Below are 228,406 nucleotides of genomic sequence, written 5' to 3' on the forward strand. Positions count from 1 at the left end.
TTCCCAGCACAACCCCTAACCGCTCGTGTCCATTTCTTTGGGGTGCGGTTTTTTTTATTACTTCGCCCCCACCCTCCCCGTCGCGCCCGCGCCGCCCCCCCCCGGGACTGTGTATTATCGGCGCGATGACGACTCATTCTGAACCAGGATTGGGGGTCTCGTTCGCAACAGGTGAGTGCTGATGCTCCCTGCGAACGAGAACGATTCCCGAATTTCCCTCTGGCTGCGCGTGCGGGAATACGCTGTGCCGCCCTCCATGATCGAAACCGCGACCGCCCGGCGTTTGGTCGGCGACTGGGGCGGAGCCTGTGCCGCAGCGGGTTTCGATGTCGATATCCATCTGCGGGCACTCGCTCGCACGCACGGCCGTGCGCTCGCGACGCGGGTTCGGTCCGATCTGCGATATCTGGCTCCGGATCTGCTGCGCTGGCATATGCCCAGGATCGCTCCCGACGGACTACTGCGGCCGGGACTCACCCTGACCCTCGCCCGATATCGCAGCGACGATGAAACCCGGTGCGACAGTGCCGGTCCCGTGCACCTCGTCGTCCGCACCGCACCGGCGTGGGCGGACGCCGGTCAGCGGATAAGCCTCAGCCTGTGGGATGAATCCGGCACCGATGGCGGACCGCATCCGCACGCAACGCCCGATCGGCGCTTCCGGCTCGACCTGCACCGACACCTGTGGGATGCACGACGCAGCGATGAGCTGCGAATACGTTCCGGGGCAGCACAATTCGACGCTAATCCTGGGCCGGTGCCTGAGTTCGCGGCCGACGCGCCGCCGGGCAGCGCCGTCGGCCGCTGGGCAGCCGAAGCGGCGGAACTGTTGCACGACACGGGCGACTCGACGGGCCCGCTACTGATCCGACTCGGGTCACGGCACCACTTCGTCGTCGAGCTGCGGCAAGACTCGAATAATGTTCCGGCACTGGATATCACGCCGGACTATCCACGCGGGCTGGAGTCCGCATTGCCGATGCTTCCGCACGCGGCGACCTGGACACCACCCGATCTGGAATTACTCCGCGCGAATGCGATCACCCCCGACCGACTGCATCCACTGGTGGCCGCAGCCCTCGCCCCAAACCCACCGCCGAGCGCAGCCAGTCTGCCGAGTGTGGATTCTTCATCGGCCCACAGCGCTTGCGCCACAACGCCGCCCAGTGATCCGCGGGTGGTGGAGTGTCGTGGTGCGCGGCATCGGATCGGGTTGCGGGGCGGGGTGCTGACCGCGTTGGACCATCCGCCCGAGGAGATCCGGCGGGAGGAGCTGTTGGTTGCGTTGAGCGGGACGCCACTGCCCTGTTTGCAGGCGATCGATCGGGCGCACCGGCATCCGGATTGTCTGGCCGGGGTTCGGGAACGGCTGAGTCACGGTGATATCGGCGGTGCGCTGGCCGTCGTCGAGGAGTTGCTCGGTCCGGGGGCGGCACTGCGCGAGGGCGCGTTGCGTGACGCGCTGGAGGCGGCGGCGCGGCGGCGGATCACCTACGGGCTGTTCCGCGCCGGGCTGACCGGATTCGAACCACGGGCTCCACGGCCACCCCGGCCGCCGCACCGCACGCATCCGCGGCACGCCACCCGCGACTGACTTCCGCCGCTCCGCCACCCGCGGATGCTTCGCTTTCCACTCGATTCTCTTCGACCCCAAGGTGATTCACACATGACTCTTATTGCCCTGTGCCCTGCCGATTCGGCCCCCGCGCACCCCTCCCAACTCGATGTCGCCGGACAACTGCTGTCCCTGCTGGGCGAAACGACCACCGAACCGCGCCCGGACATCCAACTCGAAGCCCTGACCCTGGCCGTGGCCGCCGATCTGCCGGTGCTGCTGTGGGGCGAGCCGGGCATCGGCAAGACCGCCGCGCTGACCCAGCTCGCCGAGTCCCTGGATCTCCCGCTCACCACCGTGATCGCGAGTGTCCATGAGCCATCGGACTTTTCGGGTCTGCCGATCATCGGCGACGACCCCGCGTCGCAGGGCGTCCCGATGGCCCCGCCGGACTGGGCGGTGCGCCTGGTTCAGGCCGGGCGCGGGCTGCTGTTCCTCGATGAACTCTCCACCGCGCCGCCCGCCGTGCAGGCCGCCCTGCTGCGACTGGTGCTGGAACGGCGGATCGGGTCGCTGCAACTGCCCGCCGGGGTCCGCATCGTGGCCGCCGCCAACCCGCGCTCCTCGGCGGCCGACGGCTGGGAGTTGAGCCCGCCGCTCGCCAACAGGTTCGTGCACCTGCAGTGGACCCACGATCATGAAGTGGTGGTACGCGGGCTGCGCGGCACCTGGCCGCGCGCGACACTGCCCGCGCTCGATCCCGGGAAGCTCTCGGAGGCAGTGGATTTCGCCCGACGCGCGGTGTGCACGCTGCTGGCCGCGCGCCCGGCGCTGGTGCATCAGATGCCGACGAGCGAGACCCGTCGCGGTGGCGCCTGGGCTTCGCCGCGCAGCTGGGAGATGGCGTTGCGGTTGATCGCCTTCGCCACCGCCGCCGGCTCGGGCGCGGATGTGCTCTCGAAGCTGGTGCGCGGCACGGTCGGTGACGGTCCCGGCTTCGAATTGCTCACCTGCATCGATCGTTTGGATCTGCCCGATCCGGAAACACTGCTCGCCGATCCGGCGGCCGCCGTGCTGCCCGAACGCGGTGACCTGCGGCAGGTGGTGCTCGACGGCGTGGTGGCCGCGGTCCGCAACCGGCTCGACAAGACCCGCTGGGACGCGGCGTGGGCACTGCTGGTGAAGGCCGTCGACACCGGCGCGCCGGACCTGGTGGTCGTGCCCGCGACCACCCTCGCGACCCTGCGCCGAAGTGATTGGGACATACCGCAATCCATCGAAGAGCTGGCGGGCATGGTGTCGGTGTCACGGGGTGCGGATCGGGCCGCGAGCCGGATCGCGGAACAGCAAGCTCGGGCCGCCGCCGAGGCTGTACGAGTATGAGTGCCGCGCGATTGGATCGCGACAAGCTGTATGCCGCCCGCCTGCTGGCCGTGCGCGCCCGGCCGTTCCTGGCCACCGCACTGTTCGCGCTGCACCTGGTGGAGTCGCCGCGGGTCCCGACCATGGCGGTGGACCGGTATTGGCGCTGCTACGTGTCCCCGGCGTTCGTCGACCAGACCCCGGTCGAGGATCTGGCCTCGGTGCTGGTGCACGAGGTGTCGCATCTGCTGCGCGACCATCACGGGCGCAGTGACCGATTCGCCAAGTGCCACAACCTCACCGGCGCGGCGGAACGACTGCGCATGAACATCGCCGCGGACGCCGAGATCAACGACGACGCGTTCGGCGACGGACTCGTCGAACCCGCGGGCGCGGTCACGCCCGCGCTGCTGGGGTTGCGGGCCGGTGAGCTGATGGAGGACTACCTGCTCCAGTTCCGGCTGAGCTACCGCACCCAGGACCTGGCCTGGCTCGACTGCGGCAGCGGCGCGGACGGCCTGGACCGCGACTGGGATCTCGGGCCCGACGACGCCGACGGGCTCTCCGAGCAGGAACGCGACGGCGTGCGATTCCGGGTGGCGCAGGCCATCATCGGCAATCCCGGCAACGGCCGCGGAGGCTGGCGGCGCTGGGCCGAGGAGGCCATGCACCCGCCGCAACCGTGGCGGGAACTGCTCGGCGCGGCACTGCGCTCGGCGGTCTCGGCGGGCGGCGCGGGCGACGACTACTCCTACGGTCGTCCGGCCCGACGCTCGACCGCGCTGCCGGGGATCGTGCTGCCGAGCCTGCGCCGCAATCCGCCCCGGGTGAGCATCGTCATCGACACCTCCGCCTCGGTCAGCGACGCCGAATTGGGTAGTGCGCTACTGGAAACCGCGGCCGTCACCCGCACCGTGGGCGGCCGCCGCGACCTGGTCACCGTGCTGTCCTGCGATACCGCCGCCCGCGTCGCCGATCCGCTGTGCCGCGCCGAGGGCATCCCGCTCATCGGCGGTGGCGGCACCGACCTGCGCACCGGATTCCGCAAAGCCCTGTGCACCCGCCCGGACGCGATCGTCGTTCTCACCGACGGCCAGACCGCCTGGCCCGCCGTCAAGCCGTACTGCCGCACCATCATCGGCCTGTTCCGCCGCGAATCCCGGTGGAGCGAGGGCAATCCCGACTATGTCCCCGACACTCCCCCGAGCTGGGCCCGGGTGGTGCACATCGGGTGACGGCTACGAACCCGCCTGCGCGCCCAGGTAGTTCAACAGGATCTGAGCGTCGTCGCCGTAGTCGACGTGAGCGTTGGAGGCGTAGAAGTTCGCGAGGGCGAAACCCTGGGTGGTGAGGCGGGAGAGCTCGTCGAGCCGCTCCGGGGAGGTGAAGGTGAGGACGGTCTGGACCGCGGCGTGCAGGTTGGCGCGGACGGTGGAGGTGAAGGGGCCGATGAGGGCGCCCGCCAGATCGAGACCGGCCTGGGCGAGGGCCGCCGCCTGACCGGTGACGTGCGGGCCCTCACCGGTGATGGATTCGACCGTGCGCCACAGGGTGTCCTCCAGTTGCCCGGCGTCGGCGGCGATGCGGGGGAGGTCGATGCGGGTCATCAGGTCGGCGATCATGCTCTCGGCGGCGGTCCAGCCGGAGGGGTCCACGGCGGCGGCCGCGCGGATGACCGAGGCGATCAGCGGGAGGTCGACGCCCTCTGCGGCCTTCACCGTCGGGGCCAGCGCGGCATTGAGATCGGCCGCGATCTGGTGCGCGGCGGTGAAGTCGCCGGATCCGATCAGATCGGGCAGGGTGGTGAGGCTGGTGAGCAGGCCGGGCAGCTTGGCCGCGGTCGCCGTCCAGCCCGCGCCCACCTTCACCGCCTGCGCGATGAGGGTGGTGGAATCGGTGGTGACGGGAATGACCGAGGCGATCGGCGAATCGTCACCGCTGAGCACCTTGCCGAGCGCCGCGAGGAACGGCGACGCGGAGGAATTGAGCGAGCAGTACAGGTCTCCGTCGACGCACAGTGTGCGCACCCGGTCGGTCAGCGCCCCGAAATTCTGGCTGCGCGTCCCCGCGATCCCGTGCCCGGGTTGCGGATTGCCCAGGGAGAGCGTGGTATTCGGGTCGCGATGCGGATCGGCCAGCAGCCCGACCCCGACCACCCGATCCGCGCCGATGGGGCCTTCGCCGTTGCCGATCTCGGTCGCGAAGTCCCCGATGCCGTCCGCGCCCTGGCTGTATCCGGCCAGCAGCACCCGCGTCGAGGCGCACAGCCCACTCACCATCCGGGTCAGCTGCGCCTCGAGGGTGCGCAGCGACTGCGCATAACTGAACCCCTGATCGAACGCGCTCGACGCATACGGCGCATACAACACGGTGATATCCCCACCGAGCTGCTGCTGCAACCCATCTCCGATCGGCCGCAGCATGCCCACCGGCACCGTCGGATCCGCGTCGTACCGCGTCTCCCACGTCCCCGGCGCCATGATCGCGGTATACGGAGTACACGACTGCCCGCCCCGCGGCTCCGCCTGCGCGGTACCGGCCACCGCGGTCCCGGCCACGGCAGCCGCAACCAGGATCGACGCGCACGAAGACGCCAGCCTGCTCATCGTCCAATCCCTCTGTTCCCGGCGGAGTTTCGAACAAGGTCAATTCTGACCACTCACGCCCAACTCCGCAGGCTTTTCAGAGACATATCCGTTTCAGATTCTCGGATCGTCAGGGTTTCGCCGGTCCGGCGTCGCGGCGGACTGCGGTGACGGCTTTGCGGGCGGCTACCTGGATGGGGTCCCAGACCGGGGAGAAGGGTGGGGCGTAGCCGAGGTCGAGGGCGACTATCTGGTCGACGGTGAGGCGGGTGGTGAGGGCTACGGCGGCGGTGTCGATGCGTTTGGCGGCGCCTTCGCGGCCGACGATCTGGACGCCGAGGAGGCGGCCGGTGCGGCGTTCGGCGAGCATCTTGACCGTCATGACGGCGGCGCCGGGGTAGTAGCCGGAGCGGCTGGTGGATTCGATGGTGACGGTGACGAATTGGAGGCCGGCGGCGTGGGCGTCGCGTTCACGCAGGCCGGTGCGGGCGACTTCCAGGTCGCAGACCTTGCTGACGGCGGTGCCGACGACGCCGGGGAAGGTGGCGTAGTCGCCGCCGACGCCGGAACCGATGATCTGGCCGTGCTTGTTGGCGTGGGTGCCCAGCGGGATGTGGCGCAGCTCGCCGGAGACGAGGTCGAGGACCTCGACGCAATCGCCGCCCGCCCAGATGTTCTCGTGGCCGCGCACTCGCATGGCGAGATCGGTGAGCAGACCGCCGGACTCCCCCAGCGGCAGGCCGGCCGCGCGGGCGAGCTCGGTGGTGGGGCGTACGCCGATGCCGAGCACCACCACATCGGCGGGGTATTCGGCCTCGGCGGTGGCGACGCCGGTGACCCGCCCCTGCTCGTCGGTGCGCACGGCGGACAGTTCCACCCCGCAGACGACCTGAATTCCCATGCCCTGCATGGCCTTGCGGATCAGCACGCCCATATCCGGGTCGAGGGTGGCCATGGGCTCGCCGCCCCGGCTGACCATGGTGACCTGAAATCCCCGGTTGATCAACGCTTCTGCCATCTCGACGCCGATATAGCCCGCGCCCACCACTACCGCGCGCCGGCCCGGGTTCGATTCGAGGGCGGCGATCAGGGCTTGACCGTCGTCGAGAGTCTGCACCCCGTGCACTCCGGGCGCGTCGATGCCGGGCAGATCCGGGCGGATCGGTGTCGCCCCGGTCGCGATCACGAGCTTGTCGTAGCCGATCCAGTCCTCACGCCCGGTGTCGAGCTCACGCCAGCGCACCCGCCGACCGTCGACATCGATCTCCAACACCTCGGTCCGCAGGCGCAGATCGATCTCCCGCGCTCGATGTTCCTCCGGTGTGCGCGCGATCAGCTCATCCCGGCCACCGACATCCCCGCCCACCCAATACGGAATCCCGCACGCCGAATACGACGTGAAATGCCCCCGCTCGAACACCACGATCTCGAGCTCCGCCGCACCCCGCAACCTGCGCGCCTGAGAGGCCGCAGCCATCCCCGTCGCATCCCCGCCGATGATCACCACACGTTCGCCCATATCCCCACCGTAGTCGCCGTGCACTCCGATCGGGCGGACAGAACACGCCACGCGACGGACAGTCGGCGGAACACAATCCGCTCTTGATGCATCGTTTTCAGACTGACGAGACCACACCGCACCGACGTGCCAGCGATCACACGATGTGCAATTTCCTGCAATTGACCGGCGATTCAGAAGACACCGGCGAACTTGTAGAACGTTTTTGATGCACAGCGATACATTCTCGTGATATTCGGTCCATACGTTTCAGACCAGGCGGATTTCACCCGCCGACATGATCCGAAGGACTGAGATGCTCCATACCGATATCCCCACCCACCGTGAGATCGAGGACCTGGCGTCCGCCGGCGATCCCTGGTCGGTATCGATCTACACACCGACCGAAATCGGCACGCCCACACCGGAACAGCATCGAATCGCCTTCTCGAATCAGGTGCGCGAGGCGCTCGATCACGTCGATGACCGGCACGCACGCGACGCGCTGGCACAGGAGTTGGACGATCTCATCGACGACGAGGACTTCTGGCGCTTCCAATCCCGGACGCTGGTGGTGCACGCGACGCCCGACCGGGTGCGGACCTACCGCATTCCGAATCGGCTGGGCGCAGATGTCGCGGTCGGTGACCGGTTCTTTCTGAAGCCGCTGCTGCGCGCGGTCACCTTTCCGCAGGCCGCCTTCGTGCTGGCGCTCGCCGAGGGGTCGGTGCGGCTGATCGAGGTCTCCGCCGACCGGCCCGCGACACAGGTGTGGGTTCCCGGAATGCCGACCAGCGCAGCCGATTACGTCAGGAAGGCGTCGCTGAGCGGCCGCGCGCCCAAGCGCCGAATCCAGGGCACCGAGGGTCGCAAGCTGCGGGTGCGCCAGTATGCGCGCGCCATCGATCAGCAACTGCGCGAGCCGCTTTCCAGTCGCGACGTGCCGCTGATCCTGGCCGCCGCCGAACCCGTCGCCACCCTGTTCCGCTCGGTCAACAGCCACCATGTACTGCTGCCCGAGACGATTCCCGGCAACCCCGAACACCTCACCGTCGCCGACCTCGCCGACCGGGCCCGCCAGGTCCTCGACCGGCACTACGCCGCCGAACTGACCGACCTGAGAACACTTTTCGACAAACGCCGCGAGGAGGGCCGGGCCGGTACCGACCTCGCCGAGATCGCTCGCGCCGCCACCTTCGGGACCGTCGACACCCTGCTGGTGGATATCGACACCACCATCCACGGCACCCTCGACCCCGACGACGGATCGATCACCTTCGCCACCGATTCCGATATCACCGCACCCGGTGTGGTCGACGAGATCGCGCGCCGCGTGCTGAGCACGGGTGGCACGGTGCTCGCGGTGCGCGCCGACGACCTGCCCGACGCGGCACCGGCCGCCGCAATCTTCCGCTACTCGCTGTGACCCAGGAGGACCATATGAATACTCGAGCAATTCGTCTCGGAGCCGCGACCCTGTGTGCCGCACCGATGTTCGCCGTCGTGCTCACCGCCGAGGCCGGGTTGGCGGCGGCCGGGACGGGTAGCGGCAGTGGCAGCAGCGGCTCGTCGAGCGGGAGTGCGGGCAGCTCCTCCGGCAGTGCGGGCTCGGGCAGTTCGTCGGGGAGTGCGTCCTGCGGGCACCAGGTGGTCGGACCACTGTCCACCAAGGGCTGGACGCCCATCGAAACCGCCGGGCCGCAATTCGTTTCGGGTCCGCAGTCGACCGGCGCTACCGGGTCGGGAGCGCTGCGCTTCGCGATCACCGACACACCGGGCAAGGTGACGTACTTCCAGCCCACCCGCACGACATTGGGGCAGGCCGCGAACCTCGGCTACACCATGTATGTCGATCACGGGCTCGAACCGTCGTTCCAGCTCCGAATCAATGGCGCCGATCGAACAGACGGCGCGGCATCGGGTTTCACCACGCTCGTCTGGCAGCCCCATCGCAACGGCCTCGACGCGGGCACGAATCGCTGGACGCCCGCCACGAATCTCGAGCACGGCATGTGGTGGAGCACGAAGTCGATCGCGGGCGCACCGGGTGGACAGGGTCAGCCCGTCCCACTCGCCGCGATCGTCGCGGCCAATCCCCGCGCGACCATTACCGCCTACGGCGTAAACCTCGGCACGGCAACCACATCGGAGCTGTCCTACGTCGACGCAGTCACCTTCGGATGCGACAGCTGGTCCTTCCGGCCGGGGCCGTCCTCGGGGTCCGCGTCCGGGTCGTCGAGCGGTAGTTCCCGCTGAGCACAGCGACATTCACGGTAGGCGGCGCAACTGAAAGTAGCCGAGGACACCGGACAGGGCGTAGGCGAAGACCATGGCGACCGCCAGCGGCCAAGCCCAGGAATTGTAGGGATCGGAATGGAACAGACCGACGATCTGCACCAGCATCAGCGCCGCGCCGATAGCCGCGCCGATCATCATGGGCAGCAACGCGATCCGGGTCGATCGATCCGAGACCGGCAGCGAATAGGCCAGCGAGGCGAGCACCGCCGCGTTGGCGACCAGCACGGTGCCGGCGCTCACCCAGACGAAGACCCGCGCCGGACCATCCAGTTCACCGAGGTACCGGGTCGGTTCGAAGGGCGCGTCCGAGTACGCGTAGAGCACGATCATCGCCACCGCGATGACGGCGAAGACCCCGACCATGCGGCGGACGAAACGCACACGCCCCCAAGCCCGTCCGACCGTGATCAGCAGCATGCCCGCAGCCGCCACCTCGACGAGATCCCCGATCAGATTGCTGAAATTGGCCAGGTGGATCTCGTCGGGCGTGGCGTGGTCGAGCCATTCGCTGGCGATGATCGTCGGGTGGGTGAGCAGCGCGCCCAGCATGAGCAGTGCCAGCGTGATCGTCATGGCGCGCGAGGCCGGATGGCTGCGCCACAGGCTCAGCCGCAACCCGACCGCGGTGGCGGCGACGACCAGCGCCGCGATGAGCAGTGCCGTCGTCATCACAGCAGCCTCTCGCCGATTTCGCGCCGCTTGCTCCGGCGTTGTTCGCTTTCCGCATGCCGCGCGTCCCGGGCCTCGCGGCGCGCGATCGCCGCCCGTTCGCGCGCCACCGCCTCCTCCAGCAGTTGCAGCATGGGAATCGCGGCGACCGCATCCTTGGCGGCGGCCTGATTGACCTCGTTCTTGTCGATGAGTCCGGCCGCGAGCAGCCCCTCGACCGGGTTGACGCCGTAGGCGCGGGCCAGTTCGATCACGGTCTCGGCCACCGGCGGGTCCGACTCCTCGAGGTGTCGTTTGATGCGGGGCCCGTTCGAATTCAGTCGCTCGGCGATTGCCCGGGTGCTGTCCCCCCGGGTCACCGCACGCTTCCACGCATCGAACGATTGCGTCATGGTCGCATCTTCCTCGCAAGCCGATGGGTCGTGTCCGTTCGGACGGCATCGAACATTACCGTATCCATCCACCATTGAACCGATACCGTCATGCATGACCGCAATCACCAGCTGGCCGAAGAAGGCCGCTGAACAGCGGATCGAATAGACAATTCATCCCATTCCCGAACATCTTCGATGCAACCTGGGTCGTCGACGTTACAGACCGAGAAAGGCCGGCCATGACCTGTCCAACCAGCGAACGCACGGTTCGCCGTGGAATTGCCCATGGCGTATCCATCGGCGCTGCGGTACTGCTGCTCATCACCGGCGCCCTGTCGATCCTGATGGGCATCTCCGCAGTGGCCGATGATGCCCTTTTCATCGTCGGCGTCGACTACATCTACGAACTCACCACCACCGCGTGGGGCTGGATCCACATCGGCATCGGTGCGGCCCTGATCGTCACCGCCGTGGGGTTGGCCGCCGAAACCCGGTGGGGCCGTGGCGCTGCCATGAGTATTGCGGCGCTGTCGATCGTCGCGAACTTCCTGTCGGTGCCCTACGCGCCGACCTGGTCGATCCTCATCATCGCGCTCGACGTCGCCGCCGTCTGGGCCGTCTGCACCTGGCGCGGTACCGCCGCTTGATCCTCGGCGTCGAATCGCATTCGGGTCCGGTCAGGATGCCCAGAGCGGCTCACGCGGGAGCGGCGGCAGGTGGGGTGCGCAGCCGGGGGTGATGATCACGTCGGGGTCTGCGGCTCCGCCGAAGCGGGCGGCGAAGCGCTCCGCGTCGGCGCGGGTGCAGCGATAGTCGCGGTAGGCGCCGGATCGCTTGAAGATCAGGCGAATTCGATAATCCGTGGACATCATTGGGGCAGCGCTCCCAGCACGGCGACGATGGGGGCCACGATCAGGGCCACGGGTATCCACAGCGGTGCGGTGACGGCCGCGAGCAACATCAACACGAGGGTTCTCCGTTCATTCGGTACGCAGCAACTGGAGCCAGATGATCGGCGCGTCGGGACTTGCACAGTCGGCGAGAACGACCGTGCCCGAAGGGAATCGGGCGATGGCATCGGGTGTGACGAAGGGTTGGTCCGAGCGGCCGCCGGCGGGGCGGTCGGCCACCGGCGGCAGCCCCGACACCCGCGGCGGGAGACCGTCGTAGAGCGCGCATTTCCACCACTGCCCGGGCGGAGCCGACACCGTGACCTCGCCACCGGGTCCGGTGTCGATGATCGGCTGGGCGGCGGCGGTCCCGGTCGCGCCGTACAGCGCGAGCCCCACGACGGACGGCACAAATATCGACAGTGAGCGGATCGATTTGACGGACAAGGCCGTTTACTCCTCCCTGAATTGTTCGGGTGATATCGGAAGACCGATTTCACTGGGGACGCAGGACGTATCCGACGCCGCGCACGGTGTGCAGAATCCGCGGGCTGCCACTCGCCTCGAGTTTGCGCCGCAGATAGCAGATGAAAACGTCGAGCACGCTCGAACCGCTTTTCGGGTCGTAGCCCCACACCTGTTCGAGCAGTCGTTCGCGGGTCACCACCACACCGGCGGCACGGGCCAGTAAGGCGAGCAAGTCGAATTCGGTTCGGGTGAGCGGGATCTCCACACCGGCGCAGCAGACCCGGCGGCCGGGCACATTGATCTCCAGGTCCCCGACGTGCAGCGTGCTGCTCAGCCGCGCACCGTTCTCGACGCGCCGCACCAGCGCCTTCACCCGGGCCGCCAGCTCCGGCATGGTCACCGGGCGCAGCACGTGATCGTCGGCACCGGCCTCGAGCATCACGACCGCGCGCTCGGCGGACTCCGCGGGCCCGACCGTGCAGATCGGCACCCGATTCCCGGTCTGACGCAAGGCGATCACCACCGATTCGCCGTCGAGCACCGGCAGATCCAGGTCGAGCACGGCGGCAGTGGGGTGGTAGGCGGTGACCGCGCGCAGCGCCTCGGCGCCGTCGGCGGCGGTATGCACCACGAACCCGGCCGCGCGCAGGCTGCGCGCCATCGATTCCCGGCGCGTCGGCTCGGCATCGGCCAGCAGTACCCGCTGCCGTCCGGGGGCGGTGGCGACCGGCCGGTTGGGCGGCAACGGGTGGGGGTGGGTGCCGCGTGTCGGGATCGGGCGCGCCGCGGTGCGCAGGGCACCGGGCATCGGCGGCCGCGAGAGCACGGGCGACCGCATGACATCGCTGTCGAAAGGTTTCATGAAGACGACGCTATGAATCCCTTTCGACTGCCGCATCGGTCGAGAAGTAAGTAGTTCATGCGATATCGGTCACCACATCGGTCACCCGATCGGATATCTCCATTGAAATCGCAACACTGTCTTGCCTTTTCAGAGACTCACAATGTCACCGACGTGACCATCACCACTCGGCACCATTCTCGATTGACTGCCGCAGCGCCTCGAGTCAATTATCTTGCGGCGCTGCGAATAATTCGCGTCCAGCCACCGAAATAGTTGGGATCGGCCAGGAAAGAGGATTGCTGTGGACTGTATTCGAGCGGGTCGGCGACAGGTCGCCCGGTGCGCGGGCGTGGGCGCCGCGGTGATCGTCGGGGTCGGCGCGCTGGCCTGCGGCGCGGCCGACGCGGACACCTTCGTGCCGTTGCCGGACGGCACCAAGGCCGGAGCGGACGGCGTGGTGATCACCCGCGACGGCGAACATGCGGTGGTCTCGTCGTCGCTGGCCGCCAACGGCACCGGCCGGGTGGTCTGGGTCTCCGGGCGCGCGAGTGCGGATGTGCCGAACGCGCCGGTGGCGCAGCCGGGCCCGAACAACGGGCCGTTGAACATGCCGGGCTCCAACGACTCCTCCACACACGGGGCGTCGCAGATCAATACCGGCTACCTGGTCGGCTGCCAGGTCGATATCGCCAAAGACGCTATCTCGGCGGGGGTTTCGGGCGGCGTGAGCCTCTCGGGCCCCAGCGCGGGCGGGTCGGTGGGCGTGAATCTCGGTCCGGGACAGGTGAAGTTCGTACAGATCGACTCCAAGGACATCACCGAGCCCGGCACCTGGGCCGTGGAGTACCGCGATGCCGAGATCCATGTCGAGGGCTGCGCCGGATTCGCGCAGGCCCGCGCCTACACCATGGTCGAGGTCGTCGGCGCCCACTACTCCAAGACCGCCCTCTACGGGCAGCCGTTCGCCCTCGGCTGAGCCGAGAACACCTACCGCACCATCGATTTCATCGGGAGAACACCATGAGCAGACTCGACCTCGCGACCCGCGTGGTGGGCGTGGGCCTGGCCGTCGCGCTACTGGCCCTGGACCACGCGGCACAGGCGACCGCCGACACCGTCGTCCCGCTGCCCGGCGGCGACCTCACCCAGACCCTGTCGGACGGCACCGTCGTCCAGGTCCGGCTCGACGGTGAGTCCGCCGACATCAACCCCTCACTCGGCGCGACACCGCTGCACCGCAACGCCTGGGTATCGGGCACCGCGCACCTGGACATCTCGGCCGACAGCACCGCCACCGGCGGCAAGATCTACCCCGGCTACACCGTCGGCTGCCAGGTCGACATCTCCGGCGGCGGTGTCGACGGCAGCCAGAACGGCTCCCTCGACGCCACCGGCAAGCCCGCCGTATCCGGCACCGGTGGCGGCAACCTCACCCTCGGCCCCGGCCAGGCCCAGTCGTTCTATCTCCTCGACATCGAGCAGCCCGACGACTTCGGCAACGAAATCCACTACACCCGCAATAAATTCAGCGGCAACAGCGGTTCGGTGGCCTGGAGCGACGAGACCATCGCCCTCAACGGCTGCGCCGGCGCGGCCACCGCGCGCGCCTTCGTCAGCGTGGAAGTCGAGACCGACCACGTCATCAGCTGGACCACGCTGTGGGGCAAGCCCTTCAGCCTGGGCTGAGCTCATGGCATCAGGCCCCAGGCTTGTAGCAGGTAGGTGACGTTCGCGGCAACACCGGAGACGACGTCCGCGAGATTGACGGCGGCTGAGCCCAGATTGATCAGCGGAATCATGGTCTTCTCCTCGATTTACGTTGCGGGACAATCACAGTGACGCGGCCGCCTCGTCGATGAGGTCGGCCACCGGGACCGGGCGCGACGCCAGTGAGGCGTGGCCCGCGTCGAGTTCGATCGTCTTACGCGGGTTCATCCGCGCGGCCATCATGCGCTCGTTGTCCGGGTCGATCATGCGGTCCAGCGTCGACACCTGATACCAGGTGGGCTTGGCGCGCCAGGCCGGGTCGCTGATCGCATCGCCGAAAGTCGTTGCCAGCGGCGGCTTCTGGGTGACGGCGAGCACGCGGGCCTCGTCGGCGGGCAGGTCCTGGCAGAAGTCGTGGTGGTAGCGGTCCTGCGGAATCCACAGGTAGCCGAATTGATCGGTGGTCAGGTCGGCGATCGCCTGCGGTGGCCGCTGCTGACTCAGGCCGCCGGGGCTCTCCCCCGCGTCCGGGGCGAACGCGGCGATATAGACCAGGCCGACCACATTGGGCAGCGTCCCCATCTCGGTGATCACCGCGCCGCCGTAGGAGTGCCCGACCAACAGCACGGGCCGATCGAGCAGCCGCACCAGCTGACTCGTGCGTTCGGCGTCGGCGCCCAGGGAGGTGAGCGGATTGTCGACCGCGTACAGCGCGTCGTAGCCGCGCTTGTCGAGTTCCCCGATCACCTTCGCCCAGTGGGCCGCACCGCCCCAGAAGCCGTGTACCAGGACAATGGCGGGTTTTTCGGTCACGTCGGTCCTCCTCGCCGTCCGAGCCGGTCGGGTGACCGGCCTCCGACTACGAACGCTAGAAGCGGGCGGCGAGATCGATATAGGTCACCGGATGGGTCATCGGGTCAGCCGCATACCGTGCTCGAAGTCGATGGCGGCGAGATCCTCTCGCGAGCCCAGCCCGAGCTTCGGGAAGACCTGCGACAGGTGGTGGCCGACGGTGCGGGGACTGATGAACAGCTGGGCCCCGATCTCACGATTGGTCAGGCCGTCGGCGGCCAGTCGGGCGATGCGCAGTTCCTGCGGGGTCAGCAGGTCGTCGCCCGAGGGCCCGACCGGCTCCCGGCGGCGATCACCGGTCAGCGCGAGTTCATCGTCGGCCCGCCGCGCCCAGGGCGTGGCACCGAGCCGCTGGAAGGTCTGGTGGGCCGCCGACAGCTGCACGCGGGAATCGGCGCGGCGGCGGGCCCGGCGCAGCCATTCCCCGTACAGCAGTTGCACCCGGGCATGGGGGAAGGGCCGGTCGGCGGACTCGGGCACGGCCAGAGCCTCTTGGAACAGGGCCTCGGCCGCGTTCCCCTCGGTCAGCAGGGCCCGCGATACGGCCGTGGCGGCGACCGCCCAGGCCGCGCCGGTCTCGGCGGCCCACCCTGCCAGCATGTCCAAATGCGCACGGGCATCGTCGAATCGGCCCGTACGCACTGCCGACTCCACGGCGTCGGGTGCTGCCAGCGCCGCCGTGGTGGGGTGGTACGCCCGCCGCTCCGGGTCACGGGTTTCCGCCAGAAAGCCCAGGGCCACATCGGGTTTCCCGGCGCTGAGCGCATTGAAGCCGAGATGCCAATGCGCGTAACCGAATTGGAGTCGCGAATTGCGCGCGGCCCCGATCTCGAGGGCCCGTTCGGTCAGCGCCGCGGAAGTCTCCTCGTCACCGCGCACCGCGGCCAGCCAGGCCAGGGAGTTGAGGCTCAGCCCCGAGGACGCCGGTATCCCGCCCAGGTCCTCCGACATTCGCAGCGCCTCGGTGGCGTCGGCGGTCGCGTCGTCCCAACGGCCCAGTGCCAGCGCGAGAATCGCCGAGTGCGCCAGCATCGACGAGAGCCAGCCCGCGTCACCGCGGGCGCGCAAAGCCGTGACCGCGCGCCGGTATTCCGCCGCGACCGGCGTGATCCGGCCCATCGCCACCGCGATGTTCGCCGACGGCATCCGCCACGGTGCGGCCTCGGCCGGAAACTCGAGCAGCTCGGAGTCGAGCCCCGGCGCACCACTCTCCCACGCCGCTCGTGTTGCGATATAAAGCAATTCGGCGCTGGTGGCCGGATCGGTCAGCTCGGCGGCCCGCAGTAGCGCGGGGCGGGCGTGCTCGGCGTCACCGAAGACGAAGTCCATGCGCGCGGCCAGGCCGCCGCTGGCCCGTACCACCACGGCACTGCCGGTGCGAGCCGACGCCTCGGCCAGGTACTCGCGGGTGATGGCCACGTCACCGCCCTCCCAACCGGCCCGGGCGGCCAGGGCCAGCCGGCGACCGGCCGCCTCGTCGTCGGGCGACAGACCCGCCGCCTGCCACAGCGTGCGGGCGGCTGGCAGCGGGGCACCGCGATCCCAGGCCTGCACGGCGCGTTCCTCGAGCAACGCCGCGACCGTCTCGCTCGGTCCCGTGGTGGCTCGGGCGACATGCCACGCCCAGCGGTCGGCGTCGGCGCCGCGGAGCACGTCGGCCAGCGCCCGGTGCACGGCGACGCGGTCCGACTCCGCCGCCTGCTCATAGGTGACGGCGCGAATCAGGGGATGCCGCATGGTGATCCGGCCCGGAGTGGCGTCGATCAGCTCGGCGTCGAGCACCTCGTCCCAGGCGGCGTCCGGCAGTGCGAGATCGGCGGCCGCGCGCCGGATGACCTGTGCCTCACCGCTTTCCTCGGCCGCCACGGTCAGCAGCAGCAGGCGTGCGGGCGGGGCCAGGGCGGCGACGCGCGCGCCGATGGCCCGGTGCAGCCGCGGACCGACCTGGATCAGGCCGGGACCAACCGGCCCCAGCTCGGCGTCGTCGGCGGCCGCCAATTCCCGCAGGGCCAGCGGATTTCCGAGCGTCAGCCGCAGCACCGCGGCCACCCGGTCCGCGGTGATTCCCGGATTGACATGGCGCAGAAACTCATCCGCGCTGGCGTCGTCCAGACCGTGCACGTGCCGGGCGGGCAAGCCGTCGGCGGGACCGCCCGCAGGGTCGGTGTGCGCGGTGAACAGCATCAGCAGCGGTTCGTCGGCGCAGCGCCGCGCCACGAAGTACAGGCATTGCGCCGACGTCGAATCCAGCCATTGGGTGTCGTCGGCGATCACCAGCACCGGCGCTTCGACGGCGAGGTCCGAGAACAGCGTCAGCAGGGCGACTCCGACGAGGAAGCGGTCGGCCACCGATGGCGAGTCCAGCCCGAGCGCGCCGCGCAGCGCCCGAGCCTGCGGCGGGGGCAGCGCGCCGATGCGGTCGACGACCGGGTCCAGCAGTTCGCGCAGACCGGCGAAGGCGAGCACCGCTTCGCCCGGGGTGCCGCGACAGGTGAGCACCCGGAACCCGGCGGCCCGCACCCGCGTCTGTTCCAGCAGCGCGGACTTGCCGATACCGGCATCACCGAAGAGCACCAGCGCCGATCCGACACCGTCGCGGGCGGCCTGGCGCAGCCGGTCGAGCTCGGCCAGATCCGATTCCCGGCCGTAGAGCGGCGCGTCGGGGTTCGCGGGTTCCGGCGTGGTGACGACCGGAGCAGCAGCCATATCGCTCATCCTCGCATTTCCGGAGTGCACCGCGGCGTCCGCCGCACCGACCCCAATGCCGACCACGGAACTTCGGCAGGGCGGCGGACGCCGACGGGCGCGCCGTTCCCGAGCGCGCGGCACCCTACCGGCCGGGGCGAGCCCGCGCGTGTCGGGGACGGCACGTGTGTGGTCGGTCAGCCGGTCGCGGCGTACGACAGCGGCTTGCCGTGCCGGGCGTGGATCTCTGTGTCGGCCAGGTCGAATCGCTCACCGAACAGGACGTGGACGGCGTCCGCGCCGTCGCCGAGCGCGCTGATACCGCCGGCCACGTCCAATCTGCCGAGCGTGCCGCCGATTTCGACGGCGGCGACCCCTCGGCCCTCACTGATCAGTTGCCCGCCGATGTCGACGGTGTCGATGCCGCCGCCCGGTTTGATACTCAACGCCACCGCCTCCAGCTCGGTCTGCACACCCCGCACCAGGCTCAGCGCCCGGCCGCCATGGGTGTGCAGGTCGCCGATGATCGACAGTCGGCCCATCTTCTTGGTCACCTCGAAGCCGACAGCACCGTCACCATGAGTGGTGATGGCCTCGAAACAGGCCCGGCCGATGGTGCCCTCGTAGAGGTTGAAGCCGCGCGCCCCGGTGCCGTGGGTGACGATCGGAGCCCGCATCTGGAGATCGTCGATATCCCCGAAGTTGACGAAGCCGATCCCGCTGGGCCCGAACGAGGTCACCGGGGCCTGCACGATCCAGCGCAGCACCGAACCCCAGTTGTCGAGCACCATGTCGTTGGGCCCGTAGGTGGTGACCGAGCCCTCGTTGACCACCGTCCCCACTTGCGCGCCGCCGAGCACGAAGACCCCGCCGCTGATCAGATCGGCGGTGCCGGAAGCGATTCCGCCGTCGGTGTAGATATCCCCGGTGGACAGTGCCGACACCAGCATCCGCCCGCCCTGCCCGTCGCTGCGCAGCGCGCCGACCATGACACCGCTGCCGCGCACCGGTTCGTCCGCGGTGCCGACCGCCAGTCCACGCAGCCGGGCGGTGAGTACCGCCGAGGGGTCTTCCTGACGGTTCCAGATGGTCACCGCGCCCTGCTTGGCCCGTACCCCGTATCCGCTGGACATGGTCGTCCGCTTCCGGGTGTCGGCGGCGGCGACGGTGAGACCGTCGATCTCGATGTGCCCGCCCCGGACCGCGCCCCTGGCCTCCAGCAGCACCTGGCCCCGGGTGCTCACCCCGTGCAGTGCCAGCACCCCGAAGTCGCCGACGGTGCGGTCGTTGCCGATCGCGATCTCGGTGACGGCGGTGTGCACGGTGACGTCGCGCAGTTCATTGTCGCGAGTGAGAATGACTCCGCCGGAATCGAATTCGAGTACGCCACCGGTGAGTATCACCCCGGATGGCAAGGTCAGACCGGTGAGCCCGCGCAGCGTGCCCACGATACGGATGGATCGCACTCCCCCGTCGAGAGCCCGGGTCAGGCCGGCGACCGAGTCGACGGCAGTACAGTCCTGCGGCATGGCAATTCCTTCCTGTGTGGTCGCGGCCGGGCTCAACTGAGCACGACCGTCCGGTCGGTGATGCGGCCGGATTCCAGATATCGGTGTGCCGCGCCGATCTCGTCGAGACGGAACACCCGCTCGGCGGGGACGGCGAGGTCGCCCGCCGCCACGGCGTCGAGGAATTCCTGCAGCACGATCGGCGGCAGATCGCTGGATCGGCCCCGATAACCGGTGAGGCGCACTCCGGGCGGCAGGAAGTCGGCGGGGTCGAAGCCGGGCACCCGGGCCGGCTCCGACAGCCCGCCGACGCAGCAGACGACGCCGTGGATTCGGGTGGCGCACAGGGTATCCCGCAGGGTGCCGGTGCCGTTGAGCAGCAGCGCCGAATGCACGCCACCGGGGATCAACTCCCGCACGGTATCGGCCACCGCGCCGCCGTCGAGGAGGACGTGATGCGCTCCCGCCCGGCGTAGCGCGAGGGTGTCGCCGGGTGTGCGCGTGGTGGCCAGCACGGTCAGGCCCTGACGGCGGGCCAGCGCCACCGCCGCCAGGCCGACCGCGCCCGAACCACCCCGGATGAGCACCGACTGCCCGGCCCGCGCGTCCAGGCCGAATGCCAGCGATCCGTAGGCGGTCCGCACCACCCGGGGAATCGACCCCAGTACCGCCCACGGCAACTCACTGAAGAACGAAATCGCCTGTGTCACCGGCACACACAGATATTCGGCGCAGCCACCGCCCTGGGCGTCATCCAGGAGAGCGGCCACCTGCGCGCCGACTCGCAGCTCCCGCCCGGGGCAGGCGACCACCACACCGACCGCTTCGACACCTGGGACCCGCGGCCCGGCGGTGGTGGCGCGGCGGCGGTCACCGTTCAGATCGGCGCGTTCGAGCCCGACGGCCCGCACCCGGATCAGCACCTGCCCGGATACGGGTGCGGGAACTGGCAGTTCGCCGACCCGGGGCCGCCGATCGGCGGCCGGGCCGGACAGCGCCGCCCGCATGGTTACGGGCAACTGCCGGGCGACCGGCTGGGTCAGCAGGCTGAGATCCGTCACTCGAACACCTTTCCTCGGGTGCATCGCCACCATCTGCGGCGACGGCTCGGTCAACTCCGAAGTTAGGCAGGACCCTCGGATACGACATCGGTCATCGGATAGGTCGAAGGTTTTCCGCTAGCGACGGGCAAATATTCGCAATCCGGTTATCCTGGGTCACGTATCACCCCACTGACCAGGCGCGATCCCCTCGACACTCGTTCGGGAGAACGCGGCGACGACGGGAGCCCACCTTTGCCCGGCACCGACGACATGCTCCTCGGGCGCGCGGCCGAGACCGCCGTGCTGGACCGGGCGCTGGCGGCGGCGCGCGCGGGCCACGGCTCGTCGCTGGTGCTGTGGGGTGATCCGGGAATCGGCAAGACCGCGCTGCTCGGCTACGCCGCCGACCAGGCCTCCGGGTTCCAGGTGCTGCGCTGCCGCGGCACCCGGGCCGAATCGATCCTCGCGTTCGCGGCGCTGCACGAATTGCTCTGGCCGCTCGTCGATCGTCTCGATCTGCTGCCCGCGGCGCAGGCCGACGCGCTGCGCGGCGCGCTGGGGCTGTCCGACCGCGGCAACGACCCCTTCCTGGTCGGCGTCGCGGTGCTGACGCTGCTGTCGGAGGTGGCCGAGGAGCGTCCGGTGCTGGTGATCGTCGATGACACCCAGTGGCTGGACGCGGCCTCGGTGAGCTGTCTGTCGTTCGTCACCCGGCGGGTGGAGGGGGAATCCATCCTGGTGTTGTTCACCGCGCACGAGCAGCCCGTGGGCACCAGCTGCGACGGGCTGCCGGTGCTGGATGTGCGGGGCCTCGGACCGCGGGACGCGCGCCGCCTCATCACCGAGCGGAATCCGGGAATGCCTGCGGCACAGGTGGATCGGGTGCTCTCGGTCGCCGACGGCAATCCGCTCGCGCTGCGCGAGCTGCCGGAGTCGATGGGTGCGCAGCCGACGACCGCGAATCATATGGTGAGCGAGGAGGATCCGAGCGAGCCGGTGGCGGTGGGTCCGCGGCTGCGGCGGGCGTTCGAGGCCCGGGTCGCGGCGCTGCCCGCGCCGGTGCGCACGGCGCTGCTGGTGGTGGCCGCGGGCGACGGCGCCGAGATCGGCTCCGTGCAGGCCGCCGGGCTGGAGCTGGGACTCGACGACGATGCCTGGCAGCAGGCCCGGCTGACCGGGCTGCTGCAATATACCGACGGCCGAATCCTGCTGCGGCACCCACTGATTCGCGCGGTGGTGTACGACCGTGCGGGTGCCGCCGAGCGGCGCGCCGTGCACCGCGCGCTGGCCTCGCCGGCCGCCAGCCTGGACCCCGATCGGCGGGCCTGGCACGCCGCCTTCGCCACCGACACCCCCGACGAACAGGTCGCCGCCGAATTACAGGCCACCGCATTGCGCGCCTGGATCCGCGGGGCCCGCCAGTCCGCGGTGCGCGCGCTGCTGCGCGCCGCCGAGCTCTCCCCCGAGCCGGTCGCGGCGGGCGAGCGGCTCGCGCTCGCGGCACGCAACGAATGGGAGGGCGGCGACGCGGATTCGGCGCTCGCGCTGCTGCGCCGGGCGGAGGCGGATGCCGGGCACGAGACGGCCGTGCGATTCAGCGGCGGCCTGGAGGGCATGATCGAGCTGGTCTACGGCGACCCGAACCGCGCACTGGAACTGATCGAACGCGACGCGCCCGTCGCGGGACCGTATCTGGAGCCGGAACTGCGCCACCTGGCCCGTCGGGCCGCCTGGTCGGCGGGACTGGAGGATCCGGGCGCCGATCAGGACGCCGAGGTGTTCGAGGCCTTGAGCGCGGGCGAGCATCTGGCCGGATTGTGGCGGCTGCCGCCGGCGATTCACGCGGCGGCGATCGGCCGGGCCCAACAGGCGTGGGAGCTGTTCCGGCTCGTCGCCCAGGATGTGCGCATTACCGGAAGCACGACCGGAATGGTGGTGACGCACAACTCGCTGGCAATGCTGGAGCTGGCGCTGGGTCACTGGGACGACGCCGTCGAGAACGCCGCGGACGCCCTCTATCTGGCCGAGCAGCAGGGCCATCCGAATCCGCTCGCGCGGGCGCTGACCACGGTCGGCTGGCTCGCGGCGGCGCGCGGTGAACACGCCGACGCGGTCGAGGCCTCCGAGCGCGCGCTGGCCTCGAGCCGGCCGCGCCGGATGGTGTCCACCACCGCGGCCGGGTACTGGAATCTGGGCCTGGACGCGCTCGGGGCCGGAAACGCGGAGTCGGCGTGGGGTTTTCTCGCCCCTATCCTGGAGCCCGGTCACGAGGCCCATCACCCGACCTTGGCCGCGTTGGCCGCGCCCGACGCCATCGAGGCCGCGGTGCGACTGGGCAAGGTCGAGGAGGCGGCGGCCGCGACCACGGTGCTCGCCGCCTGGGCCGACCGCACCGGCGCGACCTGGGCGGTCGCGGCGACGACGCTGGCCGAGGCGCTGGCCACCGACGGCGAGCGCGCCGAACTCCTGTTCCGCGATGCGCTCGCGGTGCCGGAAGCCGCCACGCGTCCGTTCCAGCAGGCACGCACCCAGCTGCTCTACGGTGAATGGCTGCGACGCAACCGCCGCCGCACCGACGCCCGCGCCCAATTGGGTTCCGCGCTCCGGGTTTTCGAGCAGCTGCGCGCCGCGCCCTGGGCCGCGCGAGCCCGTCAGGAATCGGCGCTGGCCGGTGAGCCGGCGACGAACATCTCGACGGGATCCGCGCACTCGCTGCTGACCCCGCAGGAACTGCGCGTCACCCGCCTGGCCGCCAAGGGCCTCACCAACCGCGATATCGCCGCCCAACTGTTCATCAGCCCGCGCACAGTGGGACACCATCTTTCCCATGTCTTTCCAAAGCTGGGCATTTCCAGCCGCGACGAGCTGGCGGCCCTGGACCTCGAACAGGGCCTGGGCGCGCCGCAGTGACCACCTCGGTATCGGGACGAAAGCTGCACGCGCCCAGCGAGATCTATGCACGTCGTCATTCAGGTATGCGGCGGGACGGCATCCGCTCGCCGGGGCACGATGACGGTGTGGAGGCGGCCGGCCCCCGCCCCGACGAGGACGGGCGGGAGCCAACCTCGCAGGGCGGGCGATGGTTTCGCCGATCGCCGAGGTCAGGTGTGGATGGTTACCGCGGTGGGAGTACGGGTTTCGGCGCGCAGATGAGGTGAGCGGACCAGTTCCTCACGGCAGTGCACGCCGAGTTTCGCGAACACCCGCGACAGGTGGTGCCCGACGGTGCGGTGGCTGATGGACAGCCGGGCGGCGATCTCGCGATTGGTGTCGCCGGTCGCCGCGAGCCGTGCCACCCGCGCCTCCTGCGGGGTCAGCAGTTCGTCCTGCTCGTCGCCGACGCGCAGGCAGGAGCGGGCGTCGACGAGATCGGATTCCTGCCGGGCCCGTTGCGCCCAGGGGCGCGCGCCGAGGCGCTCGAAGGTCGTCGCGGCGGCCTCGAGTTGCTCGCGGGCGACACTGCGGCGGCGGGTGCGCCGCAGCCACTCCCCGTACAGCAGTTGGATTCTGGCGTGCCGGAAGGGCAATCCGCACTCCTCGGAGGCGACCAGCGCCGCCCGGAAGTGACGTTCGGCGCTCGCGTCACCGTCGAGCAGGGCGCGCCCGCACGCGAGGGCCGCGACGGCCCACGCAGCCTCGGTGTCGGCGGCCCAATCCCGCAGTGCCGTCAGGAATTCCCGGGCGGGGGCCGGGCGGCCGAGACGAACGGCCACCTCGATCGCGTCCAGGGCGGCGAGGGCGGCGAGGGTCGGATGGCAGGCTTCATGCTCGGGGTCGATGAGCGGTGAGAGGCGAGCCAGCGCCAGTTCGGGCTCACCCGCGCCGAGTGCGGCGGTGCCCAGCGCCAGCCAGGCCGCGGCGGTCAAAACCGGCAACCGCAGCGGACGCGAAAGCGCCAGCGACCGTTCACACAACCGCTCGGTCATCTCCCGATCCCCGGTGAGAGCGGCATGCATGGCGAGCGTATTCAGGCTCTGCACAGCGGAATTGGTGAATCCGTTCAACTCGGCGAGGTCGAGCGCGGCACCGGCGTCGGCCACCGCGTCGGCCCAGTGCCCCATCGACAGCCGTACCCGCGCCGATTGCGCGAGCATCAGCGCCTGCCAGGAGGATTCGTCACGCTCACGAGCCGCCCGCCCGGCCGCACGGTAGCAGTCGAGGGCCGCACCGGCGCGGCCCGAGGCGACGGCCAGCACGCCCGGCGGCAACCGCCACGGCTCCGCCGCACCGTTCTCGATGGCCGCTTCGTTCTCGAAGGCCGCGCCGAGATCCCACTTGCGACCGGAGATCCACGCCGCCCGATCCGCGGTGAAGCACAGTTCGTCCTTCGCATCGGCGTCGACCAGCGCCAGATCGCGGTCCACATCCCGGTGCGCGCCCTCGAGGTCGCCACTGCCCAGCGCGAGCAGTCCGGCCAGGCCGTCGCTCTCGCGTGCGGCCAGTTCACGGCCACCGCCGCGTTCGGCCCGCGCGAACAGTTCCCGGGCCGCGGCGATATCGCCGCCCGCGAAGGCCGCCCGCGCGGAACGGGCGAGCCGGGTGGCGGCGGCCGTCGAGTCCGGAGACAGCAGCGCCGCCCGATACAGCAGATCGGCCGCGGCCAGACGCTGGTCGTCGCGACCGAGATCGGCTGCGGCGCTGGACAGTTCGGCGGCCAAGACTTCGTCGGGCCCGGCCGCCGCGGCCGCCAGCTGGCGATGCCATTGCGCCAGTTCACCGGGCGCTGTCGAATCTGCCAGGGCCCGATGCGCCGCCCGGCGCTGCGCGGGTGGCGTGCCGTGGTAGATCACCGAGCGGATCAGTTCGTGGCACAGATGTATTCGACCGTCGGCGACCACTACCGTCGCGGATTCCAGCGCCTCGAGCCAGCCCACCTCGGCCACTCCGGAAGCGGTCGCGGCGGCGTGCACTGCGGATACCTCGCCGTTCCCGGCGGCGGCGACGAGCAGCGTGACCGTTCGCGCCTGCTCCGAAAGTCCTTCCAGGACATCGGCGTACGCGGCCCGAACCTGCGGGCCGACCGGGTACGGGTCGGCCCACCACCCGGTACCGGCGAAGGGGCCGGTCGCGGCCAACGCGTCCGCGGCGAGAGTTTCGGTGAGGGCCAGCGGATTTCCCTCGGCCAGGCGCAGCAGCCGCTGCCGTTCGGTGAGGGTGCGGCCGGGATGATGCGCCGCGACGAGCTCGCGGGCCTCGTGCTCGCCGAGTTCACCGAGCCGGCGCTGCGGCAGTGCGTCGAATCCGCATTCGACGGGGTCGGCGCGGGTGCCGAACAACAGCACCAGTCCGGTCTCGCCGGCCCGTCTCGCCACCGCGGCCAGGCAGGCGGCCGAGCCGGGATCGAGGCGGTCGGCGTCATCGACCAGCAGCAAGAGCGGTTGTTCGGCCGCCACCCGGGTGAGCAGGACCAGCACGGCCGTGGATACGGCCAGCCGGTCACCGTTGGGCGGGCCCAGGCGCAGCAGTCCGCGCAGGGCGTCGGCGGCCGTGGCGGGCAAACCCGGTAGGCGATCGGCCAGTGGCCAGAGCAGTTCGTGCAGCGCCGAGTACGGCAGCGCCGCTTCGGCCGGCACACCGTGGCAGGTCAGGACCCGGAAATCGGGTGCGCGCCGGGCTGCTTCGCGCAGCAGCGTGGTCTTGCCGATGCCGGGTGGGCCGTGCAGCACCAGAGCCGCGCCCCGGCCCACCCGGGCGCCGTCGAGCAGCCCGCCCAGCATGCCCAGTTCGGGATCGCGGCCATGACACTCGGCGGAATCGACACCGCGCTCGTAATTGTCCGGCAATCTCACTGCCAGACCTCCATATCTATCGCTACATAGTTCTCTACCACTGTCGATGTCTTCATTCCGAACCGCATCGGCTATCACATAGGTCATATGTCGACTTATGGGCAATCGGTCGGCATACCCGCTGGTGTGTGACATGACCAGTCCGTCGCGGCCGCGCCGCACCGAGCGATCAGCCGGCGATTCGATGGGGTCGCGGCACGCACGGGGGGGCGGCGCGGGATCGGGATCAGCCGCAGCGCCTGACCGCCGGTCGAGCTGATCACCACATCCTCGAGGTCGAGCACCCGCACCCCGTGCACCCGCACCGCGTCCGCGTCCACGCCGTGCGCGGCCACCCCGCGGGCGACCCGGGTCGCACCCAGCACGCCCCCGACCTCCAGCGCGGGACTGCCCGCACCGTGGCTCTCGATGCTCCCCACGACGTCGAGGGTGGAGACCCGGCCGGCCCGCCGGATGCTCAGTCCGGCGGCGGCCACCCCGGCTTCGCACGCGAGATCACCGTAGGTGCGGACATCCTCGGCAATACGTAAGCGGCACACGGTGTTCGCCACCGATACTCCGATCGCACCCGCGCCGTAGGTGGTCACGCTGCGGAAGGCGGCCGTGCCGACGCCGCCCCCGCGCAGATCGACGCCGTGCCCGTCGCGGCCGTAGGTGACCAGCGGCCCGAGGACCGCGAGCATGCCGATGCGGCCCAGGCTGCGCACCCCGATGCCGCCCACCCCGGAGGCGGTGATCGATTGCAGGGCAAGGCATCTGGTGATCGATCCGCGGTTGTACAGCGCGATCTGCCGGGGGCCGTAGCAGGCCAGCGGCCCGCCGACGACGAGATCGCCGACGTACCCGCCGGGTTGTACGAGCACGGCCGCCTGGACCAGCCAGCCGCGCGTCGCGGAGGTGTCGCCGCCGATGTGTACTTCGTCGATCGAGAGTTCGTGGACCCACAGTTTGCCGCCGTCGCCGTCGTGGCGGCCGCCGACGACGATCCCGCAGCCCTGCACCGGTGTCCGGCTCGAGCCGACGCGCAGGCCGCGCAGTCGCGCGCTCAACGCCGTACCGGGATCGAGTTGCCGGTTGACGACGGTGATCGCGCCCTGCCGGGCACCGCCGGCGCTGCCCGCCGGATGTCCCGCGCGGCCACCGAGATTCGCGGCTTCGACGTGTAATCCGTCGATCTCGATGTCTCCGGTGCGCACCATGCCGTCGGCGCGCAGCAGCACCCGGCCGCGGGTGCGCACCGCGCGGAGGGTGAGGGTGCCCAGATCGGATTCGGCACAGTCGTTGCTGATCGCGATGCCGGTCTCGGGGGCCGTGACGAGAAGGTCGGTGACGGTGTTGTCGCGGGTCAGGCGCAGCCCGCCGCCCTCGAGCGCGCCGCCGCGCAAGTGCACACCGGGCGGCAGCGTCACCGCGCCGATGGTCCGCACGGTTCCGGCGATTCGAATATCGGTCTCCCCCGCCGCGAGGGCGGACATCAGTTCAGCGCAGGTGGTCACAATCGTCGGTTCGTTCACTGCCGAATCCCTTCGGAGAGAGCTCCGGCGGCCGGATGAAATCCGAACCGCCGGAGCCACCCACGGGCGAATGGGTTGATGGGTTGTCAATTCAGTTGTGGTCGATCTCCGCGTATCGAGTGATTACGCGCTACCCGGGAAATGCAGGAAGATCCCCGGCGTGGCCGAGCCGCTGGAGCCGCTCGAGCCTCCGCTGCCGAAGAGGCTGAAAGGATTGAGAAAAGAGGGGAATCCGCTCACTGAATTACTTCCTTTCCGAGAAGTAACGCCTTGCGGCGGGTGATCCGAATGGATCGACCGGAAGCGACGTTATGGAACGGTCGCGGCATCGCGTATCCGTCGCCGCATCGGTCGTCCGCAACCGGAAATGGCAACGGATTCAACGACCTATATGCCGCGGCGTCTATTTCCCTACGGTTCCCTCAGCCACGGAACGAAAGGGAAACGCCATGCCCGGAAAATCGCTCATTGCCCTGACGTGTTCGGTGACGGCCGCGCTCGCGGCCTGCGCGTGCTGGCCAGGTGCCGCCGTCGCCGACACCCCCGACCCCGTGATCGCGGGGTCGCAACTGCTGTCCACCGCGACCTCCGACGACGGGTCCACCGTCACCGGCGTCACCGTCACCGGCCCGCGAAACCTGCGCCTGGAGGTGTTCTCGGCCGCCATGCAGAAGAACATCGAGGTCGACGTGCAGCGCCCCGCCGACACCTCGGCCCCGCACCCGGCCCTGTATCTGCTCAACGGGGGCGGCGGTGGCGAGGATCAGCTGTCGTGGACCCAGCAGACCGACGTCCTGAAGTTCATGTCCGACAAGGACGTCAATGTGATCCTGCCGATCGGCGGCAAGTTCAGCTACTACACCGATTGGCGCGCACCGGATCCCGTGCTCGGCGTCAACAAGTGGAAGACGTTCTTCACCGAGGAGCTCCCCCCGCTCATCGACGCGGGGCTGGGCACCGACGGCGCGAATGCCATTGCGGGCCTGTCGACCTCGGGCACCTCGGTGCTGCAGCTGGCCATCGCCAAGCCCGGACTGTTCCGCTCGGTGGCCGCCTACAGCGGGTGCGCGCAGATCAGCGACCCGGTCGGGTACACCTTCGTGAACCTGGCGGTGGAGGCGTGGGGCGGCGGCAACACCGTGAACATGTATGGCCCGCAGGGCGATCCGATGTGGGCCGACAACGACCCGTACGTGCACGCCGACCAACTGCGGGGCATGAACCTGTTCCTCTCCAGCGGTACCGGTGTACCCGGGCAGTATGACTATCCCGGCGCGCCCGACGCGGGCAGTATCGCCAACCAGATCGTGCTGGGCGGCGGTATCGAGGCGGCGGTCAATTGGTGTACCCACAATCTCGCCGACCGGCTCACCCAGTTGGGCATCCCGGCCACCTTCGACTTCCAGCCCACCGGCACGCATTCCTGGGGCTATTGGCAGGACGCCCTGAAGAATTCGTGGCCGGTGCTGGCCGCGGGCCTGGGTCTGCCGGCGTGAGCGGGATCAGTCCTCGGCGGCGAGCGGCTCGGGCGATGCGGGCGCTTCGGACGGCGCGGACAACCCGCGCGTCTGCCCGAGCCGGACCCCGCGCAGATCGGCATCGGTCAGTACCGCACCGATCAGGTTCGCGCCGAACAGATTGGCGTGCACCAGGGTCGCGCCCGTGAGGTCGCAGTGAGACAGATTCGAGCCGATCAGGTCGGCCGCGCCGAGCAGTGCCCCGGTCAGGTTCGCACCGCGCAGATCGGCGCGGATCAGCCGGGCCGACTGCAGATCCGCACCGGTGAGGTCGGCGTCGCGCAGATCGGCGTCGACCAGTTCGGCATGGGCCAGGCGGACGCCGCGCAGCCGAATGCCGGTCAGCACCGGGCCGCGCAGGCGAATCCCGGTGAGGTCCATCGGATCCTCCCGTTTGGGCATGACCCGGGGCCGGGACCGTAGCGCGGTGAGCACGGCGGCCACATCGGCGGGCAGACAATCGAATTCGTCGGGTGCGATGCCCTCGGAGGTACGGATTCGCAGGAAGTCGGCATAGGTCTGCAGGACACGATTCCGCTCTCGAATCGAGCCGTGCATGACCCGGTCCAGTTCGCGTATCGCCCCGGCGCGCACGAGCACATTGCCATTGCCGAGATGGTCGATCGCCGCGCTGAATCGTTCGGCCAGTTGTTTGTCGCGGTCGACCCAGAATTTGAACACCGCAGCGACGGTAACCATCCCGTGCGGATTCGGCATCGGCCGTAACACCGGCGACGGATTCGCCGACCTATTCGCCTCCGAGCCTCGGCTTCTAGCGTCATCGGAGGTGGGTGAGGGACTCGGGGCCGGGGCGACCCCGGAAATCGGCAACGATCTGAAGGAGAAGCCTATGCGTATGTCCAAGAAGACAATTGTCACCAGCCTGACGGCGGCCCTGGCGACGATACCCGCGACATTTCTGGCCGTACCCGCGGAGGCGGCCCCGGTCGCCGACGACCCCGCCCCGATCGTGGTGGATCAGCCGTCGACCTCCACGCCGGCTCCGCCGCCCGCGCCCGTACCGCAGGCCGCCGACATCGGCGGTCTGCTGCAGACCTACGGCACCGGCTCGGCGGGCGGCGGTGCGGGCGCGGCCAGCGGCGCGCTGGTCGGCGGTGCGATCGGCTGCGCGATCGGCCTGCCGTTCATCCTGGTCGGCTGCATCGTCGGTGCACCGATCGGCGCGGCCATCGGCGCGACGCTGGGCGGGCTGATCGGCGGCACCGGCGGCACCATCATCGGGGCCACCGCCAGTGGATAGAGCTGCCCGAAACGGCAGCCGCCGGCGGCGTCGACCCCACGCACGCTGCCGAACCCGCGATTCGGGCCGGGGCCTCCCGTGCGCACGGGACGGGCGGGGTGGCCCCCCCCCCCCCCCCGGCCGGTGCTCACGGCGGCGTCAGCGGATCGGTTCGGCCTGAGGGAACGTCCAGGTGCCGTCGATGACGTTCTGGTGCGGACGGTAGAGGCGCACCATGTAATTCCAGCCCGGCATGATCGGCAGGCAGTTCGGGATCGTCCCGTCACAGCCGCCGAAGCGAATGTCCACCGACCCATCGGGGTTGGTCTTGGCGGTCTGGTTGTTGACCGAGTAGGCGTTGAACGGATTGGCCTGGAAGTAGCCCTGCGCGTTGTAGAGGCTGATGGACCAGAACCCGTCCACCGGAACGTCTTTCACCTGCAGGCGGTAGTCGACGGTGCCGTCGTTCTGCGGCGGGGTGACGTTGAGGTAGATGGCGTCCTTCTCGGGATTGCCACCCCACGCCGAGGCCGCACCGATCAGATGCCGCACCTCGTCGACCTCCCCCTTGGCACCGAACGCGCCGTTGGTGTCGGGCAGGGTGGCGGCCAGGGTCAGCAGCGCGTTGCGGACGGTGTCCTGACTGGCGGTGTCCCACTGCGGAATCTCGAAGGTGCCCTTGGCCGATTGCTCCACCGTCACCGCGTCCTGCAGTTTGTGCACGGTGTCCAGATCCGCCGGGTTGTTCGGATCGACGAGGATGCGCAGCGCCAGCGCGACATAGCGAGTGCCGATCTTGGCGCGGTCGAAGGTGTGCGCGCCGGAGGTGTACACGACCTCGGGGGTGTATTCGTCCTCGCTGATCACCTGCATCGACATGAACCGCTTCCCGGCGTCGGGCAGTGTGACGGTCACCGGTCCGGCGTCGAGATCGACAATCGCACCGGAATACAGCGTGTCCCGGTTCGTCCGGATCACCGTCTGCCCGTCGATGGGCAGGAAGCCCCGATTGTGTTCGAACGCACCGAATCCGCCCTTCTGGACCACGGCGGCGAACTCGCGATCGGTCTCGGCCCGCACGAAGTTGTCCGCGGTGACGGTGATCGGCTGATGCAGCGGGTAGGCGGTCTCGGTGGTGGTGGGCCCGGCGTCTTCGTGGCGGTCGAACTGCTGTCGCCGGAGCTGCCGCATGCAGTGACCAGCAATGACACGGAGGCCACCCCGGCCGCCAATGCGAAACTCCGTCGAACGGTGCGCCGCAGCGCCTCTCCGGGACCGATCGGTAGCATCGTCATCCTCTTCCCTAGGCAGTTTCAGCGACTTTTCAGCGAACCTACCGAACTGGGGACATCTTGCGACACAAGGCTTAATCGTTTCGCCAGCGAATCTTTAGAGACCACACAGCATCACGAACGACGGCCAGAGGAGACCAACGGATGATCGCGCGACACCATCGCCTACGACGGCGCTCTGTACGGATGATCCGGCTGGCGGTCGTTTCGACGCTGTGTGCTGTGGTGAGTGTGATGACAGCGGCGGCGGTGTCGGCTGACCCTCCCGATGTGGTGTCGCTCGATTCGGGCCCGGTCCGCGGCGAAATCCTGCCGGGCTATCGAGAATTCGCGGGCATCCCGTATGCCGCGCCGCCGGTGGGCGATCTGCGTTGGCAGGCGCCGCAACCACCCGCACCGTGGCAGCAGGTACGCGACGCGACCGCGCCGGGGCCGCAGTGCCCGCAGGGCAGCGGCGGTGCCCCGAATCCACATGGACCGGCGCAGAGCGAGGACTGCCTCTACCTGAACGTCTGGACGCCCTCGACCGCGGCGACGAATCTCCCGGTGATGGTGTGGATTCACGGCGGGTCGTTCACTTCGGGTGCCGGATCCGACTACGGCGCACAGCAATTCATGACGCAATCGGGGACGCCGATCATCGTGGTGACCATCAACTACCGGCTCGGCGCCCTGGGCACCCTCGCCGTGCCCCCCTTCGAGACCGCGGACGGCGATGTCGGCAATTACGGTCTGCAGGATCAGCAGGCGGCGCTGCGCTGGGTGCAACGCAATATCGCGGCCTTCGGCGGCGACCCCGGCCGGGTGACGGTGGCGGGCGAATCGGCCGGTGGCATCTCGATCTGCCAGCAGTTGGCCGCACCGAGCTCGGCGGGCTTGTTCCAGGCCGCGATCACCGAGAGCGGTCCGTGCCTGTCCGCCCCGGACAAGTCGCAGGCCGAGTCGACCGGTTCGGCGACGGCGGCCCACCTGGGCTGTCCTGACCCAGCCACCATGGCCGGATGTCTACGCGCGCTGCCGGTCTCGGCCATCCTGCACGACGCACCGGACGCCAACTACGGCACCACCGGCACACCGTTCCTGCCGACCAGCGGCTACGACGCCATGAATCGCGGTGCCCTGCACACCGTTCCGATCCTCAATGGCGACAACCACGACGAATGGGCGATCCAGACCTGGTCACGCTACGGCGGTATCGGGCAACAGACGCTGACTGCCGCCGACTATCCATCGGCCCTCGCCACCGATCTCGGCCTCACCACGTTCTGGCCGGTGCCCGCGAACCGGATCCCCGATGTCGTCGCGCAATACCCACTCACCGACTTCGCCCAGCCGGTCGAGGCTTTCGCCCGCGCCACCAGTGATTTCTTCATCTGCCACATCGGCGCGGAATCCACGGCCCTGTCCGGCACCGCCCCGACCTACGCCTACGAGTTCGCCGACCCCCATCCCCCGGCACCCCCCAGCACCTTCCCCCTGGGCGCCTTCCACGCCAGTGAACTGCCCTACTTGTGGAGCGGCTCACCGATCTTCGAGGCGGCCCGCCTCATGATGACCCCGGCCCAGCACGCCCTCAGCGACCTGATGGTGCGCCAATGGAGCGAATTCGTCGCCACCGCAGGCCATCCCGACCCGGCCACGGGCTCGGTTCTCACCCCCATGACCGGCGACAACCCGCAACTGACGTCTTTCAAGCCCGATGCGACCGGACCGGAACCGATATCCGCCTTCGATGCCGACCACCGTTGCGCATTCTGGGCAGGTCTCGACGGCAAGGGTTGACCCGAACCTGATGCATTGAGAGGCTTCAACTTCCGATGTCTCGAGTCAGGGAAGTTGGTGCGGCATGGAGGCCGACGCAGTGAGTCAGTCCGGTGGGGCGTCGTTTTCGACCATCACCTACGTGGTCGAGGACGCGATCGCGACCATCACGCTGAATCGGCCTGCTGCCCGCAACGGGTTCACGCTGCGGATGGCCGATGAGCTGGGTGCGGCCCTGACCGCCGCCGACCTCGACGATGGTGTGCGGGTGGTGGTGTTCACCGCGGCCGGTGACTACTTCTGCGTCGGAATGGATTTCGCCGAGCCCTCGCTCGGGGACATGACCGATCCGGACTGGGACGAACCGGCCACTCGGGTGGCTCGCCCGATGACCAATCTCAACAAGCCGGTCATCGTGGCCTTCCAAGGACCCGCGGTCGGTGTCGGCCTCTCCATGACCCTGCCCGCGGACTTCCGATTGGCCAGCGACACTGCCCGTTTCGGCTTCGTGTTCGCCCGGCGCGGCCTGTTCCCCGAGGCCGGCTCCACCTGGTTCCTCCCCCAGCTGGTCGGCCTGGCCAAGGCCAAGGAATGGATGCTCACCGGCCGCCTCTTCGATGCCCCCGAAGCGCTCGCCGCGGGCCTCCTCACCAGCACCCACGCCCCCGCCGAGCTCCTCCCCGCCGCCTATGCCCTGGCCCGAGAACTGGCCACCCACATCGCCCCCACTTCCGCCGCTGTCATCCGCCGCTCCCTGGTCGCCATGGCAGCCCACGGCTCCCCCGAACAGGCCTTCGCCCTGGACAAGAAGACCATCCCCTACGCCGCCTCCGACACCCCCGACCTGATCGAAGGCATCGCCTCGTTCCTCGAGAAACGCCCACCCCGTTTTACCGGCATCCCCCGCACCGACCTCCCCCAGCTCTCCGACTGGCTCGAGCCCTGATAGGCGCGGCGGTCAGCGGGTCAATCGCATGCCGCCGTCGAAGTCGATGGCGGCCAGGTCGGTGCGGTCGGCCAGGCCGAGTTTGACGAAGACGCGGGACAGGTGATGGCCGACGGTGCGCGGGCTGATGAACAGTTGCGCACCGATTTCGCGGTTGGTGAGGCCGGTGGCGGCCAGGCGCGCGATCCGGAGTTCTTGCGGCGTCAGGGGATTCGCGCGGACCTCTGGGGTGGTCACGGAGCGGTCGCCCGCCAGCTCGAGTTCACGGCGTGCCCGTTCCGCCCACGGCGTCGCGCCCAGACGCTCGAAAACCTGCAGTGCCGAGCGTAATTGGGTCTGTGCCTCGGCGCGGCGGCGGACTCGGCGCAGCCACTCGCCGTACAGCAGTTCGGTGCGGGCCCGTCGGGTGGGCCAGGTCGGCGTCGGGGTCGCGAGGGCTTCGAGGTAGTGCGGCTCCGCGTCGGCGTCGTCGGCCAGCAATGCCCGCGCGGTCGATGCGGCGGTGACCGCCCAGTCGGCCCCGGTCCGGTCTCCCCAGGACTCCAAGATCGCCGAATGTGTTCGCGCGTCGTCGATTCGGCCCGCGCGCACCGCTGCTTCCACCGCGTCCAGCGCCGTCAGCGCGGCGAAGACCGGGTGCCCGGCCGGACCGCCGGGCGCGGCGATCTCGGCCAGTTCCCGCAACGCGGTCTCCGGCTCCCCCGCACCCAGGGCGATGAGGGCGCGTACCCAGTAGACCGGCGCGACCAGCGAACGGGCATTACGGCCCAGACTCGCGTCCAAGGCTGTCGCACACCAGGATTCGGCCTCCGCGATTTCGCCGCGTACCGCCGCCAGCCAACCCAGCACCGTCGCGGCCAGGGCGGTGGTATTGGGCGTGTCCTGCGATTCGCTCAGCCGTAAGGCTTCGGCGGCATCGACGGCGGCCTCGTCCCAGCGGCCTGTGAGGACCTCCAGAGTGGCCCGTTGCGCGAGCACATTGGCCAGCCAGCACACATCCCCGCGCACCCGCAGCGCGGCCGCCGTGTCGCGCAGCATTCGGTCCGTCTCCTCCGAATGCCCCAGTGCCACTGCCAATGTGGGCGGTGGAATCCGCCAGGGCTGTGCCACCGGATCCAATCCGGAGACATCCATCAACGCGGCCGCCTGTCGATCGTCGAATCCCGTGCCGACCGCCCAGGCCGCACGGTCGGCGAGTCGCCACAGTTCGGTCGCGGTCGCGGCGTCGACCATTTGCGCATCCCGCAACAGCAGTTCCCGTGCCGAGGCGTTGTCGCCCTGCGACAGCGCCGACAGGCCCAGGATGCCTCCGCCCGCCCGCGTCACCAGTTCCCGTGAACCCCGGGATTCCGCCTTCGCCCACAAGCTTCGGGCCAGGACCGCGTCACCGCCCTGCCACGCCAACCGGGCGGCGCGGGCCAGCCGGATCGCGGCCGCCGTGTCGGTGACCGACAGGTCCGCGGCGCGCAGCAAGGCCCGTGCCGCCGACAGCGGCGCGCCGTGCGCGACCGCCCGTTCGGCGGCCTCCTGCAGCATCCCCGCCACGGATTCACTGGGCGATTCGCTGAGCGCGGCCAGCTGCCAGGCCCGGCGATCCGCATCCCCGGCCCGCTCGAACGCGGCCGCCAGCGCGCGATGCGCCGCCCGCCGCTGGGTGGTGGACGCGGCGTCGTAGTCGACCGCGCCGATCAGCGGATGCCGCAGTTCGACCCGCCCGTTCACGACGGCGATCAGCCCGGTGTCTCGCGCGGCGTCCCAACCGGATTCGCGAACACCCAAGGCGGTCACGGCCGTCCGCGCCACCGCCGGATCGCCGCCGTCCTGTGCGGCGAGCACCAGCAATACCGTGCGCACGTCCGGGGCGAGCGCGTCGATGCGCGCTCCGAAGGCCCGGCGCAGGCGGGGGCCGACCGGGAGCGGGCCGTCGCCCAGCAGGGCAGATTCCAGCGAATCGAGCGGCAGTTCTCGCAATGCCAGTGGGTGACCGCCGGTCGCGGTCACCATCCGGTCGGCGAGCCCGCGCGCGATGCCCGGGTCGCGGTCATACACCAGCCGGACCGCGCTCTCGTGGTCGAGACCCGCCAGCCGCACGACGCGAGCCGAATCCCAACGGCCCTCGGAGACATCATGATTCGCGGCGCCGAGCAGCACGATGGGATCCCCGCCCAGCCGCCGCGCGAGGAACCCCAGACATTCCGTCATGGCCGGATCCAGCCAGTGGATGTCGTCGATCACGATCAGCACCGGCTGGTCCGCGGCCAGCTCCGAGACCAGCGTGAGCAGCCCGGCACCGACCAGGAACCGGTTCGCACCGGACGTGTTCAGACCCAGCGCGCACCGCAGCGCATCGGCCTGCGGCGGCGACAGGGCATCGACGCGCTCGGCGACCGGTGCCAGCAACTGCGGCAGCATGGCATACGGCAGCTCCGTCTCACGCCGCGTGCCGCGACCGTACAGGATCCGGAAATCGGCCGCGCTCCTTGCTGTTTCGCGCAGCAGGGTGGTCTTGCCGATTCCGGGCTCACCCCACAGCAGCAGGGCCGAGCCCCGACCCGCGCGCGCCACGTCGAGTGCCCCTTCGAGCACCTCGAATTCGCCGGCACGCCCGTAGATCCGGTCGCCGTGCTCGTCACGGCGGCACGGGACGGTGTCGGCCGTCATCCGTACCCGGCCCATTCGGTCAGCGTAGTCGCAGTTCGGGACGCGATATCGGTCATCGCATGGGTCGATCCGGTCGTCGATACCGCACGCCCGGATGGCCTACTCGCCGACCGATGCCCCCATCCCACGCGGCTGGATATTTTCGCAACGAAGTACCGATTCTCCGGTGCGAAAAGGAGAGGAATGAAACTGAGGTATTCGAAATCGTGCGTCGCGCTGGCGCTGGTCGCCATCGGAGCCGCGAGCGTGTTGAGTAGCTGTAACAGTTCATCGAATTCGAGAAGTTCGGCCGGCAGTACGACGGTGAGCGGCGACGGGCAAGGTCCCGCGCGCAACCCGTATCTGGCCGCCGACAAATACGCGGTGACCCATCTCGACTCCGCGCAGAGCGACAGTTTCACCGATCCGGTCCCGCGCGGCACATTCCGGGTGGACCCCAAGCAGATGCCGAGGGTGGCCACCGGACCGGTCAACATCATCACCCTGGCCTCCACGTCGCCGCAGTACCGGTGGATCTCGTCCTCGCAGGGCGTGCGCTATGTCGACGTGTCCAACGGCGGCTTCCGTGAGGTGGCGGCCATGAATACGCCGGGCTCCAAAGCTCTTTCCCAGCAGCAACTGGATGCGGTGCTGGACCAGAACTTCACCAGCACCGACCAGATCCAGACCGCCGTGCGCGACGATTGGGGCATCGACTGGACGCGCCTCATCAACGGCGTCTACGGCCTGGTCGACAAGGACAATCGGGTCTATTACACGACCCAGGACGCACAGCTGCTGGTCTTCGGATTGAAGAACAAGGACCGGCCCGAGGACGGCATCGAACTCGCCGGGCAGGTCGATCTGAAACCGTTCCTGAGCAAGAACGCGACGGAGTTCGGTCACCCCGAGGGCGTGGTCGGCGTGAACATGACCTACGACGGAACTCTGATCGTGGTGTCCAATCACGGCATCATCGCCCTGAACCGCGATCTCAGCGGCACACCGCAGCGCATCGATTTCGGCCCGGGCGAAACGGTCTCCAATTCCATGGCCATCGACGACAAGAACGGCATCTACGTCGCCTCGGACCGGGTGATGCGCAAGATCGTGTGGACGGGCACCAGGCTGTCCACCGACGAGGCCGACGGCGCCTGGTCCTCGCCCTACGATTTCGGCCGCCAGCCGCCGACGGTGAAATTCGGCACCGGCACCGGTTCGACACCGACCCTGATGGGCTACGGCAAGGACAATGACGAACTCGTCGTGATCACCGACGGCTCCGATCAGATGAAGCTGGTGGCGTTCTGGCGCAACAAGATTCCCGAGGGCTTCCAGCAGAAGCCGGGCACGAAATCCAACCGCATCGCCGACCAGGCGCAGGTGACCGCCGGATTACCGGACCCGAAGCCGGAATTCATCCAGTCCGAGCAGTCGGTGGTGGTCGACGGCTACGGCGCGTTCGTGGTGCAGAACATCGGCGCGGGCGGCGCCCCCGATCACCTCACCGATGTGCTCGCCAACGGACCTGTGGACGCACCGCCCCACGGCATGCAGCGCTTCGAATGGGATCCGAAAGCCCACCAATGGAATTCGGTGTGGGCGCGCGGCGACGTGGTGTCCACCTCCATGGTTCCGGCGGTCTCCACCACCTCGGGCATGGTGTTCGTCAACGGCTACAGCAAATCCGACGGCTGGGAGGTGACCGGCCTGGACTGGAAGACCGGAGAAACGGTGCACCGCACCATCTTCGGTCAATCCAACCTCGGCAACGGCGCCTACGCGATCGTCGAGGCACTGCCGAACGGTGACCTGCTGTTCAACAGCGTCGGCGGCCCTTTCCGCGCCAAGATCGCCGACAAGTAGCGACCGGTCAGCTGGTCTTGCGGACCAGCGGCACGCGCCGCCGCCGGCGACGGCTCGGCGGCGGCGCGGGTGAGCGCCGCGAGCGGCCGTAGCGCAGCAACTGCATCAGCAGATCCTCGGCCGCGCGGTACCGGGGAATGTCGACATAGAGCCGCCAGGCGACGTCCGGATCGCCGGCCTCGATCACGGTCACCCGCACCGGCATCACATACCCGGCGATCCCGGCGTCCGAGAGCGCGAAAAGCACTCGATAGACGTGTGATTCCTCCAGATCGGCGAGGGCCGCGAAGGCCCGCGCGTCGAGGCCGTTGCTCAATCCGCGCGCCGGAACCCAGTACGCGGTGCCACGACGCTCGGCCCATGGATCGGGAATCTCCCGTGCCGCCGTCATCGCACCTCCCCATCCCACTCACCGATTCCTACCGCCACTCCACGATTCTCACCCGAACCGGCGGCGGCCGCTGGGCTATCTGCCCAGCACGGCCGCCGCGTTGGCGTCGAGGACCGCGGCGGCTTCGGCGGCGGGCAGCGCATCCTCGATCGACGTCACAGCGCGGCGCAGCAGATCTCCGCTCTCGTAAGGGAAGTCGGTGCCCAGCAGGAGGCGGTCGGCGCCGAAGGACTCCGCGGCGGCACGGATGGCCGGGAGGTGGCCGTGGCCGACGGTGTCGAACCACATGCGCCGGGCCGCGACGCTGGGCTTCTCCGGGGTGTCCGGGGATTCCCAGTGGTACTGGTTGTCGGCGCGTTGCAGGATCATCGGCAGCGCGCCGCCGAGGTGGGAGCCGATGAGCTTCAGATTCGGGTAGCGGCTCGGGATCCCGGCGAGGATCAATTGCATTGCGGCGATGGTGTCCTCGACCGGTGCGCCGACCATCCAGCGCATGTGATGGTCACCGATCAGCCCGGTGCCCGCGTCATGGCCGGAGGGGTGGATGTAGAGGACCGAGCCGCGGCGGTCGAGCTCCTCGAACAGTGGCGTGAAGAGCGGGTCGGCCAGCGAGCGGCCGAGGACGTCGGTGGTGACGGTGGCACCGGCCATGCCCAGTTGATCCAGTGCGCGCGTGAGTTCTTCGAGCGCCGCGTCGACATGCGGCAGCGGCAGCGCGGCGAAGGCCGAGAACCGGTCCGGCCATTCCGCCACCACCTCCGCGTACAGATCGTTGGCGACCTTCGCCGAATGGATCGCCGCGGCAGGGTCCTCGAAATGCGGGTTCTGCGGCGACACCGACAGCACCTGATGCTGAATGCCCGCCGAGTCATTGAGCTCGAACCGCGCGGTCAGTTCCTTCTCCGTGCGACCGGCCCCCATGCCGCGCTGCACCGCGGTATCGGTACGCCCGTAGCTGTCGAGCAGATCGAGGTACTCCTCGGTCCAGAGATGCGCGTGAATGTCGATGCGAGTCATCTTTCGGACGGTAGTGCGCGCCGGCAACGCTCACAGCTGGTCTTTTGCGACAACAAAGGGGCATTCGACGCCACTGCCACGCGACACCCACCCTCTGTGAGAAGGTGTGCTTTCACTCGCGAATTCGGTGCTGCCGATGCCGGTTACGGGTGCCGAGGAAATCCCGGATGAAGGAGTGGCTTGGTGGAAGCGGCGTTCGATGTGGATCAGCTGGTCGGGCATTGGTATCGCACGGACGACTTTTACGAGGTGGGGCGGGAGAAGATCCGCGAGTACGCGCGCGCGGTGCAGGACTTCCATCCGGCGCACTGGAGTGAGGACGCGGCCGCGGAGCTCGGATACGCGGGTCTGATCGCGCCGACCACGTTCATCTCCACCACCGCCATGCTGGCCAACCGCAGGCTGCTCGAGACGCTGTTGAGCGGCTACGACATCGTCGTGCAGACCGATCAGGTTTTCGAGATGTACCAGCCGGTGGTCGCGGGCGACCGGTTGAACAGCGAGGTCGAACTGTCCTCGGTGCGCCGCATCGCCGGTAAGGACCTGATCACCATCACCAATACGTTCACCGATCAGGCCGGGGACGTCATGCAGGTCATGCACACCACCGTCGTCGGCGTGACCGGCGAGGAGGTCGGCGCCGATATCGGCGAGACGCTCGAACGGGTCATCATGAGCGGCCTCGACTCCGCGTCCCGCACGGTGATTTCGCCGGACGACGAGCTATCGGCCGTGAAACCGGAAGCCGACGCGCGCCTGTCCTCGATCTCACGAACCCGGCTGCCGCGCACCGCCCTTCGCTTCGAGGATATCGCCGTCGGCACGGAACTGCCCGCCAAGACCGTCCGGCTGACCCGCGGTGATCTGGTGAACTATGCCGGGGTCTCCGGCGACGCGAACCCCATCCACTGGCACGACGAGATCGCCACGCTGGCAGGGCTTCCCGACGTGATCGCGCACGGCATGCTCACCATGGGCCTGGGCGCGGGATTCGTCACCGGATGGCTCGGTGACCCGGGCGCGATGATCCGCTACGGGGTCCGGCTGTCGAACTACACGATCATCGAGGCCGACACCGCCGGCAGCGTCGAGTTCACCGGGCGCGTCAAGTCGATCGACGCCGAGGCCCGGACCGCGGTCGTCGTCATCGTCGCGAAGTCGGCCGGGCGCAAGGTCTTCGGACTGGCCACCGCGGAAGTCCGCCTCGCCTGATCGGGCACAGCGCTCACCACCGATTTCGGCCGCACCGATGAATTTGCGCTGACCGGGTCGTCGCTACCTCTGGATCGACCGATAGCGGTGGGTCCCAGCGGAATCGAACGATCCGGACAGGCATCCGGACGGGGTGAGCAGGAGGCGCAATGAGCGGTACCAGGGTGTTGGTGGCGGGGGCGAGCATCGCGGGGCCCGCGCTGGCCCATTGGCTGCACCGGCGCGGGGCCGAGGTGACCGTGGTGGAGCGGGCACCCGGGCTGCGTCCCGGCGGGCAGGCGGTGGACGCACGCGGGGTCGCCCGGGAGGTCATCCGGCGCATGGGGCTGGACGAGGCGGTGCGCGCGGCCATCACCGACACCGCGGGCGCGCACACCGTCGACGCGGAAGGCACGGTGCTGGAGAGCTTTCGCGCCGAGGACGACGGCGGCGACGGGTACATCTCCGAGATCGAGATCCTGCGCGGCGACTTCGCCCGGGTGCTGTGGGAGGACACCCGCGACGGCGTCGAGTACCTTTTCGGCGACCGCATCGCCGAACTCACCCAGGACGCGGACGGCGTCGACGTTGTCTTCGAGGGCGGCGACCGCCGCCGCTTCGACCTGGTGATCGGCGCGGACGGCCTGCACTCGTCGTTGCGCGCCATGGTCTTCGGCCCGCACGAGCAGTTCGTCCGCCACCTCGGACACGCGCTCGCCTTCTACACCGTGCCCAACGAATTCGACCTCGACCGCTGGCTGCTCGACTACCACGAAGTGGGCCGCACCGCGGGCCTGCGACCCATCCAGGACGCCACCCGCGCCATGGCCCTGTTCTCTTTCGCCGCACCCGAACTCGACATCGACCACCGCGACATCGACGCCCAGAAACAGCTGCTGCGCGAACACATGACCGGTATGGGCTGGCTGACCTCCCTCATCCTCACCCATCTCGACGACACCCCCGACTTCTATCTCGACCAGGTCGCCCAGGTGATCATGGATCGCTGGTCGACCGGCCGGGTCGCGCTCATCGGCGACGCCGCCTTCAGCTCCTCGCCCCTGTCCGGCCAAGGCACCGGCCTGGCCCTGGTCGGCGCCTACCTGCTGGCCGGAGAACTGGCCGCCGCCGACTGGAATCCCGAACCCGCCTTCACCGCCTACGAGAAGCGCATGCGCTCCTTCGTGGAGGCCAATCAGGAAATCGGCCGTCTGAACGCCCACAGCCGCGACATCCCCGACCCGGATGTCGAGCCGTCGGAACCCGAATGGGACCTCGACCTGATCAATCGAGCCATCAACGGCATCGACCTCCCCGATTACGCCGATCTGCCGGACTCCCGGATCTCGTAGCGGATATTTGTCGCCGGGTCGCAACGTCGGTGGAAGGATGGGTTGATCAAGATCCGCGATCATCGATCCATTCGAGGCGCACCATGTTCCACCCTCACCTTCCCCGCGTTGCGATTCTCGCCGCGGCGGCATCCGCAGTCGTGGCCGCCGGTCTCGCGGGGGCCGATACCCCCGCATCGGTCACTGTCGAAACCCAACTCGCCTACCAGGTGACCACCTTGACCATCAACGGCACCGCCACCTGCCAGGGTGGCGGCACCGCCGGCGTCACCGTCGTGGACGGCTCGCTGGACCAGATGTTCGAGGGTGGCATCGGCGGCCCGATCGCCATCCAGCTCGACGGTCCGGTCCTGGTTAACTGCGATGGCAGCCTCCAGCATTGGTCGGGCAATCTGGTCGCCCCGGGCCGGGTCCTGCCCAACAGCTCCGGCGGCCAACTGACGGTCAACCTCTCCCAGGGTCAGACCACCCTCGCCACCACCGGACCACACCCGGCCTACATCGTCCGCTGAGGCGATCGCTGCTGCTCCCGAACCTGGGAACGGTGTGCGAAGTTCCGGAGCAGCCGCACGTAGGCACTGTGGTGGCTGCGCGGCGGTGTGCCCGGGACCAGGGCGGTTTCGGCGCGGTCGAGTGAATCTTCCAGCGCCGCATCGTGCATCGGACGCCACAGGAGCGGCCAGCTGAGCCGGGCGCTGCCGTGTGTGCGCATGACGATTTCGTGGGTCAGGCGGGTGTGAGTCGCGTCCAGTTCCTCGACGAGGAATCCGTGGGTTCCGTCGAAGCCGCGTGGGCGCTGGAACCGGAACGTCACCTCTTGTCCCGGAACGTATTTCACGCAGGTGTAGCGAATCGGCCCGTGGCCGCCGACCGCACCGGCGGCGAGCGGGATATCGAAAAGCATTGCGGGCCAGCGGTCGACCGGCCACAGGCGATCGTCGTCGGTCGCGAGGGTGTCGAGTAGCCGCCCGACCGCCTCGACGTCCGCGGCGATCACCCGGCTGTGGACATTGCGCACCATGAGCTGCACCTTTCATTTAGCGATTACTCTCTAATTGCAATTAGAGGCTAGTCTCTAGAACGTGTCAAGAAAGCCAGCTCACACCGCCGACTCACTCCTGGACGCGGCCGCGACCCTCGCCGCCACCGACGGCCCCGCGGCGGTCACCATGAGCGCGGTAGCCGCGGCCGTGCGCGCGCCGAGCGGCTCGGTCTACTACCGCTTCCCGGACAGATCCGCACTCTTGGCGGCCCTGTGGCTGCGCACCCTCGACCGTTTCCAATCCGGCTTCCTCGCCGCATTGACACTCGACCCCCCACAACAGGCGGCGATCCAAGCCGCCCACCACGTCACCGACTGGTCCCTGCACCACCCCACCGACGCCGCGGTCCTGCTCGCAGGACCCGAATCCTTCGGATCAGCCCAATGGACCGACGAAGCCCGCGCCGCCGCCGCGAACCGCCAAGACCACCTGAACGCAGCAATGCGAAACCTGGCCGCACGCCTCGGCTACGACGACCGCACCGACCACGAGCGCCTGGCCCTCCTGATCATCGAACTCCCCTACGCCGCCGTCCGCCGCTGCGCCCGCAACCCCGCCGCCTCCCTCCCCGAAGCCGCCCAGGCCGTCGACCAGATCGTCCGCGCCGCAATGAATCCCACCGTTCCCTGACCAACCACGGTGCGATATCAGGAAGCATCAGGTTCAGAAAGCACTTGCTTCCCGATGGAGTGGCCGATGTTCACCGATGAACAGTTCCAGCAGGCGCTCGGGCAATTCCAATGGCTCATGCGCGGTGCGGGTTTCGCCAACCGACTGGTCACCGCACTGCACCGCTCAGGGTTCGGGGATCGCCAGTAGTGTCGCGGCGGCGGTGACGGCGGCCGATTCGACGGCGGGGGTGAGGCGGGAGCGCGGGGTCAGGGCGATTTCGTTGAGAATGGTTTGGGCCGCTTGGATTCTGATGCGGGCGGTGACCGGGTCCCAGGCCGGGTGGACCTGGACGGCCAGGTGGATCCATTCTGCGATGTAAGAGTGCTGGGCGGAGCGTGTGCGATGCCGGTCGGCTGCGGGGAGCTGCACGGATTCGGAGACCAGCAGCTGGACCAGGTCGGGGTTCTCGAAGACGAAGGCCCCGTAGCTGTTCAGCAGTCTGCGCAGGGCGTCGCTGGGGTCGCTCGCCTGGGTGAACGCGCGGTTCATGCCCATGCGCAGCCATTCGTCGCCGCGGAGCATGGCGGCTACCAGGATGTCGGACTTGGCCGGGAAGTGGTTGTAGACGCTGGGACCGGCGATGCCCGCGGCCGCGCCGATGTCGTCCATGCTCACGCCGGCGAAACCATTGCGGGCGAACAGTTTCGACGCTTCGACGAGGATGGTCTCACGACGGGAGCCGGTCGGGACGAGACCCGCGCCGCCGGCGCCGCCGGTCGGCTGATCGCCCAGGGCGGCGGGGGCGTCGACGGTCTCCGAGACGAGTTCGCCGAGCAGCGTCGTGAATCCGGGTTCGGGCAGCGACAGACTGTGGAACGACACGCTGATGCCGACCGCGAGCGCGCATCGCGCCAGCAGCTCGCACTCTGCCGCGCCCAGATCGGGCCGGCGCTGCCCGATCAACTCGGTGAGCCGCGCCATGATGCGAGCGCTGACGGTCCGCAGTTCGGCGCGGTGGTCGGCGGACAGATGCCGCGCCTCCCGCCGCCACAGCACTCCGATGGTGCGGCGTTCCAACGCCACCGCCGCCAGCCGCTCCCCCACATCCGCGGGCGACGCCGCGGCCAGGGCGGACTCCACGGAGTGCAGCGCATCGCCGACGACGCTGGCCAGCAGCGCCTCCTTGCCCCGGAAGTGCCGATACAGCGCCGACGGGCCGATCGCCACCGCCTCGGCCACCTCGCCCATGCCGACGGTGGCATACCCCTTGCGGTAGAACAGCTCCGTGGCCGCCCGCACGATCAGCTCCCGCCGGTTCGCGGGCCGGGTGCCGCGAGCCGGACTGATCAGCGCCTGCCGGTCCGGCCCGGATGCCACGTCATTCCTCCAGTCTTCGCCGCGCTGGTGCACCGGCGATCAGGTCTCATGTCTACCGCATGGCCCGCAACCCGACGCCGGGGCTCGGAGGCTTCCTCAGATGGTGAAGCCGCCGCCGCAGATGAGGGTCTGCCCGCTGACGTAGTTGGAATCGGGGGTGCAGAACAGGTAGACGGCGCCCGCGGCCTCTGTCGGCGTGCCCGCGCGGCCGAGCGGGATCATCTGCTCCATGGCGGCAAGGAGATTCGGGTTCACACCGACCTTGAGCTTCTTGCCTTCGATGTCGATGGTGCTGTCGCCACCGGCCGAGGCCTCGGTGAGGCGGGTCTTGATGAAGCCGAACGCGACCGTGTTGACGGTGACGTTGTAGCGGCCCCATTCCTTGGCGATGGTCTTGGTCAGGCCGGTGATGCCGGCCTTCGCGGCGGAGTAATTCGCCTGTCCCGCATTGCCTCCCGTGCCCGCCATGGAGGAGATGTTCACGACCTTGCGGCACGGGATCGGCTCGCCCGCCGCCTTGGCCTGCTTCGCCTGCGCGGCGATGATCGGCTGGGCGGCGCGCAGAATCCGGAACGGGGCCTTGAGGTGCACGTCGAGGATGGCGTCCCACTGCTCGTCGGTCATCTTCTGGATCACCGAATCCCAGGTGTAGCCCGCATTGTTGATGATGATGTCCAGGCCGCCGAAGGAGTCGACCGCGGTCTGCACGAAGCGTTCGGCGAAGCCTTCCTCGGTGACGCTGCCCGCGCATTCCACGGCCTTGCCGCCCGCGGCCTCGATGGCGGCGACGGTTTCCTTGGCCGGTCCGGCATCGAGGTCGTTGACAACCACCGATGCGCCCTCGGAGGCGAGTTTCAGCGCGATCTCACGGCCGATGCCGCGACCCGAGCCGGAGACAATGGCGACCTTGCCATCAAGAGTTCCCATGGTGTGCAATACCTTTCAGAGTGCGACGACGGCGTCGCCGGTGAGTGTGACGGTGCCGTCCGCGAGGGCGACGACGAGTTCGAGGGTGGCGCGGCGTTCGCCGTCCACCTCGTCGACGGCGACGACCTTGCCGGTGGCGGTGGGCTGCCCGAGGACCGGGGTGATCGCGGCGAACCGCACCCGATAGGACCGAAGCTGTTGCTGTGGAACCCAGTCGGTGAGCAGCCGCCCGAGGTAGGCCATCGACAGCATGCCGTGGGCGAAGACATCGTCGAGCCCGGCGGAACGGGCCACATCGATATCGATGTGCATCGGGTTGTGGTCGCCCGACGCACCGGCGAACAGGGCCAGGGTGGTGCGTGAGATCGGCCGAATCCGCAAGGGCGGCAGTTCGGTTCCGACTTCCACGGCTTCGAGGGTGCTCATTGGCCTGCTCCCAGGTTGCGCACGACGATCACGGATTTCAGGTCGGCGACGGCGCTGCCGTCGGCGCGGGTGATCGCGGTCTCCTTCACGATGAATTCGAGCGCGCCACCCTTCTTGCTGTACACGTCGGTGATGCGCGGGGAGGCGGTGAGCACGTCACCGGGGTACGCGATCGAGTGGTAGGCGAACGACTGCTCGCCGTGCAGGATGAAACGCAGGTCCACACCGGCCTCGGCGAGGAATCCGAACGCGTCCGGGCTGTCGAGTTCGATGGCGAACAGGAACGTCGGCGGCACGGGCAGGTCGGCGTATCCGGCGGCTTTGGCGGCTTCGACGTCCGTATAGACCGGATCGGTCTCGCCGATGGCCTGTGCGAAGAAGCGCAGACGACCGGCTTCGACGGTCAAATGCATTGGGGGGAACTCTTTCCCGATGATGCCCGGATCCACGGCCATGCTCAGCTCACCTTCTCGTAGAGGGTGACGACGGCCGCGCCGCCGAGCCCGATATTGTGCTGCAACGCCACTGTCGGCTCGCCGTCGACCTGGCGTGCCTGGGCCTGACCGCGCAACTGCCACACCAGTTCCGCGCATTGCGCCAGCCCGGTCGCACCGAGTGGATGCCCCTTGGACAGCAGGCCGCCGGATGGATTGGTGACAACCCGTCCGCCGTAGGTGTTGTCGCCGTCGTTGATGAACTTCTCGGCCGTGCCCTCGGGGGTGAGCCCGATGGCCTCGTAGGTGAGCAGTTCGTTGGCGGTGAAACAGTCGTGCAGCTCGACCACGCGAATGTCGTTGGGAGACACCCCGGATGCCTCGTACACCTGCTGTGCGGCAGCCTTGGACATGTCGTAGCCGACGATCTTGGTCATGTCCTGCTCGGTGAAGGTCGACGCGAAGTCGGTGGCCATGGCCTGCGCCTTGATCACGACGGTGGCGTCGATGCCATTGGCCTTGGCGAACTCCTCGCTCACCAGGACCGCGGCCGCCGCGCCGCAGGTCGGCGGGCAGCACTGCAGCCGGGTCAGCGGGCCGTAGATGTGCGGCGAGGCAAGGACTTCCTCGACTGTGACCGGGTCGCGGAACACGGCGTACGGATTGTTGGCCGCATGCCTGCGGGACTTGACCGAGATCTTGGCGAAGGTCTCCGGCGAGGTCCCGTACCTCTCCGCGTACTGCCGTCCCGCGCCACCGAACATCTGTGCGGCGAACGGTGATTCGTCGCGCTCCTGAATCCGGTCCATCACCTCGTTGAACCGATCGAACGGCGTGGGCCGGTCGGTGTAGCCCATTGCCAGCGCGCCGCGCTGCATCTGCTCGAACCCGACCGCGAGGGCGACATCCACCGCACCGGATTCCACGGCCTGACGCGCGAGGAACAGCGCCGAGGACCCCGTCGAACAGTTGTTGTTCACGTTGATGACCGGAATACCGGTCTGCCCCAGGCCGTAGACGACGGCCTGCCCGCAGGTGGAGTCGCCGTAGACGTACCCGGCGTAGGCCTGCTGGATCTTCTCGTAACCGATTCCGGCGTCGGTCAGTGCGGCCCGCGCCGCCTTCGTCCCCATCACGTCGTAGGTCTCGGTCCGGCTCGGCGTGGTGAAGGGAATCATCCCCACACCCGCGACAACGACACGTCTGCTCATATCAACTTCCTGATCGGCGAAACTATTGGACGTTCACTTAGTGAACATCAACTGCGTCATATACACAATAGTGTGATCGCTGTTACGCTACCGCTCATTCACATAACGCGGTTCTGGAGGATCCATGGCGACAATCGGTGAGACACTGCGCTCGACGGCGAAGCGGGTTCCGGACCGTGAGGCGCTGGTCTTCGGCGGTAGCCGCCGCACCTACGCGCAGCTCGATGCCGAGGTCGACCGGGTCGCGGGCGTGCTTGCCGCGCAGGGCATCTCGAAGGGTGATCGCCTGGCCTTGATGGCGACCAACTCCGACCGGTTCGTCATCGTCTTCTATGCCGCGCACCGCTTGGGCGCGATCTTCGTTCCGGTCAATCCGGGATCCGCACCACCCGAACTCGACTACCTGATGCGTGACTCCGGTGCGGCCGCACTGGTTTTCGATCCCGCGGTCGCGCCCGTCGTCCGTGTGGCCGTCGACAACGGCCTGCCCGAGACGCTGCGCACCTTCGCGATCTCCGAGACCGAGGGATTTCCGGATCTGTTCGCGATGGCCGCGGCCTACGACGGTCCGCCGGTCGATGTCGCGGTCGACGAATCCGATGACGCACAGATCCTGTACACCTCGGGCACCACCGGATCACCCAAGGGCGCGTTGTTCGATCACCACCGTCAACTGTGGGTGGGGATGGGGATGATGGCGAGCGCCGGCCTGCGCGACGGTGACCGGATCCTGCATGTCGCGCCGCTCTACCATGCCGCGGAGCTGTGCATGCTGATCATTCCCGGCACGCTGGTGGGCGCAACACATTTCGTGCAGGACGGATTCGATCCGGTCGCGGTGCTCGACGCGCTCGAGCGCGAGCGGATCACCCTGTTCTTCGGGGTCCCCACCATGTACCAGTTCCTGCTCCGGGTGCCGGGTTTGGCGGAGCGCGACCTTTCCGCCTGGCGCACCGGCCTTTTCGGCGCCGCACCCATGCCGGCCACCGCGGTGGAGCAGTTGGTCGCGACGCTGCCGGACGTCGAGTTCGTCCAGGCGTGCGGTCAGACCGAGGCCGGACCCGGCGGCATCTTCGCCAATCACGCTCAGGTGCGCGAACGCCCCGACGCCAGCGGCCGTCAGGCGTTGCCGATGATGGAATGCCGAGTCGTCGATGCGGACGGCAACCAGGTGAAGCAGGGTGAAGTCGGCGAACTGCTGTTGCGCGGGGAAACCGTCATGAAGGGCTACTGGAACAAGCCCGAGGCCACCGCCGACACCATTCGCGACGGCTGGCTGCACACCGGCGACCTGGCCCGCCTCGACCCCGACGGCTACCTGACATTGGTCGACCGGCTCAAGGACATGATCATCACCGGCGGCCGCAACGTCTACTCGGTCGAGGTCGAGAACGCCCTCGCCGCCCACCCGTCCATCGTTGACGTCGCGATCATCGCCCGCGCGCATGCCGAATACGGCGAGAGCATCGTCGCCGTGGCCGTGCTGAAAGACGGCGCGGCCCTGACCCTGGACGCCCTGCGCGACTTCTGCGGCGCACACATCGCCCATTACAAGTTGCCGCACGACCTGGTGATCACCGACCGGATTCCCCGCAATCCCTCCGGAAAAGTCCTCAAACGCGCACTGCGGGAACAATTCTCGGACGCCTCATGAACGCAAGCAATGCCGTCACCCTGGACCGGCGTCCCGGCGGCGTCACAATCCTCACTTTGAATCGCCCAACTGTGCTCAATGCCATCGACTTCGAGATGGCCGGACAACTCGCGACCACACTGGCCGACCTCACCAACGACGACCAGACCTCGGTCCTCGTGATCACAGGAGCCGGGCGAGGCTTCTGCTCGGGCGCAGACCTCCAAGCGCTCGCCGCAGGATTGCCCAACTGGCCATCGAAACTCGACATGATGCACTACGTCACCCGCCCGATGCGCGAACTCAACCGCCTACCGCACCTGACCATCGCCGCGGTCAACGGCCCCGCGATCGGCGCAGGCTGGGGCCTGGCCATGGGCTGCGACATCAGAATCGCAGGCCCCACAGCCCGCTTCGGCGCCACCTTCATCCGCCTCGGCCTAGGCCCCGACTACGGCCTGTCCCAATCACTTCCACGCACGATCGGCCGAGAACGAGCCATCGAACTACTGGCCACCGGCCGCCTGATCGACGCCGAGGAAGCACATCGAATCGGCGTGTTCTCAACCAGGTCGGAAGACCCACTGTGCGCCGCGATCACCCTGGCCGACACCATCGCAGCCGCACCCCTCCGCGCGATCCGATCAATCAAATCAACCCTCGACCGCGCCACCCACGCCACTTTCGCCGACGTCATCACCAACATCGAAGCCAACGCCCAAGCAGCCCTCTTCGACCACCCCCACTTCGAGTCCGATTCAGCCGCCTGGTTCGCCTACCACACCCCCGATCACTGACCCCGGTGCGGACACGATCTAAACACTCTCTGTCGCCTGATGTTTGACACGCCTTGGTTTGGACAACCCGGGCATGTCAGCACAATTACAGAACGCGTGTTCGAATGGATCGCTATGTTCGCTGAGTGCCGTCCATCCGCCACGAGATTCCATTGCAGTTGTTGCGCCACCGTCCAGAAATCGCGCCCCGAATCGCTCGGACGGTACTCGGGTTGGCGATTCCCGAACTGCCGTGCTGGCGGCCAGGTCCCGAGACGGTCACGCTACTGTCCCCGGGGGAGCTGCATCTGGATATCGTTTTGGTCGGCTCAACCACCGATCAACCCGAGTTCGCGATCATTCATGAAGTCCAGAACTCTTGCCGGGCTCCAGATCTCGAGCGCATAGCACTGAGTTGGCCCGCCTATGTCACCCATGTCCGGCAACGGCTCGGCTGCCCGGTGGTGCTGCTGGCCTTCTGTCCCGACGAATCGACCGCCCGCAGGGTCGCCGTCCCCGTCGAAACAGGCCACCCGGATTTTGTATTCCGGCCGCGTACCTATTGGCCGGGCATGCTGCCCGCGATCACCACCGTCGCCGAGGCCGACCGATGGCCGGAACTTGCTCTACTGTCCGCGCCCGGACACCTGGACGATGCCGAGCGCCGCAATGTTCTCGCCATGGCGCTGGAGGCGATGCAACACCTCGAGCCCGACTTGCGTGTCCACTACCATGACTACATCAGCAAATGTGTACCCGCCCGGTACCGGAAGGAGTGGGAGGAGCTCGTGGCAATGGCGATCGAGAACTACCACTGGGAGAGCGACTTCGCGCACGAACACCAGGCCATAGGCCGAGCTGAGGGCATAGCTGAAGGCCGTGAGGAAGCCCGCGCAGCGCTGGCCGGATCGGTCCTGCGAATTCTCGAACGCCGCGGGCTCGCGATCGGCGAGGCCGCCCGTGCGCGTGTCACCGACTGCTCGAATCTGGATGAGCTGGCCCACTGGTTGGACCTGGCCCTGGTCGTGGACTCCGCCGAGCAGCTCTTCAACCTCAATACACGCCCACAGCACGAAACGTAATAGCGAGTCCGTCGAATGGCGCCGCTCCTTGGGTCCGGATGCCCTGAGAAGCCATCGATTTGTGACCGATTTCAGATGAGGGTGTCGAGGTCTAGTCGGTACCACCTGTCGTTCACGATGGCGTGGAGGCTCTGGCCGCGGCCGATGAGGTGCGTTTCGCGCGGTGGTTCGGAACCGTCGGGCATCGTCAGCCGGTACTGGTTGGTGACGTCGAAGGAGGACGGACCGAGTCGGCCTGCGCTGATTCGGTTTCCCTGGCCAGGGGAGCCGCCGACCAGTGCCATGGTGTGGTCGGGGGCGACGAGAAGATGTGCGGCGCCGGTGATCTGGTTGTTCCACGCCGTTACCTGACCGTCGGCGACGGACACGATCGGGAAATCTGTGTAATAGCTAGCCCACACGGTCTCGTCGACTGCGTTGAGCGCATAACAGTCGGTGATCGGGCCGATGTTTTCCGGAGAGCGGTACCGCCATTCGGGTTGTAACTGGAGATCGAACGCGAGGAGTCCCGATGCGCCGATCGGTTCTGGCGTGCCATTGCGACCCCAGCCGTAGTTGCCGATTACGCCTTCGTCGAAATAGCCGACCCAGATCCGATCAGTGGGAGTCACCACGATTCGGTTGATGCCATCGCCGAGGGTCCCTGTGCGCACGACCGAGCCCTCAGCGTCGTAGACGACCGCGTTGTGTTGGGCCCCGGTGTCCGCATTCCACCGACACCGCGCACCCGCCAGCAGCAGGCCGCCATCGGAAAGGGCCTGCACTATCGGGTGGGCGATGCCCGGATCCTCCAGTGCGGTCACCACTGTCGATTCCGAAGTCTGTGTTGTGACGTAGACGGTGGCGCCGCCGGTAGTGCGCGCGTCGGGGAAGATCGCGCCGCCCTGACCGACAGTTCGTGCGCGCATCGCCTCGCGGCCGGCGGGTGTGGACCAGAGTGCGGTCAGCGCACCCGACGCTGCGACACCGACGGTGACCAGCACCGCCGCCTCGACAGGTGGCGCCAGCCGTCGATGCTCCCGCAACGCTGCGGGCGAAAGTCGCTGAACCTCTTCACGGCGCTGGGCCATGCGCCGCTCGTAATCTGCCCTGCTCATAGTCGGAACCGTAATGGGCCGAACTCCGAACGGCTCGGAGCGATCGAGTTGGATTGTGTCGCGATCCCGATGTGCTCGGCGGTCCGCGGTGTTCAGGGATTGGCTTTCGAAGGGGTGCTGGCGCATAGGGCTGCGGCGAGGGCGGCGCGGATGTCTGTGTCTTGGGTTTGGGTTTCGCCGGGGTAGAGGTTGGCCATGATTGTTGCGCGGCGGCCGTCGGTGGTGGTGGCGCCCAGGGTTTGGAAGCCTTGGATGCCGCCGTCGTGTCCCCAGTAGAGGCCGCCGCAGGGTAGGGGGGTGCTCTGGAGACCTAGGCCGTAGGCGTCTTGGGAGGAGTCTGCGGTTGGGTGAGTTTTCATCATTTCCTGGAGTTCGGGCGAGTGTAGGAGGCCGCCGGTGATTAGGGAGTCGAGGAGTTTGTTCAGGTCGGCTGCGCTGGAGATCATCGAGCCGGAGGCGCCGGCGATCGACGGGTTGAAGGTGGTCAGGTCGGTGGCGGCGGTGCCCTGTTTTATGTAGCCCTGTGGGTGGTCGCCCGGGATGGTCGAGTCGTCGCCGGGGACGGAGGTGTCGGGGAGACCGAGGGGCGCAATGATGCGCTGGGTGATCTCCTCGCCGTACGGCCGGCCGGTGAGCTTCTCGATGAGGATGGCGGCCAGCAGGTAGTTCGTGTTGGAGTATGCCCAGCCGGTTCCCGGCGGGAACGTCGGCGGGTGAGCCAGCGCGAGGTGGACCAGATCCAAGGGATCATGGTGTGCGAGAGGATCTTTCAGGACTTGATCCAGGGACAGGTCGTCGAGGTAGTCGGGCAGCCCGCTGGTGTGCTGGAGCAGCTGCCGCACTGTGATGGCGTGCCCGTCGTAACCGTTTCCCTGGATCATTCCGGGCAGGTATTGCTCGATCGGCGCGTCGAGTTCCACTCGGTGCTCACTCACGAGTTGCAGGACCACGGTGGCCACGAACATCTTGCTCATGCTGCCGATGCGAAACCGGCTGTCCTCGGCCATCGCCGCACGGGTCTCTAGGTTGGCGACACCGCTGCTCAGCACGGTCCGGCCGCGCACATCGTGCACCTCCAACAGCACCCCCGGTGCGCCGTCGACTGTTGTCAACCGCTGCAGAATGGTTCGTACGTCGGGATAGCTCGGCGAGACCGCGGTATGGAAGGTGTTCGCGGCCCCGCACGCGGACAGGGTAAGTGCGGCCGTAGCGCAGATAGCGCCGAAAACGTAGGCATACCTGCGCATTTGGTCCTCCAACAGATCGACAGGACCCATGCTAGGAAGCTCCGTCCAGACGCACCTCACCCCTGAGAGCCAGCTGGTCGGCCGCGATCCGGTACCCGAGTATCAGACTGCGCTCGAGCAGGCTGATCGCGGCCTTATGCGGACGCCGACTCCCGAGCCGACTTCAGCTCCCGCTCAACCAGCTCGGCCTCGGATCGCCACTGCTCGGGCGAGACGATGGCGGGTAGCGGCGGGTCGAAGCGGCGGTGACCGTCGAGGCTCGCACCCCGGGTCAGCAATCGCAGGGGCGGCACCAGCATTCGCGCGGCGTGAGCTGCCAGCTTCATGGTGCGAGCGGACACGCTGCTCGGTGCGAGCGGAGACAATTGCAGGGCCATGAAGACCAGGTCCCAGTCTGTGTCGATGTGGGTGATCTTGAAATCCGGGGTGAGGGTGTAGCGGTCGACGCCGATGAAGTTGAGGCAGCGGCCCGTCGGCGGGAGGACGATATCGGTGCCGGGCAGTTTCATCGGTCCGGTGAAGCGGGCGATGCCACGCCAGGGGATCACGATGCGCCACTGGTCTTCGAAGTAGTCGGAGTAGGGCAGGGAGCGGTTGGTGCCGTCCTGGGCATAGAAGGCCATGTCGGGGAAGGCGGCGAAGCAGGAGGCACAGTTGGCGAGGGTTTCCTCGCGGTCGACGCGCTGGTTCTGGAAGGTGGAGCTGTCGATGAACCCGCACGCCGGGTCCATGCAGTCGCGGAGTTTGTCCACGCTCTGAGTGGCCCAGGCGTCGAACCAGCGGCGGCCGAAGTCGTGGATGCCTTTGGCAGGCAGGCCAATTCGGACGGCTTCGTCCTCCTGCCGCTGGGTCTTCTGCCAGAACTCCGGCATGAGCGCCGCATACTGCGCGTGTTCGGGAGACGGACCGAGGTGATGGAGTGTCTTCAAGGGATTCGCCTTTCGGGTGTCAGCGGTGTCGGATGCGGGCGGGCAGGCCGCCCGCCAAGCCGGTGGAGACGCGGATCCGGTGTCTCGGTTGCCACCCGTCACGGACGTGAATCGTGTAGCGCTGCAGGATCGCCGCCAGCGTGATCACGCCCTCGAGATAGGCCATGCGCGATCCCATGCATTTGCGCGGCCCGGTGTTGAACGGAATGAAGGCGTTGCGGTCGATGTCGTCGGCGAGAAACCGCTCGGGCCGGTAGATCTCCGGCCGCGTCCAGAATCGTGGATCATGGTGCAGGCCATAGGGAGAGATGACGACGTGCGAGCCCGCGGGGATGAAATACCCGCCGATCTCGTCGTCCTCGAGGGCGGTACGAATATTGGCCGGAGCGGCCTGAATTCGCTGCGCCTCGTCGAAACATGCTCGTAGCCAAGGCAATCGAGACACGTGGCCGTACTCCAACGAGCCACCGCCGAGGCCGTCCACTTCCTCGTAAGCCCGAACCAGCGCAATGGGATTGCGCGCCAGCAGCGCCAAGGTCCAGGCCAGCGCCTCGGCGGTGGTTTCGAAGCCGGCGAAGACCAGCCCGGACAGCTCCGAGCGCAGTCGCCGGTATCGCTCCTCGGGGGTGCCCGGAAATTCCATGCCGAGCAGCACATCCATGATGTCGACGGGAGTGCGCGGCCCTTCGGCATAACGCCGGGCGATCTGACTGTCGAGGGCGGCCAGCAATTGCGCTTTGGCGCGTTCACCTTTCGTCTGGAACGGCCGGGGCACCCGCCCCGGCACCCCGTAGGTCACCGCCCGGGCGACGACGTAGCGCCCGAAGTCGCCGACGCCCTCGACATAGGCGTCCAGTTCCTCGGTGGTGAGCACCGCGCTGAACATGGAGCGCATGAGCCCGTCCATGACGACGGCGCCGAGTTCATGCTCGAGATCCAGCGGTTGCCCCGCACGCAGTCCCCACAGTTCGACGCGTTCGGTGATGGCCGCGATCATCGCCGGGCTGATGCCGGCGAGTGCCTTCTCCCCGAAATATGGATTCAAGGGCCGACGGGTCCGCTTCCACTCGTCGCCTTCGAGTAGCGGCAGGGCGGGCGGCTCGCCGAGCACAAGCTGTTGTGTCGCAATGTGTTTGGCGTAACGCTGGTGATGCCTGGTCATGATGTGGTCGACATGATCGGGGTGACTGACCAGCGTCATCGTCCAGCCCCGCAAGGGAACCGGGATATCGACGACGTCGCCGCATCGTGCCGCGATCACAGGCAACAGCCCGTAGGGGCGCTGCACGGATCGCGCTGCGATCGCCCCCAGCGTTGCGAGGCTCGGGCCGGGTGGACGGCTTGCGAGGGTTGATGCGATTGACGTGGGATCGATGTCCTGAGCGACGTTGCCCATCTCGGACTCCTCATCGTGTGTCCTACTTTCCTGAATGTAGGACACCAAGACTCGAGGGTCAAGGGTAGTACGGGGACCAGGAGGTAAGGTGCGGATCGTGGAGTCGGCAACCTTCGATCTGAGCGACATGTTCGGTGTCGCGCTGCGACTTTCCGATGAGGACCGGCGGCTACTCGACTCCGCCCGCGCCGTGTTCATCACGCACGGCTTCCGGCGCACCACGATCGACGACATCGCGCGGCGAGCCGGTGTCACCCGCCGGACGGTGAACCGGCGACTCGGCGACAAGGACCGCATCGTCCGCGGCGTGATCGCCCGCGAGGTGACGGCCTTCTTCACCGACAATGCCGAGCGTTTCACCGCCTTCGACTCCCCCACCGAGCGCACCATCGAGGCCTTCACCGCCGGCATCGTCGCCTTCCATCGGAATCCGGTGGCGCAGGCCGCGATCCGGTTCGAACCGGAAACGCTCACGGCCATGCTGGATCCCGCGACCGACGGCTGGTTCACCCAACTCCGTGACCTCGTGGCCGGGCAACTCGCCTACGCGATGAACTGGGACGAGGCCCAACGCATCACCGAATTGATCCTGCGCATCACGGTGTCGCTGATCATCTCCCCCTCGGACGTCCTTCCCGTCCGGACGGAAACCGAAGCCCGCTGGTTCGCCAACAACGTCTTCGTCCCCCTCATCGAGCACGGCCTGCCCGGACCGGCGAACCCCTGACCGCCACCCCAGGATAGTGATCGCTTGGCACCGGTCTCACCGCCCGAAGGAACCGATCACCGCACCGAAATCTGCAGTTCCAGCCGTTGGCGAATCCGAATACTCGACAAGATAGATACCTATCGATCACAATTACCTTCCGGAACGCGAGACCTGCCAGGAAGGCACTGCGATGTTCGACATGATCGTGCGAAACGGACTCTGGTTCGACGGGACCGGCACCGCCCCGCAGCGCCGCGATATCGGCGTCCGGGACGGCATCGTCACCGCGATCAGCGCCGAACCGCTGACGGCTGAGCCGGGCACCGAGGTCATCGACGCCGACGGCCAGTGGGTCGCACCGGGATTCGTCGACGTGCACACCCACTACGACGCCGAGGTGCTCGCCCGCCCCGAGCTGTCGGAGTCGGTGCGGCACGGCGTGACAACCGTTTTCGTCGGCAACTGCTCGCTCTCGACGGTCCTGGCCTCCAACGAGGATTGCGCCGACATCTTCAGCCGCGTCGAGGCCGTCCCCCGCGACGCGGTCCTCGGCGTGCTCGACGGGCACCGCGCGTGGCAGACGCCCGCCGAGTATGCGGCGGCCCTGGACGCGCTACCGCTGGGTCCCAATGTGGCGGCGTTCCTGGGACATTCGGATCTGCGCACCCACGTGCTCGGCCTGGGGCGGGCCGTCACCCGCGAAACCCGGCCCACCGACGCCGAACTCGCGCGCATGCAGTCGCTGCTGGAGCAGGCCATCGACGCCGGCTTCCTCGGCATGTCGTCGATGACCAACACCTTGGACAAGATCGACGGCACCATCTACCGTTCCCGCTCGCTCCCGTCGACCTATGCGCGCGGGCGCGAGTTCCGCGCACTGAACAAGGTGCTGCGCAAGCGGAACCGGATTCTGCAGAGCGCGCCGACCATCAACTTCCGCCCCAATATCGCGAAGTTCTTCGCCGCGAGCTCCGGCCTGTTCGGGCGCGCACCGCTGCGCACCTCCCTGCTGTCTGCCGCGGATTCCAAGGCCTACCCGTTCATCGTGTACTTCATGATGTACGCCGCGCCGCTGCTGAATCGCTTCGCGCGCACCGACTTCCGCTGGCAGCACCTGCCGGTGCCGTTCACCGTGCACGCCGACGGCATCGACCTGGTGGTGTTCGAGGAGTTCGGCGCGGGCGCGGCGGCGCTGCACCTCAAGGACGAGGTGGAACGCGACAAGCTGTTGCAGGACAAGGAATATCGGCGTCGGTTCCGCAAGGACTACGACGACAAGTTCAGCCCGCGCATCTGGCACCGGGACTTCTTCGACGCCACCATCGTCGCCTGCCCCGACACGGGTGTCGTCGGCAAGACCATCGGGCAGGTCGGCGTGGAACGCGGCGTGCATCCGGTCGACGCCTATCTCGACCTGGTCGTCGAATACGGGACCCGGCTGCGGTGGCGCACCACCGTCGCCAACCACCGGCCCAAGTACCTGGACAAGCTCGCCGCCAATCCCGGTGTGCAGATGGGATTCGGCGATGCCGGAGCGCATCTGCGCAATATGGCCTTCTACAACTACCACCTGCGCCTGCTGGAACGCGTCCGGTCCTCGCAAGGTCGCCGGACTCCGATCATGAGCATCGAGCGTGCGATCCACCGCCTCACCGGTGAGCTCGCCGACTGGTACGGCCTCGACGCCGGGCACCTGCGTCTGGGCGACCGCGCCGACCTGGTCGTCATCGACCCCGCCAAGCTCGACCACTCGGTGCACGCTTTGCACGAATCCCCTATGCCCGAGTTCGGTCTCGATCGCATGGTCAACCGCAATGACGACACCGTCACCGCAACCGTCATCAACGGCCGGACCGTCTACCGACGCGGCGAGTTCGCGACCGGATTCGGCGACGACTGGGGCACCGGGCAATTCCTGCGGGCGGGCGCGCCGGCCCGCAAGCCCGCCCCCGACCGGTCACCGGTCTCGTGACCCGGCCGCAGCGCCGCCGCGCATAGGATCGTCGGCCATGAGTCCCTCGCAGCGCGAACGTCGCGAAACCACCATCGCCAAGCTCTTCGACGCGGCGTTGGCGACGATCGCGGAGAAGGGCTACGCGCGCGCCTCGGTCAAGACGATCGCGGCGCGGGCGGGCATGTCCTACGGCGCCCTGTTCCGGCACTTCCCCAACACGACCGAATTCATGGTCGCCACCGCCGAAGAAGCCTTCCGCCGTCAACTCGAGGAATTCGAAAAGCGTTACGCCGCACTCGCTCCCGCCGACCGCACGCTGGAGCGGGTGCTGCGCCTGCAATACGAACTCGCCGGAAACTCCACCAACGCGGTCATCTACGAACTCCAACTCGCCGCCCGCACCGACGAAGAACTCCGAAAAGGACTGCAGACCGCGGTCTTCGGCTACGGCGTACGAATCCTGCAACTCGCCCTGGTCACCATCGATCCCCCCGCCACCCTCGACCCGAGCGACTTCGCCACCGTCGTCTTCATGATCACCGACATGTTCGACGCCGAACACCTCTTCCGCCACCTGCGCCCCTACACCGAACTCACCGAACGCCGCATCAAACTCCTCACCACCATGATCACCACCCTCATGCCCCCGGAATGAACCGGCCGCTCAGAGGGATCGAGCGATGAGGCTCTACTGTCCGGTGAATTCGGGGGCTCGCTTGGCCAGGAACGCGGCCTGCCCCTCGCGGCTGTCGTCCGAGGCGAGGGCGATGTGGAAGTTGCGTTTCTCGTGCTGCAGGCCGTGGCTCAGCGAGGTCTCGAACGAGGCGAGCGCGGCGTCCTTGGCGAGCGCGACCGCTGTGGGTGAGTTGCGGGAGATCCGATTTGCCAGCGCCAGTGCGTGTTCGAGGGCTTGTCCGTCGGCAGTCACTTCCGAGACCAGCCCGGCCGCGAGCGCGGTTTCGGCGGTGATGAAATCGCCGGACAGCAGCATGGTCATGGCCATGGACTTGCCGGCGGCCTCGATGAGGCGCTGGGTGCCGCCCGCGCCCGGGATCACCCCGAGTTTGACCTCCGGGACGCCGAAGCGCGCTGCCGCACCGGCAATCGCTATGTCGCAGGTCAGCATGAGTTCGAGGCCGCCGCCCAGCGCCAGCCCTTCGACCGCCGCGATGACGGGCTTGGGGAAGCTCGCCAGGACGGGCCACATGCACGCGTCGAGTGCCCGGGGATCGCCGAGCAGCGCGATCTCGCGCATTGCGTCGAATTCGGTGATGTCCGCGCCCGCACAGAAGACGCCACCGGCTCCGGTGATGACCACCGCACGAATCTCATTGTCGTGCTGAAGTTTCCGTAGTTCGGTGTCCATCAACTCGAGCAGCTCACGCGAGAGACTGTTACGGGCGGCGGGACGGTTGATCTCGAGGACGGCGACAGCGCCCTGGCGGCGTACATTCAGAACGGCGCTCATCGGCCACCCCCGTAGATCCCGGCGTGCCGGGCCCGCATGGTCTTCTTGTCGAGTTTCCCGACACTCGTCCGCGGCAATTCGTCTACGAACAGAATCGTCTGCGGCAGTTGCCATTTCGCAAAGGAACTCGCGAGCACGCCGTGAATCTCGGCGATCGGCAGTTCCTCACCGTCGACGGTGACCACCAGCGCCACGGGCCGTTCCTGCCACTTCGGGTGTGGGACACCGATCACCGCGGCCTCGCGCACCTTCGGGTGGCCGACGATGGCATTCTCCATATCGATCGAGGAGATCCACTCGCCGCCGCTCTTGATCACGTCCTTGATGCGATCGGTCAGCTTGAGGTACCCGTGCTCGTCGATCCGGCCCACATCGCCACTGCGCCAATAGCCTTCGTGGAAGCGATCGCCGTCGTCGGGCAGCTTGTGATAGCCCTCGATGATCCAGGGCCCGCGCACCAGGATCTCCCCCTGCGCGACACCGTCGTGCGGCAGGTCGTTGCCCTCGCCGTCCACGATCCGAATATCGACCCCGACCACCGGAAGTCCTTGGAACCGTTTGAGATCCCACTTCTCGTCCTCGGTGATGGTGTCGCGCAACCCCGGTTTGACCGGGCCGTTCCAGGTGACCGCGGGCGTCGTCTCGGTGGCACCGTAACCGTGCACGATATCCGCGCCGGTCAACTCGTGGAAACCGCGCATCATCGACAGCGGCGGTTCGGTCGCGCCCGAAAGCAGTCTGGTGCGGCGGAAATCCGGCTTGGTGTCGAGGCCGGCGATGTAGGCGAGCATCGGCTCGAAGATCGCCGGTGCGCCGTTGGCGATGGTGACCTGCTCGGCGATCATCTCCTCGACCAGTACCGAGGTGTCCTCGGCCAGGTACCGGCCGGGCAGCACGATCTTGGCGGCGCTGTAGACACCGGACTGCGGCAGCCCCCACGACTGGCCGTGGAACATCGGGGTGATGAGCATGACCGCGTCGTCGGAGGTCATGCTCAACGTCGCGGCCTGTGCCATGGCGTGCAGATACATGCCGCGATGCGAGTAGTAGACGCCCTTGGGCCGACCGGTCGTCCCGGTCGTGTAACAGGCACTGTAGGTGGAGGTTTCGTCGATCATCGGCCAGTCCATATCGGCCGAGGCGGCGGCCATGAGGTCCTCGAAATGGTGGACGTCACGCAGCGTCGTGGTGATCTCCGACATCGGCCGGTCGGACATGATGATCCAGCCTTCGACGCCGACGCCTTGGGCCGCAAGGGCTTCGGCGACCGGCAGCAACGTCTCATCGACCAGGACGAAGCGCGCCTCGCTGTGGTCGACGACGTAGGCGAGATCCTCCGCGGACAGCCGCAGGTTCATCTGCAACATGGCCGCCGCGATGCCCGGGATCGCCCAGTACAGTTCGAAGTGTCGTCTGCTGTTCCAGTCCAGGATGCCGACCACGTCGGCGGGTCCGACCCCGAGCCCGCGAAGTACATCGGCCGCCTTGCACACTCGGGTGTACGCGTCGAGGTAGGTGTAGCGGTCCCAGCCACCGCCGGCGGTGCGGAAGACGATCTCCTGGCCGGGGTGGGTGCGGACGGCGTGCCGGATCAGGGTCGTGGTGTTGAGCTGGTAGTGGTCGCCGTGCGTCGACGGAAGGCCCTTGACGATGTCGTAGGTCATCGCAGATTCCTCAAATACGTTCGATGATGGTGGAGTTCGCGGTGCCCGTCGCCTCGCAGATGGTCTGCAGGCCGATGTTCGTGCCGGTGCGCTCGAGTTCGTGCAGCAGGTCCGTCAGCATGCGGGCGCCGGTCGAGCCGAGCGGATGGCCGATCGCGACCGAGCCGCCGTTGACATTGAGCCGCTCGTCGGGCACGCCGAATTCCTGCTGGAACATCAGCGGCACACCGGCGAAAGCCTCGTTGACCTCGAACAGATCGATCTCGTCGACGGACAGACCGGATCGCGTCAGCGCCTTGTGCGTCGCATCGAGAATCGCGGTGAACTGGATGACCGGATCGGCGCCCGCCACCGACAGGGCCCGGAATCGGGCCCGTGGCACCAGGCCGTGCCGCACGGCGAACTCGCGGTCGGCGATGAGCAGGGCGGCCGCGCCGTCGCTCAGCTGTGAGGAGTTGGCCGCGGTGGTACGGCCGTCGGCGGCGAAAACCGTTGTCAGCGCTGCCATCTTGGCCCGGTCGAGATGCTCGCGAATGCCCTCGTCGGCCTCGATCATCGGACCCCAGGGGTCGTCCGGATCGACGGTGAGCGGGACCAGTTGCGCGGCGAAACGCCCGGCGCGGGTCGCCGCGAGCGCCCGCTCGTGACTGCGAGCGCTGTAGTCGTCCAACGCTTCTCGCGAGAGCGCGAACTTCGTGTTCATCAGTTCCGACGACGCACCCTGCGCCACCAACCGGCCGTCGTATCGGGCCAGCTCGCGCGGACTGTACTGCGGCCCGAGCGGCGCGCCCGGGATCATGGCGTCCGGCATCGGCACCTGTGACATCGATTCGACGCCACACGCGATGACCAGATCGTGTGAACCCGCCAGCACCGCCTGGGCCGCGAAGCTGACTGCCTGCTGTCCCGAGCCGCACTGCCGATCGATGGTCACTGCGGGCACCGACTCGGGCAGGCCCGCGGCCAGCACCGCGTGGCGACCGATGTTTCCGGCCTGCTGCCCTTGTGCGAGCACACATCCGGTGATGACGTCCTCGATCAGGCTCGGCTCGATGCCCGCCCGATCGACGAGGGTCCGCAACGTCTGCCCGAGGAGATCGACCGGGTGCCATCGACTCAGCACCCCGCCGCGCCGTCCGACCGGAGTCCGTACGGCACCGACGATCACCGCTTCGCGAACAGTCATTCCCTACTCCTTGCCGCAGATTCCAGCCGCTATACATCTGTACTACTCCTTCGACAGATGTAAAGTAAATAGGCTGGGCTGTACGATCTCTCCGAGAGGAGGGCGATTCGTGACCGATCCCCGGGCCGGCATCAACGACCTGACCACCAAGGCAAGAATTCGCAATGCCGCACTCGACCTGTACGCCGAACAGGGCGAGGACCGGGTGTCCATGCGCACCGTCGCCGCGGCCGCCGGAGTCGCGGTCGGGTTGGTACAGCACCATTTCAAGACCAAGGACGGCCTGCGGGACGCGGTCGAACGACTGATCGTCGACTATCACGCCCAGGCGATCGCGCAGGTGCCCGACGATGGCTCCCCCGGCGACGTCGCCGCCGCCCGCGACGCGGCAGTCCGGGCCATGCTCGAAACCCACCCGACGGTGGTGAACTATCTGCGCCGCGCCCTGCTCGACCCGAAGGGTAACGGCGGCAGACTACTGACCCGGCTCACCGAATTGACCCGCGTCGAAATCGCCAGACTTCGCGGTGCGGGGCTCGCCTCGACCAGCCGACCGGAGTCGGCACAGGTGATCGGCCTCATGGTCCGGCAGGTGGGACACCTTTTCCTGCAGCCCATGGTGGACGCGATGTGGGAGCAACTGACCGAACCCGGCACACCCCCGGAGGGGAAACCGGAACTCTCAGTCACGATCCGCGACCCCAGCCCCCGCCCGGCATGAGATCAATTGGCCGGCACACGGTCTCGCATGTCACGGTCGGTGAGTTCGGCGATGGGTAAACCGTGCCATCAGGCCGCGGCTATTCCGCGCGACCGCCTCGATCACCTGAGTCTCGTCGGGCCGGGGCCTATCCGCTCCCACCGCCGCGAGAACCCCACGGTCCCATGCCGACTGGAATCCGGCTTCGCGATGGTCGGCGAAACCCGATTGCTGCCCGGCTATTCGCTACGGCTCACCGACGATCCGGCCATCGAACGCCTCTCGGAACTGCCGCGAGTGTGTTGTCAGGGCGTGGCGAGGCCCGCCCGTGGCGGCCGCGGGAATGTCGACGCGCGGTAACTCCTGGGTTGGCGTGTCGAGTTCCCGGTGCAGTTGTCGCAGGAAGTCGTCGAGGCTGTCGTAGCGCATGAGGATGTCGGCCAATACCTGTAGAGCGCCAACATCTGCCGGGTCAGCGGTCGTCATGGTCTCCATCCGAGGCTCGGAGCCCGCGTGGGCTGTCGGGCATCCGGCAGAATTGCCGGTTCGCTACCGGCAAGGCAGCCCCGCCAGGCGGGGCAGGACGGGCTGCGGTTGGGTGACACACCCGCCTGGCGAGGACTACCGGATGTGAAGCGACCCCGGTTCGAGGTGGGGTCCGGCGTGTCGAAAGGGGTGGTCGACACGCCGCGTCATCAGGCTACGAGGTGGTGGGCGGAGCGGCGGGCAAGCCTGCGGCCATGTTCATGCGATTTTCGGCCAGTCCGGGTGCGGCCTTCGCTTCGAAGTCGATCCACGAGCATCCACCGATTGGTAGCTCTAGAATTGCTAGATTCGTGACCGGGATCGATCAGAGGGGGGAGCATCCGCGGCATGCGCGACGACTCCTGGTGTGTGCGTTCGATTCACAGCGCCGCGGCGCTGGTCGGGTTCGCCCGCGACCGATCATTGAGCGCCGCCGCCGCATTGGCGGGGACCGGGCTGCACGAGCGCGACCTGGAAGACCCCGAACGCGAGATAGACATCGCGCAGGAGTTCCAGGTCGTCGCCAATATTCTGGCCGCGATCGGCGACGAGCCGGGATTCGGTCTGCTGGCGGGGTTTTCGGTGCGGCTGCCGATGCTGGGCGGCCTGGGGCTGGCGATGACCAGTTGCTCGACCGTGCGCGAGATGGTCGAACTGTGGGTGCGCTATTCGGAGCTGTCCTTCGCCTACACCCGATTCGGCATGGCCGACGGCGGTGACACCGTGCTGGTGACACTCGACGCGGTGACCGCGCCCGAACCCTTGCGCCGCTTCGCCGTCGAACGAGACCTCGCGGCCGTGCGCACCATTCAACGCGACCTGCTGACCTGGGACATCCTCGTACACCGGCTCGAACTCACATTCCCCTACGCCCCGGTGTACGAAGCGGTCGGGACGCTGCTCGGGGTCCGCGACATCGATTTCGACCGCCCCGCCAACATCCTCACCCTCGACGCCGCCGAATTGCGGCGGCCCATGCCGCACGCGAACCCGGTGCTGCGCAAACAATACGAGCAATTGTGCGCCGAGACCGTGGCGCGGCGGCGGGCACGAACCGGGCTGGCCGGCCAGGTCCGTGCCCTGCTCGTCCGCAGCGGCCGGGCGGTCGATCAATCGATGGTTGCCGATGAATTGCACATGAGCGTCCGCACCCTCCGCCGCCGGCTCGCCGAGGAAGGCACCAGTTTCCGCGAGCTGTCCTGCGAGACAACGGGAATCCTGGCCGAGGAGCTGCTCACGGCGGGCTTCACCGTCGACGCGATCGCCACCCGCCTCGGCTACACCAGCACCTCGGCGTTCGCGACCGCGTTCCGGGACTGGAAGGGCCAGACCCCGGGCCAGTTCGCCCGCTCCACCCACGGAGCACGACGGCCGTACCGCTCACCGCACAACGGGTGACACTCAGCTGGTCTGGGTGCCCGACCAGCCGAAGCTGAAGCTGTGCCCCTTGGCCTGGCAGCTGGTACCCCCGCGCCCGCCGCCGGAGCAGGTGGCCCCGGCATAGGAGACGGTGGAGCCATAGCCGTTGGGCCCCTGATCCAGGGTTCGGGCATCCGCGCGGCCGTGCGGCCCGAACGCGCCGAAGGTCGGGTGCGCCGGCAGGAAGGACACGTCGATGACCAGGTCGGTGACCGGAATAACGCCCAACCAGGTGGCGATACCCGATGCGATATCGCAGCCCACATCACCGTTGGGCCGAATCGAGCACTGTGCCGGACCCGAGTTGAAGTACACGGTGTCCCCGATCAAATAGTCGTTCGTATCCGCCCCGGCCGTACCGGTTCCGGTCAGCGACACCGCCGCCGCCGCTATCGCCACTCCGACAAACGCACTACGAGAATTCAATTCATCCACCTCTGTTCGGAAACCCCCATCCTGCCTGCTTTTCCTGGCAGACCGCTGTCAAAACACCTCAGCCCGAGACTCTTTCGATCGATCAGGACACGACTTCGATGAGCTTGCCGGTGGCGACATCGAAGACGAAGCCGCGCAGCGACGTCGTCTTCGTGATGAACGGACTGTTCTCGATACGCCGGATCGACTGCCGCACATCCTCGTCGAGATCCGGGAAGGCCTCCGCGGACCAGGAGGGTTTCACCCCGACCTCGTCCTGGATGGCGCGCTTGAACTGATCGTCGGTGAAGGTCAGCATGCCGCAGTCGGTGTGGTGGATGAGAATGATCTCCGTGGTACCGAGCAACCGCTGGCTGATGGCCAACGACCGCACCTCGTCGTCGGTGATCACCCCACCCGCATTCCGAATGACATGCGCCTCCCCCTCTTTCAGCCCGAGTATCCGATACACGTCGAGCCGCGCATCCATGCAAGCCACGATCGCGACATGCCTGCTCGGCGGCAGCGGCAACGGCCCGCTGAACCGATCGGCGTAATCGGCATTGTTGGACAGATATTCGTCGGTCACAGACATGATCGCCCCTTCACCCAGTCGGTGTGGATCCATGCACAGGTACGCATCGACCCTGACGGCCAGGAACCCGCGCCACCAGCAATTCGCGCACCGTGAACTCAACGCTGGACTACGACCACCCCGACCTCGACGCCGGGAAGACGTGCAGCGTGTCGCTCCGTCCACGTCGTCCCACGTGACTGCGCACCCCGGAACTTGTTGTCCGGGGTGCACATTCGCCAGCTAGGTCAGTGGGGTAGGTCGGCGAGCCAGCCGGTGAGGAGCTGGTTGACCTCGTCGGGGCATTCCTGCTGGATCCAGTGCCCGCCGTCGAGCAGGTGCACGCCCTGGTTGCCGGGCATGGTCTGCGGGAAGGCCTTGGTGGCGTCGAGCAGCATCATGGTGGTGCCGTCCAGCTTGCCGCCGATGAACAGCGAGGGCTGGGTGATGGGCTGATTCGCGTAGGCGCCCAAGTCTTCCCAGTCGCGGCCCATGGCTCGGTAGCGGTTGAGCGCGCCGGTGAGGCCGGTGCGTTCGAATTCGGCGACGTAGACGTCGAGATCGGCTTCGGTGAGGTGCCGGGGGCGCGTGGCCGGGAAACGGTCGCGCAGTTTGCCGCCGCCCTTGGTGACGAAGACCGGCGGCGGGGCGTCGGGGCCCGGCTGGGTGTCTCCGGCCAGCGCGGCGTAGAAGCCGCGCAGCCAGCCGCGCACGTCGGGTTCGATCTCGGATTCGGCGATGCCGGGGGCCTGGAAGTAGGACATGTAGTGCTCTTGATCGCCGAAGCTCATCTGCGCCAGCATTTCCGCGGGCGGCGGTCCGGGCAGCGGGGTGAACGGGATCGACAGGTGCGCGACCGCGCGGAAGAGATCGGGGTGGGCCAGGGCCGCGGTGGTGGCGACCGCGCCGCCCCAGTCGTGGCCGATGATGACCGCGGACTTCGCCCCGAGCGCGGCGACCGTAGCGGCGGCGTCATCGGCCAACTCCAGCAACCGATAGGAGGAGGCGTCGGCAGGGCGTGAGGAGCGGCCGTACCCGCGCACATCCACGGAGACGGCGCGATATCCCGCAGCCGCCAGGGCGGGAAGTTGATGCCGCCACGAGTACCAGGACTCGGGGAAGCCGTGCACCAGCAGCACCAGCGGTCCACTGCCCTGCTCGACCAGGTGAATGCGGCCCGCCGGGCCCGACACGATCTTGTGCACCTGCGCTGTGTTGGAGAGGGTCTTCGTCATCGCCATGTCCTTTCCTTACCTGGGGGTATTGCGGAACACGACGAACGATAGGAACCAGAAAGGACAAGTTCTGTCCTTACTTTCCGGTATTCTGATCACATGTCGGACACTGCAGCACGTTTGCTGACATTGCTGTCGCTACTGCAATCACGCCCGGATTGGGCGGGCCCGGAGCTGGCCGACCGTTTGAACGTCAATGTCCGCACCGTGCGTCGCGACATGGACCGGTTGCGTGAACTCGGATATCCCGTGCACTCCACCCGGGGCAGTGCGGGCTACACCCTCGGCGCCGGTACCGCCTTGCCGCCACTGCTGCTCGACGACGAGGAGACCGTCGCGGTCGCCATCGGTTTGCGAACCGTCAGCGGTGGTGCCGGTATCGCGGAGGCGGCGCTGCGGGCGCTGACCAAACTCAATCAAGTGCTGCCCGCCCGGTTGCGCCACCGTCTGGAGGTGCTGCATCACGCGATGGATCGCGTCGACCGCACCGACTCGCCGCTGGACCCCGACACCCTGCTGGCCATCTCCGAGACCACCCACCGCCACGAGCGGCTGCGCTTCGACTACACCGACAACCAGGGCCGCGAGTCGATCCGCGACGTGGAGCCGCATGCGGTGATCAACCTGTTCCAGCACTGGTATCTGGTGGCATGGGATGGCGCACAACAGGATTGGCGTTCGTTCCGCATCGACCGCATCCGCCCCCGCATCCCCACCGGTCCTCGGTTCACCCCGCGCACCCCGCCCGAGGGCGGCTTCGCCGCCTACCTGAACGCTCGCATGTCGGCCGGGGCGTGGCCGTGGCAGGCGACCGTCCTCGTGCACCGCTCGGCCACCGAACTCGCCGCCCGCATCTGGCCCGGCATGGGCGTGCTGGAAGCCATCGACGACACCAGTTGCCTGCTGCACGTCGGCGGCGACTCCCCGGTCTCACTGAGCTGGATGATCACCTCGCTCGACACCGACTTCACCGTCACCGGCCCACCCGAACTCGTCGAACAGGTCAAAACCCTGGCCTACCGTTGCCTGGCCGCCTTGCACCCCTGACGGCCGGACGCGGGCGGTGGCTATCGAGGCGGGTCGGAGTGCACCGCCGACGTGCAGTGCCCAGCCTCGGCGAAGTGCGCCGCCTCCCCATCACCCAAATCGCCTACGCCATCGGCCTGCACGACCCCGCAACCCTCAGCCGCCACGCCCGCCGCTGGTGGGGCACAACCGCCAGAGAAGTCCGCAACAGCCGGCCTCGGACATAAGACAAGCTCATCTGACGAACGCGCAGACCAGGGCGGGTGCGGTCAGTAATGACCATCACGCCCGGCCGCGCGCAGTTCGGTCAGGTCGGTGAGTTTGACGCGGGGCCTGCCTTGCGATCGCCCGTTGCGGCGTTCGACGGAATCGATTGCACGCCAGCCGGAGAGAGCTATCGATTCGGGTCGGCGTTCGCGCATGAGAGCGGTGAACTGAGCGATGGAGGTAGAGGGGGCGGTGAGCTTTCCCGTGGAGAAGTCGGCGATCAGTTGTGCGACTGTCTCTTTGGCGCATTCCTTGTTGGTGCCGATCACCCCGGACGGTCCACGCTTGATCCAGCCGGTGACGTAAACACCCGCCAGCACGGTGCCGGTGTCCGGGTCCCGGACTCGACCCAGGCTGTTGGGTATCACCCCTTTCCCGGCGTCGAAGGGCAGGCCCGGCAGGGCGGTGCCGCGGTAGCCGACGGCACGAAGAACGAGGCCGGTGCCGATGATCTCCTCGACCCCGGTCGGGACCACCCGGATTGCTCCGGATTCGGACTGCTCCAACCGGTTTCGACTCACCCTGAGCCCGGTCACGTGATCCTCGCCGAGGATCTCGACCGGTGCGGCCAGGTACCGCAACAGGATTCGACGATTGCCGGGTGTGGCCGGACGTGTGGAGTATTCGGCTGCGATCCGCGACTTCTGCCGTAGTGATGCGGGATTCGCGGGGTTCCCCACTGCCGCGCGGCTGGCCGGATCGAGATTCGTCTCGGCCGGGTCGGTGATCACGTCCACACCGGGCACATTCGACAGCGCGAGCAGCTCCGGTGTCGTATAGGCGGCCTGGGCGGGGCCGCGCCTGCCCAGAACGACGACTTCTTCGATGGCACTGTCCCGCAACGCGTTCACGGCATGGTCGGCCATATCGGTGCGCGCGAGCCGATCCGGATCGGTGACGAGGATGCGGGCGATATCGAGGGCGACATTGCCGTTGCCGATGATGACCGCGCGCGGCCCGGACAGGTCGAAGGTGCGGGCGGCGTAGTCGGGATGTCCGTTGTACCAGTTGACGAACTCGGTCGCCGACACACTCCCGGCCAGCTCCTCCCCCGCGATGCCGAGGCGGCGATCCCCTGCCGCACCGTGCGCGTAGATGACAGCGTGATGGTGTGCCAGGAGTTCGTCGTGCGTGACATGGGCGCCGATCTCGACATCGAGATAGAGGTGAAAACGCCTGTCCGACATCATCGGATCGAAGATGTCAGCCACCGATTTGGTTGCCGGGTGATCGGGTGCGACACCCGCCCGGATAAGACCGCCCGGCGTGGGGAGACGGTCGAACATGGCGACCTCGACGCCGGAATGCTTCAACAGTTCTCGTGCGGCATAACTGCCGGCCGGTCCGGATCCGACGATCGCCACCCGCAGCGGCTCGGCCGTGACGAGGACCGTGGGCGACGGTAGCTCGACCGGGCCGAGGGCCTGCCGGATCGGATTGTGCTCGTAGTAGGCGGCATTGATATCGAGGTACCTGGCGTCCGTGCCGGTCAGCGCGTTGTCGCGGCTGATCGCGCCGACCGGGCAGGTGGGCACGCAGACCCCGCAATCGATGCAGGTGGCCGGATCGATGTAGAGCATCTCGGTGGTGGCGAACCCGGGCTCGTCCGGTCCCGGCCGGATGCAGCCGACCGGGCAGACCGCGACGCAGGAGGCGTCGTTGCAGCAGGCCTGGGTGATGACGTGGGGCATCAGAGTTCGCCTTCCGACAGGTCGCAGCCGGTCGCGGCGGGTTCCGGGAGCGGTTCGACCGCGACCGGCAGTCCGCAGAACGCGGCATTGCCCGAACTGTCGAGCAGGTTCGGGTCGGTGATGTCGTTGATGCTCGCTCCCGCAACGCGATTGGCGACGCCGAGGCGGGCATCGGCCCGGTCATGACCGAAGCCGTGCGGCAGACTCACCGTGCCCTCCATCAGGTCAAGGGTTTGTTCGACATCCACCCGGATCACGCCGACCGTGGACCGCAGCATCGCGGGACCGTTGGAAAGCCCTTGGCGTGCGGCGTCTTTGGGATGCATCAGCAGGTGGTGGCGCGGGTCGCCCACCACCAATCGGCCCGAGTTGTGTCCCCAGGAGTTATTGCTACGGACGTGCCTGCGCCCGATGAGCCGCAGCGGCAGAGCCGGATCGACCTCCTCGTCGGCGCGCAGATCCACGCTCAACTGCTCGAGATCGGCCGCGATGAGCTGCGGCAGCAGATGGATCTTGCGGTCCTTGGTCCGAACTCGACCGGCGAATCCCGGGCGTAGCGCGCCGAGATCGACGCCGGCGGGTGTGGCGAGAAGTTTCGCGACCGACAGCCGGTACTGGCCGGTGCGCAGCAACAGATCCACCAGGCGGCGTGGTGACAACCGCAACCGCACCTGCCGCTCGATGTTCTTGCCGTGGCGCAGCGATTTCACCAGGCCCCACCGTGAGCCGGCGAGCCGACGCTGATAGCGCACGCCCAGGTCGCGGAAGATCTCCCAGTCATGGCGCGCCCCAGCGGGTTTCGGCAGCACCGCAGGTGAGTATTTGGCGGTGTTACGCACCGCGAACGCCCGGAAGATCAGGTCGTAATGATCGCGTTCGAGCGCCGGGGTCGGCGGCAGGATGATGTCGGCGTGCCGGGTCGTCTCGTTGAGATAGAAATCGATCGCGACCATGAAGTCCAGCCCGGCCAGCCCGGCGTCCAAGCCGCGTCCGCCGGGCGTGGACAGCACCGGATTGCCGCTCACGGTGACCAATGCGCGCACCTGTCCCGCACCGGGTGTGGCGATCTCCTCGGCGAGCGCCGCGACCGGGAGTTCCCCGGCGAACGGCGGTAGGCCGCGCACGCGACTGCGCCGCGATCCGAAGCCGCCGCGGTTCACCAGCTTGGTCATGTCGATGGCCGGGTCGGCCGGAATGGTTCCGCCCGCGCGACCCAGATTTCCGGTGACGATATTGATCACCTGAATCGCCCAGTGGCACAGGGTGCCGTAGCGCTGGGTGGAGACGCCGATGCGCCCGTAGCAGGCCGCGCCGTCGGCGGCCGCGAACTCGCGGGCCAGCCGAACGATGGTCGCGGGCGGAATCCCACTGATGCGGCCGGCGGCCTCCGGCGTGAATTCCGCTATGGCCGTGGCCATCTCGTGGAGTTCGAGCACGTAGCCGGGCAGCTCACCGATCCCGTCGGCCAGCATCACATTCAGCATGGCGAGCAGTACCGCGGCATCGGTGCCCGGACGAACGAAGACGTGTTCATCGGCGGCCGTGGCGGTTTCGGTCCGGCGCGGATCCACGACGACCACGCGGCCGCCGCGCTCACGGATCTCACGCAGACGCCGTGACATCCCCGGTGCGGTCATCATGCTGCCGTTGGAGGCAACCGGGTTCGCACCGAACATCAGCAGGTATCGGGTCCGGTCCAGGTCGGGTTCGGGCAGGATCAGCTGGTGCCCGTAGAGCAGCCATGACACGACGTGGTGGGGCAGCTGGTCCACCGAGCTGGCCGCGAAGTGATTGCGAGTGCGCAGCAGCGAACCGAACAGTGTCCCGTGAGTCATCGCGCCGAGACTGTGCACGGCAGGGTTGCCGAAGTAGACCGCCACCGCGTCGGCGCCGTGCTGCCGACGGATCCGGACGAGGTTCTCCGCGACGGTGTCGATCGCCTCGTCCCAGCCGATCTCCTCCCATCGCCCGCCGACTCGCCGCATCGGCCGCCGCAGCCGATCCGGATCATGCTGAATATCGAGCAGCGACACCGACTTCGGACAGACATGCCCGCGTGACAAGGGATCGTCGACATCGCCGCGAATGTCGGTGATCACCCCATCGGTGGTGGTGACGGCGATGCCGCAGATCGCCTCGCACAGGTTGCACGCGGCGCGATGGACCGTGGCTGCGGGTGTTGCGGTACGCGCCATGGCACGGGCTCCTTCTCTGGCGGGCGACACTCCGGCCCACCCTAAACTAAAAAGTGATTTACATTCATGTTCTGGCATGATGATCACATGACCGAAGCCAGGGTTCGCCGGACCCCGAGACAATCGCGCAGCCTCGAACGGGTGCAGCGAATCCAGGCGGCGGCGCTGACGCTCGTGCAGGAAGGGGGCGTGGACGCGGTGACGACGACGGCGATCGCGGAACGTGCGGAGGTGTCCGTCGCCACCCTCTACCAGTTCTTCGCCAACCGGGATGCGGTCCTGGAAGCCCTGATCGGCGGTCAGATCGAAATCCTGGACCGCCGGATGGCGGAGGAACTCACCACCACCGGGCGCCCGGACACCATCGCGGCGGCCGTCGAGACGTTCATCGCCATCCACAATGCCCACTATCTGGAACACCCGCAGTTCGTGGCGCTGTACTACAAGGGCCGAGCCCGCAGCAGCGGCTTGAACAAGGACGCCCACACCCACCTGACCCGCATCGCGGACATGCTGTACACGGGCTTGATCAGCACCGGACTGCTCCCCCGCGACACCGACCGCCGCGTCGTCGAGGTCGCCGTCGAACTCGGCGACCGAATCTTCGAAATGGCCTACCGTGACCATCCCACCGGCGACGAGCAGATCATCGCCGAGGGCACGCTGGCCCTGACCAGATATCTCGAAGCGCATCGGTAGCAGCGCTTCGCTGCCCGAAATCACTTGTTTCCAAGGGGTTCTCAGAAAATGCACGCTGTCGTATGCCGCGATGCCCGATTCCGGGTCACCGAGCAGACCGTCCCGCGACCGGCTACCGGGCAGGTCCTGATCACCGTGCTGCGCTGCGGCATCTGCGGCTCGGACCTGCACGCGCGCAACCATTGTGACGATATGGCGGAGCTGGCCGCCGAGACCGGCTACGACGGCTTCATGCGTCCCGCCCAGGATGTCGTACTGGGCCATGAGTTCTGCGGCGAGATCGCCGAGTACGGGCCCGGCTGCCGCAAACGCTGGCCCGTCGGAACCCGGGTCGTGGCGCTCCCCCTGCTACGCAACGGCTCGGGCGTCGAATTGATCGGGCTCTCGGCCGCGGCGCCCGGCGGCTACGCCGAACAGGTCATCGTGCAGGAGTCCCTGACCATGCCGGTACCCAATGGGTTGTCGCCGGATCTCGCCGCGATGACCGAGCCGTTCGCGGTGGCGTGGCACGCGGTGCGCCGAGGACAGGTCGGTACCCGGCAGCCCGCGATCGTCGTCGGCTGCGGGCCGATCGGACTCGCCGTGATCGGCATGCTCAAGGCCTCGGGCGTGCGCACCGTGGTCGCGAGCGACTTCTCCCCGCAGCGGCGAGCGCTGGCCACGCAATGCGGAGCCGACATCGTGGTCGACCCCGCGACCGAATCCGCCTGGACGGCCTACCGGCGACCGAATGAGATCCGGCGCGTCGACGAGGTCCTGCGACTGGGCGTCGACACCATGGACAAGCTGCGACGGGTGCCGAATATGCCGTGGTGGAAGATCTTTCGCCTCGCGGAGCTGGTCGGCGCGACACCCACCGGACCGGCGATCTTCGAATGCGTCGGCGTACCAGGGATCATCGATCAGATCGTGGCCGCCGCTCCGGTACGGTCCCGCGTCATCGTTGTCGGCGTGTGCATGCAGACGGATCAGTTCCGACCGGCGGCGGCCATCAACAAGGAACTGGACCTGCGCTTCGCGATGGGCTATGACCCGGGCGAATTCCGCGACGCACTCCACCTGATCGCCGACGGGAAGGTAGACCCCTCCCCCTTGATCACCGGCACCGTCGGACTCGGCGGCGTCGAGAACGCCTTTGCGGCACTGGCGAACCCGGAACATCACGCGAAGATCCTGATCGATCCGACCAGCCCGACGATCGCAGTCCCGGCCGTTCCGCTCCAGCACCCACGTTTGTGAAAGCGCTCGGCTGGTGTTCCCGGCCGAGGGTTTTGCGTGGGCGGCGGTCAACTGGTGAGCTACCGCAGCGGCTGCCGGCCGTCCTCGGACCGGGCGGCGAAGTCGTGCATGAAGGCGGTGGTGGCCGGATCGGCGGGGAAAACCAGGTCCAGGGTGAGGTCGGTGAAGGCCGGATTGGTGGCGGTGCCGAAGGTGAGCAGGGTGCTGTAGAAGCTCAAGGTGCGGTCGCCACGGCGGAGCTGTCCGGACAGCAATACGCTGCCGCGGGCGTCGGGTGCCGCGGTGGCGGGCGGGGAAGGGTAGGACTCGCATTCGATCAGTAGGGCCGCGATCCGAGGGTCGGGGCGGGCGGACAGTTGCGCGCGCAGGTATTCGAGCATGGCGGCGCGGATCGGAGCCAGGTCCAGCAGGCGGGACGAGAGGCCTTCTGGGTGAAGGACCATGCGCGCTACGTTGCCGCCGGCGCCGTTGTCTCCGAGCAGATGCGGGGCCAGGCCTTCGGTGAAGATCGCGACGGCGGGATTGGCCCGGACGATGTTCCGCATCGGGTCGGTGACCAGTGCCGGAAACGGCATGTGACTGTCGAGAATTCGATCGACAACATCCCGAACCTCCGCCATTTCCGGGGATTCCCACACACTTTCGACATAGTCTGGGGCGTGCCCGGACGCGATCAGCATCGTATTGCGTTCTCGCGCCGGTACTTTCAATTCCTCAGCCAGGCGCAAAGTCATTGCCCGGCTGGGAGCGGCGCGACCGGTCTCCAGGAAACTGAGGTGGCGCGTGGATACGCCGGTACCACCGGCGAGTTCGAGTTGACTGACGCCTTGGGCCCGCCGCCAGGCCCGCAGTAGATCGCCGAACGAAGTAGCGGCCTCCGGCATGCGAGCCCCCTGCGTTCTGGTCGTGATGTGGCCGCGTGACCGTACCCAGACCGGCATATCCCCCGCAACCGGCTGTGCGGTACGCCGCACCGCGCGGATTCGAGAGTGACTCGCTCCCAGGTTGATTTACCTCCGACGTAATCGTTTCACGGCAGCGCGCTCATTAGAGTCGGACACGAACCGCCACCGACCCCTGGGATCTCACATGCCATTCTTCGAAACGCCCACTGACGGAACACTTCTCGCGTATGAGGAATACGGCTCGGGTGAGCCGATCGTCTTCGTCGCCAGCTGGGTGCTCAATGCCGATATGTGGGAATATCAGGTCCCGTTCTTCCTCGAGCGCGGCTTCCGTTGTGTCCTGCTCGACCGCCGCGGGCACGGCCGTTCCGACCGACCTTCCTCGGGCTACGACATCGACACTCGCACCGACGATCTCGCTGCCCTCATCGAGCTGCTCGACCTTCGCGATGTCACGCTGGTCGCACATTCGGCAGGCAGTGGAGAGGTCGCACGCTATCTGACCCGGCACGGCACCGAGCGGGTCGCGCGAGTCGCGCGAGTCGCATTCCTGGCCGCGACGCTCCCGTACCTGCGCCTCACCGACGACAACCCCGAAGGCTTGCCCGAGGCGATCAACGAGGCCGATATCGCCCAGCTCCGGACCGACCGCCCCCGCTGGTTCGCCGATCGCGCACAGGGCTACTTCGCCACCCACCTGGACAACAACGTCAGCCAGGCGATGATCGACAACGAGATTCGCCGCTGCCAGACGGCTTCCCCCTACGCCACCGTCGCGGTGCGCCGGGAACTGTTCAACACCGACCATCGCGCCGATGTGGCCGCCATCGAACTGCCGACCCTCATCGTGCACGGCAACGCCGATCAATCCGTCCCGATCGACGCCTCCAGCCACCGCACCGCAGCCCTGATCCCGCACAGCATCTACAAGCAGTACCCAACGGCCGGCCACGCCATCTATGCCACGCACGCAGCGCAGTTCAACGGCGACCTGCTCGATTTCATCAAGAGCTGACACCGGCTGGACCGACTGTCCCGGGTGACGAGACTCACTGCAAGATAGCAAACAGCCAGCGAATTTGATTATTCGTTCTGGCTATCATCGTGCGATGCAAACCAAGTGGAAGCTCAGCACGATCGCCCTCGGTGCGGCGCTGGTCGCACCACTTCTGCTCACCGCGCAGGCCTCGGCGCAAGGCGCGACGATCAACTGCGACGCAACCCAACTGTCGCAAATGAACGCCATCTTCGGCACGTTGAACCGCTGCGACGAACCCCTCGCAGGTCAGGCCCCGGCCCGCCTGGAGCTGCACATCGCCGACAACTACGGCACCGGCTCGGCGGGACTGGGCTTCTTCGGGCCACCGACCCCGGCGAACGGCCAGATCACCTGGCACGATGGACAAGTCAGCAGCCTCGACGGACAGGCCCGCCCCGGCCTGCCGGGCATCTCGTCACAGCCCTCAGACCTGCGCTTCCGTATCGTCGACGGCCCATACGCCGGTGGAACGCTCGACATCGACGGCACCGTCGACTCCGGAATCCCGGGAGCGACATCCACCTTCTACACACCGAGGCGAGTGACGGTCCAACTGCCCTGATATCGGGCGCAACGTAGTATTTCACCAGACCTGTTCCACCACACTGGAATTGACAACCACGCCGTCAACTCACCAGTGTGTCAATGATTGTCAAGATCCTGGCGGCCAGGGTCGCGGTTCCGTCGCCATCCGGTTCATAGAGTCGATCAACGAACGCATGTGATTCGGATCGGCAGGGGAATCTCTATGACGAGTATGCGCCGCGTGTTCACCCGGATGGTCATCGCCGCAGTGATGGCGTTGTTGGCGTTCGGCGGAGTGAATCCCGCTGCCGCAGAACCCTATCCAGCACCGCAGCCTGCTGACCCCATGTACCCGTTCGCCGAAGTCTTGCAATTGTTGACCGGCACCGAGCACGACCTGTCGATGCCGGGCGCGTTGGACTACTTCCTGCGGTCGGCCGCCTTCGTCAATCTGGCCAATGCGGGTTTGCCGTTCCAGGATCTCCTGCAACCGGAGACCTGGTCGGGTCCCGATGCCCCGCAGCGGCAATTGGTTGCGGCGCAGAAGATTATCGACGGGATACTGCATTTGCCGCCCCTCGGGCTGGCAGCCCCGGACAACCCGGCATACATTCCGAACTGGAGCCATGACGGCAACTTCACCAACAATGTCAGCGACGCGGTCCTCGAGGACGACTACGAGAACCCTGCGGCGCAAGAAGCGAAGTTCCGCTATCCGTGCGTCCAACCCAATGCTGATGTCCTGTTCGAGAACACGGACGGCGTGTGTGTGCCGGGCACCGACTCCAGCCAGGTGTTCAAACTCGGAACCGTCAAGAAGTTCCAGATGGTCAACAATCGAGGGATCAAGCTCGGCGCGAAGATCTTCTTCCCGGAAGGCGCCGAGGACTCGGCAGCGAAGTATCCGGTCACCGTCATGCTCCCGGGTGCGGCCGAAAAGCAGGCCGACGTCAACAGATACACCCTGAGCGCGGTGCGAAAAGGCTTCATCGGGATCTCACTCGCCTACTCGGGCAATGCTGCCGGGACCGGCGGGACGATCGCCGATGTCTATCTGCCGCAACTGAAGAACCCACACCTGAACTTCCCCGGCTCGGCCCGCGACGTGCAGGACTTCATCCGCTGGCTCAACCGGGCCCCGATCACGCCGATCGTCGACCTGAACGGCGACGAGCTCGGCAATCTAGCGAAGGGCGAGATACCGCGACTGCAGCGCTTCAACCCCGCCTACGCGCCGGACGGCGACAACCAACTCAACCCGTGGGCCGACCTGATGGACCTCGACCACGTCAATCTCTGGGGTCAGTCCTTCGGATCGGGCGGGATCACCAGTTACGGCTTCTGGCAGGGCCTCGGGAAGGGATTCGACGGTAATCCCCTGCCCAAGGTGAGCTCGATCGTCGGAATGTCCGGATTCTCCTACACCACCGCCGATATCCCGATCCAGCTGCAGACCGCCGACTTCGACATCCCGGTGCCCAACGGCTACCTGATCACGCCCCAGCCCAATGGCCTCGCCGACGTCACCGACGGCCCGATCGGGGTCAAGGAGTACTACGACAACATCCGCCGAGAGGGCCACGGCAACAGCCCGCTGATGTTCCTCACCCTCGAGGGTGGCTTCCACACCGATACGTTCAACCTGCTCGGTGTCATCTACCATGTGAAATCGCCCTACTTGTCGACCACTTCGGCGCTCAACTGGTTCCAGTGCTACGGCCGCGCCGACACCGACGAAAGTGCTTGCGCGGCACTGCGAGAGCCGATCGACGGCATGTCGCGCGCCTTCGCCACCGAATACTCCCCCGAGGGCCCCGCCGGCCCCAGCCTGTGCGTGACCATTCCCGACCGCGCAACCCTGATCCAGGCGCCATACCGCCCGGCCGACTTCATCCAGAACAACTGGGGCCCCGCCAAATACGACTGCACGCCACAACAACGCTAGCGGCACACGTAGTTCAGCAGAACCGATCGATCAGCCTTTGAGGTCGTGTGCGACCTGAATCAGGAACGTGGTGACCGCCTGGACGTCAGCGGGCTTCAATAGCTCCTGGTCGGGGCTCTCCTTCACGAATCGCATTTCCGCACTCCAAAATCCGTCCTGGACATGAACTTCCGTCCAATACGGCAAGGGGGCTCCCACCCACGCCTTACCTTCGAAGCCGGGAACCGCCGGGTCGTCGGTGGGTATCCCGTCGATTTTGCCGTCGTCTATCCGCGGGTTGTTTACCTGGAGTGCGCCGATCAAGCTGAGGCCGGCGTGGCGGCCGTTGCAGATGGCCGACCAGCCGACTGTGCCGTCCTTCTCGAAAGTGAGCGTCTCCGCCTCGGCGTCGGTGATCGAGAGCGAGTTCCGCAGAAACGTTCGGTAGCGATCGCACAACTTCGCGCCATCATATTTCGACGGTGGAATGAAATGGATCGACGAACCCGAAAATGCAGAGCAGCCGACCGCCGCTACCAGCGCCAAAACGACCAAGAGGACACCGCGTTTGGTTCGCGGATCCACTCTGCGCCTACGCTGCATCCCACCGAGCACATCTGAGCGGCTCCGCAGTCCCAGCCACACCCGTACCATCACAATCCCCCCAACGACAAGCACCGCTACCTGCGGCACTCCGAGCCGGATGGTATCCGCCGCACCATGATCCAGTCACGTGCGTGCGTTCACATTTCACTCGCCCAGCTTGACCGCTCGGCGTAGGTCGGCCGCGTACTCCTCGGGCTGTTCCCATGCCGCGAAGTGGCCGCCCGCACCGTGTTCCACGTAATCGCAGATGTTCAGGAACGCCTCGGCATAGCTTCGGGGCTCCGGTTTGATGTCGCGGGGGAAGACGGAAAGCACTGTCGGCGTATCGATCCGACCGGGGAGGGTGGCCGGTTCGACGTAGGTGGCGAACGAGGTGCCGATCGTGCCGGTGACCCAGTAGGCGGTGACCCAGGTGAGCAGTTCATCCTCGGTGAAAGCCGAATCGTCGGACCAGGACTCCAGTTTCTCGACAATCCAGGCCGCGAGGCCCGCCGGTGAGTCGCCTAGCGCGACAGCGAGAGTGTTCGGCCGCGTCGACTGTTCGGCGATGTATCCTCCCTCCGTTCGGAACCAGTGCGCCGCCCGGTCGAGGTAGGCCACCGCGTCGGGCGCGAGCATCGCGCGATCCGCCGTGAGTGCACGGAGTGGGGCGATGTTGGTGAGGTGCAGGGCAGCAACCCGGTCCGGGTGTTGTGCCGCAAGGATTTCCGCGACGGTGCCACCGACGTCGCCGCCGGATACCGTGTAACGCGCGTACCCGAGCTCGGCCAGTGCGTCCGCGACGATCTCGGCGATCCGGTTGACCGACATGCCCGGACCTTCGAGCGGTACCGCGAACGGGAAGCCCGGCAGCGCGGGAACCACCACGTTCATCTCCGCGAGCAACGGCAGGACACGCTCGAACCGCAGCACGGAGTCGGGCCAGCCGTGCAGTAGTACGACAACCGGGGCGCCGGGATGCCCGGACCGCCGGTGGATCACCCGCAGCTCGGTATCGCCCGCCTGCACTGTTACCCAAGGCAACTCGGCGATGCGACGCTCGTGCACGCTCCAGTCGTAGCCGTCCACCCAACGTTCGAGCAGTTCGTCGAGGCGAGTCCCGGTGATTCCCCGCTTCTCGTCGGCACTCCACGGCGTCGTGACGCGTCGCGTCCGCCGGAGTCGTTCCCGTAGATCATCGATCATGTGTATCAGCGTACACATCCATGTGTATGCTGATACACATGACTTTGCGCAACGCGGCCGCCACCAAACAGCGCATTCTGGAGCACGCGCAGCGCCAGTTCGCGCAGAACGGCTACGCGGCAACCACAGTCAAGGGCGTCGCCGATGCGGCCGGTGTGTCCCCCAACCTCATCACCCGCTACTTCGGCGGCAAGGAAGGCGTCTTCCTAGCGGCGACGCAGGTGGAAATCCCAGTCTCGAACTCCTTCGACGGCGACCGCTCCGAACTAGGTTCCCGCCTCGCCGCCAGCATCATCGAGCGCTGGTCCGCCGCGCCCGAAGAAGATCCACTGCTCGTACTGCAACGCGCATCCGGCGAACGCCCGGAAGCCGCAGAGGCACTCGCCGCATTCCTCGACACCAACTCACTGCAGCCGCTGTACCACTACCTACGCGACAGCGGCCTGAACGACCTCGACGCCCGAGCCCGAGCCGCAGCGATCGACGCCTTCGTACTGGGCGTATCAACTCGCCGACGGGTCCTCCGTTCAGAACTCGGCGACCCCACTGAACTCCAGACTTGGCTCAGCGCCACCATCCAACGCCTCGCAGACGGGTAAGAGAGGTTCCGACACCCGGCCGCCGCACTGACGCCGACGGAACCCGGCCATTCCTTGGGAGCAGATCCAGCACCACAGCAGCGCAGATGCGGCGCGCACATCGACAAAACGGCGCATCCCGCCGAGCACCGGATCGCCACAGCCAGCTGATCTTTCGCAACCGCGGGGCCCTGTCCGATTCGATCAGCGCGGTCAGCGCAGTTACTCGATGACGAGGTCGAGGACCAGGACGTCGCCCTCCCGAATCTCCGACACCTGCAGACCGGAAAGAAGCAGGGCCACCGGAACAGGTTGCCCAGGTTCTCCACGCGCAACCCATACCCGACCTACCCCCGTGCATTCAGCCACGGGACCGGGCTCACCATCGACCCGCACAACACGAAGCCGGTCACCGATACCTACCTGGCCCGCCTCGATATGCCCGATCACAGACGTCCCACGACTCCTCAGATCGAAGGCCCCCTCAACGATGAACCGAAACTGCCCATCGCCCGACGCTCCATTCGGCATCCCACGATCATGTACCGCCGCAGGCCGATCGCGCATCGGCCACTCCGTGTCGCCGCAACCGAGCGATCCGCGGCATTTCCGTGCGAACACTGTGTGGGTGCCATGGGCTGCGCCGGTCAGCTGGATAGCCGGGTGATGAAGGCCGTGAAATTGGTGTACACCCTCTCCGCCTTTTGCTCGGCGGTGAGGTCTTCGCGATACCGGACACCCATCGACGGACGCTTGATGTTGCGTGCGTACAACGAACAGGCAAGGTCAGTACACATGTAGGTGCCGATCGTATTGCCTCGCCGCCCGGACTCGCCGGTCTTGGCCGCGGTCATCAAGGAGACTGCGTTACCGGTGTGAGTAGTCAGGCAGATGCTGCACATCTGCGCTCGGCCCGACCCTCCGAGTTCGTATCGCATGGCGATGCCGATGATTCGATCAGCTTGCGGGACAACGGCGTAGCAGCGGCCCGGGAATGATGGATCGGCCCAGCCCAGGAAGTCCAGATCGTCCCAGGGTTGGAAGGCGAGGTTGCGTGGGGTGTGAAGTCGTTGAGCGTCGCCCTTGGAGCAGTTGACGAATGAGGATCTGATCTCTCGTTCGGTGATTGGTTCCATGAGGGGGTCCTTCGGGATCGTTTGGGCATAGCGATATCTCGGCTCGATTGAGCTGGATCAAGGGCCGAGGGAACTCACGAAGAATGCGCGCGTTCAGGAGTCGGCGGCGGAGCGCGGGTGGGCGAAGAGCAACAGCGCGGTGGCACCGGCATACTCCGCCGGATCCCTCCGAATCTGTGTGGACGCATGGCGTTCCGAGGCAACTTCGGACCTCCTTCCTATGACTCGTAGAGTAAAACCTAGGCATCATAGGTTCAACAGAATTACCACACGGATGCGGTCAGGGATCCCGGACTCCTCCCCGGACGCGATCATCGGCATGAGGGTTCGTTCGGTCGGCATCGAATCGGCACAGCCAGTTGATCTTCGGTTGCGTCGCGCCAGCCGATTCGACCAGCGCGACATGCGGCAGACTAGGACGCTCCGGCATCCGGCCGACCCCCACCCCTCCCCGCCGACACCAGCATCGTAATCGCCAGCAACGGACGATATTTCGTCGCCGAGTGGCACATTCTGGAGGGGTTTGGCCCGGTTTGTCCTGTTTTTTGTGCCACTCGGCATTCGGCAGAAGCGGACATCGCAACGGCCCGAGTCGCCTCGGGCCGTTGATCTTTCGCGGGACCACGCCTGGCCGGTTCGGGTACCGCGCACTTGCGTTCACTGAAGTCAGCCTTCTAGCGGCTGTGTTGCTCGGAGTTGTCGTGTAACGCTGTCGGCTGGTCTGAAGACATAGCGTTTCGGGGGATGGGGCCGGTCTGTGGGCTGGAAGTCACCTCGAGGACGTAACCGACGGCGACCCATGGATCGGAATTGACTGCTCGATGAATCTCTCTGCACTACGCGGCGCGACCGTTCTCCGGACCGGCGTGTGCGCGCTCGCTGCTGTACTGGCACTTACGATGCTCGGCAGTACAGCGGCGGCGGAACCGGAAAAGCCCTCCGGCCTAAGCTCACTCGTCAAGGACGGGCGCACCTGGCATCTGAAAGTGTATTCAGCGGCGATGGGCAAGGACATCACCGTCGACGTGCAACGCCCAGTCGACGAATCAAAACCCGCCGGGAACGCATATCTGGTCAGCGGCCTCGACGCCGGTGAAGGCACCGCGAGCTGGCAAGCTGCGTCGGACGCGTTGTCCTTCCTCGCCGACAAACAGGTCAATGTCATTCTGCCGATCGGCGGCCGAGGCAGCTACTACACCGATTGGTACAAGCAGGATCCCCGCCTCGGCCTGAACAAGTGGAAGACCTTCTTCACCGAGGAGCTACCACCCATCCTGGACGCAACGCTCGGCTCGACCGGGCTGAACTCGCTGGCGGGGTTCTCCACCTCCGGCACCTCGGTCCTGCAGTTGGCAGAGGCGAAACCCGGTCTGTTCAAGTCGGTCGCCGCCTACAGCGGCTGCGCGGAGACCGCCAGCCCGCTCGGTAAGCGGGCCATGAAGCTCGCCGTGGAGACCTGGGCCGGTGGCAACGTCGTGAACATGTACGGCCCGGACGATGATCCGGCCTGGGTAACCAACGATCCGATCATCAACGCCGAGAAGCTGCGCGGCACGAACCTTTACATCTCCAGCGGCAGCGGTCTTCCAACTCCGTCGGACGTGCAGTACTACCAGAGCACGGACACCGAGTCAGGCGGTATCGTCCCCCTTTTCCTCGGCAGCGTCATCGAAGCTACGACGAACATTTGCACGCATAGCCTCGAGGACAAGCTGGACACGCTCGGCATTCCGGCTACCTACCACTTCGACCCGACCGGCACGCACCGCTGGGTCTACTGGCAGCAGGCGCTGCACGACTCTTGGCCACTGCTGGCCCAGGGTACGGGGATTGAGTCCTGAGACACCAATTGGTCAGGCGCGCAATATCATTCGCGGTTTCTACTATGGTTCTCGTCTCCATGTTCAGACCCGCGAACCCGCAGAGCTCGCCACGTGGTGTCGCTCGAGTACAACGAACACGGCACCACCTCCGCGGACCTGCTCCGATAAACGCTCATCGGCAATGCAGGACGCTCGGCCGCCCTCAGACCGACACCGCCACTTGATCTTCGACCCCGTCGCGCTGGCCGGTTCGATCAGCGCGCCTCGCGGCAGTTCAGTGCGTTCGGTCGAGTGGGCTCGGCCGGCCGAGGCGACTCGCTAGATCTCGTTCGAACCGACTTCATCGAGACTGAGGTCGTATTCGTCTACATCGAGGTCCGTTGAGGTGGAGGACAAGAACTGCAGGACCTCGACGGAGAGATGCCACCCAAGAGGACGTGGCCACTTCCGGGCCTCCTCGATCGGCGTTCCACCCGGCGCACCGTGGCTGCCATCGGGATCGTGGTAGTAGCGAACGATCTGCAGCCTCGACGAGATATCTTGGTCCTCAGCCCATTTGACGAGTTGCGGGCGGCACGGTGCCAACCTGTCGATCAACCGCCCAATCTGGTCATCGATCGGATCATTCGTCTCCTCGACGATCTTCCAAACGTTCAAGCCTCGGGCTCGGCCACTCGCCGTGAGATCGCCTTTGGTGTGTGCAACATCTGGCTCGATCCCCAGAAATGCGGTCATCATGGACGCTGACGTCATGGTGGTCTCCACAGCGAAGTAGCAGTACTGGCGAACCTTCATCACTGGGAGATTCGACCACAGCAGGACATTTCAGCCCAACGAATTCGACCGCTCATCGGCAATTCCGGACACTGCGGGCGCTCGAGACGATCTCGGCCCGTTGGTCTTCCGGAGTGCGGCGCTGGCCGACCCGGTCAGCGCGGTCCGCGGCAGACTAGGACGCTCCGGCATCCGGCCGACCCCCACGCCTCCCGCCGACACCAGCATCGCAATCGCCAGCAACGGACGATATTTCGTCGCCGAGTCGCACATTCTGGAGGGGTTTGGCCCGATTTGTCCTGCTTTTGTGCCACTCGGCACTCGGCATGACCGCACACTGCAGCGGCCCGAGTTCACCTCGAGCCAGTTCGATCAGCGGCGTATGCGGACGTTGGTTCGGCCGCAGTTCGCTGGTCCGAAGCACCTGAGCAGGCAGACTATTCGAGTGACCTTTCGATTGCTGCCCAGCACCGGGCTTGTCCTCCCGGCGGACGCAGGCGTCCTGCGATTCGGCATGACCGAGCATTCGGCGCAGTGGACGGCTTCAACGTTGGCGGACATTCGTGTCGGCGGGTGGATGTGCGGAACGCACTGGACCTTCTTCTTCGTCCACCACGGCATTCTGGTCACGGCCTACTCTTGCACCGCGTGCGCTGAGCAGACTTTGGGACACTTGATCATCGAGCGGGAGTACGGCATGGACCGGGCCGCCGATGTTCCGGTCGCCTTCGGCGACTACGACCTCTTCGGCTACCCGATCCACGAACTGGCCGAGGCTCTCAGCCCGCCAGACTGCAAGCTCCTACTGCCCGCGGACGTCGACCTCCAAAGCACGCACTACCTGTCCGCCGTACACCTCGACAATTGCAAAGGGGAGCGCGCGGATGCCCGCAGGGCTCAGACTCCCACTGCCAGTTGATCTTCCGACGTGCCGTGCTGACCGCTCCCGACAGCGCGGCATGCGGCATTTCCGGACACTCACACCCGCTCATCCATCACCAGAATGCACTGGGGTACAAGTCTTCTCGATGTTTACGACCAGAACGCATGCTCGTCGAGCATCCAGGACTCGGCAATACAGCGCATTGTTTCAGCAGTTAGCTGGCATCGCCGGGCACCATATTTTGACTGTCCGACCGTACGCCGATCTGTCTGTCGAGCGCGATTCGCGCCGGATGTCCACTTGCCAAGTATGATGGCAGGTATTGGCGATCATGTGCAGCAAGATCAGCTGGAGGGAACCAGCTGAGCCCGTCCCGGCGTACTCGATGAGCTGGTCACGCGACTAGCCTTCTGTCCGTGTCAGTGAACCTCGATGTCCAGTTCCGCCTGTATCTTAGAAACCGCGAGCAAGCCGACGCTGCCAAACTGGCGCTCGACGACTTCTTCGAGCACGAACTCGAGGGCGAGGTTAAGACCTACTGCCGCGAAAATAACAAATCCAGCAACTGCCCGTGGATCGTGTTCGGCCTGTCGTACGACTCCATCATCATCAGCCGTGGCTGGCTGTGGGCACCGCGAATCGAGGAAGACTTCCGGGCGCGCGTCGCTGCCGTCGCACCTGACGTACCAGACTTCCTGGTCTGGTTCGACGTCTATGACGTCGATGACGAACGCCTCAATCCGACAATCTCGAGCAAGCTTCGACGAAGCTTGCTCGCGTGGTTGCCGAAGTCCGACAGAAGTTACTTCCGGGGCCCCGCCGGTGCTTGCTACCGGATGCTCTGGCAGAGCCTGCGGTCCAGGTTCGAGACCTAAGACTGATTCCACCACGGCTCGATAGTGGGGCTGATGGATTGGCGTCTCGAGCGGAACCGATTCCACAAGCGGGACTCCGCGGTCCGGCCCGCGCGGCTGGTCTGAGGCCTCGAAATCCTGTAATCGGCAGTAATGGACACGGCGACGGCCCCGAGATGCCCCGGGGCCGTTGATCTTCAGCTAGGTCGCGCTGGCCGCCGCGGACCGCGCGCCACGCGGCATTACAGTGTCTCGGTTGCATGGTCGATGCCGGCGGATCTCCAATCAGCCAGACCTGGGAGTGCTTGCCGGTCCTTTTATTGACGGGGTCGGATGACGATCGCCGCGCGTCGGTACCAGAAGTTGGCGGTGTTTCCTTCGTTGCCCATATAGCCCTCGATTTCCGACGCGAAGGGCTCGAGCGTCGCCTTCGCCTCGGGCGTGCACCACTCTCCTTCCCTCACGACCTCTCGCACGGCGGGCTCACCCGATGCCCCTGACTGGTCGATCAGCCACGTCAAGGTGATGGTTGATGACAGCAGCTCGCCGAGTTCGTCCGAGTCCGGTGTCAACGGCAGGCTGGCCTGTACAGGAATGCTCTCGGGGTCGTCAGGGACAGGGTCGATCAAATCCCCGTCGTCGTCGAACTCCGGCTCGGAGCTTTCGACGCATTTCCACCCGTCGTCGATACGCTCCCAACGCTGACGATGGATCAACATGGATGCGGTGTAATCGTCCTCCTCGTAAGAATCCTCGACCTCAGCGAGGGCCAGCAACGCGTCGTAGCCCGCGAGTTCCGCTGCGGCGACCATCATCCCAGTCCTGGCAGCATCGCCGCCCTTGAGCCGCTCCCACCCGAATCCCTGCCGGGAATACTGATGATCCAGCAGGTAGACGAGTCGATCAACGCGTCCGCCCTGCTCGCCCCGAGAAGGCCGGTTAGACGATTCCATCGTCGTGGTGAAATGTTCGCGTAATTGCTCGGCCAACAACGCAACCGACGGATGCGTGGCGAACCTAGCGGAGTCTGGTCCGGTACGCCCGTGCGCCACCAGGTTGTAGGTCAGCGTGATCCGGAAACCATCGGTAACCGGCAGCACCTCGTGCGCGCAGTCGCCGTAGAACGCGACGAAGGACAGCTCTTGCGGCGACCCCTGGTCGGTGATCGTCTTCCCCAGTTGCTCGATCACCAGCTCCCCGCCGGTGAACGTCGAAGGAAGTGTCACCACTAACGTGCCGATCATTCCGTCGGCCTTCTCCGAATCCTGATGGCGTTGAAAGAACTGCCCCGGCTCGTACACCAGCATCGAATGCAGCTCCGCCGACAACTCACAGTCCGGCGCCAAACTCAGCTCCGCCCGCAGCACGTCCAGCATCGGCTGCAATGTCTCGCGCCAGCGTCGCTCGTCGACGGTCACACGGTCCCGCGGAACCTCCCATGTGTCACGCACATTCGCGTCCAACAGGGTCTGCTCGCGCAGGCCGTATCGCGCAGGCTGCGCGACCTCGCACAGCTCCCGCGCCTGAGTCGACGTCACCGGAAACCGGATCGGCCCCACCCCGTCCACCTCGATTGCCAGGTTCTCCGCCAAGGCCGTCCGACGCGCGGCAAATGAACCTGCCAGCGGTACCGACCCCATGAGCTCGCCGATCATCCGCAGGGTCTGGTCTGTCATGCACTTCTCCCGTGTTCGGCAACGTTCGTGGGCATCCTCCCAAAGCCCACCGACGATCCGGCCCCGATGCCGCGAACATCGGGTATCGAGATTTGCAAGAACCCCCAAACCGGTTCAACGCCAGCGTTGTCTAGCGGACGCCCATCCGTTCGGAGGTCGGAGACGCTCGGGCCCAGCGCGTTTCGGAGCCGACCGTCCGGCCGGATCAATCAGCGCGGTTCGCGCAATATGATCCGACTGTGCGCGCTGACTATGACGGAACTGACCGGATCGCGAGTGCTGCAGCCGAATTCGACTGGACGTGGACCGCTGGCGACATTCAGCGGTTCTGCGATGTACTAGGGTGGCGGATCGCCAAAGCTGACTCTTCGGCTGCGACATTGGTTACCAACATTTCGGTGGAGCACCCGGAAGCTTTTGCGTATTTCGACTCAGAACACGGCACTGGACTCGAGGATTCCGATCGAGCCATAACTTGGATTTGGATTGCCGTCATGGACGATGGGGAGATCGGAGAGCCCGGCCTTATTTCTTTCCTCGACAACAGATTCCGCGAATTCGGTGAGCGTCTGTCAATGATACTGGGTGAGCCCACATCTGGACGAGGATGGGACTCAGAGGTTGGCTGGCCGAACTTCGTGTGGGAAACGCCTGGAGTAGTGATCGAGCTGACAGAGGATGTTGAGACAGTCTCTGTCTCGCTGCACGATCCCGTCTGGTTCAGAGCGTCAGAGGCACGTCGTGCGACTGACACCGTCATCGACGGCGACGACGTTGAGCCCGCTCAGCTGGAGACACATGTCCGGCCGGGCGAGTGGGGTGACTTCGAAAGGGCGCTGGCAGCAGTTCTTTTCAGAATGTCGGCCGGTAATATTCTCATGTTCGCCACTCCCGGTCGCAGGCATATTCAATTCAATATGGCGCGATTCGGGCTGAGATGCGCGGCGGCATCGGACTCGCCAGGAAGCGAGACAGAACTCTTGTGCTCGGCAAGCATGGGCGCCCCATTCGCTGAGTACAAAGCCATGGCCGAGCACGCAAGCAGCGTCCTGCAGGACGAGCTCAGCGTCGGGCGGTCAGTCGCACTGATTCCGAGACCGTCGGAACTGAGGGTGCTGGCGTGGTCTTACAGGCATGACCGCCGCATACCGTACCTGGGTGACCTCTGCATCGCATAACGGCGGCATGCGGAAAAGGTCTGCCAGATTCCAGCGGGTACCCCAACGCACCAAACCCGGCGTGATCGGACGGTCTTGTGCCGCAGCGCTACCGCGGCTGACCGGCTCCCGCGTCGGGATGTTCGGTCAGCGCGGTCAGCGGCGGTACAGGACGATTACTGTGAGCTAGGGGTTTCTCAGAGGACGAGCGAATGAAAGGCGGAGCTGTGCGCGTTGTTACTGCTCTGGCTCTTGCCGGCATGACGATCGTGAGCGGTTGTTCAATTGATTCGTCGCAAGCTGCCGATAGCCCCGAGCAAGCTGTTCGGGACCATATAAAGGCTGCCGATGCCGGCGATGTCGTCGCGCTGCGGCGGCTTGCCTGTGGCGGTCTGGCAGAGCAGATGACTGTCCGGAGCGATGAGCAGGTTCGCACCGCGTTCGACGGGTTCTATAAGCCGACGCCTGACAAGTTCAGCGCATCTGCTCCCGCTGGAGATTCGGTCCGTGTGCTCGGGTTCTACACCGGGCTGACGGATCTGGATATTGCCTTCGTCACCGAGCAACACGGGCGATGGCAGGTTTGTGGAGTCGCCAGGGGCAACGGGGGCTTCGGTCCATTGCCGGGACCCTTCAAGTAAGTGAGATCCGTTGCGAGATGGGCTGCTATGGCACAGCCGGCCGATTCGGTCGGCTGTGCCGTGCGGCATTACAAGTCCGCGAAGAAGCTCCTCGCGCGACCGTTTTCGACGATGTAGGCGCCACTCGTGATGGGGGCGTGGCCGTAGGAATCGTCGTCGTAGGTGGCCCGGACCAGATGCTGGAAGAGCATGAGCTGTTGCGGCTCGAGGTTGTAAGGGACTGCCATCAGGCAGGTTCGACGGGGGACGGCGACCAAGAGTTTGTCCGTGCCCAAGGCTTGATGGGCACGGAGCATGTGCTGCGGGTCGAGCACCTTCTCGGCCGAGAAGTCTTCACCGGAGGAGGTGGCGATAGGGAGGCTGTGGAGCTCCGACACCTCCCAGTCGTATTCCAGGGCAGCAAGATTCGCCATCGCTTCGGCCAGCATTGCATTGCTGTCGACGTCCTCGCCGAAACCCTCTACCTGGTAGCCGGAGTCGGTGTCGACGGCAAGCACGATGATCGGGACGGTGCCCGCCGTGGTGGCCCAGTGGGTGATCCGGTGGCGGTGTTCCCAATCGGCGGGCTTCAGCAGCGGATACCACGGCCCTTCCGACGTCTGCGACTCGCCGGCGGCGGAAGCGGGCGGATACGTCGCTACCTGGCAGTCCCAGTCTTCGTCGACGATCATGCGCACGTACTGAACCTGAATTCGGCCCGACGCCACGGCTTCCTGCACGTCGGGCCGTCGTGCGGCAAGCTCGGGATCAGCCTCGACCAGGGCGAACAGTTGGTCGTATTCCATCTCGTCGGCATCCACCTGCAACGTCGGATAGTCCGCCATCGACTCGATGTCGAGGTAGACATCGATCACCACCAGCAAATCGGGTTCGGCGAGGGCGATGACGTCGGCGGTCCGGTCGCGCACCGGCCAGGTGTTGTCACCGCCGGACAGCACCGTGTACCCCTGGTGGGTGCAGTAGCGCAGGGCTACGTCCATGCGTGCTTCGTGCGTCTGCCTCGCGAACGCGACCTTGGCGGCGATGTCTTCGCGGCGGGCCTGGAGAAACTCGCTGATTCGCTGCGGCCCTTGCTCGTTCAGGTCTTCGCGATTGAGCAAGCCCGCGAGTCCGCCGGTGTCGAGCTCTTCATCGGAACCATCGACCCAGCCCACGGCTGCGGTTTCGACGGCGAGCCCCAACCCGAATTCGCTGCGGAGCACCGCCGCCACCGCGTTCACCAGGCCGCTGTATGCGTCGTATCGGATCGGCCACGACAAGTCCTGCACCCAGGTCTCGGGGTGATCGGCCGCCGGGGCCGTCCATCCGTTCGCCCGGAGGAAGTCGCAGCCTTGGGGAGAGAACTGACGCGAGCCACTGACCAGTTCACATCGAAAACCGTCGCGCCCCCAGCCGAACCGGGCATACCGAATGCCGTTGCCGTCCAACGCCACCCATCCGGAGGACGGCATCGTGAAGAGCAGCCACGTCAGTTCCTCGGCGAACCACTGCCACGATTCTGCGGCCACACTCGGCCACATCTCCGGTGCGCCGCGTGCCCCGCTCCGCTGACCCCGCCACCCGTCGCCAATCCCCATGCCACGCTCCAAACAAGTAATGCGAACACCGAAACTTACATGATCAACTCGAGTTCCCCCGACCGAGGCGCCAGGGACTTGCTGCGACCCGATGTCACCCAACCACTGCTGTGCGCCGCGGCAGCTGCGCTGTATCCCCCAGTTGGCGTGGCGATTTCGGGGGCTCAACGCCTTCGAGTGCGGTACGGTGACGTTTCCCGCTACTTGTCGACAAGTAATAGGCCGGAGACCTGTGGCGCCGAAATTCGACCGACGAACCGCCATCGCATGCCTGCTCATCGGGATCGGCAGCTTCACGATCGTCACCGCACTACTGATTCCGACGTACATGCTGCCACGGCTGGTGAAGACACCCTTGAACCTCAGGGTCACCACGGTCGCATCGAATCAGCCCGGCACCGAAAGCCTGGTGCTGGACGCGAAATCACTGACCTCCGCCGAAGGGTCCGCGAAGGTCGACACCGACGTACCGCTGATCTCGCGACGATTCCTCACCGTCGAAGATCCCTCCGATGCCGCGAAAATGACGATCCAGTCGGGGCAAACCCTGTGGCGCACAGATAAACCGAGCCCGCTCGATCTGCTCACCGCGACGATCGACCGCGTCACCATCGACCGCCGCACCGGCATGCCGGTCGACGAGCAGCCGAACGGATCCATCGCGATCACCGCCGACGAGCCGGCCACCCCGGTCCAACACATCGGCCTGCAGTACCGATTCCCCATCACGACAGATAAGAAGTCTTACCCGTACTTCGACATGAACGCCCGAAAGGCGTTCGATATCAACTACATCGACGAAACCAGCATCAACGGCGTACTGGTCTACCACTTCCAGCAAACCGTCCCCGTGACCGATATGTCGCGCGTGGTGCCGTCACCGACGAACAGACTGACCCTGCCTGCCGCGAAGTGGGGAATAGCGGGTGACGCACCGGTCACCATGACCCGCTTCTACACCAACACCCGCGACGCCTGGGTCGAACCACGAACCGGCGCAGTCATCAAGGGCCGCGAGCAAATTCACCTCTACTACGCCCGCACCGCAGACCAGCCCGACGTGACCATCCTGAAAGCCACTCTCGCACTGGGCGAACCCGCCATCGAATCCCAATCCGCAACCGCTCGCAAGAACCTCCACAAACTGTCCACCTACGGCCGCACCCTCCCCCTCCTGCTCGCCGTATTCGGGTCAATCACCCTCGCAACCGGAGTATTCCGCGGCACCCGGGCAATACAGGATTGTCACGACCCCCAGTAGATCTCCCAAACTCCATCATCGTTCTTGCCGATGCCTTCGAAGAAGATGTGATGCACGTCGACGCCGCCGAACCACTGCGACTGCTGACGAGTGAGCCTTTCCGTCTCGGCGATGGCCGCGGCAAGGTCACGCACCGTGAACCACTTCTCGTTCGACGCTCGGTGTGCAACGGGATCACCGAATCCACGCAAGTTCAGCGTGGGCAATTCCAGGACAACACGGTCGAACTCGTCAACGGTCAAGTCACGAATCTCGCCATCCTCGAACACGGTCAGCGCGAACGAGACTCCCCGGATCGCCGCGGTCGCCGTCGCGCGCTGATTGGACAGGTTCGCCGCGACACCCTCGGCCGGTTCCGTCAGCTCGATCGCCAACGTCCCGGACAACCCATTGAAGAACTCCAGTGACATGTATGGATAGTGGCATCGAGCACCGACACCTCGCGCACGCCGACCGGTCATCGATTGCACGCACGCCGGCATGAAGCGCACTGCAACGGCCCGAGTTCAACTCGGGCCGTTGATCTTCCGCTGGGTCGCGCCGGCCACCACGCACCGCGTGGGATGCGGTAATAGCGGATGTCAGGGCTTGGGTTCGGGTATCGGATCCAGTACGACGATCGGTACTCTCCGCCCTGCCGCCCGTGCCGGTGCGACCAGGAACAGATAGGTGCCGCCCGTCCGTCGCAGTACTCGAGCGAGCAGTCTGCGGGCTTCCTTGCCCTCGGAGACTCGTGCCCGCATGGTGCGGGTTCTGCCACCGGCTCGGATCTGGACCACTGGGTTTGCGGTGATGTTCCAGTACCAGGAGGGTTGGCTTTTGCCGCCGCCGTAGGAGGCCAGTAGCACGTACGAGTCACCGAGCATGAGGAAGCTCGGCATGAGGACCGTGCGCGGCAATCCCGTTCTACGGCCGGTGGTTTCCAGCTCCACCAGCCGAATGTGGCCCACTCGTAGTCGGCCCGCCGTCGCCTCGAACAGCGGCTGAAACACCATGTTCAGCAGGCGGGCGCCGCGCCAGTGCAGTGTCTTCGTCGGCTTCCATGTCTGCTTGCGGGTCTCGCCCTCCGCCTGTCCGTTCGAGGAAATCACGTCGAGTTCACCCCCGGACCTGTTCGCGGGCGAAGTCGATGAGCCGCTGAGGGATTCGGTCGGATATCGCGGCGACACTGCGCTCGACCCGGTCCGGGGTGAGCAGTGCAGCACCGCCGCGCAGGACCCCCGGAGCGAGCCGGTGCAGCCCGAACATCAGCCAGGATTCCGGACGGACCGGAACAACGCCCCAGTTGTAGCGGGCAGCGCGCACAATCCCGCGCGCGACGTAGTCCGGTGAGGTGAGCATGGGCCCGTACTTCTCGGCGAGCATCCCGAGAATCTGCTGGATCTCGGTCTTGTCGTCAGTGGCCATACCGTCGAGGGAGGAGGCGAGGTGCCCGTTGGAGATCAACCCGGTGCCTCCGACTCCGCCCGGGCAGATAACAGTGACGCCAACGCCTTTCGGCCCGAGCTCACTGCGCAGGCATTCGCTGAACATGCGCACGGCGGCCTTGGACACGCAATAGGAGGGCACCACGGCGACCGGGATGTAGCCCAGTCCCGAGGAGATGTTCACGATCTGCCCGCTGCCACGCTCGGCCATGAGCGGGGCGAAGGCGCGGCATCCGTTGACGACGCCACCCAGGTTCACCGCGAGCTGACGGTCCCAGTCGGCTTTGGTGTGTTCGAGGAACCCGCCCATGATGCCGAACCCGGCGTTGTTGATCAGGATGTCGGGCAGGCCGTGCCGGTCGACCACCTCGCGCGCCACGGTGTGCCAGGCGCTGTCGTCGGTGACATCGAGGACCCAGACCTCCGCGCGGCCCCCACGCGCCCGAATCAGCTCGGCGGTGGATTGAGCAGTGCCGCCGTCGATGTCGGTGACAATGACTTTCGCGCCGATGCCCGCGTACCGCAGCGCCGTAGCGCGGCCGATACCACTGCCCGCGCCGGTGATCAGTACCGAATCAGGATTGGATGCGCGTCGAAACACGTGCGGCTCCTTTGCCGAAACCTGTAGCTATCCCTCACTGTGTTACACAGTCATATTGTCTCAGACAGTAGCAGTCAATGGTCGATTTTCCCAACATCGGGACCGGGCGGAGCGCACCTACCGATCAACGGCCGACTATCGTCCGGACGAATACCCCGATCTCACGCATGGCTGCGCGAGCGTCGGGGAAGATGTCGGCGGCCAGCTGGAAGTCGTGTATCCCGAATTCCCAGATCTGTAATCGGCATTCGACACCGGATGCCGCGCACCGGGCGGCGACGCGCTGATTGTCCGAGAGCAAGGCTTCGGTGGAACCCACCTGCAGCAGTATCGGTGGCATTCCGGTGAAGTCGCGGTCGACAGCCGACCATCGCGGATCGAATCCGCCTGTCTCGGTGAAGGCGAAGCCGGGCACGGCGAGCAGGTGCCCGAGCAGCAAGGGATCCCGGTAGGCGTTGGGCTCGGCCAGGGCCGCGGTCAGATTCATGTCGATCCACGCCGAGATGCCGATCACCCCGGCCGGCACCGGCAACCCGGCGGCCCGGGCGTTGAGCGCGGTGGACAGGCTCAGCCCGCCACCCGCCGAATCCCCCGCGAGAAAGACTCGGCCGGGCGGGAACCCGGAGTCCAGCACGAATCGATACGCCTCGAGCATGTCGGCCTGACTCGCGCGGACATGCTCGGGCAGCTGCCGGTAATCCAGGTTCAGCACCGGCAATCCGGTCTCGCGGCCGAGCCGGGCGACGTGTCGGCGGTGGGTGTTCAGCCCGGCGCCGATGAATCCCCCGCCGTGGGCATAGACGATGACGCCGCCGGACGGGTCGTCCGGCCCCGCAATATCCCGGTGCCACACCCATTCTGCTCGGAAGTTCTCGAAAGTCTGTGCACGGGTGATGGTTCCGCATGCAGGCCGCAGGACCGCGGCCAGTGGGTCCAGTCGAGTGGTGACCGCGACGGCGCGGCGCAGCGGTGCGACCGGTTTCGCGACGGACAGGAGTACGGCCAGCGGTAGCAGTGGCCGGGTCACGGTGTAGACCACCCGATGGGCCAGGCGGGCACCGGAACCGGCCGCGCGGAACTCCACGGTGACACGGTCGGTATCGAACGATGATCGAGTGGTCACAGCCACCTCGCTCAGACGTACCAGTGCGCCGCGCGCAAGCGGCGGTAGAGCGTGCCGAACACCTGATTGTGGCGGGCACGAAAGGTCGTGACGCGGGATTCGGGCACCCCCAGCCGGGTGGCGGTGGCAAGCACGACGTGGTCGCGCACGCCGAAGTGCACCTTCTCGACCACGGTCAGCACCCCGTCCGCAGTGTGGTGCAGCCCGTCGACGAACCACCACACCTGTGGAACGGGAAAGGGCCGACGGCCCATCCACGAGGTGACGCGTTGCCGGAACTCGGGTTTGGCCATGTGATTTCTCCTTGTCGATCGGATCAGGCGGCGGTGTTTCGAGGGCCGATGTCGCCCGCGATGACGCGACGATTGAAGGCGGCGAGATCCGCGATCGCCCGGCGGGCGTCGGGCAGCAGGTCGGCGCCCGCCTGGTGAATGTGAATGGCGCGATCCCAAAGCTGTAGTGTCAGCGGGATATCCGCTGCGGCGTAGCGTCGCGCCAGCTGTTCGGCATCGGCCAGGACGCATTCCTTCGACCCGGTCTGGATCAGCGCCGGAGGCATGCCGGTGAAGTCGTGGTTCACCGCGGACAGCGCCGGATCGACCATTCCGTTCTCGGCGAAGCCCAAACGCGCCACCGCCTCGTACCCGATCGGCGGGATGAGCGGATCGAACGGGCCGTTCGGATGCGCGTTGCGGTAGGTCCAATCCAGATCCGCCCAGGGCGCGATCGCCGCGATGGCCCCGGGCATGGGCAGGCCACGTTCGCGGGTGGCGATGGCCAGCCGGAACGCGACTCCCCCACCGGCGGAATCGCCTGCCAGGATGATCTTTTCGGCCGGGAAGCCCAGACCGAGCAGGTACCGGTAGGACTCCACCGCGTCGTCGATGATGTCGGTGTAGCTCGCCCGCGGCAGTTGCCGGAAGTCGACGCTGAGCGCGGGCAGCCCGCTCGCCTTGGCGATCCGCGCCACCAGTCGCCGGTGGGTACGCAGGCGGCAGACGATGAATCCGCCGCCGTGGAAGTACAGGATGGCACCGCCCTGCCGCGCGACCGGATCGGGAACACTGTTGTCCCACAACCATTCTGCACCGAAATTCTCGAACGAGACCGCACGGCGGCGGGTCCCGCGCGGCGGTACCAGGATGGCGGCGGGCGCGTCGGTGTAGCTCGTCACCGCGAAAACCTGTTTGGTGCGAACGACATCGATGCCGATCCGGCCCAGCGTGCCGAGCAGCGGGTGCGCGATGCGGCGGCCCGCCCGATAGACGAGCCGGGTGCGCCAGTCGGCTTCATTGGCGAGCTCGACGGTCACGCTCGACGTGGGCGAAACTGCGATGGACATGTCTTCCTCTCCCGACATCGGCCGGTCCGATCCCGGATTGCCCGGTAGCACAATGGCTTTCATCGCAGACCCCGCACGTCTACCCGGCCCTCGCGAACCAGCAGCGGGCCGATCGCCGCCGCCAGCCGGTTCAGCCTGGCGGGGGTGGCCTGCGCCAGCACCCGGGCGGTGAGCGCCGGTGAAAGCCGGTAGCAGGATTCGATCAACCAAGCCTCGGGACGCACCGGCAGGACGCCGATGTTGTACCGCATGGCGCGCACGATGCCGCGCGCGATGACATCGGGCCCGAAACCCAGCTTCGGACCGAACCCCCGCACCAGGGCCTGCACGGTGGCCGTCGCCGCGCGCTGCCCCTCGGCATCGTGATCGAAGGCAGGGGTGACGATCTCGGCGTTCTCGACGATATTGGTGGCCACCGCGCCCGGGCAGACGCAACTGACCCCGACGCGGTGGGCCGCGAGCTCGCCGCGCAGGCTCTCGGAGAACATCCGCACCCCCACCTTCGAGGTGGCATAGGACGGCCAGAAGGGCGCGGGCATCCAGGTCGCCACCGAGGCGACATTCACGATGTGGCCGCGGCGTTCGGCGACCATGAGCGGGGCGATGGTCCGGCAACCGTGCACCACCCCGCCCAGATTGACCGCCAGTTGCCGATCCCATTGCGCCCCGGTCTGTTCCAGGAAGGGAGCGATCAGGCCGTACCCGGCATTGTTGACCAGGACGTCCGGCACGCCGTATCGCTCGAAGACCGCCTCGGTCACGCCGACCCAAGCCGCCTCGTCGGCGACGTCCAACTCCTGGGCCATGGCGCGGCCACCGGAATGCACGATCTGCGCGGCGGTGTCGGCCGCGGTGACGGGGTTGATGTCGGTGGCGATCACCACCGCCCCCATGCGGGCGAACCGCTGTGCGGTGGCTCGCCCGATTCCACTGCCCGCCCCGGTGATGAACACCAGGCGCGGATCTCGAATACCCCGGAACATCAGGCGCCTTCCTCATTGGAGACCGTCGGCCGATCGTCGTCGGCGGAACTGACCGAATCGTATACTGTCCCAGACAATTATGACCGATAACTCGACAAACAGGCAAAGTCTATTGACAGTAGCCCCAACTGTCCTAGACAGTCGGGCTAGACGACAAGGATCGGATACACCCCATGGCACTCCCTGCTCCCCACGACGACGCCCACGTCGTCGTCACCGGCGCGGCCTCCGGAATCGGCAAAGAGATCGCCCGCGATCTGGCCCGGCGGGGTTATCACCTCGCCCTGATCGACATCCACGACTCGGTCAAGGAGACCGGCGACGAACTGCGCGCGCTCGGCGTCCAAGTCGAGGAGTACCTGCTCGATCTGACCGATCGCGACGCCCGCCAGGACTGCGTCGACCGGATTCTGGCGAGCCCGCGCGTGGTGACGGGCGTGTGCAATGTGGCCGGGCTGATCTCGGCGGGCCGCTTCGAAGATCTTCCGCTGCAACGCGAGCGCGCCCTGGTCGACGTCAGCGTCAGCGCCCTGCATCACCTGACGGGCGCGTTCCTGCCCGGCATGCGGGAGCGCGGCGCGGGCGCGATCCTGAACGTGTCCTCCCCCGTCGGCATCGCACCGCTGCCCTACAACGCGTCCTATTCGGCGGCGAAATCCTTCAGCATGTTCTTTTCCTATGCGCTGCACCAGGAGTTGAAGGGCTCGGGCGTCTCGGTGACCACCCTCATGCCCGGCCCGACCCGGACCGACCTGCTCTACGGCATCGCCGAAACCCGTTTCGCGCCCGACTGGATCTGGCGGCTGCCGGTGTTCTTCGACGCCGCACCGACCGCACGCCGCGGCGTCGAGGGCATGCTGCGCGGCGCGCGCCTGGCGGCGGCGGGCTGGTATCCGCGGCTGGTCGTGGCGGTCGGGCGGTACGTGCCGCTGTGGGTGTTGCTGCCCACCATCCGAACCGCCGGAACCCTGGGCTTCCCCGCACGTGAGGAGACCGGCGGAAGACGGGTGCGCGCCCTGCTCGAGCAGGTCGGCGACCGGATCGGCGGCAGTCGCTACAGCAACCCACCGAAGGACTGAAAAGGCAATGGAGACAAGAAAGGAAGGGACGACCATGTCGACTCCCGACCATGAAGTAGTCGTCATCGGCGCGGGCTTCGGTGGCATAGCCACCGGAGTCGAGCTGCGCAAGCAGGGCATCGAGGACTTCGTGCTGCTGGAGAAGCACGCGGGCATCGGCGGAACCTGGTGGGCTAACACCTATCCGGGCATCGCCGTCGACATCCCCGCCATCTACTACAGCTTCTCCTACGAACCGTTCCGCTCGACCCGGCTGTTCCCGCCGGGCCACGAGGTACAGGCCTACGCGGAACACATCGTCGACAAGTACGGTCTGCGCGACCGCATCCGGCTCGGCGTCACCTTCACCGGGGCGCACTGGGACGACAGCACCCACCTGTGGCATCTCGACTTCGCCGACGGATCGCGGATGACCTGCCGGTATCTCATTCCGGCGCTGGGCATTCTGGAGCAGGCGAAGCTGCCCGAGATCCCCGGCATCGAGTCGTTCGCGGGCAAGATCGTGCACTCCGCGCAGTGGGATCACGATTTCGACTACGCGGGCAAGCGGATCGCCGTCATCGGCACCGGCGCCAGCGGGCTGCAGATCATCCCGGAGATGGCCAAGATCGCCGGCCATCTCACGGTGTTCCAGCGCACCCCGATCTGGCTGGCCCCCAAACCCGACATCCGCATCGACTGGGGACTGGACCAGGCACTGAAGCGGCCCGCATTGCGTAAAGCCGTGCGATACACCATCGCAACCGCTTTGGACGCCGTGCTGGTCGTCGGCGTCCGTGCGCTCAGCGCGACGCCCGCCGCCATCCCGTATGTCACCAAGGTCGCGCAGGGGGCGACCCGAATGTGGCTGCGCGACAAGGAATTGGCGGACAAGCTGGTGCCCGGCTACGCGCCGGGCTGCAAACGCCCGTCTCTGTCGAACGAGTACTTCCGGACCTTCAAACAGAAGGACCGCGTCTCGCTGGTCACCGAGAAGATGGTCGAGGTCACCGGCAATGCCGTGATCACCGCGGACGGCACCGCACACGAGATCGATGTGCTGGTGTGCGCCACCGGATTCCGGGTCTGCGAGAAGGGTTTCTCGCCGGGCATGCCGATCCACGGGATGAACGGGCGCGAACTCGGCGACTACTGGCACGAGAACCACTACCACGCCTACGAGGGTGTCACCGTGCCCGGCTGGCCCAACCTCTTCCTGGTCTGCTGCGGCCCGAACACTATTGTGCCGTCGTCGATTCTGACCACTGCCGAGAACAATGCCATCCTCGCCAGTCGCGCCATCGCCGCGGCCCGCCGCCGCGGCTCCACCCGGGTCGAGGTCCGACAGCAGCCCTTCGACGACTTCGCGCGCATGTGCGTCGAACGGGCCGAAGGGTCGATGTGGATGGCGTCGCCGTGCGCGGGGTCGAACACCTACTACGTCAACTATCAGAACGAACTGGCGATTCGTCCCACCACGGTGCTGAGCCAATGGTGGGCGGCGCGCTTCCTGCGCACCGGGGACTTCAGCTTCCACGCATTGCCATCCACCGTGCTCGCCGCGCCGGCGGGCAGCACAGTCGAGGCCGACCAGGTCCGGGCGGGAGTGAAATGAAGACTGCGATCGTGACCGGAGCCGCGTCCGGCATCGGAATGGGTTATGCCACCGCACTTGTCGAGCAGGGCTACTTCGTCCTGGTCACCGATATCAACGAGGCCGGGGCCAAGAAGGTCGCCGAGGAATTGACCGAACTGGGGCCGGGCAAGGCCGAGGCGGCGCTGCTGGACGTGGCCGACCCGGACGCGGTGGCCGCCGCCGTGCACGGGGTCAAGGATCGATTCGGCCGCCTGGACCTGATGTTCAACAATGCGGGCCTGTTCATCGGCGGGCCGGTGGAGGAACTGACGGTCGCGCACTGGCGCAAGGCCATCGACGTCATGATCGCCGGTGTCGCCTACGGCGTGGACGCCGCGTACAAGATCATGGTGGAGCAGGGCTTCGGCGGCATCGTCAATACCGCCTCCATGGCGGGCTTCACGCCGTTCTCCTACCTAGGCCCGTACAACACCGCGAAGTTCGCGGTCGTCGGCATGACGTTGTCACTGCGGGGTGAGGCCGCCGCGCACGGCATTCACGTGACCGCGGTGTGCCCCATCGCTATTCACACCGACATCGTGGCCGGGGCCAATGCCGGGCTGGACGGTAACGCACCCGAACTCGGTTATCTCGCGGCGCTTTACCGGCGATTCGGCTACCTCGGACACTATCTGCCGAACTTCGTCCTGCAGGATCCGGTGGTGCACGGCCGCAAGGTATTACACGCCGTGCAGCGCAACCGCGCCATCGTCATCCAGCCGGGATACGGCCGCCTGCTGTGGTGGGCGGGCAGGCTCGCGCCCACGCTGACTCCCGCGCTCGGGCACGGTGCGGCTCGCCTGCTGGACTCCTTCCGGGCATCGGTCACCGAACGCTGGAACCAACTGCCCGAATCCATCCGCAACGCCTAGGGATTCACGACATCCCGAGTGGATCGTCGCCACCACCGATAGAGCCCGCCACCGAATCGGTGGCGGGCTCCACCGGTCAGCCCTTCTTGCCGACCGTGATCAGGTCGGGGACCCAGCGGCTGTACCAGGGACGCGCGACCGGGCGCTGCTCGACGATCTCGAAGCCCGCGTCCCGGAAGACCTTTCGGATCTCCGCCGAGGAGGGGGCATGGGCGGGCATCAGTCTGCTCGCGCTCACCCGCTGCAGTGGTCGCGCCCAACGGGCATCGCCGGCGGGTGTGCACACCACCGCGATACCGCCCGGCCGGAGCACCCGATGGAATTCCGTGAGCGCCCGAGCCTGGTCGAAGAAATGGAACGCGGTGGTGGTCGTCACCGCGTCGACGGATCCATCGGGCAGGTCCAGTTGCTCGGCGGGGCTGTGCTGCCACCGCACCTCACGGCTGCGACGGCGCGCCTTGGCGAGCATGCCCGGCGATACGTCCACACCCCAGATCACGTCCATTTCGGTGGCCAGCCGGGCGGCGAGAATCCCGGTGCCGCAACCGATGTCGGCCACCGCGCGGGTTCCCGCACGGTCGAGCATCCGGATCACATCGTCCTGCGGTGGGCGATACAGGTACCACTGCAAGACCGGCAAGTCGTAGGCGAGTGAGGCTACCGAGAAGACGCTCGCTACAACGGAATTCAGTCGCCGCCGGGAGCCGGGATGCGCTGCGGTGATCACCGGGTGGCCTCCGTCCGTGCGGTGCGGCCGTTGGTGGCGCGCGCGGCGGCCGAGCGGCCACGCGTCGCGACGGCAGGCAATCGGTCGTAGCGGTAATCGTCCAGCGGGAAGCGCCGCAGTGATCGGCTCGCCTCGAAGAATCCGGACGGGCGCAGATAGGTGGAGTCGCCCTGCGAGTTCCGATAGTAGGTATTGGTGTGGCCGTTGAGTTCCGTCAGGTAGTACCGCAAGATCTCGCTGTTGCGATAGGTCGTGCGGTGATACTCGTCGGCGACGTCCTTGCGGATCTCCACCGAGGTGGCACCCCGACGGCGGCCTTCGACAATGGCACGCACCGCGTGATCGGCCGACATCTCCACGAAGTCGTGCCAGCCCGAGCCGGTCCAGCAGTACGGGCCGACCAGCATGAATCGGTTGGGCAGACCGGGAACGGTGACGCCCTGATAGGCCTGCAGACCTTCGGCGCGGTAGAACACGCCGAGATCGAATCCGTCCCGGCCGAGAATGGTGCCCGGTACGTAGGTCTCCGGGTCGGAGAACACCTCGTAGCCGGTGGCCAGGACGATGACGTCGAATTCGCGCTCGACACCGTCGGCCGTCCGGATGCCGGTCGGGGTGACGGTCTCGATCGTCTCGGTGACCAGGTCCACGTTGGTGCGGTTGAACGTGGTCAGGTAGTGGGTATTGGCGGTGGGGCGCTTGGTGATCGGGCCGAAGTCCGGGGTGAGCTTCGACGCCGTGACCGGATCCTTGACCATGAACCGTACGTAGCGACCGTAGGCCTTGACGATCGTCCGGTCGAAGGCGTTCAACACCGGTTTGGCCGACGCGGGTGGAATGCCGACGATCAGGCGGCCCGCCACATCGACCACGATGAGAATCGTCTGGTGCAGCAGCGGCATGACGCCGGGCACTCGCAGTACCGACTTCAGCCAGGCCGGAGTCCGGAAGTCCGGCTTGGGCATCGACCACACCGGTGTGCGCTGGAAGACCGTCATCGCACCGATCCGCCCCGCGATCGCCGGAATGATCTGCACCGCCGACGCTCCGGTTCCGATCACCGCGACCCGCTTGCCGGTGAGGTCGTAGTCGTGGTTCCACGCGGTGGGACGCTGAATCATGCCCGCGAAGTCCGCGACCCCGGGCACCGCGTCCGCCCTGGGTCGCACGAACGCGCCGACGGCGCTGATCACGTGCCGCGCGGTGATCACGCGCCCGGTGCCGGTGTGCAAGCGCCACAGGTGGTTTGCGTCGTCGAATTCCTCGCGTTCGACGTTCACGCCGAATTCCGCGTGCCGATAGAGCCCGTATTTGCGGGCTACGTCGGCGTGGTAGTGCTTGACCTCGGGTCCGCTCGGGAAGAACCGCTCCCAATCGGTGCGCCGCTCGAAGGAGAACTGATAGGCGGGCCACGGAATGTCCACGGACAGTCCCGGATACGTGTTCTCGTGCCAGCTGCCGCCGAAGTCGGACTCGCGTTCGAGGATGACGAAGTCCTCGATCCCGGCCTTGGCGAGTTTGACACCCGCCGCGATGCCGCCGGGACCGGCGCCGATGATGGCGACCTCGTGGTCCGGGTCGATCCGCCGTGTCTTGCGCTTGGTTGCCACGTTTGCCTCTCCAGGGACGACGACCCACGGCGCCCACTGTCCCAGACAGTAGCTCAGATGACCGCTTCCGCTCTAGCCATTCCAGGGAGAAATCGCCTCGGGAGGCATGGACACACCGGCGTGACACGCCGAGCTATGGGTTGTGCGCCGCGGCCCGGGCGCGACTGGCCGCGAACTCCGGAAGCCATTCGGCGACCACGTCACCCACCGGCACGGTCACCTCGAGCTGCGCCATCACGGCGAACAGGGTCAGCAGCATCCGGCACACGGGCGAGAGCTCGGGCGGCATCGACAGCCCCCGATGCACGTTGCTCAGGCTCAGATTCAGGCCCTCGCCGATTCGGGCGCGTAGCCACTGCGAGGTGATCGTCGCCGCCGGTTCGAGCATCACGCGCCGGAACGGCTCCAGCACGCGGTAGAACTCTACGGCGTCGAATTCCCTTCCCGCGGACAGAAACGCGTGCTCACGCAGTATCGCGTCCAACTCGGAGGGACCGCCGTTGAGCCCGACGTCGAGCAGTCGGGCGGCCATCGCCTCGGTCTTGGGCACCGGCGGCACGCACGCGCCGAAATCGACGATTCCCAATCGGCCATCGGGCAGCGCCAGGAAGTTGCCCGGGTGGGGGTCGCAATAGACCAGCCCGACCTGCGACGCACTGAGCAGGCAGAAGCGAATGATGTTCGCCCCCAGCCGATCCCGCTCCGCCGTCCGCACACCCTGGCCGATGACCGTGGTCAACGGCGTACCGTCCAGCCATTCGGTGACCAGGACGCCCGAGCGCTGGTCAACGACCCTGGGCACCACGAATTCCGGGTGCCGCCGGGACATCGCGGCGAACGCCCGCTGATTGTCGGCCTCGGCCGCGTAGTCCAACTCGAGCCGGATGCCCTCGCACACCGCATCGGCCAGTGCCTCGATATCCATGCCCGGCAACAGCACCGCGGCGAGGTACGCCATCCGCCGCAACTGGCGCAGATCGGCTTCGATCGCGTCGGCGATGCCGGGGTATCGGATCTTGACCGCGACCGGCGTTCCGTCCCGCCAGATCGCCCGGTGCACCTGGCCGATCGAAGCCGCCAGCGGGCGACGATCATCGAATGCGCGGAAGTCGGCGCGCCAGTCGGGCCCGAGGTATCCGGTCAAGGCCGCGTCGACGGCGGCGGGCAGCATGGGTGGCGCGGCATATTGCAAGCGCGCCAACGCTTCCCGGTAAGGACCGGCGATCTCCTCCGACAGTCCGCCGGGATACAGGGCCATGATCTGGCCGAGCTTGGCCGCGCATCCGCGCAGGCCGCCCAGCACTTCGAAGAGGTGCCGCGCCGTCCGTTCCCGGATCTCGTCTCGCACCGTCTCCTTGGGAGTGCCGAGCAGACGCCTACCCATCCCGGCCGTGCGCCGACCGGCATAGGCGGTGGGCAGAGCTGCCAGCTGCAGCGTGCGAGCCCGGTCATTCGGACCGCCTCGCGCGAACCCGAGTTTCCGCGACAGTCGAGTCTCGTTGTGCGAATTCACCATTGAGTCCTCACGCCCGACACGCAACGCTGCACCACCAGTACAGTACGCTGTCCTAGACAGTTGCGACAGAGACAGTGGAATCGGGAGTGGGCGAGGGTGAGCGGCCAGACCGGGGCGTCCGAGGTGACCGACGAGTTGGGGCGGCGCGTCGTGACCGGACGCTATCGCCCGGGCACGCTGATGCCATCGGTCCGCAAGCTCGCCGAGGAATTCGAGATCAGCAAATCCACCGCCCAGGTCGCACTCAGCCGACTCGAGGCATCGCGCTTCGTGGTGGCCGAACGCGGCCGCGGATTCATCGTCCAGGATGTCCGGCGCCACGGCGGATTCGACGTCTACGCCACGGTGTTCCGGCTGTCGATGGCCGACCCCGACCAAGCCATCGCGATCTTCGCCGATGTCGTGCACCTCGGCCGCGACCTGCTCATCGACCTGCTCGGCGACTACTTCCAACTGCCCGCGCGCCCCGATTCCGCGCCCTTGCTCGCCATCGTCGACGCGATGGAGGCCGCAGCCCTGCAGCCCGAAGTCGACCTGAGCGCTTTCCTCGCGACCGAGTTCGACCTACTGCGCGAAATAGCCTGCACCATAGGACAATCCGCCGCAGTGGCCCTACTGAACTCCCTGTCCGGAGTGATCACCGACGTCCCGGAAGCCGTCGACGCCTACTACTCCGCCGACCCCTCCGCCCACGTCCTGATCTGGCGAGCCATCATCAACGCATTCAACCGCCCCGATCCCCCACACGAGGCCGAATACTCCCTGGTCAGCGACATGCTCGCCCTCTACCACCAGCGAGTCATCGACAGATTCACCACCCTCGTCGCCCCACCCGGACGTCACACCCACCCCGCCGCCGAAACCGCCTGAGCGGCAACACCTCCACAAACCCCGGTAGCCGTGACCTCGGCAGCCTTGCAATGCTCGATGCGCGAGATCTTGGACTCGTGCCAGCCCTCACGAGCGGCTCCGGCTGTTCACGGAGATTCGTTGATGTACTTCCGATACGGCGTCGCGGCGGCCAGCAATCGATCCTTCACCCCACCGCAGTACGCCGCGATCTTCGGATCGGTCGTCACCGCAACGCCCGCAGACCGACCCTTCTGGTCAACCAAGTTGAAGGCGACGCGACTACCGTCGAGCAGCCACCAGTCATCGCCGGGGATGTCGGCCAGATCGACGAGATGCCTTGGCAGGTAACGGATGTCTTCGCCCGCCTCGACATTCTCGCCGGTAACGGACAACAACCATCGCTGATAGTCGCTGTGCGGCACCGTGACGACCCGAACACGGCTGACGACAACACCCCGCCCTGTCATCTCCCGGATCAGATCAGTCCAATCAGACTTGTCATAGTCCGGCGGCGGCTCGCCGCTGACGAATCGCCGAAGTGGCTCGTCCTCGCTCGCTACGGCGTAGGTATCACGAACCTCCATGTGGTAGGCCGATTCCCGACACTCGTCGAACAGATCGTCCCAGTCGTCAACGCCGCGATATTCCACCGAAGTAGATCCTCTCCGCTAGGGCGCGGTTCCAGGTGCACAGCCGCTACCCCAGCGGCTTCTCCTGGCCTGACCGCATTTCGAGGGCCTTGCGTATCAGAGCACGAGCCGCATCACCGGTTGCCGACAACTCGGCGAGCTCTGTGAACAGTCTGCCGTATGTCCCGATCTCTCGGGGCTGGGTGATACTCAGTTCCGCTGTCACTGCCTCGACGAGTACCAGCCGCTCGTCGAACATGACGAAGTTGGTTACCTGGATAGGCAATTCGGCTCGAGCCGGGACGATTCCCAATAGGACACGCGACAATCCGATCACTGCCAGCAGCCGGTCGAGCTGACCGGTCATCACGGCGTCATTACCGACCGTCGTTTGCAAGGCTTGCTCCGACACCAGGATATGAAAGCGGCGATCACCCTTGTACAGAAGATGTTGGCGCTCCAGGCGCTTCGCTACACCTGCATCCAAATCGTCTGGTACCCGATAGAACTTGATGTAGCGACGCAACACGGCCTCGGCATACTCCGCGGTTTGGAGTATCCCGGGGATGAGGTTCGGCTGGAAGATCCGCATGAGCTTGGACTCTTCAGCGAGCTTGACCGCTTGGTGCTGTCGGCGTTTGGTGCCGGTGCCGAGCACCTTCCGCCACTCGACATACGCCGCCTGCACGTTGCGAAGTGTGGCGATCAGGTCGGGTAACTGGGCCTCGTTTCCGGTGTGGACGCAGTACGCCCGTAGTTGCGCTTCTGTGGGACTCCTGTCCCCCGTTTCGATTTTCGAGACCGCCGATTCATGCCAGCCGGCGAGCGAAGCGAGCTCACGGCCGGAGATCCCGGCATCACGACGAAGCTCCCGGAGCCGCGCCCCGAGAGCTTCGCGTGCTTCATGAACGGAACTCGTCACCGTTGGGCATACTCCGCGAACGGTGTTGCGAGCTTCCAGAGTCGTTCACGTGTCTCTTGGTAGTACGCAACGATTCCAGGGTCCCCGGTTACCGCCAGCCCCGCCGATACACCGGACGGATCGGTGAGGTTGAAGGCGACGCGCTCACCGTCCAGCAACCAACAGTCATCGAGGGGAACGTCCCCGGCCAGATGCCTTGGCACGTAACGGATATCATCACCTGCTTCAACGTTGAAGCCGGTGACCGACAACAACCATCGCTGATAGTTACTGTGCGGTTCGGTGACCACCCGCACCCGGCTCACCTGCACCCCACGGTCTGCGGTTTCCCGCATGAGGTCCTGCCAAGGGGTTTTCGTGTACGGGGCTGGTTCGCCAGCGAGGAATGCGCGTATCCGGGTGTCTTCGTCGGCTACGTGGTATGTGTCCCTGACTTCCAGGTGGAACGCATCGCGTTTCAGTTCCCGGAACAGCGACGGCCACAGGCCCGGTTCATCGTTCGGCCGCAGCAACATTGCCGTAGAACGTCCTTCCTAGCTTGGGCACTTCCACACAGGTCTCATCAGCGTAGATGTCCATCTGCCCGAGAGTCTCGAGGTCGGTGATCGGACGGCCGGATACCAGGAAGGTCCCCCGGCCTGTATCGCTCATGGGGGAACCGATGAAGCTGTCCGGCTCCGCGAATCCGGTGAGGTGGTGGGGAATCTCCACGGTCTCCTCCCGATTCGTCTCCCAGCCCTGGACCACGTACGTGTCCCGGTCAGTGGCATAGAGGCTGGGGCAGCCTCCTGAGTCCGATCCGCATTTGCCAAGAAACGTTAGGTTCATGGTCGCAACTCCCGTCCAAGGGTTTGACACAAATTGGCATGTGCACTGCCAATCGTCCCCCAGACGGACGATTCCGACTGCCGGTCAAAGACTTTTCGTCAAGTTCTGCCAAGATTCTGGACCTTGGTAGCAGTCGGTTCCTAACGTCGGCACATGGAACCAGACGAAGCGCAGGCCATGCCACGCACGCGGCTGCTCCAGTTCCCCGGCGGCGTACTGGAACTCAGCAGCAGCCACGACCCGGCCGACGACTACGGCGGCATCTTTCTCGAACTCCACGACTCCACGGCCATCGACGGCCACGACGAGCAAAGGGCGGTCATGCGGTACACACCCACCGCACTCGGATACCTGCGCACCGATGTCTCCGGTGTGAGCCAACTGTGGGACGAATCCGAGATACGCAGGCTCGCAGCACGATACGGATACGACCTGGCCGAGATCGTCGTCCACGACCCGGCCAGTGGTCGGCCGCCGCTTGCGCGACTCAAAGCCCAAGCCACCCGCCTGGACGCCGAAGCGGTATTCGTGCCCTCACTCGAACATTTCGACGAAGGCGAAGCGCCGGGATCGCTGGTACAGCGCTTGGACGTGGTGACCGTCCACCCGGAATCGACCTACTCGCGACGCGTGATGTCACCGCAGCCGGACCGCACGCCGGGTGGACGGCGCATCGTCCGATACACCTAGTCCGCCTGCGCAGGTGACAAACGAAGGGTCGTGTCGAGATTCACAAGCTCTCGGACGACGTCCGAGGTGTCGCGCTCTTCGACATCGCCTCCCGCACAGCCTGCCACTTTGCGGCTATGCGCTCGGGGCGCTGGTGGCCACATTCGACGACTTCACCGCTGGCGTCGGTAACTTCGGGTGGTTCCAGCCAGACGATGAGCCATCCAGCAGAGTCATTACACACATCCATTACTGCCGTACCGCAGCGTAGCCACCAAGTCCAGCCGTCGCTGGTGGGTGCGGTCGGGTCCGGCTCAGAACAGTTGCTCGACCGTGAGGGGGAGTTCGCGGATTCGTCGGCCGGTGGCGTTGAACACCGCGTTGGCGATGGCGGGGGCGACGCCGATGAGGACGACCTCGCCGAGTCCCTTCACGCCGAGCGGATCGACGGCCTTGTCCTCCCCGTCGAGGAAGATGGCGCGAAGGTCGGGGATGTCGGCATTGACCGGGACCAGGTAGTCGGCCAAGCTCGCGCTGACGATGCGGCCGTCGCGCGGGTCGGTGACGGTGTGTTCGAGTAGCGCGGCGCCGATGCCGCCGGTCATGCCGCCGAGCGCCTGACTGTCGGCGAGTTTCGGGTTGATGATTCTGCCCGCGTCGTAAACACCGAGCATCCGTCGCACGCGAACGAGGCCGAGCCGGGCATCGACGGCGACCTCGGCGAAGACGGCGCTGTAGGCCGACTTGGACAGCAGCTGGATATCGAACTTGGACAGGTCCGGGAAGGCTGGGATCGGGGTTGCCAGCGAAGGAACGAATACCCCGGACGCCGTCAGGTTGCGGCGTCCATGGCGGGCCAGCAGATCCTGATAGGACTCACCGCGTTCAGGGGCACCCTCGACCTGGAGTCGGCCGTCGATCACCACGATCGCCGCGGGGTTCGCCAAGAACAACGGAGAACGGAAATCGACGACGGCCAGTGCGATGGCTTCGGCCCGCACGGTGTCGCAGCCGATCTGCACGGCCGATCCCATGCTGGCCATGGTTTGGGAGTTGCCGACCGGAGGCGCCGTCGGCATGTCCGAATCACCGAGCTGGAACCGCACCATGTCGATGGGCAGTCCGAGCGCGTCCGCAGCAACCTGTGCCATGGATGTGTAACTGCCAGGGCCTATCTCGCTCGTGGCCGCCTCGATCAGCGCCGTACCGTCGGCGTCGAGCCGGACGTTGCACTGCGATGTCGACGTGATGGTTTCGTAGACGCCCACCGCCATGCCCATACCGACCAGCCAGTCCCCGTCGCGAGTCACGCCGGGTTCGGGATTGCGACGGTCCCAGCCGAATTCGCGGGCCCCGACCGCACAGCATTCGATGAGGCGGCGCGTCGAGAACGGGCGGCCGGTCGCCGGGTCGGCGGAAGGCTCGTTGCGGGAACGCAGTTCGATGGGATCGATGCCGAGTTGGTGGGCGAGTTCGTCCATGGCCGATTCGATGGCGAAGACGGCCGAGGTGAATCCGGGAGCGCGCATCCAGGTCGTCGCGTTCACATCCAACGGCACCGTCGAATACGTCTGGTGGACATGGGGTGTCGCGTAGAGCATTTGCCCGGGGATGAGGATGTTCTCCTCGAACTTTTCATAGGTCGCGGTTTCCGTCTTGACCTCGTGCACCGCGGCGGTCACCCGGCCGTCGCCCTGCGCGCCGAGACGCAGCCGGTATTCCGAGGCGGGCCGGTATCCGGTGCCGTAGTAGAGCTGTCGACGGGTCAGCACGAGTTTGGTGGGCCGCCCGGTGACTCGCGCCGCCAGCGCGGCGATGACGACATGCGGCCAGGTCCGAATCGCGCTGCCGAACGCGCCGCCGACAAACGGCGAGATCACCCGTATCGAGTCCGGGAGGATCGCGAATGCCGCGGCGAGTTCGAATTGCACGCCCGCCACCCATTGGGTCTTGTCCCAGACCGTCAGGTTGTTGCCGTCCCATTGCGCGATGGTGGCATGAGGTTCCATCGGATTGTGGTGGTTACGCGCAGTGCGATAAACGGCATCGAGCCGGACCGGCGCGTCCCGCAGGGCCCGGTCCGCATGGCCGCGATCGTAGACGGTGGGCGGGTTCGGCCGACCCGTACTCAGTTCGGTCGACGGCTTTTGTGCCTCACCCATCACCTTGACCAGATAGGCTGCGTGCCTGGCGGTTTCGAGGGTCTCGGCGACCACGACGGCGACCGGCTGACCGTGGAACAGGATGGCGTCATCCTGGAAGACCCGCAGCCGCCGACCCTCCGGATTGACCAGCGAGCCCGGTCCTAGGTACGGCAGCTTCGGCGCGTTGAGATGGCTGATCACGGCCAGCACACCAGGCTGCGCGAGAGCCTGCGTCGCATCGATTCCGGTGATACGGCCCCGCCCGACCGGGCTGTCGACCACGACCGCGTGCACGACACCCTCGACGGCGTGTTCGGCCGCGTAGGTGGCTTTCCCGGTCACTTTCAACACGCCATCGGCCCGACTGACGGGCTTACCGACGAACCGCTGCGCCTGCGGACTCACAGCCCACCCCCCACGATCCGCAGTTGACGCTCGACCGTCCGAACCAGCAGATCCGCCTTGAACCCGTTCTGCGGCAACAGTTTCGCCCCGTCGGCGGCACCCGAGGCCGCATCCGCCCACACTGCCGCTTCCGGTCGACGACCCAGCAGCGCCTGCTCGACTCCCGGCAGTCGCCACGGCACGGTGCCGACCCCGCCCACGGCGACCTTCGCGGTGCGGATCACACCGTCGGGTATGTGCAGCGCCACCGCCGCGGAGGTCAATGCGAACTCATACGATTGGCGATCGCGCACCTTGAGGTAGCCGGACCGCAGATTCGGCGGATACCCGGGGATCTCCACGGCCGTGACGAGCTCACCCGGACGAAGATCGTGTTCACGCTCGGGCGTCTCACCGGGCTGCAACAGGAAATCGGAGAAGCGCACGGCGCGTTCACCATTCGGCCCGCGCAGGACGACGATGGCCTCCAACGCCGCGAACGCCACACAGACATCCGAGGCATGCGGCGCGATGCAGTGCTCGGACGTACCGAGGATGGCATGGCCTCGGTTGATACCGCCGACGGCCGGGCAACCCGATCCAGGAGCACGCTTGTTGCACGACGCCGAGACGTCACGGAAGTACGTGCACCGGGTGCGTTGCAGGATATTGCCGCCGATGGTCGCCATGTGGCGCAGCTGCGCCGAGGCGCTGAGCTCCAAAGCCTGTGCCACCACCGGAAATCGGTCGCGTACCTCCGGGTGCGCTGCGGTATCGGCCATCGTGGCCAGCGCACCGATGCGCAGGCTTCCGTCGCCGGTGAGCGCGATCTCCCGCAGTGGCAGCCCGGTGATATCGATGAGCGCGTCAGGTTGTTCGACATGGTGCCGCATCAGGTCGACGAGGGTGGTTCCACCGGCGATGAAACGGCCCCCGCGACGCCCTGCCTCCAGTGCGGCGGGAATATCGGCGACGGTGGTCAGGGTGAACGATCGCATCCGGCCCGCCTCAGCGTGCCGAGGCGACGTGGTCGACCGCGTCGACAATTCTCGGATAGCAGCCGCAACGACAGATATTGCCGCTCATCCATTCCCGAATCTCCTCACGAGAGCCGGTGTGCGCCTCCGCGATACAGCCGATTCCCGACATGATCTGTCCCGACGTGCAGTAGCCGCACTGGAACGCGTCATGCTCGATGAACGCCTGCTGCAACGGATGTAGCTCCTCGTTGGTAGCCAGCCCTTCTATTGTCGTGACCGACTTCCCGTCCAGGCGGGCAGCCAGCGTGAGGCACGCATTGACTCGACGATCGTCGAGCAGGACGGTGCACGCACCGCACGCGCCCGCATCACAGCCCTTCTTGGTGCCGGTCAAGCCCAGGTGCTCGCGCAGCAGATCGAGCAGCGAGGTCCGATTGTCGACCGTCACCGTCCGCGCGGCACCGTTGACGGTGATCGACACCGTGCTGACCGGCGATGCGGTCGCCGTATCCCCGACGGCCCGGCCCGCGGTCAGCCCGGTGCCGACGGCCACACCGGTCACGGCAGTCGACACGGCGACGAATGTTCGCCGCGAAACCACCGATGACGCAAACCCGCCACCGGCGGGCGGCGGGGTGGCAGCAGGTCGGGACGGCGTAGGCATGGGTGCACTCTCGGCTCGAGGGAACATCGATGTTTTACCGAACAGCCGGCGCGAATGGCAGCTGTGAGAACTCGAGAAAGCCTGGAACATGACGGGCATTCACTCGGGCGCGACGCTAACACGCGCACCCGCCGCAGCCTGGTAACCGATCGACAGAACGCCCGGCACGTCGTCGCCGGCCAGGCGATTGTGCATTTCGACAAGTCACCCGATGGGGTCTTCGTCATTTGCCGAATGACCCGAATGGGTGCGTGTGCCAGTATGAGTCGTCGACCGTGGAGCCACGAATTCACCGCATAGACATCGCTCGCTGGACACCGATTACCTGGCTGCTGTTCCGTTCCGTACCACGTGTTTTCAAAGAAGCAATGAGACCAATGAGCCTCGCCAAACGAGCCGCCGTAATCGTGACCGTGCCGCACGATCGCATCACGCCTGGAGGATTCGAATGGCGGCGGGCAATCGAATATCTCCCGAGTATCGACTCCCTGCACATGCGCCGATGGCTCAACAACCAGCACACCGAGGCACTCTCGAGCAGAACAGGATTCGTCGTCCCCGCAGACCGCTGGCGGGCCAGCGACCGGGTACCGCACCGCGAAGTGTGCGTTCCGCCCGGCGAGTACGCACACTTCATAGCCGCGGTCGACGCTGTTTCACCGAGGTGACCGCCCGCAACCCAACGATCACAGTCCCGTTCGCCCCACACTTTCCGATGGAAAGCATCTGGTAGGCATAGGTTTCACTGCGTTTCCGATGATGAGGAGCAGTCCCGGAATGATCTGCGGCTTCGAGCAACTGCCGACACTCGAACCACGCGGAGTCGATGTTGTGCAGGCTCGCAGCGACATACGGGTACGACCTGGCGGAAATCGTGATCTACGACCCCGCGTCGGGACGGCCACCACTGGCACGATTGAAGGCACAAGCCACCCAGTTCGACGCCGAGGCGGTGTTCGTATCTTCGCTGAAGCATTTCGAAGCCGACGATGCACCCGGCTCGCTGGTGCAACGCCAGGACGTAGTCACCGTGCACCCGGAATCGACATACTCACGGCGCGTGGCATCACCGCTGCCGGACCGTTGCCAATCCAATGACAACGGCTCCGGAACCAATAGTTCCGGAGCCGTTGTCGCTAGTAGCGGGGACAGGATTTGAACCTGCGACCTCTGGCGATATGAGCCAACTGGTTGCCGTCCCGGACGTTCCGTCGCGTGCCATGGGCGCAGGTCAGCGCAACTGATTGCGTCCCGCGGCCGTCGGCGCCACTGCGGTGTCGGTTCGGCCAGGCGTAGACCGCCACAACACTCCGGCCGGTGTCGGCGCCGTCGGGGGTGAAAGAATTCGTTCTTGTGGACCCGCGTTGGCAGATGCCGAGATCGTGTGTCGGCGCCATGCTCGTGCTCCGGATGGCGGCCGAGCGAGGTGTCGATGAGCGAGTGTGCCTGTGCGACACCGGAATCGAGCCCGGTGCGCTTCGGGACGCGGAGGCCGAGATCACCGGGGTTCAGGACATCCAGATCGCCCGTAATGTGATCGGCGAACTCGGCGACGTCCCGGGGCTCGGGTTCGAGGCGGGTCGGCGATTCGAGCCGAGAATGCACGGGGTGTGGGGGTACGCCGTGGTGACCAGCGCGACGTTGGGCGAGGCACTGCAGGTCGCGGCGCGGTACGTCGACCTCGGCTACTCCCTGGGCCGGGTGCGCCTGGAAGTCGGGACCACGCAGGTCACCGGCGTCATCGACTACCGCGACGTCCCGGCCGACGTGCGGCCGTTCCTGGTCGAACGCGACCTGTCCGGGCTATTGGCCGGATTCACCTCGGCCGGGGACGCTGCACTGCTTCGATACGAGGTCGCCGCGGATCTGCTCGCGCGGTTACAGGCGTTGGTAGACGTGCCCCTGCTGGCCTCGGCGGACGGGCTGCATCGGTTCAGCCTGCCGGTCGAGGTCGCGAATTTGCCTATGCCGCAGGCTGATCCGCATACGACAGCCGTTTTCGAACGGCTGTCGGCGGAGATTCTGGATCGACGCCGGGCCCTGGTCGGTGTCGCGGGGCAGGTGCGTGAGGCGATTCTGCGCACCGGTGTCGCCACCGCGGATCAGGCCGAGGTCGCCGCCGCGTTGCACGTGAGCGTGCGCACGATGCGCAGGCGCCTCACCGACGAAAGCACCTCGTTCCGGGAGTTGGTGGCCGAGACCGGCGAGCTCCTGGCCAAAGAGCTGTTGGCCGCCGGACTCTCGGCCGAGGACGTCGGTCACCGCCTCGGGTACGCCAACGCGCCCAGCTTCACCCGCGCGTTCAAGCAGTGGACCGGAACCTCGCCCGGCCGCTACGCCGGCCGCCGCCGCTGAGATCGGATCAGCAGTCGTCTGGTACCGGTCTGCCGTCGAATCGGTCGGCGAGATAGGCGAGACTCGGTTGCAGCGAGGCCAGGTATCCGGTGAGGTGCTCACCGGGGAGCCGATCCCGCCGCACCGGGATACCGGCAGCGCAATAGCTGTCCAGCACGGCGTCCGCGGGGCCCAGGCGTGTCACTTCGTCACTGGTGCTGTGGAACTCGTAGACGGGGCCGGTAGGTGTGTTCTGCCCGGGGCTGTTCGCTGCCATCAGTGACCGCAATCGCGGGTCCGCCAAGGGGTCCGGTATCACGGTGAGCGAGGAGACGTCGAGCATCGCATACTTCGCGAGGTAGTCGGCGCCGCACTGGTCTTCACCGTCGGCGAGCACTTGCCGCCCCCGCTCGTTCAGCATGCTCGAGATTCCCGCTTGCGGATCGGCACGGTCGAACGCCACGAGACCGCCGACGGTGAATCCGGCGAACGCGCCGCCGTTCACGGTGGCCAGCGCATCGTTCAGATCACCGGGAAGGCCACCGATGGCCACACCGGAGAGTGTGAGGTCGGGTGCGTAGCCCGGTTGTTGTTCGGCGGCCACCATCGAGGCGTACGCACCACCCGAATAGCCCATGAGCCCGATCGGCGCGTCGAGACCGATCCCGGCGGGCGCGAAATCGCGGGCGGCGCGCACGCCGTCGAGCACGCCGTGTGCCGTGGTCGGATAGTCGAACCACAGCGACTGCGGTCCTTGGTAATCGGGCACGACAACGGCCCACCCGTTGCTCAGCGCGGCACCCAGCACCACCGCGTCGGCCTGACCTGCTCCGAGCGTCGCTCCGAATCCGGCGCGCAGGGTGTAGGACGGCGCGCAGTGCAGCGCGACCGAGTCCTCGGCGACCTGATAGCTCAACAGCGGCCGCGCGCCGGGTCCACGCCACGGATCGATCGGCACCAGAATCGTGGCCACCGTGGCGGTCGGCGCACCCCCGACGGTGCTGGTCTTGTAGAGCACCTGCCACGCAGACGCGGCGATCGGAAGTTGCGCCGCCACCGCCGTGATGGGTCGCGACGCCAGGACAGCACCGTCAGGGTAGGCCGCGACGTCGGCGGGAACCGTATAGAAGGGGTCGTTCTCGGGCACCGGCGCGACACCGGGCAGCGTCGGGATCACCGGTTCGGCGGCCACCGGACCGATCGATTCGGCGAAACACAGTGCTACGGAAACGAGTACGAAGGCACCTGCTTTCATCACCGCGTGTCCACGTCGTTGTGGGCCAAGGGATCTGGTCGTCATCGAAGGGGGTCTCCTTGTTGTGTCGGTGTGTCGGCGCGCATTAGGACAACCGCCGATCCAGCCGGAAGTGGGGCGAGGGATCGAACTTCAGCACGCCCGGCGATGCGGCGCTGACCGCGGGAATCGCGTCGAGCAGTGCCGTCGCCACCAGCTCCGCGGCGGTATCCGCGTTGTCCTCGACCGGGCTCACCTGCAACTGGACCCGGGAGATGGCCCGCACACCCTCGGATTCGATGGTGTAGCACTGCGGTCCGGTGAATCCGCCCATGGGCAGATCCGAGCCACGAGTGGCATAGTTCGGACCCGCGTAACGACAGACCTCATGGACGAAAACAACCTGGTCGGCGAGATAGCCGCGACGGACGGCGTGCACGGCGGCAACCGTGCCCGGTTCGAGGACGATCGGCCCGACCTTCTCCGCGCGCCCGGCGGTCGTGACGGACAGCTCGTAGTCGAATGACACCGCTGCCGCGTCGATGCCGAGCGTCGCAGCCAGCCGTAGCGGCACGGCAGCCCCGGAGACGGCATCGATGCGCGCGAAAACCTCTGCCGCGTCCACCGATTCAGGTGCGCCTCCGAGGCCGATATCGATCGATTCCTCGGTGGACGCGTCGAGCGCGTCGACGAAACGGACATGGCGCTTGCCATCGATCGCCCGTGCGAGGATCGGAACGATGCGGTCGATGATCACGTCCGCCGCAGCACCGGCCACATACAACGGCGCGGTAGTCGTGGCGACCGGATGCCTCGGATACCGATCGGTGACGACCGGAATTCCGGCTGCGAGGAGCCGACTGACTTGGTCGGACGCGGCGGCACCGACGACAACCGCGCAGTCCGGGGCATCCTGGGTGCGCGCGACGATTTCGAGGCCCGGTCGCCGGTTCGCCAGTGCGTGAACGGTATCGGCGGTCGCTCCGTCACCGAGGACGACGATTCGCAATGGTTCATCCCCGGCTTCGGACACAACGAAAGAACCGTCATCGGAAAGATAGTGGGGCCGTTCGTCGTACACGACGACGCCCGGCTCGCTGGCGACGGTCGGCTCGATCGACTCCAGGATCACGGTACGGGTCAGATCCATCGGAACATCCCACGCCTCGGCGTCCGGCTGCGCGAACGCGGCGACCTGCATGTCGATCCGTACCCGCGCGGCCTCGATCCCGAAGGTGTGCGTGCCGAGCCCGGCACTCCTGCCGAATGGCAGATTCGGTCCGTAGTAAGCGTTTTCGGGTCCGAGGAACCACCATTCCTCGTTGGTGCCGACCAACTCCTCGCCGTAGAAGGCCTTGTGGATCAGGCCCATCACCCCGATGGTGCCCTTCTTGACGAACTCGTCGCCGATCTCGACGTCGAGGTTCGACGGCAGGCCCACCGCGTCGCCTTCGATCCGCAGATCGTCTCCATGGATGCCACGCATCGAGTAGGCGACATTCGCGACCACGTCGCCGTAGGCGATGTCGCCACCCAGTACCAGTGCGTGTCGGCTGTCGAGCGCGTCGAGCGGCTGCCCCATACCCAGCAGTTCGAGCCCGCCCCACATGTCGGGGCTGTAGGCGGCCGCGTAGTCGAAGGTCTCGGCGATCCGGAAGTTGCGCGGCCGGTCGAGCAGATGAGCCAGCGCCATGCCGAGATGCTCCGCCATGTAGTCAGGGTGCGGGCCCGCACCGCGCACCGAGACACCCGCTTCCCGGCACGTCCGCACGACCTGCTCGCCGGTGAGCTGGCGAGGCAGCACCTTGGCGTCGAAAATCGGCTCGAGCCAACGGTCCAGGAGCGGGTTGGTGATTCTGCTCAGGCCCGGTGTACCGGTCAGCGCGCGCAGCCCCGCACGGATCGTCTTCCAGTTCGGGACGGGAATCGGGCCCTTGTCGATCTCGACGAGTCTGCGGATCACGTCGGTGGGTGACTGCGAGGTGGACAGCCAGGTGGTGCGGGCCATGTTGTGGTGACTGTTGGACGACACGACGTTCTTGCCGCTGCGCAGGATGCGATCGACCTCGCTCCATTGCCCTTCGAACATCACCGTGGTCCGCGGGCAGTACACGACACAATCCGCGTCCAGCGCGAGAATCTCCGCCACGGAGTCGGTCGCCGCCACCCCGACCGGATCGAGCCCGACAAGCGTACCGATGTCCTTGCCGACCTTGCCCGGGCTGAAAACCCGGACGCCGACCACCTGGAATCGGTCGTCGGTCAGCGTGGCGCGCAGCACGCCACCCCCGACATGCCCTGGACCCCAAATGATCACGCGGATCGGTTTACGTGCTGTCATGCCCCAAGCGTCGCCTCGCAAGCCACCCGCAACCAACGCGTTCCGGGCCAAAAACTTACCTATCTCGGCCAGGGCGACGGCGGCTCGTGGACGCACCTACCGGCAGATTCGGACGTTGCCCGGTTGGATGGCCAACCTCTGGGTGAGACTGTCACCGCGCTGCGCGTATGGAAGTTGATTCAGGACACCGAGCGAGCGCGCTACGGTGACGACTTCCGCGACACCGATCTGGCCTTTACCTACGAACGCGAAAGCGGCCCGGAACCAACCGGTTCCGGGCCGCTTTCCGTAGTAGCGGGGACAGGATTTGAACCTGCGGCCTCTGGGTTATGAGCCCAGCGAGCTACCGAGCTGCTCCACCCCGCGTCGGGTGAGCAGAACGGTACCCGAGTGGAGCGGATACACCAAAACGGGCGTCTACCTCCACGCCGACTCGGTCGCCATCATCAGAGTGAAAGTTGGTTGAAACCACCGAACCCAGGCGCACGGCGTACCTCGGAACCAATGAGGGGCATAGCGTCTTTCGACCGGTAACCACCCAGGCCGACTCAGTCCCGCCAGATCCCGCTGTCTAGGAAAGCATCCCAGGCCACAGCAGGAAACCAGAGCTCAGGACCTGCGCCACGATCCTTGGAGTCGCGTACCCCTACCCGATCGGTGGCGTGGCAGACCTCAACGCATTCCTGATCCCCCTGGCTGCGGCTGCTCTTGAACCATCCGGAAAGGTTCGCATTCACGTCTCGTACTCCTTCGCGATCTTCCTCAGCAGCGCGCGACTATCCGCTGGATTCAGCGAAGCATCATGAAGCGCAGCCGATACCGCACGATAGCGCTGAATGTCCGGTTCTTTCTGAAGATAGATCTGCGCGGTGAGAACGCTTTCAACGTAGACGACCGGAGGCTCCACCGGTCGCCCCTTACTGTCTACGCCAAAATCGAGGATGACGAACGGCCCCGGCAGCAGACCCATCGGCATGCCGGCGGCGAAGGGCAGCACCCGCACCCCGATAGTGGGCCGAGTACCCGAATCAGCCAAGTGCCGCAGTTGATTTGCCATGATCCGAGGCCCACCGACGACCCGGCGCAGGGCCGATTCGTGCAGCACCACGTCCAGCCGCACCGGCTCGGCCTTCCGGGTGACGATCTTCTGCCGTCGCAGCCTCAGTTCCACGCGGCGTTCGATGTCGCGATCGGACACATCCGTGCGGTAGCTGGCGATCATGGTGCGTGCATAGTCCTGGGTCTGCAGCAATCCGGGCACCAGCTCCTGATACGAAACCAACTGCCGTGCCGCAGCTTCCAATCCCACATAGTGATCGAAACTGCCAGGCAGCAGATCGCCGTACTCCTGGTACCACGTCTTGACCGCAGCCTGTTCAGCAAGCTTCTTCATGGCGGCGACGTCCGCCACGGGGCGTTCGTAAATGTCACACAGATGTCCGACAATTCGAATGCGCACCTTGTCGGCGGTGCCCTTCTCCAACCGGTGCAGCGTGCTCGTGCCGATCTCGACGAGCTTCGCGGCCTGCGCCATCGTCATACCGATCTCCTCGCGGTATTGGCGCAAGTAACGCCCCAGCTGGCGGCGGGGCAGGGTGCTGTCGTCGTCGGCCATCACGGTTACCCCCTGGTACACGGAATATTTGGACCGCATCGAACGGAATCAGTTTGGCACCGTTCACGGAAACGCACCTGGGGAAATGGCAATACTCCAATGGAATTCCAAAAGGTGCGGACCATGACCTGCCCGACGTGGTGTCGTAGTCGACACGGGCCGCATCGTCGACTTACCCAGTTGTAAATGCCTCTATTTCAAGGGGATTCACATGTTGTCAGCCGTGCTTCAGTTGCTGTTGATCATTGCCGTCCTACTCCCCTGCGTCGCTGCCGTCGGGTGGGGGCTCGGTGCCGGGTGCTCCGGAAGTCCGTCTGTGCCGGGTGATTGGCTCATCGACGTGGGCGGGTATCGGTTCCAGCGCATCCCGATCACCAACACTCATCGCTGCCACGGGCGACATCGGGCTGGGTGAGGACATGGAAACACCACTGAATTCGGTTGGCCGCCATGCCATCCGATGATCGCGAGCAGATCGAATTGCAGGTCATTCAGGACGTTCTCGACACCGTCGAGGCGCGACTGCGCGAGAGGGAGCGGTGTGGGTGGCGGTTGACGGTGCCACGGTCGCGGATTTATGCGACGGTGCTGCTCGCGGTCATCGCCAGTGCTCGGGACACGCATCGGCTGCCCGCCACCCTGGACCGAGCCGCGGTTCTCGACGACATCCTCGACGGCGCCGAACCGAACACCCCCGGCAACGCCGGTCACCTGGTCGAGGACGCCATCGGCAACCACATGACACCCGCGAATTGAGCGTGGCCGATACCGGCGCATCAACAAAAACGGCCCCGGATCCACTGGTTCCGGGGCCGTCCACTTCAGTAGCGGGGACAGGATTTGAACCTGCGACCTCTGGGTTATGAGCCCAGCGAGCTACCGAGCTGCTCCACCCCGCGTCGGGTGAACAGAACAGTACCCGGGTGGGGGCGATATACCAAAACGGCCGTCTAACTGGGATTATTGCGCCGATCGGCTGGTGTTGTCTCGTTCCCATCGGGAAGTGCTGTGGGTTGCTCGGCGTCTCGCGGTGAGGGCGACTGCGAAGTAGATCGTTGCGTCGAAGGCGGAGCGGGGGCCGGTGATGGTGCGGAGGATGGCTCGGGCGGTCGTCGAACCGGTTTTCGGGGTCTGTGACGGATTGCGTTGGACGAGTTCGGTGTTGCCTCGATGGTGTCTGGAAAGGACTGCGAGGAGGCCGGGGAGGTCGGTGGGGGTGGTCCAGACTGTGGGTTCGGTTGGGACTACGGTCTTTTCGGGGTCGGTGAATTGGGTGTCGACGAACATGTCGTCGCCGGTTACGTCGGGGAATTCGCCGAAGCGTTTGTGGGCTTCGGCGGTTAGGCCGAAGACGCCTGCCCACCACAGGGCGTTCTGGTGGGCGGACATCTTGCGGCGGGCGCGGTAGTAGCTGCGGACGAGGGCGGTGGCGTGGGTGGAGTCGTAGCGGAAGGTGGGGCGGGCGGCGAGGATGTCGCCGGTGGTGAGGCGGTCGAGGACGGCGAGGACGGTGGGGGCGGTGATGCCGATGTCGGCGTCGAGGTAGAGGCGGGGCCACAGGGTGGCGATCTCGTCGCCGGTGTTGAGGGCCAAGGGTTTCGAGCCGGTGGGGAGTTCGACGACCTGGACGCCGGGGATGGTGCGGGCGCGGGCGGCGGTGTCGTCGGTGCAGCCGTTGGCCACGACGATCAGTTCGAAGAAGCCGGCGGCGGCAGCAGCGCTGAGTGGGCGCAGGGTGCGCTCGATGACGGCGGCCTCGTCGTAGGCTGGGACGATGACCGCGCCGCGTTCGAGTGGGCCGGAGAGGGATTCCGCCACAGCCGGTTTCGTGGCCTTCGGCAGGGTTTCCCAGCGCTCCCTATCCAGCACGATCGACAGCGTGCGGCGGCGGTCGGCGTCGTAGGAGCGCATCAGCGCCGCCAGCGCGACCATCGCGCGGAACAGCGTTGCGTACCAACGGTTGTGGTGCATCTCGATGTAGCGGACCCGGTTGACCTCGAGCAGGGTGGCCAGCGCGGGGGACGTTCCCGAGCCGCCGAGGCGGTGCTGGACCACCGCGGCCGGGTCGAAGCGCACCGAATACCCGCTCGACCGGATCCGGCGGAAGTACTCCGTCTCCTCGGAGTAGAGGAAGAAGTCTTCCTTCCACTCGCCGAGTTCCGCGGCCAGTGTGCCGCGTACCAGCAGACACGCGCCGGTCGCCCAGTCGATGTCGTGCGCATGCTCGTAACTGGCTGGGCGATAGTCGAATTCGGAGAGCCAGGCCGGTCGGTCCAGCCAGGCCCGGCTGCCGAGCAGCGCGTCGCCGAAGGCCCGCGTCACCGAAGGCTCTCGGGACAGCGAGATGTGCGGGTGGCCCTCGGTATTCAGGATCAGGGGCACGACGGCCCCGATCCGGTCGTCGGAGTCGAGGGTGGCCACCATTCGAGCGATCGTGCCGGGCCGCACCCGCAGGTCCGGGTTGAGGATCAGCACCGCCGCACAATTCCCGATGTGCCCGAGACCGACATTGATCCCACCCGCGTAGCCGAGGTTCCCGCCCGACTCGACGAACACGACCTCGGGATACCCGCGCACGACTTCGGCTGTGCCGTCCGCCGATTCGTTGTCCACCACCACGACACGAAGGGAGGTGTCGCGTGCCTCCGAACGTAAGTCGTTGAGCAGCAACGGAATATCCGTCGCACTGTTGTAGGTCACGATGACGATCGCGACCGCGGCGACAGGCTCGCTCGAACTCATGTATCCCCCATACCCCTACCGCTGTTGAAAGACCCGCAGGTAGTCGACATCCAGTTCGGCCGTTTGACGCTGGTTGGCGAGTACCGACCCCTCGTTTCGCTCCCAGTCGTTGTCGACCATCATGTTGAGAATCAGCTGCATCGGCCCGTTCTCGATCGAGGCGGCATCGGTGAACTCGCCGCAGCGCACCCCGTTGATGTACCAGGCGATGTGGTCGGGCTCCCAGTCGAGGCCGAAACGCACCCAGTCCTGCGAGTAGTCGCGGACCGGGCAGGCCCCGTTGTCGCTGGAGGTGGTGTTGACGCGATACGACTTCTGGCGGTTGCCGTAGGCGTAGGTCATGTAGATGTTCGAGGGACTGCCGCCGAGCGCCTCGACGATGTCGATCTCGCTGCGGTAGTCGTACTGCGGGTTGGTCGGCAGCATCCAGAAGGCCGTGAAGAACCCCGGCGTCGCCGGAAACTTCACCCGCGCTTCGGTATACCCGTAGGTGAACGAGAACAGGTACTTGTCCTGCCGGGCGTCCGCGCGCGCGGTCGAGAGCAGCCCGCTCTTGTACGTGCACACCGACTCGAAGCACGCGGGATCCGGCGACGGCTGCTCCAGCGGCTCGGCGACAAGTTTCGCGTATCCGCCACCGACTCTGACCTGCTCGGGCCGATAGGTTTCCCGGCCGTGGTTGAAGCTGCTGGTGCAGCCGCCGAAGTTCCAGTCGAAGCACGGCGTCAGCTTCGTATGGTCGTAGTCGGATCCGTCGAAGCGCTCGTCGAAGATCAGCTTCCAGTTCTTGCCCGGCACCGCGGGGGCGGGCGGCGGGGCGCAGGTGGGGGCGGTGATATTGGTGGCCGAGCAGGAGCCGGGGGCGGTGTCGTCCGGCCCGGCACAGCCGACCAGCACCAGCGCGATGGTCATCGCGAAGGCGGCTACCGCCGTGAGTCGATCGATCCGCATTCAGCCACTCACCGCCCGCAGCACCGGCACTCCGACAATGCCCGCCGTCGCCACCAGCTGGAACACGGCCAGCCCGGCCAGCGGCCAGGTGCGCGGCAGTTCCCGGGTCCGGGCGACCTCGACGATCACCAGCACGGTCAGCATGGCGACCGGCAACTCGGCATATTTCTGATAGAGCTGTGAGCCCGGTGCGGTGACCACCGCCAGCGCGATCAGCGCGGCCGCCATGATCACGGCCGTGCGGCGTTCGAGCACGAAGAACAGTGCGGCGCAGGCGAACCCGCCGACGAAGGCGGCCACCGCGAGCACCGGGGAACGCCCGGCCACGTCCGGCAACTTCCCGACGATCGTCCACAACACGCCACCGCGTCGCGAGTCATCGGGGAATTTCGTTGCCGCACTGGGGAACACGAGAGCGGGGACGGCGACGATCAGCCCCGTGACGGTCCCGGCGACCAGATGTTCCCGCACCAGGGCGACCTGGGTCGTGGCCGCCAGCACCGGCACCACGAAGATCGCGGCCACGGCGAAGGTGAACGCGATCGCCGTCCAGCTCGGATTCGCCGCATTGAACTGACGCATGGCAGGCGGAGTCAACCCGCCCCACAACGCGACCAGCGCGACCAGCACCGCGACGCCGGGCACGGCGACCAGCACCGCCCCTCGCAGCGCGGCTTTCGGATCCTGGCGCGGGTGCACCGGATCCACGCACGACAGCACCGCCGGTACCAGCAGCCAGACGAAGGTCTGCCGGGTCGCGATCGCCGCCGCGACGAGCACCCCGATCGCGAGCTGCCGCCGGGTCGTGGCGGGCGCGATCATCAAAACCGTTGCCGCCATGGCGAAGACGAGAGCCGCGTCGTCGGTGAGCATCCACAGCGCCGACTGCCAGAAGTACGCCGACAGCAGCAGCGGCGCGACCGCGAGCCCGCGCAGATACCAGGTCGGCAGCGTACGAGCCTGCCAAACAGCCAGCGCGGCAAGACATCCCGCGAACAACGCACCGACCACCTGGGTGGCGTGCTCACCGAGGCCGAGCGGGCCCGAGATCGCCGCGACCACGAGGTGATAGAGCGGCCCGGTCGCAGTGTTCAGCCCGACCAGATCCAGATGCGGGAACGAGTTCCGCAGCTGCTCGACCGACGGCCAGTGAAACGCCCGCTGATCATTGCCGCCGGCGGTGACAACCACCCCGGTGGCGGCAACGATCGCCGCGAGCCCCACCACGACCACGAACGCACCCGCCGCGGGCAGGTACGCCCGTCCCGGCGCGCGCACGGGAACCTCCGCGTCACCCCGGATCATGTTGCCCCGTCCCGGTTCATTCCGCCCTGCCCGAGATTTTTCGGTTGCGCTGCCTCGCCCCGCACCACGTCACTCCGCCCGCCATGGTCGCGACCGCGGTCCGCAACCTCACCAGCGCCGCCTCGTCCCACTGCACGGTGCCTCGTCACGCGGACGCTGGTGCGCCCTCGAGCACCACGGCCGAACGCTTCAGACGCAGCAGCGCGGGCGGTCCTTGCACGAGGTAGCGCCGGGCGAGCCGGCGCGGTTCGAGCATGAGCCGCCACGCCCATTCGCCGCCCGCATTGCTGACCCGTTCCGGCACCCGCGAGATCCGATTGGCGAGGAAGTCGACGACCGCTCCGAACGCGAGCTGTACCGGCGCGCCGGTCAGGGTCCCGTATTCGGCGATCCATCGTTCCTGGCGCGGTTTGCCCAGTCCGACCACGAGGATGTCGGCCTCGGCGGCCTTGATCTGCGCGGCGATCGCCTCGGACGCACCGCGATCGGTGAGTTCGGCTCGCTCGGGCGACCAGGTCCCCGCGACCGTGAGCCGCGGGAATTGTTCGGCCAGCGCGGGCACCAGCAACTCGTGGGTCTCGGTGCTGCCACCGAGGAACGCCACGCGCGCCCGCGTCGTCGCCGCGCGCTCCAAGATCGGCGTAATCAGGTCGCTGCCCGATAGTTTCGGCCAGTTGCGGCCGCTGCGCGCATTGGCGGTCCGCACCAGCGGCATGCCGTCGAGCAGGGTGAGCCAGCGCAGTCCCCCGGCCGACGCGACCACCGGTGTCCGTTCGCCCCAGGCGGCATCGTCGGCGAAATGATGGATGTGATCGAGGTTGGCGGACACCACCGCGATGGGATCGGAGTCCGAGAGCGCGGAGAAGATGAGCTCCAGCGCGGCATCGCGATCGAGTAGGTCTACGGGCACGTGTCCGACGAGCATCCGGGGCCAGGGCGCCGAGCATTCGTTCATCTGACCGATTGCCTTCCAAGAGATTTCGGCCTGACCGTACAGGAGGGAGTATATCGATTCGAGACATTCGCGCATCCCGACTCGACCCCGCGGCCTCTGCCACAATGACGTCCATGCACTGGAATGCCGGGCCCCTCTCGCGCGCCTCGCGCGTGTATGTCGCGGGCCATCGCGGTCTGGTGGGATCGGCGCTGTGGCGGCGGCTCCGCGCCGCGGGATTCACCGATCTCGTCGGGCGCGATTCGTCCGAACTCGACCTGCGCGACCACGGTGCGACCGCCGAATTCTTCGCTGCCACAAGGCCCGATGTCGTCATCGACGCCGCCGCCCGGGTGGGCGGGATCGTGGCCAATGCGACACGGCCCGCGGAGTTCATCTCCGACAATCTGCGCATTCAGGTCAATCTGCTCGATGCCGCGGTGGCAACCGGAGTGCAACGCTTCCTGTTCCTGGGATCGAGCTGCATCTATCCGCGCGAGGCCGCCGTACCGATCCGCGAAGAAGCGCTGTTCACCGGCCCGCTGGAGATCACCAACCAGGGCTACGCCGTAGCGAAACTCGCTGGTATCACACAGGTTTCCGCTATCCGTCGGCAATATGGCCTGCCCTACATCAGCGCACTGCCCACCAATGTCTACGGCCCTGGCGACAACTTCCACCGCTCCGCCAGCCACGTCGTCCCCGGCCTGATCCGCCGCTTCCACGAGGCCGCCGGCGCGCACGCGCCCTACGTCGAGTGCTGGGGCACGGGACAACCGTTGCGGGAGTTCATCCACGCCGACGACCTGGCCGACGCCTGCCTGTTCCTGCTCGACCGCTACGACGGCGAGAGCCCCGTCAATGTGGGCACGGGTCAGGAGGTCACGGTGGCCGAGCTCGCCACCACGATCGCCAGTGTCGCCGGTTATCGTGGTGAAATCCGCTGGGACACATCGCGACCGGACGGTACGTACCGCAAGCTGCTGGACATCTCGCTGCTCACCGGCCTGGGCTGGGGTCCGCCCGCCATCCCCCTGCCCGACGGGCTCAAGGCCACCTATCACTGGTTCCTCGATCATCAGGCCGACTACCGGGGCTGACGCCAAGCGGCGAGATCGGGCCGATCGATCCATACCTGCGATTCGGTTTTCAACAGCTCGATATCGGCATCGACCATGAGCCGCGCCAACTCCGGGGCCCGCACCTGCGGATCCCAGCCGAAGGTCGCCGTCGCCTTGGAGGCGTCCCCGATCATGGCGTCCACCTCCGCGGGCCGCAGATACCGATCGTCGAATCGGACATGCCGTTCCCAGTCGAGTCCGGCCCGATCGAAGGCCATGGCCAGGAAATCCCGCACCGAGTAGCCCGCGCCGGTGGCGAGCACATAGTCGTCGGGCTCATCGGCCTGCAGCATGCGCCACATCCCCTCGACGTACTCCGGCGCGTACCCCCAGTCGCGCACGGTGTCGACATTGCCCATCCACAGGTGCTCGTCGAGCCCGGCGGCAATCCGCGCGACCGCGCGGGTGATCTTGCGGGTCACGAAAGTCTCTCCGCGACGCGGGGATTCGTGATTGAACAGAATCCCGTTGACGGTGTACATCCCATACGCCTCGCGGTAGTTGCGGGCCGTCCAGTAGGCGAACATCTTGGCCGTGCCGTAGGGCGAGCGCGGATGCAGCGGCGTGGACTCGTTCTGCGGCGGTGGCGAGGAGCCGAACATCTCCGAACTCGACGCCTGATAGAACCGGCAGTCCAGTCCGATCTGCCGGATCGCCTCCAGGATCCGGATCGTCCCCAAACCGGTTGTCTCCGAGGTGTATTCGGGCTCGTCGAAGCTGACCCGCACATGCGACTGCGCCGCGAGATGATAGATCTCGTCCGGCGCGATCCGCCGGATCAGCGTCGCGAGCCGGGCACTGTCGTTCAATTCCCCGTAATGCGTGAACAACCGTGCGGCCGGATCGTGCGGATCCACATACAAATGGTCGATACGCCGGGTGTTGAAGGTCGACGCACGCCGGATGATCCCGTGTACCTCGTACCCCTTGCCCAGCAACAGTTCGGCCAGATACGAACCATCCTGTCCGGTAATGCCCGTGATCAACGCGCGTTTGGCCATCGGACCCCCCTCCCCCTTGCGCGAGCCAACTCGATTATCCACTCCTCGTAGCTGTCGAGGGCAGCGTCCGCCTTCAGCAGGGCCGACGCGTATCGCCTGCCCGCGGCACCGAACTCCGCGCCCAGCACCGGATCGGTGCCGATGCGGACCGCCTCGGCGAGCAAGAGCTCCGGACGTCCGCCGGGCACGATGACCCCCGCCCCCGAGGCGGTCATCTCCTGCGCGGTGTACCCGAATGCCTCGACCGCCGCGAGAATCGGCTTGCCGGAAGTGAAATACGAGGTGAGCTTGCTCGGCACGGCCATCTGAGCGACCCCCGGCAGCTCGTTGACCAGCAGCACGTCCGCCGCGCCGAGCGCGGAGGGAAACTCCGCCTCGCTCACCGGCGGCAGGATCTCGAGGGCGGGCAGCCCGGCGCTCGCGGCCTCGATCCGGCGACGCTGATTGCCGTCGCCGAGCAGTACGAATCGGATCGGAAGCTGTTGCCGTGCAGCCAGTTCGGCGGCGGCGACCACGTTCTCCAGGCCCTGTTTGGTCCCCATATTGCCCGCGTGCAGCACCACGATCTCGTCGTCGGGCCACCCCCGTGCCGCCCGGAATGCCGCACTGGCACGCGGATCCGGGGACGACACGTGATTCCAGTTGCGGATGACCCGGATCCGGTCCCGATCGACACCCAGCTCGCGCACCAGATCGCCACGCAGCCCGTCGTGGATCACCGCGACGCTGTCGGCATGCCGGAAGGCGGCGGACTCCAGCGTGCGCACCAGCCGCGCGGCCGGCCGCGGCAGCGCCCCGGTCTCGACCACGCCCCGGCTGTAGAGATCGTGCACGAGCACGCCGACCGCCGGAGCGCCCGGTGTCAGCCGCGCCCGGGTGACGGCCATGGCGGTGGCGAGCAGCGGCGGGGTGATGCAGATGACCACGTCGGGTTGCTGCCACCGCGTCGTCACCGCCTGCACGCCGAACGTCACTTCCATTGCGGCACGGCCGAATCCACGCCCGTCACGCGGCACGTGATGGTTGAGCCGGCGCAGCCGCACCCCGTCGGTGTCGGTGTCGACGCGAAAGGCGTCCCGCTCGGCGGCACGCTCCCAGGCCGGATAGTGCGTGACGCCGGTCAGGACCCGCACCTCGTGGCCGCGCGCGGCCAATCCCACCGCGAGACCGGTTGTGTACGGGGCGATCCCGGTCGGCTCGGGGGCATAGTTGATCCCCAGAATCACAACCTTGACCGTTTTCCTCGACACGGAATCCGACATTAGCGGCCCGGACACCCATCGGCGCGTCGACCGATTCGCGGAGGTCAGCGGCGGCGCAACCCTGCCCACCGCACTACTCGCCGGTGGCCGGGCGCGCACCGAGCAGCCCGGACAGCTTGCGGATACCGCGTCCGGCGGTGATCTGCTGCCGTTTCGCGTACAACCCCGCGACGGCCCGCCGGGCCTGGGCGCGTTGCGGCGGCGTCAGCTCGGATTCGGCGATCCACCGCAACCATTCGCGGCATTCCAAGGTCGTGGACATGCGGGCCTGCCAGCTCGGCACGTCCAGCTTGCGGGCCATGACCGTCTGCCGGTCGTGCTGCCAATGCCGTCCGCCGAGCACCTCGGGCACGTGCCCCCAGCGCCCGGCCAGGGCCAGCTTCCCGGCGTACACCTCGTCCTCGCGCAGCATGTTCCGCCGCACGATGCGACTGGCCCGTTCGCGATCGAACACGGCGTACAACGGATCCAGCAGCAGGAAGCTCTCGTTGAGCAGCCGCAGCATCTCGGTGAAACGAACCGCCGGATCCTCCGAGCGCAGGGCCGTCCCGTCATAGAGCGCGTTCTGATGCGCACCGTCCGGGCCGACGTAGTCCAGCTGGGTCGTCACCAGCAGCAGCCCCGGATCGGCGTCGAACACGTCGAGACACCGGGATACATAGTTCGGTTCCAGCCAATCGTCGTCGCCGATCCACCGGAAGTACTCGCCCTTGCCGGCGTTCATGGCGGCGACGAAGTTGCCCATCAGTCCCACATTGACCGCGTTGCGGCGGTACACGATTCGGCTGTCGTCCGCGGCGAGCGCACGGCAGACCTCCTCGGTGGCGTCGGTCGAGGCATTGTCGGAGATCAGCAGTTCCAGGTTCTCGTGGTCCTGGGCCAGCACGGACTTGACGACGGCCGGAATCCGTTCCGCCCCATTGCGAACCGGCAGTCCAACGGTGACCAGGGTGTGTGGGTCACGCATGTGAGTTCCCTCCCAACTCGGGTGGCACGCGGTGGTGCCGCGCGGTATCGAGCAATCAGACTCGCTCGAGCCATATTTCGCGCCAGAACGAGACATACTCGCGCGGGCAGTTGGCGTGGTAGACGCCTTCGCAGAACACGTTCTCGAGCACGATCGCCGGGGTCTTCATGATCACCAGTTCGCCGGTGGTCTCGTCCAGGCAGCGGGTGATGCGGGCCTGTACCCGGGCGGTGCGTCCGCAGAAGCGCGCCGCCTCCTCCTCGAACCCCATGCCGCGATTGAGCCGGTGTTCGTTGAGGGTGAGTTCGATCTGCTCTTTCGATTTGATGCGCACCAGTTCGCCGGGTTGCAGATCCAGGTGTGCCACCGGGGTTTTCCCGACCGCGCGACCGCGCACGAAGCCCCATTCCGTACCCCCACGGAACTGGAGTTTCGCGGGCAGCACCCGCTTGCTGACGGCCTGTAGCCGGTTGAACATCGCGAAGAAGAACGCCTGCAGGGACATCCATACGGTGGCGTTGCCGACCTGAACGTCCTCGACGTACTGCCGCACATCGCGGAACGGCAGGCAGGTCGGGGCCGCGCGCATCATCTCGGTCGACTGGCAGGAGTAGCGCTCCTTGCCGCTTTCCAGGGGTGGCTTGCGCGTATTAATCGTGAGCAATTCCAGATCGATGCGCGTGCCGTCGGCCGGAGTCGGTGCCGTGCCCGGCTCGATCCGCTTGAGCCACGCCTGTTTCCAGTACAGGCTGCACGCCGTCTGACAGCCGCCGTGCGCGCTGCCGCCGCATCGGGCGCCCGTGAGGTGCACCGTCTCGGTGAGCCGGTGCATGCCGGTGCGCCCGTAGGGATCACACACCTTGTTGGCGACCTTGTGGACGGTCAGCTGTTGTCCGCAGAACTCCAGCATCTCGGGCATGAACGGCAGATTGTCCAGCTCGCCGCGCTCATCCAGGGTGGCCATGATCTCGGCCGCGCTGCGGACCTCGACCAGATCACCCACCCGCAGTCCCGATGTCGTCTCGGCAACGGACTGGGTCATGCGTTCTCCTCCATCAGTAGGCACCGTCACTGCGGGTCACCGCCGTGATCGTCTTGGCGATGATCAGCAGGTCCTGCACCATCGACCAGTTCTCGACATACGACAGGTCGAGCCGGACCGACTCGTCCCAGGACAGGTCGGAACGGCCGGACACCTGCCACAGCCCGGTCACGCCGGGTTTGACCAGCAGCCGCCGCCGCACCTTGCCGTCGTACTGTTCGACCTCGCTGGGTAGCGGCGGGCGCGGTCCGACCACACTCATCTCGCGTCGAATCACATTGATGAACTGGGGCAGTTCGTCGAGGCTGTAGCGCCGCAGGATGCGCCCGACGGCGGTCACCCGCGGATCCTCGCGCATCTTGAACAGCGGGCCCGCGCCCTCGTTCTGCGCCAGCAGCGCGGCACGACGGCGGTCGGCGTCCTGGAACATGCTGCGGAACTTGATCATCCGGAACGGCACGCCGTCGAGCCCGACCCGGTCGGAGCGGTAGAAGATCGGGCCGCGGCTGTCGAGCTTGATCGCCACGGCCGCCAGCACCATGACCGGGGAGACCAGCAGCAGGGCGAAGATCGCGAAGGCGAGGTCGAAGAGCGCGCGGCCGATCGATCGCGACCGGCCGTACTGCGGTTTAGCGATGTGCAGCAGCGGCAGATTGCCGATCGGGCGAATCGACATGCGCTGATCGGCCACATCGACGAGACCGGGCGTGACGACGACGTCCACGCCCAGCGGGCCCAGCTGCCACACCAGATCGTTGATGCCGCGCGTACCCAGATGTTCGGTCGCCGAGATCGCCACGATGTCGGCATTGGTCTCGCGCACCGCTTCCAGGACGGTCATCGCCCACCCCGCGATGAGCGGCACCTCCGAAAGTGCCGTCTCGCCTTCGTGTTCCTTGTCGTACGGGCTGTAGACGCCGACCACCGAATAGCCGATGGCGGGATCGCGGGCGAAGCAGGTCATCATCTCGCGGGCAGCGTCGGGACCGCCGACCACCAGAACCGCGGTGCGGCAGCGGCCCTTTCGGCGCTGCGTCGCGGCGTAGCGCCGCCACGCGACCCGATTGGCGAGCAGCCCCAGCAGTCCGAAGGGCAGTGCGATCGCCAGGTATCCGCGTGCGAAATCCAAACGCAGCAGCAGCGAGACGATGGCGATCACGCCGAATAGTCGGAGCGTGGCCGAGGTGACCTGCCGGTACTCCTCCAACCCGGTGCCGAGCATGCCCGGCGAACCGGTACTGCCGCCCACCAGAAAGCTGAACCAGCCCAGCGCCAACAGGATCGAGATGATCGAGTAGCCGATGCTGGCATTACCCGACCAAGCGGTTAGTTGTGCGTTCTTGTCGATGCCGCCGAAGCGGATCAGTTGTGCCGCACCCACGGCGGCGAAGAGTACGAGCGCCTCGCCCACCCTGACGCGGCGACCGTACTCGACTTGCCATTTCTCGCGGTCGGAGCGCCATTCGCGCGCAGACCCCCGGATCCGAATCCGGTCAATCTGGAAGGCCATCCGCGCTCCGTCCCCACGCCAAATTGCCAAGTTGCCGGCGTTCCCCCGTTGGACACCCGCGCCGAATATTATCGGTTTCACCCGCTGCAGGTCCATGTTCTACCCGCAGGCCGGAGATTCTCTGTAGATCGCGAAAACTTCTGTATGCCAACATATTTGATGCGTCCCATCGAAGGTTCGCGGTGCAATCCTCAGCGAGGATTTGCCGAAACCCCATCCCCGCCGATGGAGTCACTCCTGCTGTCGCCCGCCCCTCCCCCGGTGTTACGCAGATCCCACCGTCACGGCGTGTTTTTTCGCCCAGCCCGGTAGACCTGGCCGGTACGGCGGCGGACCGGGCAGGTCGCGCGAAACGTAGACTGTCCCCGACGAATCCGGACCGACACGAGGGATGCCAACCCCCGCATGACAGCCCAGGACGAGGACACCGCCGCGGCCCCGGCGCGTAGACGGCCCCGCGTATTCGCGCGGCGTCCGCGATGGCTCTGGATATTCGTGACGGTCGGTTTACTGATCGGGACCACCGCCGGGGCGGGGATGCCGGTGTACGCCTATCCGCAGATCGATCGGCTGCGGCATGCGGACGCGATCTTCGTGCTCGGCGGGGAAGGGTTTCACCGCTACCCGTACGGACTTTCCCTCGGCGGCGCGGGCTGGGCTCCGACGGTGGTGATCTCGAACCCCTACGGCACCCGCGACGACTGGCTCACCAACGTCTGCAACACGCCGCAGACCGGGTTCCAGCTGGAATGCTTCGTGCCGGACCCGCCGACCACGAAAGGTGAGGCGCGCCAACTGCGCCGCCTCGCCGCCGAGCACGGCTGGAAGACGGTCATCGTGGTGACCTTCCGACCGCACATCTCCCGCGCGCGCTACATCCTGGAGCAGTGCTTCGACGGGAATCTGGTGATGATCGAGAGCCCGGAGAAGATCACCTGGTACCGGTGGATCTACGAATTCGGCTACCAGACGGTCGGATACGCCCGGGCGGCGCTACAGAGCGGCTGCTGACCCCCTGCCCCGGCGACACCCGCCACCTAGGATGACCGGCATGGCTTCGGAGCATTGGGCAGTGCGACTGCGGGTCGCCCGGGTGCTGGTGTATCCCCTGTGGCGCGGCGTCGCTTCGATCGCCGAGGTGCGCGCCGATATCGCGTGGTGGGTGCGCTGCATCGATGCGCCGAAACTGCTGGTGCTGGACGAATACTCCCGATTCGCCTATCTCGCGGGGGCCCTGCCCGAATTCCGCACGCTGGTGCATTACCGCTTGCGCGGGCGCTCCCCCGTGCTGCGCCTACTGTTGCGGGCCTGCTACCGGCCGCTGCCGACGCTCATCCTGGAGGCCGACCGGATCGGTCCGGCCCTGTTCATCCAGCACGGGATCGGCACCATCGTGACCGCCGAGTCCATCGGCAGCGAATGCTGGATCAATCAGCAGGTGTCGATCGGGCACGACGCGAAGGGCCGTCCGACACTGGGTGATCGAGTCCGCGTGGGTGCCGGGGCCGTGGTGCTCGGGCCGATCACCTTGCACGACGGGGCCACCGTGGGAGCCAATGCGACGGTGATCCACGATGTGCCCGCCGGGGTCACCATGGTCGCGCCGCTGGCGACCGAGCTCACCCTGCGGCCGCGCGGCGACGCACCAGCCTAGGCACCCACGCCAGATCCGGGATCACCTGTGCGAGCAGGGTGCCGAGCGCGGCGGCCGCGACCACGCCCACCGCGCCGAAGCGCGCGGCGACCACGATCCCGAGGCCGATGCTGATCGCGGCCATGGCCACCGTCCAACCCGCCTGCCAGCGTGCCTCTTTCGGCCTGGTCAGCAGGACGTTCGCCGGGAGGTGCGCACTCTGCGCCACCAGTAGCGCGCCGAAGGCCAGCGCCAGTTCGAACGAGACGTCGATGCGGCCGCCGGACAGGATCGAGGCCGCCCACGGGCCCAGCCCGCCCAGCGCGGCGGCACCCAGGACGGCGATCGCCACGAAGATCCCGGTGAGACGCCACCAGATCCGGACCGTTTCCGTCGATGCGCCACGGCGTTTCACGAAGACCGGCCAGTACGCCAGGCCCGCGGTCGAGATGACCGACCAGGCCACGCCGTAGATCTGTGCGGTCAAGGCGTAGCGGGACAGCTCCTGCGGAGTCGAGAGATGCGAGAGCAGCAACCGGCCGGTCTGTAGTCCGGCGGGGAGCCCGACCCCGACGACGAACAGCCACAGACTGCCCGCCAGCAATCGGGTCCCCGGCCCCTCGACCGCGGCGAACGCCGAGCGACCCAGACCCGACAGCCGCAGTGCCACAACGGTGCCGACGCTCTGCCCGGCCAGCACGCCGACCAGCGCCGAGACGCAATACCAGATCGGGCTCACCCCGGCGGCCGACAGCGTCAGCGTCGTCAGCAGGGCGAACGCGGGACAGCTCATCAGCACCAGCGTCGCGAGCTCGTTGCGGTCGATGCCGATGAGAATGCGCACGCCGAGACCGGCCGGGATGGTGAGCGCGAAAAGCACTGCCGCGACGGTGATCGCCCAACCGTCCTGCGGCCCGGACGAGAACCCGGTGAGCGCCGCCCACCGGCCGGTCGCCAACACGACGAACGCGGCGGCTACCAAACCCGCGGCCACCCCGGCCAACACGCGATAGGCGCGGCGAATGACGTCGGCGGCTCGGGGATCTCGATCCAACTCGGCACTCGCGCTCAAGACCGTCGCGCCGATGCCGAGGTCCGCGAACGGGAACAGCAGGGTCACGGTGGCGATCAGCGACACCAAGCCGAATACCGCCGCACCGGTCTGCCGGACAATGATCGCGGTGTTCGCCAGGCCCAGCAGCGCGACGATCGGGGTACCCGCGATGCGGTAGACCGCGCTGCGAAACAGGGCCCGGCGCTCATCCGGTGCGAGTTTGGTCGGATCGGTCATCGGCGCAACGGGATCCGCAGGGCATTGAGCGCGATGATCCGGAAACCGTTGAGCACGGCGTAGACCAGCGCGAACGGGCCGGGACGCCCGTGCCGCAATGCCGCCCGCAACGCGCGACCGACCCCGGCCAGCGAACCGGCCGCGACCGCGGCGCTGACCGGGCTCGTGCACAGGTAGTCGCCGCGGATGCGCGCCGGTTCGTCGCGCAGGTACTCGAGTCCCCAGGCGATGTGGTCGTCCACCCGGTCGGCGCTCGAACGCGAAACCGATTCGGCCCCGACGTAATAGGTCGTGAGTACAACGGGCAGCTGGATCAGCCGCACCTCGGGAATCGCCCGCTGCACCGCCAGCAGCCACGTCGGTTCGTCATGCACCGTCTCGGTATCCCACCCGACAGTGCGCGCCAGTTCGATCGGGAAGCACAGCGTGGAGGTCTGCAGCACGGCATCGCCGACCCGCAGCGAGGTGAATCGGAACAGATAGCGGGCCACCGATTCCCGGGGAGCGATCAGCCGGCGCGGCCAGACCCGGCGACGCTCGCCGGGACCCGACACCGCGATCCGCGAGGAACAGATCCAGTCGCGTCCGGCGGCGGCCAGGAGCTCGACGGCCTCGAGCTGGCGGCGCAGTTTCTCCGGCAGCCATTCGTCATCGTCGTCGAGCAAGGCGATCACCGTGCCGTGCGCGGCATCGATGCCAGCCTGCCGGGCGGCCCCGGCCCCGAGGCGACCGGCCGTGCGCACCACCGTGATCCGGGGATCGGACGGCAGGTCCAACGTGTGCCCCTCGGCGGCGACGACCAGCACCTCCGCGACCGGCCCGGTCTGGCCGAGCGCCGATTCCACCGCACGGCGCAACGATGCTCGCCCGACGGTCGGCACCACCACGCTCACATTCGCCACCACGCTCACATTCGACGCGGCATCGCCGGCGGCCGCGGTCACGCTGTCCGTCGGAAGTGGACCGTGACGTACGCGAGCACCAGGCAGGCGAGCTCCGGGACCATGCCGTAGGTCCACGGCGCGTAGAACAGGTCCCATATTCCTTGCAGCGCAACCACCACGAACAGCGGTGCCCACTTGCCCAGGCGGTCGTTGTTCCAGAACACCCCGGCGCACGCCACCAGGATCATCAGCGGCAGCAGGGCCGCCACGATCCCGCCCTCGGCCCAGGTGCCCAGCAGGATCGAATGGAACGCGGAGTAGTCGAAGACCGGCAGCCGCCAGTACAGGTCGAACGGGAAGGTCGGCGCGAACCCGATCCGGATCGCGAGATGCTCTGCCCGCGCGTACAACTCGGGGGTGAGGTGCTGGGCACTCCCCCAGCCCAGCAGCGGGCGCTCGGCGATCGCGGACAGCGTCATCGGCGGCTCGGTCCGCCCGGCCAGCAGCAACGGCAGATGCGTCGCGTCCTGCTCGACCGTCTTGCGCTGCAATGCCGGTCCGAACAGGCCCGCCCGCGCCGCGATCGGCATCACATAGGCGAACACCAGCCCGAACCCGGTGACCCCGGCCAGCGACCAGCCCCGCCCGACCCGCGTACCGAACACGTGCCGGGTCGCCAGCCACACCGCCGCCACGATGCAGACCAGTGCGTGCGAGCGGAAATTCAGGCCCAGGCTCGCCAGCGCGAGCACGGCGAGCGCCCCGAAGATCACCATCGGACGGGCGCGCACGCGGATCAGCAGGTAGACGACGAGCACCGTCACCGCATGCGCGATCCCGTACTTCCACAGGTCCAGGAAGCGGCCGGTATTGGTCAGCTCGATCCCCTTGAACAGGAAGAATCCGATGCTGCCCACGGCGATTCCGGCCAGCAGTGACGCGAGCGCGTCGATCGACCGTGAGGTGAGCACCGCGAAACCGATGAAGTACAGCGCGAACGCCGGCACCGCCAACGCGTTCGGCCACAGGATGCTGACATGGTTGACCAGGCACGAGGTGAGGAACGACAGCCACGCCAGCGCGGCGATCACGACCGGCACCAGATCCGCACCGCGGTGCGTCATCAGCGCGAATCCGGGCACCATGAGCAGACAGATCAGCGACAGCCCCGTCACCGTGAAGTTCGCGATCTGCGCTCCCGCCGTCGCCCCCACGACGACCAGCACCAAGCCCGAGGCGGACCGCCAGCGCGGCGGAGCGGACGTGTGTTCCGGCGTGAACCGCAGATCGGTCACTAGGTCCCCTTGAAGCGTCAATCCCCTTGTAGCAACGAACGACTGGCGTCCCCTCGGAGGATAACGGTACATTGATCGCGCTAGGGGAGGCGTTCGCCAGGGGAAGGTGTGCATGAGCGATGCCGGACCGGGGCGATCTCTGGCAGCGCGGCGGGGACACTCCTACGACAAGGGGCGTGGCCTGCTCGCACAGGTGTTGTGGGTGGCGGTATCGACGCTGATCTTCACCCAGGTGTGGTGCCCGAATCGGCTGCGGGTGGCGATCCTTCGGCTGTTCGGCGCGAATATCGGTTCGGGAGTGCTGATCAGGCATCGGGTGAGCGTGCAATGGCCGTGGAAGTTGACCGTCGGAAACGACTCCTGGATCGGGACCGGGGCCGAGCTCTACAACCTGGAGCCGATCACGCTCGGTTCGAATGTCTGTGTCTCCCAACAGGCCTACCTGTGCACCGGCAGTCACGACCGCCGGTCGCCGACCTTCGCGTTCGACAACGGGCCGATCGTCGTCGAGGACGGGGCATGGGTGTGCGCGCGGGCCACGATCCTGCGCGGCGTCACCATCGGCGCGCATTCGGTGGTCGGGGCCACCGCACTGGTCAGCGCGGATGTGCCGCCCTATGCGGTGGTGCGGCCACCACCGTCCGTGGTGACGCCACGCTGATGCGGATTCTGCACCTGGTCACCCTGGTCTCACCGGAGGGCGCCTACGGCGGGCCGGTGCGGGTGGCGTTCAATCAGGCGGCGGAACTCCGTGGGCGCGGCGACGAGGTGACCGTCGCGGGCGCGGCGCGCGGATACGACAGGCCGCCGACAGCGATCGGCGAGGTACCGGTGCGGCTGTTCCCGGCCCGGACCCTGCTTCCCGCAACGGGTTTCGCCGGACTGGCAGCCCCAGGCCTGTGGCGATGGGTGCGCCGGCACGGCCGCGATTTCGATATCGTACATATCCATCTCGGCCGCGATCTGGTCACCTTGCCCGCCGCCCTCGCGGTCCGGCGCGCGGGCACGCCCTACGTCGTACAGCCGCACGGGATGATCACTCCGAGCGCGCATCCCCTAGCCGCTCCCCTGGATGCGGGCTGGACCCGCAAGGTCCTGCGGGATGCCCGCGCCGTCTGCTTTCTCACGCCGGCCGAACGCGACGATCTCGGCGCGGTCGCCGGTCCGCGGCTACCGCTGGTGCACTTGGACAATGGCGTGCCCGGCTACCCGCCCGCCGCCGGGACAGGTGTGCCCGAGGTGCTCTTCGCCGCCCGCCTGCACGCCCGCAAGCAGCCGCTCGCCTTCATCGAGATGGCAAAGGCGTTGCTCGCCAACGGAACCGACGCCACCTTCACCCTGGCCGGGCCCGACGAGGGGGAAGGCCCGGCGGTGCGGGCCGCCCTCGGGTCCGATCCCCGGCTGCGGTGGGTCGGACCGCTCGACCCGGACCGGATGCCCGAACGGATGGCCGCGGCCACCGTGTTCGTGCTGCCCTCGGTGCGGGAGCCGTATCCGATGGCGGTGCTCGAGGCGATGTCGGTCGGTCTGCCCGTGGTGATCTCCCCCGACTGCGGTCTCGCGCCACTGGTCGAGCGGACCCACAGCGGGATCGTGACGACCCCGGCACCGGCACAACTCGCGGCGGCGGTCGGGTCCCTGCTCACCGACCGCGGCCGAGCCCGGGCAATGGGCGAACGCGGCAGGCAGGCCGTGGCAACGGAATTGGGAATGGCGCGCATCGGTGACGCGCTGCGCGAGATCTATGCCGCGGCGGCCCGATGACCAGGCCGAAGGCAGCCGATCTGGCGGCGGCGCTGCTCGCGATCGTGATCGTCGCCGGGCTGGTGTTCGCGCTGCGGACCGAGCCGACCGGACACGGCGAGAGCACCCCGGCCCGGCTCGTCGTGCCGGAACAGACCGCACCGGCCGCCCTGTTCATCGGCGACTCGTATACCGGCGCAAGCATGCTCGCCGAAATGTCGTACGCCTGCCAGGCCGCGGTCCGCCTGCGCTGGCTCTGCGATCCGGCTTCCATGCCCGGCACCGGGTACATCAGCGGCGGCCCGGCCAATCGATTCCACATCGACTATCTCGGCGACTCGACCTCGTTCGACGAGCGCGTCCAGCAACTGGCGCACACCGCCGCACCGAACATCATCGTGCTCGACGGCGGCCGCAACGATAAGTTCGCACCGGTCGAGGACGTATACAAGGCCATCCGCGGCACCGCCTACGACGCGCACAATGCCTGGCCCGCAGCCAAAATCGTGCTGGTGCGCCCACGCTTCCTCAAAACTCCCGCCGACGACCTCGGTTTCGACGACGACTTCTTCGACCGCCTGAAACAGGAACCGGCCCTGGAGGGCGTGACGATGATCGATCCGATCGCGTCACTCGCGGGCAGCGACACCACCGCGCTGCTCGGCCCCGACGGCATGCACCCGAACGCGGCGGGCAACCTGCGCATCGCCGACGCCCTGGTCGACAGCCTCACTACCGAAGGATTGGCGGCGGCGCGATGAATTCCACTGTCCCGCAAGAACCCGCAGCCCTGCCGCAGTACTGGTCGCTGCTACGGCGGCGTTGGCGCTGGGTGGTGTGGGGAATCCTGGCGGCTTTGGCGGCCACCACCGTGTTCCTGCTCGTGCGGCCCCCGGTCTACCGGTCGCAGGCGACTGTGTTCATCAGAACGCCGGGCGACGTGAGCCGGGTCATCGACGGCGGCGACTCCTACGCCAAGGCGCGCGGGCGCACCTATGCGGCGCTGGCCACCAGCCCGGATCTCGCGGCCGTCGTGGTCGGCGATCTCGCCGTCACCGCCGATCCCGTTCGCTTCGCCGAACGCATCTCCGCGTCCAGCCGGACCGGGACCGTGCTGATCGATATCGCCGTCACCGGGCCCACTTCCGACGAGACCACCCGCACCGCCAAGGTCTTCCTCACCGACTATGCCGCGCTGGTCCGCACGCTCGAATCGGTCCCCGGCAGCCAGGTGCCGCGCGCCGAACTGGTGGTCGTCAACCAACCGAGCCGACCCGAACGCGAAGTCGCTTGGGGCATACCGATTTACGCCATCGTGGCCGCGGCGGCACTGATCGGGGCCGTGCTCGGCGCCGGTGCCGCCGTGGCGCGGCGGCTGCTGGAACCCGAGTCCGAGCCGGAACCCGCTATCGAAGCCGAGGCGAACAGGTGAAGCTGAACCAATTCGTTGCCCAACTGGGCAGGTACTGGGCGACTTTCGGCGCGGTCGCCGGGCTCGTCGCGGCCGCGGGCATCTGCCTGGCGGTACTGAGCCCGCCGCGCTACGTCTCCACCACCCAGCTGTTGGTGACCATCGAGGGCTCGACCACCGCCTCGGCCTATGAGAACGACTCGGTCGTCAACGGCCGGGTCACCACCTACGTCGCCCTGCTCAGCACCGACGCGGTCGCCCAGCGCGTCGTCGACAAGCTCGGGCTGACGCAATCGGCGCACGATCTGGCCGGGGAGGTGAGCGCGACGGTCGTACCGCCGAAGACGGCCATCATCGATGTCGCGGTGACCGATTCGTCCGCCGACCGCGCGCACCGCATCGCGGCCACCCTGGGCACCGAATTCATCGCCTACGCCGACACTGTCGAGACGCCGACCGGTGAGGACCACCAGCAGGTGCACACGAAGGTCGTGACCGCGGCGAGCACGCCCGGCAGCCGACTCCCGGGACAACTCGCGCTGGGCGGGCTCGGCGTCCTGGCCGGACTGCTGCTCGGCGCGGTCGCGGTGTGGATTCGCGGGCGCACCGATCCGATCCTGCGCACCACGGCGACAGCGGGTGTTCCGTTGCTCGGCACGGTGGCCCCGGTGCCCGTCCCCTCGGAGCAGGAATTTCTCGGCTACCGCGGACTGCGGGCGCACCTCGAACAGCTGACACCGGCACCCGCGGTCTGGGTGATCGCCAGTGCCGCAGGCGAAGCCGAGGTGACGACCGTGGTGCACAACCTGAGCGACGCCATCGAACGGCACGGCGGAAAGCCGGTGATCCTCAGCGGCGACAGCACCGACCCGGCCGCGGCCAGGGACCAGATCGATCCCGCACGACCCGACCACACCCATGTTCTCCTCGCCGCGCCGCCGGTAACGAAAAGCGTGTCGGCATCGGTGTATGGAGAGTTCGCGGACGGTGTGATCCTGCTGGCCGCGCTCGGCGCGACGCGGCGGCGAGATGTGCGCGAGGCGGTCGCGCAACTGCGATCGGCGGCGGTCGCGGTGCCGGGCATCGTGGTGGCAAATACGTGGAAACACAATCGAACTGAAGGATGACGTGGTGTCGTGTAGTTTCGGCCTTCGGGTCGGCTTCGCGATGTTCGAAGGGGGAAGTTGACGTGGATTTGTTCGATGTCGCGCGCTCGTGTGCCCGCCGCTGGTATGTGATCCTGCCGCTGATGATGCTGTGCCTGCTCTACGGCAAGCACACCTACGAGGCGGCGAAACCGGTCTACTACGCCAACGCCGTAATCGGTTTCGCGCCACCGAGTTACCGCATCGACACCGCACCGGCCGGCGAGGCCGTCCGGCGCAACGGGCTGCTGGATGTCGGCGGCGCGACCCTGCTGGCGAACCTCGCGGCCCTGGGACTGCGGCAGCCCGCGGTGGTGGACAAGGTGGTCGCCGGTGGCGGCCAGCCCAACTACGTCGCCCGCATGTTCCCCATCACGACCGGCTCCTCGCAGATCCCGCTGGTCATGCTCGAGGAGACCTCCGCCGACCCGCAGGCGACCGCCAAAACGCTGGAACTCGTCACCGCACAGGCGGATTCGACGCTGCGGGCGCTGCAGCAGAACGCCCAGGTCCCCGAGGACCAGATGGTGGCCTCGTTCACCGTGCAACCGCCCAGCACCCCCGTCGCCGCCCTGCCGTCGCGCACCCGCTCGACGATCTCGGTGCTCGGCGCGGGCATCGGACTGTCCATCCTGCTCGCCGTCCTGCTCGATGTGACGCTCGAGCGGATGAAGCGCAAGCGTCGCCGCCCCGAACCGTCCATCCCCCTCGGCACGGGTGAACCGGCGGCAACCAACAACCGGGCTGCGACGTCGATGTGAGTACCGCCCAAGTCGTCGCCGAACGATCCGGCGTCGGTGAACGGCAGCCGGAAACCAAACCGTGGACCCTGGCCGTCCTGTGCGTGCTGATCCCGGTGCTGCCGGCCTACGTCATTCCCGGCGGTCCGCTCAAAAGCAATGGCGCACCGGCGAAGGTCCTCGCGGTCATGTTGTTCGGGCTGGTCGTGCTCGGCTTCCTCGCCGGTCGCCGGGAACGGCCGGGGCGGCGGTTCAATCCCGGGGTGGTAGTGATACTCACCTTCTTCTTCACCTGGGTGATGATCTACGGGCTCGGGCTGCTGCACATCGACGATCCGCTCATCGAGGCGGCCAAGGCCCGCGCCATCATCGCCCTGGTCGCGAACGTCGGTGCGGCGCTCTACGTCTTCACCCGGATCAAGACCAGCCAGGACCGCGACTTCGTGCTCGGCGCGCTGCTGATCGGGCTCTCGTTCGAATGCGCGGTGGGGCTGCTACAGGGCATCAGCACACTGGACCTGCGATTCGTGTTCAAGCCGCCGGGTTTCATCGTCAATGCCGAGGACCTCACCCTCACCGAACGCATCGGCGCGAAACGGGTGATCGGCACCGCGCAGCACGCCATCGAATTCTCGGTGCTGGCCGTGGCGGCGGTACCGCTGGGAATCTACTTCGCGCGCAACGCCCGGCGCACCGGCGTGCGGGTGCTGTCGGCGCTGGCGGCGCTGCTCGGGCTGGCGGCGATGCCCGCCGCGGTCTCGCGCTCCGGCGTGATCTCGCTGGCGGTCGCGCTGCTGCTCTACATGTTCTTCTTCCGGGTGCGCGTCATCGTGACCGCCGTGGTCGCGCTGGTGATCGCGATCGGCGCGTACATCGTCATCTTCCCGACCGTCGTGGACGCGTTGTGGCGCACTATCACCGGTTCGGCCGACGATCCGAGCATCAAACACCGCACCGAGGATTACGCGGGCGTCTCGCAGATCTTCCACGACCACCCGTATTTCGGGCTCGGGCTCGGCGGGCAACCCCACCTGCTGGACAACGAATGGCTGCAGACCGTGGTGCAGGGCGGTGTGGTCGGGATCGCCGCCATGATCGTGCTCAGCGGCGGGGCGATATTCGGGATATCGGCGAGCCTGCGCGCCGCGCGCACCTCGCGCGAACGGGAGCAGGCGTACATGCTCGGGGCGGTGGTGGCCGCGATCCTGGTCTCCAGCACCACCTTCGACCTGTTCTACTACCAGCAGGCCACGATGCTGTTCTTCATCGGAGTCGCCCTGCTGTGGACGACCTATGGGATTCCGCTGCCGGGGCAGGGTCTGCTCACCCTCCCGTGGCGGAGACCTCCCCCGCCGGACGGCACCCCGCCTCCGCCCGACGAGAGACCGGTGGCCGCCATGAAGACACCCGTACCCGAGGTCGAACCGCCCGTACTCGAGACGGCTGTGCCCATATCCGACCCGAAAGTGCCTGCGGCCGAAGAGATACCGCCCCCCGCGGGCAAGGGCCTGTCGTCGGGCGTGCGCTGGACCAGTGTCTCGATGGTCGGGCGCGAGATCGCCCGCACCGGGTTCACGGTGCTGCTCGCACGGCTGATCGGACCGGACGCGTTCGGCGTCGTCGCACAGGCGACGGTGTACCTGGGGATCCTGAGTCTGCTGCTGGACCAGGGATTCGCCAGCGCGCTGATCCAGCGGCCGAAGCTCGACCGGTACATGCCCGGCGCGACCATGACGATCAACATCAGTGTGGGCGCGGTGCTGGCCGCCATCACCGTCGCGATCGCACCGGCCTGGGCGGCGTTCATGCACACCTCGGACCTGAAATGGGTGCTGATCGCGATCGCCCCGAGCCTGGTGGTGCGGGCCGCGGCCATCACGCCGCGCGCGATGTTGTGGCGCGAGATGGAGTTCCGCAAGAACGGCATCGCCGACTTCTCCTCCGCGCTGATCGGCGGCGCGGTCGGACTCGCGGTGGTGCTCGCCGGCGGCACCTACTGGGCGCTGGTGGCTCAGCTGGTCACCACCGATGTGGTCATCGCGGTGATGCTGATCGCGGCCGCGGGCTCGTGGCCGAACCTGCGCCTGGGCCGGCTGCGCGAGATCGCCGGATTCTCCTGGCGCGCGTTCGCCGGTGCGGTACTGCTCAATTCGCTCGCCCGCAATGCCGACAACCTGCTCATCGGCCGCTTCCAGGGTGCCCAGTCGCTGGCCTTCTACGCCCTCGCCTACCGGCTACTGCTGCTACCGGTGCAGCTGGGCGTGCAGAGCATCGGGTCGGTGCTGTTCCCGCTGTTCGCCCGGCTCGCCGAGGATCTGCCCGCGCTGCGCGCGGAACTGGCGCGCGCCACCCGATTCATGGCGCTGCTCGCCCTGCCCGGCATGGCGCTGATCGCCATCGCCGCGCCCCAGCTCATCCACCTCGTCTTCGGATCCGCCTGGGCGCCCGCGATTCCCGTCATCCGGGTGCTGGCGATGGCCGGTGCGCTGCAAGCGGTGTACCAGCCCTCGACGATCCCGGTGATGCTCGGCCTGGGGTACGCCAAACTGCAGTTGCGGTACGCGGTCCTGTGCACGGTGGTGTCGATCGGCGGCATCGTCGCGGGCCTGCCCTTCGGCCCGTTCGGCGTCGCCGTCGGCTACAGCGCGGCCACGGTCGCGCTGGTCCCGGTCGAATGGCTGGTGCGCAAGCGCGCGGCCGGGGTGAGCCTGCGCGAACAGTTCGCGCTCCTGATCCCCGGTCTGCACATCGCCTGCTGGGTGGCCGCGGCGTACGCGGCAGTGGCGCTGGTGCTGCACGGCCACAACTTCGCGATCCTGTGCGGCGGAACGATATTCGCGCTCGCTGTCGGCGTCGGGGTGTTGCGGCTGGCGTACCGCGCTCAGTTCGAGGAGATCCTGCACCTGGCACAGCGACTCCTGGGTAAGCGCGGCAGCCCGGTCAGCGCCTGACACCTACTCCATGCCGCGTTTGCCCGGCGTCCAGAACGGCTTGGTGACGATCGCGCGGCGCGGCCAATCACGTTCGCGCATGAGGTATTTGGTGATGAACTGGATGGTGCGAGCCTCACCGGCCAGGTAGGCGATACCGGGGCGGTCGGGCAGGTTCAGGTCGGTGACCGCGGACAGCAGCGTCGCCGACGCGGCGGCGGAGGCGGTGCCGCGCAAGGGATGCGCGAGCTCGGTGCTGCGCGGCAGCGGGAGGCGGTCCTCGATGGTGGCGGTCTCGATCGCGCCGAAGACCGGCACGTCGGCGGGGATCGCGCGCAGCATGGCGCCGAAGGCGACCGCGGCGGTCTCCTCACCGGCGAACAGGTGGTAATCGGCGTTCGGGTGCAGGATGAAAGAGCCCTCCGGGGGCCGGAATCGGACGAGTTGGCCGGGGACGACGGTGCGGCCCCAGCGCGCGCCCGGGCCGTCGCCGTGATCGAGCAGGCACAGGTCCAGCCAGCCCGCCTCGGGATCGTGCTCCCACACCGAATAGGTGCGCAGATCGCCGATGCGTGACATCAGCCAGTCCGCGGACGGGTCGCCGGTGGCGATGCGGATCTGCTGGCCGGGCAGGCAGGCCAGGCCGCGGGTATCGGCGACGCCGATGCGGACGCGGGTCATGCGGGCGGCGACGCGCTCGGTCTCGAGGACCTCGCCGGTGCGGAAGAACCGGTCGAGGACTCGGCCCTGGAGGCCGCGGGAAGGAGCAGGGGACGTGGCGGGATTATCTATGTGCGCCATGGGAATACCTTCGAACGGTCGAGTGCCGGGCAACGGTCACTTCGGACGCCGGCCGCGTTGCCGGCGCTGTTGTCGGTGCTGCTCGCGATGATGGAGTTTGACGTCGACGGCAAGTTGCGCCAATTCCCGGGTGGCCTTGATCAGCACCTCGCGCACCTCCCCGATCACCTGCGGATCACCGTGTGAGTGCACGATCGCCGAGACCGCGGTCTTGAACAATCGCAGTGCGGGACCGGCGATCTCGGCGGCGTAGGGGTCGCGAAACGCGCCCCATTCACCCCGCTCGGTGGCCCGCGCCCAGATCCGGTCCAGCTGCTCGCCCTGCGTCTCGACCTCGCCGTGGCCCGCCTCGGTGGCGTGGAAAACCTTTCGGCTGCTGACGATTTCGAGTTCGACCAGGCCCTCGTCCTCGAGCTGCTGCAAGGTCGGATACACCGCGCCCGCGCTGGGCCGATAGACCCCCGCGCAGCGGTCCTCCAACCGCGACATCAACTCGTAGCCGTGCCCGGGTTGTTCGGCGATCAACGCCAGCAGCGTCAGGCGCAACTCCCCCGGACCGAAGAACCGCCCCACGGCCGGCCCCGGTCCGAAATCGGAACGTCGTGGACTCACGACTCCAAAGATATGTCTTTAGATATAGCGGAAGCAAGGAAAAGGCAGGATCCCGTGCACCCGGGATTCAGTGCACCTGACGCTCGCTGTCACCCCAATACCGCTTGCGCAGTTCCCGTTTGAGAATCTTGCCCGCACCCGACACCGGCAGCGCGTCGACCACTTCCAGGCTGCGCGGGGCCTTGTAACCGGCGATGCGTTCCTTGACGTGTGCACGGATCTCCGCCAGCTCGACGGTGTGTCCCGGGTGGCAGACCAGCACCGCGTGCACCCGTTCGCCCCAATCCCCGTCGGGCACACCGATGACCGCACAGGCCGCGACCGCGGGATGCGCGGCGAGCGCGTTCTCCACCTCGGCCGAATACACGTTCTCGCCACCGCTGACGATCATGTCCTTCACCCGGTCGACGATGTAGAGGTAACCCTCGTCATCGAGATAGCCGCCGTCGCCGGTATGCAGCCAGCCGTCGCGAATGGTCGCCGCGGTGTCCGCCGGGCGGTTCCAGTACCCGAGCATCACGTGCCCGCCCCGCACCACGATCTCACCGACCGAGCCGGGCGCGACCTCGGCACCCTCCGCGTCGACCACGCGCACTTCCGAATGCGGCACCGCGCGGCCCGCCGAACGCAGCCGCCCGGCCAGGTGATCGGCGGGGCTGAGCAGCGTGGCGATCGGCGCGAGCTCGGTCATGCCGTAGGCCTGGCAGAAGCCTGCCGCCGGAAAGACTTTCATGGCCCGCTCCAGCACCGCCGCGGGAATCGGGGATGCGCCGTACATGATCGTGCGGATACTCGACAGGTCGTGGTCGGCGATCTCGGGATGATCGACGAGCATCTGGATCATCACCGGCACCAGCACGGTCTGGTGCACCGCGTGCCGCGCTATCGCGCGCATGGTGGTGACGGCGTCGAACGCGGGAATCATCACGTGCGTATTACCCAGCAGCACTTGGCCGTACCAGCCCGCCAGGTCCGCCAGGTGGAACATCGGCGCGGCATGCAGGAAGCGCTGGCCGGGTTCGAACAGGAATCCGGTCGAGATGCCGCCCAGGGCCGACACCGCCAGATTCGTGTGCGAGAGCATGACGCCCTTGGGATGTCCGGTGGTGCCGCCGGTGTAGAAGATGCCCGCGAGGGACTCCCCGCCGCGGCGAGCGTCGGGGATCGGCGGCGTCGCGGCCACCAACTCCTCGTAGGACAGCATGCCCTCGGGCAGCATCCCGTCACCGCAGTGGATCACCGTGCGCAGGTTCGGCGCAGCCGCCCGGATCGCGGGCAGCAGCGGCGCGAACGCATCGTCCACCAGCAGCACACCGGTATCCGAATCCACCAGGGAGTACGCGATTTCCGCGGGACTCCAGCGAATATTGATCGGGTTGAGTACCGCGTCCGCCCACGGCACGGCCAGCAGATACTCGTGGTAGCGGTCGGAATTCAACGCCAGGATGGCCACCCGGTCCCCGGTGGCGACACCGATCTCGCGCAGCGCTCCGGCCAAGCGCGCGACCCTGTCGGCGACCTCGGCGAAGGTGCGGGTGCGATCGCCGCACACGGTCATGATGCCGGTCGGGTGCTGCTGTACGGCTCGGTGCAGGCCCTGGGTGAGATACATGCGAGTCCTTGTGGCGAAGTACGAACACGGTGGCGTGGGTTACACCTCACGAGTCTCGGGGTTCCTGTTCCCCCAGGCCATGGGATGCGCTCCGAACTGCGCCGCATCAGGTTTGTTGGTTTCTCCAAACCGGCGTCGTATCGTCGAGTAGGAGATGGCATCGCACTCCCCCGACCCGCACCCCTCCGCTCGGCAGCGCCTGCTCGAGCGGGTTCGTGCCGACTGCCCTCGACTGGCCGACGACATCGCCCGGCGGGCCGTCGCGGAGATCCCCGACTACGGCGGCACAGCCGCGGCGGATCTCGTCCCCGTCACCTCCGCGATGCTGCGGCAAATACTGGACGCGCTGAGCGAGCAACGCGATCCGAGCGCGGCGGAATTGACGGCGTTCGCCGAGTACGGGCGACTGCGGGCGCACCAGCGCATCTCCCTGGAAGGGGTGCTGCGCGCCTGGCGCATGTCGATTCGCCGACTGCTCGAGGAATTCGACAGCGTCGCCACCGATTCCGGGTCCGACGACCACCTGCTGCTCGGACTCACCCGGGAGACGCTCGACCTCGTCGACAGCGCCATCCTGGCCTTCTCCACCGGGCATCGGGAGGTGGAACTCGAACGCGCGGGCCGGGATCGGCAGGACCGCGCCGACTTCACCCGGGCGCTGCTGCTCGGCACGCTCACCGCCACCGATCTCCGGCAGCGGGCCCCGGCCTACGGACTCGACGTCGACCACGACTATCGCGCCTTCCGCACCCACGCGACGGCCGACCTGTTCCCCGCCGACCTGGTACGCCACCTGCGCCCCTTCTCGCTCACCACCATCGACGGCGACCTCGCCGGAATCACCGACCGCACACCCGAATTCGCCGTCCCCTTCGCGCTCGCCTTCGGCCCGCCCGCCCGTCCTCAACGGCTCGACCACTCGTTCCGCCTGGCCAGCCGCACCCTCACCACCGCCCGCACCTTCGGCCTCACCGGCCCCCACGATTTCGACGATCTCGGCCTGCTCCCGGCCGTCCTCGCCGACCCCGACCTGGGCGCCGAACTGGCCCGCCGCTACCTGACTCCCCTCGGCCACGGTGACGCCGCCACCATCCTCACAGACACCGTCGAGTGCTACCTCGACACCGGCCTCCGCATCGACGCCACCGCCCAGCGACTGATCGTGCACCCCAACACCGTTCGCTACCGCATCGGCCGCTTCGAACACCTCACCGGCTCCGACCTACGCCGCGCCCACATCGGCGCCGAAGTGTGGTGGGCCATCCACTACCGCAAGGCCAACCCTGGATAGGGTGCAGTTCATGACCAATGCGCGCCGGCTGGCGGTGGCCGTGATCGCCGGGCTGTCGATAGCGGCAGTGCCGGCCTGTTCCTCGACAGACGGTTCGGCTCCGACATCGACGCCCCAGGCAACCACCTCGACGGCAGCGCAACCCGCACCGGCGGGCGGACTGACCATCACGGGAGCCGTTCAAAATCCGTTGACGCTCACCGCCGACCGCCTGCGCGGATATCCCGTTCAAACCCAGGCGGTCACCTTCGACAGCAGCCAGGGCAAGCAGTCCCACGAATATCAGGGAGCCCGCCTCACCGACCTGATCGCCGACGCCCACCCGCTCACCGACAAAACCGCGAAGAACCCCGAACTACGACTGGCCGTCCTGGCCACCGGATCCGACGGCTACCAGGCCGTCCTCTCCTGGGCCGAATTCTCCCCCGACTTCGCAGCAAAACCGATCCTCGTCTCCTACACCGAAGACAGCAAACCCTCCCCCAGCCTGCGCCTGGTAGTCCCCGGCGACGCCAAGGGCGGCCGCTACGTCGACAACCTCGTCAACCTCCGCGTCGTGGATCTGGGTACCGCCCAACCGAAATGACCTGTATCCGGCTCAGGGGGCATCGGTCGTGGATCGGAAGGCGCTGGGGGCGGATCCGGTTTCACGCTGGAACATGACCGAGAACGCCGCAGGCGTGTCGTAACCCAGTTCCGCCGCGATCGCGGTGACCGTTCGTCCCGCGGCAAGCGCACGCAGGGCGTGGCCGACGCAGGCTCGTTGCCGCCACTGCTGGAAGGTGAGACCGGTCTGCGCGCGGAAAGTCCGGTTGAATGTCCTGGTGCTGACCCGCATTCGCAAAGCCCAATCATCCGGCGTGGACCGGAGAGTCGGGGCGTGCTGGAACTCCTCACACAATGCACGCAGGTCCGGGCGGGTGGGCAGCGGTAGCTCGAAGGGCAACGGCGTCAGGGTCCGCAGCTCATAGAGAATCAGATCGATGAGCGTGCCGTCCCGTCCACGCCGGGCATACCGGGCAGGCATATCGACAGCGGCCAGGATCAACTCGCGCAACAGCGGCGACACGTCGACAACCCGGCAGCGCGCCGGAAACCACGGCACCACACCGGGTTCCAGATAGAGGCTGCGGGTACTGACCCCCTCCATCAGCACCGCGTGATCAACCTCCGGCGGAATCAGCACCGCGCGCCGGGTCGGGACCGTCCAACTCCCGTGAGCGGTGTCGACCCGCATGATCCCGGTCGCCGCGTACAGCACCTGCGCGCGGCGATGGCGATGCGCGGGCAGCGGATGCCGCGCCGGATAGTCCGTACCGATCGCCAGCACCGCCCGGTCGAGCGAATCGACCTCGGCCACCGGAATATTGCGCACTCCGGTCACCCTATCGAGGTGTCGGATTCTCACCCAATTCTGGCTGAACATCGAATGTGCGCCGTATCCACGGGACCATATGGTGCCTCGGTGATGACGTCCTTCCTGATTCTGCTGTTCTTCGGCTGCCTCACCGGTGCGACCACCGTTCTCTTCGGTTTCGGCGGCGGGTTCGTCACCGTCCCCGTCGTTTACGCCGTGACCGCCGGGGCGCACGCCATGCATGTGGCGGTCGCGACGTCGGCTGCGGTGATGATCGTGAACGCCTCGATCGCGACCGCCACGCACGCCCGCTCCGGTGGGTTGCGCTGGGAGTATCTGCGCCCCTTAGCCGGCTGGATCGCGCTCGGTGCCGCCGTCGGTGCGATGGCGGCGGGCGTGGTGCCTGATCGGACGCTGAGGTTGCTTTTCGCCGTCTACCTGGTGATCGCCATCGCCGACATCGTGCTTCGGGACGGGTTTCTCACCACCACCGGCCGTGCGGGGGCACCGGCAGCGGTGGGATCGATGGTGAGTGGGTTCGGGATCGGTGCGGCGGCGGCGTTTCTCGGGGTCGGGGGCAGTGTGCTCACCGTTCCGTTGTTGCGGCGCAAGGGATTACCGATGATGCAGGCCACCGCGCTGGCCAATGCGCTGAGCCTGCCGGTGGCCGTCGTCGCCTCGATCGTGTACTTCGGCGATATCGATCTCACGGCTGCGGCAGGGCTGCTGGCGGGGGCGCTTCCGACCATTGCGGTGGTCGAGCGATCGCTGTTCCGGGTCCCGGATCGGGTCCACGCGATCGCGTATCCGTCGTTCCTGACCGTGGTCCTGATCGGGATGGTCGCGGCCGTATCACCTTGGTAGCGGGAGCAATTCGACCAGGGTGCCGCGGGCGGTTCCGGTGGGGAGGAGGGCTAGGGCTTGGGCTTGGAGTAGGGCGGCGAGGTGGGCGGTGCCGTGGGTTGGGGTGGCGCGCCAGACGCCGCCTTCGACCTGGCGGACGGGGAGGATGCGGGTTCGGTTGTTTTCCGGGGTGGCGGCGTCGGCGATTCGGCCCCAGGAGGATGCCGGGTCGGCGCGGCGGGTGAGGGCTCGGACTAGGGAGCGGCCGGTGACGAGGGTGGCGGCGATGGCGGCGAGGGGGTTTCCGGGGAGGGCGAGGAGGGTGCGGCCGTCGGGGAGGCGGGCCAGGAGTTGGGAACCGCCTGGGCGCATACGGATTCCGTCGATGAGGATGTGTGCGCCGATCTCCTCGAGTACGGCGCGGAGGTGGTCGGCGGCGCCGTGGCCGGTCGCGCCGACGGTGACCGCGAGTTCGGCGTCGGTGTCGATGTCGAGCCAGGTCCGCAGTAGGGCGTGGTCGTCGGGTAGTCGGGTCAGGCCGCGCACGCCGATGTCGCAGTGGGCCAGGTAGTGCGGGAGTACCGAGCCGAGTGCGTCGCGGGTCTGGCCGGGGGCGAGGTCGCCGGTGGCGCGGATCTCGTCACCGGTGAGCAGGACGTCGGCGCGCAGCGGGCCACGAACCATGGCGATGGGGGTTTCGGCACTCTGCGCGACGGAGATCACGCTCGCGTCGACTCGCGTACCGGCGGGGGTGAGTTCATCACCGTCGGACCAGGATTCGCCTCGTAGCCGGGTGTCGTTGCGGCGGGGAGCACCGGGCAGGAGTGCAATGGCGGCGTGCCCACCGGCCCGGCCACCGCAGACATGCTCCGATCGGATCACCGCCGTGGCCCCGGGTGGTGTCAGCGCGCCGGTCACGATGCGGACGGCCTCACCGGCGGCGAGGGTGATGCCGGAACGTCTTCCCGCGGTACAGGTTCCGATCAGCACCCGCCACTGGGGACCGGGCCCGTTGACGGCGAACCCGTCCATGGCCGCGGTGTCGGCGACCGGCAGATCGGTGCTCGCCCACAGCGGACCGGCCAGGGTCGCGCCCAAGGCTTCGGAGAGTGCGGTGTAGCGCTCGCGGATCGGCGACAGTTCCGACCGCAGCACGGCATCGATCTCGTCCACGGCCACATCGACTCTGGTCGGTGTCTCCACGGGTCGGTCCTGTACCGCGCTCACGCATCAGACCTCTCACACTACGGCTATTTCACCTCAATCCTCAGATACGGAAATTTCGTAGCCTTTTCTCCGTAATTGCCTATCTATTTCCGGTTCCTCACCCGTATCTGCGACAGACTGTGCGGGCGCGCAGATCGCACGAACAGCGCTCCCGCGCGGCTAGCCGACACCGACGGTCACCGGTTCGTTCGCGACCACGCGCACCGACCGGGCCCAGGCCGGGACCGCGTCGAAGTCGTTGAGCAGACGCCAGATTCGGTCACGGGAGAACGGTGTCTCGCAGGGGCGGGTGCCGACCGCGCGGCGGATCGCATTGCCCAACGCGGCCGGAACCGGGTTGTAGGGGCTTTCGCTCATCGACTTCGCACCGAACGGGCCGAGCTCGTCGAAGGTCTGCGCGAAATGGATCTCGGTCTCGGGGACGTCGTTCATCTGCGGAATCCGGTAGGCACGCAAGACCGGGGTGAGCAGGTTGCCCTGCTCGTCGACCATGACCTCCTCGTACATCGCGGTGCCAAGCGCCTGAGCGATGCCACCCTCTACCTGACCGCGGCACTGCTCCGGATTCAGCACCGTGCCGGCGTCCGCGGCGTGCACGGATTGCAGGATGCGCACCGCGCCCGTGCGAGTGTCGACCGCGACCCGGAAGCCGTGCACGTTCCACGCCAGCGACCGGAACTCGCCCAGCTCGTCACCACGCGCGAAAACCTTGTCGCCGTGGCGATTCGACGCCGGGCATGCCTCGATGACCTCACCGAAGCCGAGAACCCGCGCGGGGGTGCGGATCCCGTCCGCGAGCATCGCACAGTCGCCCGGCGCGACGCCGGTGAGCTCGGCCGCGACGCCGAGCAGCAACTGCCGCAGGGCGATCGCGGCGGCATGCAAAGCCTTGCCCGCCACCGTGATTCCCGCCGAAGCGAAGGCACCGGTGTCGTAGACCGCGCCGTCGGTGTCGCCGTTGGTCAGCACCACCCGGCCCGGTTCGGTGGACATATCGCTGGCGATGATCTGGGTGTGGACGGTCGTGGTGCCGTTGCCGAACTCGCAGGTGCCCACGGCGGCGGTGTACGTGCCGTCGGGCGCCAGTGACAACGTGGTCTTCGAGACGTGACCGAACGGGGCCATGGTCGCGATCATCGCGATGGCCATCCCCTCACCCACCCGCCAGTGCGCGCCCTCCGGGGCAGGTACCCCGTTGCCGCGAGACAGGCCGCGCTGCACCAGATCCAGGCATTGATCGAGGCCGTAGCTGCCGTACACCAGGCCCGCGTCGGCGGGATGCGCCTCGATCAGCGGGTCCCCGTCGCCGACGATATTGCGCCGCCGCAGCTCGAACGGGTCCATGTCCAGCGCGATGGCAAGCTCGTCCATCGCCGACTCGATACCCAGAATCACCTGGCCCAGACCGTAACCGCGGAAGGCGCCCGACGGCAGATTGTTGGTGTAGACCGTCTCCGCGTCGACCCGCTTCACCGGCGCGCGATACACGCTCAACGATTCCGCGCAGGCGTGGAACATCACGCCCGGACCATGATTGGCGTACGCGCCGGTGTCCGACAGCACGTTCAACGCGATGGCGGTGAGCCGCCCGTCGCGGTCGGCACCGAGCCGGACCCGCACCCGGAACGGGTGCCGCACCGAGGTGCGCGCGAATTCGTCGGGGCGGCTCATCTCGTAGATCGCGGGCTTACGGGTGCGCAGGACCACGAGCGCGACCAGATCCTCGGTCAGCATCTCCTGCTTGCCGCCGAACCCGCCGCCGACGCGCTTGGTGAACACCCTCACCCGATCCTCGGGCAGCTTCAGCAGGCGGCACAGAGTGCGCCGGGTCAGGAAGGGCACCTGGGAGCTGGTGCGGATCTCCAATCGGCCGTCCTCGTCCAACCAGCCGATGCTGCCGTGGGTTTCGAGCTGCATGTGCGAGACCCGCTGGGTGCGCCATTCGCCGGAGACCGTGACATCGGAATCGGCCAGCGCCTGCTCGATATCGCCGCCCATGCCGTCGTGGATGGCGGCCACCACATTCCGGGCGGGATCCAGGGGTAGTTCGTCGGCGGGTTGGTCGGTGTCGAGCAGTTCCGGATGCACCAGCGGCGCACCGGGAGTGCGAGCCAGCTCGGGGTCGTGCACCGACGGCAGCACGTCGTAGGTCACCTTGATCAGGCGGCAGGCCTGCTCGGCGGCGGCCGCCGAGGTCGCCGCCACCGCCGCGATGCGCTGGCCCCGGAAGCGCACGACATCGTCGAAGATGACGGTGTCGTGCGGGTCGTCTGTGCGGCGCTCGTGCTGTCCGGTGGAATAGCGCATTGTCGGCACGTTGCGATGGTCGAGCACCAACGCGACACCGGGCAATCGTTCGGCCTGCCGGGTATCGATGGTGCGGATGCGGGCGTGCGCGTGCGGGGAGCTCAGCACTCGAATATGCAGTGCGCCAGGCACATCCACATCGAAGGTGTACGGTTCGGTGCCGGTCACGACCCGCTTCGCCGCCGGTGGGTGCACCGACGTCTTGACTCCGGACGCCCCGGCACTCGGCAAAACGCGATCCGCTTCGGCGTGACCGCCGCATCCGGCGCTGTCGCGGACGCCCTGCCGGATCGCCTGCCGGATCGACCGGTAGCCGGTGCAGCGGCACAGACTGCCCTTCATCAGACGATGCATATCCCCCAGCTGATCCTCGGCCAGGGTGGAGGCGGTGATGATCATTCCGGCTGTGCAGAAACCACATTGGAAGGCGAAGTTGTCGACGAACGCCTGCTGCATCGGATGCAGGTTCTCGGGCGTGCCCAACCCGGAGACCGTGGTGACCTTGCGCCCCTCGATCCGCTGCGCCGGATAGATGCACGAATGCACCGGTTTTCCGTCGACCAGCACCGCGCAAGCACCGCAATCGCCTGCGTCGCAACCCTTTTTGACCTCGAAGTGCCCCTGATCGCGCAGGAAGGTGCGAAGACACTGCCCCGCACGGGGTTCGGCGTTGCACGACTCGCCGTTGATGTTCAGCTCCATGGCAGCAATTCCTGTCGGATTTCCTCGAGCAGCACTCCGCTGACGGCGCGACGCCAGTCGGCGGAACCCAGTGGATCGGTGTAATAGCCGTCGGCATCGCGGCTGTCGGTGCGCAGTTTGGCGGCCGAGGGCAGGGCGCGATAACGCAGCACCACCGGACGCTCGGTCGCGGCGGTGATGGTGAACACCGCGGCACCGGATTCATCGACGCGGCCGGTGAGCACCGCCGCACTGCGGCCGATCTCGGCCAGCGCGATCTTGCGGAAACCGGTGTGGGCGCGCAACGCGTGCTCCGGAATATCGATGCACCGCACCACATCTCCGCGCCGCAGCAGGCTGGTCCCATTCCCGGTGGGCAGTTCGGCGACCGGCATCGAGTACTGACCGCTCGGGGTCCAGATCAGGGCGGTGGCATCCAGCGCGGCCGCCAGCGACACCATCGACGCGGCCGCATACGACCGGGCGATATTCCCGCCCACCGTCATCATGTTCCAGATCTTGAACGAGGCCAGCAATGCGGTCGCGGCCTGAAAGAAGATCGGATGCGCCGCCCACCCCTCCCGCCGCCGGATCCGCGACAACTCCGCGACCGTGCACGTGGCCGCGATCCGCAACCCGTCAGCCGTCTCCTCGATCGACCGCCACCCCATGGTCCCCAAATCCACCAGCCCGGTGGTCTGCACCTGCGGCTCGGAATACAACCACGTCCCACCCCCGAGAAACGCCTCCCCCGGCCCCAACACCAGATCCTCCCGGCTACGCGCCGATCGCCAGCGCTCGATCGTGTTCAGATCCATCCGCCGAGTACAGCCCGCCCCCACCCCCACCCACCACCACCGCCGCAACCGAACCTCACAACCCGACCTTGGTTGATCAACCAAACAGCTACATGTCAGCGAATACGTTGAGAGATGCGCACATTAGGATGCGGAGATGTCAGCGCCCGGGGAGGCGCATCGGAAGAGGTACCGGAAAGGGAGAAGTTGATGACAGCACCCGAACACACGGCACACACCGAGCACGACCACACCCACGGCGAGGATTGCGGACATGTAGCTGTTCCGCACAACGGGCACACTGATTACGTGCACGACGGCCACCTCCACCGCGCCCACGACGGTCACTACGACGAGTGCGAACCGGCCGGACACACCGCGCACGACAATCACGACCACGCACACGGCGAAGGCTGCGGACATGCCGCCGTGCCCCACGGCGATCATGTCGACTACATCCACGACGGCCACCGGCACGCCAGCCACGACGGACATTACGACGAGCACTGACCATCGAGACACCCGCACGCAGGAGTGATGCGGCTGTCAACGTCTCCGCCCGTTTTGCGGCCCGCCGCGATCCGCGCAGGACACAGCGAATTCGTCCTGTCAGGATGTGGGGATGCTGGGGCAGAACACGCTGAACTCGGCCCGCGTGCGGGTGTCGTCCACGTATGTCCTTGTCGCGCTGGTGATTCTCGGAGTGGTTTGCCAGGGGCCGCTGATCCGCGTGGTCGGGTCGTCGGCGCGGCTGCAGACGGCGGTGACGATCTTCGCGGGTGTTTTCGTGCAGGCGGTGCCGTTCCTGGTGCTGGGGGTCACGGTCAGTGGGGCGATCGCGGCGTTCGTTTCGCCGGCGCTGCTGCGTAAGGTGTTGCCGCGCAACGAGACCGCGGCCATCGGCGTGGCGGGGCTGGCGGGCATGGCGCTGCCGGGGTGTGAATGCGGGGTTGTCCCGGTGGCACGGCGGCTGACCGAGCAGGGCGCGCCGGGGTCGGTGGCGCTGGCGTTCATGCTGTCCGCGCCCGCCATCAATCCGGTGGTGCTGATCGCGACGGCCGTGGCGTTCCCGGGCGAGCCGGGAATGGTGGCGGCCCGCTTCACCGGATCGTTGGCGACCGCGTTCACGATGGGGTTCCTCTGGTCGCGGATCGGACGCCCGGCGTGGATGCTGCCGCGCGCGGCGAGCCACGATCACTGTGTGACCGGGCGCAGCCGATGGGAGATCTTCAGCGAAACTGCGCGCCACGATCTGTTGCAGGCCAGCGCGTTTCTGGTGCTCGGTGCGGCCGCGGCCGCCGCGCTGCACGTACTGGTGCCGCCGGCATGGTACGAACACCTGTCGGGGCAGATGGCGGTCGCCGTGCTGGTGATGGCGGTGCTGGCGATCGTGCTCGCGCTGTGCTCGGAGGCCGACGCCTTCGTGGCGTCGAGCATGTCGGCGCTGCCGCTGCTGCCGCGGCTGGTCTTCCTGGTGGTGGGACCGGCCGTCGATGTGAAACTCTTCGCCATGCAGGCGGGCGCGTTCGGGCGGCAGTTCGCGATTCGCTTCGCGCCGTTGACCTTCGTGGTGGCGCTGGCGTGTGGCAGCATCGCCGGACTCGTCTGGTTGGGAGGGGCACGATGAAACGAGAGACCCAGAACCTGCTGTTGCTGTTGATCGGCGCCGCGGTGCTGTGGATCACGCTGGACGGCACCTATCTGCGCTACGTGAAGCCGAGCCTGCATCCGTACCTGCTGATCAGCGGTGTCGGCTTCGTCGCGCTCGGACTGATCGCGATCGTTCGAGACATCCGGCGTGGCAAGGCGGTTCACGAGCACGACGACGACCACGACCACAGGAACGGCCGCACCCAATGGCTGCTACTGGCCCCAGTCGCCACTCTGATGTTCATCGTGCCGCCCGCCCTGGGCGCCGGTGCGGCCGCGACAACCTCACCGGTACAGGCGGTTTCGCACGACCCGGCCGCCGACCAACCCAAGCAGTATCCGTTCCCGCCAATGCCGACCGACCCCGGGCCCCTCGTGTCCTTTGTCGATCTGGTGAATCGCGCACTGCTGGACTCGAGCCACTCCCTCGACGGCCGCGAGGTGACCATTCGCGGATTCGTCATCCGCCCCAAGGATCTCGAACAGAGCCACGCCCCCGCCACCGAGTTCGACCTGGCGCGCGTGGTGATCACCTGCTGCGTCGCCGACGCCCGCTACGTCCTCATCCACCTCGCCGGCATGCCCGACCCCATCGAGGACGACGCCTGGCTCGAGGTCCACGGCACCGTCGTACCCGGCAGCGCCCAAGCCGACTCCGACGAAACTCCCACCCTCACCGTGACCGGCTACCAGCGAATCCCCAAGCCCGACAGCACCTACGAGCGCAGCCACTGACCGGTGGCGCCGATCGTCCCGCGCTGGCGGGAAATGTCTCTCGAGCAGCGCGCTTCCCCTTCCTAGCATCGATGACGTCGCCGCGACGCACCGAGCGTCGCGGCCGGGAGGAAGGGATCATCGGATGGATCGGCACGAGGTGGGGGCCCGGGAGTATCGGGAATTGATCGGCGGTGACCCCGTGGAGAAGCTGGCCGGGGTGCGGGCGGCCTCGCCTGAAATGTACGAAACCATGATCGAATCGGTATTCGCGGGTCCGCTCGCGCGGCCCGAATTGGCGCGGGCCGACCGCGAATTGGCCACGGTGGCGATGATCGCGGCCATCGGCGGCGCGGATGACAAGCTGGCCGGGCACGTCCGGGCGGCGCTGCACCACGGCTGGCATCCCTCGGAACTGCGCGCGCTGGCCGAGCACGCCTCCGCGTACGCGGGATTCCCCCGGGCACTGCACGCCCTGGAAGTGATCGATCAGGTGGTCGGGGTGCGCCCGCCGTTGGTGCGGCGGGTACGGGCCAGTGATCACGAGACCCTGGTCGCCTCCGCCGGTGAGACCGGTCCCGCGGTGATCCTCTCGGGATCCTTCGGAATCGACTGGCGCATGTGGGAACCCATCATGGACCGTCTCGCCGTGGGCCGCCGGGTGTTCGCCTACAACCTGCGCGGCCACGGCGCGGCCGCCGGTTCACCCAAGCCCTTCACCATGGCGACCATGGCCGATGACGTGCTCGCCCTCATGGACAACCTGGAACTCGAGACCGCGCACGTGGTGGGCCTGTCCATGGGCGGCGGCGTCGCCCAGACCCTCGCGGTGCAGAACCCGGACCGGGTCGACTCACTGGCACTGCTGGGCACCACCGACTACCCGTTCACCGATGCCTTCCGCTTCCGCGCCCGGTCCGCCGAAATCGACGGCATCCCAGCGCAATTGGAGCCGACCCTGACCCGCTGGTTCACTCCCGCCGCGCTCGCCGCCAACACCTGGGGTGTCCGCTACGCGCGCGAACGGATTCTGCGCTTCGCCGCCGACGACTGGGTCGCCGCCTGGAATGCGTTCGCCGACATGGATGTTCAAGGCAAGCTGGCCGATTTCGGCAAGCCGGTGCTGGTGCTCTCCGGTGAGAAGGACGCCTCCTGCACACCGGAGATCATGTCCGGCATCGCCGAGCGCATTCCCGGTTCCATCTTCCAGGTGCTGCCCAACACCCCGCACCAGCAGACCCTGGAGCAGCCCGACCTGGTCGCCGAGGCGCTCGACAACTTCCTGCCCGCCGACCGATAAGGACGACCAGTCATGCCGTCAACACTGGTGACCGACTACCTCGAACAGGTCTGGAACCAAGGCCGCGCCGACCTCGTACCCCACTTCGTGGCCGAGGATTTGATCCAGCACAGTCCCGTCATGCCCGACGGCCGAGCCGGACTCATCGAGGTCGTCGAAACCATGCATCGGGCTTCCCCCGACTTCCGGTTCGAAGTCCACCGGGTGGCCGCCGAAGGCGATCTGGTCTTCGCCCACAGCCTCTACACGACCGGCCCGGGCGATCCCGGCACCGCCGTCGTCGATATCTACCGCATCGCCGACGGCCTCATCGCCGAGCACTGGGATGTGCGCGAGCAAGTCCCGCCCACCACCGTCAACGGCCGCCCGATCATCTGACCTGCGTGGGGTTTCAGGCGTAGTCGGTGGCGGGCTCGGTGGCGTAGTGGCTCATCACTTCGATATTCACCTCAGGTGTCAGTGCGGTGCCGTCGGCGACCGCGTCCCGCAGGTCACGGAAGTACTGCACGTACAGGTCGGGGGTGAAGGTGCTGAGCATGACGGCCGGCTCGCCGGTCACGTTGGCGAAAGTGTGCGGGGCGCCGGGCGGCACCATCACCAGGGTGCCCGCCGTCACGTCGTATTCGGTGTCGCCGACGGTGAAGCGCAGGGTGCCGGAGATGATGTAGAAGCCTTCATCGTGCCGGGCATGCCGATGCTGCGGAGGTCCGGGAGTGTAAGGGGCCACAATGGATTCGGCGATCCCGAGGCGGTGCCCGGTGGTGCTGCCGTCCTCGAGGACACGCATTCGTGTGGCCCCCAACATGATCGTCTCCCCCTCTCCGGGTCGAACGATCGAAACCGTTGCACCGGAGATCTTTTCGCCACTGACTTGTTCACTGGTCATGCTTCGATTGCACCGTTGCGACACCGGAGCTGTCCAAGACCGGTTCCGCGACGCCGATACCGCGGGAGTATCGTGCCAGCGTGGAGCTACGTACGCTGCGCTACTTCGTAGCTGTCGCCGAGGAACGCCACTTCGGTCGCGCCGCCGCCCGGCTGCACATGAGCCAGCCCCCGCTCAGCCGTGCGATCCGGCAACTGGAGGCGGAAGTCGGTGCGGCCGTGTTCGATCGGTCGCCCACCGGTGTCGGTCTCACCCGGGTCGGAGCGGTCCTGCTCGACGAGGCCCGTGCCCTGCTCGCGCAGTCCGACCGGGTCAGCGTGCGGGTGGCCGCGGCGACCGGCAACGCCACCCTCACCGTCGGCATCCTGGGTGATGCCACCGACCCCGGCATCGGCCGGCTGGCCGCCGCCTACCGCCGCACTCACCCCGAAGTCGATATCCGCATCCGCGACACCGACCTCACCGATCCGACCTGTGGACTGACGGCGGGACTCGTCGACGTCGCCGTCACCCGGGCACCCTTCAACGACACCGCCCTGACCATGCGCGAGCTGCGTGCCGACCCGGTCGGAGCAGTGCTGCGGTCCGACGACCGATTGGCCCGGCGCGACCGGCTGACCCTGGCCGATCTGTCCGACCGCCGCTGGTTCCAGTTCCCCGACGGCACCGACCCGATCTGGCAGAACTATTGGAACGGAGGCGAACCCAGGGAAGGGCCGGTGGTGCGCGTCGTCCAAGAATGCATGCAGGCCGTCCTCTGGAACGGCACCGTCGGCATCACCCCCCTGGGCCACCACCTTCCCGACGGCCTGGCCGCGATCCCGCTGATCGATATGCCGCCGAGCCGGGTGGTCGTCGTCTGGAACCGAGACGACACCAACCCGCTGATCCGATCATTCGTGCAAACAGCAACGGCCGCTTACCACGATCCTGACACCAGCGAGATACGCGCTCAGTAGCCTGCGACCGCTCCGTCGAGGGCAGCCTGGAGTTCGTCGCGTACCACGCGCATGATGTCGGCCGGTTGTGACGGCAGTTCGCCGAGCGGCATCCCGAAGTAGAAGCTGGCCGAACGGACATCGGCGCTGCTCAACGCGGCAGCCGGATCCGGCCGCGGGCCATAACTGAGTCCGAGACTGACCAGCACCGGGTCCGCGCCGAGTTCGCGAGCGCGACAGACGATGTGCCCGATACCGCTGCCGAGATCCTGCACCCGCGTGTGATCGACATAGTTGCAGGTGCCCTCGGGGAACAGTGCGATGCTGTCGCCTCGCGCCATGACGACCGCGCAGGTGTCGATCAATCGCTCCGAAGCGGCATTGACCGAGGAGCTCTCATGGTCCTTACTGCGAAACACCGGCAGCCCGCCCATCATGTCCAGGGTGTTCCGCATTTTCGGATCGGCGAACACCTCATGTTTGGCCAGCACCCTGGTGTGCCCGATCACGGGCCGCAACGGACTGCGCCACGCCGCCGCGCTCACCGTGTACGGGTCCCGCTCCGACAGGTGGTTGATGGAGATGACCAGCGGCCGACCCCCGGAGATGTAGTCCCGCAACGCTTTCCGCGCCCCCGCCGCGTAGCTCACCCGGGGCCGGAAGCGACGCCCGAGCAACCAGTACGCCGCCTTCGCCTTCACCAGATTCTGCCGATGATCGCGGTAGTAGTCGTACACGGCGTCACTATTGTCGAGGCTGACCTCGGGCGGCTCCATCTCAACAGCGTATCCCCAGCAAACCGCCGGATTCGGCATGCCTGTGCGATCGCCGGTACGCGATATCACCTCGGCGCGCCGTTTCCCGCCCACCGAGCGTTACGGTGCATTGGCCGGACGCTGCGCGCTTCCAGCACCCCGACCCCGAGGGAGAGCTCGCACATGGAAATCGTGAAGAGAACACCCACCGCCAAAGGCCCTGCCGACTGGTTTACCGGCGACGTCTACCTCGACGTCGTCTTTCGTGCCGAGGAACCCGCCCGTGCGCGCCTCGCCTCCGTGCACTTCACCCCTTGTGCCCGCACCGCCTGGCACCGCCATGCGCTGGGACAGGCACTGCACGTCACCGAGGGCACCGGCCTCGTCGTCAATCGCGACGGACAGGTGATCATGCTGCGGCCCGGCGAAACGGTATGGACTCCCCCGGGCGAAGAACACTGGCACGGCGCAGCACCCGACGCCTTCATGACCCACCTCGCCCTCTGGGAAGGCGACGACGTCACCTGGCTCGACCACGTCACCGACCCCGAGTACCAGGCCGCCACCAGCCATCTCCGCTGACCGCCAACGCGCAACCGACTACCGATGCCACGTCAGGGCTGCGGCTTCGGGCGCGCTCTGAACCCAGAGTGGGGCGATTCCGGAGTTCGGGCCAGGCCGCCCGAAATTGCGTACAACATTTCCCTTCCGCTTGTAGTACAGAAACATGAGCCCGAATCCGGGAATCAAGAGAAAGCACGCGGTGAACACACCGATGAACGCTATGACGAGACTTCCGAGCATCGCGTAGGTAGCCGCGTGCGGCTCGAGGAGTTTGAACAGGCTGGCGTTATCGGTGAACTGCTGATTGGTCGTATGGTTGAGTACGGCGATCACATTCCATCTACTTCCGCGCTGGGCGTAGCAGATTGTAATGACATCGTCTTGCCGCGGATTGACGTGAAAGTTGATTGCCTGGAAATCATTCTGGCGACCATCCAGCAGATATAGGCGAAAGGTTTCGCGAACGTCCGTCCGGGCCCGCGCGAAGGGCGTGCCATCCGATTGATAGCCTGCGGAGAACTGCGTCTCCGTCGTGGAATTCGCCCCCAAGACCCGACCGGTCACCCTTGTAACCTGCCAGTTTTGCTTCCGTAGGCCTTCGAAGCCGGTCGCTTCCGCGTTGACCCTCAGCGGTAGCATCGCGCGCACCATTTTGAAGACCAATAGAGCGAAACCTGCCCATATGATTATATTTATCACCAGTCCGAGCGAATCATACGCCGGGTCTGTCGAGCCCACCCTTTTCCCCTTGTCGACGTGCAAGAGAACAAACTATTTGGTATTAAGCATGCTCAAGTAACTGCATTCAAGCGCGCAATGCGCCCATAGGGAAAGATAGCACCGCAGTTCAATTGACGGGCCCACTCCCCAACTCCCATTCAATCCCCGAGGCTCGCTTCTCGGAGCCGCCGAGCCGCCGAAGAGTCGCCGACATCCGTCGAAGAACCGTGTCGTCAACGGACAACTCACCAACCCTTTGAGAATGCCGAAGGTGCCGGCCGGCCAGGACGGGACACGGCCCTACCGCGTCACTATCTTGGTGAACGAGGTTCCGGCGTAGCCGATCTCAGCGAGGGTGTCGCCAGCTGCCATGCAGGCCGTTTCGGTTGCCGTCGGTTACGGTGCAGTGGCGGCGTTGTGAGAGGGAATGGGTTGTCGGCGAGGTTGATTCGGTGTTTGGTGCTGGTGGCGGTGGCCTTTTCGATGCTCACGGTGGCGGGATCGCAGGTTGATCCGGGGGCGCGGTTCTTTCATCAGAGCCTGCGGTGGAAGGCCTGCGGTGCAGCGGATCTGGATGCAGCGGGAGCCGAATGTGCCGATGTGCTGGTGCCGTTGGACTACCAGCGGCTCGAGGGGCGCACTTTGCGGGTGGCGATTTCCCGGGTGAAGGCTACCGATCCGGCCAAGCGTCTCGGGGTGCTGCTATCCAATCCGGGCGGTCCCGGTGCGGAGGGGCTGGACAGTGTCGATTTGCTCGGTGATGTGCTTTCGCCCGAGGTGCGGGCACGCTTCGATCTGATCGGGATGGATCCGCGCGGGGTCGGCCGGTCGGGGCGGACTCCGCGCTGCGGGTGGCCGGTCGGGGAGATGATTCACGCCGCGGGGATCGATCCGCAGGGGTTCACGCGCGAAACCGGGCAGGCAGCACGCATGGCGACGGGCTGCGTCTCCGGCGATCCGGAGAAGGTGCGTCAGCTCACCACCCGGAACACCGCCCGCGACATGGACATTGTTCGAATCGCCCTGGGCGAGGAGAAGATCAGCTACTACGGCACCTCATACGGCACCTATCTCGGTGAGGTCTTCACTCAGATGTTCCCGCAGCGCAGCGACCGTATCGTCCTCGACAGCGCGATCGATCCGGACCGATATTGGGAAGGGCTCGTTCAGGATTGGGGTGAATCCGATGAGCGGGCGCTCGACGACTGGGCGAATTGGGCTGCGGCGAAAGACGATACGTATCACTTCGGAGCCACCGCGACCGACGTGCGTACAACGGTGGTCGAGCTGCTCGCGGCCGCCGCCCGCCGCCCGATCGTCATCGAGGGCTTCCCGATCGACGATCACTGGCTCCCGTTTCTGCTGCACAATCTGCTGACCGACGCGCGCCGGAACCAGCCGCTCGCCGACATCGTCCGCGAAATCGCCGACGCCGCAGGCGGTCCGCCGGTGGCCGCTCGCTCGCAACGCCTGCGCGGCACCTTGCAGGTCCTGCAATCCGAGGAGAACTCCACCCTCGCCCAGATCGCCTGCGGCGACGCCCCCGCACCCACCGACCCGGCGTGGTACGCGGCCAATATCGCAGCCACCCGCACCACCCAGCCGATCTTCGGAGCGCTCGCGAACAATATCCAGCCCTGCGGATTCTGGCCCGCCCCGGCCGAACCGGCCACTCTCGTAAGGAATTCCGTCCCTGCGCTGATCCTGCAAGCCACTGGCGACGCCCGCACCCCCTACGCCCACGGCGTTCGACTACACCAACATCTGACGGCATCCCGCCTGGTCACCCTGCAGGATGTACGCATCCACATGACCTTCCGCCCCGACCTGAGCACCTGCGTCGACACCGCCATCAACGCCTACCTCAGCACCGGAACCCTCCCACCCACCGACACCACCTGCCACGCCGACGCGCCTCCGGAATGAGTTCGTGGGCGCGGTCTGCTCATCGATCGAGTTGCAAGCAGCCGCTGTCGAGTGGGGTACCGGAGAAGCGGTCCAGGAGGAATGCCAGTGCGGCGGGAACGAAGAGAGCGCCGGCGAGCAGGTGATTGCTGCCCGGGTATTCGTTGTATCGGACCGAGACGCCGCGGTGGCAGTACTCGGCGGCAAGGGTGCGTTCGCCCGCGGCGACGATGACGCCGTCACCGGTCCCGTCGGCGTTGCCCGCGCCGAAGAGCATGGGTGCGGTCGGGGTGCCGGTGGTACCCATGTGGTTGTCGGTCAGGATGCGGGTGAAACCTGGGATCTCGCGGTAGTTCTGGTATTCGGGGCGCAGTAGTTGGGACAGACGCAGTCCGGGGAAGTTCGGTCCGTTGCTGACGCAGTGGTCGGCGATCTGGGCCATGACGTCGCGGCCGTAATCGGAGAGGTAAGGGGTCAGGTCGAGGTCGAATCCGCGTGCGGCACCCTGCATGACGTAGGGCAGGACCAGCGCCCATTCCGGGCTGCCGTCGACATAGTCGATGGTGGCGGCCATATCGACGGGCATGTCGCCCGCGGTGACGCCGACGATGTTCAGTTCGGGTGCGTAGGTCGGGGCGAGTTCGGCGGCGAACTCGGTGGCGATGGATCCGCCGGAGAAGCCGGACATCCCCACGGGAGTCGTGGCAGCAGCGCCGAGCACATGGAGAGCGGCGCGGATACCGTCCAGAGTGGCTGTGCCGGAGAGACGTCCGGCTCCGTAGGCGAGTTCGCTTCCCTCGTAGTCGGATACGACAACCGTCAGCCCGGCCGCCAGGTATCCGGCGATGATCACCGCGTCCTGCGGTGCCCCTTCACCGCCTCCCCGCAGCGCGTAGGACGGATCGCAGCCGGCGCTCAGTGAGTCGTAGGCGGTCTGGTAGGAGATCACTCGCAATGGGCCGGACGCCGACGGCGGGCGGATCACCGTCGCGACCGTCGCGTCAGGTTTCCCGAACTGATCGGTCGTGGCGTACAGCAGCTGGGTGGCCTCCGCCGGCAGCTGCACACCGGTCGGGGCGAGAGATATTGTGCGCGTCTGCAATACGGCTCCGTGCGCATTGGTCTGCCAACCGTCGAGGCCGCGGTAGAACGGGTCGTCGCCGGGTACCAGCACGCCCATATCCGCCGACGCCGGGACCCCTGCCGCGACTAGGGACGTCAGCGCGACGAGTCCTGCCACCAGTGCTGTGCGGCAACGAATTCGAACGGTCATGTTCCAACTCCTCTCACCGACCCCGACACCGCATCAAACGGTACGTGGATGTACCACCACGGAGGGAGCCCCGACAAATCAGGGCATCCCGACCGTGAATAGAGGAAGGCTCAAGGGGCACAGCAGATTTGATGCCAATCGATGTGGAGGGGGCACTTCGCTTGATCAGCGCCGGCGGCGTTCATCGCCGCCCGCTTCCGCGCCGACCGCGGACAACCCGGCCGAGGCGCCGGGCGGGCCGAAGACGGCACGCAGGACGGGTCGGGCGCCGCGGGCCTCACCGATGTCGATGAGCATGGCCAGCAATTCGTGGAAGTTGGTTTTGATCGGGTTGAACGTGTTGATGTTCTTCGTGAGGCCGTAAGTGACGGGCGCGGATTCGTGGGCGTAGGTGCCGAACAGGCGATCCCAGATGATCAGGATCCCGCCATAGTTCTTGTCCAGGTAGGGATTGTCGGCGCCGTGATGGACCCGGTGATGAGACGGGGAGTTGAAGACGTATTCGACGGGCTCGGGGAGGAAGCCGATGCGTTGAGTGTGCAAGGGCCACTGGAACATCGAGGTGACCACCAGCCCGGACATGATGATCAGCGGGGGAACACCGATCAGGGCGGCGGGGATGTAGGCCGCGTTGTAGAGGAAGGTCGCGAACGGCATCAGCGCCGGCATTCGCACGGCCGTCGACATATTGAACTGCTCACTGGAATGGTGCACGCTGTGCGCGGTCCAGAGGATGCGGACGCGGTGTTCGGCGCGGTGGCCCCAGTAGTAGCAGAAGTCGGTGGCCAGCACACCGATCACCCAGGTCCACCAGCGGTCTACGGGGAGGTGGAACGGGGTCAGCGCGGCGGTGACCAGAAGGAAGGAGAACGGGACGAACAGGTTCTCCAATGGCACGGTTACCCTGCTGACCAGGCCGATTACCAAGCTGTTCGCGGTATCCGGAGCATAGAACCCACGCTTCCGATCCCCGCCCGCGCTGCGCCGCCAGGCCACCCACTCGACGATCATGGCCAGCAAGTTCACGGGTATCGCGAAGAGGAGAATACGACTGAAATCCACCGTGAGTCCTAGTCCGAATTCATCTGACAGGGTTGGGAATTCGACTATTGGATGCCGGCCCCATGACCCGTGGGAACGCTGAAGATGCCGTTGAGGAAGGACAGCAAGGACCCGACCCCACTTTGCGCCGACCCTGTCACCTGGTCGGACGAGCCAGTCGAGGCGACGGGCTGCGGGGCGGTCGGCGCGGCGTGGGCGACACCCTTGGCAGCAGCCAAGCCGGTGAGAAGCACTGCGACAGCTAGTGTTCCGCGGAACTTGGTTCTGGCGTTGACCTTGGACACTCGAGGCTCCTTTGACGGCAGGTGAACGAGGTCTCGAGGCTAGCAACTCTGAACTGCACAGTTTTCAGATTGTCTGCCCACAATTCCCGGGGCACCGGATCCCCCGCGCCGCCGAATCCCCCCCGAGATGACATAAAAGTGGCACTTGGCCAGACCGGTCAACTAGCTCCAATTGGCAGCGAGGGTGAGGCAGAACGGGTGGCCACTCGGATCGAGCAGCACCCGCCAGGTTTCGCCCGGTTGAAACTCCGGCACCGTAGCGCCCAACTCGACCAGTTGCTTACTGGCCATCTCGAGGTCTTCGACCGCCAAATCGAGATGGAACTGCTTGGTTCCGTTCTCGTTCGGCCAGGTAGGTGGCTGATAATCCGGAACCGTGCCGAACCCCAGCGCATGGTCTGGACCAGTAAGCATCGCGTACTCGTCCTGCACGTGGGCAATCTCCCAACCGAGCGCGGCCGCCCAGAACTCCGCGTCTCGCCGCGCATCGGCGCTGTCCAGGGTGACCATCTTCAGCGTCGCAACCGCCATGGTTTTGTTCCTTCCCGCAAAGCATTGCTGTCCGCCCAGTCTGCAACGCCGGCGCCGCCCGCGATTGTAAGAACGCGACACCACCCGATACCCCTCCGACGGCCGATCGACCGAAGCACCCCGAACCCAGCGATCAGCGGCAAAGTAGTGCGTTCTGCGCCTTGGCAGGATGGGTAGATTTCCGGTCAGATTCCCCGACCGGACCCTCAACTGCCGGCGGGTGCAATCATGCTGACCAACAACCGAGTTGGCGAGTGACGGGATGCGGATGAGTAGTCAGGAGTGGGACACCTTCGCGATGAATCTTGCGGGAGTGTTGCCTGGGGAGCCCGGCCTCCGCTGATCGTGTCCGAACGATAGATCCGGACTGGGTGAAAGGTGCCTCTATAGATAGTGTGTGCCCGTCGCTCAGCCCGCCTGGTGCTGATCGTCGCTTTGCTTTTGTTCGAGTGCTTCCAATCCGGCGACCGCTGGTCCGATCAAGCCGAGAAGGATGACGATGACGCCGATGATGTACCAGACGATGCTGCCGTGACTGTTTTGCGCATGCATATCGGAAGCGGAGCTGGCGTGATTGCCTTGCAAACAGGTGTCGCCTGCTTTCATGGCCGATCCCGCGCAGACCGGATCCTGATGTCCGATCATGTATCCGAAGACCAGTAATGCGACACCGATGCCGATGACAACGATCCCTCCGAAGAGCCAGCGCCACTTCGATGCGGACGTGTCGGACATGACGAGTCCCCCCTTCTCAGTTCGGATCCCCTGCACCAGATTGGGGGATTTCGCCACAGAGGATGCCATCGAGGCTGCCCATCGCGCGAGTCGAATATCGCAGCGCGGCAATTCTGCGCCGGATCATCCCTGCGGCGCTGCGGTCTTCTCGTCGGTCCGCGCGGGAATGACGAGAAGCAGTAGAACGCCGGCCAGCGCGGCTCCGGCTGCGCCGAGTGTGATGGCACGCGCGACCGGCAGTTCGTTGTCCTTCGCGGTCATCTTCTCTTCGTAGGTCGACTCGGTGGACTTGCCGCCGCGGATGCTCTGGCAGACGTCACCGGCGTGCATGACCTTGTTGCCGCAACTGACGGTAGTGCTGGTGCCCTGGTGCCAGAAAAAAGCCGCGAACACGGCCACCGGAATACCGAGTATGAGAAGGAATTTCGCGAACGATCGCATGAACAGCCCCCCTGGCCTTTGTAAGTGATCTTGGGGGTGAGTGTAGGGCGAGGACAACGAGATTCGCGAATCAGTTCTCGAGGCTCACCCGGGTACGACCGATGCCAGATCCGCGAGGCCGCCGGTTGCGGGGGTGGCCCGGCGGCAGACTCACTTGGCGGTGCATGCCCCATCGGTGAGCGTGGCGGTGATCGGGACCCGGTAGCCGGACACCATCGGCGGTACACCTTTGATCGACGCGACGACCTGGGGGATGCCGGGGCCTGTTTCGTCGACGCGGAGGCAGTAGCGCTTGCCGCGAGCGGCCGCCAGGGTGAACAGGTGAGTGGCGCCCTGAGCATGGTCGTCGGAGATCGAGAGTTGGGCGGCAGGGTAGTCGTGCAGGCTCACCTGGCTGGCGTAGCTGCTGATGTAGTCGCGCAAGTCGGCCTGAAAGTCCTTGAGAGGCGGATGGGGATCTGCGTTCATGGCGAGTTCGACGCTGCCGAATGTGGTGGTGCCCAGCAGTTGGATGACTTTCTCCGCGGCGGGGCGGGAGTTGCTGCGGCCCAGCGCGTTCCCGGATGTGGCCGTGTTCACCGCGAACCCGACCATGATCAGAACGATGCCGGCGACGATACCGCCGAGGCGTTGACCGAGGTACGCCGCATCGCTCGGTTCGGCAGCCTCAGGGTTGCGGTATTTCCAAGCTTGGGTGGCATGCCAGGATGCGGCCGGGTTGATGGCCAGTGACAAGACGATCGATACGCCGCCGAGCGCGACCAGAATCCACCCCATGCGGGCAGGCTACCCAATCGTCTCCATCCCGTGGACATGGTCAAGATCGCGAGCATGCCACCAGCGGCTGCCAAGCCGGGAATCGACGGACGTACCGAATCCGACCCATACGGCTGTATCGGGGTCCCGACGGGCGCGGGATCCCTTGTGGGGGGATCTGTTTGGCCACACCTATTCGCTGCTACGCCACTATTGTTGTGGGGTGACAGGTGTTCCCGAGGCGATGAACGCTGCGGGGATGTAGGTGGAGTGGCACCCGCGCGATCGGTTGAAGTCCACTACCGATGCAGTCTTCGTTGCCGAGGGGATGGTCCCTGCGCGACAAGCCTCTTCGTGAGCTGGTCCGGCAGAAGGTGATGCGCGTTCCAAGATGGACAGGGCGAGCTTGCGGTAGAGGAAGACCGAAACTGGCGCCGCATCGAATGCACTGGCTAAGTCCTTTTTCATCATTTCGTAGAACCCCCAAGACCGTTCGGCGACCGGGCAATCTTGAGGGTTCTACCTATTCTGACCAGGTATTTCATTATCCCAACGCATCCCACCCGTTCCGACCGAAACCCCTGAATTCCCACCGTTCTGGCCGCAAAATGGCACGCTAAATGGCACTGGAATTCCCACTACATCCCACCGGTTCCGTCGCATCGATCCTTCGGCCGGGCACCGGGATTCCGACCGGCAGCCAAGATGACGCGTGACCTGCGACCTCCGGGTTACGAGCCAGAAAGGACCCGCCCCATTCGGATATCCGGATCCTATCCGTTGTGAATCCAAATGCCCTGCACCGCAATCGAACTGGCACCGCTTCAGGGCGCCTTTGCGCAGGTCTGGCCGATTTCGCGCCCGGACAGAATCCCCTCGCCCGTGTATCCGGCCGGGCCTGGCTGCGCTATATTGCGAGTCTGGCAAGCTTCTGGGCGGGGTTGCCTTGTTGCACATAGAGATCGGGGTACCGGGGTGGTTCTTGAGGTGGGGGCGGAATTCGCTGGATACGCCATCGAAAGCGTGCTCGGCGCAGGCGGAATGGGTGTGGTCTATCTGGCCAGACATCCACGGCTGGGACGGATGGTCGCGCTCAAGGTACTCAACGAATCGCTGGGCACCGACCCGGGAGTCAGGCAACGCTTCGAACGTGAGGCGGCGCTCGCGGCGAGCCTACAGCACCCCAATATCGTCCCGGTCTACGACCGCAGCGGGCCTGAAGACAGTCGGCTGTGGATTGTGATGCAGCACATCGGCGGTGGCGATGTCGCTGGATTGATCGCCACGCAAGGCGGCCGGCTACCCGCACCGCGTGCGGTGCATCTGATCACCGGGGCAGCGCGAGGCATCGACTTCGCCCATCGTCACGGGGTGCTGCATCGGGACATCAAACCAGCCAACCTCCTGGTGGAATATGTCGATGGAATCGAGACGCCGCTGGTAGCCGACTTCGGGATTGCCCGAACCTTGGACGACACCGCAACGCTGTCCGCGTTGGTCGCCAGCTTTGGCTATACGGCTCCCGAACGATTCCGCGGTCTGGCCGTCGACCCCCGCACCGATGTCTACTCGCTGGGCTGCACACTCTACGAAATGCTCACGGGCACCGCGCCTTTCCCATACCCCGACCAAGCCGCAGTAATCGGGGCGCACCTGAGCGAACCACCACCACAGCCGAGCCGCCGTCAGCCCGGACTCCCGCCAGGCCTCGATACAGTTATCGCGATCGCCATGGCGAAAGACCCAGAGGATCGTTACCCCGACTGCGGTGCGCTGGCGGCAGACGCGGCCAGGGTGCTGAACCAGGCCTATCAGCCGACCGTCCTTGCGGGCCATTCACCTCAACCGGCGGCGCCCGCGCAGTACAGCGGACTACCCGCGTGGCCGACCCCCATTCCCGCGCAGTCCGCCAAACGGCCGAGAAATGGTGCGGTGGTAGTCGGCCTAACTGTTCTTGCGTTGGTCGTGGCAGTCTCGGTGGGCATTACTGTCAAGCTGACCGCGGCCGGGTCCACGTCATCGACCGCGACGAGTCCTGTGCCGCAGTACGGGCCCGAACGGACAATTGAGCTTGCGGCAGTGCAATCTACGGACTGCACCGCGCTGAGCCCCTCGGGGGAGGCGTACATTGCCGACAACGAGGCGAAGCGAATTTTCAAATACGCGCCAGGGTCGGCAAAGCCGACAGAAATTGCGTATCCGCTTGACAATGCCAGTTGCGAAGGACCCCAGAGCGGCACTTTTCAAGGACAAACCGCCTACCGGACGGCGGGAATGCCTGGTCTTGGCTCAGTCCTTCTTCATCATCTCGTAGAACCCCCAAAACCGCCCACTGACCTGGCGATCTTGGGGGTTCTACATATTCCGACCAGGCATTTCGCCATACCAACGCATCCCGCCCGTTCCAGCTGAAACCCCTGGATTCCCACCATTCCGGCCGCAAAATGGCACTCAAAATGGCACTACGGTTCCCACTACATCCCGACATTCCGGGCCGTTGACAGGCCAAGCATCAGTCGCGAGCCGCTCCCCTCCTCCTTTAGCAGCGACGAACAACCAGGACCACTGACCCGCGTTCGAATCGCGCGGGTCGCGGCATGACAGTGCGGTTTCCGGGGAGACCGAACTCGGTTCAGGGTGCAGGGTTGGAGTCGAAGGTGGTTGCGCGGGCTTGCAGGTCGGTCAAGGCCGATGCGGCGTGATGGGAAAACGATTCGCCGCCAGTGGACTTCATCCAGCGCTCGACTGCGACACGGAAGGCGAGAACACCTACTTCTGCCGCGAGGCGGGCGGTCAATTCGTCCGCGCCTCGCTCGCGCAGGGCGGCGTTGATCGTCCCGGCGATCCTGGCGTGTTTGAGTAGTCCCCGCTCCTGCACTTCGGTGTTCGCCGCGACCACCAGTACGCGCTGGGCGACCTTGGCTCGCTGCTGTTCGGTCATCACGGCGTCAGCCGCGGCGAACGCGGTGCGCAGGCACTCGATCGGTGTCGCGCCCGGTGCGGCACTGCGGATACCGGCACCGAAACGTTCGGCCAGTATGTCTTCACCGCCGAACAGCACCTCCCTCTTGTCGGCGAAATGCCGGAAATACGTGGCGCGATTGACGCCGGCACGCTCGGCGATGTGGGCGACGGTCGTTTCCGCGTAACCGTTTTCGACGAACAGCTCCAGCGCCGCGACCTCGAGGCGCTCCCGCGCGTCCGGTGCCCATCTGCTCACCCAGCCAGCATAGGCGACTGCGTCGCATCACTTGACGTTGACGCGACTCAGTCGCATCATTGGTTCGAGCACGATGCGACTCAGTCGCATCAGTCTCTGAGTCGGCGCGCGAACCACGCGCTCTCGCCGCTCAGCGAACCAAGGAGAAAGTCCATGCGCATCTTCGTCACCGGCGCCTCCGGCTGGATCGGCTCGGCCGCGGTCCCCGAACTCATCAAGGCGGGCCATCAGGTTCTCGGGCTGGCCCGCTCGGACGCCTCCGCGCAAGCCATTACGGACATGGGCGCCGACGTGATTCGCGGCGACCTCGACGACCTCGACGTCTTACGCGCCGGTGCCCTGAACTGCGACGGCGTCATCCATCTCGCCTTCGTCGTGCCCAGCACGAGCCCGATCGCGACCCGGACCGACGCCCAAGCCATCGCAACCTTCACCAAGAGCCTCGCCGGATCCGGCAAGCCCCTGGTGATCTCCGGCGGAACCATGGTCAGACCCGGTCGGGCCGCGACCGAACACGACGAACTGATCGCCACTGGACCCATCGCCGCCCGCATAACCAACATGCAGGCCGCGCTCGCAGCCTCGGACAAAGGCATCCGCTCCTGCCTGGTCATGCTGCCCCGCTCGGTGCATGGGCAAGGCGAACGCCACGGTTTCGTCCCCCAGTTGATCGCCCGGGCGCGAGCCACCGGCGTATCCGGCTACCTCGGCGACGGCACCAACCGCTGGCCCGCCGTCCACGTCGAAGACGCGGCAAGCCTCTACCGGCTGGCCGTCGAGCACGCTCCGGCCGGTGCGGTCCTACACGCCGTCGCCGACGAAGGCATACCCACCCGCAACATCGCCGAAGCCATCGGCCGCCACCTACACATTCCGACCCGATCCCTCCCCGCCACGGAATACGAAGGCATACTGCTCCCCCTGCTCAGCACCGACATGCCCGCATCCAGCACCTTCACCCGCAAACTCCTCGGTTGGTCACCCACCCACCCCGGCCTGATCGACGACATCGATCAGGGCCACTACTTCACCTGACCGAACCCGATCGCTCCCACATCAACCCAACACGTCCACATGTGCTGCGCCACCGAGGATTTCAGTTCCACTCATCGGCCGAGCCCAGATGCTTTCGGGCCGTTGATCGTTCAGCCTCACGAGCGGCCGCCCCGAACCACCCGGGTCGCCACAGATGAACGCGTCCATGGACCGACCACAGCTCCGGCCGGCCCGAACGGCCTTGTAAGCGGCAGACTAGGACGCTCCGGCATCCGGCCGACCCCCACCCCTCCCCGCCGACACCAGCATCGTAATCGCCAGCAACGGACGATATTTCGTCGCCGAGTGGCACATTCTGGAGGGGTTTGGCCCGGTTTGTCCTGCTTTTTGTGCCACTCGGCATTCGGCAATGCAGGACGTTCGGCGTGGTTCAGAGTGGTCCGTGCCGCGGCCTCGTGTCTTGTTCTGGTGAGTCGCTTGGGCGGGGCAATCGTGAGGAATGAGTACCTCCTCCGAGCTGGACGTCTCGTTCGCGGGTGATGATCTCGTCCTACGGCTGGCGTCACTCGCCTACCTGGCACGGTTCTCCATCGTCTCGCGAGTCCACACGAGATCAGATCTCCGCCTCTACTTTTCGTGGTGCACCGAGCGGGAACTGTTGCCCCTGGCGGTGACGCGGACAGAAGTCGAGCACTACTCGCTGTGGATGCGAGAGACGCGCCACTTCAAACCCGCCACCATCGCCCGCCGCCTGGCGGTCGTGGCAGGGTTCTACCGCACCTGCGTCATCGACGGCCTGCTCGACCACTCACCCGCCGAGTATGTTCGCCGACCACGCGTGTCGAACGAGTCTCCGACACTGGGACTTTCACACCTACAGTTCGAAGCCCTGCTGGTTGCCTCCCGTGACTCGGACAACCCACCGGACTTCGCACTCGTCGCTGCTCGGACTCCTCGGCCTGCGCATCAGCGAGGCATGCCGCTGTGACGTCACCGATCTCGGCGAGGAACACGGCCACCGCGTCCTGCACGTCCTCGGCAAAGGATCGAAGATCGCGTTGATTCCGTTGCCGCCCGCGGTCGGCCGGGCGATCGACCGAGCCGTCGACGGCCGGCTACGCGGGCCAATCCTGCTGAACCGGCGAGGAAGACGGATGGACCGCCACTGCGCCACCCACCGCCTCCGACACCTCGCGGCCGCTTCGGTGGTCCGGTTACCGCGCATGCATCCCCATATGCTGCGCCACACCTTCGTCACCACCATGCTCGACGCCGGAGTCGACCTGTGCGACGTCCAGATCGCCGCCGCCACGCCGACCCCCGCACCACCATGCGCTACGACCGCGCCCGCACCAACCTCGACCGCCACCCCAACAACATCCTCGCAGCGTTCATGGCCTCAGCCACATGACATCTCAACATCCTGCATTGCCGATGAGCGTATGGCGTTGGCGGATGCCCGGTTACCAGGGCAGCCTGACACCGTCGCGGAAGAAGCTTCCTGTCGGTCCGTCCGAACCGAGGGTTGCCGCCCAGACCACGCCCTTCGCGCTTTCCTCGGGGCTGCGGGCGTTCTGCTCGTCGCCGGTCTCCGGGTGGGTGGCCGTCTCGCCGGGGCACACGGCGTTGACCAGCACGCTTGTACCGGCAAAAGCGTTGGCCAGCTTGACAGTCAGCGCATTGAGGGCACTTTTCGACAGCGAGTAGCCCGGCATCAGGTCACCGATTTCAGGGCTGGTCAAGCCATCCGTGAGCGACCCGGCAGCGCTGGATATGTTGACGATTCGGCCGTGGCTGGACTGCCGCAATAGGGACGCGAAAGCAGCACAGGTGTGCCAAGGCCCGAAAAAGTTGACGTCCATCGCGACATGAGCGCGAGCCATGTCAGCCGTCAGTAGAGACTGGTCGATGTCGAACCCGCCCGCGGCGTTGTTGACCAGCACATCGAGATATCCAAACGATGTGCGGACGAACTCGACACACTCGGCGATGGTGGCAGGGTCGGTCACGTCCAGGCGCACAGCGCAAACGGACAGTCCTTCGGCGGCAAGTCGGTCGGCGAGGTGCTGGGTCCGGCTCAGGTCTTGTCCAGTCAGTATGACGGTGTGGCCGCAAGTAGCGAGTTCACGGGCAACCGCGAATCCGAGGCCAATGGCGCGGCCAACTCCAGTGACGAGAGCGACCTTGCCCTCCTCCATGTCGTGTGTGGCCGCGTTAACGGTTGTATTGAGCACGCGGCGAGTATTTGCGCGTCTGCTGGCGTCTGGCTTGCACAGCACTGACATGACGTCGAGGTAGTCGGAAGCGAATACACGCTATTGCCGCTGATCGTGCTAACCGAACGGACCAATGCGCCGAGCCGGAAGATCAATGAGCAGTGCCGATCCAAGGTCAGCCGGTCACAAACCAACCCTGCCCGGCCGGCATGGCGCCAACGATCCTCCCGCCAGCCGACCGAACCTCATCCGGGCGATGATGAAGAAGGAATCGACCGTTCTGAACGTGTTCTACGCAGGCGCACCCGAAGAGACCTATCGTTACGACGAAGCCCACGCTGATCCGCCCGAACGGCAGACCGCGCGCTCGGGAGCATCACTGTTGGCAACACCAACTCTCTCAAGCCGCCGAATCCATTCAAAGTGACATCAAAATGGCACTCGGGCATCCTGACGCGGCCGTAAAAGACCCCCTGACCAGCAAAAAACGGCCAGTCCTTCGTCATCCACCCACCGATGAAGAAGGACTCGACCGTAGAGGACCCCTCTCGAACCAGCTCAAAGTGGCACCCAAAGTGGCACTTCACAGCCACAAAACGCCCACCGAGCGGCCGAAATGCCTGGTACTGGCTAGTCCTTCTTCATCATTTCGTAGATCCGCTTGCAGTCCGGGCAGACCGGGGAGCCGGGCTTGGCGGACTTGGTGACGGGGAAGACCTCGCCGCAGAGAGCTACCACGTGGGTGCCCATGACGGCGGATTCGGCGATCTTGTTCTTCTTGACGTAGTGGAAGACCTTGGGACTGTCGTTGTCGGTCGACTCGTCGACGGTCTCTTCCGGACGTACCAGGGTGTCTGTGCTCACCCGATCCATGATGCCAGGGTGGGGTAAGGGGTGTGGGGCGGAGGGGAGGCATGTGCATCCGACGCGCTGTAGTGGAAGACTCGGGGTATGCAGCGTGACGGCGATTCCCAGGCCGACGGCACCAGCGGCGAGGATCGCCCCGACGTCGAATTCCATCCTGCCGGTTCGATACCCATGCCGCCGCGCCCCTCCGAGGGGTACTTCCCCGGCGAGCAGAAAGCGCATCCGGCGCTGATCACCGAGGCCGCGACCTCGCTCGAGCAGCAGCATCGCGATCGGGTGCGGCGCTACATCATGATCATGTCGTTCCGCATCCCGTGCCTGATCGGCGCTGCCATCGCCTATGGCCTGTGGCACAGCTGGTGGATCTCGCTGCTGATCATCGGCGTCTCGATTCCGCTGCCGTGGATCGCGGTGCTCGGCGCCAACGATCGGCCGCCGCGCACCAAGGAAGAGCCCAGCCGCTGGGACGGGCGACGCGATCAGAAGGCCCTCGACTCCCAGCCGCACAAGGCCATCGACGGCTAGATCGCCGCGGGGACGACCTTCAGCGGCCGGATCCCGGCCGAGAACAGCGCGGCCAGTCCGCACAACCCGCCGGCGATGAACCACGCCATCGTGTAGCTGCCCTGCGCATCGCGGATCACGCCCGCGCCGAAGGCCGCCACCGCCGCACCGATCTGGTGCGACGCGAAGACCCAGCCGAAGGCGACCGGTCCGTCCTCGCCGAAGTTCTCTCGGCACAGGGCGACGGTCGGCGGGACGGTGGCGATCCAGTCCAGGCCGTAGAAGACGATGAACGCCCACGTGGTGAGGTGCACGTCCGGGCCGAGCAGGATGGGCAGCCACAACAGCGACGTGCCGCGCAGCGTGTAGTAGATGATCAGCAGGTAGCGGGAGTCGTAGCGGTCGGTCAGCCAACCCGAGGCGATGGTGCCCATGACGTCGAAAAGGCCGACGGTAGCCAGCAATCCGGCCGCCGTCGTGGCGGGCATGCCGTGATCGTGGGCGGCGCTCACGAAATGGGTGCCGATCAATCCGTTGGTGGAAGCTCCGCAGATGGCGAAACCACCTGCCAGCAGCCAGAATGCGGGCTTACGGACAATCCTGGCCAGGACCGTCACGGCGCGGGACGCGCCACCCGGGGCCGAGCTGCGCACCCCGACCTGACTGCCGGGCTCGGCACCGTAGGCGCGAACGCCGACATCACTGGGGAAGTCACGCAGGAACAGCAGCACCAGCGGCACGACGGCGAGCGCCAGCACCGACACCACCAGAGACGGTGTGCGCCAACCGTGATCGCGCGCGAGACTCGCGATGAGCGGCAGGAACACCAACTGCCCGGCCGCGCCCGCGGCGGTGAGCACGCCCGTGACCAATCCGCGGTTCGTCACGAACCAGCGGCCGGTGATGGTGGCCACGAACGACATCGACATCGAGCCCACACCGACCCCGACGAGCACACCCCAGGTGAGGATGAGCTGCCATGCCTGGGTCATGAACAGCGTCAATCCGCTGCCCGCCGCGATGAGCACCAGTGCGCACGCCACAATCCGGCGCAGTCCGAACCGATCCATCAGCGCCGCCGCGAACGGCGAGATCAGGCCGTACAGCACCACATTCACCGACACCGCGAGGCCGATGGTGCCGTGCGACCAGCCGAACTCGTTGTGCAGCGGATCCATCAGCACGCCGGGCACCGACCGGAACCCGGCCGCACCGATGAGCGCGACGAAACTCACCGCCGCCACGATCCAGGCCGGATGCAGCCCACGGCTCCGTGCAGGCGACTGTGCGGCGACACCCGCCGCTTCCGCCCGGCTGCCGTTCGATCCCGTCGAGAAGGCTTCCGCGCCGGTGCGCGCTTCCGGCAGCGAACCGGCCGTGCCGGGCTCCGACGCTGCGGTGGAGTCCACACCTATCTCGCGCGAATCGCCGGACCCGGCACTATCCGCGGCCCTGTCGATGCCGGAGGCCAACGGGCTTGTGCCGGTGGTCGATTCCCGGTCGAGATCGTCCTTCAGTTCGCTCACCGGATGAGCGTGACCGAAAAGCCCTTTCGCTGCGAGTGGCCTGAATGACACAATGCGTCAAGATTCAGCCATTGCGAGAGGAGTAATCGTGCCGCCACCTCATCTCGTGGCCGTCCTCGTCCTGGCACCGACCGTCGGCTTCGATATGTCGATCCCGCCCCTGGTGCTCGGCGAGGCCACCGACGACAACGGCAATCCGCTCTACGAGGTGCACACCTGCGGCATCGACACCGGCGGCGTCCAGGCCACGGCCGGATACACCGTCATCCCGGAATTCGGTCCGGAACTGCTGGCGCGCGCCGATACGGTGATCGTGCCGGGCACCCGTATCCACGAACCACGTCAGGAAGGCAGGCTGCCGCCCGCAGTCGCCGCGGCGCTGGCCACCATCCGGCCGGATGCCCGCATCGTGTCCATCTGCACCGGCGCGTTCGTGCTGGGCGCGGCGGGCATCCTGGACGGACGACGCGCTACCACGCACTGGCACTTCGCCGACCGGTTCCGAGCCCTCTATCCCGAGGTGCTACTGGATGAGAACCTGCTGTTCGTGCAAGACGGAAACGTCTGGACCTCAGCGGGATTGGCCGCGGGCATCGACCTGTGCCTGCACCTGATCCGTACCGATCACGGCAGTGCCGTCGCCAACCGGGCGGCTCGCTACTGCGTGGTCCCGCCGTGGCGCGAAGGCGGGCAGTCGCAGTTCATCGAACGGCAGGTACCCGAATCGGGTAGCGACGGCACGGCACCGACCCGCCGTTGGGCGCTGGCGCATCTGGATCGGGAGCTGGACCTGAACTCCCTTGCCGCGCATGCTCATATGAGCGTGCGGACCTTCACCCGCCGGTTCAAGGCCGAGACCGGGATGGCGCCCGGCGCGTGGATTCTGCAGCAGCGGGTGCGGCACGCCCGGCATCTGCTCGAGACCACCGATCTGCCGATCGACGAGGTGGCGCGCAGCGCCGGCATGGGCACCGCCGCGTCGCTGCGCCACCACATGCGCCTGGAACTGGGCGTGCCCCCGCTGGCCTACCGCAAGACCTTCCGTAAGCGCGAAACCCTGGAGACAGCATGATGATTCGCTGGGTGTGGGCCTTCCTGGACCGGCCCGCCGCACATTTCGACGCCGCCACCGAATTCTGGACCGCCGTCACCGGCACCACGCTGTCCCCGCGCCGCGGTGAGCGCGACGAATTCCTCACGCTGCTCCCGGAATCCGGGGCGGCCACGATCAAGATGCAGTCCATCGACGGTCCGGCGCGCATCCATCTGGACCTGGATGTCGACGATGTCTCGGCGGCCACCGACCACGCCATCGGTCTCGGAGCCACCCTGGCCGCGGATTACATCCTGACCTCGCGCATCGGCTACGCGGTGCTCCGCTCCCCCGCCGGAATGCCGTTCTGCTTCACGCCCTTCCACGACTCGGCGGGCGACCTCACCCCGACGGTCACGGGCCCGGCGGGCGACCGCAGCCGCCTGGATCAGATCTGCCTGGACATCGGTGACAGCGACTACGACATCGAATCCCGCTTCTGGACCGACCTGACCGGCTGGGCGTGGCGACCGAGCACCTTCCCGGAATTCTCCCGCCTGTCCGCCCGCCCCGATCTACCCATCGACTTCCTGCTGCAGCGCCTCGGCGAAAACCGGCCCACCGCAGCACATCCCGACCTCGCGTGCACCGATATCGACGCCACGGCCGCCTGGCACGAATCCCTCGGCGCGCACCGCACCGACCGCGGCAAGCACTGGATCGTCATGGCCGACCCCGCTGGGCAGCCCTACTGCCTGACCAGCCGCAAACCGGCCTGACCAGCCGCACCCACCCCGGACACGCTGAAACCCCGGACAGTATCCGGGGTTTCAGCGTATTCGGGGTCACAGAGAACCCCACCAGACCCGTTTCGGGGTTTCAGGGGGAACCCCTGAGAGTCCCGAGAGTTGGTACTCCCTATTTCCGTTCGGATTGCGGCTCCCGCCGCGCCTCGCCGGAATTGGCCAGTGCCTCCAAGTCCTCCAGGAACCTGTCGATACTGTCCGCCCGCTGTTGCGGGGAGCCGAGCTGTTCGCGCACCTTCTCCTCGGTGAGCGCCAGCATGGCGGCGGCCAGGTCTACCTCCAGGTCGCGAATCATCTGCCTGCGGTACTGCAGGATCTGATCGCGGCCCTGTTTGCGGACCCGCTCCACCTCGGTCGCGGCGACCTCACGCATCTGGGCGATGATGCGATCGGCATCGATCCGGGCCTCCTCGCGCATGCGCTCGAGTTCGGCCTGGGCCTCGGCCACCGCATTGTCGTAGGCGGCCTTGGCGGTGGCGAGGCGGTCCGCTGCCGCATCGCTTTCCTCGAGCTGCCGGCGAATCTTGTTCTGCGCGTCGTTCATGATGCGCTTCATCGGCGGCACCACGTACTTCGCGAAGAACCATACGATCACCGCGAAACCGAATAGCTGACTGAAGAAGACGGGCCAGTCGAACCTGATGTTGTAGATACCCTCGGCGAGGAGGGCATGGTTGAGGATCATTCCGACCCCCGTCCTCTCTGCTGGCCCGCACTGGTCCGGGCACGATCGTTCCCGCCGAGAACCCGGCCGGCCAGGTTCTGTGCGAGTGGTTCGACGGATTCGCGTAGTTCGGCGGCCACCTGGTCGGCCTCGGCGCGTAGGTGCGCCGTGGACTCGGCCACGATCTGGTCGGCCTCTTTCTGCGCTTCGCCACGCATCTCCTCGAGAATGGCCCGCCCCTGCGCCCGCGCCTGGTTACGGATGTCGGCCGCTTCGATGCGGGCCTTCTCGAGTGCTGATTCGTAGCGCGCCTCGGCTTCGGCGAACGTTTCGCTCGCCTCCTTGGCGGTGGCCGTCGTGACCTCGACGCGTGCCTCCCGCTCCGCCAACACTTTTCGGATGGGCGGAACAACGATGAACCAGATGACCGCGAGCACGATCAGGAAGATCAATAACTCGACGAAGAAGGTGCCGTTGGGAACCAGGAAGTTCCCCGCGGCCTCCACATCCGTTCTGGGAGACATGATGCCGTCTACTTACCGGGAGTAGCGAATACGAACAGGGCCATGAACGCTAGATTGATGAAGTACGCCGCTTCGACCAGACCGACGGTCAGGAAGAAGTTCACGCGCAGGCGGCCTTCGGCCTCCGGCTGCCGGGTGACGCCGTTGATCAACGCGGCGCCGGCCAAACCGTCACCGATACCCGCGCCGATGGCACCGCCCGCCAGAATGATGCCGCCGCCGATAAGAGCGCCCTGGACGATACTCGCGGTTGCTGGGTCAGCCATTTTTCACTTCCTTATTACAAAGGGTTGTTGCGCTGAACGACTGAAGTCGCTCAGTGGTGTTCACTCTCCAGCGACATCGACTGGCTGAAGTACAGGATGGTCAGCAGGGCGAAGATGAATGCCTGAATGGCTCCGACGAAAAGATCGAAGACCTTCCAGATGGCATTCGGCCCCCAGCTGATCCAGAAGGGGAACAACGTGATCACCGAAACCATGACGCCGCCCGCGAACATGTTGCCGAAGAGTCGCAGTGAGAGCGACAGCGGTTTGGCGATTTCCTCGACCACATTGATCAAAACCATGGGGCCCCAACCGGTGTGACCCTTGAGCAACGCCTTCACGTGCCCGCCCGGCCCGCGCCGGTAGGCACCGGCTGCGTGATAGAAGAGGAACACGAACAGCGCCAGCGAGAGCGTGAAGTTGAAGTCGGACGCCGGCGGCGCGATCAATTCGCCCGAACCGTACTGAAGCGGCAAGACCGACAACCAGTTCGACAACAGGATGAACGTGAAGAGCGTGACCGCCAGCGGCAGTACGAACGGCGCGATCTTCATGCCGATCGCTGTCTCCACCTGATTGCGCATCTGGACCGTGATGGCCTCGAAGAACAACTGCACGCCGTTGGGCACCCCGGAGGTGATCTTGGCCCGCAGGTAGAAGGCCAGGCTCAGCACGATCAGTGCGGCCACCCCGGTGGACACGATGGTGTCCACGTTGAAGGTCATGCCCCACAGGTGCGCCTCGGCGTGGTCGCCGACGTGAATCTTGGACTCTCCCGGCGCATCCTCGGCGAGCAGTATCGGCGCCGACAGATGGACAAGGGAAGCAACAGGGATGCTCATGATTGCTGTCGAAGCCCTTTCACCTCGGGCAGAACGGTATGCAGAACGAGGATCAATTGAAAGAGGGCCAGCCCGAAGAAGATTCCGACACCGTAGGGCCGAGTCAGGAAGGCCACCACAATCGCCAATGCGGTCAGAATGAGCAGGCGTGATGCGGAGGACAGTGCCAGCTTTTGTTTGCTGGGTGTTTCCGCATCGGTGATGCGCACAATCGACATCCACGTGAGCCGGGCATTAACCCATCCGAGCGTCAGGCCGCCGGCAATGAAAACACCCAGCAACAATCGATCCAACGCACCCGTGACCATCAATGCCAGTATGGCGAAAGCGATTGCAATAGCGGTCGCTCTGCGCATACGAAGCTTACTGACGTCCAATACGACACCACCTCGCCGTCATCCCACCTCGTAGTGGGGCTGTGCATGATCAATAGCATACACAGCCCAACCTTGTTGCGGGCCAGTATTTTTGATCTTCAAAATTTTGATCTTGAAATTCTGAAACGCCTTTCAGCTAACTTTTCGCCATTTTAATCGGACTTTACTGTTGCACAGCCTTTTCCGCTCCGGCGCCGGTCAGCGACCGCACCTGCATCTCCGCAAACTTGGAATCGTCGCGTTCCTTCGACAAGATCGTTCCCAGCCAGCCCAGAGCGAACGAAACCGGGATGGACACGAGTCCGGGGTTCGAGAGCGGGAACCAGTGGAAGTCATGGGATTTGATCATGGCGGTGGGCGCCCCGGAGACCGCCGGGGAGAACACGATCAACACGATGGTGACCGCCAGTCCGCCGTAGATGCTCCACAGCGCGCCCGCGGTGTTGAAGCGCCGCCAGAACAGCGAATACAGAATGGTCGGTAGGTTTGCTGAGGCCGCCACCGCGAACGCCAGCGCCACCAGGAACGCCACATTCTGATTCTTTGCCAGAATGCCGCCCACGATCGCCACCGCCCCGATCACCACCGCGGTGATCCGCGCGACCCGCACCTCACCCTTGCCGTCCGCCTGCCCGCGCTTGAAGACATTGGCGTACACGTCGTGCGCGAAGGACGCCGACGCGGTGATGGTCAGCCCGGCGACCACCGCCAGAATCGTCGCGAACGCCACGGCCGCAACGAATCCCAGCAGCACCGGCCCGCCCAGCTCCAGGGCCAGCAGCGGCGCGGCCGCGTTCTCCTTACCCGGCGCCTTGGCAATCTTCTCCGGCCCGACCAGCGCCGCCGCGCCATAGCCGAGCACGAGTGTGAAGAGATAGAAGACGCCGATCAGCCCGATCGCCCACACCACCGACCGGCGCGCCTCCTTCGCGCTCGGCACGGTGTAGAACCGCATCAGCACGTGCGGCAGCCCGGCCGTGCCCAGCACGAGAGCCAGTGCGAGGGACAGGAAGTCGAGCTTGCTGGTGCCGTTCTTGCCGTACTTGAAGCCGGGCTCGAGCAGCTTCGCGCCGGTCTTGCCGCCATGGTTCACCGCATCGGCGAACACGTTCGACAGGTTGAAGTCGTAGCGCCCCAGCACCCACACCGTCATGGCCGCGGCCGCCGCGATCAGCAGCACCGCCTTGACGATCTGTACCCAGGTGGTGCCCTTCATGCCGCCGACGAGCACGTAGACGATCATGATCGCGCCGACCACGGCGATCACGAGATTCTGTCCCGCCGAACTGGATACGCCCAGCAGCAGCGAGATCAGCACGCCCGCGCCCGCCATCTGGGCCAGCAGATAGAACAGACTCACCGCCAGCGTGGAGGTGGCCGCCGCCGCCCGCACCGGCCGCTGCCGCATGCGGAAGGCCAGCACGTCACCGAGGGTGAATTTGCCGGTGTTGCGCAGCAATTCGGCGACCAGCAGCAAGGCCACCAGCCAGGCCACCAGGAATCCGATGGAATAGAGGAAGCCGTCGTAGCCGTACACCGCGATCGCCCCGGCGATGCCCAGGAAGCTGGCCGCGGAGAGATAGTCGCCGGAGATGGCGATGCCGTTCTGCGGTCCGGAGAAGGCGCGTCCGGCGGCGTAATAGTCGGCGGCCGTGCGGTTGTCGCGGCTGGCCCACACCACGATGCCCAGGGTGATGACGACGAAGATCGCGAAGATGGTGATGTTGAGTCCGGGGCGACTGCCCTCGACTCCCGCTGCCAGATAGAGGCTCACTGCTGCTCTCCTTCCAGTTCGGCGCGGATCGCCTCGGCGGCCGGATCGAGCTTGCGATCGGCGTACCAGACATAGAGGCCGGTGATGACGAAGGTCGAAAGGAACTGCAGCAGGCCGAAGATGAGGCCTACGGTGATGTTCCCGCCCACCTTGTGCGACATGAAGCCGTGCGCGTAGTCGGCCAGCAGTACATACAGCGCGTACCAGGCCAGGAACAGCGCGGTCATGGGGAACACGAAGCGCCGGAAGCGCGAACGCAGACGCTGGAACTCGGGACTGTCGTAAACCTCGGACCAATCGGGAGACGGTCCACCGGTTTGGGTTTCAGTTGTCAACTGCGATACCTCCTGGTGATCCAGGTCACACTAGCAACGAATATCGTTGCGAGCGGGGCGAATAACCGCAGGTGAGATCGCAAATTCATGGATAAGTGAGCTGAAATTCATGGGTTCGGGGGGCCAGCTACCAACCGGTTGCCTTCCCTGAACCGGGCCCGCCGGCGGATGCCCATCGGTTGCGGTGGCAGAGTTCGCAGTTATGCCGACGAACCAGACGACCACCTCGTCCCTGCTCGCCGACCTCGCGCCCGACCTACGCGCGGCGCTGACCCGCGTCCGCTACGACGCGGACACCCTCCTCGAGGCACTGGGCGACGACGCCCACGCCGCCCTCGGCCGCGGCGAACCCGTCCCCGTCCGCCGCGCCGCCGCCACGCTCGGCGAACTCGGCACCCTGGTGCGCCTGCTGCTGCTCGGCGATCCCGTCACCGAAGCCGAAGCGGCAGCGGCCCTCTCGCCGGTGCGCATCGACCGCGCCGTCGCCGCGGGCCTGCTGGAACACGACGGCAACGAGATCCGTGCGGCGCTGGACCTGCGGCCCCTCGATCTCGGCGAGGGCACCCGCTGGGTGCTCTCGGACCTCGACGACTCCATGCGGCGGCGCGCCCTCGACACCGATCACGTGCTCGGCGTCGGCCAGGCGTCACTGTCACTGCTGCGCGCCACCCCGACCGCCAAGACCGGCACCGTGCTGGACCTCGGCACCGGCTGCGGCGTGCAAGCCGTGCACGCCGCGTCCTATGGCAGCCAGGTCACCGGCACCGATCTCAATCAGCGCGCGATCTGGCTGGCCGAGGCCAGCGCGGCGCTCAACGAGCTGGATATCGAACTGCTGGAAGGCTCCTGGTTCGAACCGGTCGCGGGCCGCCGCTTCGACCAGATCGTGGCCAATCCCCCGTTCGTCGTCGGCCCGGCCCGCGTGGAGCACACCTACCGGGACTCCGGGCTGGCCCTCGACGGCGCGAGCGAACTCGTCATCTCCGGCATTCCGGAGCTGTTGAACCCGGGCGGCACCGCCGCGCTGCTGGCCTCCTGGGTGCACCTCGAGGGTGAGGACTGGCGTGCCCGCGTCGCGAGCTGGCTGCCCGACCACGGCATCGACGCCTGGATCGTGCAGCGCGACATCGCCGATCCCGCCCTCTATGTCGGAACCTGGCTGCGCGACGCCGGACTCGACCCGCGCGAAGGGGCGGCCCAGGCGCGCGCCGAACGCTGGCTGGACGCCTTCGCCGAATCCGGGGTGGAGGGAATCGGATTCGGATTCGTTTATCTGCGCGCCATCGACGGCCCGACCGAACTGCTCGCCGAGGACCTCACCCACGGCTTCGACGACCCGCTGGGCCCCGAGGCGCTCGCCTACTTCGAACGGTCGGCCTGGCTGCGCGCTGCGGCCGCCGACCCGGACCTCCTGCTCGACGCCCGCTACGAGGTCGATCCGGCCACCGCCCTCGAGCGCGTCTATCTCCCCGGTGAGGAGGGCTGGGCGCAGCGGGTGGTCCGGCTGCACCGCGGCGACGGTCCACGCTGGCAGCACGAGGTCGACGACACCACCGCCGCGCTGCTGGCCGGCATGCGTCCCGACGGTCTGCCGCTGCGGGAGCTGGTGGAGCTGCTGTCCTTCGGCGAGAGCGGCGAGGCCGCCACCCCGGAATTCGAGAGCGCCGTGATCGGCGTGGTGGCCGGGCTGGTCCGCCACGGCCTCATTCATCCGCGCTGAGTCGGGATTTCACTGGAAATCCGGCGCTGACCGGCGGTGAGGTCCGTCACGATCACGTGTCGCCCGAGTATCGATGTGGCCCGGCCCGGGAATGCCCGGACCGGGCCGTTCGTTCTGATTCGTGCTCGAAGGAAGGCGTCCGGGCGAGGCCCATTCACCGACGAATGACACGTAATCGATTGGTACGTCGGCAAGTTCGACTCCGACGGTGGCAACCACCCGGACACCGAGACCCGTCCAATGGGAGGCGCGAGTTCCACAGGATACGCGCTTCTCAGGAACTTCTCAGACGTGCGCCGTAAAAACCGCAGCTCAAGCCCGGTTTACCGGTTGGCCGGCGGGGAACTTTCCTGATGTCGGGTCCGTTGAACGGAACGAGACACCACCGACCAGGAGGCAAGTCATGACAAGCCCCGCCACCACTGACGTGCGCATCAGCGAACAAGACCTCGACGCCGCAAGCCCTGCCGCCGACCTGGTACGCGTGTACCTGAACGGGATCGGTAAGACGGCGCTGCTGACGGCGGCAGACGAGGTCGAGCTCGCCAAGCGCATCGAGGCGGGCCTCTACGCACAGCACCTGCTGGAGACGAGCAAACGACTGTCCGCCGCGAAGAAGAAGGATCTCGCGATCCTGGTTCGCGAGGGTCAGGCCGCTCGCCAGCACCTGCTGGAAGCCAACCTCCGCCTCGTGGTCTCCCTCGCCAAGCGCTACACCGGTCGCGGCATGCCGCTGCTGGACCTGATCCAGGAGGGCAACCTGGGTCTGATCCGCGCGATGGAGAAGTTCGACTACACCAAGGGCTTCAAGTTCTCGACCTACGCCACCTGGTGGATTCGCCAGGCGATCACCCGCGGCATGGCCGATCAGTCCCGCACCATTCGCCTCCCCGTCCATCTGGTCGAGCAGGTGAACAAGCTGGCCCGCATCAAGCGCGAACTGCACCAGCAGCTCGGTCGCGAGGCCACCGATGCGGAACTGTCCAACGAGTCCGGCATTCCGGTCGACAAGATCGCCGATCTGCTCGACCACAGCCGCGACCCGGTATCCCTGGACATGCCGGTCGGCAATGACGAGGAAGCCCCGCTGGGCGACTTCATCGAGGACTCCGAGGCCACCTCCGCCGAGTCCGCGGTCATCGCCGGACTGCTGCACCGCGATGTGCGCACCGTCCTGGCCACCCTCGACGAGCGGGAGCAGCAGGTCATCCGCCTGCGCTACGGCCTCGACGACGGCCAGCCGCGCACCCTCGACCAGATCGGCAAGCTCTTCGGCCTCTCGCGCGAGCGGGTCCGCCAGATCGAGCGCGAGGTCATGTCCAAGCTGCGCAAGGGCGAGCGCGCCGACCGCCTGCGCGCCTACGCGAGCTAGTTCGCACCCGGGTGGAGCCGGAAACCCCCTGCACGGCTCCACCCCCACTCGTCGGGCCATCTTCGAGGCGCTGGCCCGATCCACGCCGACCGACTCCGCCCGAACGTCCCCCTCCGGGTTCGCGAGTCGGTCGGCGTCTTCGTGCGCGGATGATCTTCGTGCGCTATCCGATAGCTGCTGACGGCAGTTCGCGTTGAATGTCCGACTTCGCACCTGCTTCGAACTCACCGACACGCGGTAACGAGTCAGGTTGCGGGCCAGTCGCTCCCGAGAGTGGGAGTCTGGCGCCTGTGACCGATTCGCTGACGATGATTGCCATCGACACCCTGTCGACGCTGGTGAACTCCTACGCCGGCGAGATCACCGGCGAATCGCTACCACCGGTCAGCTGGATGTGGGACTGCCGCGCGCGCCTCGACTCGACGGGCACCGACGCCGAATTCTGCGGCACCGTCCACCCGGATCTCGCCGCCGCCGAATCCAATACGCAGCTCATGACTTGGGCCCGCGCCCTCCAACTCACCGATGCCACCGAGGCCCGCGACGCCTCCGCAGGCCGCCGAGTCTTCACCGGCCACCTCGGCGAATCCCGCGTCCGCCTCACGGCCTTCATCGAATCCGTCTACCCCGCAAGCGAAACCCAACCCCTCATCGCCCTCATGTGACCGCTCGCCCGGACGAGCTACTGCGCCAACGGGGTCGGATCGATCGGCCCAGGCTCCAACGTGCGGCTGGGATCGGCGGCGGGCACTCCCAGGCCCGCGAGCAGGCGCAGGCCATCCTCGGCGGGGCTGCCGGGCGGTGCGGACAAGACGACCAGTTCCAGGCCGGAATCGTCAGGGAGCGCGAAGTTTTCCTGGTGCAGTTCGAGCAGGCCGACCAGCGGGTGGCGGTAGGCCTTGCGGCCGTGGGTGCGGGCGCGGACGTCGGCACGCGCCCACAGGCGACGGAAACGGTCACTGCCCATGGACAATTCGCCGATCAGCGAGGCCAGGCGGGGGTCGTCGGGGTATTTTCCGGCGGCCAGGCGGAGGTGGCCGACCACGTCGAGGGTGCAGGATTCCCAGCCCTCGTAGAGGCCGCGGTCGGATTCCTCCAGGAAGATGTGACGCGCGGTGTTCAGGCCCGCGGCGGGGCGGCCGTAGAGCAGGTCGGCGAGTTCGTTTCCGGCGAGCACGTCGAGACGGTGATCCATGATCAGGGCGGGTGCGCCGACCACCAGGTCCAGGACCCGCAACAGTTCCGGGCGGATCCGGCCGCCGGGGGTTTTCGTGCGGCGGCGACGCTGGCGGGCGAGCCGGTAGAGGTGGCCGCGTTCGGTGTCATCGAGGCCGAGGACGCGGGCCAGCGCGTCGAGCACCTGCTCGGAAGGCTGTGTCGCGCGACCTTGTTCGAGGCGCACGTAATAGTCGACGCTGACGCCCGACAGGTGAGCGACCTCTTCGCGACGCAACCCAGCAACCCGGCGGTAGCGGTCGACGGGGATGCCGACAGCGGCCGGGTCCACCCGGGAACGCCGGGTGCGCAGGAAGCCCGCGAGATCGTCCATGCCCCCAGTCTGCCGGGGACGCGACCGACGAGGGTGGCCCTGCGATTACCAGGAACGCCGATCCGACGGAAACAGCGCCCCTGAACGCCGGCCGCCGCGCCGCCCAGGATCGAAAGCAACCGATCCGAAGGAGTTCCCATGAAGACGCTGATCGTCTACGCCCACCCCGAACCGCGGTCGCTCAACGGCTCGCTCAAGGACCTCGCGGTCTCCACTCTGGAGACCGCCGGACATGAAGTGCGGGTGAGCGATCTGTACGCGATGGGCTGGAAGGCGACCGTGGACGCCGCGGACTACGGTCCCGACGCCTCCAGTCCGCTGCGGGTCGGGCGGGACTCGGGCCGGGCCTTCGACGCCGGAACGCTGACCGCGGACGTGCGCGGCGAGCACGACAAACTGTTGTGGGCCGACACCGTCGTCTTCCAGTTCCCGCTGTGGTGGTACACGATGCCCGCGATCCTCAAAGGCTGGGTGGACCGGGTATTCACCTACAACTTCGCCTACGGCGTCGGCGAACACAACGACATCAAATACGGCGAACGTTTCGGCGAAGGCACCCTCGCGGGCCGTCGCGCCCTGCTGTCGGTGACCGTCGGCGGACCCGAATCGCATTACGCCGCACGCGGAATCAACGGGCCCATCGAGGATCTGCTGTTCCCGATCCAGCACGGCATCCTCTATTACCCGGGCATCGAGGTGCTGCCGCCGTTCGTGCTCTACCGCACCGACCGGATGACCGCCGAGGACTTCCCCGACGTCGCCAAGGCCTGGGAGCAACGCCTGCTCACCCTGGACTCGACCGAGCCGATCGCGTTCCGGCGGCAGAACTTCGGCGACTACGAGATCCCGTCACTGCAGCTGAAGGACGGGCTCGAGCCCGTGGGCCGCAAGGGATTCGGACTCCACATGCGCGGATGACCACATCCGGATCAGGATTCGAACGGCCTGGTGATGGACTGGCAAGGGGTCGGCGCGGGTACCCGGCCCTTGAAGAAGCGGTCCGGTGTCACGCCCATCAGCGAGCGGAAGTCCGCGGTCATGTGCGATTGGTCGTAGTAGCCCGAATCGGTGGCCAGGTGTGACCAGGGCGTGTTCCCGGCGGCGGCCAGCACCTGACGGACGCGGGTGATCCGCGCATAGTGCTTGGGCGACACGCCGATTCCCGCCGTGAACAGGTTGCGCAGCTGACGTTCGCTCACGGCGAGGGAGGTGGCGAGCTCACCGACGGGTGTGGTGGCATCCATCGCGGCGACCGCGTCGTTCACCAGCCGACGATGGTCGCGGCGGGTCGAGTCCTCGCGAAGGCGTTGCGGAAGTTCGGCTTCCAGGAAGGAGGCCACCTCCTCGGGGTCGAGCTCGAGGAGGTCGGCGGCGAGGTCGGCGATCGGTCCGGGCAGGTCCGAGAGTAGGGCGACGCGGTCGGTGAGGACGGCGGCCGGGAGCCCGAGCAGGGCTTGGGAAGCGCCGGGAGCCAGCCGAATTCGGGTGCAACCGGCCGGTTTGTTGGGGTTCGCGTACGTGGCGCGAGTGCGCGGGCCCAGCACCAACGCGTCACGGCGGCCGGATGCCTCGGTGCGCAGCACGATCGAGGTCACGGCCTGGGGAACATGGGTGAACGCCGTGGCCCTGGGCCGGACGGTGGGGATGTGTGCGATCTCGGTGATCCAGGGGCGCAGCGCGTCCGGCCGTGGCAGGAGGCGCTCGAAATCCTCGGCGGTCACGACCAGAGCCGCATCGTCTGGAGCCGAGGCGATCATGCCGCGAGTCGACGCGAACGGGGCCGGGATTTGCGCTGTGGTCACCACATCCACTCTAGGCAGTCGGGGCGGTCGCGGCTGTGCCGGTTTTTCCTATCGCCGCAGGCCGGTCGGTCGGCAGGCTCATAGCCATGATCGTTATCACCGGTGCCACGGGCACCATCGGAAGTGAAATCGTCCGGCAGCTCACCGAGCGCGGCGTGAAAGTGCGTGCGGTGACCAGGAATCCGGACGCGGCGCAACTCCCCGAGGGCGTGGAGGTGGTGCGGGGCGACTATCTCGACCCGGCGTCCATGGCCGCGGCCTTCGACGGTGCGCAAGCGGCGTTCCTGAACGGACAGGTCTCCATCGACGACACCGACACCGATACCGCGCTGATCGCCGCCGCGCGTGCCGCGGGCGTCCCCCGCCTGGTGAAGCTCTCGGCCATCGGCACCGGCGACCCCTTGCTGGGACCGTTCGCCACCTGGCACATGCCCGGGGAGAAGGCGATCAGCGAGAGCGGGGCGGCGTGGACGATCCTGCGTCCCAGCTCTTTCGCCTCGAACACACTGAGCTGGGTCGCGCCCATCAAGGCCGGTCAGCCGGTGCCCAATATGACCGCTACCGGCGTCCAGGGCGTCGTCGATCCGCGTGACATCGCCGCGGTGGCGGTCGCCGTGCTGCTGTCCGACGAGCACGCGGGCCGTATCTACACCCTCACCGGACCGCAGCCGGTGTCGGTGCCCGACCAGGCGGAGATCCTGGGCGCCGCCCTGGGCCGCCGGCTCGAGGTCGCCGACATACCGCTCGATCAGGTCAGTGCGGCGTTGATCGCGGCGGGCCGGACCGAGAAGTTCGCCGAGCGCGCGACAGCGGGCAACGCGTTCGTTCGGCGAGGCGGAAATTCCACCGTCACCCGCGATATCGAGCAGGTGACCGGCCGCGCAGCGCGCACTTATGCCGACTGGGTGCGCGACCATGTGGACGCCTTCACGGCTTGAGGATTGTGCCCCAGCCGTTTTCGAGCAGTTCGAATACACGCGTGAGGTCGCCCTCCGGATCGTCGCCGCGGCGGGCGACCTCGAGCGCGCCGAACACGAAGTGCGCCAACGCGATCACGGCCACATCGTCGGGCGAACGGCCGATGTCCGCGGCGATGGCCCCGGCCAGCGCACCCTCGTGGCGCTGCCACATCTTGCGGAAATAGCTGGCCAGCGTGGGGGTTCCGTCGATGAGGCGGCGGAATTGGGCCATCTCGCCGTTCTCCACGGGGCGTGGGAAGGCCAGGAAGGCCGTGCGCAGGCCCTCGAGCACCGTGGTCCCGGGCGCGCGATCGCGGACGGCGGCCACCACGGCCGCCTCGCGGTCGGAGTCCATGTCGAAGACCAGCGATTCCTTCCCCTCCGGGAAGTGCGCGAAGAGAGTGGGGACCGAGACGTCGGCGGCCTCGGCCACCTCCTTGACGCTGACCGCGTCGTAGCCGCGTTCCAGGAACAACCGCAGGGCCGCGTCGGCCAGGGCCTTGCGGGTCTGGACCTTCTTTCGTTCGCGCAGTCCGCTCATGAGAGACACCCTACCCACAGTAGCCTAAGTCATACAATTTTCTTACTGGTTGAATTTCTTTAGTCGTTATGGTTTTCTGAAGCCATGACTTCGATAACCACAGCTCAGGCACCGCGCAACGTGCGCTGGATCCTGTTGGGCGTGATGCTGGCGATGCTGCTGGGCATGCTCGACAACATGATCGTCGGCACCGCCATGCCGACGATCGTGCGCGAACTCGGCGGCCTCGACCGGCTGTCCTGGGTCGTCTCCGCGTACACCCTGGCCACCGCCGCCTCCACCCCGATCTGGGCCAAACTCGGCGACCTGTTCGGTCGCAAACCCAACTTCCTGGCCTCGATCGCGATCTTCCTGCTCGGCTCCGGACTGTCCGGGGCGGCACAGAACATGGATCAGCTCATCGGCTTCCGCGTGCTGCAGGGCATCGGTGCGGGCGGGCTGGCCGCCGGCGCGTTCGCCATCATCGGCGAACTCGTCCCACCCCGTGAACGCGCCAAGTACATGGGCATGACCGCTTCGGTCATGGCACTGGCCACCATCGGAGGCCCACTGGTCGGCGGCTTCGTCACCGATCACGCCGGCTGGCGCTGGGCGTTCTACCTGAACCTGCCACTGGGCTTGATCGCGCTGGCGTGGTGCCAGCTCACGCTGCACCTGACGGCCCGGCGACCCAATGCGAAGATCGACTATCTCGGCGCGGCACTGCTGACCGTCACCATCTCCGCCATCGTGCTCGTCGCGACCTGGGGCGGCGCCCAATACGCTTGGAACTCACCGCAGGTGCTCACCGTCATCGCGGTGGCCGTGCTCGGACTGCCCGCTTTCCTGTGGTCGCAGACCCGCGCACCCGAGCCGATCATTCCGCTGAGCCTGTTCGGCAACCGCAACTTCGTGCTCACCTCGGTGCTGTCGGTGGTGGTGGGCGTGGCCATGTTCGGCGCGGTCAGCTTCCTGCCGTTGTTCCAGCAGACCGTGCAGGGCGCATCGGCCTCGAACTCCGGGCTGTTGCTGCTGCCGATGATGGTGCCGATCATCGTGGTCTCGCAGATCGCGGGAAAGGTGATGAGCAAGACCGGCAAGTACAAGATGTTCCCGGTCGTGGGCGGTGCGCTGCTCACCGCGGGCAGCATCGCGCTGGCCACCATGGGCACCGACACCAGCCGGTTCACCGCGGGCCTCTACATGGCGATGCTCGGCGCGGGCCTGGGATTCCTCATGCAGATGACCGTGCTGATCGCGCAGAACAGCGTGCAGATGAAGGACATCGGCGCGGCATCCGGTGTGTCGACCCTGTTCCGGACGCTGGGTGGTTCGTTCGGCGTGGCCCTGTTCGGTGCGCTGTTCAACCGGCAGGCCACCGGGCACGAACACCTGGCCGGGGTGGCTGCCGGGATCGACAGCATCTTCACCTGGTCGGCGGTGCTGTGCGCGGTCGGGCTGATCGCCGCGCTGTTCATCGTGGAAGTGCCACTGCGGCAAGCCGGGCCGCCCGCGGCGGCTCCGGCGCCCGCGAAAGAGCCGGTACCGCAGCCCTAATCGCCCCGATATCCCGGACCGGGCTGTGCCGCTTCCGCTAACGCCTTGAGGCGATACACGGAGCGGTACAGCCCGTCGAGTGCGAGATTGTCGCGGGGCCGACCGATCGGGCCCGACAAACGCAAGAGCTTCAGAAGTGGTGCGCCATGCGACCATTCGCGATATTCGGTCACGAGCGTGCCACCCTCGGCGGGTTCGAGCCGGTAGCCCCACCGGGTGCCGATGAGGTGCACCCGGAATTCGAAGTGACGGTCCGAATCCACGATCGTCACCTCACAGGGCGTGGCCCACGGCACCGGCCCGATGCGATTGAACCCGACGAACCAGGCTCCCACGGTCGGCCCGGTGACCCGGCTCAACCATTGCGCCCCAACGTTTTCCGGACTCCATCGCCCCATCTGGGTGACATCGGAAACCAGCGCCCAGAGCGCCTCGGGCGGTGCCGCGACGAACAGGGAGAGCTCGTCACGAATTCCAGTGTCGGTCTTCGTGTGCACGAGTTCGGCGGGACGTCGCGTCAGACGGGACAACATGGGGACCACCTCGTTCGACAGGCTGTCTCAGACGATAAACCCGCCGGATGGTCCGGTCAATCGGTCGGGGCGCGTTCAGAAGCCGAGGCTGCCGGTACCGAAGCTGCCGCCACCCTTACAGCCGGAGATATCCGGAACGGGAGCGGGAGCCCCGGCCGGAGCGGGTGCGACGGTGACGGTCTGGGAACCCAGCTGGTTCGGGCCCTGCTGCACCGTCAGGGTGTGCGCGCCCGCGGTGACGGGCGTCCAGTAGTTGTTGAGGTGGTTCAGCTCCCCCGGGTACGCCGAGGCGAAGCAGGTCCCGTTGTCCCTGAAGGTCACCAGATCCCACGGCAGGTCGAACAACGGCGAGGCCGAGACCGATGCCCCGACGGTCGTCCGCACGCCCACCACCAAACCGCCGGGCGGCGTGGCGATCTCGATGGGCGTGGCCGCGGACGCCGTCGCGGCGGTCAGCCCGATCACGGCGGCCACCGCCATCGAACCCGATGCGCCCCAACCGATTCGACGACACACAGCGATACCTGCACTCATATGAAACTCCTGTTCGCAAACCCTTGCCAGGGTTGACGAACACTAACGTTCACAGAGTGTGAAATGTATAGATTCCACTTATCCGGCTGCCCCAGGTTTCCGGGGCAGCCGAATCGGTTGCGGCTAGCCGGAGTTGCGCAGGGCCGTCGCCAGACCGTTCATGGTCAACAGGATGCCGCGCTCCACGAGCTCGGAGGTATCGCCCGCACGGCGGCGGCGCAGCAGGTCGACCTGGAGTTGGTTGAGCGGCTCCAGGTACGGGAAGCGGTTGTGGATGGACTCGGCCAGGGCCGGGTTGTCGGCGAGGAGTTCCTCGGTGCCGGTGATGGCCGCGTGCATGCGGACGGTGCGCGAATATTCTTCGCAGATCATGCCGAAGACCTTGTCGCGCAAGGCTTTGTCCGGCACCAGGTCCGCGTAGCTGGCGGCGATGTCCATATCCGCCTTGGCCATCACCTGCGCCAGGTTCGACAACACCGTCTGGAAGAACGGCCAGCGGCGGTAGAGGTCCGACAGGGTCGCCAGCCGGGCCGGGTCGTCACCGATCCACTGCTCGAAAGCCGTTCCGGTGCCGTACCACCCGGGCAGCATCACCCTGGATTGGCTCCACGCCATCACCCAGGGAATGGCGCGCAGGTCGTAGACGGAATTGGTGGGCTTGCGCGAGGCGGGTCGGCTGCCGAGGTTCAGGTCCGCGACCTCGGCGATGGGGGTCGAGGCCCGGAAGTAGTCGACGAAGCCGGGTGTCTCGTGCACCAGCCGCGCATACGCCGCACGCGCGGATTCGGCCAGCTCGTCGAGGATTTCGTAGGCCGGTTCGGCATCCGCGCCCAGGCCCTCCACATCCAGCAGCGTGGATTCCAGCGTGCCCGCGACCAGCGCCTCCAGATTGCGGAACGCGGTCCCGGAGTCCGCGTACTTGGTGGAGATGACCTCGCCCTGTTCGGTCAGGCGCAGCGCACCGCGCACCGCACCGGCGGGCTGGGCGAGGATGGCGTCGTAACTGCGGCCGCCACCACGGCCCACCGTGCCACCGCGACCGTGGAACAGGCGCAGGCGAATTCCGGTCTTGCGGGCCACGTCCACCAGGTTCAGCTCGGCGCGATACAGCGCCCAGTTGGCGGCCAGGTAGCCGCCGTCTTTGTTGGAGTCGGAATAGCCGAGCATGACTTCCTGCCGCATCCCGCGCGCTGCCACCAGGCGCTGGTAGGCGGGCACTTCCAGCGCGGCCGAAAGGATTTCGGCACCGCTGCGGAGATCGTCGATGGTCTCGAACAGCGGCACCACCCCGGCCGGGCTGGACGGCGGGGTGTTCGCGTCGCCCGGATCCAGGATGCCCGCCTCCTTCAACAGCAGGGCGGCCTCGAGCATGTCGCTGACCGAGGTGCACATGCTGATGATGTAGTTGGGCACGGTATCCGGGCCCAGATCATCCAGCGCAACCTTGGCGGCGCGGACCACCGCGAGCTCCTTGGCGGCCAGCTCGCTGAGCTGGGCGCTGGGACCGACGAGCGGACGGCGAGTGGTCAGTTCGGCCGACAGCAGCTCCACCCGGGCGGCCTCGTCGAGCGAGGCATAGTCGGAATGCACTCCGGCCCAGGCGAACAGCTCCGCCACCACCTGTTCGTGGGTTTCGGAATTCTGGCGCATGTCCAGGCCCTGCAGATGGAAACCGAAGGTCTCCACCGCCGCTCGCAGCGCGGCCAGGCCCTCATCGGCCAGCAGTCCGTCGCCGGAGGCGCGCATGGAGGCGTCGACCACCGTCAGATCGGCCAGCAGCTCGCCGGGACCAGCGTACGGCTGCGCGTCGACATCGATACCGTCGGCGGGGATCTCCCCCAGCGACCGCCGCGCCGTGGCGCTGAGCCGGGCCCGAATGCCGCGAATCGCACGCCGATACGGTTCGTCCGCACGCTGCGGCGAATCGTCGTATCCCGCATCGGCAATGGCCGCGAGCTCCGGCGTCACCGGCACCAGCCGCGCCGACTGCGACAGTGTCTTCTCCAACTCCACCAGCGCCCGCAGGTAGCGCTCGAAGGCCACCGCGCCCGCGCGGTGCGTGGCGCGGTGCACCACCTCGGCGGTCACGAACGGATTGCCGTCCCGGTCACCGCCGATCCACGAACCGGGCCGCAGGATCGGCCGCGACAGCAGCTCATGGTCCGGGTAACGCGAACGCAACGCGGCTCGTACCTGATCGTTGATGCGCGGAATGACATCGAAGAGCGTCAGGTCGTAGTAGCGCAGCCCGACCTCGATCTCGTCCTGAATCCGCAAGCGCGCCAAGCGGATCAGCGCCGCCCGCCACAGCTGCAGGACCTGCCGCCGGATATCGACCTCGAGCTCGGCGAACTCCGGCTCGTATTTGTTGTAGCGCGCCCGCTGCCGCATCAACTCGGTGATGTGGCCCTGCACGTCGAAGATGGTCCGCCGCCGGGTCTCGGTGGGGTGCGCGGTGATGACCGGAGACACCAGGGCATCCGACAGCAGATCGGCCACCACGTCCCCGTCGGGTCCGGCGGCATCGAGCTTGCGATAGGTGGCGGCGAGGCTGGAGTCCTGGGGCGGCTCCCCCGCGGCCAGGTGCACCGCGCGCCGGCGATCGCGCTGCAGATCCTCGGACAGATTGGCCAGCAGCAGGAAGTGGCTGAAGGCGCGAATGATCGGGATGGCGGTGCGGATGTCGACATCGCGCAGGATGTCGGCCACCGCGCTGCGCTCCACTTCGGAGCGGCGGATCTTGAATGCCTCCACCCGGACCCGCTCGATCAGGTCGAAGATCTCCGCGCCCTCGTGGTCGCGAATGGTGTCGCCGAGGATCCCGCCGAGGAACCGGATGTCGTCGCGCAGTGGCGCGGTGGCTGTCTCGATCTGGTTTACCTGCACTACGTTCACCTCTCCGAAGCAGTGGCTTCTTCTGTCCGGCCGCTTGTGGCGGCCGCTCAACCCATTCGGCGCGGACCGATATCGAACCTGTTGGGTTCCGGTCCGATCCGCACCCGCCCGTACAGCACGGCCGCGCCCTCCGGCGAGGCCAGCACCGGTTCGCACTGCAGCTCCCGCACCTCTGGGAGGTCGTCGCAGAGCGCCGAGATCCGTTGCGCCAGTTCGGCCAGCGCGCCCTTGTCGACCGGCTTGCCGATATCGCGGCCGCCGACCGTGCCCGACAGCAGCGGGGCGGCGCGGGGCGCGTCGATGAGCTCGGCCGATTCCGCCTCGGTCAGCGGTAGCGCCCGGTATACGCGGTCGCCCAGCAGGTCGATGATGGTGCCCGACAGGCCGAAACTGATGACCGAGCCGAACGACGGGTCGTCCTGCACCCGGAACATACAGCCCACACCCTTGGTGGCCATGCGCTGAATGTGGACCGGATTGCCGGAGATCTCGGTCAGATCGATGAAGGCGCGACGCACCTCGTCACCGCGCCACAGATCCAGCCGGACACCGGTGAGATCCGGCCGGTTGCGCCACATTTCGCCGGTCGCCTTGGCCGCCACCGGGAAACCCAGCTCCTCGGCGGCCGCCAGCGCCGCGTCGGCGTCGCGGACCTCACGGAACTCCACCACGTGAATCCCGTAGCAGCCCAGCAGTTCCGCCGCCTGCAAGTCGGTGAGCCAGTGTGCGGTGTCGTCGGACATCCACTCGGCCACCAGTTCCCGCGCCCGTACAGTGTCGACACCGTCGGGGCGCACGATCGGCGACAGCGGCCGGGTGCGCCAGTCGGCGTAGCGGCGCACCCGCGCCAGCGCTCGCGCCGCCCGCTCCGGATCCCCGTAGGAGGGAATCGAACCGCGCTCGAGAATGCCGCCGAGGCCGCGGGTGGCGAGCAGATTGGACATGCCCTGATCGGCGACGAAGGTGGTGAGCACCGGTGTGGCCGGATCGGATTGGGCGCCGGAGCGGATGGCCTCGGCGAAGGACGCGACGGCCGCGGGCACCGGCGGCGAGTAGATGACGATGACCGCGTCCACGGTGGCATCGCTGACCGCCGCGGCCACCGCGGTCAGGTAGTCGGCCGGACCGGCCTGCGGGCCCAGATCGATCGGCTCCCCGGCCTCGAGGCCCTCACCGCGGGCCGCGTCGACCGCCAGCCAGCTGAGCGCGGAGCTGTTGCCGATCACCGCCAGGCGCGGCCCGGCCGGCAGCGGCTGATAGGCCAGGAGCATGGCGCAGTCGAAAAGCTCGGTGATGGAATCGACCTGGATGATTCCGGCCTGCGCGAACAGATTGCGCACCAGTGAACGGTCCAGGTCCCGATCCCGGTCGACCTGTGCGACATTGCGGCCGCTGTTCACGGCCACAATGGGTTTGGTGTGCGCCACCCGGCGCGCGATGCGGGAGAACTTGCGCGGATTGCCGAAGGTCTCCAGATACAGCAGCACCACATCGGTGTCGGGGTCGCTGTCCCAGTACTGCAGCAGGTCGTTGCCGGACACGTCGGCACGGTTACCGGCCGAGACGAAGGTGGACAGCCCGAGCTGCCGCGCCGCCGCCTCCCCCAGGATGGCCGCGCCCAAAGGGCCGGACTGGCAGAAGAATCCGATCCGCCCGCGCCCGGGCAGCACCGGGGCGAGCGTGGCATTGAGCCCGATCGCCGGATCGGTATTGGCGATGCCGAGCGCGCTCGGGCCGACCACCCGCATGCCGTGTGCGCGGGCCGAGTCGACCAGATCGCGTTCGGCCTGGTAGCCGTGCGGCCCGGTCTCGGAGAACCCGGCGGTCAGCACCACCAGACCCTTGACGCCCTTGGCCATACAGTCGTCGAGCACCGACCCGATCTCGGTGGCGGGCACCGCGATCACCGCCAGATCGACCTCGTCGGGGATATCGCGCACCGTCGGATAGGCGCGTACCCCGCGCACCGCGGTGCGACGCCGGTTCACCGGGAACACCGGTCCCTGGTAGGCCCCCGACAGCAGGTTGGCCAGCACCACGCCACCCACCCGGCTGGTCGAGGGCGTGGCCCCGATCACCGCGATCGACTTGGGCGACAACAGATTCCCGACACTGCGCGCCTCCGAGGCGCGTTCGCGCGAATCCCGCACCGACAGCAGCGCTTCGGTGGGGTCGATGGCGAACTCCAGGTGCAGCACCGAGCCGTCGCGGCTGCGCTGCACCTGGTAGCCGGCGTCGCGGAAGACCTGCACCATGGCGTTGTTCTCGGCCAGCACCTCGGCGACGAAGGTCTCGATATCGTTCTCGGCCGCCGCGCCCGCCAGATGCTCGAGCAGGATCGAGCCCAGTCCACGGCCCTGATGTTCGTCGGCCACCACGAACGCCACCTCGGCCGAGCGCGGCCCGGGCCGGTCGGCCAGGAACTCGTAGCGGCCGACACCGATGATGGCCTCGCCCAGCTCGATCACCAGCCCGACCCGATCCCGATAGTCCACGTGCGTGGTCCGATACAGGTCCTTGGGCGTCATGCGCGGGTACGGCCCGAAGTAGCGCAGATACCGGCTGCGATCCGACAGCGCCTCGTGGAAGCGCTCCAACTCCGGCGCGTCCGCGGGCGTGATCGGGCGCAGCCGGACCACGCCGCCGTCGGAGGCCAGCACATCGGCGAACCACTGTTCCGGTGGCGGCGGCGGATTCACCGGCGTGCCCGGGGTGTCCGGCGGCAGCGGCGGAGCGGGGACGGCGGGGTCAGTCACGGGGATCCTCCGGATCCAGGCCGAGCAGGCCGAAACTCGCCCGGCGCGTTGCCAATACGGATGTGTCCAGGGCCCGGCGGGCGCGATCCACGCGCTCGTCGCCGGTATCGCGGCCGCCGCCGGGGCCGTCCCAGCGGGCGAAGGCGAGATCCGCGCCGTCACCCATGGTCTCGGGCGCGGCCACGGTGGGCGCGTACTGCCCGACCTGCTCCCGCCATTGCGCCGGGGTCGGGGTGGCCGGGTCGATGTCGCGGTCGAGTGCCGTGGCCAGCAGATGTGTCCAGGCGCGCGGCACCACTCGGATCAGTCCGTAGCCACCGCCGCCGACCGCGAGCCAGCGGCCCTCGGCATAGGTGTCGGCCAGCTCGCGCATGGCCTGAAAGGCCGCGCGCTGACCGTCGATGCTCAGATCGAGATCCGCGAGCGGATCCTCGCGGTGGGTATCGACACCGCATTGGCTGATGATGATCTGCGGCCGGAACGCCGCCACCGCGCCCGGCACCACGGCGTGGAAACCGCGCAGCCACAACGGGTCCCGGGTGCCGGGCATGATCGGCAGGTTGACGGCGGTGCCCTCGGCCGCGCCCGCGCCGGTCTCCTCCGGCCAGCCGGTGTTGGGCCACAGGGTGGCCGGATGCTGATGGATCGAGACGGTCAGCACGCGCGGGTCACCGTAGAACATGCGCTGCACACCGTCGCCGTGGTGCACGTCCACGTCGATATAGGCGATCCGGTCGAACCCGTTGTCCAGCAACCACGAAATGGCCACCGCTACATCGTTGTACACACAGAACCCCGCTGCCGAGGCCGGCATGGCGTGATGCATGCCACCACCGATGCTCACCGCCCGGCGGGTGCGCCCGGCCGCGATCTCCTGGGCCGCCGCCAGCGTGCCGCCGACGATCACCGACGCCGCCTCGTGCATATGCGGGAAGATCGGGTTATCGGCCGAGCCCAGACCGTACGGCGGGGCGGCCGGGAGCGGGCCCGGCGGTTGCTGCGCGTGCTTGACCGCCTCGACGTACTCGTGGGTGTGCACCCGCAACAGATCCGATTCGCCGGCCGCCTCGGGTGTGAGGCGTTCCACCCCGTCGAGCAGTCCGAGTCCCTCGGCGAGGGCCATGGTGAACCGCAGCCGAGCGGGTCGCATGGGATGTTCCGGCGTCCAGGAGTAGTCCAGGAACCGATCGGTCCAGACGACGGTTCCATCACCACGTGCGAGGCCAGGCATACCTGCCACGCTAGTGCGTCGGGCGAGTTCGTAGGCTTTGGAGGCTATCGACACCGCGAGGCTGTCGTACCGGCATGACAGGCTGTGCCCGAACAATGGATGCGAAGCCTTGTCATGCCGGAAACCCGCAGGGAACACGCTGCCCGTCCTGGGTGTTGACTCTGCGTTCGCAAAATAAGCTGACGCCCGGTGATGCCGCCGTGCATGGGTAGAATTCGTGCCGACGAAGGGGTTTAACAGGTGAAGGATCTGGTCGACACCACGGAGATGTACCTCCGTACCATTTACGACCTCGAGGAGGAGGGTGTCACGCCGCTGCGCGCCCGCATCGCGGAGCGCCTCGAGCAGAGCGGTCCGACGGTGAGCCAGACGGTCGCGCGGATGGAGCGCGACGGCCTGCTGACCGTCGCCGGTGATCGCCACCTCGAACTGACCGACAAGGGCCGCGCGATGGCCGTGGCCGTGATGCGCAAGCACCGGTTGGCCGAGCGGTTGCTGGTCGACATCATCGGGCTCGCGTGGGAAGACGTGCACGCCGAGGCGTGCCGCTGGGAGCACGTGATGAGCGAGGAGGTGGAGCGCCGCCTGGTCGAGGTGCTCAACCACCCCACCACCTCCCCCTACGGCAATCCCATTCCGGGCCTGGACGAACTGGGCGTCAAGCCCGGCGCCGGCGGTGACGAGAAGCTGGTCCGGCTCAGCGATCTGCCGACCGGGCAGGCGCAGGCCGTCGTGGTGCGGCGGCTCTCCGAGCACATCCAGACCGATCCGGAGACGATCAATCAGCTCCGCGAGGCGGGCGTGGTGCCGGATGCCCGCGTCACCGTCGAGACCAAGCCGGGTGCGGTCATCATCTCGGTGCCTGGTCATGAGGGATTCGAACTGTCCGATGAGATGGCGCACGCCGTCCAGGTGAAGTTGGTCTGACACGTGAAGCTTCTGGTTACCGGAGGCGCGGGCTACGTCGGTGGCGTCTGCGCGCAGGTTCTGCTCGAAGACGGCCACGAGGTGGTCGTCGTCGATGACCTCTCCACCGGCAATGCCGACGGCGTCCCGGCCGGCGCGAAATTCGTCGAGGGCGATATCGCGACGGCGGGCGTCGAGCTCATCGCGGCCGAATCCTTCGACGGGGTGCTGCATTTCGCGGCCCAGTCGCTGGTCGGCGAGTCGGTGGTCGCGCCGGAGAAGTACTGGCACGGCAATGTGGTGAAGACCCTCGCGCTGCTCGAGGCGATGCGCGCCGCGGGCACCCCGCGACTGGTGTTCTCCTCCACCGCGGCCGTGTACGGCGAGCCCGAGCAGGTGCCCATCGTCGAGGACGCTGCCAAGCTGCCGACCAACCCGTACGGGGCGTCGAAGCTCTCGATCGACTACGCCATCACCTCGTATGCGGCCGCGCACGGGCTGGCGGCGACCAGCCTGCGGTACTTCAACGTGGCCGGCGCGTACGCCGGGCTCGGCGAGAACCGTGTGGTGGAAACCCATCTCATCCCCCTGGTGTTGCAGACCGCGCTGGGTCAGCGCGAGTCCATCTCGGTGTTCGGCACCGACTACCCGACGCCGGACGGCACCGCGGTACGGGACTACATCCACATCCGTGATCTGGCGCAGGCGCATCTGCAGGCGCTGGCGCAGTCGCAGCCGGGTGTGCACCGCATCTTCAATCTGGGCAGTGGCACCGGTTTCTCGGTGCGCGAGGTCATCTCCGCGTGTGAGCGGGTGACCGGGCTGCCGATCAACCAGGCCGACGCGACGCGCCGCGCCGGTGATCCGGCCGTACTGGTGGCGTCGAGCGCCAAGGCCATCGCCGAGCTCGGCTGGCAGCCGGAGCACACCGATCTCGACGAGATCGTCTCCGACGCCTGGGATTTCCTGCGTTCGCTGGGCGACCGCGCGCACTCCGCGCGCCGCTGATCACTGCTCACGAGTCCGGTCCGAGGTCGACGCCGAGTGCGGCGGCGGCCTCGCGGCCGGACTCGGCGAGCTCACCCAGGCGCTCCGGCCGCATCCCGGTGCGCAGTCCGCACTCCAGCAGATTCGCCATCCGATGGTGTGGGTCCGCGCTCAGCGCGGCGTCCAGTGCCACTCCCGCGAGCGGTCCGTCCCCGCGCACGTACGCGCAAAAGCCGAGCAGCGCGGCCGCTTCGGCGCGATCGGGATCCGGGAGCGACCGGGCCAGCTGCAACCACAGTGCTTCGGCCCCGTCCGCATGGGGTCCGCTGACGAGCGCGAACATCATGTCGCGCAGCACCTTGTCGCACAGCGCCACCGACACATCGGCGACCTGACCCGGCGTGAGCCGGGCACCGGCCTCGACGAGCTCCAGATACCGCAGCACCCGGCACATCTCGTGCCGCAGTTCGAGCGCCGAATCACCGTGCTCGAGCAGGCGGGCCGACCGGCGGGCCGCGGCCGCGACCGCAATGGGTATGGCCGCGGCGGTCGCCTCCCGCATGACCGGATCGACGGCGAGCACCTCGGTCAGCTCGCGGCGCGACCCGCGCAACGGCCGCCCCTCCAGCACATGCCGCAGCGTCACCAGCGACGTCGCCGGATCGGGTTGCACCCCATGTGAACCCGCCTCCGACAAGCTCCACCAGGGCAGCTCCGCGCCGATCGCCCGCACCGCCCACGCCCCGGTGAGCGGCACCTCCACGGCGTCCAGGCGATGTTCCAGTGCCGCAACGAGATCGCGATGCTTGCGCCCGCGCACTCCCCGATGCTTGAGGTCCGGAGGCGTAGCCCGGTCGTCGACAATGAGCGCCAATGCCGCCGTAGCCCGATGTCGTGCACAGACATTCGCGACCTCATCGACCAGCACCCCGGTCGCCGCCCGGCCCGGATTATCCAGATCCATCCGCGTCACCACCTCCACGGACGCGACCCGCGGCGTCTGCGGATCCACGCCCAGCACGGTCACCACCAGCGACCGCTCCGGCATGAATCCGAGCATCGCCGGAACCGCCGCGATCAGGTCACCGGGCGCGCGCAGCCGGTCGGCCGCGTCATCGAGCTCGCCGGGGTCAGGGGGTGGGGTGGGCTCGAAGGGTGGGGTGGGTTCGATGGGCGTTGTCATGCCGTCGAGCGTGCGCCGGGGCACGAACCCGGCTCGGGCGGCGACCTCGGGATTTGCTGCGGCTGTGGATGTTCGGAGCAAGATCCACTGAAGCGGTGGGTTAGTCGGCGCGCCCCCGGAAGGCAAGCCCCGAATTGTCGGTGGGCGCTGCTACGGTGTCTCGCGGTGACGGCCCCCACAGATGAAATGGATTCATTTCATTTCGCCCGAATCGAGCGGTTCGCGCTGTTACAGTCCGGCTCGGCACTCGTCATTCGAAGTGCCGGAAGGAGTATCGCGTGCAATGAAGAGCACGACATTCACCGCCGCGGCGGCCGCGCTGACCGCGGTAGCCGTGCCCGCGCTGCTGGCCCCGACCGCCTCGGCCGACACCAACCAGGTCCGAGTCGACAATGTCTCCGACAGCCAGCAGTGCGCGCCCAACAAGCCGTGCTACGTGCGGGTTCGGGTGTCCGGCGACAATCGCCTCGACCAGGTCTCGATCTCGGTGAACGGCACCGTGGTCGGCTACGCCGTCCCGGTCCAGGACCAGTGGGATGCCAATTCCGCGACCGCGCAGGTCACCTGGGTGCCGACGGACTACGGCAACTACACCGTGAGCGCCGCACAGGACAGCTCGACCGCCTCGATCGGCTACGCCCTCAACGCCCCGCCCACCACGGGTGGCGGCGGCTCCTTCGGCGGCCTGCTGCCGACCGGTTCCGCCGGTTCGGCGGGCTGACCGGCGATCCCGGGCTGGGCAGAGCCCGGGTTCACCGGTCCGCCAGACCTATTCGTCGTCGGATCCGGCGAGGATCGCCAGGTAGTGCGGGTTGGTCATGATGCCCAGGACATTGCCGAACGGGTCCACCACCGACGCCGTGACGAATCCGGTCCCCTCGCCGCGTTCGATGATCGGCTCGTACACGGTGGCCCCGAGTTCGAGCAGCCGCGCGAAGGTGGCGGCGACGTCGTCGACGTGCCAGTTCACGATCTGACCGCCCGGCCGATCCGGATGGGCGGGCGCGAACTTCTTGTTGATGATGCCCAGCTCGGCCTGGTAGTCACCGATGCGGAACTCGTAGTACCCGCCCGGCACGGTGAAATACGGTGCCACACCGAGCAATTCGCTGTACCAGTCCTTGGCCGCCTCCAGATCGTCGGCGTAGTAGTTGACGGTCGCCATTCCGCGCAGCATCTCGTTCGTCTCCTTCATCAGGGGTGGTGATCGGTATGAATTCATCATCGCCCGCAAAGTGCTCACCGAATGAGCACTTTGCGGGAGAGAATTCCGGATATGCGCGCGGATCGATTGGTGGCCACCCTGTTGTTCATGCAGACCCGGGGCCGGGTGACCGCGGCCGCGGTCGCGGCCGAACTCGAGGTGTCGGTGGCGACGGCACGCCGCGATCTGGAAGCCCTGTCGGCGGCCGGAATTCCGGTCTATCCACAACCGGGACGCGGTGGCGGCTGGGCGCTGGTCGGCGGCGCGCGCACGGATCTGAGCGGGCTCAATGCCGACGAGGCCCAGGCGCTGTTCCTGCTGCTCGGACCGGTGGCCACCGCCACCCCGGCCACCAAGTCGGCGTTGCGGAAGCTGTTGCGCGCCTTGCCGCAGACCTTCCGCACCGAGGCCGAGGCGGCAGCGGGTGCGGTCGTGGTGGATCCGGCACGCTGGGGCGAAGCCGAGGAGAAGGCACCCGCGCGGGTGGCCGAACTGCAGCGAGCGGTGGTGCGCCGCCGCCGGATCCGGCTCGACTACGACCGTGCCGGGCAGCGCACCTCGCGTCTGGTCGATCCCTGGGGTCTGGTCGACAAGGACGGCACCTGGTACCTGGTGGCCGGAACCGAGGACGGGCAGCGCACCTTCCGGGTCGATCGGATCGCGGCGGTCGCGCCCACCGACGAGATCGCGCACCGGCCCGAGGATTTCGACCTGTCGACGGCCTGGTCGGAGGTGGTGGAGGAGGTGGAACGCCACCGCGCCACGCTCTCGGCGACCGTGCTGATCCCGGCGGCGCTCGCGCCGGTGCTGAGTCACCAGCAAGGGCGGCACTGCGTTCTGGACGGTCCGGCCACCGACGGCCGGGTGCGGGCCCGGATCACCGCGCCGACGCCGCTCATGATCGCCCAGCAGTTGGCCGGCTGGGGCGCGACCGTCGAGGTGCTGGAACCGGAGTCGGTGCGCACCGAACTCGCCCGGCTCGGCACGGAGTTGGTGCGACGCTACGGGATTACCGGACGGTAACCGCTGCCCAGTCATGCGATATCCGAATCATGCTGCAGCACTGGCGATTTCATGTAAAACGAGAGTCTTTCACTGTTACAGTCCGCCCGGCGCGACCCCCTTCAACGCGCCGAGAGGATCTCCGATGAGAAACCAGTACTACCGGGAACTTCGCCGGCCGGCCGTCGGCGCGGGGGCGTTCGCCGCGCTCGCCGTGCTGGCGGGCCCGATGCTGGCCGGTCCCGCCGCGGCCTCCGTGGCCGGTGTCAGTGTCGCCGGCCTCACCAGCGACAAGCCCTGCTCGGTCGCCAACGGCTGCGTCATCCAGGCCGAACTCAGCGGCACCGATCAGTTGAGCCCGGTCGATTTCCTGGTGAACGGCACGGTCATCGGCACGCTCACCCCGACCTCCTTCGGAAACGGCGCGGCCGCGAATCTGCCCTGGCACCCGGACGCCGACGGCACCTACAACGTCGGTGTGCGCCAGGGCTTGGCCAATGCGTCCACCGTCTACGTGGTCGGCAAGGGCGGCACCTGTCCGCCGCTCTCGTCGCTGTTCCCCGGCTCGTCCAGCGGCGGCTCGTCGAACAGCGGCTCGGCGGGAAGCGGTTCCGCGGGTAGTGGTTCCGCAGGAAGCGGTTCCGCGGGCAGTGGTTCGGCCAGCGGTTCGGGCAACGGTTCTTCCTCTGGTTCGAATACCCCGCTGCCGGTCTGCTGATAGGGCCCGGGAGCCGAGAATTTGGGCAGGGGTCGGCTCCCCTCCCCCGGGTTCAGCCCTTGCGGACCTTGCGCAGTGCGGTGGTGAACAGGGTGTCGAGGCCCTCACTGTCGGAGGTGGACCCGGATGTCATGTAGGTCACGCTGATTCGCACATCGCCGATCTGGCCGATCAGGCTCGAAAGCTTGCGGGTCAGCCCGGTCTGGCCGGTCTCGCTGCCGATGGTGCGGGTGAGCGCGAGCGTGTCGTCGGCATTGGCGGGCGGCGCCGGATCCGACGTGGTGGTCACCACCGTGGTCACCCCGGAATGCCCGAGCCGCACGGTCCCGCACTGCCGCAACTGATCTCGCAGCGCCGACAGCGGCTTGTCGGAGCGGGTGAGCACCACGGTGAGTGTCGCGGGCGCGCTGTCATCGCTGCCGACCGCGACTGCAGGTCCTGCGGTCGGGGTCACGGGTACGCAGCCGCTCGGATCCACCTGCGCCCCCGGCAGATAGCCGTTCATATCGTCGGCCGCCTGTCTGGCGGTGTCTGCGGGCAACGCCATCGCGGTGTAGCGCGACGGGAATTGCGAAGGGTCCGGCAGCAGTTTGGCCAGTCCGCCGTCGGCACTCGCCAAGGGTGTGACCGGATTGCGCGCGGCGATCGGATGACCCGACACGGAATCGGAACATCCGGCTAGCAGACCTCCCACCAACAGGAACCCCACGGCCGGTACGGACCTGCGAGACAAGCTGCGCGTAGGAATTCGGTGGGACACGGTCACGCTGTCCACTATGCCGAAAATCGGCTGTTCACACCGATTGCCACGCCGCTCGGCGGCAAAGCGCGGGCGGGTCGGGAATGCGTGTCCCGCTTCGGCGTGTTGCACCCCGGGTGCGGGTGGTGCACACCTGTCATGCCCATGAGGGACAATGAGAGTTGGTCGCGCAAGTGGGCCACGCAGGAAGGAGCAAGCGATGGACTACGAGTCGCGAATGTACGAGCTGGAATTCCCGGCTCCGCAGTTGTCGTCCGACGACGGCTCGGGTCCGGTTCTGGTGCACGGCCTCGAGGGCTTCACCGATGCCGGACATGCGGTGCGCCTGGCCACCACGCATCTGAAGGAAAGCCTGGAGCACGAACTGGTCGCCTCGTTCGATATGGACGAGCTGCTCGACTACCGCTCGCGGCGTCCCCTCATGACCTTCAAGACCGATCACTTCTCCGACTACACCGAGCCGGAACTGAGCCTGTGGGCGCTCAAGGACACCGCCGGTACGCCGTTCCTGCTGCTGGCCGGGCTCGAACCCGACCTGCGCTGGGAGAAGTTCGTGACCGCGGTGCGGCTGCTGTCCGAGCAGCTGGGCGTGCGCCGCACCATCGGACTCTCCGCGATTCCCATGGCGATTCCGCACACCCGCCCCCTCGGCGTCACCGCCCACGCCTCGGACTCCGATCTGATCGGTGACCATCAGCGCTGGCCGGGTGAGCTGCAGGTGCCGGGCAGCGCGTCCTCGCTGCTGGAATACCGGATGGCCCAGCACGGGCACGAGTCAGTCGGCTTCTCGGTGCACGTGCCGCACTACCTGACCCAGACCGCCTACCCCGAGGCCGCGCAGACCCTGCTGGAGAACGTGGCCGAGAACGCGGGCCTCGAGCTGCCGCTGGCCGCGCTCACCGACGCCGCCGCGCGGGTGCGCGAACAGGTCAACGAGCAGATCGCGGGCAACTCCGAGGTCGAGACCGTGGTGCAGGCGCTGGAACGCCAGTACGACAGCTTCGTCACCGCCCAAGAACGCCAGTCCAGTTTGCTGGCCAGCGAGACCGATCTGCCCACCGGCGACGAGCTGGGCGCGGAGTTCGAACGCTTCCTGGCCGAGCAATCCGGGTTCACCGAGGGGCAGGCCGGCTTCACCGAAGGCGACGGGCCGGAGAACCCGCCGCTGCGGTAGAGGTCGTTAGCGGGTTTCGCGGCAACGCCCGGTAACGTGGGGCGACGTGCAGCTGTCCGAATTGGTTCCCGACCGTGCCGTATCCGACGTGGACCCGGATTGGTTGTACGAGACCTTCGCCGACTGGGCGAGTTCGCAGGGCCTGAACCTGTACCCGGCGCAGGAAGAGGCGCTGCTGGAACTGGTGACCGGGTCCAACGTCATCCTCAATACCCCGACCGGGTCCGGTAAGTCGCTGGTCGCGCTCGGCGCGCACTTCGCGGCGCTGAACAAGGGTGAGCGCAGCTACTACACCGCACCGATCAAGGCGTTGGTGAGCGAGAAGTTCTTCGCGCTGTGCGAGGTCTTCGGTGCCGACCGGGTCGGCATGGTGACCGGCGACGCGGCCGTGAACCCGGACGCGCCGATCATCTGCGCGACCGCGGAGATCCTGGCCAATCTGGCGCTGCGCGAAGGCGCCGCGGCGAAGGTCGGCCAGGTCATCATGGACGAGTTCCACTATTACGCGGACCCGGATCGCGGGTGGGCGTGGCAGGTGCCGCTGATCGAACTGCCCGGGGCGCAGTTCCTGCTCATGTCGGCCACGCTCGGCGAGGTCGACTTCTTCGCCGAGGATCTGACCCGGCGCACCGGTCGCGAGACGGCCGTCGTGTCCGGCTCGGAACGACCCGTGCCGCTGAGCTTCTCGTATGTCCGCACCCCCATCACGGAGACGCTCGAGGATCTGGTGACCACCAGCCTCGCGCCGGTGTACGTCGTGCACTTCACGCAGGCCGCCGCCATGGAACGGGCGCAGGCGCTGATGAGCGTGAACATGTCGTCCAAGGCCGAGAAGGAGGCCATCGCCACGGCCATCGGCGAATTCCGTTTCGCCACCGGCTTCGGCAAGACGCTGTCGCGGTTCATCCGTCACGGCATCGGCGTGCACCACGCGGGCATGCTGCCCAAGTACCGGCGACTGGTGGAGAAGCTCGCGCAGGACGGACTGCTGAAGGTGGTGTGCGGCACCGACACTCTCGGCGTCGGCATCAATGTGCCGATCCGCACCGTGCTGCTGACCGGGCTCACCAAATACGACGGTGTGCGCACGCGGCGGCTCAATGCCCGTGAGTTCCACCAGATTTCGGGGCGGGCCGGGCGCGCGGGCTACGACACCCTCGGCACCGTCGTGGTGCAGGCTCCCGAGCACGAGGTGGAGAACGCGCGGCTGATCGCCCGGGCCGGTGACGATCCCAAGAAACTCAAGAAGGTCGTGAAGCGCAAGCCGCCCGAGGGTTTCGTGTCCTGGTCGGAGGACACCTTCGACCGGCTGGTGGGTGCCTCGCCCGAGCCGATGATGTCGCGGTTCAACGTGACCAACTCGATGCTGCTGAATGTGATCGCGCGCAAGGGCAATTGCTTCTATGCCATGCGGCATCTGCTCGAGGAGAATCACGAGCCGCGCGCGGCGCAGCGCAAGCACATCCTCAAGGCGATCCGCTTGTATCGCGCGCTGCGGGACGCGGGTGTGGTGCAGCAGCTCGACGAACCCGACCAGTACGGCCGCCACGCCCGGCTGATGGTCGATCTGCAGCGGGATTTCGCGCTGGATCAACCGCTCTCGCCGTTCGCGCTGGCGGCATTCGAACTGCTGGACAAGGAGTCGCTGACCTACACCCTCGATGTGATCTCGCTCATAGAGTCCACTTTGGAGGATCCGCGGCAGCTGCTCATGGCGCAGCAGCACAAGGCGCGCGGCGAGGCGGTCGCGGAGATGAAGGCCGACGGCATCGAATACGAGGAGCGAATGGAGCTCCTGGAAGAGGTCACCTGGCCCAAGCCGCTGGCCGCCGAGCTGATCGAGCCCGCGTTCGAGACCTACAAGGCCGGGCATCCCTGGGTGTCGGAGTTCGAGCCCTCCCCCAAATCGGTGGTGCGCGAAATGGTCGAAAGGTCCATGACGTTCGCCGAACTGGTCTCCGGTTACGAGCTGGCCCGGTCCGAGGGCGTGGTGCTGCGCTACCTGGCCGACGCCTACCGGGCGCTGCGGCGCACGGTGCCCGAGCAGGCCCGCACCGAGGAGCTCGACGACATCACCGAGTGGCTCGGCGAGCTCATCCGGCAGGTCGATTCCAGCCTGCTCGACGAGTGGGAGCAGCTCACCAATCCCGGCGCGGAAGCCGATGACCAGCAGGTTGCCTTCGGAGCCGAGACCGTGCGGCCGATTTCCGCCAACGAGCGCTCGTTCCGAGTGCTGGTGCGCAACGCCATGTTCCGGCGCGTGGACCTGGTCGCAGCGCACCGCTGGGAGGCGCTCGCCGAACTCGGCGACGAGCTGGACTGGGAGGCCGAGACGGGCCCCTATTTCGACGAGTACGCCACGATCGGGACCGGTCCGAATGCTCGGGGCCCGAAGCTCTTCCAGGTGGAACAGCGGCCCGGCTTCTGGCATGTCCGCCAGGTGCTCGACGATCCGAACGGGGACCACGGCTGGTCCATCGACGGCGTGGTCGACCTGTCCGAGTCGGATGCCGCGGGTGAAGTGGTGTTCGACGAGGTGTCGGTCCGCGCGGGCTGAGCGCCCGTCGTCAAGAACCGATTCACAGTCTGTTAAGGACTCGTTCACATAGCTGTCGGGGCGCTGTCCGCGGCGTCTCGGCGTCATACTCTCGTAAGGCGTCGCGCGCCGCCGCCATGACGCGGCGGCTATAGCGTGATGTAGTCGACCCAGCACCGGTTCGTTTTTCGAGGCCCAACGCTGATACTCTCGCGCACTGTTGCCGAATTCCGGCTCGCCCACCGAACCACGGAGAGTTCCCTTAGATTGACCGATCGAAACCTGCCCGAGTCGCCCCGTCTGGTCATCGACCTGAACCGGGTCCGCGCGAACTACCGCGCACTGCATGCCGCGCTACCTGCGGCGCGAATTCGCTTCGCCGTCAAGGCGAGTCCGCTGCCGGAGATCATCCGGCTGTTGAACGACGAGGGCGCGGAGTTCGACGTCGCCAGCGTGGGAGAGATCGAGCTCTGCCTGGCGCAGGGGGTCGATCCGGCCGTCATGTGCTACGGCAATCCGATCAAGAAGGCGTCGCAGATCGCCACCGCCTACGCGGCCGGTGTGCGCCGCTACGCCTTCGACACCGAGGACGATCTCGAGCGCATTGCCGAGCATGCGCCGGGCTCCGAGGTGGAGTGCCGCTTCCTGTCGTCGGCGCCGCAGTCGCAGACGCCGTTCGGCACCAAGTTCGGCTGCGCACCCGGTGAGGCCGCGCGCCTGCTGGTGCGCGCCCGGGATCTGGGCCTACAGGTGGTCGGGCCCTACTTCCATGTCGGCTCGCAGCAGCTGGACCCGAAGGCCTGGGGCATCGGGATCGAGCAGGCCGGGGCCATCACGGAAGCGCTGGCGGTCAAGGACATTCCAGTCACGGCGGTGAATATCGGTGGGGGACTGCCGATTTCGTACGTCGATCCGGCTCCCGGACTCGCGGAGCTGGGTGCGGCCATCGCCGAATCGGCGAGCCGCTATCTCCCGGAACACACCGCTCTCGTCGTGGAACCCGGTCGCGCCCTGGTGGGCAACACCGGTGTGATCCATGCCGAAGTGGTGAATGTTCGCGTAGCGCCGGACGGGCGGCGCTGGGTATACCTCGATATCGGCCGCTACAACGGCATGGCCGAAACCGAGAACGAGTACATCGCCTACCGATTCCAAACCGATCGGGACACGGATCCGAAGGACGAAGCTGTCATAGCCGGTCCTACGTGTGACGGCGACGATGTACTCTATCAACGCACGCGTGTCCTCCTTCCGACCACGTTGCGAGCCGGCGATTCGATTCGAATCCTCGAGACCGGTGCTTATACGGCGAGCTATTCGTCGGTGTCCTTCAACGGTTTTCCGCCACTGACAGTCCATGTCACTGGCGCTGAGCGAGAGTGAGTTTTAGCCAATGATCACGGCAGAATTCACCGGCTGGCATGTGCTGGCCGAGTTCGGTGGTGTCGACGCCAACCTCTGCGACGACCTGGAACGACTCGAAACCGCGCTACGAAAATCGTTGGTCGCCGCGGGGGTGACCATCTGTGATGTCGTGCGCAAGAAGTTCGAGCCGCAGGGTGTCACCATCCTGGCACTCCTGGCAGAGTCGCACGCTTCGATCCACACCTACCCGGAATCCGGCGACATCTTCGTCGACGTATTCACTTGCGGCAGTATCGGTTCCGGCGCCACCAAGGCCGTGGAACTGCTGCAGCAGGAGCTGTCTCCGGGTTCGGTGAACATCGAGGTCATCCAGCGCGGGCACACCGCCCGCCGGATCCACGAGCCGGTCGGCGAGGGCCTGACCCGGGTGTGGAACACGACGGAAACCATCGTCGACACCAACACCCCCTACCAGCACATGGTGATCGCCAAGACCGAGCAGGGCATCTCCCTGTTCTCCGACGACGATCGCCAGTCCACCGAGTTCTCGCAGCTCACCTACCACGAGGCCATGCTGGTCCCGGGGTACGCGCTGGCCGAGAAGCTGGAGAAGGTGCTCATCATCGGTTCCGGTGAGGGCGTCGCTTCGCAGATGTCGGTGGCCGCGGGCGCTGCGCTCGTCGACCACGTCGACATCGACCAGCTCGAGGTGGAGCTGTGCGCCGAGCACCTCCCCTACGGCTACACCCAGGCCGATCTGGCCGAGGCGGTCGCGCAGAACGGCCCGATCAAGATGCACTACGCCGACGGCTGGGACTTCCTGGCCAAGGCCGAGGCCGCGGGCGTGCGCTACGACATGATCTGCATCGATCTGCCCGATGAGCGGGTCGAGGACGCGCAGCACAACCGGTTGTACGAGGACGACTTCCTCAACCGCTGTAAGGCGCTGCTGGCCGAGGGTGGCGTGCTCGCCGCGCAGGCCGGCTGTCAGACCATGTGGCGCAACGAGACCCTGAAGCGCTCGTGGACGCGATTCCACAACCTGTTCGAGACCGTCGTTCCGTACGTGAGCGACGAGCACGAGTGGACCTTCATCTTCGGTACCCCGAAGGCGATCGCCGACCCGGTCGCGAAGATGACCGACACCCTCTCGACCCTGCCTTACAAGGCCGAGACCATCGACGAGCGGGCCCTGGTCCGCGGCGCGATCGAGCCGCACGCGCTGCGTGTCGGCGTCAGCGTCTAGTCGATCCCCGCAGTACCGAAGCGCCCCGCACACTTCCGTGTGCGGGGCGCTTCTCTATTGGCTTCGTATTTCGTTGCGTAGGACGACGGATTTCGTTGTCCCGAGCCCTCGAAGATCAGGAAACGGCTCCTGAAGATCAGGAAATGGCGGGCAGCCGGACCACCTGTCCGGCATAGGCCAGGCCCGCGCCGAAGCCGAGCAGCAGCGCCGTATCGCCGGCCTTGGCCTCGCCGGAGCGCAGCAGCTGCTCCATCGCCATCGGGATCGAGGCCGCGCTGGTGTTGCCGGTCTGAGCGATATCCCTTGCGACAGCGACACTTTCGGGCATATGCAGGGCGCGGATGAGGGCGTCGGTGATGCGACCGTTGGCCTGATGCGGCACGAAGGCGTCCAGATCCTCGACCGTCACGCCCGCCTGATCCAGCGCGTCGCGGCAGGCCTTCTCCAAGAACGTGACGGCCCAACGGAATACCGCCGCGCCGTTCATCCGAATGTAGGGCCGCACGGTGGTGCCGCCGGTCGCTTCCGCCTCGGCCACCTCGGCGAAGTACTGCTGAAAGTCCTTGTCCTGCTTGATCGCCGCGGTCTGGCTGCCGTCCGAGCCCCACGCCACCGGGCCGATGCCCTCGGCCTCCGACGCTCCCACGACGACCGCGCCCGCACCGTCGGCGAAGATGAACGCGCAGGTGCGGTCTTCCTGGTCGAGCAGATCCGAGAGGCGTTCGACGCCGATCACCAGGACGTGGCGGGCCTGACCGGAGCGAACCAGGTTGGCGGCGTTGGCCAGCGCGTAGCAGAAGCCCGCACAACCGGCCGAGACATCGAAAGCGGCAGTGTCGTGCATCCCGAGTTCGGTGGCTACCACCGCGCCGGCCGACGGGCCGAGCACCATCTGCGAGGAGGTGGCCAGGATGACCGCGTCGATCTGCTGCGCGGTGACACCCGCGGCTTCGAGCGCGTCCTTGGCGGCCGCGGTGCTCATGCTGACGATGGTCTCGTCGGCTTCGGCCCAGTGGCGGGCCTCGATTCCCGAGCGGGTCCGGATCCATTCGTCCGAGGAATTGATGCGGTCGACGATCTCGGCGTTGGGGACCACTCGGCGGGGGCGGTAGGCACCCAGCCCAAGCAACGCGGCGTGGGCGACCGGTGTGGCGGTGGCGATCTGGGCAGGCATGCGCGAAGGTTCCTTTGTTCCCATGTGTACCGATCGGTTCACTGGGGTAAGGTTTAACATGGACCGATCGGTTCACACAAGCGCTGGAGGAAATTGCATGACTGCGGGACCCCGCGCCCGATTGATCGCGAGCACCATCACCACCGTCCAGGAGCACGGGGTGCACGCGGCCGGTCTCAACGAGCTGCTCAAGCGCAGCAACTCCTCCAGAAACTCGCTGTACCAGCATTTCCCTTCCGGCAAGGGCGAATTGGTGGCGACGGCGGCCCGGCTGGTCTCACGCATGGTCTACTCCCATGTGAGCCGGATGGCCGACACGCTCCCCGTCGCGCCCTCGCTGGCAGGGTGGGTGGACGAGCTGCTCGGCTTCTGGCGCGGCCAACTGGAAACCAGCGACTTCCGCGCGGGCTCGTTCATGATGGCCGCGGCCCTCGATGAACTCGACCCGACCTTGCAGTCCGCGGCCGGTCAGGCGTTCTCCGAGTGGACCGCCCGCCTCGCCGACGGCATGGTCGCCGCCGGCATCGACCGCGCCACCGCCTGCTCCCTGTCCGGCTTCACCCTCTCGGTGATCGAAGGCGCGATCGTCCAGAGCCGGGCCCTGAAGTCCGTCCTCCCTTTCACCGACGGCGGCACCCAACTGACCTTCCTGCTCCAGCACCATCTCCCGAACCGCCGCTGACGCCGCCCGCTGTTGACTTGGAGCACGCTCCAAGTCGTAGCGTCATAGCCATGATCGCGACCAGGAAACTCGGCGAACTGACCGTCAGCGTGCAGGGCCTCGGCTGCATGGGCATGAGCAGCGCCTACGGCGTGCACGACAATGACGCCGAATCGATCGCCACCATCCACCGCGCCCTCGACCTCGGCGTCACCCTCCTCGACACCGCCAATGTCTACGGCCCCGAAACCAACGAGCGCCTCGTCGGCCGCGCCATCGCCGACCGCCGCGAAAAGGTCGTCCTCGCCACCAAATTCGGCATCGTCTGGGGCGATAAGGGCGCCATGGGCGCCCGCGGCGACGCCGCCTTCGTCAAACAGTCCTGCGACGAGTCACTCGCCCGCCTCGGCGTCGACCACATCGACCTCTACTACCAGCACCGCGTCGACCCCAACACACCCATCGAGGAAACCTGGGGCGCACTCTCGGAATTGGTGCAGGCAGGCAAGGTCCGCCACCTCGGCATCTCGGAAGCGTCGGTGGACAGCATTCGCCGTGCCCACGCCGTCCACCCGGTGACCGCCCTCCAATCCGAATGGTCCCTCTGGACCCGCGACATCGAACCCGAAATCCTCCCCGCCTGCCGCGAATTGGGCATCGGCATCGTCCCCTTCTCCCCGCTCGGCCGCGGCTTCCTCACCGGCGCAATCACGTCCAGCGCCGACCTCCCGGCCGATGATCTCCGCCGCCGCCTCCCCCGCTTCTCCGACACCAACCTCGACCGCAACCTCGCCATCGTCACCGCCCTCCGCGACCTGGCCGACGAAAAGAACGTCACCCCTGGCCAATTGGCCCTCGCCTGGGTCCAGAGCCGTGGCGACGACGTGGTCCCGATCCCGGGCACCAAGCGCCGCACGTATCTCGAACAGAACGTGGCCGCCGCCGAGATCACGCTGACCGCCGAGGATCTGGCCCGCATCGAAGCCGCCGCCCCGGCCGATGCCGTCGCCGGCGCCCGCTACCCCGAATCCCTGGCCCGCGCCGCCGGGCGCTAGCCCCAGCAAACTGGTCGTCCGCCTTGGGATTTGGTGGCATCTTTCCAGGTAATCGCATGTTTCGTTCCAGCTCGGAGATGGCCGTTCACTCCTACGATGATGGGGTTCAGCTATCGAAAAGAGGGCGGAGTCTTGGAACCGGTGTCGTTGGCCGTTGCCGCAGCGGTTTTGTTGTCGAAGTTCGGGGATGCGGTCGCCAAGAACGCGGCCGACAGCGCGTGGGCCGCGGTCAAACGACTACGGGAAATCGTGCTCGGCAAGTTCCGCAACGACCCCGAATCCCTCGGAGCGGTCATGGCATTGACGATGCAGCCCTCGACGGCGGGCGCCGACGCCGTCACCGCGCTGCTCGAGCCTGCCATTCAGTCGGACCCACAGTTCGCGGCCGAGGTGAACCGCCTCGTCGTCACGGCGCGCAAGAACCGGAAACTCAACAAATCGGTGGTGCGGTCCTCGATTTCGAATCAGGCGAAAGCAAGCGGTGGGGCGATCGTCATCCAGAACAACGACGGGTCGATCTCCATCGATCAATCCACCAAGAGTGGCGGTCGGCGCGGGCCGCTGATGCACCTACTGCTCGGCACGGCCATCGTGGTGGTGGCGGGCGGCGCGGTCACCGGATACGTGCTGTTGCCGGGCAATTCGCCCTCGGCACAGCCGCCGACGAGCATCGGGCCAACCGGTGTACCCGTGAGCAGGACTACCGCGAGCCTCGGATCACCCTCGGGCCAGACCGTGCTGCCCTTCGGCACCCTCACCGATCCGACGGCGGTCGCGGTCGACGGCGCGGGCAACGTCTACACCAATGACCGGTCGCGCGGTCAAGTACTCGAATGGACCGTGGGCGCGACCACTTCCGTCGCCCTGCCCTTCGGCCAGGCGGGCGACATCATGGCATTGGCGGTCGATGCCGCGGGCACGGTCTATGCCGCCGACTACAGCAAGAACCAGGTCTTGAAACTGCCGGCCGGTTCCGGCACCGCGACCGCACTGCCCTTCTCCGATCTCGCCGGTCCCTCTGGCGTTTTCGTCGACGGCGCGGGCGACGTCTTCGTCACCGACGACCGGGACAACGGCCGGGTGCTGGAACTGGCCGCCGGGTCCAGCACCCCTACCAAGCTGGCGTTCGCCGGACTCAACCAACCGCGCGGCGTCGCGGTGGACTCCGCCGGAGCCGTCTACGTCACCGACATCACCTCGGCGGGTCGGGTTTTGAAGCTGTCGGCGGGTTCGGTCCGGCAGAGCGCCTTGCCGTTCCCCGGGCTCGCCGGCGCGGGTGGGGTGGCGGTGAATGCCGCGGGCGACGTCTATGCCACCGACTACGCCACCGGCGGCAAGAACAAGCAAGTGCTGAAACTGGCCGCGGGCGCGAGCGCCACCAACACGGTGCCTTTGACTGGACTGAGCCAGCCGGTAGCGGTCGCGGTGGACAGCCACGGGAACATCTACGTGGTCGACGGCGGCCGAGTGTTGGAACTGCCCGCGCAGTGAGTTCGCGAGGGATACTGCCGCCATGCGGATTTCGGTGGCGGCAGACGAACGGGCCGGGGTGGCTGAGGACCTGGTCGAGGAGTTGCGGCGGCGCGGGCACGAGGTGACTCCGCACGGCGCGCTGGCGCCGCAAGAGCGCGCCGACTGGGCTTGGGCGAGTGAGTCGGCTGCCCGGGACGTCGCGGAGGGCCGCGCCGACCAAGCGGTCGTGTGCTGCTGGACCGGCACCGGGGCCTCCATCGCGGCCAACAAGGTGCCGGGCGTGCGGGCCGCGCTGTGCACCGACGCCTATACCGCCGACGGCGCGCGAAAGTGGAACGACGCCAATGTGCTGGCGCTGAGTCTGCGATTGACATCCCGTGCGCAACTCACCGAGATTCTCGACTCCTGGTTCACAGCGGCCCCGAGCACGGATCCCACCGATCACGCGAATATCGAGCACGTGGACCGGATCGGGTGATCAGGCTTCGGTGGCGAGACGGGCGTGCGCGGTGCGTAGTTCGCGTTTGAGGATCTTGCCGCTGGGGTTCTTGGGGAGTGCCTCGACGAAGGTCACGTACTTCGGGACTTTGTAGCCCGCGAGACGCTTCTTGCAGTGGGCGAGGATGTCGGTGGCGTCGGGGTCGGTTCCGTTGCGGGCCACCACGATCGCGGTGACGGCTTCGATCCAGTGCGGGTGGGGGATGCCGACTACGGCGGCTTCGGAGATGTCGGGGTGTTCGTAGAGGACTTCTTCTACTTCGCGGCTGGCGACGTTTTCGCCGCCCGTCTTGATCATGTCCTTCTTGCGGTCGACGACGGAGAGGTATCCGTCGGCGTCCATCACACCCAGGTCGCCGCTGCGGAACCAGCCGTTGCGGAAGGCTGCTGCGGTTTTGGCGGGGTCGTTCCAGTAGCCGAGCATGGCTTGGGGAGAGCGGTGGACGATTTCGCCGATGACGCCGACGCCTACCGTGCGGTCATCGTCGTCGACGACGCGGGTTTCGACGTTCAGGGCGGGGCGCCCCGCGGAGCCGGGCTTGGTGAGCTGATCTTCCGGAGCGAGAACCGTTGCCAGCGGGGCGAGTTCGGTTTGACCGTAGAAGTTGGTGAGGCCGACGCCGGGCAGTCGTTGCGAGAGTTCGTGCAGGACTTCGACGGGCATGATGCTCGCGCCGTAGTAGCCCTTGCGCAGGGAGGACAGGTCGTAGCTGTCGAAGTCGGGGTGGCGGAGCAGGGAGACCCAGACCGTAGGCGGGCAGAAGAGTTTGGTGGCGCGTTCGGTTTCGATGGTGCGCAGCACGGTCGCCGGGTCGGGGCCGGGCAGCAGGATGCTGGTCGCGCCGAGCCACAGGTCGGGGGTGAGGAAGCAGTGCAGTTGGGCGCAGTGATACAGCGGCAGGGCATGGACTTCGATGTCGTCGGCGCTCATGCGGCCGTCCACGACGACGCTGGTGTACTGGGCGATCAGCGCGCGGCTCGACAGCACCGCGCCCTTGGGGCGGGACTCGGTGCCGGAGGTGTACATGATCTGGATGGGGTCGTCGTCGCCGACGAACACCTCGGGCGCGGTGGTCTCGGCATGGTTTTCCCAGTCGCGCACGTCCTCCCAGCCCGCGGCGACGGGCAGCCCGGCCAGATCGATCCAGCCGAACAGCCGGATCTCGCTGTCGCCCAGCTGTTTCACGGCCGCCTCGGCCGTGGCAGCCAAACTGTCCTCGGTGATCAGGGCGACGGCCCCGCTGTGTTCGAGGATGAACGCCACCTCGTCGGCGGTGAGCATGAAGTTGATCGGCACCGAGATCGCGCCCAGCCGGGCCAGCGCGAAGTACACCAGCACGAACTCGCGGCAGTTGTGCGAGAAGATCGCGACCCGATCCCCCTGCGTCACACCGCGATCGGCCAGGCCGTGCGCGACCCGGTTCACGGCCGCGTCGAGCTCGGCGTAAGTCTCGCGCCGCTCGTGCCATACCAGCGCGGTCTTGTCCGGGACCCGGGCGGCGCTGCGCCGCAGCAGATCTCCGAGCGCCTGTGAGCGCGCACCCGCCACCGTGGGATCACTGCCCTGTACATCCATGCGTCCAACTTCTACCGCATGAATGTGTCTTGCGTCATACAGTCTCGCTGAACAGGACCGGATTCCGCCGCCACGCAGCGCATTTGCCGATATAGCGGGGCAACGTCTCGGCCTCGAACGCCGACGCCGACCAGTCGTGCGCCTCGACTTCGGCCCGCCAGGCGTACGTCCACGCGTACCCGACCTGCTCCCCTGCCGTGACGGACACCGGCACCAGGTCGTACTCGTCGTCCTCGAACGCGTCGAGCACCCGCCAATCGTCGGCGGTGAGCCCGGTGAGCAGGAAGCCGTCGGTCACGGCGTCGGCGGCGGTCACGAGTCCCGGATAGGACCGGCCCGGCAGTGCCGCGGCGCGGCGGCCGAGCACTCGCGCGGCCGCCATTTCCGGTACGCGCCCGATCAATTCGGTGAGCACCGCACCGAACCGCAAGGTCCCGTAGACGAAAAGCGGATCATTCGGGAACGGACTTTTCCGTGCCCACCGGTCGGTCATCGGCCGACTGTACGCGCGACCCGG

Annotated in this window: 214 protein-coding genes, 2 tRNA genes and 1 pseudogene (1 of these 217 cut by a window edge); 96 read left to right on the forward strand and 121 right to left on the reverse strand. The window is 67.0% G+C overall.

The genetic code is table 11. The features are described 5' to 3' along the window. Positions 1-181: 181 nt before the first annotated feature. The 3 genes from ACFXHA_RS10250 to ACFXHA_RS10260 all read left to right on the forward strand — a co-directional run bounded on the left by ACFXHA_RS10250 (position 182) and on the right by ACFXHA_RS10260 (position 4,152). A complete protein-coding gene (locus tag ACFXHA_RS10250) occupies positions 182-1,594 on the forward strand; it encodes a hypothetical protein (protein ID WP_379355082.1) in 1,413 nt (470 codons plus the stop codon). A 72-nt stretch (positions 1,595-1,666) separates the two neighbouring features. Next, entirely contained in the window at positions 1,667-2,938 is a 1,272-nt protein-coding gene (locus tag ACFXHA_RS10255) for an AAA family ATPase (RefSeq protein ID WP_379355084.1), read from the forward strand. Then, positions 2,935-4,152, forward strand: a complete 1,218-nt coding sequence (locus tag ACFXHA_RS10260) for a VWA-like domain-containing protein (protein WP_379355086.1) — start codon at positions 2,935-2,937, stop codon at positions 4,150-4,152. The genes ACFXHA_RS10255 and ACFXHA_RS10260 overlap by 4 nt, the downstream gene beginning before the upstream one ends. 3 nt (positions 4,153-4,155) lie before the next feature. Here the strand turns inward: ACFXHA_RS10260 and ACFXHA_RS10265 are convergent, their stop codons facing one another. Continuing rightward, a complete protein-coding gene (locus ACFXHA_RS10265; RefSeq protein ID WP_379355088.1) occupies positions 4,156-5,523 on the reverse strand; it encodes a cutinase family protein in 1,368 nt (455 codons plus the stop codon). A gap of 109 nt (positions 5,524-5,632) precedes the next feature. Beyond that, on the reverse strand, positions 5,633-7,021 hold the full coding sequence (locus ACFXHA_RS10270) for an FAD-dependent oxidoreductase (RefSeq protein WP_379355090.1): 1,389 nt from the start codon (positions 7,019-7,021) through the stop codon (positions 5,633-5,635). Between the two features lie 295 nt (positions 7,022-7,316). Here ACFXHA_RS10270 and ACFXHA_RS10275 point away from each other — a divergent pair, with 295 nt between their 5' ends. Together ACFXHA_RS10275 and ACFXHA_RS10280 are read left to right on the forward strand one after the other, a co-directional pair. Next, on the forward strand, positions 7,317-8,426 hold the full coding sequence (locus tag ACFXHA_RS10275) for a hypothetical protein (RefSeq protein WP_379355092.1): 1,110 nt from the start codon (positions 7,317-7,319) through the stop codon (positions 8,424-8,426). A 14-nt stretch (positions 8,427-8,440) separates the two neighbouring features. Beyond that, the gene (locus ACFXHA_RS10280) at positions 8,441-9,256 is read left to right on the forward strand and encodes a hypothetical protein (RefSeq protein WP_379355094.1); all 816 of its coding nucleotides are present in this window, start codon (positions 8,441-8,443) and stop codon (positions 9,254-9,256) included. Between the two features lie 12 nt (positions 9,257-9,268). Here the strand turns inward: ACFXHA_RS10280 and ACFXHA_RS10285 are convergent, their stop codons facing one another. Together ACFXHA_RS10285 and ACFXHA_RS10290 are read right to left on the reverse strand one after the other, a co-directional pair. Beyond that, entirely contained in the window at positions 9,269-9,967 is a 699-nt protein-coding gene (locus tag ACFXHA_RS10285) for a hypothetical protein (RefSeq protein ID WP_379355096.1), read from the reverse strand. Continuing rightward, complete coding sequence (locus tag ACFXHA_RS10290) at positions 9,967-10,359, reverse strand: hypothetical protein (RefSeq protein WP_379355098.1); 393 nt, start codon at positions 10,357-10,359, stop codon at positions 9,967-9,969. Before ACFXHA_RS10290 ends, ACFXHA_RS10285 begins: the two co-directional genes overlap by 1 nt. A gap of 221 nt (positions 10,360-10,580) precedes the next feature. On the opposite strand from ACFXHA_RS10290, the gene ACFXHA_RS10295 reads away from it, so the two are divergent. Beyond that, a complete protein-coding gene (locus ACFXHA_RS10295; protein WP_379355100.1) occupies positions 10,581-10,988 on the forward strand; it encodes a hypothetical protein in 408 nt (135 codons plus the stop codon). Positions 10,989-11,018: 30 nt separating this feature from the next. Here ACFXHA_RS10295 and ACFXHA_RS10300 read toward each other — a convergent pair whose 3' ends face one another. From ACFXHA_RS10300 to ACFXHA_RS10310, 3 genes are all read right to left on the reverse strand, one after another. After that, on the reverse strand, positions 11,019-11,213 hold the full coding sequence (locus ACFXHA_RS10300; protein ID WP_379355102.1) for a hypothetical protein: 195 nt from the start codon (positions 11,211-11,213) through the stop codon (positions 11,019-11,021). Between the two features lie 108 nt (positions 11,214-11,321). After that, positions 11,322-11,678: a hypothetical protein gene (locus ACFXHA_RS10305; RefSeq protein ID WP_379355104.1), complete on the reverse strand. Its 357-nt coding sequence runs from the start codon at positions 11,676-11,678 to the stop codon at positions 11,322-11,324. A 49-nt stretch (positions 11,679-11,727) separates the two neighbouring features. Continuing rightward, positions 11,728-12,561 (reverse strand): response regulator transcription factor, encoded by an 834-nt coding sequence (locus tag ACFXHA_RS10310; RefSeq protein WP_379355106.1) that lies wholly within the window; start codon positions 12,559-12,561, stop codon positions 11,728-11,730. A gap of 331 nt (positions 12,562-12,892) precedes the next feature. On the opposite strand from ACFXHA_RS10310, the gene ACFXHA_RS10315 reads away from it, so the two are divergent. Together ACFXHA_RS10315 and ACFXHA_RS10320 are read left to right on the forward strand one after the other, a co-directional pair. Continuing rightward, entirely contained in the window at positions 12,893-13,519 is a 627-nt protein-coding gene (locus ACFXHA_RS10315; protein ID WP_379355108.1) for an MspA family porin, read from the forward strand. Between the two features lie 44 nt (positions 13,520-13,563). Next, the gene (locus tag ACFXHA_RS10320) at positions 13,564-14,229 is read left to right on the forward strand and encodes an MspA family porin (protein ID WP_379355110.1); all 666 of its coding nucleotides are present in this window, start codon (positions 13,564-13,566) and stop codon (positions 14,227-14,229) included. Positions 14,230-14,373: 144 nt separating this feature from the next. On the opposite strand, the gene ACFXHA_RS10325 is transcribed toward ACFXHA_RS10320, so the two are convergent. The 4 genes from ACFXHA_RS10325 to ACFXHA_RS10340 form a co-directional block, all read right to left on the reverse strand. After that, positions 14,374-15,063 carry an alpha/beta hydrolase gene (locus tag ACFXHA_RS10325; protein WP_379355112.1) on the reverse strand — a complete coding sequence of 230 codons (690 nt, stop codon included), beginning with the start codon at positions 15,061-15,063 and terminating at the stop codon, positions 14,374-14,376. Between the two features lie 96 nt (positions 15,064-15,159). After that, on the reverse strand, positions 15,160-17,808 hold the full coding sequence (locus ACFXHA_RS10330; protein WP_379355114.1) for an AAA family ATPase: 2,649 nt from the start codon (positions 17,806-17,808) through the stop codon (positions 15,160-15,162). A 176-nt stretch (positions 17,809-17,984) separates the two neighbouring features. Beyond that, complete coding sequence (locus ACFXHA_RS10335; RefSeq protein WP_379355116.1) at positions 17,985-19,316, reverse strand: hypothetical protein; 1,332 nt, start codon at positions 19,314-19,316, stop codon at positions 17,985-17,987. 32 nt (positions 19,317-19,348) lie between these two features. Beyond that, on the reverse strand, positions 19,349-20,356 hold the full coding sequence (locus ACFXHA_RS10340; RefSeq protein WP_379355118.1) for a zinc-binding dehydrogenase: 1,008 nt from the start codon (positions 20,354-20,356) through the stop codon (positions 19,349-19,351). A gap of 234 nt (positions 20,357-20,590) precedes the next feature. On the opposite strand from ACFXHA_RS10340, the gene ACFXHA_RS10345 reads away from it, so the two are divergent. Continuing rightward, complete coding sequence (locus ACFXHA_RS10345) at positions 20,591-23,248, forward strand: helix-turn-helix transcriptional regulator (protein ID WP_379355120.1); 2,658 nt, start codon at positions 20,591-20,593, stop codon at positions 23,246-23,248. 191 nt (positions 23,249-23,439) lie between these two features. Here the strand turns inward: ACFXHA_RS10345 and ACFXHA_RS10350 are convergent, their stop codons facing one another. Then, positions 23,440-26,127, reverse strand: coding sequence for an AAA family ATPase (locus ACFXHA_RS10350; protein WP_379355122.1), 2,688 nt, complete (start codon positions 26,125-26,127; stop codon positions 23,440-23,442). A 95-nt stretch (positions 26,128-26,222) separates the two neighbouring features. Continuing rightward, positions 26,223-27,641, reverse strand: a complete 1,419-nt coding sequence (locus ACFXHA_RS10355; RefSeq protein ID WP_379355124.1) for a hypothetical protein — start codon at positions 27,639-27,641, stop codon at positions 26,223-26,225. A 449-nt stretch (positions 27,642-28,090) separates the two neighbouring features. Here ACFXHA_RS10355 and ACFXHA_RS10360 point away from each other — a divergent pair, with 449 nt between their 5' ends. Continuing rightward, positions 28,091-29,137, forward strand: coding sequence for an alpha/beta hydrolase (locus ACFXHA_RS10360; RefSeq protein ID WP_379355126.1), 1,047 nt, complete (start codon positions 28,091-28,093; stop codon positions 29,135-29,137). 6 nt (positions 29,138-29,143) lie between these two features. Here ACFXHA_RS10360 and ACFXHA_RS10365 read toward each other — a convergent pair whose 3' ends face one another. After that, positions 29,144-29,839 carry a pentapeptide repeat-containing protein gene (locus ACFXHA_RS10365; RefSeq protein ID WP_379355128.1) on the reverse strand — a complete coding sequence of 232 codons (696 nt, stop codon included), beginning with the start codon at positions 29,837-29,839 and terminating at the stop codon, positions 29,144-29,146. Between the two features lie 106 nt (positions 29,840-29,945). Here ACFXHA_RS10365 and ACFXHA_RS10370 point away from each other — a divergent pair, with 106 nt between their 5' ends. Further along, on the forward strand, positions 29,946-30,419 hold the full coding sequence (locus tag ACFXHA_RS10370; RefSeq protein WP_379355130.1) for a hypothetical protein: 474 nt from the start codon (positions 29,946-29,948) through the stop codon (positions 30,417-30,419). Positions 30,420-30,557: 138 nt separating this feature from the next. Here ACFXHA_RS10370 and ACFXHA_RS10375 read toward each other — a convergent pair whose 3' ends face one another. Then, positions 30,558-31,589, reverse strand: a complete 1,032-nt coding sequence (locus ACFXHA_RS10375; protein WP_379355132.1) for a DUF1254 domain-containing protein — start codon at positions 31,587-31,589, stop codon at positions 30,558-30,560. Positions 31,590-31,924: 335 nt separating this feature from the next. Here ACFXHA_RS10375 and ACFXHA_RS10380 point away from each other — a divergent pair, with 335 nt between their 5' ends. Both ACFXHA_RS10380 and ACFXHA_RS10385 read left to right on the forward strand, forming a co-directional pair. After that, the gene (locus ACFXHA_RS10380) at positions 31,925-33,472 is read left to right on the forward strand and encodes a carboxylesterase/lipase family protein (RefSeq protein WP_379355134.1); all 1,548 of its coding nucleotides are present in this window, start codon (positions 31,925-31,927) and stop codon (positions 33,470-33,472) included. 64 nt (positions 33,473-33,536) lie between these two features. After that, positions 33,537-34,397 carry an enoyl-CoA hydratase-related protein gene (locus ACFXHA_RS10385; protein ID WP_379355136.1) on the forward strand — a complete coding sequence of 287 codons (861 nt, stop codon included), beginning with the start codon at positions 33,537-33,539 and terminating at the stop codon, positions 34,395-34,397. 12 nt (positions 34,398-34,409) lie between these two features. Here ACFXHA_RS10385 and ACFXHA_RS10390 read toward each other — a convergent pair whose 3' ends face one another. Next, positions 34,410-37,073 carry an AAA family ATPase gene (locus ACFXHA_RS10390; protein WP_379355138.1) on the reverse strand — a complete coding sequence of 888 codons (2,664 nt, stop codon included), beginning with the start codon at positions 37,071-37,073 and terminating at the stop codon, positions 34,410-34,412. Positions 37,074-37,361: 288 nt separating this feature from the next. Between ACFXHA_RS10390 and ACFXHA_RS10395 the strand changes: the two genes are divergently transcribed. Further along, positions 37,362-38,903: a hypothetical protein gene (locus ACFXHA_RS10395; protein ID WP_379355140.1), complete on the forward strand. Its 1,542-nt coding sequence runs from the start codon at positions 37,362-37,364 to the stop codon at positions 38,901-38,903. Between the two features lie 7 nt (positions 38,904-38,910). Here the strand turns inward: ACFXHA_RS10395 and ACFXHA_RS10400 are convergent, their stop codons facing one another. Together ACFXHA_RS10400 and ACFXHA_RS10405 are read right to left on the reverse strand one after the other, a co-directional pair. Further along, entirely contained in the window at positions 38,911-39,294 is a 384-nt protein-coding gene (locus ACFXHA_RS10400; RefSeq protein ID WP_379355142.1) for a hypothetical protein, read from the reverse strand. A gap of 75 nt (positions 39,295-39,369) precedes the next feature. Continuing rightward, positions 39,370-40,311 (reverse strand): amidohydrolase family protein, encoded by a 942-nt coding sequence (locus ACFXHA_RS10405; protein WP_379355144.1) that lies wholly within the window; start codon positions 40,309-40,311, stop codon positions 39,370-39,372. Positions 40,312-40,491: 180 nt separating this feature from the next. Between ACFXHA_RS10405 and ACFXHA_RS10410 the strand changes: the two genes are divergently transcribed. From ACFXHA_RS10410 to ACFXHA_RS10420, 3 genes are all read left to right on the forward strand, one after another. Further along, the gene (locus ACFXHA_RS10410) at positions 40,492-41,523 is read left to right on the forward strand and encodes a fused (3R)-hydroxyacyl-ACP dehydratase subunits HadA/HadB (protein ID WP_379355146.1); all 1,032 of its coding nucleotides are present in this window, start codon (positions 40,492-40,494) and stop codon (positions 41,521-41,523) included. A 149-nt stretch (positions 41,524-41,672) separates the two neighbouring features. Then, positions 41,673-42,854, forward strand: coding sequence for an FAD-dependent monooxygenase (locus tag ACFXHA_RS10415; protein WP_379355148.1), 1,182 nt, complete (start codon positions 41,673-41,675; stop codon positions 42,852-42,854). Between the two features lie 83 nt (positions 42,855-42,937). Then, positions 42,938-43,366 (forward strand): hypothetical protein, encoded by a 429-nt coding sequence (locus ACFXHA_RS10420; RefSeq protein ID WP_379355150.1) that lies wholly within the window; start codon positions 42,938-42,940, stop codon positions 43,364-43,366. Here the strand turns inward: ACFXHA_RS10420 and ACFXHA_RS10425 are convergent. Then, on the reverse strand, positions 43,351-43,875 hold the full coding sequence (locus ACFXHA_RS10425; RefSeq protein ID WP_379355152.1) for an SRPBCC family protein: 525 nt from the start codon (positions 43,873-43,875) through the stop codon (positions 43,351-43,353). The genes ACFXHA_RS10420 and ACFXHA_RS10425 overlap by 16 nt on opposite strands. Positions 43,876-43,936: 61 nt before the next feature. Here ACFXHA_RS10425 and ACFXHA_RS10430 point away from each other — a divergent pair, with 61 nt between their 5' ends. Continuing rightward, positions 43,937-44,527 (forward strand): TetR/AcrR family transcriptional regulator, encoded by a 591-nt coding sequence (locus ACFXHA_RS10430; RefSeq protein WP_379355154.1) that lies wholly within the window; start codon positions 43,937-43,939, stop codon positions 44,525-44,527. A gap of 66 nt (positions 44,528-44,593) precedes the next feature. Then, the gene (locus ACFXHA_RS10435) at positions 44,594-44,716 is read left to right on the forward strand and encodes a hypothetical protein (RefSeq protein WP_379355156.1); all 123 of its coding nucleotides are present in this window, start codon (positions 44,594-44,596) and stop codon (positions 44,714-44,716) included. Here the strand turns inward: ACFXHA_RS10435 and ACFXHA_RS10440 are convergent. The 5 genes from ACFXHA_RS10440 to ACFXHA_RS10460 form a co-directional block, all read right to left on the reverse strand. Continuing rightward, on the reverse strand, positions 44,693-45,886 hold the full coding sequence (locus ACFXHA_RS10440) for a TetR/AcrR family transcriptional regulator (protein ID WP_379355158.1): 1,194 nt from the start codon (positions 45,884-45,886) through the stop codon (positions 44,693-44,695). The genes ACFXHA_RS10435 and ACFXHA_RS10440 overlap by 24 nt on opposite strands. Before the next feature lie 96 nt (positions 45,887-45,982). Next, positions 45,983-46,813, reverse strand: a complete 831-nt coding sequence (locus ACFXHA_RS10445) for an SDR family NAD(P)-dependent oxidoreductase (protein WP_379355160.1) — start codon at positions 46,811-46,813, stop codon at positions 45,983-45,985. A 15-nt stretch (positions 46,814-46,828) separates the two neighbouring features. Continuing rightward, positions 46,829-47,239, reverse strand: a complete 411-nt coding sequence (locus ACFXHA_RS10450; RefSeq protein ID WP_379355162.1) for a MaoC/PaaZ C-terminal domain-containing protein — start codon at positions 47,237-47,239, stop codon at positions 46,829-46,831. Further along, positions 47,236-47,694: a MaoC family dehydratase N-terminal domain-containing protein gene (locus ACFXHA_RS10455; protein ID WP_379355164.1), complete on the reverse strand. Its 459-nt coding sequence runs from the start codon at positions 47,692-47,694 to the stop codon at positions 47,236-47,238. Before ACFXHA_RS10455 ends, ACFXHA_RS10450 begins: the two co-directional genes overlap by 4 nt. 2 nt (positions 47,695-47,696) lie before the next feature. Continuing rightward, on the reverse strand, positions 47,697-48,884 hold the full coding sequence (locus ACFXHA_RS10460) for a lipid-transfer protein (protein ID WP_379355166.1): 1,188 nt from the start codon (positions 48,882-48,884) through the stop codon (positions 47,697-47,699). Between the two features lie 124 nt (positions 48,885-49,008). On the opposite strand from ACFXHA_RS10460, the gene ACFXHA_RS10465 reads away from it, so the two are divergent. The 3 genes from ACFXHA_RS10465 to ACFXHA_RS10475 all read left to right on the forward strand — a co-directional run bounded on the left by ACFXHA_RS10465 (position 49,009) and on the right by ACFXHA_RS10475 (position 52,375). Next, positions 49,009-50,538, forward strand: coding sequence for a class I adenylate-forming enzyme family protein (locus ACFXHA_RS10465; protein ID WP_379355168.1), 1,530 nt, complete (start codon positions 49,009-49,011; stop codon positions 50,536-50,538). Further along, the gene (locus ACFXHA_RS10470; protein WP_379355170.1) at positions 50,535-51,314 is read left to right on the forward strand and encodes an enoyl-CoA hydratase/isomerase family protein; all 780 of its coding nucleotides are present in this window, start codon (positions 50,535-50,537) and stop codon (positions 51,312-51,314) included. Before ACFXHA_RS10465 ends, ACFXHA_RS10470 begins: the two co-directional genes overlap by 4 nt. Positions 51,315-51,526: 212 nt before the next feature. Further along, a complete protein-coding gene (locus ACFXHA_RS10475; RefSeq protein WP_379355172.1) occupies positions 51,527-52,375 on the forward strand; it encodes a hypothetical protein in 849 nt (282 codons plus the stop codon). 71 nt (positions 52,376-52,446) lie between these two features. Here the strand turns inward: ACFXHA_RS10475 and ACFXHA_RS10480 are convergent, their stop codons facing one another. From ACFXHA_RS10480 to ACFXHA_RS10495, 4 genes are all read right to left on the reverse strand, one after another. Beyond that, complete coding sequence (locus ACFXHA_RS10480) at positions 52,447-53,472, reverse strand: hypothetical protein (RefSeq protein ID WP_379355174.1); 1,026 nt, start codon at positions 53,470-53,472, stop codon at positions 52,447-52,449. Positions 53,473-53,564: 92 nt separating this feature from the next. After that, positions 53,565-54,719, reverse strand: coding sequence for a serine hydrolase domain-containing protein (locus ACFXHA_RS10485; protein ID WP_379355176.1), 1,155 nt, complete (start codon positions 54,717-54,719; stop codon positions 53,565-53,567). A 134-nt stretch (positions 54,720-54,853) separates the two neighbouring features. Then, complete coding sequence (locus tag ACFXHA_RS10490) at positions 54,854-55,648, reverse strand: nuclear transport factor 2 family protein (RefSeq protein ID WP_379355178.1); 795 nt, start codon at positions 55,646-55,648, stop codon at positions 54,854-54,856. Between the two features lie 19 nt (positions 55,649-55,667). Beyond that, positions 55,668-57,044: a cytochrome P450 gene (locus tag ACFXHA_RS10495; RefSeq protein WP_379355180.1), complete on the reverse strand. Its 1,377-nt coding sequence runs from the start codon at positions 57,042-57,044 to the stop codon at positions 55,668-55,670. A gap of 97 nt (positions 57,045-57,141) precedes the next feature. On the opposite strand from ACFXHA_RS10495, the gene ACFXHA_RS10500 reads away from it, so the two are divergent. The 3 genes from ACFXHA_RS10500 (at position 57,142) to ACFXHA_RS10510 (ending at position 60,362) form a co-directional block, all read left to right on the forward strand. Further along, positions 57,142-57,771 carry a TetR/AcrR family transcriptional regulator gene (locus tag ACFXHA_RS10500; RefSeq protein ID WP_379355182.1) on the forward strand — a complete coding sequence of 210 codons (630 nt, stop codon included), beginning with the start codon at positions 57,142-57,144 and terminating at the stop codon, positions 57,769-57,771. 172 nt (positions 57,772-57,943) lie between these two features. After that, positions 57,944-59,725, forward strand: coding sequence for an amidohydrolase family protein (locus ACFXHA_RS10505; protein ID WP_379355184.1), 1,782 nt, complete (start codon positions 57,944-57,946; stop codon positions 59,723-59,725). A 37-nt stretch (positions 59,726-59,762) separates the two neighbouring features. Next, positions 59,763-60,362 (forward strand): TetR/AcrR family transcriptional regulator, encoded by a 600-nt coding sequence (locus ACFXHA_RS10510; RefSeq protein ID WP_379355186.1) that lies wholly within the window; start codon positions 59,763-59,765, stop codon positions 60,360-60,362. Between the two features lie 33 nt (positions 60,363-60,395). Here ACFXHA_RS10510 and ACFXHA_RS10515 read toward each other — a convergent pair whose 3' ends face one another. Genes ACFXHA_RS10515 through ACFXHA_RS10525 form a run of 3 tightly spaced genes read right to left on the reverse strand, consistent with a single transcriptional unit; the run spans position 60,396 to position 64,025 of the window. Next, on the reverse strand, positions 60,396-61,175 hold the full coding sequence (locus ACFXHA_RS10515; protein ID WP_379355188.1) for an enoyl-CoA hydratase-related protein: 780 nt from the start codon (positions 61,173-61,175) through the stop codon (positions 60,396-60,398). Next, the gene (locus tag ACFXHA_RS10520; protein WP_379355190.1) at positions 61,172-62,839 is read right to left on the reverse strand and encodes a long-chain-fatty-acid--CoA ligase; all 1,668 of its coding nucleotides are present in this window, start codon (positions 62,837-62,839) and stop codon (positions 61,172-61,174) included. Before ACFXHA_RS10520 ends, ACFXHA_RS10515 begins: the two co-directional genes overlap by 4 nt. Before the next feature lie 10 nt (positions 62,840-62,849). Then, on the reverse strand, positions 62,850-64,025 hold the full coding sequence (locus ACFXHA_RS10525) for a thiolase family protein (protein ID WP_379355192.1): 1,176 nt from the start codon (positions 64,023-64,025) through the stop codon (positions 62,850-62,852). A 109-nt stretch (positions 64,026-64,134) separates the two neighbouring features. Between ACFXHA_RS10525 and ACFXHA_RS10530 the strand changes: the two genes are divergently transcribed. Next, complete coding sequence (locus ACFXHA_RS10530) at positions 64,135-64,746, forward strand: TetR/AcrR family transcriptional regulator (RefSeq protein WP_379355194.1); 612 nt, start codon at positions 64,135-64,137, stop codon at positions 64,744-64,746. Positions 64,747-64,971: 225 nt separating this feature from the next. Here the strand turns inward: ACFXHA_RS10530 and ACFXHA_RS10535 are convergent, their stop codons facing one another. Beyond that, a complete protein-coding gene (locus ACFXHA_RS10535; RefSeq protein ID WP_379355196.1) occupies positions 64,972-65,211 on the reverse strand; it encodes a hypothetical protein in 240 nt (79 codons plus the stop codon). A 387-nt stretch (positions 65,212-65,598) separates the two neighbouring features. Between ACFXHA_RS10535 and ACFXHA_RS10540 the strand changes: the two genes are divergently transcribed. Continuing rightward, positions 65,599-66,648, forward strand: a complete 1,050-nt coding sequence (locus tag ACFXHA_RS10540) for an AraC family transcriptional regulator ligand-binding domain-containing protein (RefSeq protein WP_379355198.1) — start codon at positions 65,599-65,601, stop codon at positions 66,646-66,648. Between the two features lie 3 nt (positions 66,649-66,651). Here the strand turns inward: ACFXHA_RS10540 and ACFXHA_RS10545 are convergent, their stop codons facing one another. The 3 genes from ACFXHA_RS10545 to ACFXHA_RS10555 form a co-directional block, all read right to left on the reverse strand. Beyond that, entirely contained in the window at positions 66,652-67,095 is a 444-nt protein-coding gene (locus ACFXHA_RS10545; RefSeq protein ID WP_379355200.1) for a hypothetical protein, read from the reverse strand. Positions 67,096-67,186: 91 nt separating this feature from the next. Continuing rightward, complete coding sequence (locus ACFXHA_RS10550) at positions 67,187-67,678, reverse strand: beta-class carbonic anhydrase (protein ID WP_379355202.1); 492 nt, start codon at positions 67,676-67,678, stop codon at positions 67,187-67,189. Positions 67,679-67,905: 227 nt separating this feature from the next. Beyond that, positions 67,906-68,898 carry an alpha/beta hydrolase gene (locus ACFXHA_RS10555; RefSeq protein ID WP_379355204.1) on the reverse strand — a complete coding sequence of 331 codons (993 nt, stop codon included), beginning with the start codon at positions 68,896-68,898 and terminating at the stop codon, positions 67,906-67,908. 93 nt (positions 68,899-68,991) lie between these two features. On the opposite strand from ACFXHA_RS10555, the gene ACFXHA_RS10560 reads away from it, so the two are divergent. Further along, complete coding sequence (locus ACFXHA_RS10560) at positions 68,992-69,939, forward strand: helix-turn-helix transcriptional regulator (protein ID WP_379355206.1); 948 nt, start codon at positions 68,992-68,994, stop codon at positions 69,937-69,939. Between the two features lie 248 nt (positions 69,940-70,187). Here ACFXHA_RS10560 and ACFXHA_RS10565 read toward each other — a convergent pair whose 3' ends face one another. Both ACFXHA_RS10565 and ACFXHA_RS10570 read right to left on the reverse strand, forming a co-directional pair. Further along, positions 70,188-71,876, reverse strand: coding sequence for an NAD(P)-binding protein (locus tag ACFXHA_RS10565; protein WP_379355208.1), 1,689 nt, complete (start codon positions 71,874-71,876; stop codon positions 70,188-70,190). Beyond that, positions 71,876-74,071: a molybdopterin-dependent oxidoreductase gene (locus ACFXHA_RS10570; RefSeq protein ID WP_379355210.1), complete on the reverse strand. Its 2,196-nt coding sequence runs from the start codon at positions 74,069-74,071 to the stop codon at positions 71,876-71,878. The genes ACFXHA_RS10565 and ACFXHA_RS10570 overlap by 1 nt, the downstream gene beginning before the upstream one ends. Positions 74,072-74,158: 87 nt before the next feature. On the opposite strand from ACFXHA_RS10570, the gene ACFXHA_RS10575 reads away from it, so the two are divergent. Continuing rightward, positions 74,159-74,770, forward strand: a complete 612-nt coding sequence (locus tag ACFXHA_RS10575; RefSeq protein ID WP_379355212.1) for a TetR/AcrR family transcriptional regulator — start codon at positions 74,159-74,161, stop codon at positions 74,768-74,770. A gap of 48 nt (positions 74,771-74,818) precedes the next feature. Beyond that, entirely contained in the window at positions 74,819-76,009 is a 1,191-nt protein-coding gene (locus ACFXHA_RS10580) for a zinc-binding dehydrogenase (protein WP_379355214.1), read from the forward strand. 59 nt (positions 76,010-76,068) lie between these two features. Here ACFXHA_RS10580 and ACFXHA_RS10585 read toward each other — a convergent pair whose 3' ends face one another. Next, entirely contained in the window at positions 76,069-76,893 is an 825-nt protein-coding gene (locus ACFXHA_RS10585; protein ID WP_379355216.1) for a helix-turn-helix domain-containing protein, read from the reverse strand. Positions 76,894-77,098: 205 nt separating this feature from the next. Here ACFXHA_RS10585 and ACFXHA_RS10590 point away from each other — a divergent pair, with 205 nt between their 5' ends. The 3 genes from ACFXHA_RS10590 to ACFXHA_RS10600 all read left to right on the forward strand — a co-directional run bounded on the left by ACFXHA_RS10590 (position 77,099) and on the right by ACFXHA_RS10600 (position 80,423). Further along, positions 77,099-77,929: an alpha/beta fold hydrolase gene (locus ACFXHA_RS10590; protein ID WP_379355218.1), complete on the forward strand. Its 831-nt coding sequence runs from the start codon at positions 77,099-77,101 to the stop codon at positions 77,927-77,929. 94 nt (positions 77,930-78,023) lie between these two features. Continuing rightward, positions 78,024-78,515: a hypothetical protein gene (locus ACFXHA_RS10595; protein WP_379355220.1), complete on the forward strand. Its 492-nt coding sequence runs from the start codon at positions 78,024-78,026 to the stop codon at positions 78,513-78,515. A 186-nt stretch (positions 78,516-78,701) separates the two neighbouring features. Next, a complete protein-coding gene (locus tag ACFXHA_RS10600; protein WP_379355222.1) occupies positions 78,702-80,423 on the forward strand; it encodes a hypothetical protein in 1,722 nt (573 codons plus the stop codon). A gap of 30 nt (positions 80,424-80,453) precedes the next feature. On the opposite strand, the gene ACFXHA_RS10605 is transcribed toward ACFXHA_RS10600, so the two are convergent. Together ACFXHA_RS10605 and ACFXHA_RS10610 are read right to left on the reverse strand one after the other, a co-directional pair. Continuing rightward, positions 80,454-80,957 carry a hypothetical protein gene (locus ACFXHA_RS10605; protein ID WP_379355224.1) on the reverse strand — a complete coding sequence of 168 codons (504 nt, stop codon included), beginning with the start codon at positions 80,955-80,957 and terminating at the stop codon, positions 80,454-80,456. Positions 80,958-81,152: 195 nt separating this feature from the next. After that, positions 81,153-82,193, reverse strand: a complete 1,041-nt coding sequence (locus ACFXHA_RS10610; RefSeq protein WP_379355226.1) for an epoxide hydrolase family protein — start codon at positions 82,191-82,193, stop codon at positions 81,153-81,155. A gap of 38 nt (positions 82,194-82,231) precedes the next feature. On the opposite strand from ACFXHA_RS10610, the gene ACFXHA_RS10615 reads away from it, so the two are divergent. Next, positions 82,232-82,792, forward strand: coding sequence for a TetR/AcrR family transcriptional regulator (locus tag ACFXHA_RS10615; RefSeq protein WP_379355228.1), 561 nt, complete (start codon positions 82,232-82,234; stop codon positions 82,790-82,792). Positions 82,793-83,418: 626 nt separating this feature from the next. On the opposite strand, the gene ACFXHA_RS10620 is transcribed toward ACFXHA_RS10615, so the two are convergent. Continuing rightward, positions 83,419-83,907 carry an FBP domain-containing protein gene (locus ACFXHA_RS10620; RefSeq protein ID WP_379355230.1) on the reverse strand — a complete coding sequence of 163 codons (489 nt, stop codon included), beginning with the start codon at positions 83,905-83,907 and terminating at the stop codon, positions 83,419-83,421. 821 nt (positions 83,908-84,728) lie between these two features. Between ACFXHA_RS10620 and ACFXHA_RS10625 the strand changes: the two genes are divergently transcribed. Continuing rightward, positions 84,729-85,748, forward strand: coding sequence for an alpha/beta hydrolase (locus tag ACFXHA_RS10625; RefSeq protein ID WP_379355232.1), 1,020 nt, complete (start codon positions 84,729-84,731; stop codon positions 85,746-85,748). A 300-nt stretch (positions 85,749-86,048) separates the two neighbouring features. On the opposite strand, the gene ACFXHA_RS10630 is transcribed toward ACFXHA_RS10625, so the two are convergent. Next, entirely contained in the window at positions 86,049-86,525 is a 477-nt protein-coding gene (locus tag ACFXHA_RS10630) for a DUF4279 domain-containing protein (protein WP_379355234.1), read from the reverse strand. Between the two features lie 424 nt (positions 86,526-86,949). Between ACFXHA_RS10630 and ACFXHA_RS10635 the strand changes: the two genes are divergently transcribed. Both ACFXHA_RS10635 and ACFXHA_RS10640 read left to right on the forward strand, forming a co-directional pair. Then, positions 86,950-87,423: a hypothetical protein gene (locus tag ACFXHA_RS10635; protein ID WP_379355236.1), complete on the forward strand. Its 474-nt coding sequence runs from the start codon at positions 86,950-86,952 to the stop codon at positions 87,421-87,423. A 380-nt stretch (positions 87,424-87,803) separates the two neighbouring features. Further along, on the forward strand, positions 87,804-88,262 hold the full coding sequence (locus ACFXHA_RS10640) for a hypothetical protein (RefSeq protein ID WP_379355238.1): 459 nt from the start codon (positions 87,804-87,806) through the stop codon (positions 88,260-88,262). A gap of 296 nt (positions 88,263-88,558) precedes the next feature. Here the strand turns inward: ACFXHA_RS10640 and ACFXHA_RS10645 are convergent, their stop codons facing one another. Beyond that, positions 88,559-89,917, reverse strand: a complete 1,359-nt coding sequence (locus tag ACFXHA_RS10645) for a 2OG-Fe(II) oxygenase (RefSeq protein ID WP_379355240.1) — start codon at positions 89,915-89,917, stop codon at positions 88,559-88,561. A 239-nt stretch (positions 89,918-90,156) separates the two neighbouring features. Here ACFXHA_RS10645 and ACFXHA_RS10650 point away from each other — a divergent pair, with 239 nt between their 5' ends. Together ACFXHA_RS10650 and ACFXHA_RS10655 are read left to right on the forward strand one after the other, a co-directional pair. Then, the gene (locus tag ACFXHA_RS10650; protein ID WP_379355242.1) at positions 90,157-91,095 is read left to right on the forward strand and encodes a DUF6301 family protein; all 939 of its coding nucleotides are present in this window, start codon (positions 90,157-90,159) and stop codon (positions 91,093-91,095) included. A gap of 191 nt (positions 91,096-91,286) precedes the next feature. Next, positions 91,287-91,715, forward strand: a complete 429-nt coding sequence (locus tag ACFXHA_RS10655) for a hypothetical protein (RefSeq protein WP_379355244.1) — start codon at positions 91,287-91,289, stop codon at positions 91,713-91,715. 68 nt (positions 91,716-91,783) lie between these two features. Here the strand turns inward: ACFXHA_RS10655 and ACFXHA_RS10660 are convergent, their stop codons facing one another. Further along, positions 91,784-93,223 carry a hypothetical protein gene (locus tag ACFXHA_RS10660; protein WP_379355246.1) on the reverse strand — a complete coding sequence of 480 codons (1,440 nt, stop codon included), beginning with the start codon at positions 93,221-93,223 and terminating at the stop codon, positions 91,784-91,786. Between the two features lie 301 nt (positions 93,224-93,524). Between ACFXHA_RS10660 and ACFXHA_RS10665 the strand changes: the two genes are divergently transcribed. Beyond that, complete coding sequence (locus tag ACFXHA_RS10665; protein WP_379355248.1) at positions 93,525-94,553, forward strand: DUF3068 domain-containing protein; 1,029 nt, start codon at positions 93,525-93,527, stop codon at positions 94,551-94,553. Here the strand turns inward: ACFXHA_RS10665 and ACFXHA_RS10670 are convergent. From ACFXHA_RS10670 to ACFXHA_RS10700, 7 genes are all read right to left on the reverse strand, one after another. Continuing rightward, entirely contained in the window at positions 94,538-94,927 is a 390-nt protein-coding gene (locus ACFXHA_RS10670; protein WP_379355250.1) for a hypothetical protein, read from the reverse strand. The genes ACFXHA_RS10665 and ACFXHA_RS10670 overlap by 16 nt on opposite strands. A 207-nt stretch (positions 94,928-95,134) precedes the next feature. Continuing rightward, complete coding sequence (locus tag ACFXHA_RS10675; RefSeq protein WP_379355252.1) at positions 95,135-95,644, reverse strand: nitroreductase family deazaflavin-dependent oxidoreductase; 510 nt, start codon at positions 95,642-95,644, stop codon at positions 95,135-95,137. Positions 95,645-95,651: 7 nt separating this feature from the next. After that, on the reverse strand, positions 95,652-96,581 hold the full coding sequence (locus ACFXHA_RS10680) for an SDR family NAD(P)-dependent oxidoreductase (protein WP_379355254.1): 930 nt from the start codon (positions 96,579-96,581) through the stop codon (positions 95,652-95,654). A gap of 124 nt (positions 96,582-96,705) precedes the next feature. After that, a complete protein-coding gene (locus ACFXHA_RS10685) occupies positions 96,706-97,704 on the reverse strand; it encodes an alpha/beta hydrolase (RefSeq protein WP_379355256.1) in 999 nt (332 codons plus the stop codon). A gap of 11 nt (positions 97,705-97,715) precedes the next feature. Next, a complete protein-coding gene (locus tag ACFXHA_RS10690) occupies positions 97,716-97,997 on the reverse strand; it encodes a hypothetical protein (RefSeq protein ID WP_379355258.1) in 282 nt (93 codons plus the stop codon). 23 nt (positions 97,998-98,020) lie between these two features. Beyond that, on the reverse strand, positions 98,021-99,046 hold the full coding sequence (locus ACFXHA_RS10695; protein WP_379355260.1) for an alpha/beta hydrolase: 1,026 nt from the start codon (positions 99,044-99,046) through the stop codon (positions 98,021-98,023). 59 nt (positions 99,047-99,105) lie between these two features. Continuing rightward, positions 99,106-100,029 carry an SDR family NAD(P)-dependent oxidoreductase gene (locus ACFXHA_RS10700; protein WP_379355262.1) on the reverse strand — a complete coding sequence of 308 codons (924 nt, stop codon included), beginning with the start codon at positions 100,027-100,029 and terminating at the stop codon, positions 99,106-99,108. 173 nt (positions 100,030-100,202) lie between these two features. Between ACFXHA_RS10700 and ACFXHA_RS10705 the strand changes: the two genes are divergently transcribed. Genes ACFXHA_RS10705 through ACFXHA_RS10715 form a run of 3 tightly spaced genes read left to right on the forward strand, consistent with a single transcriptional unit; the run spans position 100,203 to position 103,595 of the window. Further along, on the forward strand, positions 100,203-101,108 hold the full coding sequence (locus ACFXHA_RS10705) for an SDR family NAD(P)-dependent oxidoreductase (protein WP_379355263.1): 906 nt from the start codon (positions 100,203-100,205) through the stop codon (positions 101,106-101,108). A gap of 34 nt (positions 101,109-101,142) precedes the next feature. Continuing rightward, positions 101,143-102,702: a flavin-containing monooxygenase gene (locus tag ACFXHA_RS10710; RefSeq protein WP_379355265.1), complete on the forward strand. Its 1,560-nt coding sequence runs from the start codon at positions 101,143-101,145 to the stop codon at positions 102,700-102,702. Continuing rightward, entirely contained in the window at positions 102,699-103,595 is an 897-nt protein-coding gene (locus ACFXHA_RS10715) for an SDR family NAD(P)-dependent oxidoreductase (protein ID WP_379355267.1), read from the forward strand. The genes ACFXHA_RS10710 and ACFXHA_RS10715 overlap by 4 nt, the downstream gene beginning before the upstream one ends. Positions 103,596-103,671: 76 nt before the next feature. Here the strand turns inward: ACFXHA_RS10715 and ACFXHA_RS10720 are convergent, their stop codons facing one another. The 3 genes from ACFXHA_RS10720 to ACFXHA_RS10730 all read right to left on the reverse strand — a co-directional run bounded on the left by ACFXHA_RS10720 (position 103,672) and on the right by ACFXHA_RS10730 (position 107,445). Further along, on the reverse strand, positions 103,672-104,322 hold the full coding sequence (locus ACFXHA_RS10720) for a class I SAM-dependent methyltransferase (protein ID WP_379355269.1): 651 nt from the start codon (positions 104,320-104,322) through the stop codon (positions 103,672-103,674). After that, complete coding sequence (locus ACFXHA_RS10725) at positions 104,319-105,932, reverse strand: flavin-containing monooxygenase (RefSeq protein WP_379355271.1); 1,614 nt, start codon at positions 105,930-105,932, stop codon at positions 104,319-104,321. The genes ACFXHA_RS10720 and ACFXHA_RS10725 overlap by 4 nt, the downstream gene beginning before the upstream one ends. Positions 105,933-106,065: 133 nt before the next feature. Further along, positions 106,066-107,445, reverse strand: coding sequence for an ABC1 kinase family protein (locus tag ACFXHA_RS10730; protein ID WP_379355272.1), 1,380 nt, complete (start codon positions 107,443-107,445; stop codon positions 106,066-106,068). A gap of 99 nt (positions 107,446-107,544) precedes the next feature. Between ACFXHA_RS10730 and ACFXHA_RS10735 the strand changes: the two genes are divergently transcribed. Then, a complete protein-coding gene (locus tag ACFXHA_RS10735; protein WP_379355274.1) occupies positions 107,545-108,318 on the forward strand; it encodes a GntR family transcriptional regulator in 774 nt (257 codons plus the stop codon). Positions 108,319-108,425: 107 nt separating this feature from the next. Here the strand turns inward: ACFXHA_RS10735 and ACFXHA_RS10740 are convergent, their stop codons facing one another. From ACFXHA_RS10740 to ACFXHA_RS10755, 4 genes are read right to left on the reverse strand one after another with little or no spacing between them, the layout of a single operon-like run. Then, complete coding sequence (locus ACFXHA_RS10740) at positions 108,426-108,950, reverse strand: DUF6879 family protein (RefSeq protein ID WP_379355276.1); 525 nt, start codon at positions 108,948-108,950, stop codon at positions 108,426-108,428. Positions 108,951-108,996: 46 nt separating this feature from the next. After that, positions 108,997-109,851: a helix-turn-helix domain-containing protein gene (locus ACFXHA_RS10745; RefSeq protein WP_379355278.1), complete on the reverse strand. Its 855-nt coding sequence runs from the start codon at positions 109,849-109,851 to the stop codon at positions 108,997-108,999. Then, positions 109,848-110,366, reverse strand: coding sequence for a DUF6879 family protein (locus tag ACFXHA_RS10750; RefSeq protein WP_379355279.1), 519 nt, complete (start codon positions 110,364-110,366; stop codon positions 109,848-109,850). Before ACFXHA_RS10750 ends, ACFXHA_RS10745 begins: the two co-directional genes overlap by 4 nt. Next, the gene (locus ACFXHA_RS10755; protein ID WP_379355281.1) at positions 110,344-110,562 is read right to left on the reverse strand and encodes a hypothetical protein; all 219 of its coding nucleotides are present in this window, start codon (positions 110,560-110,562) and stop codon (positions 110,344-110,346) included. Before ACFXHA_RS10755 ends, ACFXHA_RS10750 begins: the two co-directional genes overlap by 23 nt. Positions 110,563-110,832: 270 nt before the next feature. Between ACFXHA_RS10755 and ACFXHA_RS10760 the strand changes: the two genes are divergently transcribed. After that, entirely contained in the window at positions 110,833-111,369 is a 537-nt protein-coding gene (locus tag ACFXHA_RS10760; protein ID WP_379355283.1) for a hypothetical protein, read from the forward strand. 293 nt (positions 111,370-111,662) lie between these two features. On the opposite strand, the gene ACFXHA_RS10765 is transcribed toward ACFXHA_RS10760, so the two are convergent. The 3 genes from ACFXHA_RS10765 to ACFXHA_RS10775 are packed head-to-tail and all read right to left on the reverse strand — an operon-like array spanning position 111,663 to position 115,430. Continuing rightward, on the reverse strand, positions 111,663-113,834 hold the full coding sequence (locus ACFXHA_RS10765) for a xanthine dehydrogenase family protein molybdopterin-binding subunit (RefSeq protein ID WP_379355285.1): 2,172 nt from the start codon (positions 113,832-113,834) through the stop codon (positions 111,663-111,665). 59 nt (positions 113,835-113,893) lie between these two features. Continuing rightward, entirely contained in the window at positions 113,894-114,874 is a 981-nt protein-coding gene (locus ACFXHA_RS10770) for an FAD binding domain-containing protein (protein ID WP_379355287.1), read from the reverse strand. Positions 114,875-114,884: 10 nt separating this feature from the next. Beyond that, positions 114,885-115,430 carry a (2Fe-2S)-binding protein gene (locus ACFXHA_RS10775; protein ID WP_379355289.1) on the reverse strand — a complete coding sequence of 182 codons (546 nt, stop codon included), beginning with the start codon at positions 115,428-115,430 and terminating at the stop codon, positions 114,885-114,887. 1,500 nt (positions 115,431-116,930) lie between these two features. Here ACFXHA_RS10775 and ACFXHA_RS10780 point away from each other — a divergent pair. Next, entirely contained in the window at positions 116,931-117,875 is a 945-nt protein-coding gene (locus ACFXHA_RS10780; RefSeq protein ID WP_379355291.1) for an AraC family transcriptional regulator ligand-binding domain-containing protein, read from the forward strand. A gap of 7 nt (positions 117,876-117,882) precedes the next feature. Here ACFXHA_RS10780 and ACFXHA_RS10785 read toward each other — a convergent pair whose 3' ends face one another. From ACFXHA_RS10785 to ACFXHA_RS10805, 5 genes are all read right to left on the reverse strand, one after another. Next, positions 117,883-119,109 carry a lipase family protein gene (locus ACFXHA_RS10785; protein WP_379355293.1) on the reverse strand — a complete coding sequence of 409 codons (1,227 nt, stop codon included), beginning with the start codon at positions 119,107-119,109 and terminating at the stop codon, positions 117,883-117,885. Positions 119,110-119,194: 85 nt separating this feature from the next. Then, positions 119,195-121,429 carry a hypothetical protein gene (locus tag ACFXHA_RS10790; RefSeq protein ID WP_379355295.1) on the reverse strand — a complete coding sequence of 745 codons (2,235 nt, stop codon included), beginning with the start codon at positions 121,427-121,429 and terminating at the stop codon, positions 119,195-119,197. Positions 121,430-121,721: 292 nt separating this feature from the next. Further along, a tRNA-Met gene (locus tag ACFXHA_RS10795) sits at positions 121,722-121,795 on the reverse strand. Positions 121,796-121,977: 182 nt separating this feature from the next. Continuing rightward, positions 121,978-122,166 (reverse strand): DUF397 domain-containing protein, encoded by a 189-nt coding sequence (locus tag ACFXHA_RS10800; protein ID WP_379355297.1) that lies wholly within the window; start codon positions 122,164-122,166, stop codon positions 121,978-121,980. Further along, positions 122,163-123,044, reverse strand: a complete 882-nt coding sequence (locus ACFXHA_RS10805; protein ID WP_379355299.1) for a helix-turn-helix domain-containing protein — start codon at positions 123,042-123,044, stop codon at positions 122,163-122,165. Before ACFXHA_RS10805 ends, ACFXHA_RS10800 begins: the two co-directional genes overlap by 4 nt. 450 nt (positions 123,045-123,494) lie before the next feature. Here ACFXHA_RS10805 and ACFXHA_RS10810 point away from each other — a divergent pair, with 450 nt between their 5' ends. After that, complete coding sequence (locus ACFXHA_RS10810; RefSeq protein ID WP_379355301.1) at positions 123,495-123,800, forward strand: hypothetical protein; 306 nt, start codon at positions 123,495-123,497, stop codon at positions 123,798-123,800. Between the two features lie 69 nt (positions 123,801-123,869). Here the strand turns inward: ACFXHA_RS10810 and ACFXHA_RS10815 are convergent. The 5 genes from ACFXHA_RS10815 to ACFXHA_RS10835 all read right to left on the reverse strand — a co-directional run bounded on the left by ACFXHA_RS10815 (position 123,870) and on the right by ACFXHA_RS10835 (position 128,997). Next, positions 123,870-123,943, reverse strand: a tRNA-Met gene (locus ACFXHA_RS10815). A 61-nt stretch (positions 123,944-124,004) separates the two neighbouring features. Then, positions 124,005-125,786, reverse strand: coding sequence for a glycosyltransferase family 2 protein (locus tag ACFXHA_RS10820; RefSeq protein ID WP_379355303.1), 1,782 nt, complete (start codon positions 125,784-125,786; stop codon positions 124,005-124,007). 15 nt (positions 125,787-125,801) lie between these two features. After that, positions 125,802-126,737, reverse strand: coding sequence for a family 16 glycosylhydrolase (locus ACFXHA_RS10825; protein ID WP_379355305.1), 936 nt, complete (start codon positions 126,735-126,737; stop codon positions 125,802-125,804). Beyond that, a complete protein-coding gene (locus ACFXHA_RS10830; RefSeq protein WP_379355307.1) occupies positions 126,738-128,015 on the reverse strand; it encodes a hypothetical protein in 1,278 nt (425 codons plus the stop codon). Between the two features lie 172 nt (positions 128,016-128,187). Continuing rightward, on the reverse strand, positions 128,188-128,997 hold the full coding sequence (locus ACFXHA_RS10835) for a WecB/TagA/CpsF family glycosyltransferase (RefSeq protein ID WP_379355309.1): 810 nt from the start codon (positions 128,995-128,997) through the stop codon (positions 128,188-128,190). A 113-nt stretch (positions 128,998-129,110) separates the two neighbouring features. On the opposite strand from ACFXHA_RS10835, the gene ACFXHA_RS10840 reads away from it, so the two are divergent. Then, positions 129,111-130,076 (forward strand): GDP-L-fucose synthase family protein, encoded by a 966-nt coding sequence (locus tag ACFXHA_RS10840; protein ID WP_379355311.1) that lies wholly within the window; start codon positions 129,111-129,113, stop codon positions 130,074-130,076. On the opposite strand, the gene gmd is transcribed toward ACFXHA_RS10840, so the two are convergent. The 5 genes from gmd to ACFXHA_RS10865 form a co-directional block, all read right to left on the reverse strand. Further along, entirely contained in the window at positions 130,064-131,098 is a 1,035-nt protein-coding gene (gmd, locus tag ACFXHA_RS10845) for a GDP-mannose 4,6-dehydratase (RefSeq protein ID WP_379355313.1), read from the reverse strand. The genes ACFXHA_RS10840 and gmd overlap by 13 nt on opposite strands. Continuing rightward, positions 131,080-132,348, reverse strand: coding sequence for a glycosyltransferase family 4 protein (locus ACFXHA_RS10850; protein ID WP_379355315.1), 1,269 nt, complete (start codon positions 132,346-132,348; stop codon positions 131,080-131,082). The genes gmd and ACFXHA_RS10850 overlap by 19 nt, the downstream gene beginning before the upstream one ends. A gap of 85 nt (positions 132,349-132,433) precedes the next feature. Continuing rightward, positions 132,434-133,327 (reverse strand): glycosyltransferase family 2 protein, encoded by an 894-nt coding sequence (locus ACFXHA_RS10855; RefSeq protein ID WP_379355317.1) that lies wholly within the window; start codon positions 133,325-133,327, stop codon positions 132,434-132,436. 55 nt (positions 133,328-133,382) lie between these two features. After that, entirely contained in the window at positions 133,383-134,369 is a 987-nt protein-coding gene (locus tag ACFXHA_RS10860) for a hypothetical protein (protein WP_379355319.1), read from the reverse strand. Positions 134,370-134,382: 13 nt separating this feature from the next. After that, positions 134,383-135,879, reverse strand: a complete 1,497-nt coding sequence (locus ACFXHA_RS10865; protein ID WP_379355321.1) for a sugar transferase — start codon at positions 135,877-135,879, stop codon at positions 134,383-134,385. A 405-nt stretch (positions 135,880-136,284) separates the two neighbouring features. Between ACFXHA_RS10865 and ACFXHA_RS10870 the strand changes: the two genes are divergently transcribed. Both ACFXHA_RS10870 and ACFXHA_RS10875 read left to right on the forward strand, forming a co-directional pair. Then, positions 136,285-136,890: a YdcF family protein gene (locus ACFXHA_RS10870; RefSeq protein WP_379355323.1), complete on the forward strand. Its 606-nt coding sequence runs from the start codon at positions 136,285-136,287 to the stop codon at positions 136,888-136,890. A gap of 40 nt (positions 136,891-136,930) precedes the next feature. Beyond that, positions 136,931-137,533 (forward strand): serine acetyltransferase, encoded by a 603-nt coding sequence (locus tag ACFXHA_RS10875; RefSeq protein ID WP_379355325.1) that lies wholly within the window; start codon positions 136,931-136,933, stop codon positions 137,531-137,533. Here the strand turns inward: ACFXHA_RS10875 and ACFXHA_RS10880 are convergent. The 3 genes from ACFXHA_RS10880 to ACFXHA_RS10890 are packed head-to-tail and all read right to left on the reverse strand — an operon-like array spanning position 137,499 to position 140,982. After that, positions 137,499-138,803 carry a lipopolysaccharide biosynthesis protein gene (locus ACFXHA_RS10880; protein WP_379355327.1) on the reverse strand — a complete coding sequence of 435 codons (1,305 nt, stop codon included), beginning with the start codon at positions 138,801-138,803 and terminating at the stop codon, positions 137,499-137,501. The genes ACFXHA_RS10875 and ACFXHA_RS10880 overlap by 35 nt on opposite strands. Next, positions 138,800-139,747 carry a glycosyltransferase family 2 protein gene (locus tag ACFXHA_RS10885; protein ID WP_379355329.1) on the reverse strand — a complete coding sequence of 316 codons (948 nt, stop codon included), beginning with the start codon at positions 139,745-139,747 and terminating at the stop codon, positions 138,800-138,802. The genes ACFXHA_RS10880 and ACFXHA_RS10885 overlap by 4 nt, the downstream gene beginning before the upstream one ends. Further along, complete coding sequence (locus ACFXHA_RS10890; protein WP_379355331.1) at positions 139,744-140,982, reverse strand: hypothetical protein; 1,239 nt, start codon at positions 140,980-140,982, stop codon at positions 139,744-139,746. Before ACFXHA_RS10890 ends, ACFXHA_RS10885 begins: the two co-directional genes overlap by 4 nt. Positions 140,983-141,094: 112 nt before the next feature. Here ACFXHA_RS10890 and ACFXHA_RS10895 point away from each other — a divergent pair, with 112 nt between their 5' ends. The 7 genes from ACFXHA_RS10895 to ACFXHA_RS10925 all read left to right on the forward strand — a co-directional run bounded on the left by ACFXHA_RS10895 (position 141,095) and on the right by ACFXHA_RS10925 (position 148,972). After that, positions 141,095-141,643, forward strand: a complete 549-nt coding sequence (locus ACFXHA_RS10895) for a colanic acid biosynthesis acetyltransferase (RefSeq protein ID WP_379355333.1) — start codon at positions 141,095-141,097, stop codon at positions 141,641-141,643. Then, on the forward strand, positions 141,643-142,746 hold the full coding sequence (locus tag ACFXHA_RS10900; RefSeq protein ID WP_379355335.1) for a glycosyltransferase: 1,104 nt from the start codon (positions 141,643-141,645) through the stop codon (positions 142,744-142,746). Before ACFXHA_RS10895 ends, ACFXHA_RS10900 begins: the two co-directional genes overlap by 1 nt. After that, positions 142,743-143,486: an SGNH/GDSL hydrolase family protein gene (locus tag ACFXHA_RS10905; RefSeq protein ID WP_379355337.1), complete on the forward strand. Its 744-nt coding sequence runs from the start codon at positions 142,743-142,745 to the stop codon at positions 143,484-143,486. Before ACFXHA_RS10900 ends, ACFXHA_RS10905 begins: the two co-directional genes overlap by 4 nt. Continuing rightward, positions 143,483-144,157 carry a YveK family protein gene (locus ACFXHA_RS10910; RefSeq protein ID WP_379355339.1) on the forward strand — a complete coding sequence of 225 codons (675 nt, stop codon included), beginning with the start codon at positions 143,483-143,485 and terminating at the stop codon, positions 144,155-144,157. The genes ACFXHA_RS10905 and ACFXHA_RS10910 overlap by 4 nt, the downstream gene beginning before the upstream one ends. After that, complete coding sequence (locus tag ACFXHA_RS10915) at positions 144,154-145,263, forward strand: hypothetical protein (protein ID WP_379355341.1); 1,110 nt, start codon at positions 144,154-144,156, stop codon at positions 145,261-145,263. Before ACFXHA_RS10910 ends, ACFXHA_RS10915 begins: the two co-directional genes overlap by 4 nt. Before the next feature lie 62 nt (positions 145,264-145,325). Next, entirely contained in the window at positions 145,326-146,042 is a 717-nt protein-coding gene (locus ACFXHA_RS10920) for a hypothetical protein (protein ID WP_379355343.1), read from the forward strand. Then, on the forward strand, positions 146,039-148,972 hold the full coding sequence (locus ACFXHA_RS10925; protein WP_379355345.1) for an oligosaccharide flippase family protein: 2,934 nt from the start codon (positions 146,039-146,041) through the stop codon (positions 148,970-148,972). The genes ACFXHA_RS10920 and ACFXHA_RS10925 overlap by 4 nt, the downstream gene beginning before the upstream one ends. A 3-nt stretch (positions 148,973-148,975) precedes the next feature. On the opposite strand, the gene ACFXHA_RS10930 is transcribed toward ACFXHA_RS10925, so the two are convergent. The 3 genes from ACFXHA_RS10930 to ACFXHA_RS10940 form a co-directional block, all read right to left on the reverse strand. Next, positions 148,976-149,752: a siderophore-interacting protein gene (locus ACFXHA_RS10930; RefSeq protein ID WP_379355346.1), complete on the reverse strand. Its 777-nt coding sequence runs from the start codon at positions 149,750-149,752 to the stop codon at positions 148,976-148,978. 36 nt (positions 149,753-149,788) lie between these two features. Continuing rightward, a complete protein-coding gene (locus tag ACFXHA_RS10935; RefSeq protein WP_379355348.1) occupies positions 149,789-150,364 on the reverse strand; it encodes a PadR family transcriptional regulator in 576 nt (191 codons plus the stop codon). A gap of 67 nt (positions 150,365-150,431) precedes the next feature. Further along, positions 150,432-151,976 (reverse strand): long-chain-fatty-acid--CoA ligase, encoded by a 1,545-nt coding sequence (locus ACFXHA_RS10940; protein ID WP_379355350.1) that lies wholly within the window; start codon positions 151,974-151,976, stop codon positions 150,432-150,434. 154 nt (positions 151,977-152,130) lie between these two features. Between ACFXHA_RS10940 and ACFXHA_RS10945 the strand changes: the two genes are divergently transcribed. After that, complete coding sequence (locus ACFXHA_RS10945) at positions 152,131-153,267, forward strand: PucR family transcriptional regulator (RefSeq protein WP_379355352.1); 1,137 nt, start codon at positions 152,131-152,133, stop codon at positions 153,265-153,267. Positions 153,268-153,277: 10 nt separating this feature from the next. Next, positions 153,278-153,853 carry a molybdopterin-binding oxidoreductase gene (locus ACFXHA_RS10950; protein WP_379355354.1) on the forward strand — a complete coding sequence of 192 codons (576 nt, stop codon included), beginning with the start codon at positions 153,278-153,280 and terminating at the stop codon, positions 153,851-153,853. 12 nt (positions 153,854-153,865) lie between these two features. On the opposite strand, the gene ACFXHA_RS10955 is transcribed toward ACFXHA_RS10950, so the two are convergent. Continuing rightward, entirely contained in the window at positions 153,866-154,642 is a 777-nt protein-coding gene (locus ACFXHA_RS10955) for an AraC family transcriptional regulator (RefSeq protein WP_379355356.1), read from the reverse strand. Between the two features lie 93 nt (positions 154,643-154,735). On the opposite strand from ACFXHA_RS10955, the gene ACFXHA_RS10960 reads away from it, so the two are divergent. Further along, positions 154,736-155,488, forward strand: a complete 753-nt coding sequence (locus ACFXHA_RS10960) for a sulfite exporter TauE/SafE family protein (RefSeq protein ID WP_379355358.1) — start codon at positions 154,736-154,738, stop codon at positions 155,486-155,488. On the opposite strand, the gene ACFXHA_RS10965 is transcribed toward ACFXHA_RS10960, so the two are convergent. The 3 genes from ACFXHA_RS10965 to ACFXHA_RS10975 all read right to left on the reverse strand — a co-directional run bounded on the left by ACFXHA_RS10965 (position 155,477) and on the right by ACFXHA_RS10975 (position 160,500). Then, positions 155,477-156,694 (reverse strand): molybdopterin-binding protein, encoded by a 1,218-nt coding sequence (locus ACFXHA_RS10965; RefSeq protein ID WP_379355360.1) that lies wholly within the window; start codon positions 156,692-156,694, stop codon positions 155,477-155,479. The two genes, ACFXHA_RS10960 and ACFXHA_RS10965, sit on opposite strands and share 12 nt — an antisense overlap. A gap of 159 nt (positions 156,695-156,853) precedes the next feature. After that, positions 156,854-159,703 (reverse strand): molybdopterin-dependent oxidoreductase, encoded by a 2,850-nt coding sequence (locus ACFXHA_RS10970; RefSeq protein WP_379355362.1) that lies wholly within the window; start codon positions 159,701-159,703, stop codon positions 156,854-156,856. After that, the gene (locus ACFXHA_RS10975) at positions 159,694-160,500 is read right to left on the reverse strand and encodes an FAD binding domain-containing protein (protein ID WP_379355364.1); all 807 of its coding nucleotides are present in this window, start codon (positions 160,498-160,500) and stop codon (positions 159,694-159,696) included. The genes ACFXHA_RS10970 and ACFXHA_RS10975 overlap by 10 nt, the downstream gene beginning before the upstream one ends. Before the next feature lie 189 nt (positions 160,501-160,689). Here ACFXHA_RS10975 and ACFXHA_RS10980 point away from each other — a divergent pair, with 189 nt between their 5' ends. From ACFXHA_RS10980 to ACFXHA_RS11000, 5 genes are all read left to right on the forward strand, one after another. Beyond that, the gene (locus ACFXHA_RS10980) at positions 160,690-160,989 is read left to right on the forward strand and encodes a hypothetical protein (RefSeq protein ID WP_379355366.1); all 300 of its coding nucleotides are present in this window, start codon (positions 160,690-160,692) and stop codon (positions 160,987-160,989) included. 112 nt (positions 160,990-161,101) lie between these two features. Next, the gene (locus tag ACFXHA_RS10985; protein ID WP_379355368.1) at positions 161,102-162,106 is read left to right on the forward strand and encodes a permease; all 1,005 of its coding nucleotides are present in this window, start codon (positions 161,102-161,104) and stop codon (positions 162,104-162,106) included. Continuing rightward, entirely contained in the window at positions 162,103-162,864 is a 762-nt protein-coding gene (locus tag ACFXHA_RS10990) for a TIGR03943 family putative permease subunit (protein WP_379355370.1), read from the forward strand. Before ACFXHA_RS10985 ends, ACFXHA_RS10990 begins: the two co-directional genes overlap by 4 nt. A gap of 124 nt (positions 162,865-162,988) precedes the next feature. Then, positions 162,989-164,143 carry an alpha/beta fold hydrolase gene (locus tag ACFXHA_RS10995; protein WP_379355372.1) on the forward strand — a complete coding sequence of 385 codons (1,155 nt, stop codon included), beginning with the start codon at positions 162,989-162,991 and terminating at the stop codon, positions 164,141-164,143. A gap of 12 nt (positions 164,144-164,155) precedes the next feature. Continuing rightward, positions 164,156-164,521: a nuclear transport factor 2 family protein gene (locus ACFXHA_RS11000; RefSeq protein WP_379355374.1), complete on the forward strand. Its 366-nt coding sequence runs from the start codon at positions 164,156-164,158 to the stop codon at positions 164,519-164,521. Between the two features lie 13 nt (positions 164,522-164,534). Here the strand turns inward: ACFXHA_RS11000 and ACFXHA_RS11005 are convergent, their stop codons facing one another. Further along, positions 164,535-164,948 carry a cupin domain-containing protein gene (locus tag ACFXHA_RS11005; protein WP_379355376.1) on the reverse strand — a complete coding sequence of 138 codons (414 nt, stop codon included), beginning with the start codon at positions 164,946-164,948 and terminating at the stop codon, positions 164,535-164,537. Between the two features lie 161 nt (positions 164,949-165,109). On the opposite strand from ACFXHA_RS11005, the gene ACFXHA_RS11010 reads away from it, so the two are divergent. Continuing rightward, entirely contained in the window at positions 165,110-165,988 is an 879-nt protein-coding gene (locus tag ACFXHA_RS11010; RefSeq protein WP_379355378.1) for a LysR family transcriptional regulator, read from the forward strand. On the opposite strand, the gene ACFXHA_RS11015 is transcribed toward ACFXHA_RS11010, so the two are convergent. Next, positions 165,982-166,743 carry a lysophospholipid acyltransferase family protein gene (locus tag ACFXHA_RS11015; RefSeq protein ID WP_379355380.1) on the reverse strand — a complete coding sequence of 254 codons (762 nt, stop codon included), beginning with the start codon at positions 166,741-166,743 and terminating at the stop codon, positions 165,982-165,984. The genes ACFXHA_RS11010 and ACFXHA_RS11015 overlap by 7 nt on opposite strands. 162 nt (positions 166,744-166,905) lie before the next feature. On the opposite strand from ACFXHA_RS11015, the gene ACFXHA_RS11020 reads away from it, so the two are divergent. After that, entirely contained in the window at positions 166,906-167,304 is a 399-nt protein-coding gene (locus ACFXHA_RS11020) for a cupin domain-containing protein (protein ID WP_379355382.1), read from the forward strand. 18 nt (positions 167,305-167,322) lie between these two features. On the opposite strand, the gene ACFXHA_RS11025 is transcribed toward ACFXHA_RS11020, so the two are convergent. Then, positions 167,323-168,048 (reverse strand): hypothetical protein, encoded by a 726-nt coding sequence (locus ACFXHA_RS11025; RefSeq protein WP_379355384.1) that lies wholly within the window; start codon positions 168,046-168,048, stop codon positions 167,323-167,325. A 417-nt stretch (positions 168,049-168,465) separates the two neighbouring features. Here ACFXHA_RS11025 and ACFXHA_RS11030 point away from each other — a divergent pair, with 417 nt between their 5' ends. Beyond that, entirely contained in the window at positions 168,466-169,932 is a 1,467-nt protein-coding gene (locus ACFXHA_RS11030; protein WP_379356611.1) for an alpha/beta fold hydrolase, read from the forward strand. 19 nt (positions 169,933-169,951) lie between these two features. Here the strand turns inward: ACFXHA_RS11030 and ACFXHA_RS11035 are convergent, their stop codons facing one another. The 6 genes from ACFXHA_RS11035 to ACFXHA_RS11060 all read right to left on the reverse strand — a co-directional run bounded on the left by ACFXHA_RS11035 (position 169,952) and on the right by ACFXHA_RS11060 (position 175,014). Next, a complete protein-coding gene (locus tag ACFXHA_RS11035) occupies positions 169,952-171,184 on the reverse strand; it encodes a lipase family protein (RefSeq protein ID WP_379355386.1) in 1,233 nt (410 codons plus the stop codon). Between the two features lie 165 nt (positions 171,185-171,349). Next, complete coding sequence (locus ACFXHA_RS11040) at positions 171,350-172,246, reverse strand: sterol desaturase family protein (protein ID WP_379355388.1); 897 nt, start codon at positions 172,244-172,246, stop codon at positions 171,350-171,352. A 446-nt stretch (positions 172,247-172,692) separates the two neighbouring features. Then, positions 172,693-173,061, reverse strand: coding sequence for a VOC family protein (locus ACFXHA_RS11045; RefSeq protein WP_379355390.1), 369 nt, complete (start codon positions 173,059-173,061; stop codon positions 172,693-172,695). Between the two features lie 408 nt (positions 173,062-173,469). Beyond that, a complete protein-coding gene (locus tag ACFXHA_RS11050) occupies positions 173,470-173,796 on the reverse strand; it encodes a hypothetical protein (RefSeq protein ID WP_379355392.1) in 327 nt (108 codons plus the stop codon). 123 nt (positions 173,797-173,919) lie between these two features. After that, on the reverse strand, positions 173,920-174,237 hold the full coding sequence (locus ACFXHA_RS11055; RefSeq protein WP_379355393.1) for a hypothetical protein: 318 nt from the start codon (positions 174,235-174,237) through the stop codon (positions 173,920-173,922). A gap of 150 nt (positions 174,238-174,387) precedes the next feature. Next, a complete protein-coding gene (locus tag ACFXHA_RS11060; protein WP_379355395.1) occupies positions 174,388-175,014 on the reverse strand; it encodes a DUF6199 family natural product biosynthesis protein in 627 nt (208 codons plus the stop codon). A 954-nt stretch (positions 175,015-175,968) separates the two neighbouring features. On the opposite strand from ACFXHA_RS11060, the gene ACFXHA_RS11065 reads away from it, so the two are divergent. Continuing rightward, the gene (locus tag ACFXHA_RS11065; protein ID WP_379355397.1) at positions 175,969-177,405 is read left to right on the forward strand and encodes a serine/threonine-protein kinase; all 1,437 of its coding nucleotides are present in this window, start codon (positions 175,969-175,971) and stop codon (positions 177,403-177,405) included. A gap of 220 nt (positions 177,406-177,625) precedes the next feature. Here the strand turns inward: ACFXHA_RS11065 and ACFXHA_RS11070 are convergent, their stop codons facing one another. Further along, positions 177,626-178,213 carry a TetR/AcrR family transcriptional regulator gene (locus tag ACFXHA_RS11070; RefSeq protein WP_379355399.1) on the reverse strand — a complete coding sequence of 196 codons (588 nt, stop codon included), beginning with the start codon at positions 178,211-178,213 and terminating at the stop codon, positions 177,626-177,628. Positions 178,214-178,366: 153 nt separating this feature from the next. On the opposite strand from ACFXHA_RS11070, the gene ACFXHA_RS11075 reads away from it, so the two are divergent. The 4 genes and pseudogenes from ACFXHA_RS11075 to ACFXHA_RS11090 all read left to right on the forward strand — a co-directional run bounded on the left by ACFXHA_RS11075 (position 178,367) and on the right by ACFXHA_RS11090 (position 180,620). Beyond that, positions 178,367-179,248 carry an SDR family oxidoreductase gene (locus ACFXHA_RS11075; protein WP_379355401.1) on the forward strand — a complete coding sequence of 294 codons (882 nt, stop codon included), beginning with the start codon at positions 178,367-178,369 and terminating at the stop codon, positions 179,246-179,248. A 460-nt stretch (positions 179,249-179,708) separates the two neighbouring features. Further along, positions 179,709-180,197, forward strand: coding sequence for a hypothetical protein (locus tag ACFXHA_RS11080; protein ID WP_379355403.1), 489 nt, complete (start codon positions 179,709-179,711; stop codon positions 180,195-180,197). Next, a pseudogene (locus ACFXHA_RS11085) lies at positions 180,115-180,447 on the forward strand (tyrosine-type recombinase/integrase); the annotation flags it as partial. The gene ACFXHA_RS11080 and the pseudogene ACFXHA_RS11085, both read left to right, overlap by 83 nt. A gap of 47 nt (positions 180,448-180,494) precedes the next feature. Then, positions 180,495-180,620 (forward strand): hypothetical protein, encoded by a 126-nt coding sequence (locus tag ACFXHA_RS11090; protein WP_379355405.1) that lies wholly within the window; start codon positions 180,495-180,497, stop codon positions 180,618-180,620. A 52-nt stretch (positions 180,621-180,672) separates the two neighbouring features. Here the strand turns inward: ACFXHA_RS11090 and ACFXHA_RS11095 are convergent, their stop codons facing one another. Beyond that, entirely contained in the window at positions 180,673-181,443 is a 771-nt protein-coding gene (locus ACFXHA_RS11095) for an SDR family NAD(P)-dependent oxidoreductase (protein WP_379355407.1), read from the reverse strand. A gap of 136 nt (positions 181,444-181,579) precedes the next feature. Here ACFXHA_RS11095 and ACFXHA_RS11100 point away from each other — a divergent pair, with 136 nt between their 5' ends. Then, a complete protein-coding gene (locus tag ACFXHA_RS11100) occupies positions 181,580-181,852 on the forward strand; it encodes a hypothetical protein (protein WP_379355409.1) in 273 nt (90 codons plus the stop codon). Between the two features lie 203 nt (positions 181,853-182,055). On the opposite strand, the gene ACFXHA_RS11105 is transcribed toward ACFXHA_RS11100, so the two are convergent. Then, positions 182,056-182,289, reverse strand: a complete 234-nt coding sequence (locus ACFXHA_RS11105; protein WP_379355411.1) for a DUF3039 domain-containing protein — start codon at positions 182,287-182,289, stop codon at positions 182,056-182,058. A 174-nt stretch (positions 182,290-182,463) separates the two neighbouring features. Between ACFXHA_RS11105 and ACFXHA_RS11110 the strand changes: the two genes are divergently transcribed. Continuing rightward, entirely contained in the window at positions 182,464-182,817 is a 354-nt protein-coding gene (locus tag ACFXHA_RS11110; RefSeq protein ID WP_379356613.1) for a DUF3099 domain-containing protein, read from the forward strand. Here the strand turns inward: ACFXHA_RS11110 and ACFXHA_RS11115 are convergent. After that, positions 182,814-184,058 carry an MFS transporter gene (locus ACFXHA_RS11115; RefSeq protein WP_379356615.1) on the reverse strand — a complete coding sequence of 415 codons (1,245 nt, stop codon included), beginning with the start codon at positions 184,056-184,058 and terminating at the stop codon, positions 182,814-182,816. The genes ACFXHA_RS11110 and ACFXHA_RS11115 overlap by 4 nt on opposite strands. A gap of 409 nt (positions 184,059-184,467) precedes the next feature. Between ACFXHA_RS11115 and ACFXHA_RS11120 the strand changes: the two genes are divergently transcribed. Both ACFXHA_RS11120 and ACFXHA_RS11125 read left to right on the forward strand, forming a co-directional pair. Further along, complete coding sequence (locus ACFXHA_RS11120) at positions 184,468-185,394, forward strand: GlxA family transcriptional regulator (RefSeq protein ID WP_379356617.1); 927 nt, start codon at positions 184,468-184,470, stop codon at positions 185,392-185,394. After that, the gene (locus ACFXHA_RS11125; RefSeq protein WP_379355413.1) at positions 185,391-186,134 is read left to right on the forward strand and encodes a VOC family protein; all 744 of its coding nucleotides are present in this window, start codon (positions 185,391-185,393) and stop codon (positions 186,132-186,134) included. Before ACFXHA_RS11120 ends, ACFXHA_RS11125 begins: the two co-directional genes overlap by 4 nt. 139 nt (positions 186,135-186,273) lie before the next feature. Here ACFXHA_RS11125 and ACFXHA_RS11130 read toward each other — a convergent pair whose 3' ends face one another. The 7 genes from ACFXHA_RS11130 to ACFXHA_RS11160 form a co-directional block, all read right to left on the reverse strand. After that, on the reverse strand, positions 186,274-186,846 hold the full coding sequence (locus tag ACFXHA_RS11130) for a hypothetical protein (RefSeq protein ID WP_379355415.1): 573 nt from the start codon (positions 186,844-186,846) through the stop codon (positions 186,274-186,276). Further along, positions 186,843-187,349, reverse strand: coding sequence for a F0F1 ATP synthase subunit B (locus ACFXHA_RS11135; protein ID WP_379355416.1), 507 nt, complete (start codon positions 187,347-187,349; stop codon positions 186,843-186,845). Before ACFXHA_RS11135 ends, ACFXHA_RS11130 begins: the two co-directional genes overlap by 4 nt. 8 nt (positions 187,350-187,357) lie before the next feature. Further along, on the reverse strand, positions 187,358-187,615 hold the full coding sequence (locus ACFXHA_RS11140) for a F0F1 ATP synthase subunit C (protein ID WP_040810042.1): 258 nt from the start codon (positions 187,613-187,615) through the stop codon (positions 187,358-187,360). 50 nt (positions 187,616-187,665) lie between these two features. Beyond that, positions 187,666-188,340, reverse strand: coding sequence for a F0F1 ATP synthase subunit A (atpB, locus tag ACFXHA_RS11145; protein WP_379356619.1), 675 nt, complete (start codon positions 188,338-188,340; stop codon positions 187,666-187,668). A 113-nt stretch (positions 188,341-188,453) separates the two neighbouring features. Next, positions 188,454-188,834, reverse strand: coding sequence for a hypothetical protein (locus ACFXHA_RS11150; RefSeq protein ID WP_379355418.1), 381 nt, complete (start codon positions 188,832-188,834; stop codon positions 188,454-188,456). Positions 188,835-188,997: 163 nt separating this feature from the next. Continuing rightward, entirely contained in the window at positions 188,998-190,608 is a 1,611-nt protein-coding gene (locus tag ACFXHA_RS11155; protein ID WP_379355420.1) for a cation acetate symporter, read from the reverse strand. Further along, entirely contained in the window at positions 190,605-190,943 is a 339-nt protein-coding gene (locus ACFXHA_RS11160; protein ID WP_379355422.1) for a DUF485 domain-containing protein, read from the reverse strand. The genes ACFXHA_RS11155 and ACFXHA_RS11160 overlap by 4 nt, the downstream gene beginning before the upstream one ends. A gap of 202 nt (positions 190,944-191,145) precedes the next feature. Here ACFXHA_RS11160 and ACFXHA_RS11165 point away from each other — a divergent pair, with 202 nt between their 5' ends. The 3 genes from ACFXHA_RS11165 to ACFXHA_RS11175 all read left to right on the forward strand — a co-directional run bounded on the left by ACFXHA_RS11165 (position 191,146) and on the right by ACFXHA_RS11175 (position 194,700). Beyond that, complete coding sequence (locus tag ACFXHA_RS11165) at positions 191,146-192,663, forward strand: methyltransferase (RefSeq protein ID WP_379355424.1); 1,518 nt, start codon at positions 191,146-191,148, stop codon at positions 192,661-192,663. Positions 192,664-193,066: 403 nt separating this feature from the next. Beyond that, positions 193,067-194,035: a sigma-70 family RNA polymerase sigma factor gene (locus ACFXHA_RS11170; RefSeq protein WP_379355426.1), complete on the forward strand. Its 969-nt coding sequence runs from the start codon at positions 193,067-193,069 to the stop codon at positions 194,033-194,035. Between the two features lie 290 nt (positions 194,036-194,325). Beyond that, complete coding sequence (locus ACFXHA_RS11175; protein WP_379355428.1) at positions 194,326-194,700, forward strand: hypothetical protein; 375 nt, start codon at positions 194,326-194,328, stop codon at positions 194,698-194,700. Between the two features lie 17 nt (positions 194,701-194,717). Here the strand turns inward: ACFXHA_RS11175 and ACFXHA_RS11180 are convergent, their stop codons facing one another. Further along, positions 194,718-195,584 carry a helix-turn-helix transcriptional regulator gene (locus tag ACFXHA_RS11180; protein ID WP_379355430.1) on the reverse strand — a complete coding sequence of 289 codons (867 nt, stop codon included), beginning with the start codon at positions 195,582-195,584 and terminating at the stop codon, positions 194,718-194,720. A 138-nt stretch (positions 195,585-195,722) separates the two neighbouring features. On the opposite strand from ACFXHA_RS11180, the gene ACFXHA_RS11185 reads away from it, so the two are divergent. After that, positions 195,723-196,502 carry an NAD(P)H-dependent oxidoreductase gene (locus ACFXHA_RS11185; protein ID WP_379355432.1) on the forward strand — a complete coding sequence of 260 codons (780 nt, stop codon included), beginning with the start codon at positions 195,723-195,725 and terminating at the stop codon, positions 196,500-196,502. Between the two features lie 11 nt (positions 196,503-196,513). Here ACFXHA_RS11185 and ACFXHA_RS11190 read toward each other — a convergent pair whose 3' ends face one another. Continuing rightward, complete coding sequence (locus ACFXHA_RS11190; protein WP_379355434.1) at positions 196,514-197,386, reverse strand: helix-turn-helix domain-containing protein; 873 nt, start codon at positions 197,384-197,386, stop codon at positions 196,514-196,516. 86 nt (positions 197,387-197,472) lie between these two features. On the opposite strand from ACFXHA_RS11190, the gene ACFXHA_RS11195 reads away from it, so the two are divergent. Further along, a complete protein-coding gene (locus ACFXHA_RS11195; RefSeq protein WP_379355436.1) occupies positions 197,473-198,324 on the forward strand; it encodes an SDR family NAD(P)-dependent oxidoreductase in 852 nt (283 codons plus the stop codon). Here the strand turns inward: ACFXHA_RS11195 and ACFXHA_RS11200 are convergent. Beyond that, a complete protein-coding gene (locus ACFXHA_RS11200) occupies positions 198,314-198,886 on the reverse strand; it encodes a TetR/AcrR family transcriptional regulator (protein ID WP_379355438.1) in 573 nt (190 codons plus the stop codon). The genes ACFXHA_RS11195 and ACFXHA_RS11200 overlap by 11 nt on opposite strands. 84 nt (positions 198,887-198,970) lie before the next feature. Between ACFXHA_RS11200 and ACFXHA_RS11205 the strand changes: the two genes are divergently transcribed. Next, on the forward strand, positions 198,971-200,422 hold the full coding sequence (locus ACFXHA_RS11205) for an MDR family MFS transporter (RefSeq protein ID WP_379355440.1): 1,452 nt from the start codon (positions 198,971-198,973) through the stop codon (positions 200,420-200,422). Here ACFXHA_RS11205 and ACFXHA_RS11210 read toward each other — a convergent pair. The 5 genes from ACFXHA_RS11210 to ACFXHA_RS11230 form a co-directional block, all read right to left on the reverse strand. Beyond that, positions 200,419-200,955 carry an SRPBCC family protein gene (locus ACFXHA_RS11210; protein WP_379355442.1) on the reverse strand — a complete coding sequence of 179 codons (537 nt, stop codon included), beginning with the start codon at positions 200,953-200,955 and terminating at the stop codon, positions 200,419-200,421. The genes ACFXHA_RS11205 and ACFXHA_RS11210 overlap by 4 nt on opposite strands. A gap of 75 nt (positions 200,956-201,030) precedes the next feature. Next, positions 201,031-201,489, reverse strand: a complete 459-nt coding sequence (locus ACFXHA_RS11215; RefSeq protein ID WP_379355444.1) for a hypothetical protein — start codon at positions 201,487-201,489, stop codon at positions 201,031-201,033. A gap of 123 nt (positions 201,490-201,612) precedes the next feature. Further along, positions 201,613-204,384, reverse strand: a complete 2,772-nt coding sequence (ppc, locus tag ACFXHA_RS11220) for a phosphoenolpyruvate carboxylase (RefSeq protein WP_379355446.1) — start codon at positions 204,382-204,384, stop codon at positions 201,613-201,615. A gap of 47 nt (positions 204,385-204,431) precedes the next feature. Next, on the reverse strand, positions 204,432-207,083 hold the full coding sequence (locus tag ACFXHA_RS11225) for a GNAT family N-acetyltransferase (protein WP_379356621.1): 2,652 nt from the start codon (positions 207,081-207,083) through the stop codon (positions 204,432-204,434). 49 nt (positions 207,084-207,132) lie between these two features. Next, positions 207,133-208,371 (reverse strand): acetoin utilization protein AcuC, encoded by a 1,239-nt coding sequence (locus ACFXHA_RS11230; protein WP_379355448.1) that lies wholly within the window; start codon positions 208,369-208,371, stop codon positions 207,133-207,135. A 240-nt stretch (positions 208,372-208,611) separates the two neighbouring features. Here ACFXHA_RS11230 and ACFXHA_RS11235 point away from each other — a divergent pair, with 240 nt between their 5' ends. Together ACFXHA_RS11235 and galE are read left to right on the forward strand one after the other, a co-directional pair. Next, the gene (locus ACFXHA_RS11235) at positions 208,612-209,298 is read left to right on the forward strand and encodes an iron dependent repressor, metal binding and dimerization domain protein (RefSeq protein ID WP_379355450.1); all 687 of its coding nucleotides are present in this window, start codon (positions 208,612-208,614) and stop codon (positions 209,296-209,298) included. A gap of 3 nt (positions 209,299-209,301) precedes the next feature. Beyond that, entirely contained in the window at positions 209,302-210,285 is a 984-nt protein-coding gene (gene galE / locus ACFXHA_RS11240; protein ID WP_379355452.1) for a UDP-glucose 4-epimerase GalE, read from the forward strand. Between the two features lie 7 nt (positions 210,286-210,292). On the opposite strand, the gene ACFXHA_RS11245 is transcribed toward galE, so the two are convergent. Next, positions 210,293-211,447, reverse strand: coding sequence for a DUF4192 domain-containing protein (locus tag ACFXHA_RS11245; RefSeq protein ID WP_379355454.1), 1,155 nt, complete (start codon positions 211,445-211,447; stop codon positions 210,293-210,295). Positions 211,448-211,730: 283 nt separating this feature from the next. On the opposite strand from ACFXHA_RS11245, the gene ACFXHA_RS11250 reads away from it, so the two are divergent. Continuing rightward, complete coding sequence (locus ACFXHA_RS11250; protein WP_379355456.1) at positions 211,731-212,168, forward strand: hypothetical protein; 438 nt, start codon at positions 211,731-211,733, stop codon at positions 212,166-212,168. 48 nt (positions 212,169-212,216) lie between these two features. Here the strand turns inward: ACFXHA_RS11250 and ACFXHA_RS11255 are convergent, their stop codons facing one another. Beyond that, entirely contained in the window at positions 212,217-212,624 is a 408-nt protein-coding gene (locus ACFXHA_RS11255) for a VOC family protein (protein WP_379356623.1), read from the reverse strand. Between the two features lie 99 nt (positions 212,625-212,723). Between ACFXHA_RS11255 and ACFXHA_RS11260 the strand changes: the two genes are divergently transcribed. Next, the gene (locus ACFXHA_RS11260; RefSeq protein WP_379356625.1) at positions 212,724-213,674 is read left to right on the forward strand and encodes a helix-turn-helix transcriptional regulator; all 951 of its coding nucleotides are present in this window, start codon (positions 212,724-212,726) and stop codon (positions 213,672-213,674) included. A 124-nt stretch (positions 213,675-213,798) separates the two neighbouring features. Further along, positions 213,799-214,371 (forward strand): hypothetical protein, encoded by a 573-nt coding sequence (locus ACFXHA_RS11265; protein WP_379355458.1) that lies wholly within the window; start codon positions 213,799-213,801, stop codon positions 214,369-214,371. Positions 214,372-214,423: 52 nt separating this feature from the next. Here ACFXHA_RS11265 and ACFXHA_RS11270 read toward each other — a convergent pair whose 3' ends face one another. Next, positions 214,424-215,032 (reverse strand): sensor domain-containing protein, encoded by a 609-nt coding sequence (locus ACFXHA_RS11270; RefSeq protein ID WP_379355460.1) that lies wholly within the window; start codon positions 215,030-215,032, stop codon positions 214,424-214,426. Between the two features lie 298 nt (positions 215,033-215,330). Between ACFXHA_RS11270 and ACFXHA_RS11275 the strand changes: the two genes are divergently transcribed. The 4 genes from ACFXHA_RS11275 to speD all read left to right on the forward strand — a co-directional run bounded on the left by ACFXHA_RS11275 (position 215,331) and on the right by speD (position 221,452). Next, complete coding sequence (locus ACFXHA_RS11275) at positions 215,331-216,305, forward strand: proteasome assembly chaperone family protein (RefSeq protein WP_379355462.1); 975 nt, start codon at positions 215,331-215,333, stop codon at positions 216,303-216,305. Positions 216,306-216,393: 88 nt separating this feature from the next. Further along, entirely contained in the window at positions 216,394-218,862 is a 2,469-nt protein-coding gene (locus tag ACFXHA_RS11280; RefSeq protein WP_379356627.1) for a DEAD/DEAH box helicase, read from the forward strand. A 261-nt stretch (positions 218,863-219,123) separates the two neighbouring features. Continuing rightward, a complete protein-coding gene (locus tag ACFXHA_RS11285; RefSeq protein ID WP_379356629.1) occupies positions 219,124-220,224 on the forward strand; it encodes a type III PLP-dependent enzyme in 1,101 nt (366 codons plus the stop codon). 13 nt (positions 220,225-220,237) lie between these two features. Beyond that, positions 220,238-221,452 (forward strand): adenosylmethionine decarboxylase, encoded by a 1,215-nt coding sequence (gene speD, locus ACFXHA_RS11290; RefSeq protein ID WP_379356631.1) that lies wholly within the window; start codon positions 220,238-220,240, stop codon positions 221,450-221,452. A gap of 136 nt (positions 221,453-221,588) precedes the next feature. Here the strand turns inward: speD and ACFXHA_RS11295 are convergent, their stop codons facing one another. Beyond that, positions 221,589-222,626 carry a beta-ketoacyl-ACP synthase III gene (locus ACFXHA_RS11295; protein WP_379355464.1) on the reverse strand — a complete coding sequence of 346 codons (1,038 nt, stop codon included), beginning with the start codon at positions 222,624-222,626 and terminating at the stop codon, positions 221,589-221,591. A 97-nt stretch (positions 222,627-222,723) separates the two neighbouring features. On the opposite strand from ACFXHA_RS11295, the gene ACFXHA_RS11300 reads away from it, so the two are divergent. The 4 genes from ACFXHA_RS11300 to ACFXHA_RS11315 all read left to right on the forward strand — a co-directional run bounded on the left by ACFXHA_RS11300 (position 222,724) and on the right by ACFXHA_RS11315 (position 226,293). Beyond that, positions 222,724-223,308: a TetR/AcrR family transcriptional regulator gene (locus tag ACFXHA_RS11300; protein ID WP_379355466.1), complete on the forward strand. Its 585-nt coding sequence runs from the start codon at positions 222,724-222,726 to the stop codon at positions 223,306-223,308. A 50-nt stretch (positions 223,309-223,358) separates the two neighbouring features. Next, complete coding sequence (locus ACFXHA_RS11305; protein WP_379355468.1) at positions 223,359-224,342, forward strand: aldo/keto reductase; 984 nt, start codon at positions 223,359-223,361, stop codon at positions 224,340-224,342. Positions 224,343-224,483: 141 nt separating this feature from the next. Next, the gene (locus ACFXHA_RS11310) at positions 224,484-225,833 is read left to right on the forward strand and encodes an NHL repeat-containing protein (RefSeq protein WP_379355470.1); all 1,350 of its coding nucleotides are present in this window, start codon (positions 224,484-224,486) and stop codon (positions 225,831-225,833) included. Positions 225,834-225,855: 22 nt separating this feature from the next. Next, positions 225,856-226,293, forward strand: coding sequence for an RpiB/LacA/LacB family sugar-phosphate isomerase (locus ACFXHA_RS11315; protein WP_379355472.1), 438 nt, complete (start codon positions 225,856-225,858; stop codon positions 226,291-226,293). On the opposite strand, the gene ACFXHA_RS11320 is transcribed toward ACFXHA_RS11315, so the two are convergent. The 3 genes in view from ACFXHA_RS11320 to ACFXHA_RS11330 are tightly spaced (at most 34 nt apart) and all read right to left on the reverse strand, a layout consistent with a single transcriptional unit that may run on beyond the window. Beyond that, positions 226,294-227,889, reverse strand: coding sequence for an acyl-CoA synthetase (locus tag ACFXHA_RS11320; protein WP_379355474.1), 1,596 nt, complete (start codon positions 227,887-227,889; stop codon positions 226,294-226,296). It abuts the gene before it with no gap. Positions 227,890-227,923: 34 nt separating this feature from the next. Then, the gene (locus ACFXHA_RS11325; protein WP_379355476.1) at positions 227,924-228,382 is read right to left on the reverse strand and encodes a gamma-glutamylcyclotransferase family protein; all 459 of its coding nucleotides are present in this window, start codon (positions 228,380-228,382) and stop codon (positions 227,924-227,926) included. Further along, a protein-coding gene (locus ACFXHA_RS11330; RefSeq protein WP_379355478.1) for an MBL fold metallo-hydrolase crosses the window boundary here: on the reverse strand, positions 228,379-228,406 show its end. It continues 758 nt past the right edge of the window; 28 of the gene's 786 nt are visible here — the last part of the coding sequence; the start codon falls outside the window, past its right edge — the gene reads right to left on this strand; it ends in the stop codon at positions 228,379-228,381. The genes ACFXHA_RS11325 and ACFXHA_RS11330 overlap by 4 nt, the downstream gene beginning before the upstream one ends.

The sequence above is a fragment of the Nocardia sp. NPDC059240 genome (assembly GCF_042753865.1).
GTDB lineage: Bacteria > Actinomycetota > Actinomycetes > Mycobacteriales > Mycobacteriaceae > Nocardia.

What these genes read in the sequence shown, in the direction of transcription:
- ACFXHA_RS10250 (WP_379355082.1), top strand. Translation starts at nt 182, where the DNA reads ATGCTCCCTGCGAACGAGAACGATTCCCGAATTTCCCTCTGGCTGCGC.
- ACFXHA_RS10255 (WP_379355084.1), top strand. Translation starts at nt 1,667, where the DNA reads ATGACTCTTATTGCCCTGTGCCCTGCCGATTCGGCCCCCGCGCACCCC.
- ACFXHA_RS10260 (WP_379355086.1), top strand. Translation starts at nt 2,935, where the DNA reads ATGAGTGCCGCGCGATTGGATCGCGACAAGCTGTATGCCGCCCGCCTG.
- ACFXHA_RS10265 (WP_379355088.1), bottom strand. Translation starts at nt 5,523, where the DNA reads ATGAGCAGGCTGGCGTCTTCGTGCGCGTCGATCCTGGTTGCGGCTGCC.
- ACFXHA_RS10270 (WP_379355090.1), bottom strand. Translation starts at nt 7,021, where the DNA reads ATGGGCGAACGTGTGGTGATCATCGGCGGGGATGCGACGGGGATGGCT.
- ACFXHA_RS10275 (WP_379355092.1), top strand. Translation starts at nt 7,317, where the DNA reads ATGCTCCATACCGATATCCCCACCCACCGTGAGATCGAGGACCTGGCG.
- ACFXHA_RS10280 (WP_379355094.1), top strand. Translation starts at nt 8,441, where the DNA reads ATGAATACTCGAGCAATTCGTCTCGGAGCCGCGACCCTGTGTGCCGCA.
- ACFXHA_RS10285 (WP_379355096.1), bottom strand. Translation starts at nt 9,967, where the DNA reads ATGACGACGGCACTGCTCATCGCGGCGCTGGTCGTCGCCGCCACCGCG.
- ACFXHA_RS10290 (WP_379355098.1), bottom strand. Translation starts at nt 10,359, where the DNA reads ATGACGCAATCGTTCGATGCGTGGAAGCGTGCGGTGACCCGGGGGGAC.
- ACFXHA_RS10295 (WP_379355100.1), top strand. Translation starts at nt 10,581, where the DNA reads ATGACCTGTCCAACCAGCGAACGCACGGTTCGCCGTGGAATTGCCCAT.
- ACFXHA_RS10300 (WP_379355102.1), bottom strand. Translation starts at nt 11,213, where the DNA reads ATGATGTCCACGGATTATCGAATTCGCCTGATCTTCAAGCGATCCGGC.
- ACFXHA_RS10310 (WP_379355106.1), bottom strand. Translation starts at nt 12,561, where the DNA reads ATGAAACCTTTCGACAGCGATGTCATGCGGTCGCCCGTGCTCTCGCGG.
- ACFXHA_RS10320 (WP_379355110.1), top strand. Translation starts at nt 13,564, where the DNA reads ATGAGCAGACTCGACCTCGCGACCCGCGTGGTGGGCGTGGGCCTGGCC.
- ACFXHA_RS10330 (WP_379355114.1), bottom strand. Translation starts at nt 17,808, where the DNA reads ATGGCTGCTGCTCCGGTCGTCACCACGCCGGAACCCGCGAACCCCGAC.
- ACFXHA_RS10335 (WP_379355116.1), bottom strand. Translation starts at nt 19,316, where the DNA reads ATGCCGCAGGACTGTACTGCCGTCGACTCGGTCGCCGGCCTGACCCGG.
- ACFXHA_RS10360 (WP_379355126.1), top strand. Translation starts at nt 28,091, where the DNA reads ATGCCCGGAAAATCGCTCATTGCCCTGACGTGTTCGGTGACGGCCGCG.
- ACFXHA_RS10375 (WP_379355132.1), bottom strand. Translation starts at nt 31,589, where the DNA reads ATGCGGCAGCTCCGGCGACAGCAGTTCGACCGCCACGAAGACGCCGGG.
- ACFXHA_RS10380 (WP_379355134.1), top strand. Translation starts at nt 31,925, where the DNA reads ATGACAGCGGCGGCGGTGTCGGCTGACCCTCCCGATGTGGTGTCGCTC.
- ACFXHA_RS10385 (WP_379355136.1), top strand. Translation starts at nt 33,537, where the DNA reads ATGGAGGCCGACGCAGTGAGTCAGTCCGGTGGGGCGTCGTTTTCGACC.
- ACFXHA_RS10390 (WP_379355138.1), bottom strand. Translation starts at nt 37,073, where the DNA reads ATGGGCCGGGTACGGATGACGGCCGACACCGTCCCGTGCCGCCGTGAC.
- ACFXHA_RS10400 (WP_379355142.1), bottom strand. Translation starts at nt 39,294, where the DNA reads ATGACGGCGGCACGGGAGATTCCCGATCCATGGGCCGAGCGTCGTGGC.
- ACFXHA_RS10405 (WP_379355144.1), bottom strand. Translation starts at nt 40,311, where the DNA reads ATGACTCGCATCGACATTCACGCGCATCTCTGGACCGAGGAGTACCTC.
- ACFXHA_RS10415 (WP_379355148.1), top strand. Translation starts at nt 41,673, where the DNA reads ATGAGCGGTACCAGGGTGTTGGTGGCGGGGGCGAGCATCGCGGGGCCC.
- ACFXHA_RS10420 (WP_379355150.1), top strand. Translation starts at nt 42,938, where the DNA reads ATGTTCCACCCTCACCTTCCCCGCGTTGCGATTCTCGCCGCGGCGGCA.
- ACFXHA_RS10425 (WP_379355152.1), bottom strand. Translation starts at nt 43,875, where the DNA reads ATGGTGCGCAATGTCCACAGCCGGGTGATCGCCGCGGACGTCGAGGCG.
- ACFXHA_RS10435 (WP_379355156.1), top strand. Translation starts at nt 44,594, where the DNA reads ATGTTCACCGATGAACAGTTCCAGCAGGCGCTCGGGCAATTCCAATGG.
- ACFXHA_RS10445 (WP_379355160.1), bottom strand. Translation starts at nt 46,813, where the DNA reads ATGGGAACTCTTGATGGCAAGGTCGCCATTGTCTCCGGCTCGGGTCGC.
- ACFXHA_RS10450 (WP_379355162.1), bottom strand. Translation starts at nt 47,239, where the DNA reads ATGAGCACCCTCGAAGCCGTGGAAGTCGGAACCGAACTGCCGCCCTTG.
- ACFXHA_RS10455 (WP_379355164.1), bottom strand. Translation starts at nt 47,694, where the DNA reads ATGGCCGTGGATCCGGGCATCATCGGGAAAGAGTTCCCCCCAATGCAT.
- ACFXHA_RS10460 (WP_379355166.1), bottom strand. Translation starts at nt 48,884, where the DNA reads ATGAGCAGACGTGTCGTTGTCGCGGGTGTGGGGATGATTCCCTTCACC.
- ACFXHA_RS10465 (WP_379355168.1), top strand. Translation starts at nt 49,009, where the DNA reads ATGGCGACAATCGGTGAGACACTGCGCTCGACGGCGAAGCGGGTTCCG.
- ACFXHA_RS10470 (WP_379355170.1), top strand. Translation starts at nt 50,535, where the DNA reads ATGAACGCAAGCAATGCCGTCACCCTGGACCGGCGTCCCGGCGGCGTC.
- ACFXHA_RS10480 (WP_379355174.1), bottom strand. Translation starts at nt 53,472, where the DNA reads ATGAGCAGGGCAGATTACGAGCGGCGCATGGCCCAGCGCCGTGAAGAG.
- ACFXHA_RS10485 (WP_379355176.1), bottom strand. Translation starts at nt 54,719, where the DNA reads ATGCGCAGGTATGCCTACGTTTTCGGCGCTATCTGCGCTACGGCCGCA.
- ACFXHA_RS10495 (WP_379355180.1), bottom strand. Translation starts at nt 57,044, where the DNA reads ATGGGCAACGTCGCTCAGGACATCGATCCCACGTCAATCGCATCAACC.
- ACFXHA_RS10505 (WP_379355184.1), top strand. Translation starts at nt 57,944, where the DNA reads ATGTTCGACATGATCGTGCGAAACGGACTCTGGTTCGACGGGACCGGC.
- ACFXHA_RS10510 (WP_379355186.1), top strand. Translation starts at nt 59,763, where the DNA reads ATGAGTCCCTCGCAGCGCGAACGTCGCGAAACCACCATCGCCAAGCTC.
- ACFXHA_RS10515 (WP_379355188.1), bottom strand. Translation starts at nt 61,175, where the DNA reads ATGAGCGCCGTTCTGAATGTACGCCGCCAGGGCGCTGTCGCCGTCCTC.
- ACFXHA_RS10520 (WP_379355190.1), bottom strand. Translation starts at nt 62,839, where the DNA reads ATGACCTACGACATCGTCAAGGGCCTTCCGTCGACGCACGGCGACCAC.
- ACFXHA_RS10525 (WP_379355192.1), bottom strand. Translation starts at nt 64,025, where the DNA reads ATGACTGTTCGCGAAGCGGTGATCGTCGGTGCCGTACGGACTCCGGTC.
- ACFXHA_RS10535 (WP_379355196.1), bottom strand. Translation starts at nt 65,211, where the DNA reads ATGACGACCGCTGACCCGGCAGATGTTGGCGCTCTACAGGTATTGGCC.
- ACFXHA_RS10540 (WP_379355198.1), top strand. Translation starts at nt 65,599, where the DNA reads ATGCGCGACGACTCCTGGTGTGTGCGTTCGATTCACAGCGCCGCGGCG.
- ACFXHA_RS10550 (WP_379355202.1), bottom strand. Translation starts at nt 67,678, where the DNA reads ATGTCTGTGACCGACGAATATCTGTCCAACAATGCCGATTACGCCGAT.
- ACFXHA_RS10555 (WP_379355204.1), bottom strand. Translation starts at nt 68,898, where the DNA reads ATGGCGATGACGAAGACCCTCTCCAACACAGCGCAGGTGCACAAGATC.
- ACFXHA_RS10560 (WP_379355206.1), top strand. Translation starts at nt 68,992, where the DNA reads ATGTCGGACACTGCAGCACGTTTGCTGACATTGCTGTCGCTACTGCAA.
- ACFXHA_RS10565 (WP_379355208.1), bottom strand. Translation starts at nt 71,876, where the DNA reads ATGCCCCACGTCATCACCCAGGCCTGCTGCAACGACGCCTCCTGCGTC.
- ACFXHA_RS10570 (WP_379355210.1), bottom strand. Translation starts at nt 74,071, where the DNA reads ATGGCGCGTACCGCAACACCCGCAGCCACGGTCCATCGCGCCGCGTGC.
- ACFXHA_RS10575 (WP_379355212.1), top strand. Translation starts at nt 74,159, where the DNA reads ATGACCGAAGCCAGGGTTCGCCGGACCCCGAGACAATCGCGCAGCCTC.
- ACFXHA_RS10580 (WP_379355214.1), top strand. Translation starts at nt 74,819, where the DNA reads ATGCACGCTGTCGTATGCCGCGATGCCCGATTCCGGGTCACCGAGCAG.
- ACFXHA_RS10585 (WP_379355216.1), bottom strand. Translation starts at nt 76,893, where the DNA reads ATGCCGGAGGCCGCTACTTCGTTCGGCGATCTACTGCGGGCCTGGCGG.
- ACFXHA_RS10590 (WP_379355218.1), top strand. Translation starts at nt 77,099, where the DNA reads ATGCCATTCTTCGAAACGCCCACTGACGGAACACTTCTCGCGTATGAG.
- ACFXHA_RS10595 (WP_379355220.1), top strand. Translation starts at nt 78,024, where the DNA reads ATGCAAACCAAGTGGAAGCTCAGCACGATCGCCCTCGGTGCGGCGCTG.
- ACFXHA_RS10600 (WP_379355222.1), top strand. Translation starts at nt 78,702, where the DNA reads ATGACGAGTATGCGCCGCGTGTTCACCCGGATGGTCATCGCCGCAGTG.
- ACFXHA_RS10610 (WP_379355226.1), bottom strand. Translation starts at nt 82,193, where the DNA reads ATGATCGATGATCTACGGGAACGACTCCGGCGGACGCGACGCGTCACG.
- ACFXHA_RS10615 (WP_379355228.1), top strand. Translation starts at nt 82,232, where the DNA reads ATGACTTTGCGCAACGCGGCCGCCACCAAACAGCGCATTCTGGAGCAC.
- ACFXHA_RS10620 (WP_379355230.1), bottom strand. Translation starts at nt 83,907, where the DNA reads ATGGAACCAATCACCGAACGAGAGATCAGATCCTCATTCGTCAACTGC.
- ACFXHA_RS10625 (WP_379355232.1), top strand. Translation starts at nt 84,729, where the DNA reads ATGAATCTCTCTGCACTACGCGGCGCGACCGTTCTCCGGACCGGCGTG.
- ACFXHA_RS10630 (WP_379355234.1), bottom strand. Translation starts at nt 86,525, where the DNA reads ATGAAGGTTCGCCAGTACTGCTACTTCGCTGTGGAGACCACCATGACG.
- ACFXHA_RS10645 (WP_379355240.1), bottom strand. Translation starts at nt 89,917, where the DNA reads ATGACAGACCAGACCCTGCGGATGATCGGCGAGCTCATGGGGTCGGTA.
- ACFXHA_RS10655 (WP_379355244.1), top strand. Translation starts at nt 91,287, where the DNA reads ATGAAAGGCGGAGCTGTGCGCGTTGTTACTGCTCTGGCTCTTGCCGGC.
- ACFXHA_RS10690 (WP_379355258.1), bottom strand. Translation starts at nt 97,997, where the DNA reads ATGGCCAAACCCGAGTTCCGGCAACGCGTCACCTCGTGGATGGGCCGT.
- ACFXHA_RS10695 (WP_379355260.1), bottom strand. Translation starts at nt 99,046, where the DNA reads ATGTCCATCGCAGTTTCGCCCACGTCGAGCGTGACCGTCGAGCTCGCC.
- ACFXHA_RS10700 (WP_379355262.1), bottom strand. Translation starts at nt 100,029, where the DNA reads ATGTTCCGGGGTATTCGAGATCCGCGCCTGGTGTTCATCACCGGGGCG.
- ACFXHA_RS10705 (WP_379355263.1), top strand. Translation starts at nt 100,203, where the DNA reads ATGGCACTCCCTGCTCCCCACGACGACGCCCACGTCGTCGTCACCGGC.
- ACFXHA_RS10710 (WP_379355265.1), top strand. Translation starts at nt 101,143, where the DNA reads ATGTCGACTCCCGACCATGAAGTAGTCGTCATCGGCGCGGGCTTCGGT.
- ACFXHA_RS10715 (WP_379355267.1), top strand. Translation starts at nt 102,699, where the DNA reads ATGAAGACTGCGATCGTGACCGGAGCCGCGTCCGGCATCGGAATGGGT.
- ACFXHA_RS10750 (WP_379355279.1), bottom strand. Translation starts at nt 110,366, where the DNA reads ATGTTGCTGCGGCCGAACGATGAACCGGGCCTGTGGCCGTCGCTGTTC.
- ACFXHA_RS10760 (WP_379355283.1), top strand. Translation starts at nt 110,833, where the DNA reads ATGGAACCAGACGAAGCGCAGGCCATGCCACGCACGCGGCTGCTCCAG.
- ACFXHA_RS10770 (WP_379355287.1), bottom strand. Translation starts at nt 114,874, where the DNA reads ATGCGATCGTTCACCCTGACCACCGTCGCCGATATTCCCGCCGCACTG.
- ACFXHA_RS10780 (WP_379355291.1), top strand. Translation starts at nt 116,931, where the DNA reads ATGGCGGCCGAGCGAGGTGTCGATGAGCGAGTGTGCCTGTGCGACACC.
- ACFXHA_RS10785 (WP_379355293.1), bottom strand. Translation starts at nt 119,109, where the DNA reads ATGAAAGCAGGTGCCTTCGTACTCGTTTCCGTAGCACTGTGTTTCGCC.
- ACFXHA_RS10790 (WP_379355295.1), bottom strand. Translation starts at nt 121,429, where the DNA reads ATGACAGCACGTAAACCGATCCGCGTGATCATTTGGGGTCCAGGGCAT.
- ACFXHA_RS10805 (WP_379355299.1), bottom strand. Translation starts at nt 123,044, where the DNA reads ATGGCCGACGACGACAGCACCCTGCCCCGCCGCCAGCTGGGGCGTTAC.
- ACFXHA_RS10810 (WP_379355301.1), top strand. Translation starts at nt 123,495, where the DNA reads ATGCCATCCGATGATCGCGAGCAGATCGAATTGCAGGTCATTCAGGAC.
- ACFXHA_RS10820 (WP_379355303.1), bottom strand. Translation starts at nt 125,786, where the DNA reads ATGAGTTCGAGCGAGCCTGTCGCCGCGGTCGCGATCGTCATCGTGACC.
- ACFXHA_RS10825 (WP_379355305.1), bottom strand. Translation starts at nt 126,737, where the DNA reads ATGCGGATCGATCGACTCACGGCGGTAGCCGCCTTCGCGATGACCATC.
- ACFXHA_RS10835 (WP_379355309.1), bottom strand. Translation starts at nt 128,997, where the DNA reads ATGAACGAATGCTCGGCGCCCTGGCCCCGGATGCTCGTCGGACACGTG.
- ACFXHA_RS10840 (WP_379355311.1), top strand. Translation starts at nt 129,111, where the DNA reads ATGCACTGGAATGCCGGGCCCCTCTCGCGCGCCTCGCGCGTGTATGTC.
- gmd (WP_379355313.1), bottom strand. Translation starts at nt 131,098, where the DNA reads ATGGCCAAACGCGCGTTGATCACGGGCATTACCGGACAGGATGGTTCG.
- ACFXHA_RS10855 (WP_379355317.1), bottom strand. Translation starts at nt 133,327, where the DNA reads ATGCGTGACCCACACACCCTGGTCACCGTTGGACTGCCGGTTCGCAAT.
- ACFXHA_RS10860 (WP_379355319.1), bottom strand. Translation starts at nt 134,369, where the DNA reads ATGACCCAGTCCGTTGCCGAGACGACATCGGGACTGCGGGTGGGTGAT.
- ACFXHA_RS10865 (WP_379355321.1), bottom strand. Translation starts at nt 135,879, where the DNA reads ATGGCCTTCCAGATTGACCGGATTCGGATCCGGGGGTCTGCGCGCGAA.
- ACFXHA_RS10870 (WP_379355323.1), top strand. Translation starts at nt 136,285, where the DNA reads ATGACAGCCCAGGACGAGGACACCGCCGCGGCCCCGGCGCGTAGACGG.
- ACFXHA_RS10875 (WP_379355325.1), top strand. Translation starts at nt 136,931, where the DNA reads ATGGCTTCGGAGCATTGGGCAGTGCGACTGCGGGTCGCCCGGGTGCTG.
- ACFXHA_RS10880 (WP_379355327.1), bottom strand. Translation starts at nt 138,803, where the DNA reads ATGACCGATCCGACCAAACTCGCACCGGATGAGCGCCGGGCCCTGTTT.
- ACFXHA_RS10895 (WP_379355333.1), top strand. Translation starts at nt 141,095, where the DNA reads ATGAGCGATGCCGGACCGGGGCGATCTCTGGCAGCGCGGCGGGGACAC.
- ACFXHA_RS10900 (WP_379355335.1), top strand. Translation starts at nt 141,643, where the DNA reads ATGCGGATTCTGCACCTGGTCACCCTGGTCTCACCGGAGGGCGCCTAC.
- ACFXHA_RS10905 (WP_379355337.1), top strand. Translation starts at nt 142,743, where the DNA reads ATGACCAGGCCGAAGGCAGCCGATCTGGCGGCGGCGCTGCTCGCGATC.
- ACFXHA_RS10910 (WP_379355339.1), top strand. Translation starts at nt 143,483, where the DNA reads ATGAATTCCACTGTCCCGCAAGAACCCGCAGCCCTGCCGCAGTACTGG.
- ACFXHA_RS10930 (WP_379355346.1), bottom strand. Translation starts at nt 149,752, where the DNA reads ATGGCGCACATAGATAATCCCGCCACGTCCCCTGCTCCTTCCCGCGGC.
- ACFXHA_RS10940 (WP_379355350.1), bottom strand. Translation starts at nt 151,976, where the DNA reads ATGTATCTCACCCAGGGCCTGCACCGAGCCGTACAGCAGCACCCGACC.
- ACFXHA_RS10945 (WP_379355352.1), top strand. Translation starts at nt 152,131, where the DNA reads ATGGCATCGCACTCCCCCGACCCGCACCCCTCCGCTCGGCAGCGCCTG.
- ACFXHA_RS10950 (WP_379355354.1), top strand. Translation starts at nt 153,278, where the DNA reads ATGACCAATGCGCGCCGGCTGGCGGTGGCCGTGATCGCCGGGCTGTCG.
- ACFXHA_RS10960 (WP_379355358.1), top strand. Translation starts at nt 154,736, where the DNA reads ATGACGTCCTTCCTGATTCTGCTGTTCTTCGGCTGCCTCACCGGTGCG.
- ACFXHA_RS10970 (WP_379355362.1), bottom strand. Translation starts at nt 159,703, where the DNA reads ATGGAGCTGAACATCAACGGCGAGTCGTGCAACGCCGAACCCCGTGCG.
- ACFXHA_RS10975 (WP_379355364.1), bottom strand. Translation starts at nt 160,500, where the DNA reads ATGGATCTGAACACGATCGAGCGCTGGCGATCGGCGCGTAGCCGGGAG.
- ACFXHA_RS10980 (WP_379355366.1), top strand. Translation starts at nt 160,690, where the DNA reads ATGACAGCACCCGAACACACGGCACACACCGAGCACGACCACACCCAC.
- ACFXHA_RS10985 (WP_379355368.1), top strand. Translation starts at nt 161,102, where the DNA reads ATGCTGGGGCAGAACACGCTGAACTCGGCCCGCGTGCGGGTGTCGTCC.
- ACFXHA_RS10990 (WP_379355370.1), top strand. Translation starts at nt 162,103, where the DNA reads ATGAAACGAGAGACCCAGAACCTGCTGTTGCTGTTGATCGGCGCCGCG.
- ACFXHA_RS10995 (WP_379355372.1), top strand. Translation starts at nt 162,989, where the DNA reads ATGGATCGGCACGAGGTGGGGGCCCGGGAGTATCGGGAATTGATCGGC.
- ACFXHA_RS11000 (WP_379355374.1), top strand. Translation starts at nt 164,156, where the DNA reads ATGCCGTCAACACTGGTGACCGACTACCTCGAACAGGTCTGGAACCAA.
- ACFXHA_RS11005 (WP_379355376.1), bottom strand. Translation starts at nt 164,948, where the DNA reads ATGTTGGGGGCCACACGAATGCGTGTCCTCGAGGACGGCAGCACCACC.
- ACFXHA_RS11015 (WP_379355380.1), bottom strand. Translation starts at nt 166,743, where the DNA reads ATGGAGCCGCCCGAGGTCAGCCTCGACAATAGTGACGCCGTGTACGAC.
- ACFXHA_RS11020 (WP_379355382.1), top strand. Translation starts at nt 166,906, where the DNA reads ATGGAAATCGTGAAGAGAACACCCACCGCCAAAGGCCCTGCCGACTGG.
- ACFXHA_RS11035 (WP_379355386.1), bottom strand. Translation starts at nt 171,184, where the DNA reads ATGACCGTTCGAATTCGTTGCCGCACAGCACTGGTGGCAGGACTCGTC.
- ACFXHA_RS11045 (WP_379355390.1), bottom strand. Translation starts at nt 173,061, where the DNA reads ATGGCGGTTGCGACGCTGAAGATGGTCACCCTGGACAGCGCCGATGCG.
- ACFXHA_RS11050 (WP_379355392.1), bottom strand. Translation starts at nt 173,796, where the DNA reads ATGTCCGACACGTCCGCATCGAAGTGGCGCTGGCTCTTCGGAGGGATC.
- ACFXHA_RS11055 (WP_379355393.1), bottom strand. Translation starts at nt 174,237, where the DNA reads ATGCGATCGTTCGCGAAATTCCTTCTCATACTCGGTATTCCGGTGGCC.
- ACFXHA_RS11060 (WP_379355395.1), bottom strand. Translation starts at nt 175,014, where the DNA reads ATGGGGTGGATTCTGGTCGCGCTCGGCGGCGTATCGATCGTCTTGTCA.
- ACFXHA_RS11075 (WP_379355401.1), top strand. Translation starts at nt 178,367, where the DNA reads ATGCGCATCTTCGTCACCGGCGCCTCCGGCTGGATCGGCTCGGCCGCG.
- ACFXHA_RS11080 (WP_379355403.1), top strand. Translation starts at nt 179,709, where the DNA reads ATGAGTACCTCCTCCGAGCTGGACGTCTCGTTCGCGGGTGATGATCTC.
- ACFXHA_RS11100 (WP_379355409.1), top strand. Translation starts at nt 181,580, where the DNA reads ATGAGCAGTGCCGATCCAAGGTCAGCCGGTCACAAACCAACCCTGCCC.
- ACFXHA_RS11110 (WP_379356613.1), top strand. Translation starts at nt 182,464, where the DNA reads ATGCCGCCGCGCCCCTCCGAGGGGTACTTCCCCGGCGAGCAGAAAGCG.
- ACFXHA_RS11120 (WP_379356617.1), top strand. Translation starts at nt 184,468, where the DNA reads ATGTCGATCCCGCCCCTGGTGCTCGGCGAGGCCACCGACGACAACGGC.
- ACFXHA_RS11125 (WP_379355413.1), top strand. Translation starts at nt 185,391, where the DNA reads ATGATGATTCGCTGGGTGTGGGCCTTCCTGGACCGGCCCGCCGCACAT.
- ACFXHA_RS11130 (WP_379355415.1), bottom strand. Translation starts at nt 186,846, where the DNA reads ATGATCCTCAACCATGCCCTCCTCGCCGAGGGTATCTACAACATCAGG.
- ACFXHA_RS11135 (WP_379355416.1), bottom strand. Translation starts at nt 187,349, where the DNA reads ATGTCTCCCAGAACGGATGTGGAGGCCGCGGGGAACTTCCTGGTTCCC.
- ACFXHA_RS11140 (WP_040810042.1), bottom strand. Translation starts at nt 187,615, where the DNA reads ATGGCTGACCCAGCAACCGCGAGTATCGTCCAGGGCGCTCTTATCGGC.
- atpB (WP_379356619.1), bottom strand. Translation starts at nt 188,340, where the DNA reads ATGACCTTCAACGTGGACACCATCGTGTCCACCGGGGTGGCCGCACTG.
- ACFXHA_RS11165 (WP_379355424.1), top strand. Translation starts at nt 191,146, where the DNA reads ATGCCGACGAACCAGACGACCACCTCGTCCCTGCTCGCCGACCTCGCG.
- ACFXHA_RS11170 (WP_379355426.1), top strand. Translation starts at nt 193,067, where the DNA reads ATGACAAGCCCCGCCACCACTGACGTGCGCATCAGCGAACAAGACCTC.
- ACFXHA_RS11180 (WP_379355430.1), bottom strand. Translation starts at nt 195,584, where the DNA reads ATGGACGATCTCGCGGGCTTCCTGCGCACCCGGCGTTCCCGGGTGGAC.
- ACFXHA_RS11185 (WP_379355432.1), top strand. Translation starts at nt 195,723, where the DNA reads ATGAAGACGCTGATCGTCTACGCCCACCCCGAACCGCGGTCGCTCAAC.
- ACFXHA_RS11195 (WP_379355436.1), top strand. Translation starts at nt 197,473, where the DNA reads ATGATCGTTATCACCGGTGCCACGGGCACCATCGGAAGTGAAATCGTC.
- ACFXHA_RS11200 (WP_379355438.1), bottom strand. Translation starts at nt 198,886, where the DNA reads ATGAGCGGACTGCGCGAACGAAAGAAGGTCCAGACCCGCAAGGCCCTG.
- ACFXHA_RS11205 (WP_379355440.1), top strand. Translation starts at nt 198,971, where the DNA reads ATGACTTCGATAACCACAGCTCAGGCACCGCGCAACGTGCGCTGGATC.
- ACFXHA_RS11210 (WP_379355442.1), bottom strand. Translation starts at nt 200,955, where the DNA reads ATGTTGTCCCGTCTGACGCGACGTCCCGCCGAACTCGTGCACACGAAG.
- ACFXHA_RS11215 (WP_379355444.1), bottom strand. Translation starts at nt 201,489, where the DNA reads ATGAGTGCAGGTATCGCTGTGTGTCGTCGAATCGGTTGGGGCGCATCG.
- ACFXHA_RS11230 (WP_379355448.1), bottom strand. Translation starts at nt 208,371, where the DNA reads ATGCCTGGCCTCGCACGTGGTGATGGAACCGTCGTCTGGACCGATCGG.
- ACFXHA_RS11245 (WP_379355454.1), bottom strand. Translation starts at nt 211,447, where the DNA reads ATGACAACGCCCATCGAACCCACCCCACCCTTCGAGCCCACCCCACCC.
- ACFXHA_RS11250 (WP_379355456.1), top strand. Translation starts at nt 211,731, where the DNA reads ATGAAGAGCACGACATTCACCGCCGCGGCGGCCGCGCTGACCGCGGTA.
- ACFXHA_RS11255 (WP_379356623.1), bottom strand. Translation starts at nt 212,624, where the DNA reads ATGCTGCGCGGAATGGCGACCGTCAACTACTACGCCGACGATCTGGAG.
- ACFXHA_RS11260 (WP_379356625.1), top strand. Translation starts at nt 212,724, where the DNA reads ATGCGCGCGGATCGATTGGTGGCCACCCTGTTGTTCATGCAGACCCGG.
- ACFXHA_RS11265 (WP_379355458.1), top strand. Translation starts at nt 213,799, where the DNA reads ATGAGAAACCAGTACTACCGGGAACTTCGCCGGCCGGCCGTCGGCGCG.
- ACFXHA_RS11275 (WP_379355462.1), top strand. Translation starts at nt 215,331, where the DNA reads ATGGACTACGAGTCGCGAATGTACGAGCTGGAATTCCCGGCTCCGCAG.
- ACFXHA_RS11295 (WP_379355464.1), bottom strand. Translation starts at nt 222,626, where the DNA reads ATGCCTGCCCAGATCGCCACCGCCACACCGGTCGCCCACGCCGCGTTG.
- ACFXHA_RS11300 (WP_379355466.1), top strand. Translation starts at nt 222,724, where the DNA reads ATGACTGCGGGACCCCGCGCCCGATTGATCGCGAGCACCATCACCACC.
- ACFXHA_RS11305 (WP_379355468.1), top strand. Translation starts at nt 223,359, where the DNA reads ATGATCGCGACCAGGAAACTCGGCGAACTGACCGTCAGCGTGCAGGGC.
- ACFXHA_RS11315 (WP_379355472.1), top strand. Translation starts at nt 225,856, where the DNA reads ATGCGGATTTCGGTGGCGGCAGACGAACGGGCCGGGGTGGCTGAGGAC.
- ACFXHA_RS11320 (WP_379355474.1), bottom strand. Translation starts at nt 227,889, where the DNA reads ATGGATGTACAGGGCAGTGATCCCACGGTGGCGGGTGCGCGCTCACAG.
- ACFXHA_RS11325 (WP_379355476.1), bottom strand. Translation starts at nt 228,382, where the DNA reads ATGACCGACCGGTGGGCACGGAAAAGTCCGTTCCCGAATGATCCGCTT.